At 72.4% G+C, this 229,056-nt stretch carries 201 protein-coding genes, 8 tRNA genes, 2 pseudogenes and 1 riboswitch (2 of these 212 running past the window's edge); of the genes and pseudogenes, 144 read left to right on the plus strand and 67 right to left on the minus strand.

Annotated features, from left to right (window positions below):
- The 3 genes in view from BOQ63_RS33630 to BOQ63_RS33640 are tightly spaced (at most 1 nt apart) and all read left to right on the plus strand, a layout consistent with a single transcriptional unit that may run on beyond the window.
- A protein-coding gene (locus BOQ63_RS33630) for an ABC transporter permease (RefSeq protein WP_030286191.1) crosses the window boundary here: on the plus strand, positions 1-654 show its 3' portion. Its footprint begins 333 nt before the window's first position; the window shows 654 of its 987 coding nt (coding positions 334-987); its start codon lies beyond the left edge, outside the window; the stop codon is at positions 652-654.
- Between the two features lies 1 nt (position 655).
- The gene (locus tag BOQ63_RS33635; RefSeq protein ID WP_030286192.1) at positions 656-1,663 is read left to right on the plus strand and encodes an ABC transporter ATP-binding protein; all 1,008 of its coding nucleotides are present in this window, start codon (positions 656-658) and stop codon (positions 1,661-1,663) included.
- Positions 1,663-2,652 carry an ABC transporter ATP-binding protein gene (locus BOQ63_RS33640; protein WP_037830173.1) on the plus strand — a complete coding sequence of 330 codons (990 nt, stop codon included), beginning with the start codon at positions 1,663-1,665 and terminating at the stop codon, positions 2,650-2,652. Before BOQ63_RS33635 ends, BOQ63_RS33640 begins: the two co-directional genes overlap by 1 nt.
- A gap of 197 nt (positions 2,653-2,849) precedes the next feature.
- Here BOQ63_RS33640 and BOQ63_RS33645 read toward each other — a convergent pair whose 3' ends face one another.
- On the minus strand, positions 2,850-3,227 hold the full coding sequence (locus BOQ63_RS33645) for a YrdB family protein (RefSeq protein ID WP_072655491.1): 378 nt from the start codon (positions 3,225-3,227) through the stop codon (positions 2,850-2,852).
- 147 nt (positions 3,228-3,374) lie between these two features.
- On the opposite strand from BOQ63_RS33645, the gene BOQ63_RS33650 reads away from it, so the two are divergent.
- A complete protein-coding gene (locus BOQ63_RS33650; protein WP_223886113.1) occupies positions 3,375-4,547 on the plus strand; it encodes an aminotransferase class V-fold PLP-dependent enzyme in 1,173 nt (390 codons plus the stop codon).
- 30 nt (positions 4,548-4,577) lie between these two features.
- Here BOQ63_RS33650 and BOQ63_RS33655 read toward each other — a convergent pair whose 3' ends face one another.
- A complete protein-coding gene (locus BOQ63_RS33655) occupies positions 4,578-4,910 on the minus strand; it encodes an ArsR/SmtB family transcription factor (RefSeq protein WP_030286198.1) in 333 nt (110 codons plus the stop codon).
- 29 nt (positions 4,911-4,939) lie between these two features.
- Positions 4,940-5,314: a hypothetical protein gene (locus BOQ63_RS33660; RefSeq protein WP_030286200.1), complete on the minus strand. Its 375-nt coding sequence runs from the start codon at positions 5,312-5,314 to the stop codon at positions 4,940-4,942.
- A gap of 261 nt (positions 5,315-5,575) precedes the next feature.
- Here BOQ63_RS33660 and BOQ63_RS33665 point away from each other — a divergent pair, with 261 nt between their 5' ends.
- On the plus strand, positions 5,576-8,431 hold the full coding sequence (locus BOQ63_RS33665) for a DEAD/DEAH box helicase (RefSeq protein WP_072655492.1): 2,856 nt from the start codon (positions 5,576-5,578) through the stop codon (positions 8,429-8,431).
- 64 nt (positions 8,432-8,495) lie between these two features.
- Here the strand turns inward: BOQ63_RS33665 and BOQ63_RS33670 are convergent, their stop codons facing one another.
- From BOQ63_RS33670 to BOQ63_RS33680, 3 genes are all read right to left on the minus strand, one after another.
- Complete coding sequence (locus BOQ63_RS33670; protein ID WP_072656412.1) at positions 8,496-9,401, minus strand: 5'-3' exonuclease; 906 nt, start codon at positions 9,399-9,401, stop codon at positions 8,496-8,498.
- A gap of 59 nt (positions 9,402-9,460) precedes the next feature.
- Entirely contained in the window at positions 9,461-10,540 is a 1,080-nt protein-coding gene (locus BOQ63_RS33675) for a cation diffusion facilitator family transporter (protein WP_072655493.1), read from the minus strand.
- A gap of 197 nt (positions 10,541-10,737) precedes the next feature.
- Positions 10,738-11,466, minus strand: a complete 729-nt coding sequence (locus tag BOQ63_RS33680; RefSeq protein WP_030553606.1) for a gamma-glutamyl-gamma-aminobutyrate hydrolase family protein — start codon at positions 11,464-11,466, stop codon at positions 10,738-10,740.
- A gap of 155 nt (positions 11,467-11,621) precedes the next feature.
- Here BOQ63_RS33680 and BOQ63_RS33685 point away from each other — a divergent pair, with 155 nt between their 5' ends.
- The 3 genes from BOQ63_RS33685 (at position 11,622) to BOQ63_RS33695 (ending at position 15,301) form a co-directional block, all read left to right on the plus strand.
- Positions 11,622-13,007 (plus strand): glutamine synthetase family protein, encoded by a 1,386-nt coding sequence (locus BOQ63_RS33685; RefSeq protein WP_046386081.1) that lies wholly within the window; start codon positions 11,622-11,624, stop codon positions 13,005-13,007.
- A gap of 239 nt (positions 13,008-13,246) precedes the next feature.
- Positions 13,247-14,047 (plus strand): 3-oxoacyl-ACP reductase, encoded by an 801-nt coding sequence (locus tag BOQ63_RS33690; protein WP_072655495.1) that lies wholly within the window; start codon positions 13,247-13,249, stop codon positions 14,045-14,047.
- Between the two features lie 123 nt (positions 14,048-14,170).
- Positions 14,171-15,301: a DUF2510 domain-containing protein gene (locus BOQ63_RS33695; RefSeq protein ID WP_150476214.1), complete on the plus strand. Its 1,131-nt coding sequence runs from the start codon at positions 14,171-14,173 to the stop codon at positions 15,299-15,301.
- A gap of 147 nt (positions 15,302-15,448) precedes the next feature.
- Here BOQ63_RS33695 and BOQ63_RS33700 read toward each other — a convergent pair whose 3' ends face one another.
- Positions 15,449-16,369 carry a lytic polysaccharide monooxygenase auxiliary activity family 9 protein gene (locus tag BOQ63_RS33700; RefSeq protein ID WP_030286218.1) on the minus strand — a complete coding sequence of 307 codons (921 nt, stop codon included), beginning with the start codon at positions 16,367-16,369 and terminating at the stop codon, positions 15,449-15,451.
- 384 nt (positions 16,370-16,753) lie between these two features.
- Positions 16,754-17,965, minus strand: coding sequence for an amino acid deaminase/aldolase (locus tag BOQ63_RS33705; RefSeq protein ID WP_072655500.1), 1,212 nt, complete (start codon positions 17,963-17,965; stop codon positions 16,754-16,756).
- Positions 17,966-18,054: 89 nt separating this feature from the next.
- Between BOQ63_RS33705 and BOQ63_RS33710 the strand changes: the two genes are divergently transcribed.
- On the plus strand, positions 18,055-18,828 hold the full coding sequence (locus tag BOQ63_RS33710) for an SseB family protein (protein ID WP_150476215.1): 774 nt from the start codon (positions 18,055-18,057) through the stop codon (positions 18,826-18,828).
- Positions 18,829-18,878: 50 nt separating this feature from the next.
- On the opposite strand, the gene BOQ63_RS33715 is transcribed toward BOQ63_RS33710, so the two are convergent.
- The gene (locus tag BOQ63_RS33715) at positions 18,879-19,256 is read right to left on the minus strand and encodes a DUF1844 domain-containing protein (protein ID WP_046386572.1); all 378 of its coding nucleotides are present in this window, start codon (positions 19,254-19,256) and stop codon (positions 18,879-18,881) included.
- A 499-nt stretch (positions 19,257-19,755) separates the two neighbouring features.
- On the opposite strand from BOQ63_RS33715, the gene infC reads away from it, so the two are divergent.
- From infC to BOQ63_RS33775, 12 genes are all read left to right on the plus strand, one after another.
- Entirely contained in the window at positions 19,756-20,481 is a 726-nt protein-coding gene (gene infC, locus BOQ63_RS33720) for a translation initiation factor IF-3 (RefSeq protein ID WP_072655502.1), read from the plus strand.
- Between the two features lie 139 nt (positions 20,482-20,620).
- Positions 20,621-20,815 carry a 50S ribosomal protein L35 gene (rpmI, locus tag BOQ63_RS33725; RefSeq protein ID WP_030286227.1) on the plus strand — a complete coding sequence of 65 codons (195 nt, stop codon included), beginning with the start codon at positions 20,621-20,623 and terminating at the stop codon, positions 20,813-20,815.
- 109 nt (positions 20,816-20,924) lie between these two features.
- Complete coding sequence (gene rplT / locus BOQ63_RS33730; RefSeq protein WP_030055649.1) at positions 20,925-21,320, plus strand: 50S ribosomal protein L20; 396 nt, start codon at positions 20,925-20,927, stop codon at positions 21,318-21,320.
- A 122-nt stretch (positions 21,321-21,442) separates the two neighbouring features.
- Positions 21,443-22,309 carry a TrmH family RNA methyltransferase gene (locus BOQ63_RS33735; RefSeq protein ID WP_030286229.1) on the plus strand — a complete coding sequence of 289 codons (867 nt, stop codon included), beginning with the start codon at positions 21,443-21,445 and terminating at the stop codon, positions 22,307-22,309.
- 187 nt (positions 22,310-22,496) lie between these two features.
- A complete protein-coding gene (locus tag BOQ63_RS33740) occupies positions 22,497-23,600 on the plus strand; it encodes a sensor histidine kinase (protein ID WP_030286231.1) in 1,104 nt (367 codons plus the stop codon).
- Between the two features lie 246 nt (positions 23,601-23,846).
- On the plus strand, positions 23,847-24,968 hold the full coding sequence (gene pheS / locus BOQ63_RS33745; RefSeq protein ID WP_030286234.1) for a phenylalanine--tRNA ligase subunit alpha: 1,122 nt from the start codon (positions 23,847-23,849) through the stop codon (positions 24,966-24,968).
- On the plus strand, positions 24,968-27,469 hold the full coding sequence (gene pheT, locus BOQ63_RS33750) for a phenylalanine--tRNA ligase subunit beta (protein WP_030286236.1): 2,502 nt from the start codon (positions 24,968-24,970) through the stop codon (positions 27,467-27,469). Before pheS ends, pheT begins: the two co-directional genes overlap by 1 nt.
- A 115-nt stretch (positions 27,470-27,584) precedes the next feature.
- Complete coding sequence (locus BOQ63_RS33755) at positions 27,585-28,022, plus strand: GntR family transcriptional regulator (RefSeq protein WP_046386571.1); 438 nt, start codon at positions 27,585-27,587, stop codon at positions 28,020-28,022.
- The gene (locus BOQ63_RS33760; protein ID WP_046386570.1) at positions 28,022-28,945 is read left to right on the plus strand and encodes an ATP-binding cassette domain-containing protein; all 924 of its coding nucleotides are present in this window, start codon (positions 28,022-28,024) and stop codon (positions 28,943-28,945) included. Before BOQ63_RS33755 ends, BOQ63_RS33760 begins: the two co-directional genes overlap by 1 nt.
- The gene (locus BOQ63_RS33765) at positions 28,942-29,907 is read left to right on the plus strand and encodes an ABC-2 membrane transporter-related protein (protein ID WP_030553614.1); all 966 of its coding nucleotides are present in this window, start codon (positions 28,942-28,944) and stop codon (positions 29,905-29,907) included. The genes BOQ63_RS33760 and BOQ63_RS33765 overlap by 4 nt, the downstream gene beginning before the upstream one ends.
- Before the next feature lie 119 nt (positions 29,908-30,026).
- Positions 30,027-30,869, plus strand: a complete 843-nt coding sequence (locus BOQ63_RS33770) for a chitosanase (protein WP_030286246.1) — start codon at positions 30,027-30,029, stop codon at positions 30,867-30,869.
- Positions 30,870-31,112: 243 nt separating this feature from the next.
- Positions 31,113-32,204 (plus strand): sugar ABC transporter substrate-binding protein, encoded by a 1,092-nt coding sequence (locus BOQ63_RS33775; RefSeq protein WP_030286248.1) that lies wholly within the window; start codon positions 31,113-31,115, stop codon positions 32,202-32,204.
- Positions 32,205-32,276: 72 nt separating this feature from the next.
- On the opposite strand, the gene BOQ63_RS33780 is transcribed toward BOQ63_RS33775, so the two are convergent.
- Complete coding sequence (locus BOQ63_RS33780) at positions 32,277-33,146, minus strand: 3-hydroxybutyryl-CoA dehydrogenase (protein ID WP_046386569.1); 870 nt, start codon at positions 33,144-33,146, stop codon at positions 32,277-32,279.
- 312 nt (positions 33,147-33,458) lie between these two features.
- Here BOQ63_RS33780 and BOQ63_RS33785 point away from each other — a divergent pair, with 312 nt between their 5' ends.
- A complete protein-coding gene (locus tag BOQ63_RS33785) occupies positions 33,459-34,271 on the plus strand; it encodes an SDR family NAD(P)-dependent oxidoreductase (RefSeq protein ID WP_030286252.1) in 813 nt (270 codons plus the stop codon).
- A gap of 82 nt (positions 34,272-34,353) precedes the next feature.
- Here BOQ63_RS33785 and BOQ63_RS33790 read toward each other — a convergent pair whose 3' ends face one another.
- Positions 34,354-35,256, minus strand: coding sequence for a polysaccharide deacetylase family protein (locus BOQ63_RS33790; protein ID WP_030286254.1), 903 nt, complete (start codon positions 35,254-35,256; stop codon positions 34,354-34,356).
- Positions 35,257-35,464: 208 nt separating this feature from the next.
- Between BOQ63_RS33790 and BOQ63_RS33795 the strand changes: the two genes are divergently transcribed.
- The 3 genes from BOQ63_RS33795 (at position 35,465) to BOQ63_RS33805 (ending at position 37,646) form a co-directional block, all read left to right on the plus strand.
- Positions 35,465-36,358: an SAM-dependent methyltransferase gene (locus tag BOQ63_RS33795; RefSeq protein ID WP_078656723.1), complete on the plus strand. Its 894-nt coding sequence runs from the start codon at positions 35,465-35,467 to the stop codon at positions 36,356-36,358.
- A 173-nt stretch (positions 36,359-36,531) separates the two neighbouring features.
- The gene (locus tag BOQ63_RS33800; RefSeq protein WP_072655504.1) at positions 36,532-37,098 is read left to right on the plus strand and encodes an HD domain-containing protein; all 567 of its coding nucleotides are present in this window, start codon (positions 36,532-36,534) and stop codon (positions 37,096-37,098) included.
- Positions 37,099-37,136: 38 nt separating this feature from the next.
- The gene (locus BOQ63_RS33805; RefSeq protein ID WP_030286260.1) at positions 37,137-37,646 is read left to right on the plus strand and encodes an FBP domain-containing protein; all 510 of its coding nucleotides are present in this window, start codon (positions 37,137-37,139) and stop codon (positions 37,644-37,646) included.
- 12 nt (positions 37,647-37,658) lie between these two features.
- Here BOQ63_RS33805 and BOQ63_RS33810 read toward each other — a convergent pair whose 3' ends face one another.
- On the minus strand, positions 37,659-38,033 hold the full coding sequence (locus BOQ63_RS33810) for an RNA-binding S4 domain-containing protein (RefSeq protein ID WP_030286262.1): 375 nt from the start codon (positions 38,031-38,033) through the stop codon (positions 37,659-37,661).
- 97 nt (positions 38,034-38,130) lie between these two features.
- On the minus strand, positions 38,131-38,535 hold the full coding sequence (locus BOQ63_RS33815) for a VOC family protein (RefSeq protein WP_030553625.1): 405 nt from the start codon (positions 38,533-38,535) through the stop codon (positions 38,131-38,133).
- An 81-nt stretch (positions 38,536-38,616) separates the two neighbouring features.
- On the opposite strand from BOQ63_RS33815, the gene BOQ63_RS33820 reads away from it, so the two are divergent.
- The 16 genes from BOQ63_RS33820 (at position 38,617) to cobA (ending at position 58,974) form a co-directional block, all read left to right on the plus strand.
- Positions 38,617-39,828: a methyltransferase gene (locus BOQ63_RS33820; protein WP_051747005.1), complete on the plus strand. Its 1,212-nt coding sequence runs from the start codon at positions 38,617-38,619 to the stop codon at positions 39,826-39,828.
- Positions 39,829-39,974: 146 nt separating this feature from the next.
- Positions 39,975-41,003, plus strand: a complete 1,029-nt coding sequence (argC, locus tag BOQ63_RS33825; RefSeq protein WP_030286268.1) for an N-acetyl-gamma-glutamyl-phosphate reductase — start codon at positions 39,975-39,977, stop codon at positions 41,001-41,003.
- Positions 41,000-42,169 carry a bifunctional glutamate N-acetyltransferase/amino-acid acetyltransferase ArgJ gene (argJ, locus tag BOQ63_RS33830; RefSeq protein WP_167395813.1) on the plus strand — a complete coding sequence of 390 codons (1,170 nt, stop codon included), beginning with the start codon at positions 41,000-41,002 and terminating at the stop codon, positions 42,167-42,169. Before argC ends, argJ begins: the two co-directional genes overlap by 4 nt.
- A gap of 170 nt (positions 42,170-42,339) precedes the next feature.
- The gene (argB, locus tag BOQ63_RS33835; protein ID WP_046386506.1) at positions 42,340-43,215 is read left to right on the plus strand and encodes an acetylglutamate kinase; all 876 of its coding nucleotides are present in this window, start codon (positions 42,340-42,342) and stop codon (positions 43,213-43,215) included.
- A complete protein-coding gene (locus BOQ63_RS33840; protein ID WP_030286272.1) occupies positions 43,212-44,417 on the plus strand; it encodes an acetylornithine transaminase in 1,206 nt (401 codons plus the stop codon). Before argB ends, BOQ63_RS33840 begins: the two co-directional genes overlap by 4 nt.
- Positions 44,418-44,440: 23 nt before the next feature.
- Positions 44,441-44,989, plus strand: a complete 549-nt coding sequence (locus tag BOQ63_RS33845) for an arginine repressor (RefSeq protein WP_030286274.1) — start codon at positions 44,441-44,443, stop codon at positions 44,987-44,989.
- A 113-nt stretch (positions 44,990-45,102) separates the two neighbouring features.
- Positions 45,103-46,530: an argininosuccinate lyase gene (gene argH, locus BOQ63_RS33850; protein WP_030286277.1), complete on the plus strand. Its 1,428-nt coding sequence runs from the start codon at positions 45,103-45,105 to the stop codon at positions 46,528-46,530.
- 108 nt (positions 46,531-46,638) lie between these two features.
- Positions 46,639-46,896 (plus strand): sigma-70 RNA polymerase sigma factor region 4 domain-containing protein, encoded by a 258-nt coding sequence (locus tag BOQ63_RS33855; RefSeq protein ID WP_050366885.1) that lies wholly within the window; start codon positions 46,639-46,641, stop codon positions 46,894-46,896.
- A gap of 259 nt (positions 46,897-47,155) precedes the next feature.
- Entirely contained in the window at positions 47,156-47,659 is a 504-nt protein-coding gene (locus BOQ63_RS33860) for a GNAT family N-acetyltransferase (RefSeq protein WP_030286281.1), read from the plus strand.
- Between the two features lie 597 nt (positions 47,660-48,256).
- Positions 48,257-49,282, plus strand: a complete 1,026-nt coding sequence (locus BOQ63_RS33865; protein ID WP_030286283.1) for a methionine ABC transporter ATP-binding protein — start codon at positions 48,257-48,259, stop codon at positions 49,280-49,282.
- A gap of 5 nt (positions 49,283-49,287) precedes the next feature.
- On the plus strand, positions 49,288-50,022 hold the full coding sequence (locus BOQ63_RS33870) for a methionine ABC transporter permease (RefSeq protein WP_030286285.1): 735 nt from the start codon (positions 49,288-49,290) through the stop codon (positions 50,020-50,022).
- Positions 50,023-50,080: 58 nt separating this feature from the next.
- A complete protein-coding gene (locus BOQ63_RS33875) occupies positions 50,081-50,905 on the plus strand; it encodes a MetQ/NlpA family ABC transporter substrate-binding protein (RefSeq protein ID WP_030286287.1) in 825 nt (274 codons plus the stop codon).
- Positions 50,906-51,103: 198 nt separating this feature from the next.
- A complete protein-coding gene (locus BOQ63_RS33880) occupies positions 51,104-51,739 on the plus strand; it encodes a GNAT family N-acetyltransferase (protein ID WP_030286289.1) in 636 nt (211 codons plus the stop codon).
- Between the two features lie 131 nt (positions 51,740-51,870).
- Positions 51,871-53,127, plus strand: a complete 1,257-nt coding sequence (gene cbiE, locus BOQ63_RS33885) for a precorrin-6y C5,15-methyltransferase (decarboxylating) subunit CbiE (RefSeq protein WP_051747006.1) — start codon at positions 51,871-51,873, stop codon at positions 53,125-53,127.
- A gap of 481 nt (positions 53,128-53,608) precedes the next feature.
- Complete coding sequence (gene cobT, locus BOQ63_RS33890; protein ID WP_150476216.1) at positions 53,609-57,598, plus strand: nicotinate-nucleotide--dimethylbenzimidazole phosphoribosyltransferase; 3,990 nt, start codon at positions 53,609-53,611, stop codon at positions 57,596-57,598.
- A 128-nt stretch (positions 57,599-57,726) separates the two neighbouring features.
- A complete protein-coding gene (gene cobA, locus BOQ63_RS33895) occupies positions 57,727-58,974 on the plus strand; it encodes a uroporphyrinogen-III C-methyltransferase (protein ID WP_030553640.1) in 1,248 nt (415 codons plus the stop codon).
- A 42-nt stretch (positions 58,975-59,016) separates the two neighbouring features.
- Here the strand turns inward: cobA and BOQ63_RS33900 are convergent, their stop codons facing one another.
- Positions 59,017-61,758 (minus strand): SpoIIE family protein phosphatase, encoded by a 2,742-nt coding sequence (locus BOQ63_RS33900; RefSeq protein WP_078938553.1) that lies wholly within the window; start codon positions 61,756-61,758, stop codon positions 59,017-59,019.
- A gap of 89 nt (positions 61,759-61,847) precedes the next feature.
- Between BOQ63_RS33900 and BOQ63_RS33905 the strand changes: the two genes are divergently transcribed.
- Positions 61,848-62,654, plus strand: coding sequence for a TrmH family RNA methyltransferase (locus tag BOQ63_RS33905; protein WP_030286304.1), 807 nt, complete (start codon positions 61,848-61,850; stop codon positions 62,652-62,654).
- Positions 62,655-64,638: 1,984 nt separating this feature from the next.
- Here BOQ63_RS33905 and BOQ63_RS33910 read toward each other — a convergent pair.
- Positions 64,639-65,889, minus strand: a pseudogene (locus tag BOQ63_RS33910) (serine/threonine-protein kinase); the annotation flags it as partial.
- Positions 65,890-66,294: 405 nt separating this feature from the next.
- Between BOQ63_RS33910 and BOQ63_RS33915 the strand changes: the two are divergent.
- Positions 66,295-66,495 carry a hypothetical protein gene (locus BOQ63_RS33915; protein WP_030286307.1) on the plus strand — a complete coding sequence of 67 codons (201 nt, stop codon included), beginning with the start codon at positions 66,295-66,297 and terminating at the stop codon, positions 66,493-66,495.
- A gap of 301 nt (positions 66,496-66,796) precedes the next feature.
- On the opposite strand, the gene BOQ63_RS33920 is transcribed toward BOQ63_RS33915, so the two are convergent.
- The 6 genes from BOQ63_RS33920 to BOQ63_RS33945 form a co-directional block, all read right to left on the minus strand.
- Positions 66,797-66,868 (minus strand) — tRNA-Val (locus BOQ63_RS33920).
- Positions 66,869-66,912: 44 nt separating this feature from the next.
- Positions 66,913-66,984 (minus strand) — tRNA-Val (locus tag BOQ63_RS33925).
- Between the two features lie 44 nt (positions 66,985-67,028).
- Positions 67,029-67,100, minus strand: a tRNA-Val gene (locus tag BOQ63_RS33930).
- 41 nt (positions 67,101-67,141) lie between these two features.
- Positions 67,142-67,213: transfer RNA gene (locus BOQ63_RS33935), tRNA-Val, on the minus strand.
- Positions 67,214-67,247: 34 nt separating this feature from the next.
- Positions 67,248-67,321 (minus strand) — tRNA-Cys (locus BOQ63_RS33940).
- Between the two features lie 40 nt (positions 67,322-67,361).
- Positions 67,362-67,434 (minus strand) — tRNA-Gly (locus BOQ63_RS33945).
- 330 nt (positions 67,435-67,764) lie between these two features.
- On the opposite strand from BOQ63_RS33945, the gene BOQ63_RS33950 reads away from it, so the two are divergent.
- The 3 genes from BOQ63_RS33950 (at position 67,765) to BOQ63_RS33960 (ending at position 70,709) form a co-directional block, all read left to right on the plus strand.
- Positions 67,765-68,928: a chorismate-binding protein gene (locus tag BOQ63_RS33950; protein ID WP_078938943.1), complete on the plus strand. Its 1,164-nt coding sequence runs from the start codon at positions 67,765-67,767 to the stop codon at positions 68,926-68,928.
- A gap of 12 nt (positions 68,929-68,940) precedes the next feature.
- Entirely contained in the window at positions 68,941-69,771 is an 831-nt protein-coding gene (locus BOQ63_RS33955; RefSeq protein WP_072655506.1) for an aminotransferase class IV, read from the plus strand.
- Positions 69,772-69,851: 80 nt separating this feature from the next.
- Positions 69,852-70,709, plus strand: coding sequence for a GNAT family N-acetyltransferase (locus BOQ63_RS33960; protein WP_030286313.1), 858 nt, complete (start codon positions 69,852-69,854; stop codon positions 70,707-70,709).
- Positions 70,710-70,737: 28 nt separating this feature from the next.
- On the opposite strand, the gene BOQ63_RS33965 is transcribed toward BOQ63_RS33960, so the two are convergent.
- On the minus strand, positions 70,738-71,238 hold the full coding sequence (locus BOQ63_RS33965) for a DsbA family protein (protein ID WP_030286315.1): 501 nt from the start codon (positions 71,236-71,238) through the stop codon (positions 70,738-70,740).
- A gap of 110 nt (positions 71,239-71,348) precedes the next feature.
- Here BOQ63_RS33965 and BOQ63_RS33970 point away from each other — a divergent pair, with 110 nt between their 5' ends.
- Positions 71,349-71,810 carry a hypothetical protein gene (locus BOQ63_RS33970; protein ID WP_030286317.1) on the plus strand — a complete coding sequence of 154 codons (462 nt, stop codon included), beginning with the start codon at positions 71,349-71,351 and terminating at the stop codon, positions 71,808-71,810.
- Between the two features lie 58 nt (positions 71,811-71,868).
- Here the strand turns inward: BOQ63_RS33970 and BOQ63_RS33975 are convergent, their stop codons facing one another.
- Positions 71,869-72,438 carry a CGNR zinc finger domain-containing protein gene (locus BOQ63_RS33975; RefSeq protein WP_072655508.1) on the minus strand — a complete coding sequence of 190 codons (570 nt, stop codon included), beginning with the start codon at positions 72,436-72,438 and terminating at the stop codon, positions 71,869-71,871.
- A 405-nt stretch (positions 72,439-72,843) separates the two neighbouring features.
- The gene (locus tag BOQ63_RS33980; RefSeq protein ID WP_030056266.1) at positions 72,844-73,257 is read right to left on the minus strand and encodes an SsgA family sporulation/cell division regulator; all 414 of its coding nucleotides are present in this window, start codon (positions 73,255-73,257) and stop codon (positions 72,844-72,846) included.
- Positions 73,258-73,704: 447 nt separating this feature from the next.
- Here BOQ63_RS33980 and BOQ63_RS33985 point away from each other — a divergent pair.
- Both BOQ63_RS33985 and BOQ63_RS33990 read left to right on the plus strand, forming a co-directional pair.
- Positions 73,705-73,776: transfer RNA gene (locus BOQ63_RS33985), tRNA-Val, on the plus strand.
- A 212-nt stretch (positions 73,777-73,988) separates the two neighbouring features.
- A tRNA-Val gene (locus BOQ63_RS33990) sits at positions 73,989-74,060 on the plus strand.
- A 59-nt stretch (positions 74,061-74,119) separates the two neighbouring features.
- Here the strand turns inward: BOQ63_RS33990 and BOQ63_RS33995 are convergent.
- Entirely contained in the window at positions 74,120-74,887 is a 768-nt protein-coding gene (locus BOQ63_RS33995) for a 3'-5' exonuclease (protein WP_072655509.1), read from the minus strand.
- Between the two features lie 150 nt (positions 74,888-75,037).
- Here BOQ63_RS33995 and BOQ63_RS34000 point away from each other — a divergent pair, with 150 nt between their 5' ends.
- The 4 genes from BOQ63_RS34000 (at position 75,038) to BOQ63_RS34015 (ending at position 79,501) form a co-directional block, all read left to right on the plus strand.
- Entirely contained in the window at positions 75,038-75,592 is a 555-nt protein-coding gene (locus BOQ63_RS34000) for a DUF4365 domain-containing protein (RefSeq protein WP_030286323.1), read from the plus strand.
- A gap of 32 nt (positions 75,593-75,624) precedes the next feature.
- Positions 75,625-76,791, plus strand: a complete 1,167-nt coding sequence (locus BOQ63_RS34005; protein ID WP_050366887.1) for a hypothetical protein — start codon at positions 75,625-75,627, stop codon at positions 76,789-76,791.
- Positions 76,792-76,879: 88 nt separating this feature from the next.
- A complete protein-coding gene (thrS, locus tag BOQ63_RS34010) occupies positions 76,880-78,859 on the plus strand; it encodes a threonine--tRNA ligase (protein WP_030286328.1) in 1,980 nt (659 codons plus the stop codon).
- Between the two features lie 81 nt (positions 78,860-78,940).
- Entirely contained in the window at positions 78,941-79,501 is a 561-nt protein-coding gene (locus BOQ63_RS34015; RefSeq protein ID WP_030286330.1) for an HIT family protein, read from the plus strand.
- A gap of 76 nt (positions 79,502-79,577) precedes the next feature.
- Here BOQ63_RS34015 and BOQ63_RS34020 read toward each other — a convergent pair whose 3' ends face one another.
- The gene (locus BOQ63_RS34020) at positions 79,578-81,224 is read right to left on the minus strand and encodes an AbeC-like domain-containing protein (protein ID WP_079183868.1); all 1,647 of its coding nucleotides are present in this window, start codon (positions 81,222-81,224) and stop codon (positions 79,578-79,580) included.
- Positions 81,225-81,423: 199 nt separating this feature from the next.
- On the opposite strand from BOQ63_RS34020, the gene BOQ63_RS34025 reads away from it, so the two are divergent.
- Entirely contained in the window at positions 81,424-81,867 is a 444-nt protein-coding gene (locus BOQ63_RS34025) for a thiol-disulfide oxidoreductase DCC family protein (RefSeq protein ID WP_030286334.1), read from the plus strand.
- Here BOQ63_RS34025 and BOQ63_RS34030 read toward each other — a convergent pair.
- Complete coding sequence (locus tag BOQ63_RS34030; RefSeq protein ID WP_030286336.1) at positions 81,855-83,903, minus strand: elongation factor G-like protein EF-G2; 2,049 nt, start codon at positions 83,901-83,903, stop codon at positions 81,855-81,857. The two genes, BOQ63_RS34025 and BOQ63_RS34030, sit on opposite strands and share 13 nt — an antisense overlap.
- A gap of 230 nt (positions 83,904-84,133) precedes the next feature.
- On the opposite strand from BOQ63_RS34030, the gene pgsA reads away from it, so the two are divergent.
- The 16 genes from pgsA to BOQ63_RS34110 all read left to right on the plus strand — a co-directional run bounded on the left by pgsA (position 84,134) and on the right by BOQ63_RS34110 (position 100,144).
- Positions 84,134-84,781 (plus strand): phosphatidylinositol phosphate synthase, encoded by a 648-nt coding sequence (gene pgsA / locus BOQ63_RS34035; protein WP_030286338.1) that lies wholly within the window; start codon positions 84,134-84,136, stop codon positions 84,779-84,781.
- Positions 84,782-84,797: 16 nt separating this feature from the next.
- Positions 84,798-85,766, plus strand: coding sequence for a phosphatidylinositol mannoside acyltransferase (locus tag BOQ63_RS34040; protein ID WP_318299387.1), 969 nt, complete (start codon positions 84,798-84,800; stop codon positions 85,764-85,766).
- A gap of 52 nt (positions 85,767-85,818) precedes the next feature.
- Positions 85,819-87,003 carry a glycosyltransferase family 4 protein gene (locus tag BOQ63_RS34045; protein WP_030553660.1) on the plus strand — a complete coding sequence of 395 codons (1,185 nt, stop codon included), beginning with the start codon at positions 85,819-85,821 and terminating at the stop codon, positions 87,001-87,003.
- 107 nt (positions 87,004-87,110) lie between these two features.
- Positions 87,111-87,473 (plus strand): 5-carboxymethyl-2-hydroxymuconate Delta-isomerase, encoded by a 363-nt coding sequence (locus BOQ63_RS34050; RefSeq protein ID WP_030286344.1) that lies wholly within the window; start codon positions 87,111-87,113, stop codon positions 87,471-87,473.
- 61 nt (positions 87,474-87,534) lie between these two features.
- Positions 87,535-88,080 carry a hypothetical protein gene (locus tag BOQ63_RS34055; protein WP_030286346.1) on the plus strand — a complete coding sequence of 182 codons (546 nt, stop codon included), beginning with the start codon at positions 87,535-87,537 and terminating at the stop codon, positions 88,078-88,080.
- Positions 88,081-88,210: 130 nt separating this feature from the next.
- Positions 88,211-89,122, plus strand: a complete 912-nt coding sequence (pdxS, locus tag BOQ63_RS34060; RefSeq protein ID WP_030286348.1) for a pyridoxal 5'-phosphate synthase lyase subunit PdxS — start codon at positions 88,211-88,213, stop codon at positions 89,120-89,122.
- Between the two features lie 96 nt (positions 89,123-89,218).
- Positions 89,219-89,836 carry a pyridoxal 5'-phosphate synthase glutaminase subunit PdxT gene (pdxT, locus tag BOQ63_RS34065; RefSeq protein ID WP_030286350.1) on the plus strand — a complete coding sequence of 206 codons (618 nt, stop codon included), beginning with the start codon at positions 89,219-89,221 and terminating at the stop codon, positions 89,834-89,836.
- Between the two features lie 88 nt (positions 89,837-89,924).
- Entirely contained in the window at positions 89,925-90,683 is a 759-nt protein-coding gene (locus BOQ63_RS34070; RefSeq protein WP_030286352.1) for a YebC/PmpR family DNA-binding transcriptional regulator, read from the plus strand.
- Positions 90,684-90,852: 169 nt separating this feature from the next.
- The gene (ruvC, locus tag BOQ63_RS34075; protein WP_030286354.1) at positions 90,853-91,425 is read left to right on the plus strand and encodes a crossover junction endodeoxyribonuclease RuvC; all 573 of its coding nucleotides are present in this window, start codon (positions 90,853-90,855) and stop codon (positions 91,423-91,425) included.
- Complete coding sequence (ruvA, locus tag BOQ63_RS34080; RefSeq protein ID WP_030286355.1) at positions 91,422-92,033, plus strand: Holliday junction branch migration protein RuvA; 612 nt, start codon at positions 91,422-91,424, stop codon at positions 92,031-92,033. The genes ruvC and ruvA overlap by 4 nt, the downstream gene beginning before the upstream one ends.
- A gap of 86 nt (positions 92,034-92,119) precedes the next feature.
- Complete coding sequence (gene ruvB / locus BOQ63_RS34085) at positions 92,120-93,187, plus strand: Holliday junction branch migration DNA helicase RuvB (RefSeq protein ID WP_030286356.1); 1,068 nt, start codon at positions 92,120-92,122, stop codon at positions 93,185-93,187.
- Positions 93,188-93,447: 260 nt separating this feature from the next.
- The gene (gene yajC / locus BOQ63_RS34090) at positions 93,448-93,858 is read left to right on the plus strand and encodes a preprotein translocase subunit YajC (protein ID WP_046386817.1); all 411 of its coding nucleotides are present in this window, start codon (positions 93,448-93,450) and stop codon (positions 93,856-93,858) included.
- A gap of 147 nt (positions 93,859-94,005) precedes the next feature.
- Complete coding sequence (gene secD, locus BOQ63_RS34095) at positions 94,006-95,853, plus strand: protein translocase subunit SecD (RefSeq protein WP_030553663.1); 1,848 nt, start codon at positions 94,006-94,008, stop codon at positions 95,851-95,853.
- Positions 95,854-95,857: 4 nt separating this feature from the next.
- Positions 95,858-96,955 carry a protein translocase subunit SecF gene (gene secF / locus BOQ63_RS34100; protein ID WP_030286359.1) on the plus strand — a complete coding sequence of 366 codons (1,098 nt, stop codon included), beginning with the start codon at positions 95,858-95,860 and terminating at the stop codon, positions 96,953-96,955.
- A 28-nt stretch (positions 96,956-96,983) separates the two neighbouring features.
- Positions 96,984-97,532: an adenine phosphoribosyltransferase gene (locus BOQ63_RS34105; RefSeq protein WP_030286360.1), complete on the plus strand. Its 549-nt coding sequence runs from the start codon at positions 96,984-96,986 to the stop codon at positions 97,530-97,532.
- A 170-nt stretch (positions 97,533-97,702) separates the two neighbouring features.
- Positions 97,703-100,144 (plus strand): RelA/SpoT family protein, encoded by a 2,442-nt coding sequence (locus BOQ63_RS34110; RefSeq protein ID WP_370863223.1) that lies wholly within the window; start codon positions 97,703-97,705, stop codon positions 100,142-100,144.
- 69 nt (positions 100,145-100,213) lie between these two features.
- Here the strand turns inward: BOQ63_RS34110 and BOQ63_RS34115 are convergent, their stop codons facing one another.
- Both BOQ63_RS34115 and BOQ63_RS34120 read right to left on the minus strand, forming a co-directional pair.
- Entirely contained in the window at positions 100,214-101,443 is a 1,230-nt protein-coding gene (locus BOQ63_RS34115; protein WP_030286365.1) for a DUF349 domain-containing protein, read from the minus strand.
- A gap of 264 nt (positions 101,444-101,707) precedes the next feature.
- Positions 101,708-102,553 (minus strand): peptidylprolyl isomerase, encoded by an 846-nt coding sequence (locus BOQ63_RS34120; RefSeq protein WP_030286367.1) that lies wholly within the window; start codon positions 102,551-102,553, stop codon positions 101,708-101,710.
- Positions 102,554-102,790: 237 nt separating this feature from the next.
- Between BOQ63_RS34120 and BOQ63_RS34125 the strand changes: the two genes are divergently transcribed.
- The 7 genes from BOQ63_RS34125 (at position 102,791) to rpsD (ending at position 110,770) form a co-directional block, all read left to right on the plus strand.
- Complete coding sequence (locus BOQ63_RS34125) at positions 102,791-103,498, plus strand: MBL fold metallo-hydrolase (RefSeq protein ID WP_030286369.1); 708 nt, start codon at positions 102,791-102,793, stop codon at positions 103,496-103,498.
- A gap of 11 nt (positions 103,499-103,509) precedes the next feature.
- Complete coding sequence (hisS, locus tag BOQ63_RS34130; RefSeq protein WP_030286371.1) at positions 103,510-104,772, plus strand: histidine--tRNA ligase; 1,263 nt, start codon at positions 103,510-103,512, stop codon at positions 104,770-104,772.
- Entirely contained in the window at positions 104,769-106,559 is a 1,791-nt protein-coding gene (gene aspS, locus BOQ63_RS34135; RefSeq protein WP_030286373.1) for an aspartate--tRNA ligase, read from the plus strand. The genes hisS and aspS overlap by 4 nt, the downstream gene beginning before the upstream one ends.
- Positions 106,560-106,652: 93 nt before the next feature.
- Positions 106,653-107,171 (plus strand): GNAT family N-acetyltransferase, encoded by a 519-nt coding sequence (locus BOQ63_RS34140; RefSeq protein WP_030286376.1) that lies wholly within the window; start codon positions 106,653-106,655, stop codon positions 107,169-107,171.
- 100 nt (positions 107,172-107,271) lie between these two features.
- Positions 107,272-108,090, plus strand: a complete 819-nt coding sequence (ppk2, locus tag BOQ63_RS34145; RefSeq protein WP_030286378.1) for a polyphosphate kinase 2 — start codon at positions 107,272-107,274, stop codon at positions 108,088-108,090.
- Between the two features lie 336 nt (positions 108,091-108,426).
- Entirely contained in the window at positions 108,427-109,845 is a 1,419-nt protein-coding gene (locus BOQ63_RS34150) for a replication-associated recombination protein A (RefSeq protein ID WP_223886115.1), read from the plus strand.
- A gap of 310 nt (positions 109,846-110,155) precedes the next feature.
- Positions 110,156-110,770, plus strand: a complete 615-nt coding sequence (rpsD, locus tag BOQ63_RS34155) for a 30S ribosomal protein S4 (protein WP_030056230.1) — start codon at positions 110,156-110,158, stop codon at positions 110,768-110,770.
- Positions 110,771-110,861: 91 nt separating this feature from the next.
- Here rpsD and BOQ63_RS34160 read toward each other — a convergent pair whose 3' ends face one another.
- Together BOQ63_RS34160 and BOQ63_RS34165 are read right to left on the minus strand one after the other, a co-directional pair.
- Positions 110,862-111,179: a tetratricopeptide repeat protein gene (locus BOQ63_RS34160; protein WP_033349864.1), complete on the minus strand. Its 318-nt coding sequence runs from the start codon at positions 111,177-111,179 to the stop codon at positions 110,862-110,864.
- A gap of 48 nt (positions 111,180-111,227) precedes the next feature.
- The gene (locus BOQ63_RS34165; protein WP_150476217.1) at positions 111,228-113,462 is read right to left on the minus strand and encodes an ATP-binding protein; all 2,235 of its coding nucleotides are present in this window, start codon (positions 113,460-113,462) and stop codon (positions 111,228-111,230) included.
- Between the two features lie 218 nt (positions 113,463-113,680).
- Between BOQ63_RS34165 and BOQ63_RS34170 the strand changes: the two genes are divergently transcribed.
- The 5 genes from BOQ63_RS34170 to mltG (BOQ63_RS34190) all read left to right on the plus strand — a co-directional run bounded on the left by BOQ63_RS34170 (position 113,681) and on the right by mltG (BOQ63_RS34190) (position 119,181).
- Complete coding sequence (locus BOQ63_RS34170) at positions 113,681-114,160, plus strand: DUF948 domain-containing protein (RefSeq protein ID WP_033349866.1); 480 nt, start codon at positions 113,681-113,683, stop codon at positions 114,158-114,160.
- Between the two features lie 4 nt (positions 114,161-114,164).
- Positions 114,165-114,644, plus strand: a complete 480-nt coding sequence (locus BOQ63_RS34175) for a DUF6167 family protein (protein ID WP_141763668.1) — start codon at positions 114,165-114,167, stop codon at positions 114,642-114,644.
- Positions 114,644-117,313, plus strand: coding sequence for an alanine--tRNA ligase (gene alaS, locus BOQ63_RS34180; protein WP_030286388.1), 2,670 nt, complete (start codon positions 114,644-114,646; stop codon positions 117,311-117,313). Before BOQ63_RS34175 ends, alaS begins: the two co-directional genes overlap by 1 nt.
- Positions 117,313-117,792: a Holliday junction resolvase RuvX gene (gene ruvX / locus BOQ63_RS34185; protein WP_030286390.1), complete on the plus strand. Its 480-nt coding sequence runs from the start codon at positions 117,313-117,315 to the stop codon at positions 117,790-117,792. Before alaS ends, ruvX begins: the two co-directional genes overlap by 1 nt.
- A 159-nt stretch (positions 117,793-117,951) precedes the next feature.
- Positions 117,952-119,181 (plus strand): endolytic transglycosylase MltG, encoded by a 1,230-nt coding sequence (gene mltG / locus BOQ63_RS34190; RefSeq protein ID WP_079183869.1) that lies wholly within the window; start codon positions 117,952-117,954, stop codon positions 119,179-119,181.
- Between the two features lie 185 nt (positions 119,182-119,366).
- Here the strand turns inward: mltG (BOQ63_RS34190) and BOQ63_RS34195 are convergent, their stop codons facing one another.
- Positions 119,367-119,591: a hypothetical protein gene (locus tag BOQ63_RS34195; protein ID WP_141763669.1), complete on the minus strand. Its 225-nt coding sequence runs from the start codon at positions 119,589-119,591 to the stop codon at positions 119,367-119,369.
- Here BOQ63_RS34195 and mltG (BOQ63_RS34200) point away from each other — a divergent pair.
- The 8 genes from mltG (BOQ63_RS34200) (at position 119,577) to BOQ63_RS34235 (ending at position 127,345) form a co-directional block, all read left to right on the plus strand.
- Positions 119,577-121,142, plus strand: a complete 1,566-nt coding sequence (gene mltG, locus BOQ63_RS34200; protein WP_167395814.1) for an endolytic transglycosylase MltG — start codon at positions 119,577-119,579, stop codon at positions 121,140-121,142. The genes BOQ63_RS34195 and mltG (BOQ63_RS34200) overlap by 15 nt on opposite strands.
- 34 nt (positions 121,143-121,176) lie before the next feature.
- Positions 121,177-122,037, plus strand: coding sequence for a shikimate dehydrogenase (locus BOQ63_RS34205; protein WP_030286396.1), 861 nt, complete (start codon positions 121,177-121,179; stop codon positions 122,035-122,037).
- 144 nt (positions 122,038-122,181) lie between these two features.
- Complete coding sequence (gene aroC / locus BOQ63_RS34210; protein ID WP_094742959.1) at positions 122,182-123,366, plus strand: chorismate synthase; 1,185 nt, start codon at positions 122,182-122,184, stop codon at positions 123,364-123,366.
- Positions 123,363-123,884: a shikimate kinase gene (locus BOQ63_RS34215; RefSeq protein ID WP_033349872.1), complete on the plus strand. Its 522-nt coding sequence runs from the start codon at positions 123,363-123,365 to the stop codon at positions 123,882-123,884. The genes aroC and BOQ63_RS34215 overlap by 4 nt, the downstream gene beginning before the upstream one ends.
- A complete protein-coding gene (gene aroB / locus BOQ63_RS34220) occupies positions 123,877-124,968 on the plus strand; it encodes a 3-dehydroquinate synthase (protein WP_030291270.1) in 1,092 nt (363 codons plus the stop codon). Before BOQ63_RS34215 ends, aroB begins: the two co-directional genes overlap by 8 nt.
- Positions 124,969-124,976: 8 nt before the next feature.
- Positions 124,977-125,405: a type II 3-dehydroquinate dehydratase gene (gene aroQ, locus BOQ63_RS34225; protein WP_030553681.1), complete on the plus strand. Its 429-nt coding sequence runs from the start codon at positions 124,977-124,979 to the stop codon at positions 125,403-125,405.
- 140 nt (positions 125,406-125,545) lie between these two features.
- Positions 125,546-126,457 carry an AAA family ATPase gene (locus tag BOQ63_RS34230; protein WP_078867704.1) on the plus strand — a complete coding sequence of 304 codons (912 nt, stop codon included), beginning with the start codon at positions 125,546-125,548 and terminating at the stop codon, positions 126,455-126,457.
- Positions 126,458-126,535: 78 nt separating this feature from the next.
- Positions 126,536-127,345, plus strand: coding sequence for an Fpg/Nei family DNA glycosylase (locus tag BOQ63_RS34235; RefSeq protein WP_072655517.1), 810 nt, complete (start codon positions 126,536-126,538; stop codon positions 127,343-127,345).
- A 424-nt stretch (positions 127,346-127,769) separates the two neighbouring features.
- On the opposite strand, the gene BOQ63_RS34240 is transcribed toward BOQ63_RS34235, so the two are convergent.
- A complete protein-coding gene (locus BOQ63_RS34240) occupies positions 127,770-128,153 on the minus strand; it encodes an ArsR/SmtB family transcription factor (protein ID WP_046386961.1) in 384 nt (127 codons plus the stop codon).
- An 81-nt stretch (positions 128,154-128,234) separates the two neighbouring features.
- Positions 128,235-128,428: riboswitch (cobalamin riboswitch) on the plus strand.
- A gap of 32 nt (positions 128,429-128,460) precedes the next feature.
- Between BOQ63_RS34240 and nicT the strand changes: the two genes are divergently transcribed.
- Positions 128,461-129,576, plus strand: a complete 1,116-nt coding sequence (nicT, locus tag BOQ63_RS34245) for a Nickel transporter NicT (RefSeq protein WP_030290252.1) — start codon at positions 128,461-128,463, stop codon at positions 129,574-129,576.
- A 10-nt stretch (positions 129,577-129,586) separates the two neighbouring features.
- Here nicT and BOQ63_RS34250 read toward each other — a convergent pair whose 3' ends face one another.
- Positions 129,587-130,438 carry an EamA family transporter gene (locus BOQ63_RS34250; protein ID WP_072655518.1) on the minus strand — a complete coding sequence of 284 codons (852 nt, stop codon included), beginning with the start codon at positions 130,436-130,438 and terminating at the stop codon, positions 129,587-129,589.
- A 178-nt stretch (positions 130,439-130,616) separates the two neighbouring features.
- Between BOQ63_RS34250 and BOQ63_RS34255 the strand changes: the two genes are divergently transcribed.
- From BOQ63_RS34255 to BOQ63_RS34280, 6 genes are all read left to right on the plus strand, one after another.
- Positions 130,617-131,189 carry a helix-turn-helix domain-containing protein gene (locus BOQ63_RS34255; RefSeq protein WP_030290253.1) on the plus strand — a complete coding sequence of 191 codons (573 nt, stop codon included), beginning with the start codon at positions 130,617-130,619 and terminating at the stop codon, positions 131,187-131,189.
- A 248-nt stretch (positions 131,190-131,437) separates the two neighbouring features.
- Complete coding sequence (locus BOQ63_RS34260) at positions 131,438-132,544, plus strand: M24 family metallopeptidase (RefSeq protein ID WP_030290254.1); 1,107 nt, start codon at positions 131,438-131,440, stop codon at positions 132,542-132,544.
- 79 nt (positions 132,545-132,623) lie between these two features.
- Positions 132,624-133,187, plus strand: a complete 564-nt coding sequence (gene efp, locus BOQ63_RS34265; protein WP_030290256.1) for an elongation factor P — start codon at positions 132,624-132,626, stop codon at positions 133,185-133,187.
- A gap of 4 nt (positions 133,188-133,191) precedes the next feature.
- Positions 133,192-133,629 (plus strand): transcription antitermination factor NusB, encoded by a 438-nt coding sequence (gene nusB, locus BOQ63_RS34270; RefSeq protein ID WP_030290257.1) that lies wholly within the window; start codon positions 133,192-133,194, stop codon positions 133,627-133,629.
- A 123-nt stretch (positions 133,630-133,752) separates the two neighbouring features.
- On the plus strand, positions 133,753-134,580 hold the full coding sequence (locus BOQ63_RS34275; RefSeq protein ID WP_030553689.1) for a thioesterase family protein: 828 nt from the start codon (positions 133,753-133,755) through the stop codon (positions 134,578-134,580).
- 179 nt (positions 134,581-134,759) lie between these two features.
- Entirely contained in the window at positions 134,760-135,686 is a 927-nt protein-coding gene (locus tag BOQ63_RS34280; protein WP_030290259.1) for a DUF8829 domain-containing protein, read from the plus strand.
- A 92-nt stretch (positions 135,687-135,778) separates the two neighbouring features.
- Here the strand turns inward: BOQ63_RS34280 and bldD are convergent, their stop codons facing one another.
- The gene (bldD, locus tag BOQ63_RS34285; protein ID WP_030056198.1) at positions 135,779-136,282 is read right to left on the minus strand and encodes a transcriptional regulator BldD; all 504 of its coding nucleotides are present in this window, start codon (positions 136,280-136,282) and stop codon (positions 135,779-135,781) included.
- A gap of 334 nt (positions 136,283-136,616) precedes the next feature.
- Between bldD and pyrR the strand changes: the two genes are divergently transcribed.
- The 14 genes from pyrR (at position 136,617) to BOQ63_RS34355 (ending at position 153,315) form a co-directional block, all read left to right on the plus strand.
- Positions 136,617-137,240, plus strand: a complete 624-nt coding sequence (gene pyrR / locus BOQ63_RS34290) for a bifunctional pyr operon transcriptional regulator/uracil phosphoribosyltransferase PyrR (protein ID WP_030290260.1) — start codon at positions 136,617-136,619, stop codon at positions 137,238-137,240.
- 5 nt (positions 137,241-137,245) lie between these two features.
- Entirely contained in the window at positions 137,246-138,238 is a 993-nt protein-coding gene (locus BOQ63_RS34295; RefSeq protein WP_030290261.1) for an aspartate carbamoyltransferase catalytic subunit, read from the plus strand.
- Complete coding sequence (locus BOQ63_RS34300; RefSeq protein ID WP_223886116.1) at positions 138,235-139,569, plus strand: dihydroorotase; 1,335 nt, start codon at positions 138,235-138,237, stop codon at positions 139,567-139,569. Before BOQ63_RS34295 ends, BOQ63_RS34300 begins: the two co-directional genes overlap by 4 nt.
- Positions 139,569-140,135, plus strand: a complete 567-nt coding sequence (locus BOQ63_RS34305) for a PH-like domain-containing protein (RefSeq protein WP_030290263.1) — start codon at positions 139,569-139,571, stop codon at positions 140,133-140,135. The genes BOQ63_RS34300 and BOQ63_RS34305 overlap by 1 nt, the downstream gene beginning before the upstream one ends.
- The gene (carA, locus tag BOQ63_RS34310) at positions 140,132-141,289 is read left to right on the plus strand and encodes a glutamine-hydrolyzing carbamoyl-phosphate synthase small subunit (RefSeq protein WP_072655520.1); all 1,158 of its coding nucleotides are present in this window, start codon (positions 140,132-140,134) and stop codon (positions 141,287-141,289) included. The genes BOQ63_RS34305 and carA overlap by 4 nt, the downstream gene beginning before the upstream one ends.
- The gene (carB, locus tag BOQ63_RS34315; protein ID WP_030553692.1) at positions 141,282-144,590 is read left to right on the plus strand and encodes a carbamoyl-phosphate synthase large subunit; all 3,309 of its coding nucleotides are present in this window, start codon (positions 141,282-141,284) and stop codon (positions 144,588-144,590) included. Before carA ends, carB begins: the two co-directional genes overlap by 8 nt.
- A gap of 140 nt (positions 144,591-144,730) precedes the next feature.
- Positions 144,731-145,834 carry a quinone-dependent dihydroorotate dehydrogenase gene (locus BOQ63_RS34320; RefSeq protein WP_033349888.1) on the plus strand — a complete coding sequence of 368 codons (1,104 nt, stop codon included), beginning with the start codon at positions 144,731-144,733 and terminating at the stop codon, positions 145,832-145,834.
- Between the two features lie 65 nt (positions 145,835-145,899).
- Positions 145,900-146,733: an orotidine-5'-phosphate decarboxylase gene (gene pyrF, locus BOQ63_RS34325; RefSeq protein ID WP_030553695.1), complete on the plus strand. Its 834-nt coding sequence runs from the start codon at positions 145,900-145,902 to the stop codon at positions 146,731-146,733.
- Between the two features lie 361 nt (positions 146,734-147,094).
- Positions 147,095-147,421 (plus strand): integration host factor, actinobacterial type, encoded by a 327-nt coding sequence (mihF, locus tag BOQ63_RS34330; protein ID WP_030290269.1) that lies wholly within the window; start codon positions 147,095-147,097, stop codon positions 147,419-147,421.
- A 49-nt stretch (positions 147,422-147,470) separates the two neighbouring features.
- A complete protein-coding gene (gene gmk / locus BOQ63_RS34335) occupies positions 147,471-148,028 on the plus strand; it encodes a guanylate kinase (RefSeq protein ID WP_030290272.1) in 558 nt (185 codons plus the stop codon).
- A 37-nt stretch (positions 148,029-148,065) separates the two neighbouring features.
- A complete protein-coding gene (rpoZ, locus tag BOQ63_RS34340; protein WP_030240625.1) occupies positions 148,066-148,332 on the plus strand; it encodes a DNA-directed RNA polymerase subunit omega in 267 nt (88 codons plus the stop codon).
- Between the two features lie 200 nt (positions 148,333-148,532).
- A complete protein-coding gene (gene coaBC, locus BOQ63_RS34345) occupies positions 148,533-149,762 on the plus strand; it encodes a bifunctional phosphopantothenoylcysteine decarboxylase/phosphopantothenate--cysteine ligase CoaBC (protein WP_030290274.1) in 1,230 nt (409 codons plus the stop codon).
- Between the two features lie 150 nt (positions 149,763-149,912).
- Positions 149,913-151,121 (plus strand): methionine adenosyltransferase, encoded by a 1,209-nt coding sequence (gene metK, locus BOQ63_RS34350; RefSeq protein WP_030290280.1) that lies wholly within the window; start codon positions 149,913-149,915, stop codon positions 151,119-151,121.
- A gap of 109 nt (positions 151,122-151,230) precedes the next feature.
- On the plus strand, positions 151,231-153,315 hold the full coding sequence (locus BOQ63_RS34355) for a primosomal protein N' (RefSeq protein WP_150476218.1): 2,085 nt from the start codon (positions 151,231-151,233) through the stop codon (positions 153,313-153,315).
- Positions 153,316-153,381: 66 nt separating this feature from the next.
- On the opposite strand, the gene BOQ63_RS34360 is transcribed toward BOQ63_RS34355, so the two are convergent.
- Positions 153,382-153,999 carry a hypothetical protein gene (locus BOQ63_RS34360; RefSeq protein ID WP_223886117.1) on the minus strand — a complete coding sequence of 206 codons (618 nt, stop codon included), beginning with the start codon at positions 153,997-153,999 and terminating at the stop codon, positions 153,382-153,384.
- 301 nt (positions 154,000-154,300) lie between these two features.
- Between BOQ63_RS34360 and def the strand changes: the two genes are divergently transcribed.
- The 4 genes from def to BOQ63_RS34380 all read left to right on the plus strand — a co-directional run bounded on the left by def (position 154,301) and on the right by BOQ63_RS34380 (position 158,466).
- Positions 154,301-154,846 carry a peptide deformylase gene (gene def, locus BOQ63_RS34365; protein WP_030553699.1) on the plus strand — a complete coding sequence of 182 codons (546 nt, stop codon included), beginning with the start codon at positions 154,301-154,303 and terminating at the stop codon, positions 154,844-154,846.
- A gap of 37 nt (positions 154,847-154,883) precedes the next feature.
- A complete protein-coding gene (gene fmt, locus BOQ63_RS34370) occupies positions 154,884-155,822 on the plus strand; it encodes a methionyl-tRNA formyltransferase (RefSeq protein WP_030290285.1) in 939 nt (312 codons plus the stop codon).
- A gap of 105 nt (positions 155,823-155,927) precedes the next feature.
- Complete coding sequence (locus BOQ63_RS34375; RefSeq protein WP_046386157.1) at positions 155,928-157,415, plus strand: RsmB/NOP family class I SAM-dependent RNA methyltransferase; 1,488 nt, start codon at positions 155,928-155,930, stop codon at positions 157,413-157,415.
- A 46-nt stretch (positions 157,416-157,461) separates the two neighbouring features.
- Entirely contained in the window at positions 157,462-158,466 is a 1,005-nt protein-coding gene (locus BOQ63_RS34380) for a MerR family transcriptional regulator (RefSeq protein ID WP_079183871.1), read from the plus strand.
- 33 nt (positions 158,467-158,499) lie between these two features.
- Here the strand turns inward: BOQ63_RS34380 and BOQ63_RS34385 are convergent, their stop codons facing one another.
- From BOQ63_RS34385 to BOQ63_RS34430, 10 genes are all read right to left on the minus strand, one after another.
- Entirely contained in the window at positions 158,500-158,961 is a 462-nt protein-coding gene (locus BOQ63_RS34385; RefSeq protein ID WP_084768256.1) for a hypothetical protein, read from the minus strand.
- 34 nt (positions 158,962-158,995) lie between these two features.
- A complete protein-coding gene (locus BOQ63_RS34390) occupies positions 158,996-159,937 on the minus strand; it encodes a polysaccharide deacetylase family protein (RefSeq protein ID WP_072655522.1) in 942 nt (313 codons plus the stop codon).
- 57 nt (positions 159,938-159,994) lie between these two features.
- Positions 159,995-160,360 carry a sulfurtransferase TusA family protein gene (locus tag BOQ63_RS34395; RefSeq protein WP_150476401.1) on the minus strand — a complete coding sequence of 122 codons (366 nt, stop codon included), beginning with the start codon at positions 160,358-160,360 and terminating at the stop codon, positions 159,995-159,997.
- A complete protein-coding gene (locus tag BOQ63_RS34400) occupies positions 160,357-160,710 on the minus strand; it encodes a hypothetical protein (protein WP_030287349.1) in 354 nt (117 codons plus the stop codon). Before BOQ63_RS34400 ends, BOQ63_RS34395 begins: the two co-directional genes overlap by 4 nt.
- Before the next feature lie 111 nt (positions 160,711-160,821).
- On the minus strand, positions 160,822-161,382 hold the full coding sequence (locus BOQ63_RS34405; RefSeq protein WP_223886118.1) for a MarR family winged helix-turn-helix transcriptional regulator: 561 nt from the start codon (positions 161,380-161,382) through the stop codon (positions 160,822-160,824).
- A gap of 69 nt (positions 161,383-161,451) precedes the next feature.
- Positions 161,452-161,808 (minus strand): DUF6204 family protein, encoded by a 357-nt coding sequence (locus BOQ63_RS34410; protein ID WP_030287345.1) that lies wholly within the window; start codon positions 161,806-161,808, stop codon positions 161,452-161,454.
- Between the two features lie 333 nt (positions 161,809-162,141).
- Positions 162,142-162,786: a hypothetical protein gene (locus BOQ63_RS34415; RefSeq protein WP_072655524.1), complete on the minus strand. Its 645-nt coding sequence runs from the start codon at positions 162,784-162,786 to the stop codon at positions 162,142-162,144.
- A gap of 192 nt (positions 162,787-162,978) precedes the next feature.
- Complete coding sequence (locus BOQ63_RS34420; RefSeq protein WP_072655525.1) at positions 162,979-163,668, minus strand: alpha/beta hydrolase; 690 nt, start codon at positions 163,666-163,668, stop codon at positions 162,979-162,981.
- A 49-nt stretch (positions 163,669-163,717) separates the two neighbouring features.
- Positions 163,718-164,047: an SH3 domain-containing protein gene (locus BOQ63_RS34425; RefSeq protein WP_030287339.1), complete on the minus strand. Its 330-nt coding sequence runs from the start codon at positions 164,045-164,047 to the stop codon at positions 163,718-163,720.
- Positions 164,048-164,321: 274 nt separating this feature from the next.
- Entirely contained in the window at positions 164,322-164,639 is a 318-nt protein-coding gene (locus BOQ63_RS34430; protein WP_030287337.1) for an ArsR/SmtB family transcription factor, read from the minus strand.
- A gap of 168 nt (positions 164,640-164,807) precedes the next feature.
- Here BOQ63_RS34430 and BOQ63_RS34435 point away from each other — a divergent pair, with 168 nt between their 5' ends.
- The 6 genes from BOQ63_RS34435 to BOQ63_RS34460 all read left to right on the plus strand — a co-directional run bounded on the left by BOQ63_RS34435 (position 164,808) and on the right by BOQ63_RS34460 (position 171,045).
- Positions 164,808-165,179, plus strand: coding sequence for a VOC family protein (locus tag BOQ63_RS34435; protein WP_072655526.1), 372 nt, complete (start codon positions 164,808-164,810; stop codon positions 165,177-165,179).
- A 94-nt stretch (positions 165,180-165,273) separates the two neighbouring features.
- Positions 165,274-166,125, plus strand: a complete 852-nt coding sequence (locus BOQ63_RS34440) for a DUF6215 domain-containing protein (protein ID WP_143174821.1) — start codon at positions 165,274-165,276, stop codon at positions 166,123-166,125.
- Between the two features lie 22 nt (positions 166,126-166,147).
- Positions 166,148-166,717 (plus strand): uridine kinase family protein, encoded by a 570-nt coding sequence (locus tag BOQ63_RS34445; RefSeq protein ID WP_030287331.1) that lies wholly within the window; start codon positions 166,148-166,150, stop codon positions 166,715-166,717.
- Positions 166,718-166,859: 142 nt separating this feature from the next.
- A complete protein-coding gene (locus BOQ63_RS34450) occupies positions 166,860-168,359 on the plus strand; it encodes an outer membrane protein assembly factor BamB family protein (RefSeq protein ID WP_030557891.1) in 1,500 nt (499 codons plus the stop codon).
- A 96-nt stretch (positions 168,360-168,455) separates the two neighbouring features.
- Positions 168,456-169,265 carry an alpha/beta fold hydrolase gene (locus BOQ63_RS34455; protein WP_030287327.1) on the plus strand — a complete coding sequence of 270 codons (810 nt, stop codon included), beginning with the start codon at positions 168,456-168,458 and terminating at the stop codon, positions 169,263-169,265.
- A 382-nt stretch (positions 169,266-169,647) separates the two neighbouring features.
- Positions 169,648-171,045 (plus strand): alpha/beta fold hydrolase, encoded by a 1,398-nt coding sequence (locus BOQ63_RS34460; protein WP_107488579.1) that lies wholly within the window; start codon positions 169,648-169,650, stop codon positions 171,043-171,045.
- A gap of 92 nt (positions 171,046-171,137) precedes the next feature.
- Here BOQ63_RS34460 and BOQ63_RS34465 read toward each other — a convergent pair whose 3' ends face one another.
- From BOQ63_RS34465 to BOQ63_RS34480, 4 genes are all read right to left on the minus strand, one after another.
- Positions 171,138-171,728, minus strand: coding sequence for a hypothetical protein (locus tag BOQ63_RS34465; RefSeq protein WP_150476219.1), 591 nt, complete (start codon positions 171,726-171,728; stop codon positions 171,138-171,140).
- The gene (locus tag BOQ63_RS34470; protein ID WP_072655528.1) at positions 171,716-172,858 is read right to left on the minus strand and encodes a serine hydrolase domain-containing protein; all 1,143 of its coding nucleotides are present in this window, start codon (positions 172,856-172,858) and stop codon (positions 171,716-171,718) included. Before BOQ63_RS34470 ends, BOQ63_RS34465 begins: the two co-directional genes overlap by 13 nt.
- A 229-nt stretch (positions 172,859-173,087) precedes the next feature.
- On the minus strand, positions 173,088-173,558 hold the full coding sequence (locus BOQ63_RS34475) for a hypothetical protein (protein WP_072655529.1): 471 nt from the start codon (positions 173,556-173,558) through the stop codon (positions 173,088-173,090).
- Positions 173,559-173,779: 221 nt separating this feature from the next.
- Entirely contained in the window at positions 173,780-173,926 is a 147-nt protein-coding gene (locus BOQ63_RS34480; RefSeq protein ID WP_167395815.1) for a hypothetical protein, read from the minus strand.
- 85 nt (positions 173,927-174,011) lie between these two features.
- Between BOQ63_RS34480 and BOQ63_RS34485 the strand changes: the two genes are divergently transcribed.
- Positions 174,012-175,397: a pyridoxal-phosphate dependent enzyme gene (locus tag BOQ63_RS34485; protein ID WP_030557897.1), complete on the plus strand. Its 1,386-nt coding sequence runs from the start codon at positions 174,012-174,014 to the stop codon at positions 175,395-175,397.
- 38 nt (positions 175,398-175,435) lie between these two features.
- On the opposite strand, the gene BOQ63_RS34490 is transcribed toward BOQ63_RS34485, so the two are convergent.
- The gene (locus BOQ63_RS34490; RefSeq protein ID WP_030557898.1) at positions 175,436-176,128 is read right to left on the minus strand and encodes a TetR/AcrR family transcriptional regulator; all 693 of its coding nucleotides are present in this window, start codon (positions 176,126-176,128) and stop codon (positions 175,436-175,438) included.
- Between the two features lie 179 nt (positions 176,129-176,307).
- Between BOQ63_RS34490 and BOQ63_RS34495 the strand changes: the two genes are divergently transcribed.
- From BOQ63_RS34495 to BOQ63_RS34520, 6 genes and pseudogenes are all read left to right on the plus strand, one after another.
- On the plus strand, positions 176,308-177,279 hold the full coding sequence (locus tag BOQ63_RS34495; protein WP_030287307.1) for a daunorubicin resistance protein DrrA family ABC transporter ATP-binding protein: 972 nt from the start codon (positions 176,308-176,310) through the stop codon (positions 177,277-177,279).
- Positions 177,279-178,100, plus strand: a complete 822-nt coding sequence (locus tag BOQ63_RS34500) for an ABC transporter permease (protein ID WP_030557901.1) — start codon at positions 177,279-177,281, stop codon at positions 178,098-178,100. Before BOQ63_RS34495 ends, BOQ63_RS34500 begins: the two co-directional genes overlap by 1 nt.
- 60 nt (positions 178,101-178,160) lie before the next feature.
- A complete protein-coding gene (locus BOQ63_RS34505; protein ID WP_030287303.1) occupies positions 178,161-179,147 on the plus strand; it encodes an aldo/keto reductase in 987 nt (328 codons plus the stop codon).
- Between the two features lie 89 nt (positions 179,148-179,236).
- Entirely contained in the window at positions 179,237-179,863 is a 627-nt protein-coding gene (locus BOQ63_RS34510) for a TetR/AcrR family transcriptional regulator (RefSeq protein WP_037830482.1), read from the plus strand.
- A gap of 128 nt (positions 179,864-179,991) precedes the next feature.
- Positions 179,992-180,486, plus strand: a pseudogene (locus BOQ63_RS34515) (DUF4188 domain-containing protein); the annotation flags it as partial.
- Between the two features lie 152 nt (positions 180,487-180,638).
- Positions 180,639-181,334, plus strand: coding sequence for a C39 family peptidase (locus BOQ63_RS34520; protein ID WP_305953098.1), 696 nt, complete (start codon positions 180,639-180,641; stop codon positions 181,332-181,334).
- 120 nt (positions 181,335-181,454) lie between these two features.
- Here BOQ63_RS34520 and BOQ63_RS34525 read toward each other — a convergent pair whose 3' ends face one another.
- Positions 181,455-182,306, minus strand: a complete 852-nt coding sequence (locus BOQ63_RS34525) for an SCO6745 family protein (protein ID WP_030287295.1) — start codon at positions 182,304-182,306, stop codon at positions 181,455-181,457.
- A gap of 579 nt (positions 182,307-182,885) precedes the next feature.
- Between BOQ63_RS34525 and rpe the strand changes: the two genes are divergently transcribed.
- Complete coding sequence (rpe, locus tag BOQ63_RS34530; protein WP_030287294.1) at positions 182,886-183,569, plus strand: ribulose-phosphate 3-epimerase; 684 nt, start codon at positions 182,886-182,888, stop codon at positions 183,567-183,569.
- Positions 183,570-183,665: 96 nt separating this feature from the next.
- Complete coding sequence (locus BOQ63_RS34535) at positions 183,666-183,977, plus strand: hypothetical protein (protein ID WP_072655530.1); 312 nt, start codon at positions 183,666-183,668, stop codon at positions 183,975-183,977.
- 31 nt (positions 183,978-184,008) lie between these two features.
- Here BOQ63_RS34535 and BOQ63_RS34540 read toward each other — a convergent pair whose 3' ends face one another.
- From BOQ63_RS34540 to BOQ63_RS34565, 6 genes are all read right to left on the minus strand, one after another.
- Positions 184,009-186,255 carry a UvrD-helicase domain-containing protein gene (locus tag BOQ63_RS34540; protein ID WP_072655531.1) on the minus strand — a complete coding sequence of 749 codons (2,247 nt, stop codon included), beginning with the start codon at positions 186,253-186,255 and terminating at the stop codon, positions 184,009-184,011.
- On the minus strand, positions 186,252-193,133 hold the full coding sequence (locus BOQ63_RS34545) for a DEAD/DEAH box helicase (protein ID WP_072655532.1): 6,882 nt from the start codon (positions 193,131-193,133) through the stop codon (positions 186,252-186,254). The genes BOQ63_RS34540 and BOQ63_RS34545 overlap by 4 nt, the downstream gene beginning before the upstream one ends.
- A 71-nt stretch (positions 193,134-193,204) precedes the next feature.
- Positions 193,205-193,678: a hypothetical protein gene (locus tag BOQ63_RS34550; protein ID WP_072655533.1), complete on the minus strand. Its 474-nt coding sequence runs from the start codon at positions 193,676-193,678 to the stop codon at positions 193,205-193,207.
- Between the two features lie 4 nt (positions 193,679-193,682).
- Positions 193,683-194,945, minus strand: coding sequence for an amidase domain-containing protein (locus BOQ63_RS34555; RefSeq protein ID WP_072655534.1), 1,263 nt, complete (start codon positions 194,943-194,945; stop codon positions 193,683-193,685).
- A 2-nt stretch (positions 194,946-194,947) separates the two neighbouring features.
- Positions 194,948-195,268 carry a type VII secretion target gene (locus BOQ63_RS34560; protein WP_072655535.1) on the minus strand — a complete coding sequence of 107 codons (321 nt, stop codon included), beginning with the start codon at positions 195,266-195,268 and terminating at the stop codon, positions 194,948-194,950.
- A 160-nt stretch (positions 195,269-195,428) separates the two neighbouring features.
- The gene (locus tag BOQ63_RS34565) at positions 195,429-195,878 is read right to left on the minus strand and encodes an ATP-binding protein (protein WP_072655536.1); all 450 of its coding nucleotides are present in this window, start codon (positions 195,876-195,878) and stop codon (positions 195,429-195,431) included.
- 127 nt (positions 195,879-196,005) lie between these two features.
- On the opposite strand from BOQ63_RS34565, the gene BOQ63_RS34570 reads away from it, so the two are divergent.
- The 4 genes from BOQ63_RS34570 to BOQ63_RS34585 all read left to right on the plus strand — a co-directional run bounded on the left by BOQ63_RS34570 (position 196,006) and on the right by BOQ63_RS34585 (position 199,651).
- Positions 196,006-197,538 carry a hypothetical protein gene (locus BOQ63_RS34570; protein ID WP_072655537.1) on the plus strand — a complete coding sequence of 511 codons (1,533 nt, stop codon included), beginning with the start codon at positions 196,006-196,008 and terminating at the stop codon, positions 197,536-197,538.
- 133 nt (positions 197,539-197,671) lie between these two features.
- Positions 197,672-198,529, plus strand: coding sequence for a helix-turn-helix domain-containing protein (locus tag BOQ63_RS34575; protein ID WP_454131828.1), 858 nt, complete (start codon positions 197,672-197,674; stop codon positions 198,527-198,529).
- A gap of 115 nt (positions 198,530-198,644) precedes the next feature.
- Positions 198,645-199,457 carry a helix-turn-helix domain-containing protein gene (locus BOQ63_RS34580; protein WP_223886119.1) on the plus strand — a complete coding sequence of 271 codons (813 nt, stop codon included), beginning with the start codon at positions 198,645-198,647 and terminating at the stop codon, positions 199,455-199,457.
- Positions 199,454-199,651, plus strand: a complete 198-nt coding sequence (locus BOQ63_RS34585) for a DUF397 domain-containing protein (RefSeq protein ID WP_072655540.1) — start codon at positions 199,454-199,456, stop codon at positions 199,649-199,651. The genes BOQ63_RS34580 and BOQ63_RS34585 overlap by 4 nt, the downstream gene beginning before the upstream one ends.
- A gap of 15 nt (positions 199,652-199,666) precedes the next feature.
- Here the strand turns inward: BOQ63_RS34585 and BOQ63_RS34590 are convergent, their stop codons facing one another.
- The 6 genes from BOQ63_RS34590 to BOQ63_RS34615 form a co-directional block, all read right to left on the minus strand.
- Entirely contained in the window at positions 199,667-200,590 is a 924-nt protein-coding gene (locus tag BOQ63_RS34590; protein WP_072655541.1) for a hypothetical protein, read from the minus strand.
- A gap of 58 nt (positions 200,591-200,648) precedes the next feature.
- A complete protein-coding gene (locus BOQ63_RS34595) occupies positions 200,649-201,791 on the minus strand; it encodes a DUF3696 domain-containing protein (protein WP_072655542.1) in 1,143 nt (380 codons plus the stop codon).
- Entirely contained in the window at positions 201,784-203,004 is a 1,221-nt protein-coding gene (locus BOQ63_RS34600; protein ID WP_223886120.1) for a DUF262 domain-containing protein, read from the minus strand. The genes BOQ63_RS34595 and BOQ63_RS34600 overlap by 8 nt, the downstream gene beginning before the upstream one ends.
- Positions 203,001-208,091, minus strand: a complete 5,091-nt coding sequence (locus tag BOQ63_RS34605; protein ID WP_072655543.1) for a restriction endonuclease — start codon at positions 208,089-208,091, stop codon at positions 203,001-203,003. The genes BOQ63_RS34600 and BOQ63_RS34605 overlap by 4 nt, the downstream gene beginning before the upstream one ends.
- Before the next feature lie 18 nt (positions 208,092-208,109).
- Positions 208,110-210,959: a DEAD/DEAH box helicase gene (locus BOQ63_RS34610; protein ID WP_072655544.1), complete on the minus strand. Its 2,850-nt coding sequence runs from the start codon at positions 210,957-210,959 to the stop codon at positions 208,110-208,112.
- A 109-nt stretch (positions 210,960-211,068) separates the two neighbouring features.
- Positions 211,069-212,259 carry a serine/threonine-protein kinase gene (locus tag BOQ63_RS34615; RefSeq protein ID WP_046385410.1) on the minus strand — a complete coding sequence of 397 codons (1,191 nt, stop codon included), beginning with the start codon at positions 212,257-212,259 and terminating at the stop codon, positions 211,069-211,071.
- 225 nt (positions 212,260-212,484) lie between these two features.
- Here BOQ63_RS34615 and BOQ63_RS34620 point away from each other — a divergent pair, with 225 nt between their 5' ends.
- From BOQ63_RS34620 to BOQ63_RS34665, 10 genes are all read left to right on the plus strand, one after another.
- Complete coding sequence (locus tag BOQ63_RS34620) at positions 212,485-215,568, plus strand: AAA domain-containing protein (RefSeq protein WP_072655545.1); 3,084 nt, start codon at positions 212,485-212,487, stop codon at positions 215,566-215,568.
- A gap of 138 nt (positions 215,569-215,706) precedes the next feature.
- Positions 215,707-218,343 carry a tetratricopeptide repeat protein gene (locus BOQ63_RS34625; RefSeq protein WP_072655546.1) on the plus strand — a complete coding sequence of 879 codons (2,637 nt, stop codon included), beginning with the start codon at positions 215,707-215,709 and terminating at the stop codon, positions 218,341-218,343.
- 46 nt (positions 218,344-218,389) lie between these two features.
- Positions 218,390-219,355: a Gfo/Idh/MocA family protein gene (locus BOQ63_RS34630; RefSeq protein WP_072655547.1), complete on the plus strand. Its 966-nt coding sequence runs from the start codon at positions 218,390-218,392 to the stop codon at positions 219,353-219,355.
- Positions 219,356-219,556: 201 nt separating this feature from the next.
- Complete coding sequence (locus BOQ63_RS34635) at positions 219,557-221,155, plus strand: serine hydrolase domain-containing protein (RefSeq protein ID WP_079183875.1); 1,599 nt, start codon at positions 219,557-219,559, stop codon at positions 221,153-221,155.
- A gap of 58 nt (positions 221,156-221,213) precedes the next feature.
- Positions 221,214-222,812: a PucR family transcriptional regulator gene (locus BOQ63_RS34640; RefSeq protein WP_030287262.1), complete on the plus strand. Its 1,599-nt coding sequence runs from the start codon at positions 221,214-221,216 to the stop codon at positions 222,810-222,812.
- Positions 222,809-223,681, plus strand: coding sequence for a GNAT family N-acetyltransferase (locus BOQ63_RS34645; RefSeq protein WP_197698007.1), 873 nt, complete (start codon positions 222,809-222,811; stop codon positions 223,679-223,681). The genes BOQ63_RS34640 and BOQ63_RS34645 overlap by 4 nt, the downstream gene beginning before the upstream one ends.
- Entirely contained in the window at positions 223,678-224,787 is a 1,110-nt protein-coding gene (gene menC / locus BOQ63_RS34650) for an o-succinylbenzoate synthase (RefSeq protein ID WP_072655549.1), read from the plus strand. The genes BOQ63_RS34645 and menC overlap by 4 nt, the downstream gene beginning before the upstream one ends.
- A 235-nt stretch (positions 224,788-225,022) precedes the next feature.
- Positions 225,023-225,445 carry a MarR family winged helix-turn-helix transcriptional regulator gene (locus tag BOQ63_RS34655; protein ID WP_223886121.1) on the plus strand — a complete coding sequence of 141 codons (423 nt, stop codon included), beginning with the start codon at positions 225,023-225,025 and terminating at the stop codon, positions 225,443-225,445.
- On the plus strand, positions 225,442-226,347 hold the full coding sequence (locus BOQ63_RS34660) for a DNA-3-methyladenine glycosylase family protein (RefSeq protein ID WP_030555425.1): 906 nt from the start codon (positions 225,442-225,444) through the stop codon (positions 226,345-226,347). Before BOQ63_RS34655 ends, BOQ63_RS34660 begins: the two co-directional genes overlap by 4 nt.
- A gap of 112 nt (positions 226,348-226,459) precedes the next feature.
- Complete coding sequence (locus BOQ63_RS34665) at positions 226,460-226,786, plus strand: hypothetical protein (RefSeq protein WP_030287252.1); 327 nt, start codon at positions 226,460-226,462, stop codon at positions 226,784-226,786.
- 38 nt (positions 226,787-226,824) lie between these two features.
- Here BOQ63_RS34665 and BOQ63_RS34670 read toward each other — a convergent pair whose 3' ends face one another.
- The 3 genes from BOQ63_RS34670 to BOQ63_RS34680 all read right to left on the minus strand — a co-directional run.
- The gene (locus BOQ63_RS34670) at positions 226,825-228,186 is read right to left on the minus strand and encodes an MFS transporter (protein ID WP_150476220.1); all 1,362 of its coding nucleotides are present in this window, start codon (positions 228,184-228,186) and stop codon (positions 226,825-226,827) included.
- Between the two features lie 112 nt (positions 228,187-228,298).
- Positions 228,299-228,688 carry an ArsR/SmtB family transcription factor gene (locus BOQ63_RS34675; protein WP_033349928.1) on the minus strand — a complete coding sequence of 130 codons (390 nt, stop codon included), beginning with the start codon at positions 228,686-228,688 and terminating at the stop codon, positions 228,299-228,301.
- A 26-nt stretch (positions 228,689-228,714) separates the two neighbouring features.
- On the minus strand, positions 228,715-229,056 hold the end of the coding sequence (locus tag BOQ63_RS34680; RefSeq protein WP_141763674.1) for an MFS transporter. The gene runs 927 nt beyond the window's last position; 342 of the gene's 1,269 nt are visible here — the last part of the coding sequence; its start codon lies beyond the right edge, outside the window; it ends in the stop codon at positions 228,715-228,717.

Below are 229,056 nucleotides of genomic sequence, written 5' to 3' on the forward strand. Positions count from 1 at the left end.
GTCTCCGTCTCGCTGGCCGTCGGCGCGTCCGTGCTCTGGCTGGTCCTCGGCCTGGGCGCGGGCGTCACCTCGGCGCTGCGCAAGGGCGGGGCCGTCGACCGGACGCTGATGGTGTTCTCGGTCGGGGCGGCCTCGCTGCCGGTCTACTTCACCTCGATCATGCTGATCTGGGGCGTGGTCAGGACGGCCGGGCTGCTGCCGTACCCGTCGTACCACGCGTTCACGGACGGCCCGGTCGCCTGGGCCTCCAACCTGCTGCTGCCCTGGATCGCCCTCGCCCTGCTCTACGCGGCCATGTACGCCCGGCAGAGCCGCAACTCGATGATCGAGGCGATGGCCGAGCCGTACATCCGCACCGCCCGGGCGAAGGGGCTGCCGCCGCGCACCGTGACGGTCAAGCACGGGCTGCGCTCCGGGATGACGCCGATCCTGACCATCTTCGGGATGGACCTCGGCGGGCTGCTGGCCGGCGCCGTCATCACCGAGTCGATATTCGGACTGCCCGGCGTCGGGCGGCTCTTCTACGACGCGCTGGTGCGCTCCGACCAGCCGGTGATCCTCGGCGTCACCCTGCTCGCGGCCACCTTCATCGTCGCCGCGAACCTGCTGGTCGACGTGCTGTACGCGTACGTCGACCCGAGAGTGAGGTACTGAGATGGCTCTCCTGTTGGAGGTCGAGGACCTCAAGGTCGCCTTCGACACCCCGCGTGGCACCGTCCGGGCCGTGGACGGCATCTCCTTCGCCGTCGAGGCCGGGCGCACCCTCGGACTGGTCGGCGAGTCCGGCAGCGGGAAGTCGGTCACCTCGCTGGCCGTGATGGGCCTGCACCACGGGGCCACCGTCACCGGCTCGATCCGGCTGCACGGACAGGAGTTGACCGGGCTGGGGGAGCGGGAGTTGGGCGCCGTCCGGGGCCGGCGGATCGCGATGATCTTCCAGGACCCGCTGTCCAGCCTGCACCCCTTCTACACCGTCGGCGAACAGATCGCCGAGCACTACCGGGTGCACTTCCGCGCGGGCCGCAAGGCCGGGCGGGCCAAGGCGATCGAGATGCTCGCCGAGGTCGGCATCCCGGAACCGGCCCGCCGGGTCGACGAGTACCCGCACCAGTTCTCCGGCGGCATGCGCCAGCGCGTCATGATCGCCATGGCGCTCGCCTGCGAACCCGACCTGCTGATCGCCGACGAGCCCACCACCGCCCTGGACGTCACCGTCCAGGCGCAGATCCTCGACCTGATCGCCCGGATCCAGCAGGACCGCGGCCTCGGCGTCGTCATGATCACCCACGACCTGGGCGTGGTCGCCCGGGTCGCCCACGAGGTGCTGGTCATGTACGGCGGACGGGCGGCCGAACAGGCCCCGGCGGAGCGGCTGTTCGCCGCGCCGGCACACCCGTACACCCGGGGCCTGCTGGACTCGCTGCCGCGCCTGGACGACGGCGACGACGCCCCGCTGCGGGCCATTCCCGGCAGCCCGCCGTCACTGCTCGCCCCCGCCCCCGGCTGCTCCTTCGCCCCGCGCTGCGCCCGCACCACCGCCGCGTCCGCCGAGGAGCACGCCCGCTGCCTGGCCGAGCGCCCGCCGCTCGACCGCCTCGGCCCGCCCACCGCCGGCCACCTGGCCGCGTGCCATCTGCCCCTGGTGCCGGAAGGGATCGTCTGATGGCCGAACCACTGCTCTCCGTACGGGACTTGGTGAAGACCTTCGCCGGGCGGCGCGGGCGCACCGGGCGGCCCGGTGCGCCGGTGCGGGCCGTGGACGGGGTGAGCTTCGACCTCGGCGCGGGCGAGACGCTGGGCCTGGTCGGCGAGTCCGGCTGCGGCAAGTCCACCACCGGGCGGATGATCGTCCGGCTGCTCGACCCGACCTCGGGCACCGTCACCTTCGACGGCACCGAGATCGGCGGGCTGTCCCAGGCCCGGCTACGGCCGCACCGGCGGCATCTGCAGATGGTCTTCCAGGACCCGTACTCCTCGCTCAACCCCCGGCAGACGGTGGCCCGGATCATCTCCGAGCCGCTGCTCGTCCAGGGCGCGGGCGCCGAGGAGGCGCGCCAACGGGCCGGAGAACTGATGGAGTTGGTCGGGCTCATCCCCGAGCACCTCGACCGCTACCCGCACGAGTTCTCCGGCGGCCAGGCGCAGCGGATCGGCATCGCCCGCTCGCTGGCCACCTCGCCGAAGCTGGTGATCGCGGACGAGCCGGTCTCCGCCCTGGACGTCTCCGTCCAGGCCCAAGTGGTCAACCTGATGGAGCAGTTGCAGCGGGAACTGGGACTGGCGTACGTGTTCATCGCGCACGACCTCTCGGTGGTCAAGCGGGTCTGCGACCGGGTCGCGGTGATGTACCTGGGCCGCATCGTGGAGATCGGCGACAAGGCCCAGGTGTACGGAAACCCGGCGCACCCGTACACCCGGGCGCTGCTGTCCGCCGTCCCGCTGCCGGACCCGGCGGCCGAACGGGCCCGGGAGCGGATCGTGCTGCTCGGCGACCCGCCCAGCCCGGCCGACCCGCCCGCCGGGTGCGGCTTCCACCCGCGCTGCCCGAAGGCGCAGCAGCGCTGCCGGACGGAACGGCCGCTGCTGGAGGTCGTCGGTACGGGCGGCCGCCAGGCCGCCTGCCACTTCCCGGAGGTGCAGGGCGTGTCCTAGGCCCGGCCCGCGGGCCGCCACAGGCCCCGGTCGGACGCGGTGGGGAACCTCACGAGGGCCGCGTCCGACCGGGTTCCACCCCTACTGCGCTGTTCGGCGGCGGGATCGAGTCGGCGCGAGGCCGGGCCCGGGCGCTCCGTGCCGCCCCGCTGATCCTGGTCGGCGGCCTGGTGGTCCGTCCGTACGTCTTCGGCGCGTCAGTTCGCCGTGTACTCCACGGCCACGCTGACCACCGCCAGCACCGCGAAGACCACCGCCAGGGTGCTCCGCCCCGAGGCGTGCAGCGCGAGCGCCGCCGTCTCCAGGACGAGCACCTTGAGCGCGATCTCCACCCCCAGCGGCTGGCGGAACTTCGGCCCGCCCGCGGCCAGGAACAGGCCCCAGGCGGTGGCCGCCAGAGCCGGTGCGCCGATCCCCAGCAGCAGCCGGACGACCGGCGTGGAGCCGGTCCTGAATCCCCAGTAGCAGAGTGCCGCGAGCATCGCGAGCTCCAGGCCGAAGGCGAGGCCCGCGTTGGTCGCCGTCAGCGGGGTCCACTGCCGCTGCCCGACCGGGCCCGGTCTTGCGATCTTCATCCCCGTGCTCCCCCGTCCCGCCTGGCCGCCCGGCCCGGGCGGCGGTTGTGCGGAGTCTCCCAGCTCGGCCTCGCGGACTCAATGGATCGTCCCCAGGCGGCCGCTAGAGTGTTATGAAATGTCACACATCACCAAGGGGAGGCTGTAGTGACCGAGGACCTGAGCAGCGCCGAACCACCCGTCCCGCTGCCCGCCGCCGAGGGCCTGTTCAGCGTCTCGCCGCAGGCCGCGCACCTGAACCACGGCTCCTTCGGCGCCGTGCCGCTCCCGGTCCAGCGCGCACAGCACGCACTGCGCACCGAACACGAGCTGGACCCGGACCTCTTCTTCGCCGACCTGCCGGACCGGATCGCCGCGGCCCGGGTGCGGATCGCCGCCGAGTTGGCCACCGACCCGGACCGGCTGGCGATGGTCGCCAACGTCACCGAGGCGGCCGCGATCGCCCTGGACAGCATCCCCTTCGCCCCCGGCGACCGGATCCTGGTCACCGACCACGGCTACGGCGCCGTCACCCGTGCCGCGGCCCGCAGGGCCGCCGAGACCGGCGCCGAACTGGTGGTGGCCGAGCTGCCGGTGGACGCCCCGGACGAGCGGGCCGTGCGGGAGGCGGTGCTCGCCGCCGTGGACGGGCGCACCACCGTCGCGATCCTGGACCGGATCACCTCGCCCACCGCCCGTACGGTCGCCTCCCCGGCCCTGGTCGCCGAGCTGCGCGAGCGCGGGGTGACGACCCTGGTGGACGGCGCCCACGCGCCCGGCATGCTGCCCGACCCGGTCGACCCCAACGCCGACTTCTGGTTCGGCAACCTGCACAAGTGGGCCTTCGCCCCGCGCGCCACCGGCGTCCTGTCCGTCCGCCCCGAGTGGACGGCCCGGGTGCGCCCGCTCGCGCTGTCCTGGGAGCACCACCGGGGCTTCCCGTACAACGTCGAGTGGCGCGGCACCTGCGACTACACCCCCTGGCTCGCCGCCCCGGCCGGCTTCGAGCTGCTCCGCGAGCTGGGCACGGAGGCGGTCGCCGCGCACAACACCGGGCTCGCCGCGTACGGCCAGCGGGTGCTGGTCGAACGGGCGGGGCTGCGGGCGCTGCCCGCGGCGCCCGGGGTGTGGATGCGTGCCGTACGGCTGCCGGAGGGCCGGTTCGACACCGAGGAGTCCGCCCGGGCGCTGGTGACCGGGGTGTGGCAGCGGCTCGGCGTCCGGGTGGCGGTCAAGCCGTGGCCCGGCGGCGGCGTGCTGCGGGTCAGCGCCCAGCTGTACAACCGGGCGGCGGAGTACGAGCGGCTCGCGGACGGGCTCCTGGAGGTGCTCAAGGACTAGGCGCGCCCGGCGGGAATCGTCGGACGGGCCTCAGTCGCCGGCCGCCCGCAGCTCCGCGAGCAGGACGTCCCGGTCGGCGAGCAGCCCGGTGAGGATCCGCCGGGCTGCCCGCAGCAGGTCCGTGACGTCGCCGCCGGCCAGCGCGTAGACCACCGTGCTGCCCTCCCGGGTGGCGGTGACGATGCCGGACCGGCGCAGCACCGCGAGCTGCTGGGACAGGCTGGAGGGCTCGACCCCCAGCTCGGCGAGCAGGCAGCGGACGGGCGTCGGTCCGGCCTGGAGCAGCTCCAGCACCCGGATCCGGACGGGATGGCCGAGCATCCGGAAGAACTCGGCCTTGGCCTGGTAGAGCGCCACCGTCACGAGGCCCCCCTTCCCTGGTGTCGGCCGGCTCAGATCTCCAGCGAGAGTTCGATCCGCTTCAGCTGGTGGCGGGCCATCGCGAGGTTGGATCGGCTGCGGTTGAGGGCGAGGAACAGGAACAGGCCCCGCCCGCTGGGCGTCGTGATCGGCCGGACCAGGTGGTACTGGTTGGTCAGGCTGATCAGGATGTCCTCGATCTCGTTGTCGTGCAGGTTGAGCATCTCCATCGCCCGCATCTTGGCGCGGACCACGTCGGTGTTGCCGGCCGCGGCGACGTTGAGGTCCATCTCGCCGCCGTCGCCGAGGCTGCCGAGGGCCATTCCGCTGCCGTAGTCGACCAGGGCGACGCCGATCGCGCCGTCGATCGCCATGGCTTCCTTGAGGGACATCTCCAGGTTCGCCATCGTGGCTGTCCTCCCGTGAGTCGGTGACTTCGGCACGCGTGGGTGCCGTGGCACTCGAAGGTAGGGAGCAATCCCCGCACTCCACCGCGAATGACCGGAGACGTTCGGATCTGGCTCATCCCTGATCGATTGAAGACATTTGCAACTATGGATCTGGGAGAGGAGTGATCTCCTCGCGCGGAAAACGGTGCTATCGATGTCACTCCACCCGGGTAACCTCTCGCTGAGATGCGAGATCACACCAACCACACCCGGACGGCGATGAACACCCCCGATCCAGAGCCCCAGGAAGACCGGGAGCTCAGCCCCGCCGAGGCGTACGCGGCCAGCCGTCGCCGGGCCAAGGAGCAGGCCTCCGCCCTGTACGGCTTCCAGCAGCTGTACGACTTCCCGCTGGACGACTTCCAGCTGGAGGCCTGCGAGACGCTGGAGGCCGGATCGGGCGTGCTGGTCGCCGCCCCCACCGGCTCCGGGAAGACCATCGTCGGCGAGTTCGCCGTGCACCTGGCCCTCGCCGCGGGCCGCAAGTGCTTCTACACCACGCCGATCAAGGCGCTGTCCAACCAGAAGTACGGCGACCTGGTCAAGCGCTACGGCGCCGCCAAGGTCGGCCTGCTCACCGGCGACAACACCGTCAACGGCGACGCCCCCGTGGTGGTCATGACCACCGAGGTGCTGCGCAACATGCTCTACGCGGGCTCCAGCACCCTCGACGGCCTCGGCTACGTCGTCATGGACGAGGTGCACTACCTCGCCGACCGCTTCCGCGGCGCCGTCTGGGAGGAGGTCATCATCCACCTTCCCGAGTCGGTCACCCTCGTCTCGCTCTCCGCGACCGTCTCGAACGCCGAGGAGTTCGGCGACTGGCTGGACACCGTCCGCGGCGGCACCAAGGTGATCGTCTCCGAGACCCGCCCGGTCCCGCTGTGGCAGCACGTGATGGCCGGCAACCGGATGTACGACCTGTTCGCCAACCCCGACCGGGACGGCCGCCCCAGGAACAGCCTCAAGAACCCCGGCAAGGCCGTCAACCCCGAGCTGGTCCGGCTCGCCCGCTCCGAACTCGACCGCAACCCGCGCGACCGCTTCGGCCGCGGCCGGGGCCGCTCCATGCCCAACGGCCGCCCGGGCCGGGTCTGGACACCGGGCCGGGTCGACGTCATCGACCGGCTGGACGCCGAGGGCCTGCTGCCCGCGATCACCTTCATCTTCAGCCGGGCCGGCTGCGAGGCCGCCGTCCAGCAGTGCCTCAGCTCCGGGCTGCGGCTCAACAAGGACGCCGACCGCGCCCTGGTCCGCGCCATCGTCGAGGAGCGCTGCGCCGACATCCCCGACGAGGACCTGCACGTCCTCGGCTACTTCGAGTGGCTGGACGGGCTGGAGCGCGGCATCGCCGCCCACCACGCCGGGATGCTGCCCCGGTTCAAGGAGGTCGTCGAAGAGCTCTTCGTGAAGGGCCTGGTCAAGGCCGTCTTCGCGACCGAGACCCTGGCCCTCGGCATCAACATGCCCGCCCGCTCGGTGGTCATGGAGAAGCTGGTCAAGTGGAACGGCGAGACCCACGCCGACATCACCCCCGGCGAGTACACCCAGCTCACCGGCCGGGCCGGGCGGCGCGGCATCGACATCGAGGGCCACGCGGTGGTGCTCTGGCAGCGCGGCCTCGACCCGGAGGCCCTGGCCGGACTGGCGGGCACCCGCACCTACCCGCTCAAGTCCTCGTTCCGGCCGTCGTACAACATGGCCGTCAACCTGGTCTCCCAGTTCGGCCGGCACCGCTCGCGCGAGCTGCTGGAAACCTCCTTCGCCCAGTTCCAGGCGGACCGCTCGGTGGTCGGCATCGCCCGCCAGGTGCAGCGCAACGAGGAGGGGCTGGAGGGCTACCGCGAGTCGATGACCTGCCACCTCGGCGACTTCGACGAGTACATGGAGCTGCGCCGCCGGCTCAAGGACCGCGAGAACGAACTGGCCCGCGAGGGCACCACCCAGCGCCGCGCCGCCGCCATCGAGTCGATCGAGCAGCTCAAGCCGGGCGACGTCATCCACGTCCCCACCGGCAAGTTCGCCGGCCTCGCCCTGGTCCTCGACCCGGGCCTGCCGCCGGTCAGCCGCTCCGGCCGGAGCGGCCCGCGCCACCCCGACTTCCAGGACGGCCCGCGCCCGGTGGTGCTGACCGCCGAGCGGCAGGTCAAGCGGCTCGCGATGGTCGACTTCCCGCACCCGGTCGCCGCGATCGAGCGCGTGCGCATCCCCAAGTCCTTCAACCCGCGCAGCCCCCAGTCCCGGCGCGACCTCGCCTCCGCGCTGCGCACCAAGGCCGGCCACCTCGAACCCGAGCGGTTCCGGCGCGGCCGCGCGGCCGCCGCCGACGACCCGGAGATCACCCGGCTGCGCACCGAACTGCGCCAGCACCCGTGCCACGGCTGCACCGACCGCGAGGACCACGCCCGCTGGGCCGAGCGCTACCACCGGCTGCACCGCGACACCGAACTGCTGGAACGCCGGATGCGCTCCCGCACCCACACCATCGCCCGCACCTTCGACCGGGTCTGCGCACTGCTCACCGACCTCGGCTACCTCCAGGGCGACACCGTCACCGACGACGGCAAGCGCCTCGGCCGGCTCTACGGCGAACTCGACCTGCTCGCCTCCGAGTGCATCCGCGAGGGCGTCTGGAGCGGCCTGGCCGCGGCCGAACTCGCCTCCTGCGCCTCGGCGTTGGTCTACGAGTCGCGCCAGTCCGACGACGCCGGCGCCCCCCGGGTGCCGGAGGGCGCGGCCAAGGAGGCGCTCGGCCAGATGGTCCGCATCTGGGGCCACCTCGACGCCCTCGAGGAACAGCACCGGATCAACACCGCGGAGGGCGTCGGCCAGCGCGAACCGGACCTCGGCTTCGCCTGGGTCGCCTACCGCTGGGCCCTCGGCCACAACCTCGACCAGGTCCTGCGCGACGCCGACATGCCGGCCGGCGACTTCGTCCGCTGGACCAAGCAACTCATCGACGTCCTCGGCCAGATCCAGGACGCCGCCGCCCAGGACCCCGAACTCCGCAAGACCGCACGCAAGGCCGTCGACGGCCTCCGCCGCGGCATCATCGCCTACTCCTCGGTGGGCTGAGCCCCGACAGAAGGGGCCCGCACGTTCGTCCCGAACGTGCGGGCCCCTTCGGCGCCCGGGGGGTTCAGCGGGTGGCTGCGAGGGACTCCAGGAGGCGCTCCAGGGAGGTGCCGAGGCCCCAGCGGGTGGCGAGGTGTTCGAGGGTCATGGGGTCGAGGGGTTCGCGGGGGAGGGTGGGGTCGAAGTCGGGGAGGGGGGCGTCGGTGGCGACGCGGACGACGGTGGGGGCGACGTCGAGGTAGGCGGCGCCCTCGACGATGTTGCGGCGGCGGGCCGGGGTGAGCCTGGAGCCGATGTCGAGGGCGGCGGCGCGGATCGCGGCGAGGTCGCCGTACTCGTTGATCAGCTGGGCGGCGGTCTTCTCGCCGATGCCCTTGACGCCGGGCAGGCCGTCGGACGGGTCGCCGCGCAGGGCGGCCATGTCGGCGTACTGGGCGCCGCGCACGCCGTACTTCTCCAGCAGCAGGGCGTCGTCGGTGGTCTGCAGGTTGCCCATGCCCTTGACCGGGTAGAGCACGGTGATCCGCCGTGCGTCGTCGACCAGTTGGAAGAGGTCGCGGTCGCCGGTGACGATCTGCACCGGGCCCTTGGCGCGGGCGGTGAGGGTGCCGATGACGTCGTCCGCCTCGTAGCCGGGGGAACCGACCCGGGCGATGCCGAGGGCGTCGAGCACCTGCTCGATCACCGGGACCTGCGGGGCGAGGGTGTCCGGCACCTCCTCCTCGCCGTCGACGGCCGCCTCGGCGACCCGGTGGGTCTTGTAGGAGGGGACGAGGTCCACCCGCCACTGGGGGCGCCAGTCGGCGTCTATGCAGGCGACGAGTTCGTCGGGCCGGTGGTCGTGGACCAGCCGGGCGATGAAGTCCAGCAGGCCGCGGACGGCGTTGACCGGCTCACCCTGCGGCGAGCGCAGGGTGTCCGGTACGCCGAAGTAGGCCCGGAAGTACAGGCTGGCGGAGTCGAGCAGCATCAGTCGCGGTGCGGTCACGCCTCAGATCATGCCGCACCGCGCTGACGATGACCCGGTTCTCAGTGCTCGTGCGGTCCGGCGCGGTGCACCGGTCCGTGGGCGTCGGCGCAGTGTTCGGCCGGGGTGTCGTCGGGGCCGGCGATCTGCAGCAGCGCGCCCGCCTCGTCCTCGCCGACGTGGTCGACCTGGAGGGTGCTGTGGGTGATGCCGTACTCCTCCGCCAGCCGGCGCTGCAGTGCGCGCCGCACGGCGTGGCAGTCGCCGCCGGGGGTGACCAGGATGTGCGCGGACAGGGCGGGCTGGTTGGAGGTGATCTCCCAGATGTGCAGGTCGTGGATCTCCTCGACCAGCGGCTGGGTGACCAGCCGGTCGGCCACCGCGTCCGGGTCGATCCCGGCGGGTGCGGCCTCCAGGAAGATCCGCCCGGAGTCCCGGACCAGGCCGATGCCCGCCTTGAGCATCAGCGCGACCACGATCAGCGAGGCGATGGCGTCCGCCCGGACGAAGCCGGTGGTCAGCATGACCGCACCGGCCACGGCGGTGGCGATGAAGGCGTACAGGTCGGTGAGCACGTGCTGGAAGGCGCCCTCGACGTTCAGCGAGCTGCGGTTGGCCTTGGACATGCACCAGGCGGCGGCGAGGTTGACCACGATCCCGACCAGCGCGGTGACCAGCACCAGTGAGCCGGTGACCTCGGGCGGTTCGATCAGCCGGGTGATCGCCTCGTAGCCCAGCCAGGCCGACAGCACCAGCAGTGTCACACCGTTGGCCTGCGCGGAGAGGATCTCGGCCCGCTTGAGCCCGTACGTGTAGCCGCCGCGGGCCGGGCGGGCGGCGAGCCGCATGGCGACCAGGGCGAGCACGATCGAGGCGGCGTCGGTGAGCATGTGCGCCGCGTCGGAGATCAGGGCCAGCGACCGGGCGGCGAAGCCGACCACGACCTCGCCGGCCATGAAGACGACGATCAGGGCGAGGGCGCTGACCAGCCAGCGGCGGTCGGCATCCGCGGCGACGCCGTGCGAGTGCCCGCCGTGGCCCCCGTGCCCATGACCCCCGTGCCCGTGGCTGTGGTTGTGGCTCCGGCCGGGCGGGCTCTGGTGGTCATGCGCATGATCATCGTGGTGCTCGTGCCCGGCCATCGAAATCCTCTCTGGGCGCACGGGTGGGAGGTGGCGGGCGTGATCGCCCCGCACCCGAAGTGAACCGCAGAATCGACAAAGATCCAAAGGCTGTACTGGTGACCGTTGTCGTTGCCGCTCAGCCGAGCGCCGCGCTGCCACTCAGCCGAGCGTCGCGGTGCCGCTCAACCGGGCACCACCGCGTCCAGCGCCGCCGCTCAACCGAGCACCACCGCGTCCAGCGCCGCCGCGGTGGCGGCCTGGACGAGGGCCCGCATGACCCGCAGGTCGTCGCCCTGTTCCGGGTGCCACTGCACGCCCACCGTGAACCCGGGCCCCTCGACGGCCTCCACCGTCCCGTCCGGGGCGAGGGCGCTCACCCGCAGGCCCGCGCCGAGCCGGCCGACCGCCTGGTGGTGGAACGTCGGCACCTCCAGCTCGCTCTCCGGCAGCAGCCCGCCCACCAGCGTCCCGGGCACCGGCCGCACCACGTGGGCGCCGTAGCAACCCGGCGAACCGCCGTGGACGTCGACGTCCACGACGTCCGGCAGGTGCTGCACCAGCGTCCCGCCGCACACCACGTTCAGCACCTGCATGCCCCGGCAGATGCCCAGGACCGGCATGCCCGCCGCCAGGGCGCCGCGCAGCAGCGCGACCTCCCAGAGGTCGCGCTCCGGCGAGGCCACGTCGGTCAACGGATGGGCCGACTCCCCGTAGTAGGCCGGGTCGATGTCCGGCCCGCCGGCGATGACGAGGGCGTCGAGCCGTGCGAGCACCTCGGGCGCGCGCTCGGGCGAGTCCGGCGGCAGCAGGACGGCGATGCCGCCGGAGCGCTGCACGTACGCGGTGTACCGCTCCGGCAGCAGGGCGACGCGACGGCCCCGCCAGTCGCTCCAACTCGCGTCCACCAGGTAGGTGCTGACACCGATGAAAGGCCTGCGATCCATGGCGGGCATTCTCCTCCCGCACCGTCTGATACCCCGTCAATCACGCGCGTCGGCGCGCCACACCCGCTCGCCCTCTTCCGCCCCGCAAGCCGCAGGCCGTACGGTTCGCTGTGACCGCATGATCTCGAAGAGTGATCGAGGAGGAGGGTTCCGGCATGCCCGAGAACGCCGCCGCGGGATCGCGGCCCCGGCCGCCACTGACCCTGGCCGAGCTGCGCACCCTGGTGGACGCAGGCGAGGTGCACACCGTCGCGCTCGCCTTCACCGACATGCAGGGCCGCCTTCAGGGCAAACGTTTCGCCGCCCGGTTCTTCCTCGACGAGGTGGCGCAGAACGGCGCCGAGGCCTGCGACTACCTGCTGGCCGTGGACGTGGACCTCAACACCGTCGACGGCTACGCCTTCTCCTCCTGGGCCACCGGCTACGGCGACTTCGCGATGCGCCCCGACCTCGGCACCCTGCGGCTCACCCCCTGGCAGCCCGGCACCGCCCAGGTCACCGCCGACCTGGCCCGGCACGGCGGCCACCCGGTGGACGCCGCCCCGCGCCAGCTGCTGCGCCGCCAGATCGCCCGGCTCGCCGAGTACGGACTGGCCGCGGACATCGGCACCGAACTGGAGTTCCTGGTCTTCCGCGACACCTACGAGCAGGCCTGGCTGGGCGGTTACCGCGGGCTGACCCCGGCCAACCTCTACAACGTCGACTACTCGATGCTCGGCACCGCCCGGGTCGAGCCGCTGCTGTCCCGGATCCGCAACGAGATGGCCGGCGCCGGGCTGACCGTCGAGTCCGCCAAGGGCGAGTGCAACCTCGGCCAGCACGAGATCGCCTTCCGGTACGCCGACGCCCTCACCACCTGCGACCAGCACAGCGTCTACAAGACCGGGGCCAAGGAGATCGCCGCCCAGCAGGGCTGCGCACTCACCTTCATGGCCAAGTACGACGAGCGCGAGGGCAACAGCTGCCACATCCACCTGTCGCTGCGCGACGCCGTCGGCGCCCCCGCCTTCGCCGACCGGGACGGCCGGATGACCGACACCATGCGCCACTTCCTGGCCGGGCAGCTCGTCGCACTGCGCGAGTTCAGCCTGCTGTACGCGCCGAACATCAACTCCTACAAGCGCTACCGCCCCGGCTCCTTCGCCCCGACGGCCGTCGCCTGGGGCCGGGACAACCGCACCTGCGCCTACCGGGTGGTCGGCCACGGCCCGGGCCTGCGGATGGAGAATCGGGTGCCCGGCGGCGACGTCAACCCGTACCTCGCGGTGGCCGGGATGATCGCGGCCGGCCTGCACGGCCTGCAGCGCAAGCTCGACCTGCCCACGCCCTGCCTGGGCAACGCCTACGCGGTGGAGGAGTACGCCCGGGTGCCCGGATCGCTGCGCGAGGCCGCCGAGTTGTGGGCGGGCAGCGAGCTGGCCCGGACGGCCTTCGGGGACGACGTGGTCGAGCACTACCTGAACATGGCCCGGGTCGAGCAGGCCGCCTACGACGGGGCCGTCACCGACTGGGAGCGCTACCGGTCCTTCGAACGGATGTGAGGCATGACGGACTCGCCGGGCAGCGCCGTCCGCAACCCCGCCACCGGGGACCTGGTGGAGCACGCGGCGGGCGGGGTCGAGCGCCTGACCGGACGCCGGATGCCGGTGGCCGGCGGCCTGGACGTGACCTTCCACGAAGCGGTCGGCGTTGGGGGCGGGCCGGGAGCCGGGGCCGGACGCGCTGCGCCACTTCACCGAGACCGAGAACGTCTTCATCCACAGCGAGGAGTGACAGTCCGATGAGCGCCAGTCCGAGGAGCGACAACGACGTCGTCTGCCGCCGTCTGGTCGGCCGCACCGCCGTGGTCACCGGCGCGGGCAGCGGGATCGGCCTGGCGGCCGCCCGCCGACTGGCCTCCGAGGGCGCCAAGGTGGTCTGCGCGGACCTGGACGAGCAGACCGGGCGGGCGGCCGCCAAGGAGGTCGGCGGGCTGTTCGTGCACACCGACGTCACCGACCCGTACATGGTCGAGGCGCTGTTCGACGAGGCGTACGAGACCTACGGCAGCGTGGACGTCGCCTTCAACAATGCGGGCATCTCACCGCCGGAGGACGACTCGATCCTGACCACCGGCCTGGACGCCTGGCGCAAGGTCCAGAACGTCAACCTGACCTCGGTCTACCTGTGCTGCAAGGCCGCGCTGCCGTACATGCGCCGGCACGGACGCGGCTCGATCATCAACACCGCCAGCTTCGTGGCCCGGATGGGCGCGGCGACCTCGCAGATCTCGTACACCGCCTCCAAGGGCGGGGTGCTGGCGATGTCCCGCGAGCTGGGCGTGCAGTTCGCCCGGGAGGGGATCCGGGTGAACGCGCTGTCGCCCGGCCCGGTGGACACCCCGCTGCTGCGGGAGCTGTTCGCCGAGGACCCGGAGCGGGCGGCCCGCCGGCTGGTGCACATCCCGCTCGGCCGGTTCGCCAGGGCCGAGGAGATCGCCGCCGCGGTGGCCTTCCTGGCGAGCGACGACTCCTCGTTCATCACCGCGAGCGAGTTCCTGGTGGACGGCGGCATCTCCGGGGCGTACGTCACCCCGCTGTAGGTGGTCGGCACCGGTGGCCGCACTGGGCCGCCGGTGGCTTCTCACCGTAATCTCATCGAAAACCCGCGGAATACCCGGCTGCGCTGATTTCGCGTTTATCCGGCTACCTTTACATTCTTTGCTGTGAGTGAGCAGATCCCCGCCGGGTGGTACCCGGACCCGAAGGACACCACCAGCGACCCGAGACCGCAGCGCTGGTGGGACGGCAAGGGCTGGACGGCCGACACCCGGCCCGCACCCTCGGACGCCCCGCAGCCGGAGTCCTCGGCCGCCGCGGCACCGGGGCCGGAGACGTCGGAGCAGCCCAGGGTGCTGGAGGGCGAGGTCCTGGACAGCGGGCCGACGGTCCGCTACCCGGAGCCGCCGCCCTTCGGCGCGGCGTACGGAGCACCCGCCCAGCCGCCGCGCAAGGCCTGGCGCAAGCCCTCCCGGCTGGTGGTGGCCACCGCCGTGGCCGCCGTGCTGGGCCTGGGCGCCGGCTCGGGAATCACCTACCTGGTGATGGACGGCAAGCACGACGGCGGCTCGCAGCGCAGCGCCGCCCGGGCCCAGCCGGCGCCGAACGACGGCGGCGGCGGGCTGTTCGGCTTCCCGGGCCTCGGCGGCGGCAACGGCAAGGGCGGCGGGAACGGCGGCGGTGGCGGGAACGGCGGCGGGAAGGCCAGGCCGGGCGCCAACAAGGCGATCGACATGGTGAACGGCCTCACCCTGCCCGTCCCCTCCGGCTGGCAGGGCGGGACCACCGACAACGGCTACGCCGGTCTCACCATCGGCGACTACAAGTGCCCGGACGGCTCCGACAAGTGCACCCTCGGCGGGGTGAACACCGGCCGGATCGACGACGGCGGCACGGACGCCCAGGCAGCGGCCAAGGCGGACATCGACAAGGCCGCCAAGGACGCCTACGGCGACATCACCGGGCACCAGGAGCTCAAGTCCGAGGCCGTGAAGGTCAACGGCAAGGACGGCTACCTGGTGCGCTGGAAGGTCGATGCGGCCAAGGGCAACAACGGCTACGTGGAGACCGTGGTCTTCCCGTCCAGCGACGGCAAGAACCTGGTCTCGGTGCACTTCGGCTTCGACATCGCCGACAAGGCGCCGGACGTCGGGGTGATGGACACCATCGTCAAGGGCATCGCCGACTTCAAGGGCAAGATCCCGGGCCTCCCGGGCATGCCGGGCTCCGGCTCCGGCGGCTCCGGTTCCGGGGCAGGCGGCAGCAGCCCCGACGGCTCCGGCACCGAGAGCACCTGAGCCCCCCGCTCCTCACACCGCGACGGCCCACCGGGAGGAACTCCTCCGGGTGGGCCGTCGCCGTTCGTCGGGGCGTGTCCTGGGGTGCGAGGGCCACGGAACCGGACCGGACGGGGGTGGGCCGGCCCGGCTCCGCGTCGTCCGGCGTCAGGAGTCGCGTCGAACAGCCTCGATGCGACGGCGCCGGAGCACCATGCCGGCCCAGCCGACGCCGAGCGCGGCGGCACCGGCGAGCAGCAGCGGACCGGTGGCGGAGGTGCCGGCCACGGCCGCGGAGCTGGTCGGGAGCGGCTGGCCGGCCGGGGCGTTCGCGTCCCCGCCGTGGCCGTGGTGGGCGACCGTGGACTTGGCGGCGTCGGCGGCGATCTGGGCGTCGCCGGGCCCGGCCGGGGCGGCGAGCGAGGAGACGGCCGGGGCACCGGCGGCGCCGGCCGCGCCGAAGTCCACGTCGGAGCAGCTGTAGAACGCCTCCGGGCTGTCGCTGCGCTGCCAGACCGTGTAGAGCAGCTGGCGGCCGGTGCGCTGCGGCAGGGTGCCCGAGTAGGTGTAGTACCCGTTGACGGCGGTGCGGTCGACCTGCGCCTGGGCCACCGGGGTCGGGTCGAGGTCGGACCACTTCAGCGGCTTGGTGGGGTCGTAGCTCGGCTTGGTGATGTAGACGGTCTGGGTGCCCACGTGCGGCGCGGTGGTGCGGAACTGGAAGGTGAACTTGCCCGCGCTGACCGGGGTGGCCGGCCAGTCGGTGCGCGGCCAGTCCAGGGCCGCGTACTTGTCGCGGTTGGCCGAGCAGAGCCTGCCGTCCGGGATCAGCGCCTGGTGGTTGCCGTTGGCGTTGGCGATGTTGACCTCGTTCCAGTCGTACAGCGGCTGGGTGCCGCCGGCGGCGACGAGGTCCTTGCAGACCTGGGACACCGGGTGCTCGGGGCCCTCGGCGTAGCAGGCGGCGATCCGGCTGACCGGGCCGGTCATGGTGCCGTGGGCGGCGGCGGTGCCGGCGGTGGCCGCGGCCACCGCGAGGACGGCGGCGCCGACGGCGCCGACGGACAGGGCGCTTCGCTTGATGGACATGGGGTGGGGACTCCTCGGCCGTCGTTCCGGGCGGGTGTGGGGGAGCGGACACGCCTGCCCGTTCGGGGGCCGCCGGCCCGGATCGCGGACCCCCGGCCAGAGCGTAGGATTGGTCTGGACCATAAGGCAATAGCCGTGCACCGGGCGGTTGTTGACGGCACGTCTGCTCGGAACAGCGCAAAGGCCCGATGGAACACCCGGGTCAGGTGTTCCATCGGGCCCGCTTAAGGCTGTCGAAAGGTCGGCCAGAAGTTCGGGTTGCCGTTGATCGTCCCCGCCTGGACGATCTCGCCGCCCTGGATGAGTTGCCGTGGACCGTCATGTCCCTGAGTTCGTTGTGGACCACGGCGGCTGCCCGGGGGTAGGGCACGGTCCGACGGCCGGTCAGAGGAACGTCCTTCCCTCACCCCGGTAGGTGGGGACGCTCCGGACGACCCGGTCCCCCTCGATCAGGTGCAGTTCGGCGAAGCGCTCGCACAGCTCGCCCGCCTTGGCGTGCCGGAACCAGACCCGGTCGCCGATCAGCAGGTCGTCGGCGGCCGGGCCGATCAGCGGGGTCTGCACCTCGCCCGCGCCCTCCATCGGGTCGTAGTGCAGCCCCGCCGGAAGGTAGGGCACCGGTGAGCGGTCCGGTCCGGCGGCGCCGGAGGCCGGGTAGCCGCCGCCGAGCACCGTCACCACCCCGACCCCGGGGCGGCGCACCACCGGCTGGCCGAACAGCGCGGCCGGCCGGCCCCGGAAGGAGCGGTAGTTGTCGAAGAGCTGCGGCGCGTAGAGCCCGGAGCCGGCGGCGACCTCGGTGACGGCGCGCTCGGCCACGGTGGACTCCACGCTGCCGGTGCCGCCGCCGTTGACGAACTCCAGCTCGACCACCTGCCGCAGCCGCCGGACCACCGCCGCGCGCCGCTCGGCCAGCTCGGTCCGGGACCGGGCCTGCATCAGCCGGATCAGCTGCGAGCGCACCGGCCGCCCCGGCACCCGGTCGCCCACCCCGGCGACGTGCCCCTCGTACGCCATCAGGCCGACCACCCGGAAACCCCGGCGCCGCTGGACGAGTTCGGCGAAGGCGCCCAGCTCCTCGGGAGTGCGCAGCGGCGAGCGCCGGGCGCCCACCCGGACCCGCCCGCCGAGCAGGTGCAGCGCGGTGTCCAGCTCCAGGCAGACCCGCACCTCGGCGTCGCCGGAGCGGGCCTTGTCGATCAGGTCCAGCTGGGCCGGGTCGTCCAGCACGACGGTGACCCGGCGGGCCAGCTCCGGGTCGGCCGTCAGCTCGGCGTAGCCGGCCCGGTCGGTGGAGGGATAGGCGAGCAGCACGTCGCGCACGCCGGTACGGGCCAGCCAGAGCGACTCGTCGAGGGTGAAGCTCATCACCCCGGCGAAGCCGTCCACGGCCAGTACCCGTTCCAGCAGCGCCCGGCAGCGCAGCGACTTGCTGGCCACCCGGATCGGCTTGCCGCCCGCCCGGCGCACCAGGTCGGCGGCGTTGGCGTCGAAGGCGGCGAGGTCCACCACGGCCACCGGGCCGTCCAGGTGGGCGGTGGCCCGGTCGTACCGGTGCCGGTCGGATACCGGAGTGCGGGTGACGAGGATGACCATGCGCGCAGGGTGCCACAGGGGGCTACCGGTGGGTAGAGGGTGTGCGGGGAAATGGGAGCGGCGGTTCGAGGTGGCATAGGGTCGGCCGGGTGGACCGCAAAGACTTCTCCAACCCGGCGTTCGTCGGCAAGAGCATCCCGAATCCCGGCTTCTCCGACGACGACGGAACGGCGGACCCGGCGCTGACCACGGCCCTCGCCCGCTGGTCGCAGGACCGTACGGCCGAGCCGGAGGTGCTGGCGGCGCTGACCCCGACCCGGTTGATGGTCCCGATCGTCGCCATCCTCGGCGAGGTCGAGGTGGACGACCACGGGCACAGGCACGACAAGAGCAGCGACATGGCCGTCCCGGTGCTGGAGGCGCCGGACGGGCGCCGTGCGCTGCCGGCCTTCACCTCGCTGGAGTCGCTGACCCGCTGGCGGGCCGACGCCCGTCCGGCGCCGACCGCGGCCCCGCAGGCCGCGATGGTGGCCTTCTCCGAGCGCGCCGACACGCTGCTGGTCGACCCGGCCGGGCCGGTGCCCTTCCTGCTGAGCGGCGCCCGGCTGCGGGCGCTGGCGGAGAACCGCCCCTACCTGCCGCCGGCGCGGGACCCGGAGGTGCGGGAGGCGGTCCGGGCGCTGCTGGCGGCCGAGCCGCAGGTGCTCAGCGGGCTGCTGGCGCCGTCCGAGGACTCGGACGGGGTGCTCGCGGTGGTGTTCGACCCGGCGCTGGACCAGCCGGGGCTGCAGGCGGCCGCGCAGCGGGTCGGCGAGGCGGTGGCCGGGGACCCGCTGCTGCGGGTGCGGCTGGACCGGGGGCTGGACCTCGCGGTGCTGCCGGCGAGCGCGCAGCTGCCGGGGGAGCCGCTGTACCGGCGGTAGAAGCGAACGGGGCACCCACCGACGTCGGTAGGTGCCCCGGAAGACCGGTCTCAGCGGTAGACCGGCCCGGTGAACTTCTCGCCCGGCCCCGCGCCCGGAGCGTCCGGGACGAGCGAGGCCTCGCGGAAGGCCAGCTGCAGCGAGCGCAGCCCGTCCCGCAGCGGAGCGGCGTGGAAGTTGCTGATCTCCGGCGCGCCGGCGGTGACCAGTCCGGCCAGCGCGGTGATCAGCTTGCGGGCCTCGTCGAGGTCCTTGTCCTTCTCGCCGCCCTCGGCCAGGCCGCACTTGACCGCGGCAGCGCTCATCAGGTGCACCGCGACGGTGGTGATCACCTCGACGGCCGGGACCTCGGCGATGTCGCGGGTGAGGTCGTCGAAGCCGATCGCGTCGTCGTCCGCGCCGGGGTTCTGGGTGGGCTCGCTGCTCAAGGGTGGCTCGTTCCGTCGTGCGGTGTGGGTACACGTGGAGCGTACAAGGGGGCCCCGGACTCGCCGGGAGGGCAGTGCGCCGCGAAGACGGTGCGCCGGGGCGGAATAGCGTTCGACCCCGCGACGCTGTAAGCTTCGAGACTGACCGGCCGGGATCCCGCATGGGCACCCTGGCCAGCAAGTGGAGGCTCCACCACAGGAGGCCCGAGAGGGCAACCGCGAAAGTCTCCCACCTGATCGGCCTCGCGGTCGACGGGTCCGGTCCGCGACGGGCGCCACGGCGCCGAGTCGCCCGCAGCGTCCTTCACCGGACGCCGCCCCCGGTTGTGTGGAGCCCCGCTTGTACCGAGCGGGGCTTTTTTCGTGTCGCGGTGCACATGGTGTCGGAAACCAGCACCGGGCAGCGCAGCACGAATGAAGCCCCGCCCAGTGGTCGAGTCCACTACGTGCGACCGCCGTCCGACGGCCGCATCGCAGAAGGTGCAACCGAGGAGGCCCCATCAGCACCGAGCCCCGCATCAACGACCGGATTCGCGTCCCGGAGGTGCGACTCGTCGGTCCCAGCGGCGAGCAGGTCGGCATCGTGCCGCTTGCCAAGGCGCTGGAGCTCGCGCAGGAGTACGACCTCGACCTGGTCGAGGTCGCGGCGACCGCCCGGCCGCCGGTGTGCAAGCTCATGGACTACGGCAAGTTCAAGTACGAGTCGGCCATGAAGGCCCGTGAGGCGCGCAAGAACCAGGCGCACACGGTCATCAAGGAGATGAAGCTCCGGCCGAAGATCGACCCGCACGACTACGACACCAAGAAGGGTCACGTCGTCCGGTTCCTCAAGCAGGGTGACAAGGTCAAGATCACGATCATGTTCCGTGGTCGTGAGCAGTCCCGCCCCGAGCTGGGCTTCCGTCTGCTGCAGCGGCTCGCCGACGACGTCCAGGACCTGGGCTTCGTCGAGTCCTCGCCGAAGCAGGACGGCCGGAACATGATCATGGTTCTTGGCCCGCACAAGAAGAAGACCGAGGCGATGGCCGAGGCCCGCGCCCTCGCGGACGCCCGCAAGGCCGAGCGGCAGGGTCGGACCACCGGTTCCGACGCCGACGCCGCCGCCGCGGACGAGGACGTCGTGACCGAGGACGCCGTGGCCGAGGCGCAGGACGCTCCGGCCGAGGCCGAGGCCCCCGAGGCCGAGGCTCCGGTCGAGCAGCCGGCCGCTCCCCAGGGCGCCTGAGCCGCAAGGCTCACGGCAGCCCGGGGTCGGCCCCCACGGTGACGGGGCACCCGCCCGGTCACCGCAGATCCATCCAGTTCACGCCCGCGTGGCGCAGGCCGCGCGGGCGTGAACGGGACCGACGAGGAGATACGGCGAAATGCCGAAGCAGAAGACGCACAGTGGCGCCAGCAAGCGCTTCAAGATCAGTGGCTCTGGCAAGGTGCTGCGCGAGCGCGCCGGCCGCCGCCACCTCCTGGAGCACAAGCCCTCGACGCTGACCCGCAAGCTGGCCGGGACCGTCGAGATGGCCCCCGCTGACGCCAAGAAGATCAAGAAGCTTCTCGGCAAGTGATCGCCCTCCCGCCCGGCGCGAGCCGCGTGCGGGGCAGCTGATCCTTCCCGACCCATTCGAATGACGGACCGCGTGAAGTAGTCCGTGGTCCAACCCAAGGAGTAATCAAGTGGCACGCGTCAAGCGGGCAGTCAACGCCCACAAGAAGCGCCGGGTCATCCTGGAGCGCGCCAGCGGCTACCGTGGCCAGCGCTCGCGCCTGTACCGCAAGGCCAAGGAGCAGGTCACCCACTCGCTGGTCTACAACTTCAACGACCGCAAGAAGCGCAAGGGCGACTTCCGTCAGCTGTGGATCCAGCGCATCAACGCTGCGGCCCGTGCCAACGGCATCACCTACAACCGCTTCGTGCAGGGCCTGAAGGCCGCCAGCGTCGAGATCGACCGCAAGATGCTGGCCGACCTGGCCGTCAACGACCCGGGTGCGTTCGCCTCCCTGGTCGAGGTCGCCCAGAAGGCGCTGCCGGCCGACGTGAACGCCCCGAAGGCTGCCGCCGACGCCGCCTGATCTTCCGAGATCGGTTGAGCTCCGACCGGACCCGCAGGCTCTCCTGCGGGTCCGGTTCTGCGTTCCGCCCCCGTCAGCACCACCAGAGTCAGCCAGAGTCAGCGCCTCCAGAGAACGAGACCATGCCGAGCACCGAGACCCCCCTGCTCACCTCCCTGCGCTCGCCGCGCGTCGTCGCCGCCCGTCGGCTCGCCAAGCGGAACCAGCGCACCAAGGAGCGCCGCTTCCTGGCCGAGGGCCCGCAGGCCGTCCGGGAGGCCATCGCCTTCGGCAAGCTGCCGGGGACGGCCGAGCACGCCGTGGTCGAGGTGTACGTGGGCCTGGAGGCCGCCGAGCGGCACGCTGACATCGTCGAGGCCGCCCTGGCCGAGGGACTGCCGGTGCTGACCGCCACCGACGAGGTGATCGCCGATATCTGCGACACGGTGACCCCGCAGGGGATCGTGGCGCTCTGCCGCTTCATCGACACCCCGTTCGCCGAGGTGCTCGCCGCCCGGCCGAAGCTGGTGGCGATCCTCGCCCACGTGCGCGACCCCGGGAACGCGGGCACCGTGCTGCGCACCGCCGACGCGGCCGGTGCGGACGCCGTGGTGCTCACCGACGCCTCGGTGGACCTGTACAACCCCAAGGCCGTCCGGGCCTCCGTCGGCAGCCTGTTCCACCTGCCCGTGGCGGTCGGCGTGCCGGTCGAGGAGGCGGTCGGGCAGCTGCGCGCGGCCGGTGTCCGGGTGCTCGCCGCGGACGGCGCGGGGGAGCGCGACCTCGACCAGGAGCTGGACGAGGGCACCCTCGGCGCCCCCGGCGCGTGGGTGTTCGGCAACGAGGCGTGGGGGCTCCCGGAGGAGACCCGCGCGCTCACCGACGAGGTCGTGCGCGTGCCGATCCACGGGCACGCGGAGAGCCTCAACCTGGCCACCGCCGCGGCCGTCTGCCTGTACGCCTCGGCCCGGGCGCAGCGCTCGCCCGGCGGCTGCCGCTCGAACGGCTGACGCGACCCGTCCTGCGGCGACGGTCGGCATGCCCCGCCGGACCGCTGACACGCCGGCGCCCCACAGCTGACACGCCCCCGGACGCGCCGGGATCACCACGCTGCAAGCCCTACTGCCGGGGCCTGCGAGGCGCTAGGGTCTGCGTCGGTGGGGGGAACGGCACGGTGGGTAATCGGGGAGGCAACCCATGGTCGGCAGCGGACCCGAGCTCGACCCGGACGACCTTCCGGACGGCCTGGTGGTCGCCGACGCGAGGGGCCGGGTGGTCTGCTTCAACCGGGCCGCGGCCCGGCTCACCGGCGTGCTCCCGGAAGCCGCGCTCGGCAGCGCGCTGGAGGACGTCCTGCCGCTGGAGGACCTGGACGGCCGCCGCTGGTGGCAGCTGACCGATCCGTACGGCGGTCTGGCGATCCGCACCCGCCAGCCCGAGCGCAACCTGCTGCTGCCCGGCGGCCGGGAGGTGCTGGTCTCCGCCCGGTACGTCCGGGCGGAGCCGCTGGGGCCGGTGGACCGGCTGGTGATCGCCCTGCGCGGCACCGAGGCCCGGCGCCGGACCGAGCGCAGCCACGCCGAGCTGATCGCCACCGTCGCGCACGAGCTGCGCTCCCCGCTGACCAGTGTGAAGGGCTTCACGGCGACGCTGCTGGCGAAGTGGGAGCGGTTCACCGACGGGCAGAAGCGGCTGATGCTGGAGACGGTGGACGCCGACGCGGACCGGGTCACCCGGCTGATCGCCGAGCTGCTGGACATCTCCCGGATCGACGCCGGGCGGCTGGAGCTGCGCAAGCAGGTCGTCGACCTGGCGGCCGCGGTGCGCCGGCACGTCGAGCGCAAGGTGGCCACCGGCATCGCCGAGGAGCGCTTCGACATCCGGGTCACCGAGCCGCTGACCGTGCTGTGGGCGGACCCGGACAAGGTCGACCAGGTGCTGGCCAACCTGCTGGAAAACGCGGTGCGGCACGGCGAGGGAACTGTCACCATCGAGGTGGCACCGGCCAAGGAGGTCGTCGAGGCGCCCGTCTGGGAGCGCTCCGGCACCCCGCCCCGCATCGTGGAAGGAACGGCGGTCACCGTGAGCGACGAAGGCAGCGGCATCCCCGAGGAGTCGATGCCGCGTGTCTTCACCCGCTTCTGGCGGGGATCCAAGCGCGGTGGCACCGGCCTGGGGCTCTACATCGTCAAGGGCATCGTGGAGGCCCACGGTGGCTCGATCAGGGTCGACCGCGCGCCCGGCGGCGGGGCCCGGTTCCGATTCGTCCTGCCCGCCGGGGTGCCCGACTTCATGCTCTGAAAGGGCATGAACGACCGATACAGCATGCTGTGGGTCGGGGTCCGGACGGGCTTGACGGCAGCCGCGCTACGCGCTGCGACTACACTCGACCTTTGGCGTTGCGCAACGCCCTGCGCGGCTGAGCCGCGGACACCCCTCCCCGTCAGTACGGAGACGGGCTGCCCGTGCCCCGGCCCCGCCGGGCGGGACGCGAAGGCGAGCCCACACACCTGAGCACGGACGAGCAGGAGCACGGGAAAGATAGAGATGTCGGCACCCAACAAGTCGTACGACCCGGTCGAGGTCGAGGCCCTCAAGCCCGAGGTGGTGGAGCAGGCGCGGGACGAGGCCGTCGCCGCCTTCGCCGCCGCCACCACGCTCGACGAGCTGAAGCAGGCCAAGGTCGCCCACACCGGCGACCGCTCCGCGCTCTCGCTCGCCAACCGCGAGATCGGCGCCCTCCCGCCGCACGCCAAGGCCGCCGCGGGCAAGCTGATCGGCCAGGCCCGCGGAGCCGTCAACCAGGCCCTGGCCAAGCGCCAGGGTGAGCTGGAGGCGGAGCGGGACGCCCGCGTGCTGGTCGAGGAGGCGGTGGACGTCACCCTGCCCTACGACCGCACCCCGCGCGGCGCCCGGCACCCGCTGACCACGCTGGCCGAGCGCATCGAGGACACCTTCGTCGCGATGGGCTACCAGGTCGCCGAGGGCCCCGAGGTCGAGGCCGAGTGGCTGAACTTCGACGCCCTCAACCTGGGCCCGGACCACCCGGCCCGCTCGATGCAGGACACCTTCTTCGTCCAGGCCCCGGACGGCTCCGCCGACTCCGGCGTGGTGCTGCGCACCCAGACCTCCCCGGTCCAGGCCCGCACCCTGCTCGACCGCGAGCCGCCCGTCTACGTGGTCTGCCCGGGCCGGGTCTACCGGACCGACGAGCTGGACGCCACCCACACCCCGGTGTTCCGCCAGGTCGAGGGCCTCGCCGTCGACGAGGGCATCACCTTCGCCGACCTCAAGGGCACCATCGAGGTGCTGGTCGAGAAGCTGATCGGCGGCGGCCTGGAGCTGCGCTGGCGTCCGTCGTACTTCCCGTTCACCGAGCCGAGCGCCGAGATCGACCTGCAGTGCTTCGTGTGCCGCGGCGAGAGCGTCGGCAACCCGGACCGCCCGTGCCGCACCTGCTCCTCCGAGGGCTGGATCGAGCTCGGCGGCTGCGGCGTGGTCAACCCGCGGGTGCTGGTCGCCTGCGGCGTGGACCCGAACCGCTACAGCGGCTTCGCCTTCGGTCTCGGCCTGGAGCGGATCCTGATGAATCGTCACAACGTCGCCGACATGCGCGACATGGTCGAGGGTGACGTGCGTTTCACCCTCCCGTTCGGGATGGAGATCTGATGCGCGTCCCGCTTTCCTGGCTGCGCGAGTACGTCGATCTGCCCGCGGGCGAGACCGGCCGTGACGTGGCCGAGCGGCTGGTCCGGGCCGGCCTGGAGGTCGAGACCGTCGAGCAGCTCGGCGCCGACCTCAAGGGCCCGCTGGTGGTCGGCGAGGTGCTCTCCATCGAGGAGCTGTCCGGCTTCAAGAAGCCGATCCGGCACTGCTTCGTCAACGTGGGCGGCGCCAACGGCACCGGCGAGCCGCAGGAGATCGTCTGCGGCGCGACCAACTTCGCCGTCGGCGACAAGGTCGTGGTCGTGCTCCCGGGCGCCGTCCTGCCCGGCCCGTTCCCGATCTCGGCACGCAAGACCTACGGCCACACCTCGGCCGGCATGATCTGCTCCGCCCGCGAGCTGGGCATGGGCGACGACCACAACGGCATCATCGTGCTCCCGCCGGAGTACGAGCCCGGCACGGACGCCATCGAGCTGCTCCAGCTGGTCGACGAGGTGCTCGACATCGCCGTCACCCCGGACCGCGGCTACTGCCTGTCCATGCGCGGCGTGGCCCGTGAGGCCGCCACCGCGTACGGGCTGCCGCTGGCCGACCCGGCGCTGCTGGACGTGCCGCCGGCCAACTCCTTCGGCTACCTGGTCAAGGTCGACGACCCGGCCGGATGCGACCGCTTCGTGGCCCGCACGGTCGTCGGCGTCGACCCGAACGCCAAGTCCCCGATCTGGCTGCAGCGCCGCCTGCAGAAGGCGGGCATCCGCCCGATCTCGCTGGCCGTCGACATCACCAACTACGTGATGCTGGAGGTCGGCCAGCCGCTGCACGCGTACGACAAGCAGCGGGTGGACGGCCCGATCACGGTCCGCCGGGCGGCCGAGGGCGAGACCCTCACCACCCTGGACGGCGTCGAGCGCAAGCTGGCCGCCGAGGACCTGCTGATCTGCGACAACAGCGGCCCGATCGGCCTGGCCGGCGTGATGGGCGGCGCCTCCACCGAGATCCTCGACCCGGCCGCCGGTCCGGGCACCACCGAGGTGATCATCGAGGCCGCGCACTTCGACCCGGTCTCCGTCGCCCGCACCGCGAAGCGGCACAAGCTGCCCTCCGAGGCGTCCAAGCGCTTCGAGCGCGGCGTCGACCCGGAGGCCGCCCGCGCCGCCGCACAGCGCGCCGTCGACCTGCTGGTGCTGATCGCCGGCGGCACCGCCGAGGCCGGGGTCACCGACATCGCGGCCCCGCACCCGGTGCGCACCATCACCATCGCCGCCGACCTGCCCGACCGTGTCGCCGGCACCGCCTACGGCCGCGAGACCGTCACCCGGCGCCTGCAGGAGATCGGCTGCTCGGTCGCGGGCGCCGACGTCCTGGAGGTCACCCCGCCGACCTGGCGGCCCGACCTCACCGACCCGTACGACCTCGCCGAGGAGGTCATCCGGCTGGAGGGCTACGACAACGTCCCCGCCCGGATGCCCAACGTGCCGCCGGGCAAGGGCCTGACCGAGGCCCAGCGGATCCACCGCCGGATCGGCGTCGCGCTGGCCGGGGCGGGCTACGTCGAGGTCAACAACTACCCGTTCCTCGGCGAGGCCGCCTTCGAGGCGCTCGGCCTGGAGCCGGACGACCGCCGCCGCCGTACGGTCAAGCTGGTCAACCCGCTCAACGACGAGGAACCGTCGCTGCGCACCACGCTGCTGCCGGGCCTGCTCGGCGCGCTGCGCCGCAACATCGGCCGGGGCAACACCGACCTGGCGATCTACGAGACCGGCACCGTGTTCCTGCCGAAGGACGAGCTGTCCGTGGCGCCGCGCCCGGCCGTCGACCACCGGCCGAGCGACGAGGAGCTGGCCGCGCTGGACGCCGCGCTGCCGGACCAGCCGCGCCGGGTCGCCGTCGCCCTCGCGGGCGAGCGGCTGCCCTCCGGCTGGTGGGGCAAGGGCGACCAGGCCTCCTGGGCGGACGCCGTCGAGGCGGCCCGCACGGTGGCCCGCGCGGCCGGTGTCGAGCTGACCGTCCGCCAGGGCCAGCGGGCGCCCTGGCACCCGGGCCGCTGCGCCGAGCTGGTCGTGGCCGGCACCGACCGGGTGGTCGGCCACGCCGGTGAGCTGCACCCGAGGGTCGTCAAGGCGCTCGGACTGCCGGCCCGCACGGCGGCGATGGAGGTCGACATCGACCTGTTGACGGCGGACGGCCCGCAGAAGGTCAACGGCCCGGCGGTCTCCGGCTTCCCGGTCGCCACCCAGGACGTCGCGCTGATCGTCGACGCCGCCGTCCCGGCCGCCGAGGTCGAGGCGGCGCTGCGCTCGGGCGCGGGCGAACTGCTGGAGGCCATCCGGCTGTTCGACGTGTTCACCGGTGAGCAGGTCGGCGAGGGCAAGAAGTCGCTGGCCTACGCGCTGCGCTTCCGCGCTGCCGACCGCACGCTGACGGCCGACGAGGCCACCGCCGCCCGCGAGGCGGCCGTCGCCGAGGCCGTCAGCCGTACCGGCGCGGTGCTGCGCGGAGCCTGACGCCCCTCAGTACGGCCTGTGAAGGGCCCCGCCCGGACCAACCTCGGTCCGGGCGGGGCCCTTCGCGTTGTCCGGGATTGACAACCCGTCACCACCTCCACTTAACTCATTAACTATGGAACTAGATAAAAGCGCCGACCGGCCCTCCCCGATCGAGTTCCGCCTGGACCCGGCCTCCGGTGTTCCGACCTACCTGCAACTCGTGCAGCAGGTCGAACAGGCGCTGCGGATGGGCTGGTTGGCGGAGGGGGACCGGCTGCCCCGGGTGCGCGAGGTGGTCGCCGGGCTGGCGATCAACCCCAACACCGTGCTCAAGGCCTACCGGGAACTGGAGCACCGCGGCCTGGCGGCCGGCCGGCGCGGCCAGGGCACCTTCGTGCGCGGGATGCCCGCCGGAGTGGTGCCGCTGCGCGAACGGGCGGCGCTGCGGCGGGGCTTGCTGGACTGGATGCGCTCGGCGCGGGCCGCCGGGCTGGACGAGGGGGGGATGGTCGCGGTGTTCGAGGACGCGCTGCGCGACCTGCGTGAGGGCCGCGACGGGGTGGTGGCGTGATGGCGACGGACACGGTGATCGACTGCGGGGGGATCGGCAAGCGCTACCGCCGCTCCTGGGCGCTGCGGGACTGCCACCTCGCCGTCCCGGCCGGGCACGTGGTGGCCCTGGTCGGCCCGAACGGCGCCGGCAAGACCACCCTGCTCAGCCTGGCCGCCGGCCTCACCCTGCCCAGCGAGGGCGCGATGACCGTCCTCGGCGACCAACTCCCCGGCTCGCCACGGGCCCTGGACCGGATCGGCTTCGTCGCCCAGAACGCCGCCCTCTACCCCGGACTGCCCGTCCGCGACCTGCTCGCGATCGGCCGCCACCTCAACCGGCGCTGGGACGACGCCCGGGCGCGCGACCATCTGGACGGCCTCGGCATCCCGCTGGAGCGCAAGTACGGCCGGCTCTCCGGCGGCCAGCAGGCCCAGGTCTCGCTCGCCCTGGCCCTCGCCAAGCGGCCGGAACTCCTGCTCCTGGACGAGCCGTTGGCCGCGCTCGACCCGCTCGCCCGGCACGACTTCATGTCGGCGCTGCTCACCGCGGTGGCCGAGGACGGCCTGTCGGTGGTGTTCTCCTCGCACGCCGTCAACGAGCTGGAACAGAGCTGCGACTACCTGGTGGTGCTGGCCGGCGGCCGGGTCCAGGTGTCGGGGGAGGTGGACGACCTGCTGGCCGACCACCGGATGCTCACCGGCCCGACCGCCGAGGCCGACGCGGTCGCCGAGCGCCTGCCGGTGGTCCGCGACCGCCGGGCCGGTGCCCAGTCCCACCTGCTGGTCCGCACCGGCGGCGTGGACGCGCCGGTCTCCGGAGGCTGGCGTCAACAGCGCATCGGCCTGGAGGAGTTGGTGCTCGCCTACCTTCGCGAGCCGGCCGCCTCCGCCCTGCCCGGCCCGCGCGGGGCCGTCCGTCCGAACCAGAAGGTACTGTCGTGAGTTCGACCACCCTCGCCCCGCCCCGCTCCGCCGTGCTGCGGGCCGCCGGGCTGCGCCACCGCCCCGCGCTGCTGACCCTGCTCGCCGTGATGGGCGTGGTCTCGCTCGCCCTGCTGCTCCACGGCTGGTACCTGCACGCCGGGCTGGACCGGACGGGCGCGGGATCCTGCGACCCGGCCACCGACGCCTGTCGGGTCAAGTTCAAGCAGTTCCTGCACCAGTACGCCGACAGCGTGCCGATGCTCACCTCCGTGTCCTACGTCCTCGGTGGAACCTTCGGCGCCTTCCTCGGCGGCCCCTTGCTGGCACGGGAGTTCGAGCACGGCACGGTCCGCTTCGCCTGGACCCAGGGTGCGGGGCGGAGCCGCTGGACGGCGGGCGGCCTGGTCGTGGGCGGCGCGGTGCTGGCCGGCGTGTCGGTGCCGTTCGGGTTGCTGCTGCGGTGGTGGAGCGTGCCGTCGGTGATGGCGAGCGGAAGCTTCAGCCCGGAGGCCTTCGTGCAGCTGCCGCCCGTCCTGGTCGGCCGGGTGCTGGTGGCCTTCGGGGTGGCGGCGCTGGCCGGCGCGGTGCTGCGCCGCACGGTGATCGCGGTGGGCCTCGGCCTGGCGGTCTCGGTCGCGCTGCCGTTCCTCGCGTACGCCGTGCGTTCGCACTACATGGCTCCGGTGGAGGAGCCGGTGCACACCCTGGCGCCGCTGGCGCTGGACGACCGCTGGGTGCTGAGCGTCTGGTTCTCCGACCCGGCCGGCAACCGGATCTCCGAGAGCGACTTCTACAACCTCGGACGTGACTACGCCAACCTCCAGTCCCTGGTGAGCGACGGCGGTTACACCATGCACCAGGTGTACCAACCGGCGGACCGGCTCTGGCCGTTCCAGTGGATCGAGTTCGGCTGGACGACCCTGCTCGCCGTGGCGCTGTGCGCCGCCGCGGTCTGGTGGGTGCGGCGTCGGGCTGCCTGACCTGGGCCGTTCACATCTGTGTTGAAGTGAATACGTCAAATCCCTTGCGGGGACGGCGCCCTGGGCGTTTGCTTCTCGTTAGGAAGGTTTCCTAACCTACGAGGAATCGGAGCATCCCCATGCGCCCTCAGCCCCGCCGTGCCCTCCGCATCGCCCTCGCCGCCGCTCTGGTGGCCGCGCCCCTCACCGTCGCGGCCACCTCGGCCGCCCAGGCCGCCCCCGAGGCCGCGGCCTCCGTCCGGCTCAAGGGGGCCGGCCTCGACGACCCGCACAAGAAGGACATCGCGATGCAGCTGGTGTCCAGTGCGGAGAACTCGTCGCTGGACTGGAAGGCCCAGTACAAGTACATCGAGGACATCGGTGACGGCCGCGGCTACACCGCCGGCATCATCGGCTTCTGCTCGGGCACGGGCGACATGCTGGAGCTGGTCCAGCACTACACCGACCTCAACCCCGGCAACGTCCTCGCCAAGTACCTGCCCGCGCTGAAGAAGGTCAACGGCAGCGACTCGCACGCCGGGCTCGGCACCGCCTTCACCAAGGACTGGGCCGCCGCCGCCAAGGACCCTGCCTTCCAGCAGGCCCAGAACGACGAGCGCGACCGGGTGTACTTCAACCCCGCCGTCAACCAGGCCAAGGCCGACGGCCTCCGCGCGCTCGGCCAGTTCGCCTACTACGACGCCATCGTGATGCACGGCCCGGGCGACAGCTCCGACAGCTTCGGCGGCATCCGCGCGGCCGCGATGAAGAAGGCGAGGACGCCCGCCCAGGGCGGCGACGAGGCCACCTACCTCAAGGCCTTCCTTGCCGCCCGCAAGGTGGCCATGAAGAAGGAGGCCGCGCACTCCGACACCAGTCGGGTCGACACCGAGCAGCTGGTGTTCCTCAACGCCGGGAACTTCGACCTCAACCCGCCGCTCAAGTGGAAGGTCTACGGCGACAGCTACAGCATCGACAGCTGACGCCCGGGTCGGAGCAGTGGCGGGAGGCCGTTCGCCCCGGTCGCCCGCCGCACCGGCATTCGCCCCCCCCGCGAACGGCCCCCCGCGAAATACCCAAGGGAGTGTGAAAGTCCTGTTCATCCCGTAACGAATCGAGCAACGGGATAACGAAGGATCCCTCCCGCATTGACGCATTCGCCCGGTGGCGTTTGACTCCCTCCCCTGCCGCAGTGTTGCGGCGCAGTACAGGAGGCACCACCGATCATGATCAGACCCATGCGCGTCGCGGCCACGGGCACGGCCGCCGTGTCGCTCGCACTCGCTCTCACGGCCTGCGGTCAGACCGTCGCGACCCAGACACCGGCGGCCGGCGGAGACGGCGGCGAGGGCATCGGTCTGCTGCTACCGGAGAGCACCTCCTCCACCCGGTACGACACGTTCGACAAGCCGCTGATCGAGAAGACGGTGGCGGGCCTCTGCTCGAAGTGCACGGTGAGCTACGCCAACGCGGGCGGCGACGCGAACGCCCAGAAGAAGCAGTTCGACGACCTGGTCGCCAAGGGCGTGAAGGTCATCCTGCTCGACCCGGTCGACGCCAAGCTCACCGCCCCGTGGGTGGACGCCGCCAACGCCAAGGGCGTGAAGGTCGTCGCCTACGACCGGCTGGCCCAGGGCAAGGTCGCGGCGTACGTCTCCTTCGACAACCAGCGGACCGGCCAACTCCAGGGCCAGTCCCTGCTCGACGCCCTCGGGCCGAAGGCCTCCTCGGCCAACGTCGTGATGATCGACGGCGCCGAGTCCGACCCCAACGCGGCGCAGTTCAAGACGGGCGCGCACCTGGCGCTGGACGGCAAGGTCAAGATCGCCTACGAGCAGTCCGGCGAGTGGAAGCCGGAGGTGGCCACGGCGAAGACGAACGAAGCCATCCAGAGCCTCGGGAAGAACGGCATCCAGGCCGTCTACGCCGCGAACGACGGGATGGCCGCCGCCGTCATCGACGCCCTGAAGGCCGCAGGCATCAAGAACGTGCCGGTGGGCGGCCAGGACGCCTCCATCGACGCGATCCGCCGGGTGCTCACGGGCGAGCAGGCGTACACCATCTACAAGCCGTACAAGCCCGAGACGGACGCGGCGGGCACCATCGCCGTCCAGCTGGCCGAGGGCATGGACATCAGCACCACCGCGACCTCGTCCACGGACAGCGGCGGGCTGCACATCCCCTCGCTGCTCCTCACCCCGATCGTGGTGACCAAGTCGAGGGTGGAGGCCACCGTCGTCGCCGGCGGGCTCTACAAGGCGTCGGACATCTGCACCCAGCAGTACGAGGAGGCCTGCGCGGAGGCCGGCGTCAAGTAGCCGGGACCGTCCGGAACCCGGCGGGGGCGCGGCCGCACCGACCCGGTGCGGCCGCGCCCCCGCCGTCGAGGATCAGGCGCTCGCGGTGTAGTCGTAGAAGCCGCGGCCGGACTTACGGCCCAGCAGGCCGGCGTCGACCATCCGGGACAGCAGCGGCGGAGCGGCGTACAGCGGCTCCTTGTACTCGTCGTACATCGACTCGGCGATCGACACGATGGTGTCCAGGCCGATCAGGTCGCACAGCCGCAGCGGGCCCATCGGGTGGGCGCAGCCGGCCTCCATGCCCTTGTCGATGTCGGAGGCGGTGGCCACGCCCGACTCGAACATCCGGACCGCGGAGAGCAGGTAGGGCACGAGCAGCGCGTTCACCACGAAGCCGGCCCGGTCGCGGGCGCGGATCGGCTCCTTGGCGAGCACCTGGGAGGCGAAGGCCTCGACCCGCTCGGTGGTGACGGCCGACGTGGTCAGGGTCGGGATGACCTCGACCAGCTTCTGCACCGGCGCCGGGTTGAAGAAGTGCAGGCCGATGACCTGCTCCGGGCGGGAGGTGGCGGCGGCCAGCTTCACGATCGGGATCGAGGAGGTGTTGGAGGCCAGGATCGCGTCGCGGCGCTCGATCACCCGGTCCAGGGTCTCGAAGATCTTGACCTTGACGTCCTCGCGCTCGGCGACCGCCTCGACCACCAGGTCGCGGTCGGCGAAGTCGGACAGCTCGACGGTGAAGGACAGCCGGGACAGCGCCTCGTCCCGCTGCTCCGGGGTCAGCTTGCCGCGCTTGACCGCCGTCTCCAGCGAGTTGGTCAGCCGGGTGCGCCCGAACTCCAGCGCCTCACCGCTGGCCTCCGACACCATGACGTCCAGCCCGGCCCGGGCGAAGACCTCGGCGATGCCCGACCCCATCAGTCCGCAGCCGACTACTCCGACGCGCGCGATGTCACTCACTCAGTTGCCCTTCGGTGGTGCTGGGGGTCGCCCAGCGAACTGGTGGCCCAGCGAGCTGCTGGTCAACGGGTCGGTGTACCGGAATGGGTGCACCGGTCACCGCCCCGACGACGTTACTACTCCGTACCGGCGAGTAGGTCACCCCCTCCCCGGCGCAGTGCCAGCGCGTTTCCCGGCGCGACGCCGGTCCGACGGGTCCTCCGAACGGGTGAGGCCGCGCCGCCCGCGCGTGTGCCCGGGGCCGCCGCCGCCCGGTGCCCGACAGAATGCCGCAGACGGGGGCAGGGGACGGGAAGGGAGAACACGGTACCGATGGGATCGCTCACGGGGCAGGTCGCCCTGGTCACCGGCGCCGGCCGGGGCATCGGCCGGGAGATCGCCATCGGGCTGGCCGCCGAGGGAATGGCCGTCGGCCTGGTCGGCCGCACCCACGACACGCTGACCGCGACCCTCAAGGAGTGCGTCAAGCACGGCTCCCGGGGCGTCGCCGTCACCGCCGACGTCTGCCGCCACGGCTCGGTGCGCGAGGCCGTCCGGCTGGTCGAGCGGGACCTCGGTCCGATCGACCTGCTGGTCAACAACGCCGGCCTGGTCGACCGGGAGGAGGTGCCGCTCTGGGAGACCGACCCCAACCAGTGGTGGCAGGTGGTCGAGACCAACCTGCGCGGCCCCTACAACCTGCTGCGCTGCGTCCTGCCCGGCATGGTCACCCGCCGCAGCGGCCGGGTGGTCAACCTCAGCTCCGGCTTCGCGCTGCGCCCGGACGGCAACTACACCGCGTACGCGACCTCCAAGGGCGCGCTGCTCCAGCTCTCCGACAACATGGCGGACTCGCTGGCCCGGCACCACGTCGTGGTCCTCGACATCAGCCCCGGCGCGGTGCCCACCGACATGACCGCCGGGATGCCGATGTTCCGGGACATGAAGGCCTGGGCCTCCATCCCGTACATGGTCGCGGTCACCGTGGACGCGGCCCGCGGCCGCTTCGACGCGCTGCACGGGCGGTTCATCCACGCCGGGCGCGACGACCTGGAGGAGCTGGTCCAGCGGGCCGAGGAGATCCGGACGGCGGACGCCCGGACCCTGCGGCTGCGCCCGTACAAGGGCGACGACCCGATGGCCTGAGTGGGCCGCCCGACCCGACCCGGCCCGGCCCGACCGCTCAGGCCATCGGGTACCAGGCCGTCGGGTCGGTCCGATCAGCCGCTCAGGCGCACAGCTGGCTGGCGGTGACCGCCTTGAGCCCCGCCTTGCCCAGCCCGTCCAGGATCGCCGGAAGCGCGTCGATGGTGCACTGGTGGCCCATGTGCAGGGCCACCACCGAGCCGCCGCGCACCGCGCTCAGCACCCGGCGCTGCAGCTCGGCGGCGGTCGGGTCGGTGTAGTCGCGCGGGTCGACGTCGAAGGACAGCACGTGCTCGTAGCCGACGGCCTTGGCCTGCTGGGCCACCATCGAGGTGGCGTACTGCGCGGCGGAGGGGCGGAACCAGCGGCCGATCGAGCCGGTCAGCGCCTTCAGCCGGTCGGCGCACTGGGCGATCTCGGCGCGGGCCTGATCCGGGCTCATCGAGGAGATGTCGAGGTGGTTCTGGGTGTGGTTGCCCAGCTCGTGGCCGGCGTCCAGGATCCGCCGGACCATCTGCGGCTGCTGGTCCAGCCAGCTGCCGACCACCATCACGGTCAGCCTGGCGCCGTGCTGCTCGGCCGTCTCCAGCAGGGCGGTGGCGAGCTTCGGGTCGCCGCTGCCGTGGCAGGTGAGGGCCACGTTCTTGGCGGTCCGCGGGCCGTGCACCACCTCGTACGGGGTGCCGGCCGCCAGCGGCGGCAGCACGGGCGGGGTCGGCGGGGCGGAGGTCTGGGGGGCCGCCGGGGTCCCCGTGGCGGTGGGCGCCGGGCCGGTCGGGGAGGGGGAGGCGGGCTCCTCCCCGCCCTTCCAGGCCGGGTCGGTGGTGTGCTGGGGATCGACACTGCCGGGGTGCGCGGCGAGCGCCGCCCCGGGCTCGGCGCGGCGGGGCGTGTCGCTGCCGCAGGACGTCAGGAGCCCGGCGGAGGCGGACAGGGCGGCCAGCTTGGCGGCGGTGCGCAGTACGGTGCGGCGGTCGGCAGTCATCGGCAGCCAGCATAGAGATGACAGCACCGCCCGGCGATCCGGTGCCGCCGTCCGAACCAGCTTTGACGTGCACACACTCTTTTCTCGGGTGTTGCGTAAACCTGAACTCCCGCTGTTTCCACGGGGTGTCCTTGGATACGATCACCGCGCACCACGTGTTACGGGGCAGTAGGCACATTCCGGCATTGCGCATTGGGGGCGGAACAGGATGCACGAGGACACCGCGGCCACCGCGGCCACCGACCGGGACAGCCGCACCGGCTGGGAGTGGGCCAGAGCTGACGACTGGCAGCCGCCGAGCGAACTCGACACCGGCGTCCCGCACACCGCCCGGATGTACGACTACTACCTGGGCGGCAAGGACAACTTCGAGGCGGACCGCAAGGCCGCCCAGGCCGCGATAGCCGCCTACCCGGCGCTGCCGCTGCTGGCCCGCACCAACCGGCAGTTCCTCGGCCGGGCCGTCGAGTTCGCGGCGGGCCGGGGGATCCGCCAGTTCATCGACATCGGCACCGGGATCCCCGCCGTGGGCTCCACCAGCGAGGTCGCCCAGCGGGTCGCCCCGGACGCCCGGGTCGTGTACGTGGACAACGACCCGATCGTCGCGACCCACGCCCGCGCCCTGCTGGCCGGCCACCCGGCCGGACACACCTCGGTCATCGAGGCCGACCTGCGCGACCCGGAGGCGATCCTCGGCCACCCCGCGCTGGCCGCCGCCGTCGACCTCTCCCGGCCCGTCGCGCTGATGCTCGTCGCCGTCCTGCACTTCATCCGCGACGAGGACGGCGCCGAGCGGATCGTCCGCACCCTGCGCGACGCGCTCGCTCCCGGCAGCGCCCTGATCCTCTCCCACGGCAGCCCCGACTTCGCCTCCCGCGAGAGTGCCGCCGAGGGCACCCGGATCTACCGGAGCGCCAGCGCCCCGCTGGTGCTGCGGCCCCGGGCGGGAGTCGAACCCTTCTTCGGCGACTTCGAGTTCGTCGGCCCCGGGCTCGTCCAGCTGCCGCTCTGGCGCCCGACCGCGGGGCACGTCCGCACCACCGAGCTGCCGGAGGGCTGGCAGGACGTCTCCGCGTACGCGGGCGTCGCGGTCAAGGCGTGACGGCGTGAAGGCGTGCGGCCGGGCAGGCGTGAAGCCCGTGACGGCGTGAGGCCGTGACGGCCTCGGAAGCGTGAGCACGGCCGGTCCCGGCGCCCCCTCCGGCGCCGGGACCGGCCGATCGCAGCCCGCGGCCGGGCGCTGACAACCCCTCACCCGAGCGGATACCGTGCGGCATGACCACCGCACTGCCGCCGCTCCCGCCCCTGCCGACCGGAGCCGCCGAACTGCTGCGGGCCGTCGACGCCCCGCCCCGGCTGGTCGCCCACCTCGCACTCGTGCACCAGGCCGCCGAGCAGATCGCCGGATTCTGCGCCGCGGAGGGCCTGGCCTTCGACCGCGAGGCCGTCCGCTTCGGCGCCGCCACCCACGACATCGGCAAAGTCATCCACCCCGAAGAGCTCTCCGGACCGGGCTCCGCGCACGAACCCGCGGGTCACGCCCTGCTGTTGGCGCACGGCGTCGCCGAGCCGCTGGCCCGCTTCGCCCGCAGTCACGCGAGTTGGGGCGAGCCCGGCACCACCACCGAGGAGCTGCTGGTCAGCCTGGCCGACAAGGCCTGGAAGAACAGGCGCGTCCGCGACCTGGAGGACCTGGTGGTCGACCGGCTCGCCGAGGCCACCGGCCGGGAACGCTGGGAGGCCTTCCTCGCCCTGGACGACCTGCTCACCACGATCGGCGAGGACGCCCCCCGGCGGCTCGCGCTGCAGGCCGCCCATCCGGTGCGTACCGGGCGAAATTGACGCGACAGCGCCCGGCGGACGGTGCTAGCTTCCGCGCCATGGAACCCCTCAGCGACCCAGAGATCCGCGCGTCCTTCGTCAACTGCTCCAAGGGCGAGGCCGGTCGGCTCAACCTGCCCCGGGGCCTGGCCGAACTGCCTTGGGAGAGCCTGGACTTCCTCGGCTGGCGGGACCAGGGCGCGCCCGACCGGGCATACCTGGTGGCGCCGTACGGGGGCGAGCTGGTCGGGGTGACGCTGCGCTCGCCGATGGTCCGGCGCAGCCTGACCAAGACCAACGTGTGCTCGCTGTGCATCACCGCGCACGCCGGGTCGGGCGTCGCGCTGCTGGCCGCCCGCCGGGCCGGGGCCGCCGGGCGCGAGGGCAACACCGTGGGCACGTACATCTGCGCCGACCTGGCCTGTTCGCTCTACGTCCGCGGGCTGAAGAAGTCCACCCTGGTCACCCGGCCCGACGAGTCGATGCCGCTGGAGGACCAGATCGCCCGTACGGTGCTCAACCTCGACGCCTTCCTGGCCCGGGTGCTCACCGACACGGTGGCGGCGTAGCGCGGCGGCCGGTCACCGCCGGCGCAGCTGGTCCAGGTCGCGGCGCTCCCGCTTGGTCGGGCGGCCCGCGCCGCGGTCCCGCTCGAAGACCGGTGCCGTGAGCTCGCGCGGCGGTCGCGGCGGGCTGTTGTCGATCAGGCACTCCGCCGCGACCGGCGCACCGACCCGCTTGCGGATCAGCTTCCGCACCTCGACGACCCGTTCGTAGCCCTCCTCGCGGACCCGGACCTCGTCCCCGGGCTTGAGCGTCTGGGCGGGCTTGGCCCGCTCGCCGTTCACCCGTACGTGGCCGGCCTTGCAGGCGGCCGCGGCCAGCGAGCGCGTCTTGGCCAGGCGGACGGACCAGATCCAGACGTCCACCCGCACGCTTCCCTCGTGTTCAGCCATCCCCGGAGCCTATCCAAGCCGCGTCCGGTGTCGCGGGCCCGGCCACCGCGGGCCCAGCCGCTGCCTGCCGAGCCACCGCGGGCCCGGCCCCCGCGGTCTAAGCCGCCGCGGGCGCCTCCTGGACGGCCCAGCCGTTGCCGTCCGGGTCGTTGAAGAACACGAAGTTGTTCCAGGTCTCGCCGTGTCCGTCCACCCGCGTCCCCGCCACGAAGTGCTGGACCGGGCTGACCTCGACGCCGCGCGCCGCCAGTTCCGCGTGCGCCTTCTCTATGTCGGCCACCACCAGCTGGAGCCCCTTCACCGAGCCGGGCGCCGCGTCGATCACCCCGGTGCCCACCACGATGGAGCAGTGCGAACCCGGGGGAGTCAGCTGGACCACCCGGATCCCGTCACGCAGCCGGGTGTCGTGGTCCACCGTGAAGCCGGCCTGCTCCTCGTAGAAGAGCTTGGCGCGGTCCACGTCCGCCACCGGGACCACCACGACTTCGAGTTTCCAGTCCATTGCCCTCACCCCTCTCGGTCGGGCACTTCCAGTATCTGCCCGAACCCTTCCCGGGTGGCCTTCGGATAGCCTGAGAACACGATGAATCCGCAGACCACGCCCGCCGAACCCGCGCCGGCCACCTCGTTCGCCACGCCCTGGGGCGCCCTCGACCTCACCCGCTTCCCGGCGGACCCGCGCGAGCGGTTGCGGGCCTGGGACGCCGCCGACGAGTACCTGCTGCGCCACCTCGCCGGCGAGGCCGACAGCGCCGACGGCGTGGCCACCGAGCTGGCCGGCCGTCGGATCGCCGTCCTCGGCGACCGCTGGGGCGCGCTCACCACCGCGCTGGCGCCGTACGGGCCGGTCCAGATCACCGACTCCCACCTCGGCCGGCAGGCCACCCGGGAGAACCTGGCCCGGGCCGGCGCCGCCGTCGACGAGGCCCGGCTGCTCACCACCCGGGACACCCCGCCGGAGCGGATCGACGTCCTGCTGGTGCGCGTCCCCAAGAGCCTGGCCCTGCTGGAGGACCAGTTGCACCGGCTCGCCCCGGCGATCCACCCCGGCACCGTCGTGGTCGGCACCGGCATGGTGACCGAGATCCACACCTCCACCCTGCAGCTGTTCGAGAAGGTCCTCGGCCCGACCCGCACCTCGCTGGCCGTTCGCAAGGCCCGGCTGATCTTCTGCACCCCCGACCCGGCGCTCGACCCCGGCCCCAGCCCGTGGCCGCACCGCTACGCGCTGCCGCCGGACATCGGGGCCGCCGCCGGCCGTACCGTGGTCAACCACGCCGGCACCTTCTGCGCCGAGCGGCTCGACATCGGCACCCGTTTCTTCCTGGCCCACCTGCCCACCCCCGCCGCCGGGGCCCGGGTGGTCGACCTCGGCTGCGGCAACGGCGTCGTCGGTACGGCCGCCGCGCTGGCCGGGCCGGGTGCCGAGCTGGTGTTCGTGGACGAGTCCCACCAGGCGGTGGCCTCCGCCGAGGCGACCTTCCGCGCCAACCTGGGCCCGGACGCCCCGGCCGAGTTCCGCACCGCCGACGCGCTCGACCCGGCGGTGTTCGCCGCCGGCTCGGTGGACCTGGTGCTCAACAACCCGCCGTTCCACTCCCACCAGGCCACCACCGACGCCACCGCCTGGCGGATGTTCAGCGGTGCCCGGCGGGCGCTGCGGCCCGGTGGCGAACTCTGGGTGGTCGGCAACCGGCACCTCGGGTACCACGTGAAGCTGCGCAAGCTGTTCGGCAACTGCCAACTCGTCGCCGGGAACCCCAAGTTCGTGGTGCTGCGCGCGGTCAAGCGGTAACCCGCAGCGGGGCGCCCCCGCCACTCGGGGCACGTCCGCGACCACCACTTCGATCCCGGCAACCGTCGCGCCTGTCCGAACTCCATCCAGTCTTGCATGGATTTTCCCTCCCGCGTATATTCATGCCACGACGAAGGAGGAACGCCATGGCATTGCAAGTCGCCGTCGCCGGCGCGAGCGGATACGCGGGCGGCGAGGTGCTGCGTCTGCTGCTCGGCCACCCCGAGGTGGAGATCGGGGCGCTGACCGGCGGCTCCAACGCGGGCAGCAGACTGGGCGCGCTGCAGCCGCACCTGGTCCCGCTGGCCGACCGCGTCCTCCAGCCCACCACCCCCGAGGTGCTCGCCGACCACGACGTGGTGTTCCTGGCACTGCCGCACGGCCAGTCCGCCGCCGTCGCCGAGGCCCTCGGCCAGAACGTCCTGGTGGTCGACTGCGGCGCCGACTTCCGGCTCAGGGCCGCCGCCGACTGGGAGCAGTTCTACGGCACCGCCCACGCCGGCACCTGGCCCTACGGCCTGCCCGAACTCCCGGGCCACCGCGCCGTGTTGAAGGGCACCAACCGGATCGCCGTGCCCGGCTGCTACCCGACGGCCGTCTCCCTGGCGCTCTTCCCGGCGTACGCGTCCCGGCTCGCCGAGCCGGAGGCCGTGGTGGTCGCCGCGTCCGGCACCTCCGGCGCCGGCAAGGCCGCCAAGCCGCACCTGCTCGGCAGCGAGGTCATGGGCAGCGTCAGCCCGTACGGCGTCGGCGGCGTGCACCGGCACACCCCGGAGATGGTGCAGAACCTCACCCCGGTCGCCGGGGAGCCGGTGACGGTCTCCTTCACACCCACCCTCGTCCCGATGCCGCGCGGCATCCTCGCCACCTGCTCCGCCAAGGCGAAGCCGGGCGTGAGCGCCGAGAGCCTGCGCGCCGCCTACGCCGAGGCGTACGAGGACGAGCCCTTCGTCCACCTGCTGCCCGAGGGGCAGTGGCCGCAGACCAGCAGCGTCTACGGCGCCAACACCGCCCTGGTCCAGGTCGCCCTGGACGCCGCCGCCGGGCGGATCATCGCGATCAGCGCGATCGACAACCTCGTCAAGGGCACCGCGGGCGGCGCGGTGCAGAGCATGAACATCGCCCTCGGCCTGCCCGAGGAGCTGGGCCTTCCGCTGAACGGAGTCGCACCGTGACCACCCAGAACACCGGCGTGACCGCCGCCAAGGGCTTCCGCGCCGCCGGCGTGACCGCGGGCATCAAGGCCTCCGGCACCCCGGACCTCGCCCTGGTGGTCAACGACGGCCCCTCGCTCGCCGCGGCCGGCGTCTTCACCGCCAACCGGGTCAAGGCCGCGCCCGTGCTCTGGTCCCAGCAGGTCCTGAAGGGCGGCCGGGTCTCCGCCGTCGTCCTCAACTCCGGTGGCGCCAACGCCTGCACCGGCCCGGCCGGCTTCCAGGACACCCACGCCACCGCGGAGCACGTCGCCGCGGAGCTGGAGCTCAACGCCGGCGAGGTCGCCGTCGCCTCCACCGGCCTGATCGGCGTCCGGCTGCCGATGGACGTCCTGCTGCCCGGCGTCACCCTGGCCGCCGGGCAGCTCAGCGAGACCGGCGGCGAGGCCGCCGCGATCGCCATCAAGACCACCGACACCGTGCACAAGACCGCCCAGTTCACCAGCCCGGCCGGCTGGACGGTCGGCGGCATGGCCAAGGGCGCGGGCATGCTCGCCCCGAGCCTGGCCACCATGCTGGTCGTGCTCACCACCGACGCCGACCTGGACGCCGCCGATCTGGACGCGGCGCTGCGCGGCGCCACCCGCACCACCTTCGACCGGATCGACTCCGACGGCTGCATGTCGACCAACGACACCGTGCTGCTGCTCGCCTCCGGTGCCAGCGGCATCACCCCGGACCGGGCCGAGTTCGCCGAGGCCGTCCGCACCGTCAGCGCCGACCTGGCCCGCCAGCTAATCGGCGACGCCGAGGGCGCCAGCAAGGACATCCGGATCGACGTCACCGGCGCCGCCACCGAGGACGAGGCCGTCGAGGTCGCCCGCACGATCAGCCGCAACAACCTGCTCAAGTGCGCCATCCACGGCGAGGACCCCAACTGGGGCCGGGTGCTGTCCGCGATCGGCACCACCAGCGCCGCCTTCGACCCCGACCGCCTCGACGTGGCCATCAACGGCGTCTGGGTCTGCAAGGACGGCGGCGTGGGCGAGGACCGCGAGCTGGTGGACATGAAGGCCCGCGACGTCGTCATCACCGCGAACCTCAACGCCGGTACGGCCGGCGCCTCGCTGTGGACCAACGACCTCACGGCCGACTACGTCCACGAGAACAGCGCCTACTCCAGCTGATCCGCCGAGCGTCGATCCGCCGCGACCCGATCCGCCGGGCCGATCCACCGCGAGCTGATCCGCCGAGCCACCCACCCGCTGATCCGCGACATCCGTTCCGACGAGGGAATCCCGTGCAGATCGCACCCAAGGGCGAACAGGCCCGCAACAACACCGCGTTGCCCAAGGCCATGACGCTGATCGAGGCGCTGCCCTGGCTGGAGCGCTTCCACGGCAAGACCATCGTGATCAAGTTCGGCGGCAACGCCATGGTCGACGAGAGCCTCAAGGCGGCCTTCGCCCAGGACGTCGTCTTCCTCCGCTACGCCGGGCTGCACCCCGTCGTGGTGCACGGCGGCGGCCCGCAGATCAGCGCCCAGCTGGACAGGCTCGGCCTGGAGTCCAACTTCACCAACGGCCTGCGCGTCACCACCCCCGAGACCATGGACGTTGTCCGGATGGTGCTGGCCGGTCAGGTCCAGCGCGAGCTGGTCGGCCTGCTCAACGAGCACGGCCCGTTCGCCGTCGGCATGACCGGCGAGGACGCCCACACCATGACGGCCGTCAAGCGCTACGCGGTGGTCGACGGCGAACAGGTCGACATCGGCCTGGTCGGCGACATCGTCAACATCGAGGCCGGCGCCGTGAAGGCGCTGATCGCCGACGGCCGGATCCCGGTCATCTCCTCGATCGCCCGCGGCGCCGACGGCCACGTGTACAACATCAACGCCGACACCGCGGCCGCCGCCCTGGCGGTCGCCCTCGGCGCCGAGATGCTGGTGGTGCTGACCGACGTCGAGGGCCTGTACAAGGACTGGCCGAACTCCGACGACGTGATCAGCCAGCTCAACGCCACTGAGCTGGAGACGCTGCTGCCCGGTCTGGCCAGCGGCATGCTCCCCAAGATGGAGGGCTGCCTGCGCGCCGTCCGCTCCGGCGTGGGCACCGCCCGCGTGCTGGACGGCCGGGTGCAGCACAGCCTGCTGCTGGAGATCTTTACCGACGAGGGCATCGGCACGATGGTCGTGCCGGACGACGAACCGACCGTGACCGGGGGACTGGCATGACGCACAACGAGCAGCTCACCGACCGGTGGCAGCACAGCTTCACCGACAACTACGGCACCCCCCGGATCCCGCTGGTGCGCGGCGAGGGCGCCAAGCTCTGGGACGCGGACGGCAAGGAGTACACCGACCTGCTCGGCGGCATCGCCGTCAACGCCCTTGGCACCGCCCACCCGGCGGTCGTCGAGGCCGTCAGCAAGCAGATCGCCACCCTCGGCCACGTCTCCAACCTCTTCATGGCCGAGCCGACCATCGCCCTCGCCGAGCGGCTGCTGAAGCTGGACGGACGCGAGGGCGGCCGGGTGTTCTTCTGCAACTCCGGCGCCGAGGCCAACGAGGCCGCCTTCAAGATCAGCCGGCGCACCGGCCGCACCCACCTGGTCGCCCTCCAGGGCGGCTTCCACGGCCGGACGATGGGCGCCCTCGCGCTCACCGGCCAGCCCGCCAAGCAGGACCCGTTCCGCCCGCTGCCCGGCGACGTCACCCACGTCCCGTTCGGCGACGTCGAGGCGCTGCGCGCCGCCGTCACCACGGAGACCGCCGCCGTCTTCCTGGAGCCGGTCCAGGGCGAGAACGGCGCGATCCCGCTGCCCGAGGGCTACCTCGAGGCAGCCCGCGCGATCACCCGGGCCACCGGCACCCTGCTGGTCCTGGACGAGATCCAGACCGGCATCGGCCGTACCGGCTACTGGTTCGCCCACCAGGCCTTCGAGGGCGTCGAGCCCGACGTCGTCACCCTGGCCAAGGCGCTCGGCGGCGGACTGCCGATGGGCGCGGTGCTGGCCTTCGGTGAGGCCGCCGAGCTGCTCACGCCGGGCCAGCACGGCACCACCTTCGGCGGCAACCCGGTGGCCGCCGCGGCCGGACTCGCGGTGCTGGACACCATCGAGTCCGAGGGCCTGCTGGAGCACGTCCGCAAGATCGGCGACCGGCTGCGGCACGGCGTCGAGGCGATCGGCGACCCGCTGGTCTCGCACGTGCGCGGGGCCGGACTGCTGCTCGGCATCGTGCTCACGCGGCCGGTCTCCGCCCTGATCCAGGCCGCCGCCCAGCAGGCGGGCTTCCTGGTCAACGCCGCCGTCCCGGACGCCGTACGGCTGGCTCCGCCGCTGGTGCTCACCGAGCAGGAGGCGGACGCCTTCCTCGCCGCGCTGCCGGGCATCCTCCGGACGGTGCGCGAGAGCGCCCCGGCCGATGCGAGTTGACCGTCGTCCGGGAGAATAATCACATGACCGATTCCCGCTCCGGCCCGTCCGCCGCCGGCCCGACGCCGCAGGTCCCGCAGACCCGCACCGCGCGCCACCGGCGGATCGTGGACCTGCTCACCCGCCAGCCCGTGCGTTCGCAGAGTCAGCTCGCGAAGCTGCTCGCCGACGACGGACTCGTGGTCACCCAGGCCACCCTCTCCCGGGACCTGGACGAGCTGGGCGCGGTCAAGATCCGCAACCGGGACGGCGCGCTGATCTACGCCGTCCCGGCCGAGGGCGGCGACCGCACGCCGCGCGCGCCGATGGGGGAGTCGGCCAGCGAGGGCCGGATGGCCCGGCTGGCCGGCGAGCTCATGGTCTCCGCCACCGCCTCCGGCAACCTGGTCGTGCTGCGCACCCCGCCGGGGGCCGCGCAGTTCCTCGCCTCGGCCATCGACCAGGCCGAGGTGTTCGAGATCATCGGCACCATCGCGGGCGACGACACCGTGCTGCTGATCAGCCGCGACGCCGCCGGCGGCCAGGCGCTGGCCGACCACCTCATGCAACTCGCCCAGGCCAAGGCGCAGTAGCACCTGCCCGACCCCGAACCCCTGCCGCGGAGCCCCGCGGCAGGGGTTTTGTGTTTCATACGGCGTGATGCATACTTATGCCACCCACTGCACAAGTGTAAGGAGCCACCGCGATGACCGCCCAGCAGTCCTCCGACGTCCGCCTCTGGGGCGCGCGCTTCGCCGACGGCCCGTCCGAGGCGCTGGCCAGGCTCTCGGCCTCCGTCCACTTCGACTGGCGCCTCGCCCCGTACGACATCGCCGGCTCCAGGGCCCACGCCCGGGTGCTCCACCGGGCCGGCCTGCTCTCCGACGAGGAGCTGTCCGGCATGCTGGCCGGACTCGACCAGCTGCTCACCGACGTCCGGTCGGGGGCCTTCGTCGGCACCGTCGCCGACGAGGACGTCCACACCGCCCTGGAGCGCGGCCTGCTGGAGCGCCTCGGCGCCGACCTCGGCGGCAAGCTGCGGGCCGGGCGCTCGCGCAACGACCAGATCGCCACCCTGTTCCGGATGTACCTGCGGGACCACGCCAGGACCATCGGCGGCCTGCTGCTCGACCTCCAGCACGCCCTGGTCGGCCTCGCCGAGGCGCACCCGGACACCGCCATGCCGGGCCGCACCCACCTCCAGCACGCCCAGCCGGTGCTCTTCGCCCACCACGTCCTCGCGCACGTGCAGGCCCTCGGCCGGGACGCCGAGCGGCTGCGCCAGTGGGACGCCCGCACCGCCGTCTCCCCGTACGGCTCCGGCGCGCTGGCCGGTTCCTCGCTCGGTCTCGACCCGGAGGCCGTCGCCGCCGACCTCGGCTTCGAGGGCGGCTCGGTCGGCAACTCCATCGACGGCACCGCCTCGCGCGACTTCGTCGCCGAATTCGCCTTCGTCACCGCGATGATCGGCGTCAACCTCTCCCGGATCGCGGAGGAGGTGATCATCTGGAACACCAAGGAGTTCGGCTTCATCACCCTGCACGACGCCTTCTCCACCGGCTCCTCGATCATGCCGCAGAAGAAGAACCCGGACATCGCCGAGCTCGCCCGCGGCAAGTCCGGTCGGCTGATCGGCAACCTGACCGGCCTGCTGGCCACCCTCAAGGCGCTGCCGCTCGCCTACAACCGGGACCTCCAGGAGGACAAGGAGCCGGTCTTCGACTCCTGCGACACGCTGGAGGTGCTGCTGCCCGCCTTCACCGGGATGATGGCCACCCTCACCGTGCACCGGGAGCGGCTGGAGGAGCTGGCCCCGGCCGGCTTCTCGCTCGCCACCGACATCGCCGAGTGGCTGGTCAAGCAGGGCGTGCCGTTCCGGGTCGCGCACGAGGTCGCCGGGGCCTGCGTCAAGGTCTGCGAGGCCGAGGGCATCGAGCTGGGGGACCTGACGGACGAGCAGTTCGCCTCGATCTCCGAGCACCTGACCCCCGAGGTCCGCTCGGTGCTCAGCGTGCACGGCGCCATCGCCGCCCGCAACGGGCGCGGCGGCACCGCCCCCTCGGCCGTCGCGGTCCAGCTCGCCGAGGTGAAGGCGGACCTGGCGCGGCAGCAGGAGTGGGTCGCCCAGGGCTGACCCCTGGGGCGGCGGGGGAGGGGCGCGGCGGGCCGACCGGCGCGCCCCTCCCGCGTGCGCGCCCCGGCCCGGGCGTAACCGGCCCCGCCCGGGCCCGTCATCCACGGTGTGTGCACCCCCCTTCCGTCCGTCCCCTCCGCCGAGGACGTCTACCTCGCCGAACACCGCCGCCGCGTGGTCCGCGAGACCGTCGCCGCCCTGCCCGGCCGCTGCCCCCAGCTGATCGCCGCCCTCGCCGAGGACCCGCCACCGACGTACCGCGAACTCTCCGAGCGCCTCGGCATGCCGCGCGGCTCCATCGGTCCCACCCGCTCCCGCTGCCTGGCCTGCCTGCGCCTCCTCCTCCACGCCGAGCGCTACCCGTGACCGCGCCCGGCCCGACTCGCGCTGCGTGACCACCTGACCCGGGTGCCCCCACCTCCCGCACCCCCTCGGGCCCGCCGCGTCCCGCCCCCACTGCGGCGTGACCCTTGCCACGTCTGCCCCTCCGAAGGTTGAGGGAACCTGACACCCGGGTAGCACGCTGGCGAACGTCACTCTTGACGGTGGCGCACACGCTCGGATACTGAGCGTGGGCGCGCCACCCTCTGCGCGCCGGGCACGATGACTGGGGAGGCCCCTCCACATGGGCATGAGCGTGATCATCTCGGCCGCTGCGGCCGAGGACGCGGAGCAGATCCTCAAGCTCCAGTACCTGGGCTACCAGCCCGAGGCGGAGCTGTACGGCGACTGGGCGATCGAGCCCCTGACCCAGAGCCTGGAGAGCCTCCGCACCGAACTGACCGAGCAGCACGTCCTGGTCGCCCGCCTGGGCGACGAGGTGGTGGGCGTCGTCCGCGGCCATGTCGACGCCGAGGGCATCGGCCGGATAGGGCGTCTGGTGGTCCACCCCCGGATGCAGCGGCACGGCCTGGGCGGCAGGCTCCTGGAGGCGTTGGAGCGCAGGATGGCCGAGGACAGTCGCCCGGTGACGGCCTACCGGCTGTTCACCGGCCACCGCAGCCTCGGCAACCTGCGGCTGTACGCCCGCCAGGGCTACCGGCAGACCTCGGTCGAGCAGGTCAGCAGCCGGCTGAGCTTCGTGCACCTGGAGAAGCCGGTCGCGAGCGAGCTGGCCGCGACGGCCTGAGCCCCACCCGCCCGGGCCCCACCCGCCCGGCCTCACCCGCCTGAGCCCCGCCCGTCCCCGGGCATCCCTCGACGCCGCCACCATCCGGACGCCCCGGTGGCGGCGTCGAGGCACATCTCCGCAGGTCGGAACGGCCGGTGTCCGCAATGCGGACATTAGCCGTCACACAGTTGGGCGCAATTCGGGTCATCTGTTTTACTGGCTCACATGACTGCGACGACGAACTGGACCCCCACCGGCACGCTGCCGGCAGGTGAGCGTGCCATGTGCCGTCGAATGTGTCACTGCTGAGGGCCACCGCCCCCGGGCACCCCGTCGAGGGTGCCTCCCCCTCGCGCCCCGAAGCGAGAATCCGGCGCCGCTCCCGCCCGTGCGAGCGCGCCGTCCTCCCGGAAAGCCTCCCCTCCGGCGTGCCCGCCCAGCGGCGGCCGTCGATGACTCGTCAGGGCCGCGCCGTCGTGCGGCCCGGCCGGCCTGCGGCCACGATCAAGGGGTGGCAGCTCCGGATCCCCTTGGTGAGGCGTCGTAGGACACCGCCGATCGAACGCAGGTCGGCCGGTGGACTCCGCCGCCCGCCCCCGACCCACGGAAGCAGCTGTGATCACCACCACGGACCTGACCAAGGTCTACCGTTCCCGAGGCCGCGAGGTGACCGCCCTCGCCGGTGTCGACCTGCACGTCCGCCCGGGCGAGGTCTACGGAGTCGTCGGCACCAGCGGCGCCGGCAAGTCCACCCTCATCCGCTGCGTGAACATGCTGGAGCGCCCGACCTCCGGCACGGTCACCGTGGACGGGGTCGAGCTCACCGCCCTGTCCGGCGGCGAGAACCGGGCCGGCAAGGACCTGCGCGAGGCGCGCCGCCGGATCGGCATGGTCTTCCAGCACTTCAACCTGCTCTCCTCCCGCACGGTGCAGCAGAACGTCGAGCTGCCGCTGGAGATCATCGGCCTGGACCGCACCCAGCGCCGCCGCAAGGCCGCCGAACTATTGGACCTGGTCGGCCTCGGCGACAAGGCCCGCAGTTACCCCAACCAGCTCTCCGGCGGCCAGAAGCAGCGGGTGGGCATCGCCCGCGCCCTGGCCGGCGACCCCAAGGTGCTGCTCTCCGACGAGGCCACCTCGGCGCTCGACCCGGAGACCACCCGCTCGATCCTCAAGCTGCTGCGCGACCTCAACCAGCAGCTGGGCCTGACGGTCCTGCTGATCACCCACGAGATGGACGTCATCAAGTCCGTCTGCGACTCCGCCGCCCTGATGCGCGGCGGCCGGGTGGTGGAGTCCGGCGAGCTGACCGACCTGCTGGCCGAGCCCGGCTCGGAGCTGGCCCGGGAGCTGTTCCCGCTCAGCGAGTTCGGCACCGGCCATCCCGGCACCACCGTCCTGGAGATCACCTTCCAGGGCGACACCCCGGCGCAGCCCTTCGTCTCCCAGCTGGCCCGGACCTACCAGATCGACATCAACATCCTGGGTGCCGCGGTGGAGACCATCGCGGGCCGGATGGTCGGCCGGATGCGGGTGGAGCTGCCCGGCGGCCACCAGGACAACGTGGTGCCGATCGGCTACCTGCGCGAGCAGGGCCTGCAGGTGGACGTGATCGGCACGGCGAACGGAGCGGCGGCATGAGTGGCCTGAGCTGGGACCAGATGCAGGAGCTGATGTGGCCCGCCACCCAGGAGACCTTCCAGATGGTCGGGGTCGCGACGGTCTGCACCGTCCTGGTCGGACTCCCCATCGGCGTGCTGCTGGTGCTCACCTCCAAGGGCGGGGCGCTGCAGAACCAGCCGGTGAACAAGGTGCTGGGCGCGGTCGTGAACCTCGCCCGCTCGCTGCCGTTCATCATCCTGATGATCGCGCTGATCTCCTTCACCCGGTGGCTGACCGGCAACTCCCTCGGCTGGCAGGCCGCGACCGTGCCGCTGACCGTCGGTGCGATCCCCTTCTTCGCCCGGCTGGTCGAGACCTCCGTGCGTGAGGTCGACCGCGGTCTGATCGAGGCGGTCCAGGCGATGGGCGGCAGCACCTGGACGCTGGTGCGCAAGACGCTCGTCCCCGAGGCGCTGCCCGGCATCGTGGCCTCCGTCACCACCACGGTCATCGCGCTGATCGGCTACTCCGCGATGGCCGGCACGGTCGGCGGCGGCGGCCTGGGCGACCTCGCCTACCGGTACGGCTACCTGCGCTTCGAGACCGCCTTCATGTGGATCATCGTGGCCGAGATCGCGATCATCGTCACCGTGATCCAGCTGGCCGGCGACCTCGCCGTGCGCCGGCTGGCCAACCGGGGACGCGGCGGCGGACGCACCCGCCTGCTCCGCCCGCGCGCCTCCGCCCCGGCCCCCGACGAGGACCTCGTCGCCTCCTAGACCTCCCTCGTCCGACCTCCGGACGCGGCTCCCCGTATCACGCAGAAAGGCACTTTTCGTGCGCAACGTTCTGAAGTTCACCAGTGTCCTCGCCACCGCCGGCCTCGCCCTGTCGCTGGCCGCCTGCGGCAGCTCGGGCTCGTCCTCCTCGGACCCGAACGCGCCGCTGAAGGTCGTCGCCAGCCCGACCCCGCACGGGCAGGTCCTGAAGTTCGTCAACGACAACCTCGCGGCCAAGGCGGGCCTCAAGCTCGACATCAAGGAGGTCACCGACTACGTGACCCCCAACACGGCGGTGCAGGACGGTTCGGCCGACGCCAACTACTTCCAGCACGTCCCGTACCTGGATGACTTCAACAAGAAGAACGGCACGGACATCGTCTCGGTCGAGACCGTCCACCTGGAGCCGCTGGGCGTCTACTCCAAGAAGGTCAAGTCGATCAACGACCTGCCGTCCGGCGCCACCGTCGGCCTGCCGAACGACGCCACCAACGAGGGCCGCGCGCTCAAGCTGCTCGCCGACAACAAGCTCATCACCCTCAAGGAGGGCGCCGGCACCGCCGCCACCCCGGCGGACGTGACGGGCAACCCGAAGAACTTCAAGTGGAAGGAGCTGGAGGCCGCCCAGCTGCCCCGCTCCATCGCCGACCTCGACGCCGCCGTGATCAACGGCAACTACGCGCTCGACTCCGGCCTGAAGCCCGCCACCGACGCCCTGGTGCTGGAGAAGGCCGAGGGCAACCCGTACGCCAACATCCTCGCCGTCAAGAAGGGCAAGGAGAACGACCCGCGGGTGAAGAAGCTGGCCGAGCTGCTGCACTCCGACGAGGTCAAGAAGTACATCGACGACACGTTCCAGGGTTCGGTCATCCCTGCGTTCTGATCGTCGTACGTCATATCGCGTGGCGTCCGACCGGGCCCCCGCCGCACCTCGGCGGGGGCCCGGTCGGGCAGTATGCACCAGGGACACCACGGCGGACCGGGTTCTGACGTACCGTCGTGCGACCGGCGCACCGCGTGATACCCGGGGTGCGCCGGAGGCGTACGGTGTTGTGTTCACGACCCGGCGAGGAGAGACGGCATGGCAGCGAGCTTCCCCGAGACCGCCATCAGCACCGAACGGCTGCTGCTGCGTCCCCTTGTGGAGGACGACGCCCCGGGCCTGGCCACCATGATGGCCGACGACCTCGTCCTGGCCTGGACGGACCTGCCCCACCCCTTCACCGAGGGCTACGCGGCGGAGCTCGCCCGCACCCTCGCCCCCGCCCACCGCGCCGCCGGGCGCGGCATCGTCCTCGCCGTCACCGAGCACCTCACCCAGCGCCTGGTCGGCCTGGTCGAACTGCGCAACACCGACTGGCGGCTGCGCAGCACCGAGATCTCCTACGTCACCGCCACCTGGGCGCGCGGCGAGGGCTACGCCCCCGAGGCCGTCCTCGGCGTCGCCCAGTGGCTGTTCGAGGACCGCGGCTTCCTGCGCCTGGAGATGCGCACCGCCGCCGGGAACACCGCCGCCCAGCAGGTCGCCCAGAAGATCGGCGGCATCAGCGAGGGCGTGCTGCGCAGCGCCTGGATAGTGCGCGGCGAGTCCGGCGAGGTCGTCGAGGAGAGCCGGAGCGACCTGATCCTGTGGAGCCTGCTCCCGGAGGACCTGGAGTCGCCCGAACTGCACCGCGACGGCTGGCACGGCGACCACCGCTACGTGCTGCGGGACTGAGCCGCCGTCCGGCCACCCGCCCGGCGCGGACATCTGTGCGAGATGTCGGCCTCCGGGCGGTCGTACCCGGTAGCCTCTCCACCGGTGTCGCACAGTGGGCGCCGCATCGAGTCGAGGGAGAACGGCCGCAGATGGCTGACCGGATCACGGTCATCGGGTGGGACGGTACGCCGCTGACCGAGGCGGCCGGTGCGGCCCTCGCCGCAGCGACCCTGGTGGCCGGAGCGCCCTACCAACTGGACGCCCTTCCAGTACCGGAGGACGCCGAGCGGATCACCCTCGGCAACATCAGCCAGGCCGCCCGTACGATCGCCGAGCACCGCGGCGCCGCCGTCGTGGTCGCCGAGGGAGACCCGGGCTTCTTCGGCGTGGTGCGCACCCTGCGCCGCCCCGAGTACGGCCTCGAACTCGAAGTACTCCCCGCCGTCTCCTCCGTCGCCACCGCCTTCGCCCGGGCCGGGATGCCCTGGGAGGACGCCCAGGTGGTCAGCGCCCACGGCGGCCGGCTGCGCCGCGCGGCCAACATCTGCCGGGCCCACCCCAAGGTCGCGGTGCTCACCGCCCCGGGCGCCGGCCCGAGCGAACTCGCCCTGCTGCTGCGCGGGGTGCACCGGACCTTCGTGGTCTGCGAGGCCCTCGGCACCCCGGAGGAGGACGTCACCGTCCTGACCTCCGACCGGATCGCCGACCACGTCTGGCGCGACCCCAACGTGGTGCTGGTGATCGGCGGCGGAGCCCAGGTGGGGGCGGTCGGCGAGGCGGCCGGATGGCTGGCCGGGCGCCCGGTGGGCTACCCCGGCGCGGAACGCGGCTGGGCACTCCCCGGTGACGCCTACGCGGGCGCCGGGCGCACGGAGGGCGAGCCGGGCGCATCGGAGGCGCTGCCCGCGCACGTGCGCGCCCTGGTGCTGGCCCGTCTGGGTGCACGTCCGGGGGACCTGGTCTGGTCGGTCGGCGCGGGCAGCGGCGCCCTCGCGGTGGAGGCGGCCCGGTTCGGCGCCGCGGTGGTCGCGGTCGAGGCCTCCCGCTCGGCCTGCGCCCGGATCACCGTCAACGCCCGCCGGTACGGGGTCGAGGTGGAGACCGTGTACGGGCAGGGCCCCGAAGTGCTGGGCGGACTGCCCGAGCCGGACACGGCGGTCGTGGAGGCCGGCGGTCTCGAGGTGGTGCGGGCCGTGCTGGCCCGCAGGCCGGAGCGCTTCGTCGCGCTGGCCCGCACCTTCGCCGAGGCGGAGGAGATCCACCGGGCCATCGTCGGGGCGGGCTACCGGGCGGAGGGCGCGCTGCTGCAGTCCACCCCGCTGCGGGCGGCCGAGGAGGGCGGCGCACTGGCGCTCGGGGCGGGCGCGGGCGGTGCCCTGCTGCTCTGGGGTGAGCAGATCGTGTGAAGGCCTCGGGTGCGCCGGGGCCGGTGGGCGGCCCCGGCGGTGATCCAGGTCGCATCCGGACACCGATTCGAGAGGTCACCGCGCCGGGCCGGTAGTGTGGCGTCCCAGGCGGCTGCAGCCGTCGGCAACCTGCCCGATTCGGTCGGTTTGTCACCTTTTTGACGTGGTGCAACCCGGTTCCGCTCGGAGTGTGGGCAATTCGACGGGCCGCGTGCCGGACCTGGAGAATGTCGTAGGGTCCGGTGCGGTCGTGCCGGTTGCTCCGGGTTGTCGTTGTTTCAGATGGTGCACCGTCCTCGCGGGCGGTGCCCGGGCCGGGGTGCCGCAGCGCGCCGGAAGGACTTGGGCCGCAGCGCCACGGCGCGGCGGCCGCGTGTGGTTGAGGGGCGGGTCGGTGCAGGTCCGGCCCGTGCGGATGGGCGCTGCGGTCGGTGATCGCGTCGCCAAGGGGCGCGGCAGCGGCCTGGAAGGAGCTTTGACAATGACCGATGGCGGCCACGTCCCGGGCGAGGGACTGCCGGAGCACCTGCACGCCGGGCCCGACCCGCTCGGCGGACCGGAGGGCGTCGCGGGCGTTGCACCCCTGCAGGGCGTCGCGACCGACGGCGGCGTGATCCCCAACCCGGCGGCGCCGACCGGCGCGATGCCCGGTGCGGTGCCCGGTGCGATGCCCCCCGGCGCGGGCGTGATCCCGCCGCAGGGCCAGTCGAACTTCACCGTCCCCGGAGTGCCGCCCCAGGCCGTCCCGGGCCAGGGCTGGGCCGTCGATCAGGGCGCGGCGCGCCCCGCCTTCCACTTCGTCGACCAGCCGGACGGGCTCGACGACGAGGACGACGTCCTGCTGATGCCCGGTCCGCAGGGCTCCTGGGGCGCCGAGCAGGCGCCGTTCGCGCCGCAGGAGGGCACCCCGGTCGAGCCGTCCTGGCCGCCGGTGGACCCGCCGGTGCTCGGCGGCGAGCACCTGACGCAGCAGCACGTCCAGGCGCAGCCGCACGTCCAGCAGCCGATGACGCAGGCTCAGCCGCCCCGCCGGCCGCTGCACGCCGGCCCGCCGATTCCGGACCCCTCGCTGATGACCGGCCAGGTGCCGGTCCGTTCGCTGGCCGACCGCGGCCCGTCGCAGGGCGGCACGCCGGCGCACGGCATCCCGGTCGTCGGCCGCCCGCCGATGGGCGAGGCCGCCGGGCCGGTCCCGGGCACCGTGCCGCAGGGCGTGCCGCAGGCCGCCCCGACGGCGCCCGTCGCGCAGGTGGCCCCGGTGGCCGCCACGGTCGAGGGCGGGCCGGAGGCGCACCAGGTGCCGCAGGGTCAGGGCTACCAGCAGGTGCCGCTGGCCGGGCAGCCGGTCGAGGGCCTGATGGGCGTCGAGACGGTCGGGGCGATCGAGGTGGTCGAGGTCGTCGAGCTGCCGGAGGCCGTCCAGGCCGTGCCGGTCGCCGAGGCCGCGCCGGCGCCCGAGGCCGTGCCAGCTCCCGAGGCCACCCAGGTCACCCAGGCCGTCGTGGTCGAGCCGGTCCCGGCGGAGGCCGCCGCCCAGCCGGTCGCCGAGCAGGGCGCCGGGGCGGTCGCGGTGGAGAGTGCCGCGGTCGAGACCGTGGTCGTCGACGCCGCCGCCGTGGAGACGGCCGTGGCCGAGGGCGTCGCCGTCGAGGGCGCTGCCGAGGCCCTCGCCGCGGAGGGCGTCGCGGATGTCGTCGCAGAAGGTGTCGCGCCCGCCGAGCAGCCCGAGGGCGCCGCTCCGGCCGGTCAGCCGCGCCGGATCTCCGCCTTCCTCGCCGCGCCGACCCCGCACGGCCTGCCCAAGGTCGAGGCCGCCCAGCAGGCCCCGGCGGCCGGGGAGACGGCGCAGGAGCAGCAGCCCGCCCCCATAGCGCCCGCCGACGCGCCGCAGGCCGCCGAGCAGGCCCCGGAGGCCGAGGCGGTCCAGGCGGCGGAGCTGACCGGGTCGGCCGAGCAGGTCGTCGAGGCCGTGGAGGCCGTCGAAGCGGCCCAGGCTGTCGTGGTCGAGGCGGTGGCCGAAACCGCCGCCGGTACCGGTGAGATGCCCTCCGGGCAGGCCGTCGCCGAGACCGCCGGTCAGGAGACGGTCGCCACTGAGCCGATCATTGCCGAGCCGATCGTCGCCGAGCAGGCCGTCGTCGCCGAGCCGGTCGCCGTCGAGGGTGAGCAGGTGCAGCCGGAGGCCGTAGCGGCCGAGCAGCCCGCCGAGGCCCCGGCCGGGCCGGTCGCGGAGCAGGCCGTCGAAGCCGTTGTGGACCAGCCCGTCGAGCAGCCCGTGGAGGCCGGTGCCGACGCCGGTGCCGAGGCCGCGCAGCCCGTCGAGGCCGCCGCCCCGGAGGCCGAGCCGCAGCCGACGGCCGAGGCCCTCGCACAGCCCGCCGAGACCGCGGAGACCGCGGAGACGTCGGAGACCGCCGAGCAGTCTTCCGGGGCCGCGGCCGCCGGGGCGCCCGCCGTCGAGGAGCCGCAGGCCGAGCCCGTCGCCGCCGGGCCGGAGGCCGTCCAGGAGGAGCCCGCCGCCCAGCCGGTCGCGGAGCAGGCCGCCGAGCAGCCCGAGGCCCCCGCCGCCGAGGAGCCGCAGCCAGAGGCCCGGGCCGAGCAGCCCGCCGACCAGCAGCCCGCCGACGAGCAGCCCGGGCAGCCCGCGGAGTCCGTCGAGCCGTCCGAGGCGCCCGCCGCCGAGGACGAGCAGCCCGCCGAGCCCGCCGAGCCCCGCGGCCCGGCCGCCCCCGGCTACGACGAGGCCGGCCGCGACGCCGTCCACCAGGTGATCCGCGAGCGCCGCGACATCCGCAACGGCTTCCGCCCGGACCCGATCCCGCACGAGGTGCTGATCCGCGTCCTGGAGGCCGCCCACACCGCGCCCAGCGTCGGCTACTCGCAGCCCTGGGACTTCGTGGTGATCCGCTCGGCGAAGACCCGCAAGCGGATGCACGCCCTGGCCGAGCGCCAGCGCGAGGCGTACGCGGACTCGCTGCCGAAGGGCCGGGCCAAGCAGTTCCGGGAGATCAAGATCGAGGCCATCCTCGAGACCCCGGTGAACATCGTGGTCACCGCCGACCGCACCCGCGGCGGCCGCCACACCCTGGGCCGGCACACCCAGCCGCAGATGGCCCCGTACTCGGCCGCCCTGGCCGTCGAGAACCTCTGGCTGGCCGCCCGCGCCGAGGGCCTGGGCGTCGGCTGGGTGAGCTTCTTCGACGACGAGCAGCTGGTCCGCGAGCTCGGTCTGCCCGAGCACCTGGAGGTCGTCGCCTACCTGTGCGTCGGCTTCGTCGACTCCTTCCCGGACGAGCCGGAGCTGGAGCAGCAGGGCTGGGCCAAGAAGCGCCCGCTCGCCTGGGTCGTCCACGAGGAGCAGTACGGCAACCGCGCCCTGCCCGGCGAGGAGCCGCAGAGCCTGCTGGCGGAGACCCTGCGCGGCATCCGTCCGCTGGACGCCAAGGCGCTCGGCGAGGCCTGGGACCGCCAGAAGCGGATGACCAAGCCGGCCGGTTCGCTCGGCATGCTGGAGATCATCTCCGCCCAGCTGTGCGGTCTCTCCCGCAAGTGCCCGCCGCCGCTCCCGGAGCCCGCCTGCGTGGCGATCTTCGCGGCCGACCACGGCGTGCACGCCCAGGGCGTCAGCCCGTGGCCGCAGGAGGTGACCGCCCAGATGGTCGGCAACTTCCTGGCCGGGGGAGCGGTGATCAACTCCTTCGCCAAGCAGATCGGCACCGAGGTCTGCGTGGTGGACGTCGGCGTCGCCGCCGAGCTGCCGCAGGCCGTACAGCAGGGTCGCGCCACCGGTCTGCTGCCGCGCAAGGTCAAGCCCGGCACCGCCGACATGACCCAGGGCCCGGCGATGACCCGCGAGGAGGCCCTCCAGGCCGTCGAGGTCGGCATCGAGACCGCCCGCGACCTGGTCGCGGCGGGCAACAAGGCACTGGTCACCGGCGACATGGGCATCGCCAACACCACCGCCTCGGCCGCCCTGATCTCGGTGTTCACCGGCCTCGACCCGGCCGAGGTCACGGGCCGCGGCACCGGCATCGACGACGAGACCCACGCCCGCAAGATCGAGGTCATCCGCGCCGCGCTGGCCCTGCACCAGCCCGACCCGAACGACCCGATCGGCGTCCTCGCCGCCGTCGGCGGCCTGGAGCACGCGGCCATCGCCGGCTTCCTGCTGGGCGCAGCCTCGCTGCGCACCCCGGTGGTGCTGGACGGCGTGATCGCCGGTTCGGCCGCGCTGGTCGCCAAGGCGATCGCCCCCGAGGTGCTCGCGGCCTGCATCGCCGGCCACCGTTCCGCCGAGCCCGGCCACCAGGCCGCGCTGGCGAAGCTGGGCCTGCGTCCGCTGATCGACCTCGACCTGCGGCTCGGCGAGGGCACCGGTGCCCTGCTGGCGCTGCCGCTGGTGCAGAGTGCGGCCCGCGCGATGCACGATGTAGCCACCTTCGACTCCGCCGGGGTCACCGAGAAGGCCTGACCGCCCGCTCCCCGCTCCGCGGACCGGCCCGAGGGCGCGCCGGTCCGCGCAGCGGCGTACCGCCGACCGGCATTGCCGGGCGGCGTGCCACCGCACTGCCCCAGATCCCACTCCCAGGAGCACCGCCGATGACCGCGCCCACCCCGCACCCCAGCACCGAGGGCCGCACCCCCTACCCGGTCGGTCTGCTGCTGGCCGGCCGCCGTGTCGTGGTGGTCGGCGGCGGCCAGGTCGCGCAGCGGCGGCTGCCGGCCCTGATCGCCTCCGGTGCGGAGCTGCACCTGATATCCCCGGCCACCACCCCGGCCGTCCAGGCCATGGCCGACGCGGGCGAGCTGACCTGGCACGCCCGCCCGTACGCCGACGGCGACCTGGCCGGCGCCTGGTACGTGCTGGTCGCCACCGACGACCCGGCGGTCAACACGGCCGTCAGCGCCGAGGCCGAGCGCGAGCGGGTGTTCTGCTCCCGCAGCGACGACGCCTCCGCCGCCACCGCCTGGACCCCGGCCAGCGGCCGCGACGCCGGTGCCACCGTCGCCGTCCTCACCGGCGACCCCCGGCACTCCGCCGCCCTGCGCGACGCCATCGTCGGCGGCCTGCGGGACGGCTCGCTGGCCGCCCGCTCGTACCGCTCGCGCGGCGCAGGCGTCGCCCTGGTCGGCGGCGGCCCCGGCGACCCGGACTTGATCACCGTGCGCGGCCGCCGACTGCTCGCCGACGCCGACGTGGTGGTCGCCGACCGCCTCGCCCCGCGCGAGCTGCTCGCCGAACTGCCCGAGGACGTCGAGGTGATCGACGCCTCGAAGATCCCGTACGGCCGCCAGATGGCCCAGGAGGCGATCAACCGGGCGCTGATCGAGCACGCCGAGGCCGGGAAGTTCGTGGTCCGGCTCAAGGGCGGCGATCCGTACGTCTTCGGCCGCGGCGGCGAGGAGCTGCTGGCCTGCGCCGAGGCAGGCGTCCCGGTCACCGTGGTGCCCGGCATCTCCAGCTCCATCAGCGTCCCGGAGACGGCCGGCATCCCGGTCACCCACCGCGGGCTGACCCAGGAGTTCACCGTCGTCTCCGGCCACGTCGGTCCGGACGACCCGCGCTCGGTCACCAACTGGCAGGCCGTCGCCGGGATGAGCGGCACCCTGGTGCTGCTGATGGCCGTGGACAAGATCGGCGCGATCGCCGCCAAGCTGGTCGAGCACGGTCGCCCGGCCGACACCCCGGTCGCCGTCGTCCAGGAGGGCACCACCGCCGCCCAGCGCCGGGTGGACGCCACCCTGGGCACCGTCGCCGCCGTGGTCGAGGCCGAGGGCGTCAAGCCCCCCGCGGTGATCGTGGTCGGCGACGTGGTGAACGTCCTGGCCGCCGCCTTCCAGCGCTGAGCCCTCGCACGCCCGGAGTGGGAAGTCGGCCGGTCCGACTTCTCACTCCAACGGCTGCTCCGTCCAGATGACCTTCCCGGTCGCCGTGTAGCGCGTCCCCCAGCGGTTCGCGAACTGCGCGACCAGGAACAGCCCGCGCCCGCCCTCGTCCTCCGTCGCCGCGTACCGCAGGTGCGGCGAGGTGCTGCTGCCGTCCGACACCTCGCAGATCAGCGAGCGGTCGCGCAGCAGCCGCACCCGGATCGGCCCGGAGCCGTAACGGATCGCGTTGGTCACCAGCTCGCTCAGGATCAGCTCGGTGACGAACGCCGCCTCGTCCAGCCCCCAGTCCGCCAGCCGCTGCGCCACCTGCGCCCGGACCGCCCCCACCGCCGCCGGATCGGAGGGCACGTCCCACTGCGCGACCTGGTTCGGCGCCAGCACCCTGGTCTCCGCGACCAGCAGCGCGATGTCGTCCTGCGGATGAGCGGGCAGCATCGCCCCGAGCACGTCCGCACAGGTCTGCTCCGGCGTGCGCGGCGGCCCGCAGAGGGCCTCCCGCAGCAGCGCCAGCCCCTCGTCGATGTCCCGCTCGCGGTCCTCCACCAGCCCGTCCGTGTACAGCACCAGCCGGCTGCCCTCGGCCAGCTCCACCTCGGCGGTCTCGAACGGCAGCACCGCCAGCCCCAGCGGCGGCCCGGTCGGCAGCTCCGGGAACGACACCCGGCCCTGCGGGTCCACCACCGCCGGGGGCGGGTGCCCGGCGGTGGCCAGCGTGCAGCGCCGCGACACCGGGTCGTAGATCGCGTACAGGCAGGTCGCCCCGGTCAGCCCGCCGCTCTCGCCGCCGCCCGCCTCCTCCTGGTCGATCCGGTTCACCAGTTCGTCCAGGTGGCCCAGCAGCTCGTCCGGCGGCAGGTCGAGCGTCGAGAAGTTGTGGATCGCCGTCCGCAGCCGTCCCATCGTCGCCGCCGCGTGCAGCCCGTGCCCGACCACGTCACCGACCACCAGCGCCACCCGCGCACCCGGCAGCGGGATCACGTCGAACCAGTCCCCGCCCACCCCGGCCTGGGCCGGCAGGTAGCGGTGCGCCACCTCCAGCGCGTTCTGCTCCGGCAGGCTGCGCGGCAGCAGGCTGTGCTGCAGGGTCACCGCCATCGCGTGCTCGCGGGTGTACCGGCGCGCGTTGTCGATGCACACCGCCGCGTGCGCCACCAGCTCCTCGGCCAGCGTCAGGTCCTCCACCTCGAACGGCTCCGGCCGCTCCGCACGCCAGAACCGGACCACTCCCAGGAGCACCCCGCGCGCCCGCAGCGGCACCCGTACCAGCGAGTGCACCCCGTACGCCAGCGCCTGCTCCGCCCCTTCGGGATCCTGCTCCCGCCAGGCCCGCGCCTCGGCCAGCCGCGGCTCCAGCCGGGGCTGGCCGCTCTGCAGTGCGCTGGCCAGCGGCGTGGCCGGCACCACGTCCAGGGCGGTCCCCGCCGGGTAGAACGGGCCGTTCTCCCCGGTCCCGACGACGGCCGCCCGCCGCATCCGGTTCAGCGAGGTGCCCCGCGGCAGCTCGTCGCCCGAGAGCACCTGCTCCGCGAGGTCGACCGTGGCGAAGTCCGCGAACCGCGGCACCGCGACCTGCGCCAGCTCTTTCGCGGTCCGGGTGACGTCCAGCGTGCTGCCCACCGTCATGCCGGCGTCGTACAACAGCCGCAGCCGGCGCTGCGCGCCCTCGGCCCGTCCGGTCAGCGCCATCAGCTCGGTGGAGTCGCGCAGCGTGGCGACGCAGCCGGGTGGACCGCCGTCCTGGTCGGTCAGCCGGACGTTCACCGCCAGCAGCCGCTCCCCGGCCAGCACCACCTCGTCGGTCACCGGGTGATCGGCGGTCAGCAGTTCCAGTGCGGCCGGATCCAGGCCCAGCTCGGTCACCGGACGGCCCTCGGCGTCCGGCGGCAGGCCCAGCAGCCGGCGCGCCTCGTCGTTGCAGAGCAGCAGCCGCCCGTCCCCGGCGACGATCATCACGCCCTCGCGCACCGCGTGCAGCACCGCCGCGTGGTGCTCGTACATCCTGGTCATCTCGACCGGGCCCAGCCCGTGCGTCTGCCGCCGCAGCCGCCGGCTGATCAGGGCCGTGCCCAGCGTCGCCAGGCCCATCGCGCCCGCCGCCGCGCCCAGGACCACCGGCAACTGGCGCTCGCTCGCGGTGGAGACGTTGCTCAGGGTGACCCCGGCCGAGACCAGCCCGACCACCGAGCCGTCCGGCGCGTACACCGGGACCACCGCCTGGACCAGCGGGCCCAGCGTGCCGGTGACGTGCTGGGTCACCACCTGGCCGTGCAGCGCGGGCTCGTACGTGCCGACGAACTTCTGCCCGATCCGCGCCGGGTTGGGGTGGGTGTAGCGGATGCCCTGGTTGTTCAGCACCACGATGAAGTCCACGCCGGAGGCGATCCGAGCGGACTGCGCCTTCGGCTGCAGGATCGCGGTCGGATCGGGGGAGCGCAGCGCGTCCACCATGCCCGGCGAGTTGGCGAAGGACTGCGCCACCGCCACCGACCGGTTGCGCGCCTCGCGGTCGGCGTCGGTGCGCGACTGCACGACCAGCGCCACCGCGGCCCCCGCCGCCAGCAGCAGCACGACCAGGATCTGGAGCGCGAACACCTGCCCGGCCACCGACCGGTGCCGTGCCGGCCGCGGACGCTTCGCGCGTGGCAGTTGTTGCCGACCGTGTGGGCGCCCACCGAAGGAGCCGGCGTCGCCGGTGGCACCAGAGGCCGACGGAGCCCAGGATCGGCCCGGATTTCGGGCCATACGGTCATGTTTGCACTCCGGCCAGTCCGCGACCACCCCGTCCCCTGGACCGTTTGGCCTTCCCAGCCCCGGCTTGGCAAGATCGCAGGGTGTCCGAACCCAGCACCATCACCGACCCTGCCGATCCCCGCCTCGCCGACTACACCGGCCTCACCGACGTCGAACTGCGCCGCCGCCGCGAACCCGCCGAGGGCCTGTTCATCGCCGAGGGGGAGAAGGTCATCCGCCGCGCCCTCTCCGCCGGCTACCGGATGCGGTCGATGCTGCTGACCGCCAAGTGGCTCGACGTGATGGCCGACGTCATCGCCGACGCCGACGCCCCCGTCCACGTGGTCGAACCCGCACTCGCCGAAGCCGTCACCGGCTACCACGTCCACCGCGGCGCCCTCGCCTCGATGGAACGCAAGCCCCTCCCTGACGCCGCCTCCCTGCTCACCGGCGCCCGCCGCGTCGCCGTCCTGGAAGGCCTGGTCGACCACACCAACCTCGGAGCCATCTTCCGCAGCGCCGCCGCCCTCGGCATGGACGCCGTCCTGCTCTCCCCCGACTGCGCCGACCCGCTCTACCGCCGCGCCGTCAAGGTCTCCATGGGCGCTGTCTTCGCGGTCCCCTACGCCCGCCTCGACCCCTGGCCCGCCGCCCTCGACACCGTCCGCGACGCCGGCTTCACCCTCCTCGCCCTCACCCCCGCCGAAACCGCCGTCGACCTCGCCACCCTCACCCCCCACACCCTCCCCAGGACCGCCCTCCTCCTCGGCGCCGAAGGTGACGGCCTCACCCCGCGTGCCATCGCCGCCGCCCACCACCCCGTCCGCATCCCCATGGCCCACGGCATCGACTCCCTCAACGTGGGCGCCGCCGCCGCCGTAGCCTTCTACGCCGTCACCACCCCCTGACCCCCCGCCCGCCAGCTCTCCTCCCGCACCCGAACTCGCCCCAACCGCCATCCCAACCGTCCCTCGCAGCATCAGCTCGCACGCCACGAACCGGCCCGCCCAGCCCGATACGTCCACCCCCCAAACGCACCCCCCTCCCGCACACCGGCCGACCCCTGCACATGAAACCGGCCCATCCGACATCGCGCCTCTGCCGCACACCCCCGCGTGCCCCAACCCGGCGATCCGCCGCCCGACTACCCCCTGGTCCTTACGGCGCCGGCTAGCCCCCCGCAGGCCCCCGCCCGGGGAATTCGCCCCATCGGACCTCCCACCCCGGCCGCACAGCCTCCCGCGTCCCGGCTCGGTGGTCCACCCACCCCAACACCCCTCCCCAGCCCTGCGGCGGCAGCCCTCCTCCCGCACACGAATCCGCCCCGCACGAGAAGTCAACCCGTCTGATTTCCAGCCCCGCACCGGCCCGCGCGCCTCGGTCCGGCGGCCCACCCCGCCCGAGCACCCCTTCGGCCCTTGCGGCGTGAGCTCTCCGGCCACGAACCGGCCCGCCCCTGCGCCGATGTCGACTCGACCCTTCGCGGGATTCGCATCCTGGTCCCGGCCCTGCGGCGTCGGCCCTCCTCCCGCAACCAATCCACCTGCACAGGAGGTCGTCGGACTTCTCGCCCCGGCCACAGAGCCTCGCGCGCCCGGAGCCCGCCCAGTCGCCCCACCCCCATCCGTTTCCCGGATCTTGCGGCGCCAGCTCTCCTTGCGCATGTCAATCGGTGGGACGTCCCGGCCTCGCCGCACAGCCGTGCGCACCTCGGTCCGGTGGCCCATCGCCCGGGCACCGCTCCGGTCCTGCGCGAGCTCTCCGGTCACGCACTGACCGGTCCCTGTGCCGGATGCCGGCTCCACTCGTTTGCGGAGTCCGCACCCTGATCTCGGCTTTGCGGTGTCAGCTCGCGTCCCCCCTGCATAGGAAGTCGGCCCATCCGACTTCTGGTGCGGAGGCCCCAGCCACTTCTCTCACATGCCCGTTCTGTCGGCGTCCGGTGTAGGTGTGCCGCCCGGGCAGCTCTGGCTCGGCGTTGCGTTGGTTGCCGACGCCTGCCTACCTCCCGCGGCGCGGGCCGGGTATCTCATCGGCGTCGGCTCGCCGCGCGGCCGGTTTGCCGCGTGCGCTCCCGGGCCCACTGCGCGCAGGAAATCCAGCCGACTTCCTGTGCGTTCCTCGCGTCATTGCGCGCCGCAGTCGCTCTGCCGCGCGGCCCGCCGCCGTCCTGCGCCCGGTGCCCGCGCGCCGGAAGTCGGCCGGGCCGACTTCCGGTGTGCGGCTTCAGCCCGTCGCGGCGGCGGTGGGTGGGGCCGGGGCGGCGGCCGGGGGAGGGCTGGTGGGGGAGGCGCCGCCGGAGGCGCCGGCGCCGGGCCAGGACTCGTCGAGGGTGCCGTCGGCGCGCACGGTGTAGCGGGTGGAGATGACCGCGCCGGTGGCGGCCACGCGTTCCTCGCGGACGACCGCGCTGCCGTCCAGGCGCCACGTGGTGGTGGCCTGCGGGTCGGCGGTGGAGGTGCGGGAGGCGCTGGCGACCGGGGTGTCCCCGGTGAAGGTGTAGAGCTGGACGAGGTCGACCGGTGCCGACCCCTCCGCCCGCCGCAGGACGACGACCGCGGCCGGCTGGCCCTTGTACCGAGCCGGCAGCACCGCACTCAGCGCGAGCTGCGGTCCGGCCCCGGCCGAGCGCCCGTCCTTCAGCGGGACGGCGGGCCCGCCCGGCCCGTCGGAGTAGGTGCGGTTGGGCCAGTCGACCACGGGTCCGGGCCCCTGCGCGGGCGCCAAGGCACCGTCCGCCGTGCCGCGCGCGGCCGCCGGGAGCGGGGTCGTGGTGGCCCGCGGCGCGACGTCCACGGAGGTCCCGGGCACGGCCTGCTCGCCCCCGCGGTGCCCGGTGTTCGCCGCCACGGTCTGTCCGACCAGCGGCCGCGCCCCCTGGTTGCTGCGGTTCTCGCAGCCCTGCGCCGCCGCGATGGCCAGCGCCACCCCGATCGTCACGGTGACGAAGACCACCAGCCGTTGCCGGAGCAGCCGCTGCCGCGCCGTGCCGGGCCGCCCGCCGGGGGCGGGGGTGTGCTGGCGCTCCCGGGGCCGCTGGCGGGGCGGCGGGGGCGTGTGCGGGCGCTCCCGCAGCGGACGGGTGACCGGCGTGGCCTCGGGCCGGGGGAGCGGGCCGCCCTGCGGGCGCCGTGCGGCAGCCCGGGCCCGCAGTGCCGACGCGGCCGGTTCGGGCGAACGCCCGGGGGCCGGAACGCCCTGCCGTCCGCCGTCCTGCTGCGGCGCCCGCGGCGGACCGGCGGGCGTCGCGGGCTGCCCGGCGGCCGGGGCGGCCGGGGCCGCGCCTCGCCGCGTCGCCCGCCCGTTGCCACCGGTGGCCGCCGCCCCGCGGGCCGCGAGCTCGCTGAGCCGCTCGTGCAGTGCGGCCGCGCCGGGCCGCTCGGCGGGCTCCTTGGCGAGGCAGGCACGGATCAGCGGGGCGAGCTGCGGCGGTACGGCCGACAGGTCGGGTTCCTCGTGGACGACCCGGTACAGCATCACTTCGGAGGACGCCCCGGAGCCGAACGGGGTGTCCCCCGTGAGCGCGTACGCGAGGGTGGCCCCGAAGGCGAAGACGTCGGTGGCCGGGGTGACGGCGGCGCCGCGCACCTGCTCGGGTGCGAGGAAGCCGGGGGAGCCGACCGCCGTGCCGACGTGGGTGAGGGTGCTGGCGCCGCGCGACCACGCGATGCCGAAGTCGATGATCCGCGGGCCGCGGGGCGAGAGCAGGATGTTGGAGGGCTTGAGGTCGCGGTGGACGACCCCGGCCTCGTGCACCTTGACCAGCCCGTCGGCCAGCGCGGCCCCGATCCGGGCGGCGTCCGGCCAGCTGAGCGGCCCCTCGTCGCCGACCTGCTTGTAGAGGGACGGCCCGGGGACGTACGCGGTGGCGAGCCAGGGGCGGTCGGCTTCGATGTCGGAGCCGACGACCCGTGCGGTGCAGCCGCCGCGGATCCGGGAGGCGGCGGCGATCTCGCGGGCGAAGCGGGTGCGGAACTCCTGGTCCTCGGCGAGTTCGGCGCGGATCAGTTTGAGGGCGACGCGCTGTCCGCGGCGGTCGGAGCCGAGGTAGACCACGCCCATGCCGCCGGCTCCGAGTCGCCGGTGGAGGCGGTAGGGCCCGACGATGCGGGGGTCCTCACGCCTCAGCCGCATCATCGCCATGTCTCGTTCCCCGTCAGCCTGTGGGTGAGGCCCCGTCGGTTGGGGCATCGTCAGTTCCTGTCTGGCACAGCTTACGGACTGCCTGCTGCGGTGTGCTGATACGCAACACCTCAAGCCACCGTGCGATTGTCGGATCGTGCTCTGAGCTGCAGGTCACAGGGACGCCGAATCGTTTCTCGGGGTTGCCCCTCAGGGTTCCCTCGGGGGCGGGGGGAGTCGGCCCTCCCCCTCCGGTAGTACGCCTTGAGTTGGAGCGTCATCCTCCGGGATGCCCGAGGAACAGTACGACGGCATGACGTCCGAACGGCCCCCTGACCAATAGCGTTGTGCTCAGCGGTGGACGGGGAGCTCGTCCCCCGAGGTAAGCCGTCCACCGCCCCACTCGACCGGATCAGGAGCAAGGCCATGGCAACGCAGCAGACGGGCACCACCCGCCGCCGTCGGCCGGCCTTCACCCAGCCCCAGTCCGCCGAGCAGCGCACCCGGCACCCCGCCGTGGCGCTGGCCATGGCCCTGCCGTGCGCCGTGCTCCTGGTACTGCTGTTCGGCGGGTGGGAGCAGATGGCGAAGCAGGCCGAAGCCCTGGCCGAGCTGATCGGCCGCTGAGGCAACCCAGGCCGCCCAGGCCGCCGAGGCCGAGGAAGCCACTGAAAGAGGAACACCAGAACGGGCACTGTTCCCCTGGGGACGGGGAGCAGTGCCGCCGGGGAGGCCGCGGCCGCGATGACACGCGGACGGGCGAGAGCGGTGCGCAGAGCGCCCCGGCAGGCGGAGACGCCGCGTACGGACGTCGGTGAGGGCGACCGTACGCGGCTCTTCTCTTTCCGTCCCCCGGGAGCATCCACCGCCGGAACGACGAAAGGGCCGAGGCCGCGACCCTGACGGATCGCGGCCTCGGCCGTTACTGTGCGCGATACTGGGATTGAACCAGTGACCCCTACCGTGTCAAGGTAGTGCTCTCCCGCTGAGCTAATCGCGCCTGGTGTGGCGGTTGTGCAGCAGGCCCCGAGGGGCCCGTTACTGTGCGCGATACTGGGATTGAACCAGTGACCCCTACCGTGTCAAGGTAGTGCTCTCCCGCTGAGCTAATCGCGCCTGGTGTGGCGGTTGTGCAGCAGGCCTCGAAGGGCCCGTTACTGTGCGCGATACTGGGATTGAACCAGTGACCCCTACCGTGTCAAGGTAGTGCTCTCCCGCTGAGCTAATCGCGCCTGGTGAGGCGTTCCTGCAGCAGGCCCTGTAGGGCCCGACGTGCGCGATACTGGGATTGAACCAGTGACCCCTACCGTGTCAAGGTAGTGCTCTCCCGCTGAGCTAATCGCGCGGGGAGGTCTCCCGGAAGAACCGGGAGAGCCTCTTGGAGGTGGAGACGGGATTTGAACCCGTGTACACGGCTTTGCAGGCCGTTGCCTCGCCTCTCGGCCACTCCACCAGGCAACACACGAAGAACGATCTTACACTGTTCTCCATCGAGCGGACGACGAGATTCGAACTCGCGACCCTCACCTTGGCAAGGTGATGCTCTACCAACTGAGCCACGTCCGCCTGTCTCCCGGGATCTTCACCGCTTTTCTTCGGCTGCGCTCCCCGGCGACGTGTTGAACTCTAGCGGATTCCCGGGCCAGCTAAAAATCCGTTCCCGCAGCGTGCCGAGGGGATGCCCCGCCGAGTGCCGTCCCGTCAGCCCTTCCGACCGGTCACCGGCCACCACCTGCGGCGCTCCCGGACGATCATCCGCAGGTCACCGGGCGCACACCCGCCCGACGCACTCAGCTGCTCGTACGCGGGGCGCGGGGAGTTCCGCGGCCGACCGGGGCCGCGCCCCCGGACCTACACTTCAGGCACCGCTGCCCAGTACCACCGAGCAGGAGAACCGTGTCCGGCCACCCCGACCCCCGCACCCCGCTCGCCCGCTTCGGAGGCCGCGTGGCCACCGGACTGCGCGACGTCACCTCGGACCCGGCCGCGCTCGAATCCTCCGGCTACTGGGCCGTCGCCCACGACTTCGAGGGCCGGCTGATCTGCGCCCGCTTCGACGACGTCCGCCCGGCCTCCGCCCCGCCCTCGGGCGCCGGCTGGCACGGCCCGGACGCCGGCAGCTGGCACAGCTCCCTGGACCGCGCCGCCTACACGGCGGGCGTGCGCCGCATCCGCGAGCACATAGCCGCCGGCGAGGTCTACCAGGCCAACCTCTGCCGAGTGCTGTCCGCACCGCTCCCCGACCCCGACCGCAGCGACATCGACGCCCTCACCGGCCTCCTCGCCCACGGCAACCCCGCCCCCTACGCGGGCACCATCCGGCTGCCCGAGCACGGTGTCGAGATCGCCACCGCCTCCCCCGAGCTCTACCTGCACCGCAGCGGACGCACCGTCTCCTCCGGCCCGATCAAGGGCACCGGCCGCACCGAGGACGACCTCCTCGAGAAGGACCACGCCGAGAACGTGATGATCGTCGACCTGGTCCGCAACGACCTCGGCCGGGTCTGCGAGACCGGCAGCGTCACCGTCCCTGACCTGTGCGTCGTCGAGAAGCATCCCGGCCTGGTCCACCTGGTCTCCACCGTCGAGGGCACCCTGCGCGACGGCGCCGGCTGGCCCGAGCTGCTCACCGCCACCTTCCCGCCCGGCTCGGTCACCGGCGCCCCCAAGTCCAGTGCCCTCCGGATCATCGACGCCCTGGAGACCGCCCCTCGCGGCCCCTACTGCGGCGCCGTCGGCTGGGTCGACGCCGACCGCGGCGTGGGCGAACTCGCCGTCGGCATCCGCACCTTCTGGCTCGACCGGCAGGACCCGGAGGCACCCGTCCTGCGCTTCGGCACCGGCGCCGGCATCACCTGGGGCTCCGACCCGGACCGGGAGTGGGCGGAGACCGAACTGAAGGCCGCCCGACTGGTCGCGATAGCGTCGGGCAGCGACACCGGCAGAGGCAGCGAAACCGGCGAAGGCACCAACACCGGCAGAGGCACTTACACCGGTAGTGACACCGACACCGGCAGCGCCGCCGAAACCGCCACCGACCACGAGCCGCACCGCGCCTAGGAGCAGCCCCCGATGCACAACCGCACCACGAGCTGGGTCAACGGCTCCCTCGTCGACTCCGCCGACGCCGCCGTTTCGGTCCTCGACCACGGCCTCACCACCGGCGACGGCGTCTTCGAGACCATGAAGGCCGTCGACGGCCGGGCCTTCGCGGTCACCCGCCACCTCGACCGGCTCACGCGCTCCGCCCGCGGCCTCGGCCTGCCCGACCCTGACCACGACCTGGTCCGCGAGGCCTGCGACCAGGTCCTCGCCGCCAATCCGGCCCCGCTCGGCCGCCTGCGCGTCACCTACACCGGCGGCAACGCCCCGCTCGGCTCCGAGCGCGGCACCACCGGCCCCACCCTGGTCGTCGCACTCGGCGCCATCAACCGCCGCCCCGACGAGACCGCCGTCGCCGTCGTCCCCTGGCGCCGCAACGAGCACAGCGCCGTCGCCGGCCTCAAGACCACCTCCTACGCCGAGAACGTCGTCGCCCTCGCCGCCGCCCACCGCGTCGGCGCCTCCGAAGCACTGTTCGCCAACACCGCCGGCCGGCTCTGCGAGGGCACCGGCTCCAACGTCTTCGTGGTCATCGGCGGCCGCCTGCTCACCCCCACCCTCGCCTCCGGCTGCCTGGCCGGCATCACCCGGCGGCTGGTCATCGACTGGTGCGGCGCCGAGGAGACCGACCTGCCGCTCAGCGCCCTCCAGGACGCCGAGGAGATCTTCCTGACCTCCACCACCCGTGACGTCCAGGCCGTCACCCGCGTCGACGACCGCGAACTGCCCGGCACCGGCCCGGTCACCGCCAAGGCCATGACCGTCTTCGCCGAGCGCAGCGGCGACGACCTCGACCCCTGATCCCACCCCCGGGGCGGCGCCCCGGCCAGACGGTGCGGGCGGCGCGGATAACCTTCCCGGCGAGGGGAAGGGACCACCACATGACCACCACGCTGCGCCCCGAGGGCCCGGAGACACCCACCACGGCCGGCGGCCGCACCAGACGCTGGCGGATCCTGAGCAACGGTCACCAGGTCGGCGCCCTGCGCACCACCTCCGCCCGCCATGGGACTCAACTCTGGGGCGAGATATCTGAGTTGGAGATCACCGAGGCCCGCGGCCGGGGGCGCGGCACCTTCGGCGCGCTGGCCGCGGAGGAGGTGCTGCGCAACTGGGGCTGCGCCCGGGTGGACGTGGTCGTCCCCGAGTCCGCCCAGGCCGCCCGCGGACTCGCCGCCACCCTCGGCTACGCCGAGCGGATGCGGAACCTGGGCAAGAGCCTGACCGCCGCCCCGCCGCTGCCCGGCGGCGTCACCGCCCGCCCGATCGGCGCCGCGGAGTTCCCGGCCTGGCTCGACCGGGCGGCCCGGGCGTACGTCCGCTCCCTGATGGACTCCGGCCTCACCGAGGAGCAGGCCCGGGCCAAATCGCGCCTGGACCACCACAACGTCCTCCAGCAGGGTGCCGACACCCCCGGCGTCGTCCTGCGCCGCCTCTACCGGGCGGGCGGCGACGACCGGGCGGCCGCCGAGCCGCTCGGCTCGCTCTGGGTGGACCTCCACCTGCGCGACCTGCCGGACGGCACCCCGCTCGCCTGGGTCATGGTGGTCGAGGTGTCCCCGGCCCACCGGGGCCGGGGACACGGCCGCACCCTGATGCTGCTCGCCGAACGGGAGTGCCTGGCCGCCGGAGTGCGCGAACTCGGCCTGAACGTCTTCTCCGGCAACGAGGTCGCCCTGCGGCTCTACGCCTCGCTCGGCTACCGGGTGGTCAACCGCTGCTACGGCAAGCAGCTCTGAGGATTTGACGGAACGCCAGCGGACGGCGTCAGGAAGCCCGCGCCGCCTCGATGACGGCCACGATCCGCTCGCGCAGCCCCTCCTGGTTCTTCCCGCCGTCCAGCAGCTGCCCGCCGATCACGTACGTCGGAGTGCCGGTGACCCCGATCGCCTTGCCCTCGGCCTGGTCGGCGTCCACGGTCAGCATGTGCCGGCCGTCGATCAGCGCGGTGTCGACCTCCTCGACGTCCGCCCCGACCTCCCGGGCCACCTCCAGCAGCACCTGCTGCCCCCGCGCGTCCAAGTCCTCGACCCGGGCCAGCAGCGCCTCCACGAACGGCCACCCCAGTCCCTGGTCGAACGCCTCCTCCGCCGCCTCCGCCGCGGCGTAGGCGTGCTTGTGCTTCTCCAGCGGGAAGTGCCGCAGCTCCACGGGGAGCGCGTCGCCGTACTGCGCGCGCAGCGCCCGTACGTCGTCCAGCGCGGTGCGGCAGTCCGGGCACTGGAGGTCGCACCAGAACTCGAGGCGGGGGAGGGAACCATCGATCATCCCCCCAGTGTTCCACTAGTGGGTGCCCGCTCCCGCCCGGCGGTGCGCCCGAGGGCGGACCGACAGGGGGCACCGATGACCAGGACGATCGGAAGCGAAGGGGCCCACTCGTGCTGACCGCCGCGATCACTTTCCTCCTCACGGCCGGTGGAGTGGCCGTCGCGGGCCTGCGGGCCCGGCGGCGTCGGTTCCTCTCGGCCACCCGCTGGTTCGCGGTGGCGCTGCTGCCCGCCGGCCTCTACCTGACCGGGCTGTTCCCGCTGGCGAGCACCATCGGCAGGGAGTTCGCCGACTGGGCGGCCAAGCTGGTCTTCGACCCCCGGGTGTGGGCCGGCATCGTGCTGCTCGGCGTCTCGGCCGTGCTGCTGGTCACCACCCGCTGGGTGGGCCGCCGGGGCGCCGTGGAGACCCCGGCGGAGCGTCCGGCCGCCGGAGCGGCTCCCGAGCGCCCGGCGGTGGCCCGGGCCGCCAAGGCACCGAAAGCACCCGAGAAGCAGCAGCCGGGCAAGCGGGACGACGGCCTCGGCGACTTCGCAGACATCGAGGAGATCCTCCGCAAGCGCGGTATCTGAGCCGAGGGCGCGCGGGCGGACGGGCGCACCCGCCCGCACGGGGACCGGCCGCAGGGCGTCAGGCGGAGGCGACGGCCTCCGCCGACCGCTGCCGTGCCCGGTAGGCGGCCACGTGCAGCCGGTTGCCGCAGGTGCGGCTGTCGCAGTAGCGCCGCGAACGGTTCCGGGAGAGGTCCACGAAGACCCGCGCGCAGTCCGGCGCCCCGCACCGGCGCAGCCGCTCCCGCTCGCCCGCCATCAGGATGAAGGTGAGCGCCATGCCCAGTTCGGCCGCGAGGTGCGGACCGAGCGCGGCGTGCGGCGCGAAGTAGTGGATGTGCCAGTCGTGGTGGTCGTGGTTGACCAGGCGGGGCGTCGTCCCGGCGGCCGCGACGATCGCGTTGACCAGATCGGCGGCCTCGTCGGTGGACTCCGTCCCGAACACGTCGCGCAGCCGGGTGCGCAGCTCCTGCACCTGGCGCAGGTCGTCTTCGGTGAGCGAGTCGATCTCGCTGATCTCCTGGCGGCGCACGAAGGCGTCCAGCGCGGCGATGTCCGGCAACCGCTCGTCGCCGCACACCTCGGGCGCGGTGTTGAGCAGATCGACGAGGATGCTCAGCGCGCACTCGGTGTCATGGGTGATCAGCACGTTGGGACTCCTCGCGCAGGGGGACTCCGGTACCCCGCGTCCACGGTTACCCCAGACCATACCGGCCCTTGGGGCGTAAGGGCGGCGCGTTTGTTCGAAGCCGTGTGCGGATCCCGGCAGAGTGTCCCAAAGCGGTCGCAGGATCCCACGCCGAGCCCCGCCGTACGGCCCCGCGGGGGGACGCAGGCGCCCGGCAGCGAGGCCGGCCACCCGTACGGATGGCCGGCCTGGTTGCCGGGCGCCTGCGTGGTGTGGGCCCGCTCCGGCGGGAGCGGGCCGTTCACCGGCCCCGAGACCGCGTCGTGCGCGGCTGAGTCCGCTGCCGTGCCCCCGAGTAGGACGGCCGCGATGACAGCAGGAAGCACGGCCCCGCCGACAGCGGGGCTGGACCGCCTACGGTCGGAGTCAGCTTTCGGCGAGGATGTGGGACAGCTCCCGGTCGAGGTCGAAGTGACGGTGTTCGGTGCCGGGGGGCACCGCGGCGTCCGTCCGCTTGAGGAAAGACTCAAGCGCCCGGGCCGGGGCCTCCAGCAGGGCTTCTCCTTCCGGAGAGCTCAGGGCGATGCAGACCACCCCTTGCCCGTGGCTGCGCGACGGCCACACCCGGACGTCGCCGGTACCGGTGGGTCGGTGCAGCCCCTCCGCGAGGAGATCTCGGGCGAACACCCACTCCACGGTCTCGTCGGCGCCCGTGTGGAACGTGGCGTGCACGGCATAGGGGTCGGCGGTGTCGTAGCGAAGGCCCGCGGGGACGGGCAGTGAGGACTCGCTGGACACGATGAGGCGCAGGTGCAGCTCGCAGCTGACCGTGGTGTTCATAAGCGCCATGGCCTTTCGCTCAGTGTGCGCTCGGGGAATCGCACGTCGGCGAACGGACCATCCCACCCCCAAGACCGATGTAAACCCCTCTGTCCCGATTCGGGCGCGAGTCGTACCCCTTACGGCGCATTGCGGAATCATCACGGAGTACCCGCCCGGGGCATTACCGGCGGTTCTTCTCGGCCGGGATTCCGGGCCGGTCCGTACCCGGCCCGTACGAAGCACCGGGGAGGCCGGGAACAGGGGAGCGGATGGTGCGGCCGGACCCGACGAGTCGTGCGCGCGGGCGGGAGGCGTGGGCGGGGGAGGCGGGCCGAGGACGGGCCGGGGCCCCTGGGTGCGGGGGCGGAGCCGGGCGGGTGCCGCCCTGGGGCCCCGGGCGGGGGCTGCGGGTGGGCGGGGTGTTCGGAGCACCCTCCGGGATGCGGTAATGTTTTCCCTGCACCCGGGCGATTAGCTCAGCGGGAGAGCACTTCGTTCACACCGAAGGGGTCACTGGTTCGATCCCAGTATCGCCCACCGGAATGCATTGTGATATGTGAGGCCCAGTCGATTATTGGCTGGGCCTCACATGCATTTCCGGAATCCCGCCCGAAGTACCGGCCGCTAATCCGACTGAGGCTTAGTCACCTTCCGTGCGGAGCGCGAGTTCTGCGGGTCCGTCGGCCGTCCCCCGGAAGAGCGAGTTGTACGACCGCCCCCGAATGGTGCTACAGTTCTTCTCGTTGCCCGGGCGATTAGCTCAGCGGGAGAGCACTTCGTTCACACCGAAGGGGTCACTGGTTCGATCCCAGTATCGCCCACCGGACAGCACGCAGGCCCTGACCAGGAAACCGGTCAGGGCCTGCGGCGTTGCCGGGGCCTACGCCGCCGCCTCGCAGCCGTGTTCGGGGTCCAGCCGGCGGCCGCACACGCACCGGGCCGGCCGCAGCGGCCAGGACACGTCCACCCGCTCCGGCGTCCCCGACCGGTCGAACCAGGCCTGCAGCCCGCGCGCCTGCGCCGCGTGCCAGACCGCCTGCCGCAGGTGCAGCTCCGCAGCCGACAGCCCGCCCAGCGCCGCCGGATAGCGGGCGCCTATTCGCCGGACCAGCGACATGGCCGCCGTCGCGTCCGCCGCCGCGTCGTGCGCCCCGGTGAGGTCCACCCCGTAGTGGGCGCACAGGTCGGTCAGCGTCCGGCGGCCCTTGCGGTAGCGGTCCACGTGCTTGTCCAGCACCCGCGGATCCAGCACCACCAGCCCTGCTCCCCCCAGCCCGGCGTTCAGCGTCAGCCCGTGGTGGCGGCGCAACTCCCGGTCCAGCAGCGTCAGGTCGTAGGGCGCGTTCATCACCACCACCGGGCGGCCGGCCCGGGCCTGGCCCGCCAGCGCGCGGGTGACCTCCGCCACCACCACCCGGGCCGGCCGGCCGTACGCCCGGACCTGCTCGTCGGTGATGCCGTGCACCGCCCGGGCGCCGTCCGGGATCGGCACACCGGGATCGGCGAGCCAGGTGGTGGTCTGCGCCGGGGCGCCCGGGGCGAGTTGGACGACCAGGGCGGCCGAGACGATCCGATCGGTCTCCACGTCCACGCCGGTCGTCTCGGTGTCGAAGGAAGCGAGTGGGCCGGTGTACCAGTGCTGCTGCATGACTGCCCCTCAGGCGTGCGTTCTGCGCCCGGGTGATACCCGTTTCTGACGCCTGCTCAACCCGTTTGGCCCAGCCCCGACCGGGGATCCTGCCCACGACAGTCCCGTCCGAATCCGGACGGGCCCGGAGCCGGGGGAGGCCACGGGGCGATGGCACTGACCCAGCCGCAGCCCGACGAGGCGGCGGCCGCACTCAGGGGGAACCTCGCGGTCACCGCGTGCATGGAGACGCTGCAGGTCGGCTACCTGCACGCGGTCGCCGCCGCGGCCGGCTGCTCGCTCTCCCAGCCGTTCCCGGACAACGGCATCGACTGGCAGGTCAGCCACGGCTCCCGGGAGCACGAGGTGGACGACGAGGTCACCATCAAGATCCAGCTCAAGGCGACCCAGCAGATCGCGCCCGACCCCGCCGGACCGTTCTTCAGCTTCACCCTGGACAACGACCACCTGCGCAAGCTCGCCCGCGCCCGGGTCGCCGTCCCGCGCATCCTGGTCGTGATGCTGCTGCCCCGCCGGGTCGACCACTGGCTCCGGGCCCGCCCGGACGCCCTCGAACTGCGGCACTGCTGCTACTGGGTGAACCTGGCCGGCCACCCCGTCACCGGACAGCGGCGCACCAACGTCCGGGTGCCCACCGACAAGGTCTTCGACGACCGCGCCCTCTGCGACATCATGGCCCGGGTCGGCGCGGGCGACAGCCCGTGACCACCCGGCCCCGGCAGCGAGGAACCACGCCCATGACACTGCCGCACGGACCGGACGGCCACGCCCCGGCCCTGCCCGACCCGGCCACCGTCGACCCCGCGGTGCTCGCCACCCTGCTCGCCCGGCACGGCTGGACCCGCCGCGGCGGTCCCGCCGCCCGGTACGGCCGCTGGACCCCACCCGACGGCGAACCCGGCACCAGCCTCCTCGTCCCCACCGCGGACGGCTTCGACGACGCCGTCGAACTCCTCACCGACGCCGTCACCGCCCTCTCCCGCTCCCGCACCCCCTCCGCCCGCTCGATCCTGCGCGCCCTCGCCGTCCCCGGCGACGAACTCAGCTGGCGCCGCGAACTGCCCGGCCCCGCCGACGCCACCCCCTGGGACGACGCCGAACGGCTCCAGCGGGCGGCCCGCGCGATGCTCGCCGCCGGAGCCAAGGCCGGCCGCGCCACCGCCGCCTACTACGGCGCCCGGCTGGACGGCCTCGCCGGGGACTTCCTCGACAGGGTCCTGCTCGTCGAACAGGGCGCAGTCGACCAGGGTGCGGCCCTCACCGCCTACACTCCCGCCCCCGAGGGCCGCACCGCCGTCACCACCCTCGTCCGCGCCCTTGAGGCACTGCGCGACGCCGTCGACTACCGCCGGGTCAGCAGCGGGCCCGAGGCCTTCGAGAACGCCGTCGGCTCCGGAGTCAGCCGGGAACTCGTCCAGTCCGTCGAGGACCTGGTGCGCGGCGCCACCGCCGCCCGGCTCACCGTCGCCTGGTCGCCCGCTGCCGGAACCCCGGGCGGCTTCGGCGACCGCCGGATCGACCTCGACTTCTCACCCGGCGACCTCCCCGCTCTCACCGAGGCCGCCGAACTGCTGGAACGGCTCGAACCCGCCGTCGACGTCACCGTCCTCGCCGTGGTGGTCCGGCTCAAGCGCGCCGACCCGTCCGGACCGGGCTCGGTACGACTGCGGGTGCTCGACGGCGCCGACGTCCGCGAACTCAAGCTGCGCCTGCCCGACCCCGACTACCGGCTCGCCGCCGAGGCCCACCTCTCCGGCGTCCCGGTCCGGGTCTCCGGACGCCTGGAGCGGCGCGACGGATTCCGTCGGCTGACCCGGCCCCGCGGCCTGGAGCTGTGCGGATGGGGGGAGGACGAGCGCGAGCGGCTGCTCAAGGGCCTCCAGCAAAGGGGAGAGAGGTCCTGAGTGCGCGGCGCGGGTGGCGCTCTCGGTACCATCGTCACGCGCAGCGCAGTGTTGCGTCCTCTGAAATCCAGCACGTCAGGAGAGACCGGTGACGGACGTCCGGGTAATCATCAGCCGCGAACCCGATCGGGAAGAGCGCGTGGTGACCACGGGCACTACGGCCGCCGAGCTCTTCGCCGACGACCGCTCGATCATCGCCGCCCGCGTCGGCGGCCAGCTCAAGGACCTCGCGCACGTCCTCCAGGACGGCGAGGAGGTCGAGCCGGTCGCGATCGACAGCAAGGACGGCCTCGACATCCTGCGCCACTCCACCGCGCACGTCATGGCCCAGGCCGTGCAGCAGCTCTACCCCGAGGCCAAGCTCGGCATCGGCCCGCCGGTCAAGGACGGCTTCTACTACGACTTCGACGTCGAGAAGCCCTTCCACCCCGATGACCTCAAGGCCATCGAGAAGAAGATGCAGGAGATCATCAAGCGCGGGCAGAAGTTCTCCCGCCGCGTGGTCACCGACGAGGCCGCCCGCGAGGAACTGGCCGCCGAGCCGTACAAGCTGGAACTGATCGGCCTCAAGGGCTCCGCCGCCACCGCCGGCGAGGGCGCCGACGTCGAGGTCGGCGCCGGCGAACTCACCATCTACGACAACCTGGACGCCAAGAGCGGCGAGCAGTGCTGGGGCGACCTCTGCCGCGGCCCGCACCTGCCCAGCACCCGCCACATCCCGGCGTTCAAGCTGATGCGCAACGCGGCCGCCTACTGGCGCGGCAGCGAGAAGAACCCGATGCTGCAGCGCATCTACGGGACCGCCTGGCCGACCAAGGACGAGCTCAAGGCCCACCTCGACTTCCTGGTCGAGGCCGAGAAGCGCGACCACCGCAAGCTCGGCAACGAGCTCGACCTCTTCTCCATCCCCGAGGAGATCGGCTCCGGCCTCGCCGTCTTCCACCCCAAGGGCGGCATCATCCGCCGCGCCATGGAGGACTACTCGCGCAAGCGGCACGAGGAAGAGGGCTACGAGTTCGTCTACACCCCGCACGCCACCAAGGGGAAGCTCTTCGAGAAGAGCGGCCACCTCGACTGGTACGCGGACGGTATGTACCCGCCCATGCAGCTCGACGAGGGCGTGGACTACTACCTCAAGCCGATGAACTGCCCGATGCACAACCTGATCTTCGACGCGCGCGGTCGCTCGTACCGTGAACTGCCGCTGCGCCTCTTCGAGTTCGGGACGGTGTACCGCTACGAGAAGTCGGGCGTCGTGCACGGCCTGACCCGTGCCCGCGGCTTCACGCAGGACGACGCCCACATCTACTGCACCCGCGAGCAGATGGCGCAGGAGCTCGACTCCACGCTGACCTTCGTGCTCAACCTGCTCCGTGACTACGGTCTGACCGACTTCTACCTGGAGCTGTCGACCAAGGACCCGGAGAAGTTCGTCGGGACGGACGAGGCCTGGGAGGAGGCCACCCGCGTTCTCGCCTCGGTCGCCGAGAAGCAGGGGCTCCCGCTGGTGCCGGACCCGGGCGGCGCGGCCTTCTACGGCCCGAAGATCTCGGTGCAGGCCAAGGACGCCATCGGCCGCACCTGGCAGATGTCGACCATCCAGCTGGACTTCAACCTGCCCGAGCGTTTCGACCTGGAGTACACCGCGGCGGACGGCTCGCGTCAGCGGCCGGTCATGATCCACCGTGCGCTCTTCGGCTCGATCGAGCGCTTCTTCGCGGTGCTGCTGGAGCACTACGCCGGTGCCATGCCGCCGTGGCTGGCCCCGGTCACCGTGACCGGCATCCCGATCACCGACGAGCACGTGCCGTACCTGCTGGAGGTCGCGGCCGAGCTCAAGAAGCACGGGATCCGGGTCGAGGTGGACACCTCGGACGACCGCATGCAGAAGAAGATCCGCAACGCTCAGAAGTCCAAGGTTCCGTACATGCTCATCGCGGGCAACGACGACGTCGAGGCGGGCGCCGTGTCGTTCCGCTACCGCAACGGCGAGCAGAAGAACGGCGTTGCGGTGGCCGAGGCCGTCGCCGAGATCGTGGACGCGGTGAAGAACCGCGTTCAGGTGTGACGCCGTAGTCGGACGACCACGCGCGGGGCAGGCTCTTCAAGAGTCTGCCCCGCGCGGCTTTGCAAGCACGGCTGGGCGAATATGCTGATCAGCATGACGACTGAGCCGGAACTGCAGCGGGGTGTCGGTGAGCCGGACGGCTTCCGCCGCCTGTGGACCCCCCATCGGATGGCGTACATCCAGGGTGAGAACAAGCCCACCGGCCCGGCTCCGGACGACGGTTGTCCGTTCTGCTCGATCCCGTCGCTGAGCGACGAGGACGGGCTGGTCATCGCCCGGGGCAGCTCCGTTTTCGCGGTGCTGAACCTGTACCCCTACAACGGCGGGCACCTGATGGTGGTCCCGTACCGGCACGTGGCCGACTACACCGACCTCGACGAGGCGGAGACGGTCGAGCTGGCGGACTTCACCAAGCGGGCGATGACCGCGCTGCGCGCGGCCTCGGGGGCGCACGGGTTCAACATCGGGATGAACCAGGGCGCTGCGGCCGGGGCCGGGATCGCGGCGCACCTGCACCAGCACGTGGTGCCGCGCTGGGGCGGCGACACCAACTTCATGCCGGTGGTCGGCCACACCAAGGTGCTGCCGCAGCTGCTGGCGGACACCCGCAAGATGCTGGCCGAGGTCTGGCCGCAGGGCTGAGCCCGCGGAGTACGAGGAGGGGCCCGCCACCGAATTCCCCGGTGGCGGGCCCCTCCTCGTGCGTCCGGCGCCGGAGTCAGCCGGCGTCGAACTGGTCGACCTTGTACGGGCGGCTGCCCTGCGCCTCGGACTTGATGATCGAGGTGCGGTTCTTGAAGAAGCGGTCGGCGTCCAGGTCGTGCTCCTGGAGGAACTCCAGGGTGGCGGTGTGCACCGCGTTGAGCACCGGGACGGAGGCGTTGAGCGCGTTGTCGACCATGGAGCGGTTGTTCCAGGCGGTGGCGACCCAGGAGTGCCGCAGTCCGAAGGGTTCGGGCAGGCCGAGGCCACCGCCGAGCCAGCCGAGCAGGCCGGGCATCTTGTGGAAGGGGGCGCGGACGGCCTGGCGGACCACCTCGTCGTTGTCGATCAACGGGAGTTTGACGGTGCGCTCCTCCCAGAACTTCACCGTCTTGGCGATCGTCTTCTCCTTGTCCTTCGGCTTGTCGAAGAAGAAGCCCTTGACCGGGCCGAGCGCGTAGCCGGCCACCGAGATGCTCAGTACGTTGGCGAGCAGGGTCACCGTGACGGTGAAGGTGATGACCAGCTTGCCGTCGTGGGTGATGAACTGGGTGGCCAGGTAGTGCCGGGGGCCTCCGGGGAAGGTCTGCTTGTCGGCGATGCTCTGCACGGCGAAGTCGCGCATCCGCTCGCCGTCCATGTCGGCGCCGCCGGGGCGGCTGATCTCGTCGGCGCCCTCGCTGACGTCGAAGACCACCCACTGTTTGATGGCGACGTTGGGGATGCCGCTGTTGGCGACGTGGCTGACACCGAGGCCCTTGAGGTGGGCGGAGATCCGGCGGACCAGGTCCCAGGGGTGGAAGGCGCGGAAGTCGACGTGGCCCTCGGCGGGGTGGAGGGTGTCGGCGAGGCGCCACTCGCCCCAGCGGCGGCCGGCGCCGAGGATGCCCTTCGGGCCGGCGTAGTGCTGGACGTTGGTCTCCTGCTCGGCGTCCAGGCGGCCGAGCTTGTCGCGCAGTTCGTTGGCCTTCTTGTCCAGGTCGTCGCGGGGGACGGCCTTGGCGACGGTGGCGGCGACGACGCTGCCCTCGACCAGGTCCTGCCAGCGGCCGCGGAGGTCCTTGGCGGAGCGCTCGACGATGCGGCGGGCGAGGTACCAGCCGAGCACCGGGGCGAGCATGGTGATCCGCAGGTAGATGCCGAGGACGCCGGCCGCCGGAGGGAGGAGCACCAGGTATCCGGCGAGGACGGCGGCGGCGATGAGGGCGAAGGCGCCGTAGGTGTCGGCGCCGCGGGCGTTGTCCCGCTTGAGCCAGGCGCGCAGTTGGAAGGCGCCGAGCCAGACCAGGGTGCCGGGGAGGAACAGCACGCCGGTGATGACGGAGACGGTGCTGAGCTGCCGGTCGCGGGCGTGGCGCAGTTCCTCGGCGGCCAGGCAGTGTTCGACGACCTGGCGGGTGTCGACGCCGAAGGACGGGACGAGGGGTTTGCGGTCGCCGCCGAGGGTGCGGGAGATCAGAGCCTTGCTGAAGGCCTCGCCGAGGTTGGGACGGAAGAGGGCGAAGCGGCCCTTCTTCTCTGTGGCGTCGGTGACCTCGGCGACGAACTTGCCGATCTCGCCGTCGCGGTAGGCGGCCGAGGAGAGCGCCTGGGTGACGGCGGTCTGCGGGCCGGCGTCGGTCCGGGGTATCTGCGCACCCGGGGTCATGTCGAGTGTGGTCACGGTGGCGTCCCCTCCTCCCCTTGTCAGCGGCAGGTTACCGTGCCGTGGCACCCCCGCGCGGATGATCGTCCGAAGTACCGTGACGAGCCGTCACGTTCCGGCCCCACCCGGCCTGAGGGGCATGATGCCCGCTTTCGGGCCGGTCGATACCCGCCCGAGCCCGTCGGGTGGGGGTGGAGGAGGATGGGCGGTGAAGCCGATGAAGGGGGTTGCCGTGAAGGATCCGGTGCTGGTTTTCGACGGGGACTGCGCGTTCTGCTCGTCCTGTGTGCGCTGGGGGGAGAAGTACCTGCGGCAGACGCTGGCCTCGGGGGGCTGGGAGGCGGTGCCGTTCCAGTTCGCGGAGCTGGCGGAGTTGGACGCGCTGGCGGGTGGCCGGGCTGAGGTGTCGCCCGAGCGGGCCGAGCGCGAGGTGCTGTGGGTGACGCCGGCGGGCCGGGTGTACGGGGGCGCGCAGGCGGTGGCGCGGCTGCTGATGCGCTCCGGGGGCGCGTGGGCGTACCTGGGGGCGCTGATGGCGCTGGGGCCGGTGCGTCCGGTGGCGGGCGTGGTGTACCGCTGGGTGTCGCGCAACCGGCACCGGATGCCGGGGGGTACGGCGGCGTGCGCGCTGCCGAGGCGGGGGCCCGTTCAGTCGGTGTAGCGGTCGGCCAGGGCGGCGGGCATGGGTTCGTGGCGCAGGTAGGCGCGGGAGAACTCGGCGGTGCCGTGGGTGAGCGAGCGCAGGTCGACCGGGTAGCGGACGAGTTCGAGTTCCGGGACTTCGGCGCGCAGCAGGGTGAGTCCCTGCCCGCCGGTCTCGGTGCCGAGGACTCGGCCGCGGCGGGCGGAGAGGTCCCCGAGGACGGCGCCGAGGTACTCGTCGGGCAGCAGGATGCTGACGGCGGCGACGGGTTCGAGCAGGCGGATGACGGCGTGCTCGGCGGCGTCGCGCAGGGCGAGGGCGGCGGCGTTCTGGAAGGAGGCGTCGGAGGAGTCGACGGAGTGGGCCTTGCCGTCGGTGAGGGTGACCCGGACATCGACGAGCGGGTGCCCGGTGGCGACGCCCTTGGGGAGCTGGGCGCGTACCCCCTTCTCGACGGAGGGGATGAAGTGCTTGGGGACGGCTCCGCCGACGACGTGCTCCTGGAACTCGAAGCCGGAGCCGGCCGGGAGGGGTTCGACTTCGAGGTCGCAGATGGCGTACTGGCCGTGGCCGCCGGACTGTTTGACGAGTCGACCGTGGCCGGCGGCGGCGGTGCCGAAGGTCTCGCGCAGGGCGACCTTGGGTTCGACGGTGTCGACGTGGACGCCGTGGCGGGTGCGCAGCCGGTCGAGGACGGCCTCGGCGTGGGCCTCCCCGGTGCACCAGAGGACGAGCTGGTGGGTGTCGGGGTTCTGTTCGAGGCGAAGCGCCGGGTCTTCGGCGCCGAGCCGGGTGAGGGCTTGGGAGAGTTTGTCGTCGTCGGCCTTGCTGTGGGCTTCGACGGCGATCGGCAGGAGGGGTTCGGGGAGGGTCCAGCTGTCGAGTTCGACGGGGTGGCCGGGCTCGTGGACGGTGTCGCCGGCGCGGGCGGTGGTGAGTTTGGCGGCGCAGACGAGGTCGCCGGCGACGGCGTGCGGGACGGGGCGCTGGAGTTTGCCGAAGGGGCTGGTGAGCCCGGTGACGCGTTCGTCGCCGTTCTGGTCGGCGGTGTGGGCGGGGCCGACGAGATGGATCTTGGTGTCGGGGCGCAAGGTGCCGGCGTAGATGCGCAGCAGGCTGATCCGGCCGACGTAGGCGTCGCCGGTGACGCGGACGACCTGGGCGGCGAGCGGGGCGTCGGGGTCGCAGTCGGGGGCGGGGCGGGTGCGTTCGGTGGGGTTGGGGAAGGTGTGGGCGATCAGGTCGAGGAGTTCGGCGGCGCCGAGGCCGTTCTCGCTGGTGGGGACGGCGGGGTGGAGGGCGCAGGAGAGGACTTCGCGGCGCATTCCGGCTTCGAGGGCGTCGGTGTCGAGGGGGTCGCCGGAGAGGTAGCGCTCCATGAGGGTGTCGTCCTGGCCGGAGATGGCTTCGACGAGGCTGTCGTGGGCGGGGCCGGTGTCGGGCAGCGGGGTGGCGTCGCCGTAGGTGTCGCCGGTGAGGAGGTCGACGCTGCCGTCGGGGTGTCCGTCGTGGAGAACGGGCAGGAAGAGCGGGCGCAGGGTGTCGGGGCCCAGTTCGAAGGCGTCGTGGCAGGTGGTGAGGATGTCGTCGAAGCCGGTGCGGGCGAGGTCGAGTTTGGCGACGGCGATGGCGCGGGGGATGCCTTCGGCGGCGCACTCGCGCCAGAGGGCGCGGGTGGGGGCGGTGACCGGGTCGGTGGCGGAGACGACGAAGACGGCGGCGTCGGCGGCGTGCAGGGCGGCGCGCAGGTCGGCGGCGAAGTCGGGGTGGCCGGGCGGATCGATCAGGTTGATCTTGACGCCCTTCCATTCGAGCGGGAGCAGCGAGAGCTGGACGGAGCGCTGCTGCTGGTGCTCGATGTCCTCGTGGTCGGAGACCGTGGTGCCCTCGGTGACGCGTCCGGCGCGGCCGATGGCGCCGGCGGCGAGGGCGAGGGATTCGGCGAGGGTGGTCTTGCCCACACCGCTGGAGCCGATGAGGACGACGTTGCGCAGGTCCTGCGGGCTGGTCACGGCGGGCGCCTGGCCGGCTCGTGCGGTGCTGCGGTCGGGCATCGGGGTCTCCTCCCGTGGCGCCGAGGCTGTCTTTGGCAGTCTAGGGTCGGGTCCGGCGAGGCGCGTGTCGTGCGACCGTCCGGGTGCGGGCGGTGGCCGGGGTGCCGTGCGACGGAGGGTGTCCCGGGCGTGGCTACGATGGGTGCGCCGGGCGGGCTCATTCGTCCGGCCGTCTGCCGCGTCCGCTGCGCCAGGCGGGTACCTGGGAGATCGGAGCGGCTGGGAAGGCCATGCTCAACAAATACGCGCGTGCCTTCTTCACACGTGTTCTGACCCCGTTCGCCGCGTTCCTGATCCGGTTGGGCGTGAGCCCGGACGCCGTGACGCTGATCGGTACCGCCGGTTCGGTGGCCGGTGCGCTGGTGTTCTTCCCGCGCGGGGAGTTCTTCTGGGGCACCATCACGATCACGCTGTTCATCTTCTCGGACCTGGTGGACGGGAACATGGCCCGTCAGCTGGGTCGGAGCAGCAAGTGGGGGGCGTTCCTGGACTCCACGCTGGACCGGGTCGCGGATGCGGCGATCTTCGGTGGTCTGGCGATGTGGTACGCGGGCAAGGGTGACAACAACCTGCTGTGCGCGGTGGCGATCTTCTGTCTGGCCAGTGGGCTGGTGGTGTCGTACACCAAGGCGCGGGCGGAGAGCCAGGGCCTGCCGTGCGACGTGTCGGGGCTGGTTGAGCGGGCCGAGCGGCTGGTGATCAGCCTGGTGGCGGCCGGGGTCGCGGGTCTGCACGAGTTCGGGGTGCCGTACGTGGAGTGGCTGCTGCCGGTGGCGCTGTGGCTGGTGGCGGCGGGCAGCCTGGTGACGGTGTTCCAGCGGATGCTGACCGTGCGCCGGGAGGCGTTCGAGGCCGACCGAGCGGCGGCCGGGAGTTGACGGGGGGCGTCCTGCGGTGACGGACCGACTGGTGTACTGGGCGTACGCGCTGGGGTGGGCGGTGCTGAAGCACCTGCCGGAGCCGGTGGCGCGGTGGCTGTTCGACCGGCTGGCGGACTATGCGTGGCGCCGCCGGGGACCGCGGGTGCTCCAGCTGGAGGCGAACCTTCGGCGGGTGCGTCCGGGGCTGCACGAGGCGGCGCTGCGGCGGTTGTCGCGGGCCGGGATGCGGTCGTACCTGCGGTACTGGATGGAGTCCTTCCGGCTGCCGGTGTGGAGCCGGGAGCGGGTCCTGCGGGACGTCCAGGTGGACGGCCTGGAGCGCCTGCGGGAGGCGCTGGAGTCCGGGCGGGGCGCGGTGGTGGCGCTGCCGCACATGGGCAACTGGGACCTGGCAGGCACCTGGATAGCGCAGCTGGGCCACCCGTTCACCACGGTCGCCGAGCGGCTGAAGCCGGAGCGGCTGTTCGACCGGTTCGTCGCGTTCCGGGAGGGCCAGGGCATGGAGGTCCTGGCGTTGACCGGTGGCGGGGTGAACGTGATCGGCACGCTGGCGCGGCGGCTGCGCGAGGGGAAGCTGGTCTGCCTGGTGGGGGACCGGGACCTCTCGGAGGCGGGCATCGAGGTGTTGTTCTTCGGTGAGCCGACCCGGATGCCGGCCGGGCCGGCGGCGCTGTGCCAGCGCACGGGGGCGGCGCTGCTGCCGGCGACGCTGTGGTACGACGGCCCGGTGCTGCGCGGGACCATCCACCCCGAGGTGCCGGTGCCCGAGGAGGGCGACCGCAAGGCGCGGACGCTGGCGATGACCCAGGCGATGGCCGACGTGTGGCAGCGCGGGATCGGCGAGCACCCGCAGGACTGGCACATGCTGCAGAAGTTCTGGCTGGCCGACCTGCCGGCCCGTGAGCCGGCGGCGGGGGGCGGGTCCGCCGGTGCGCGTCCCGAGTCCGCCGCGGAGCCCGCCGCCGGGGCCTCCGGGGCCTAGGGAGCGCCCTGGCCCGGCCCGTACGACCTGCCCGAAGGAGCTTGAGGAACCCGTGAAGATCGGCATCGTCTGCCCGTACGACTGGGACGTCCCCGGCGGGGTGCAGTTCCACATCCGGGACCTCGCCGAGCACCTGATCGGCCTGGGGCACGAGGTGTCGGTGCTGGCGCCGGCCGAGGACGAGGAGGCGCTGCCGCCGTACGTGGTCTCGGCGGGGCGGGCGGTGGCCGTGCCGTACAACGGGTCGGTGGCACGGCTGAGCTTCGGCATCCTGTCGGCGGCGCGGGTGCGGAGGTGGCTGCGCGAGGGGCACTTCGACATCCTGCACGTGCACGAGCCGGCCTCGCCGAGCCTGTCGATGCTGGCGGCCTGGTCGGCCACCGGGCCGATGGTGGGCACCTTCCACACCTCGAACCCGCGGTCGCGGGCGATGATCGCGGCCTCGCCGATACTCCAGCCCGGGCTGGAGAAGATGCGGGCCCGGATCGCGGTGTCGGAGTACGCCCGGCGAACCCTGGTGGAGCACCTGGGCGGGGACGCGGTGGTGATCCCGAACGGGGTGGACGTCGGGTTCTTCGCGGGGGCCGAGCCGGACGAGCGGTGGACCGGCCGCGCGGCGGCGGGGGAGCCGGGCACGATCGGCTTCATCGGCCGGATCAACGAGCCGCGCAAGGGCCTGCCGACGCTGCTGGCGGCGCTGCCCAGGATCCTGGCCGAGCGGCCGGGGGTGCGGCTGCTGGTGGCGGGCAAGGGCGACGAGGAGGAGGCCGTGGCCGGCCTGCCGCCCGAGGTCCGCGGGCAGGTGGAGTTCCTGGGCATGGTCTCGGACCGGGAGAAGGCGCGGCTGCTGCGCAGCGTGGACCTGTACGTGGCGCCGAACACCGGGGGCGAGAGCTTCGGGATCATCCTGGTGGAGGCGATGTCGGCGGGTGCCCCGGTACTGGCGAGCGACCTCGACGCGTTCAAGCAGGTGCTGGACGGCGGCGACGCCGGGGAGCTGTTCCCGGTGGAGGACGCGGACGCGCTGGCCCGTACGGCGCTGCGGCTGCTGGGGGATCCGGCGCGGCTGGAGGAGCTGAGCAAGGCGGCCTCGCGGCACGTGCGGCGGTTCGACTGGTCGACGGTCGGCGCGGACATCCTGGCGGTGTACGAGACCGTGACGGCGGGGGCCGCGGCGGTGGTCGAGGAGGACGTCCGCAGCGGGCGGCGGGGGCGGTTCGGGCTGGCGAGGGACTGAGCGCCGGGACCGGGTGCCGGGACCGAGCGCCCGGGGCTTCCGAGGGCCCGGATGTCAGCGGCGTTAGGGTCGGGCCGAACGCACCACTGTGACCCATGGGGGAAACGATGCCGCAGATCTCCGTCGACTACTCGTCCGGCCTGGCCGGGACCTTCGACCGCCGGGCGCTGGGCCTGGCCATCAACCGGCTGGCCGAGGAGACCATCGACGCCAAGCCGGAGTCCTGCAAGACGCTGTTCCGGCAGAGCGAGGAACTGGTGGTCGGCAGCACCGGGCTGGGGGGCGACGCCCAGGTGTACGTCGAGTTCCAGATCTTCCCGGGCCGTACGCCGGAGGCGAAGGCGGCGCTGAGCGAGGGCGTCATGGCCCTGCTGGCCGAGCACGTCGCCCCGCTGCCGGGAGGCCGGCTGTTCACGGCGGTGAGCATCGAGGACATCGACCGGGAGAGCTACCGCAACGCGACCGCCTGAGTGCGCCGCCGTGGCTGACGCCGGGCGGGGCGGCCGGTGACACCCGGTAACGTAGCGGTCCGTGACTACCTGGATCTGGGCCGGCGTGGCCGTGGTGCTGTTCGGCATGTACCTGAGTTGGACGGCCGGGCGCCTGGACCGGCTGCACGCCCGGATCGACGCGGCGCGCGCGGCGCTGGACGCGCAGTTGGTCCGCCGGGCCTCGGTGGCGATGGAGCTGGCGACGTCCTCGCTGCTGGATCCGGCGGCCTCGCTGCTGCTGCTGGACGCGGCGCACGCGGCCCGGCAGGCCGAGGACGAGCAGCGCGAGGTGGCGGAGAGCCAGCTGAGCCTGGCACTGCGGGCGGTGCTGGACGAGCCGGAGCAGGTGGCGGCGCTGGTGGCCGAGCCGGGTGGCGAGGAGGCGGTTCGGGACCTGACGGCCGCGGTGCGCCGGGTCCCGATGGCCCGCCGGTTCCACAACGACGCGGTGCGGGCGGCGCGGGCGGTGCGGGAGCACCGGCTGGTGCGGTACTTCCGGCTGGCGGGCAAGGCGCCGTTCCCGATGGCCTTCGAGATGGACGACGCCGCACCGCCCGCCCTCACGCCGGAAGGGGCGCCCGCGTAGGGTCTGTCCCCGGATACGGCCCGTTTGTCGCATCCCGTCGCCCGGGCTGGACTTGGTGGCACATCGTTGGGCCACCCGTTCCGCCTACCATAGGGCGATAGCACTGGTTCATCTTCGAGTGAGGTCTCACGTGTCCACCACCCCCACCACCGCAGACCAGCCGCAGATCGGTACCGCCCGGGTCAAGCGCGGCATGGCCGAGCAGCTCAAGGGCGGTGTGATCATGGACGTGGTCAACGCCGAGCAGGCGAAGATCGCCGAGGACGCCGGCGCGGTGGCCGTCATGGCGCTGGAGCGGGTTCCGGCCGACATCCGCAAGGACGGCGGCGTGGCCCGCATGTCCGACCCGAACATGATCGAGGAGATCATCGAGGCGGTCTCCATCCCGGTGATGGCCAAGTCCCGCATCGGTCACTTCGTCGAGGCCCAGGTCCTGCAGTCCCTCGGGGTCGACTACATCGACGAGTCCGAGGTGCTGACCCCGGCCGACGAGGTCAACCACTCCGACAAGTGGGCCTTCACCACCCCCTTCGTCTGCGGTGCCACCAACCTGGGCGAGGCCCTGCGCCGTATCGCCGAGGGCGCGGCCATGATCCGCTCGAAGGGCGAGGCCGGCACCGGCAACGTCGTCGAGGCCGTCCGCCACCTGCGCCAGATCAAGAACGAGATCGGCCACCTGCGCGCGCTGGACCACAACGAGCTGTACGCCGCCGCCAAGGAGCTGCGCGCCCCGTACGAGCTGGTCAAGGAGGTCGCCGAGCTCGGCAAGCTGCCGGTCGTGCTGTTCTCCGCCGGTGGCGTGGCCACCCCGGCCGACGCCGCGCTGATGCGCCAGCTGGGCGCCGAGGGCGTCTTCGTCGGCTCCGGCATCTTCAAGTCGGGCGACCCGGCCAAGCGTGCCGCCGCCATCGTGAAGGCCACCACCTTCTTCGACGACCCGAAGATCATCGCCGATGCCTCCCGCAACCTGGGCGAGGCCATGGTCGGCATCAACTGCGACACCCTGCCGGAGACCGAGCGCTACGCCAACCGCGGCTGGTAATCGCTTCCTCCCCTTCGCCGGCCCGCCGCAGCGCCTCGGTGTGCGGCGGGCCGCGCCGCGTACGCCCGTAGTAACGATCGATTGAGGTTGAAGACCGTGAGCACTCCCGTCATCGGCGTCCTCGCCCTGCAGGGCGACGTCCGCGAGCACCTGGTGGCGCTGGCCGAGGCCGACGCGCTCGCCCGTCCGGTGCGCCGCGCCGAGGAGCTGGCCGAGGTCGACGCGCTGGTGATCCCCGGTGGGGAGTCCACCACCATGTCCAAGCTGGCACTGCTGTTCGGCGTGATGGACCCGCTGCGCGAGCGGGTCGCCGCCGGCATGCCGGTGTACGGCACCTGCGCGGGCATGATCATGCTGGCCGACAAGATCCTCGACGGCCGGGAGGACCAGGAGAGCGTCGGCGGCATCGACATGACGGTGCGCCGCAACGCCTTCGGCCGCCAGAACGAGTCCTTCGAGTCGGGGATCGCCTTCAAGGGCCTGGACGACGCGCCGGTGCACGGCGTCTTCATCCGCGCCCCCTGGGTCGAGGCGGTCGGCGCGGGCGTCGAGGTGCTGGCCGAGCTGCCCGGCGCGGACGGGCCGGAGAGCCGGATCGTGGCCGTGCGCCAGGGGAACCTGCTGGCCACCTCGTTCCACCCGGAGCTCACCGGCGACCACCGGGTGCACGCCTACTTCGTGAAGATGGTCGAGGAGCACCTCGCCGCCGAGTAGGGCCCGGTGGCCGTGTGTGCCTCACCGGTGACGACACCGGTAAGATCTCATCTGTTCATTTCCCTTTGGCGACGTAAAGGAGCTGGCGATGTCCGGCCACTCTAAGTGGGCTACCACCAAGCACAAGAAGGCCGTGATCGACGCCAAGCGCGGCAAGCTCTTCGCCAAGATGATCAAGAACATCGAGGTGGCGGCGCGCACCGGCGGTCCCGACCCGGCGGGCAACCCCACCCTCTACGACGCCATCCAGAAGGCGAAGAAGAGCTCGGTCCCGATCGACAACATCAACCGCGCCGTCAAGCGCGGTGGCGGTCTGGAGGCCGGCGGCGCCGACTACCAGACCATCATGTACGAGGGCTACGGCCCGAACGGCGTCGCCGTCCTGATCGAGTGCCTCACCGACAACCGCAACCGCGCGGCCTCCGACGTGCGCGTCGCGATGACCCGCAACGGCGGCTCGATGGCCGACCCGGGCTCGGTGTCCTACCTGTTCACCCGCAAGGGCGTCGTGATCGTCCCCAAGGCGGACGGTGTCGACGAGGACAAGCTGTTCGAGATCGTCCTCGACCAGGACCCCGAGGAGATCAACGACCTCGGCGACTCCTTCGAGATCGTCTCCGAGGCCTCCAAGATGGTCGACGTGCGCACCGCGCTGGTCGACGCCGGCGTCGACTACGACTCGGCCGAGGCCAACTTCCTCCCGAGCATGCAGGTCGAGCTGGACGTCGACGGCGCCCGCAAGATCCTCAAGCTGATCGACGCCCTGGAGGACAGCGACGACGTGCAGAACGTCTTCGCCAACTTCGACATCCCCGACGAGGTCGGCGCGCAGCTCGACGCCGAGTAGGCGCGGCATCGGTCGATCGACGGCGAGTGACCGTTCTCACTGCCCGGCCCGGTGGTCCCAGGACCGCCGGGCCGGTGTCGTCCGCGGGGTTGTCGTACCCGGGCGGTAGCCTTCGCAGGTCGTTCGCCTCGGGGCGAGGGGCGGGTCACAGAGAGAGGCGGGGCGCGACGTGCGGGTGCTGGGTGTGGACCCGGGGCTGACCAGGTGCGGGGTCGGCGTGGTCGAGGGCGCGCCCGGCAGGCCGCTGCGGATGGCCGGGGTGGGCGTGGTGCGCACGCCGGCCGAGGCGGACGTCGGACAGCGGCTGCTGCTGGTCGAGCAGGGCCTGGAGAGCTGGCTGGACGAGCACCGGCCGGACCTGGTCGCGGTCGAGCGGGTCTTCGCGCAGCACAACGTGCGGACGGTGATGGGGACGGCCCAGGCGAGCGCGGTCGCGATGCTCTGCGCCACCCGGCGCGGCATCCCCGTCACCCTGCACACCCCCAGTGAGGTCAAGGCCGCCGTCACCGGCTCCGGTCGGGCGGACAAGGCCCAGGTCACGGCCATGGTGCAGCGCCTGCTGCGGCTGGACGCCCCGCCCAAGCCCGCCGACGCCGCCGACGCGCTGGCGCTGGCGATCTGCCACATCTGGCGCGGCGGGGCGACCAACCGGCTGCAGGCCGCCGTCCAGGCGGCCCGCACCTCCCCCCTGAAAGCCGATTCGCTGAAAGGCACCGCTCCCGTGAAAGGCACTGTCCGGTGATCGCCTTCGTGCAAGGACCTGTGGCGGCCATCGCCGCCGGAGTCGCGGTGGTCGAGGTGGGCGGGGTCGGCATGGCCGTCCAGTGCACCCCGACCACCCTGGCCGGCCTGCGGCTGGGCGAGCCCGCCCGGCTGGCGACCTCGCTGGTGGTCCGGGAGGACTCGCTGACCCTGTTCGGCTTCTCCGACGACGACGAGCGCGCCGTGTTCGAGATCCTCCAGGCCGCGCCGGGCGTCGGCCCCAAGCTCGCCCAGGCGATCCTCGGCGTGCACAGCCCCGACGCGCTGCGCTCCGCGGTGGCGAACGGGGACGAGAAGGCGCTGGTCGCGGTGCCGGGCATCGGTAAGGCGAAGGCGGCCAAGCTGCTGCTGGAGTACAAGGACAAGCTGGGCGCCCCGCACGGCGCGGTGCCCGCGCAGAAGCCGGTCGCCAGCGGCCCGGCGCCGTGGAGCGAGCAGCTGCACTCCGCGCTGACCGGCCTCGGCTACGCCCCGCGCGAGGCGGACGAGGCGGTCGCGGCTCTCACCCCGGAGGCGGAGGCCCAGCAGACGCCGGACGTCGGCGCGCTGCTCAGGCTCGCCCTGCGCGGCCTGAACCGCGCCCGCTGAACCCACCTGACGATCTGTCCGTTTGTCGACACCGTCTGTACGGTCGAGACCGTCGACACCGCTGACACCACCTGGAGCCCGCGAGGATGTACGAGGAACCCGCTGACCGGCTGGTCACGGCCGCCGCCGACGGCGAGGACCAGGCGGTGGAGGCCGCGCTGCGCCCCAAGCTGCTGGACGAGTTCATCGGCCAGGAGCGGGTGCGCGAGCAGCTGTCCCTGGTCCTCCAGGCGGCGCGCAAGCGCGGCAGTGCGCCCGACCACGTGCTGCTGAGCGGCCCGCCCGGGCTGGGCAAGACCACCCTGTCGATGATCATCGCCGCCGAGCTGGGCGCCCCGATCCGGATCACCTCCGGCCCGGCCATCCAGCACGCCGGGGACCTCGCGGCGATCCTCTCCTCGCTCACCGAGGGCGAGGTGCTCTTCCTCGACGAGATCCACCGGATGTCCCGGCCCGCCGAGGAGATGCTCTACATGGCGATGGAGGACTTCCGGGTCGACGTGATCGTCGGCAAGGGCCCGGGCGCCACCGCCATCCCGCTGGAGCTGCCGCCCTTCACCCTGGTCGGCGCCACCACCCGGGCCGGCCTGCTGCCGCCGCCGCTGCGCGACCGCTTCGGCTTCACCGGGCACATGGAGTTCTACGCCCCGACCGAGTTGCAGCGGGTGGTGCACCGCTCGGCCACGCTGCTGGACGTGGAGATAGACCCGGCGGGCGCGGCCGAGATCGCCGGGCGCTCGCGCGGCACCCCGCGCATCGCCAACCGGCTGCTGCGCCGGGTTCGCGACTACGCGCAGGTCCGGCACGACGGTGTGGTCACCGCCGAGATCGCCGGCCAGGCGCTGGACGTCTACGAGGTGGACGCCCGCGGCCTGGACCGGCTGGACCGCGCGGTGCTGGACGCCCTGCTTCGGCTGTTCGGCGGCGGACCGGTCGGTTTGTCGACACTCGCGGTCGCCGTGGGGGAGGAGGCCGAGACGGTCGAGGAGGTGGCCGAGCCCTTCCTGGTCCGCGAGGGCCTGCTCGCCCGCACTCCGCGCGGGCGGATCGCCACCGCCGCCGCCTGGCAGCACCTCGGGATGACTCCGCCGGTCCAGACCACGCGCGGCAGCGTGCCGCCCCAGCCGGAGCTGTTCCCGGCGGACGGAAGTTGACGGGCCTGGGCTGAACGGGTGAGAGGTGGCGTCCGGTTCCCGGCCCGGCCCGGTGCCGCGCCCCTTGGAGGTCCCGGGGCGGAAGTCCGGGGAAACCGTGCAGGCGGAGGGTCGCCACTTTCGGCGGCAGGATGCGATGCTTGGCGTTGTCCGATCAGTTCGGGGTCGCCTAGACTCCGCCGGACCGCCCCTCTCACCTGACGGGCCGACCCATACCACACAGGCCGCCGGCCGGCGGCCCGTAAAGGACCCTGGCTGCAGTGAACCTCATCATCCTTCTCCTCCCGATCATCGCGATCGTGCTCATGTTCCGGTCGCAGAAGAAGCGCCAGTCGCAGATGCAGCAGATGCAGACGGCGCTGGAGCCCGGGGCGGGAGTGCGCACCATCGGCGGCCTGTACGCCCAGGTAAAGGCGGTCAACGACGAGACCGTCGAGCTGGAGATCGCTCCCGGCGTGATCACCCACTTCACGAAGAGCGCCGTCGCGGCCGTCCTGGACCCCCAGGAGTACGACGCGATCATCAACGGTCGCCCCGAGGAGGACGAGCTGTCCGAGTCGGAGGCCGAGGACGTCACCGACGCCGCGCCGGCCGAGGACAAGCCGCTGTCGCTGACCAAGGACAGCGCCGAGAAGGGCGACGCCGAGGGCGGGGCTCCCGCGAGCAAGTAGTACGGACGGGCAACCCGCCCGTCCGCGCGGCGCAGTGCCGCGAGCCCACAGGACCTCAGGGCCGCAGAACCGTCATGCCCCCGTCCCGCCACGAGCCGGACGGGGGTCCGGTCGGGGAGGTGGCATGGACAGGGAGAAACGAGCAAGGTGGCAACACCCAAGTCGCGCCCGCGCGACGGCTACCCAGGGCGGGCGCTGGCCCTCATCCTGGTCGTCACCGTCGGACTGGTCGCCCTCATGTTCGGGACGGGCAACACCAAGCCCCGGCTCGGTATCGACCTCGCCGGCGGCACCAGCATCACGCTGACCGCGAAGTCGACCGATCCCAAGGCGGTCAACAAGTCCAACATGGACATCGCCACCGGGATCATCGAGCGCCGGGTCAACGGAATGGGTGTCTCCGAGGCGGAGGTCCAGACCCAGGGCTCGGACACGATCATCGTGAACATCCCCAAGGGCGGCGACCGGCAGAACGCGGCGGACCAGGTCGGTACCACCGCGAAGCTGTTCTTCCGTCCGGTCCTGGCCGTGGCGCCCAGCGGCATCACCGCGCCGGCGCCCACCGGCACCCCGTCCGCCGGCGCCTCCGGCAGCCCGAGCGCCGCCCCCTCGGGCAGCGCCACCCCGTCGGCCTCCGCCAGCGCGGGTTCCTCCGCGAGCCACGCGCCGACCGCCTCCGCGAGCGCCACCAAGCAGGGCCGCTCCGTCGGTGAGGCGCTGGCCGCCGAGGCCGCCAGCCCGTCGGCCGCCGCCACGGGCGCGAGCACCGCTCCGTCCGCCGCCGCCTCCGGCTCGGCCGCCCCGTCCGCCTCCGGCGCCCCGAGCGCCCAGGCCACCCAGCCGAGCGCCGCCGACCTGAGCGCCGCGATGACCCAGGGCACCGTCCCGCCGGAGCTGCAGGCCGCCTTCGCGAACCTCGACTGCTCCAAGCCCGAGGTCCGCGCGGCGCAGACCGGCGCCGACGACAAGGCCATGGTCGCCTGCTCGCAGAAGCCCGAGAACGGCTACTACGAGAAGCTGGCGCTCGGCCCCGCGGCCGTGAAGGGCTCGGACGTCTCGAAGGCCCAGCCGAGCCTGGACACCCAGACCGGTGCCGGCTGGCAGGTGCAGCTGCAGTTCAACGGCACCGGCACCGACGCCTTCGCCAAGGTCACCGGCCAGCTGGCCACCCAGACCCCGCCGACCAACCAGTTCGCCATCGTGCTGGACAACCAGGTCGTCTCGCACCCGCAGGTCAACGGTCCGATCCCGGGCGGCAGCGCGGTCATCACCGGTCGCTTCAGCCAGGCGGAGGCGCAGGACCTGTCCAACGTGCTGAGCTACGGCGCCCTGCCGCTGGAGTTCGCCAAGAGCGACATCACCACCGTCTCCCCGGCGCTGGGCAGTGACCAGCTCAAGGCCGGTCTGGTGGCGGGCGCGATCGGCATGCTGCTGGTCGTCGCCTACTCGCTGGTCTACTACCGCGGCCTCGGCCTGGTCTCGATCGCCGGTCTGGTCGTCTCGGCGGCCCTGACCTACTCGATCATGAGCCTGCTCGGCGGCGGGATCGGCTTCGCGCTGAACCTGCCGGCGGTCTGCGGCGCGATCGTCGCGATCGGTATCACCGCCGACTCCTTCATCGTGTACTTCGAGCGCATCCGCGACGAGGTCCGCGAGGGCGCCCCGCTGCGCCCGGCGGTCCAGCGGGCCTGGCCGCGCGCCCGGCGCACCATCCTGGTCTCGGACTTCGTGTCCTTCCTCTGTGCCGCCGTGCTCTACGTGGTGTCGGTCGGCAAGGTCCAGGGCTTCGCGTTCACCCTGGGTCTGACCACCGCGCTCGACGTCGTGGTGATCTTCCTCTTCACCAAGCCGCTGATCACGCTGCTGGCCCGGCGCAAGTTCTTCTCCGACGGCCACCCGTGGTCCGGCCTGGACCCCAAGCGGCTGGGCGCCCGCCCGCCGCTGCGCAGCAGCCGTCGTCGTAGCCCCTCCTCTGCCGCCGTGAAGGAGGCCTGACACCGTGTCGCGCTTCTCCAATCTGGGCCACCGGCTCTACCAGGGCGAGGTCAGCTTCGACTTCGTCGGGCGCCGCAAGCTCTGGTACTCCATCTCCGGCGTGATCGTGCTGGTCGCGGCGATCGGCCTGGCCATGGGCCTGCACCTGGGCATCGAGTTCAAGGGCGGCTCGGTCTACACCGTGACCAAGCCGGGCCTGACGGTCTCGCAGGCGCAGGAGAAGGCCGACCAGGTCACCTCCTCGCACCCGCTGGTGCAGTCGACCGACAACAACAAGATCCGCATCCAGGTCAGCACCGACGAGCCGAAGAGCTCCGACGAGGTCCGCTCCCAGCTCGCCGAGAAGATCGGCGTGCCGCTGGACACCGTCGAGGCCCAGGTCATCGGCCCCAGCTGGGGCAAGCAGATCTCCAACAAGGCGATCACCGGCCTGATCATCTTCATGGTCCTGGTGACGGTCTACCTGGCGATCGCCTTCGAGTGGCGGATGGCGGTGGCCGCCCTGGTCGCCCTGATCCACGACCTCCTGATCACCATCGGCGTCTACGCCCTGGTGGGCTTCGAGGTCACCCCCGGTACGGTGATCGGCTTCCTGACCATCCTCGGGTACTCGCTCTACGACACGGTCGTCGTCTTCGACACCGTGAAGGAGAACACCAAGGGCCTCACCAAGCAGAACAAGCTCACCTACAGCGAGGCGGCCAACGCCGGCCTCAACCAGACCCTGGTGCGCTCGCTCAACACCACCGTGGTGGCGCTGCTGCCGGTCGCGGCGCTGCTGTTCATCGGCGGCGGCTTCCTGGGCGCCGGCACCCTGAACGACATCTCGCTCGCGCTGTTCATCGGCCTCGCGGCCGGTGCCTACTCCTCGATCTGCGTCGCCACCCCGCTGCTGGCGCAGCTCAAGGAGGAGCAGCCGGAGATGAAGGCGCTGCGCAAGCGCGTCCTGCAGCACCGGGCCGCGGCCGCCAGGGCGGAGGTCACGGACGCGGTGGCGACGGACGGGGGCGCGGACGAGGACCAGCCTGCGGGTATGGTCGGTCAGCGCGGCCGGTCGGCCGGCACCACGCGTGCCAAGGGCCGTCCGTCCACCAAGCGCTGAACCCGAACCGAAGGAACCCACCACCGTGATCACCGCCGACACCGCACTGGCCGAGTTGCTGAACAGCCGGATCCGGGACGTCCCGGACTACCCGAAGCCGGGTGTGCTGTTCAAGGACATCGCGCCGCTGCTCGCCGACGCCGAGGCCTTCGGCGCCCTCACCCGGGCGCTCGCGGACCGGGCGAAGGAGCTCGGGGCGACCAAGGTGGTGGGCCTGGAGGCGCGCGGCTTCGTGCTGGCGGCCCCGGCCGCGGTCGCGGCCGGGCTCGGCTTCGTGCCGATCCGCAAGCAGGGCAAGCTGCCCGGCGAGGTGTTCCGGCGCTCGTACGAGCTGGAGTACGGCTCGGCGACGCTGGAGGTGCAGCGCGACGCCTTCGCGCCCGGCGAGCGGGTGCTGGTGGTGGACGACGTGCTGGCCACCGGCGGCACCATAGGTGCCTCGCTGGACCTGGTGAAGGAGGCCGGCGCCGAGCTGGTGGGCGTCGTGGTGCTGATGGAGCTGGGCTTCCTGGACGGCCGCGAGCGGCTGGCCGGGCACCTGGACGGCGCCCCGCTGGAGACGCTGGTCACGGTCTGAGGATCATGACGGAGGGACGGCGGTCGGATCATCCGACCGCCGTCCCTCCGTTTCCGGGCCCGGCCGGATGAACACCGGGCCGCCCGGCTCGGTACCATGAAGATTCATCCCCTCCCGGTTGTGCCCGGACGTCACGGGCCCGGCAGGGATCGGCCACGGTGCCCCGAGGAGTGTCCTTGCCCGACGAGGTTGTGCCCACGGCCGCAGCGGCCGCCGCCGAGAACCGCCCCACGCCCTCGGAGGCCACCCCGGCACGCCCCACACCGACCTCCTCGCGCCCCTCCGCCCCGCTCGGCCGCGGTTCCGGCAGCGGCGGCGGCATGCGCGCCCGGCTGGCCCGCCTGGGCGGCCAGCGTTCCAGCGTCCTGAACCCCGTCCTGGAGCCGCTGTTCCGCTCGATCCGGGCGAACGACCCCAAGGCCGACCCGGCGCTGCTGCGCGACATCGAGCGCGCCTACGCCGTCGCCGAGAAGTGGCACCGCGGACAGAAGCGCAAGAGCGGCGACCCGTACATCACCCACCCGCTGGCCGTCGCCACCATCCTCGCCGAACTCGGCATGGACGCGCCGACGCTGATGGCCGGGCTGCTGCACGACACCGTCGAGGACACCGACTACGGCCTGGAGACCCTGCGCAAGGACTTCGGCGACTCGGTGGCCCTGCTGGTCGACGGCGTCACCAAGCTGGACCGGGTCAAGTTCGGCGAGGCCGCGCAGGCCGAGACCGTCCGCAAGATGGTCGTGGCGATGGCCAAGGACCCGCGGGTCCTGGTGATCAAGCTGGCCGACCGCCTGCACAACATGCGCACCATGCGCTACCTCAAGCGGGAGAAGCAGGAGAAGAAGGCCCGCGAGACGCTGGAGATCTACGCCCCGCTGGCGCACCGGCTGGGCATGAACACCATCAAGTGGGAGCTGGAGGACCTCGCCTTCGCGATCCTCTACCCCAAGATGTACGACGAGATCGTCCGGCTGGTCGCCGAGCGCGCCCCCAAGCGGGACGAGTACCTGGCGACCGTCATCGACCAGGTCCAGGTGGACCTGCGCGGCGCCCGGATCACCGCCTCCGTCACCGGCCGGCCGAAGCACTACTACTCGGTCTACCAGAAGATGATCGTCCGGGGCCGGGACTTCGCCGAGATCTACGACCTGGTGGGCATCCGGGTCCTGGTCGACACCGTCCGCGACTGCTACGCGGCGCTGGGCACCATCCACGCGCGGTGGAACCCGGTGCCGGGGCGGTTCAAGGACTACATCGCGATGCCAAAGTTCAACATGTACCAGTCGCTGCACACCACGGTGATCGGCCCCGGCGGCAAGCCCGTCGAACTCCAGATCCGCACCTTCGACATGCACCGGCGGGCCGAGTACGGCATCGCCGCGCACTGGAAGTACAAGCAGCGCGCGGTCGCCGGGGCCTCCAAGGTCCGCACCGACACCCCGACCCAGGTCCGCAAGGACGACAAGGCCGGCGCCGTCAACGAGATGGCCTGGCTGCGGCAGCTGCTGGACTGGCAGAAGGAGACCGCCGACCCGGGTGAGTTCCTGGAGTCGCTGCGCTTCGACCTGGCCAGCAACGAGGTCTTCGTCTTCACCCCCAAGGGCGACGTGATAGCGCTGCCGGCCGGTGCCACCCCGGTCGACTTCGCCTTCGCGGTGCACACCGAGGTCGGCTACCGGACCATAGGGGCCCGGGTCAACGGGCGGCTGGTGCCGCTGGAGTCGACCCTGGAGAACGGCGACACCGTCGAGGTGTTCACCTCCAAGGCGGAGAACGCCGGCCCCTCCCGGGACTGGCTGGGCTTCGTCAAGTCCCCGCGCGCCCGCAACAAGATCCGCGCCTGGTTCTCCAAGGAGCGCCGCGAGGAGGCGATCGAGCACGGCAAGGAGGCGATCGTCCGGGCGATGCGCAAGCAGGGCCTGCCGATCCAGCGGATCCTGACCGGCGACTCGCTGGTCACCCTGGCCCACGAGATGCGCTACCCGGACATCTCCTCGCTCTACGCCGCCATCGGCGAGGGCCATGTCGCCGCGCAGAACATCGTCCAGAAGCTGGTCCAGGCGCTCGGCGGCGAGGAGGGTGCCACCGAGGACCTCGCCGAGACGGCCACCCCGACCCACGACAACCGCCGGGCGGTGCGCCGCCGGGCCAAGGGCGACCCGGGCGTGATCGTCAAGGGCGTCGAGGACGTCTGGGTCAAGCTGTCCCGCTGCTGCACCCCGGTGCCGGGCGACCCGATCGTCGGCTTCGTCACCCGCGGCAACGGCGTCTCGGTGCACCGCGCCGACTGCGTCAACGTCGAGTCGCTGAGCCAGCAGCCCGAGCGCATGATCGACGTCGAGTGGGCGGCCACCCAGTCCTCGGTGTTCCTGGTGGCGATCCAGGTCGAGGCGCTGGACCGCTCCCGGCTGCTCTCGGACGTCACCCGGGTGCTCTCCGACCAGCACGTCAACATCCTGTCGGCGGCGGTCCAGACCTCCCGGGACCGGGTGGCGATGAGCCGCTTCACCTTCGAGATGGGCGACCCCAAGCACCTGGGCCACGTGCTCAAGGCGGTGCGTGGCGTCGAGGGCGTCTACGACGTCTACCGGGTCACCTCGGCCCGCAAGTGACGGCATGAGGAAGGCCCCCGGGGGAGCGCCCCGGGGGCCTTCGGCGTTTCTACGGCCAAGCGGCCAAGATCAGCCGCTGAACTCCTCCTGGCTCCTGTGCGCCTGCTCCAGCAGGGTCTGCACGCCCGCCAGCTCGGACTCCAGCTTGGCCGCCTTGCCGGCGTTGCCCGCCGCGCGGGCCTTGTCCAGGTCGGCCCGCAGCTTGTCGGCCTTCGCCTCGAACAGGCCCACCATGCCGGCCGCGCGGGCCTTGGCCTCCGGGTTGGAGCGCTTCCACTCGGCGTCCTCGGCCTCGCGGATGGCCCGCTCGACCGCGTTCAGCCGGCCGTCCAGCTTCGGGCGGACGTCGCGCGGCACGTGGCCGATGGCCTCCCAGCGCTCGTTGACCTCGCGCAGCGCGGCCTTGGCGGCCTTCAGGTCGGTGATCGGCAGGATCGCCTCGGCCTCGGCGGCCAGCGCCTCCTTGAGCTTCTGGTTCTCCACCTGCTCGGCGTCCCGCTCGCTGAACACAGCGGAACGGGCCTGGAAGAAGACGTCCTGCGCGCCGCGGAACCGTGCCCACAGCTCGTCCTCGACGTCCCGCTGCGCCCGGCCGGCGGCCTTCCAGCGCGCCATCAGGTCGCGGTAGGCGGCCGCGGTGGCGCCCCAGTCGGTGGACGAGGAGAGCGCCTCGGCCTCGGCGACCAGCGCCTCCTTGGTCTGCCGGGCCTGCTCGCGTTCGGCGTCCAGCGTCGCGAAGTGCGCCTTGCGGTGCTTGGAGAAGACCGAGCGGGCGTGCGAGAAGCGGTGCCACAGCTCGTCGTCGCTCTTGCGGTCCAGCCGCGGCAGGCCCTTCCAGGTGTCCACCAGGGCGCGCAGCCGGTCCCCGGCCTCCCGCCACTGGGTGGACCCGGCGAGCTGCTCGGCCTCGGAGACCAGGGCCTCCTTGGCGGCGCGGGTCTCGTCCTGGGCCTTGGCGCGGGCGGCCTTGCGCTCCTCCCGCCGGCTCTCGATCTCACCGGCGAGCGTGTCCAGCCGCTTGGCCAGCGCGTCCAGGTCGCCCACCGCGTGCCCCTCGGTCACCTGCGCGCGGAGGTGCTCCAGCGCGGTCTGGGCGTCCTTGGCGGCCAGGTCGGTGGTGCGCACCCGCTTCTCCAGCAGGCCGATCTCCACCTCGATGCCCTGGTACTTGCGCTCGAAGTAGGCGAGGGCCTCCTCGGGCGAGCCGGCCTGCCAGGAACCGACCACGCGTTCGCCGTCGGCCGTCCTGACGTACACCGTGCCCTGCTCGTCCACACGGCCCCACGGGTCGCTGCTCATAGCGCGTCCTCCACATGACGTCGCGCCCGCGCCGGGGCGGCGCGCGACCGTCGTCCACAGTTGATGTGCGGCGGACCGATGAGCCCGCCGTCCCCGTCCGCCGCGTCCTGCTGCCGAGGGTGACGGCCAGGCGGGTGCGGGCACCCTATACAACGCCAACATAGGCGACCAGGCCCGGTGCTGTCCGCATCCGGGCCGGGCGATTTCGGTCCGGGGCCCGGCGGGAGCGCTTCACGCGCCCGCCGCCGACGGCCCCGGGATCGGTCAACCCTTGGACACCGTAACCGAGTTGAAGGTGACGTCGGCCATCGGGTGGCCGTCCGAGCCGCCCTCGAGGGTGCCCGCGGCGGCGATCTTCTGGACCACGTCCAGGCCGCCGGTGATCTTGCCGAAGGGGGTGTAGTTCGGCGGCAGCTGGGTGTCCTTGTAGACCAGGAAGAACTGGCTGCCGTTGGTGCCCGGGCCGGAGTTGGCCATCGCCACGGTGCCCGCCGGGTAGGTCGCGCCGGTCAGGTTCTCGTCCGCGAACTTGTAGCCGGGGTTGCCCGTGCCGCCCGGCACGGTCGCGCTGGCGGTCGGGTCGCCGCACTGGAGCACGAAGATGCCGTCGGTGGTCAGGCGGTGGCACTTGGTGTGGTCGAAGTACTGCTCACCGGCCAGGAAGTTGAACGAGTTCACGGTGTGCGGGGCCTTGGCCGCGTCCAGCGCGACGGTGACCTTGCCGCAGTTGGTGTCCAGCGCCATGGTGTACGAGGCGTTCTGGTCGATCGACATGGCCGGCTCGGCCTTGAACTGCTTGCCGTTGGGCGAGCCCGGCGCGGGGGCGGCGCAGCCCTCGACCGGCTTGCGGGTCGGCGCGGCGGTCGGGTCGGCCCGGGTCGGCGCGGCCTGAGGGGAGGCGGCGGCCGAGGCGCTCTTGTCCTTGTCGTCCGAACTGAACGCGCCGGTGGCGAACAGGGTGCCGCCGCCGGCCAGCACCACGACCGCGAGCGAGGCGCCCAGGATCGTGTTGCGGCGCCTGCGGGCGGCCGCCGCCTCGGCGCGGCGCTGCATCTGGCGCTCGTACTTCTCGCGGGCGAGCTGCCGCCGCCGCTGTTCGCTGCTGACCACCGGCCGTGTCTCCTGAGCATGTGCGGGAAAAGTGGATGGTTCCGGAGCGGATCATCGCATCCATCGGCGGCCAAGTGTAGGGACCGGGCCCTAAGAACACCGTGAACGCCTCCGGCGGCCGGACCGGTCACCGCGTATCTGGTTCGCAACCGGACCCGTACCGCCGGTAGGCTTCCCTTACGTCATCACTACTGGTAGCCACCGCAGCCCCCCGCCGCACAGACCCGAAGGACGCGCGTGTTCATCGCCGGATTCCCCGCTGGAGCCTGGGGCACCAACTGCTACCTGGTCGCGCCGGCGGCGGGCGAGGAGTGCGTCATCGTCGATCCCGGTCACCAGGCCGCCCGCGGCGTCGAGGAGCTCGTCCGTGAGCACCGGCTCAAGCCCGTCGCCGTGCTGCTCACCCACGGCCACATCGACCATGTCGCCTCGGTCGTCCCGGTCTGCGGAGCCCGCGGTGTCCCGGCCTGGATCCACCCCGAGGACCGGTACATGATGTCCGACCCGGAGAGGTCGCTCGGCCGCTCCCTGGGCACCCAGCTGATGGGCGAGATCACCGTCGGCGAGCCCGACGACGTGCGCGAGCTCACCGACGGCAGCGTGCTGGAGCTGGCTGGCCTGCAGCTCACCGTGGACCACGCCCCGGGCCATACCGGGGGGTCGGTGACCTTCCGGACGCCCGGTGCCGAGGACCTCCCCCCGGTGCTGTTCTCGGGCGACCTGCTGTTCGCCGGCTCCATCGGGCGTACCGACCTCCCGGGCGGGGACGGCGAAGCGATCATGCGCTCGCTGGCCCGGGTGTGCCTGCCCCTCGACGACTCCACCGTGGTCCTCTCCGGCCACGGCGGTCAGACCACCATCGGCCGCGAGCGCGCCACCAACCCCTACCTCCGACAGGCAGCGGGGGCGGCCGGCGCCCCGGCTTTCCCGCGACGAGGAATGTGACGGAAGAGAAGTTGAGCACCTTCACCGCCCCCAAGGGCACCTACGACCTGCTGCCCCCCAGCTCCGCGACCTTCCTGGCGATCCGCGAGCGCATCGCCGCGCCCGCCCGCCGGGCCGGTTACGGCTACGTCGAGACCCCGGTCTTCGAGGACGTGAAGCTGTTCTCGCGCGGCGTCGGCGAGTCCACCGACATCGTCTCCAAGGAGATGTACACCCTCACCACCAAGGGCGGCGACGAGCTCGCGCTGCGCCCGGAGGGCACCGCCTCGGTGCTGCGCGCCGCGCTCCAGGCCAACCTGCACAAGCAGGGCAACCTGCCGGTCAAGCTCTGGTACTCGGGCTCGTACTACCGCTACGAGCGCGCCCAGAAGGGCCGCTACCGCCAGTTCTCCCAGGTCGGTGCCGAGGCGATCGGCGCCGAGGACCCGGCGCTGGACGCCGAGCTGATCATCCTGGCCGACGACGCCTTCCGCTCGCTGGGCCTGAGCAACTACTCGCTGCTGCTCAACAGCCTCGGCGACAAGCAGTGCCGCCCGGTCTACCGCGCCGCCCTGATCGAGTTCCTCGCCGGTCTGGACCTGGACGAGGACACCCGCCGCCGCGCCGAGATCAACCCGCTGCGCGTGCTGGACGACAAGCGCGAGTCGGTGCAGGAGCAGCTGGTCGGCGCCCCGATGCTGCGCGACTTCCTGTGCGAGGAGTGCAAGGCGTACGACGAGAAGGTGCGCGAGCTGCTCACCGCCAACGGCGTGGCCTTCGTCGACGACCCGAAGCTGGTCCGCGGCCTGGACTACTACACCCGCACCACCTTCGAGTTCGTCCACAACGGCCTCGGCGCCCAGTCCGCGATCGGCGGCGGCGGCCGCTACGACGGCCTGTCCGAGATGATCGGCGGCCCGGCGCTGCCGTCCGTCGGCTGGGCGCTCGGCGTGGACCGCACGTACCTGGCGCTGGAGGCCGAGGGCGTCGACCTCGACCTGCCGGCCGCCACCGCCGTCTACGCCGTCGCGCTCGGCGAGGAGGCCAAGAACGTCCTGTTCGCCAAGGTGGTCGAGCTGCGCCGGGCCGGCGTGGCCACCGACCTCGCCTTCGGCGTCAAGAGCATCAAGAACGCCATGAAGTCCGCCGACCGGTCCGGCGCCCGCTTCGCCCTGATCGCCGGTGACCGGGACCTCGCCGAGGGCGTCGTCCAGCTCAAGGACATGAGCACCGGCGAGCAGACCCCCGTCGCCCTCGACGCACTCGTCACCACCCTGAAGGAGAAGCAGCTGTGATCCGCACGCACGACGCGGGCACGCTCCGCCCGGAGCACGCAGGCACCACCGTCACCCTGGCCGGCTGGGTCGCCCGCCGCCGCGACCACGGCGGCGTCGCCTTCATCGACCTGCGCGACGCCTCCGGCACCGTGCAGATCGTGGTCCGCGACCTCGACTCGGTGCACGGCCTGCGCGCCGAGTACTGCGTCAAGGTCGTCGGTGACGTCCGGGTGCGCCCCGAGGGCAACGAGAACCCGGACATCCCGACCGGCGCCGTCGAGGTCGTCGTCAGCGACATCGAGGTGCTCTCCGAGGCCGCCCCGCTGCCGTTCCCGGTCGCCGAGTACGAGCCCGGCACGGTCAACGAGGAGGTCCGGCTGCGCTACCGCTACCTGGACCTGCGCCGCGAGGGCCCGGCCAAGGGTCTGCGGCTGCGCTCGAAGGTCAACAACATCATCCGCCGGGTGATGGAGGAGAACGACTTCCTCGACATCGAGACGCCGTACCTCACCCGCTCCACCCCCGAGGGCGCCCGCGACTTCCTCGTCCCGGTCCGCCTGCAGCCCGGCCACTGGTACGCGCTGCCGCAGTCGCCCCAGCTGTTCAAGCAGCTGCTGATGGTGGCCGGCATGGAGCGCTACTACCAGATCGCCCGCTGCTTCCGCGACGAGGACTTCCGCGCCGACCGGCAGCCGGAGTTCACCCAGCTGGACATCGAGGCCTCCTTCGTCGACCAGGAGGACATCCTGGCCCTCGGCGAGAAGATCGTCGGCGCCATCTGGCGCGAGGTCCACGGCTACGAGATCCCCAACCCGCTGCCGCGGATGACCTACGCGGACGCCATGGGCCGCTACGGCTCCGACAAGCCGGACGTCCGCTTCGGCCAGGAACTCACCGACCTCACCGAGTACTTCAAGGGCACCGAGTTCCGGGTCTTCCAGGCCCCGTACGTCGGCGCCGTGGTCATGCCGGGCGGCGCCTCGCAGCCGCGCAAGCAGCTGGACGCCTGGCAGGACTGGGCCAAGGCGCGCGGCGCCAAGGGCCTGGCCTACGTGCTGATCGACGCCGAGACCGGCGAGCTGCGCGGCCCGGTCGCCAAGAACCTCTCCGAGGAGCACCTGGCCGGCCTCGCCGCCGCGGCCGGCGCCAAGAACGGCGACGCGGTCTTCTTCGCGGCCGGCAAGGAGCGCGCCTCGCAGGAGCTGCTGGGCGCCGCGCGTCTGGAGATCGGCCGCCGCTGCGGGCTGATCGACGAGTCCAAGTGGGCCTTCCTCTGGGTCGTCGACTTCCCGATGTTCGAGCCGATCGAGGACGACAAGGGCCAGTTCCAGGGCTGGCACGCGGTGCACCACCCGTTCACCGCCCCGACCGCGGAGTCGCTGGACAGCTTCGACACCGACCCGGGCTCGGCCCTGTCCAACGCCTACGACCTGGTCCTCAACGGCTCGGAGCTGGGCGGCGGTTCGATCCGTATCCACCAGCGGGACGTGCAGAAGCGGGCGTTCGACGCGATCGGCCTCTCCGAGGAGGAGGCGGCCTCCCAGTTCGGCTTCCTGCTGGACGCCTTCAACTACGGCCCGCCGCCGCACGGCGGGGTCGCCTTCGGCCTCGACCGGATCGTCACGCTGCTCGGCGGGTACGACACCATCCGCGACGTCATCGCCTTCCCGAAGACGTCCACCGGTGGCGACCCGCTGACCGGCGCCCCGACCCCGATCACTCCGGCGCAGCGCCGCGAGGCCGGCGTGGACGCCCAGCCGAAGGTCCGTGAGGACGCCAAGTCCGAGGCGCAGCCCAAGAGCTGATGACGCGTCATCCGCGCTAACCTGCAACGGCCCCGGACGGTCCACCGTCCGGGGCCGGTCCACAACGTCGTGTGACACAGGGAGGGTTGACTCATGCAGATCACCACGAGAGTCGAGTGTCCGGAGGACGCCCCGGCGACCAGACGCGTCCACATGGCCGCGTTCCCCGGGCCGGACGAGGCGGACCTGGTGGACGCGCTGCGGCGCGACCCCTCCTGGCTGCCCGGACTGTCGCTGGTCGCCGTGGACGACGCGGGGCTGGTGGTGGGGCACGCCCTGCTGACCCGGCTGCAGGTCGGCGACGGCGGCGGGACCGGTGACGCGCTGGCGCTCGCGCCGGTCGCGGTCGCGCCCGAGTGGCAGCGCCAGGGCGTCGGCGAACTCGTCGTCCGGGCCGCGCTGTCGGCCGCCGAGGAGGCGGGGGAGAAGCTGGTCGTGGTGCTCGGCGACCCGGGGTACTACGGGCGGTTCGGCTTCATCCCGGCCGGGCGGCACGAGGTCACCGGCCCCTTCGAGGTGCCGGACGCGTACTTCCAGGTGCTGCCGTTGGCGGCCTACGACGGCGGCCCGCGCGGGCTGTGCCGTTACCCGGAGCCCTTCGTCGCCGTGTAGCCCGTCCGTTCGCTCCGCGCCCTCCGTACGGACCTGCGGGGTCACCGTCCTGCGCCTACGGTGAAGGGTCATCGGCAGGAGTCGAACGGAGGACCCGAGGGTGGCCAAGGAGCGGCGGACCGAGCAGCCGGCACGACTGGCGAGCAAGCCCTACGAGCGGGAGCTGCTGCGGCTGCAGCAGGAGCTGGTGAAGCTTCAGGAGTGGGTGCGGGTCGAGGGTGCCCGTCTGGTGGTGGTCTTCGAGGGGCGGGACGCGGCCGGCAAGGGCGGAGCGATCAAGCGGGTGACGGAGTACCTGAACCCGCGCATCGCCCGGGTCGCGGCGCTTCCCACCCCGACCGAGCGGCAGAAGACCCAGTGGTACTTCCAGCGGTACGTCGAACACCTGCCGGCGGCCGGGGAGATCGTGCTGTTCGACCGCAGCTGGTACAACCGGGCCGGGGTCGAGCGGGTGATGGGCTTCTGCACCGACGACGAGTACTGGCAGTTCCTGCACCAGTGCCCGACCTTCGAGCAGATGCTGATCGAGGCGGGCATCCTGCTGCGCAAGTACTGGTTCTCGGTGAGCGACACCGAGCAGGAGCGGCGGTTCCGGGACCGGCTGGAGGACCCGATGAAGCGCTGGAAGCTCTCCCCGATGGACGTGGAGTCGATCACCCACTGGGAGGACTACTCACGGGCCAAGGACGAGATGTTCGTCCACACCGACGTCCCGCAGTCGCCCTGGCACGTGGTGGAGAGCGACGACAAGCGGCGGGCCCGGATCAACATGATCGCCCACCTGCTCTCCTCCGTGCCGTACCGCGAGGTCGCCCCGCCCCGGATCGAACTGCCGCCCCGGCCCTCCTCGCGCGGCTACCAGCGGCCCCCGCGCGATCTGCAGAAGTACGTTCCGGACCACGCTGCCGGACTGGAGTAGACGGGCCCCGCCGGGCGCTGCTCCTGACCCGGCCAGGACGGGCGAGGCCACCGAGGTCTTCCGGGACCGGGTGCTTCCGGTGCTGGAGAAGAGCTCGGGGTTCGTGACGGCCGCGATGCCGGCCGACCGCACGACCGGCCGGCCGCGGGCGCGATCTTCGCCGGCCAGGAGGGCCTCGAGGCCTCGCGGGGCCCGACGGCCGACTCCCGGGCGCAGGCGCCGGCCGCGCTTGGTGGCACCCCGCGGTCGCCGGAGGGGTTCGAGGTGGTGCTGCTGGACCGGCCCCGCACCATCGGACCAGGCCGACGTGTCAGTCGCCTCAACTAGGCTTCCGGTGTGGACGAACCGGACCTCTTCACCGCCGCTGCCGAGGAACGCCAGACCAGGGAGCCCGGCCGGGCGCCGCTGGCCGTACGGATGCGCCCGCGCACCCTGGACGAGGTGGCCGGGCAGCGGCAGCTGCTGAAGCCCGGCTCGCCGCTGCGGCGCCTGGTGGCGAACTCGCGCGGCCCGGCGGCCACCAGCTCGGTGATCCTCTGGGGGCCGCCCGGCACCGGCAAGACCACCCTCGCGCACGTGATCAGCCAGGCCGTGGAGGGCCGCTTCGTCGAGCTGTCCGCGATCACCGCCGGGGTCAAGGAGGTCCGGGCGGTGATCGACGGCGCCCGGCGGGCGGTTGGCATGTCCGGCCGGGAGACGGTGCTCTTCCTGGACGAGATCCACCGCTTCTCCAAGGCCCAGCAGGACTCGCTGCTGCCGGCCGTGGAGAACCGCTGGGTCACCCTGATCGCGGCGACCACCGAGAACCCGTACTTCTCGGTGATCTCCCCGCTGCTGTCCCGCTCGCTGCTGCTCACCCTGGAGTCGCTGACCGACGACGACATCCGGGCGCTGCTGCGCCGCGCGGTGGCCGACGAGCGCGGTCTGGAGGGCGCGCTGGAGCTGACCGCGGAGGCCGAGGACCACCTGGTGCGCCTCGCCGGCGGGGACGCCCGGCGCGCGCTCACCACACTGGAGGCGGCGGCCGGGGCGGCGCTGGAGAAGGGCGAGGCGAGCATCACGCTGGCCACCACCGAGACGGCCGTCAACCAGGCGGCGGTGCGCTACGACAAGGACGGCGACCAGCACTACGACGTGGCCAGCGCGCTGATCAAGTCGATCCGCGGCAGCGACGTGGACGCCACCCTGCACTACCTGGCCCGGATGATCGAGGCGGGGGAGGACCCGCGGTTCATCGCCCGGCGGCTGATGATCTCGGCCAGCGAGGACGTCGGCCTGGCCGACCCGACGGCGCTGCAGACGGCGGTGGCGGCGGCCCAGGCGGTGGCGCTGATCGGCTTCCCGGAGGCCCGGATCATCCTCTCCCAGGCCGCGATCGCGCTGGCCCTGGCACCCAAGTCCAACTCGGCCTACCTGGCGATCGACGCGGCGCTGGCGGACGTCCGGCAGGGGTTGGCCGGTGCCGTCCCGCCGCACCTGCGGGACGCCCACTACGGCGGGGCGGGCAAGCTCGGCCACGGCAAGGGCTACCAGTACCCGCACGACCTGCCGGAGGGCATCGCGGCCCAGCAGTACGCGCCGGACTCGGTGCACGGGCGGGAGTACTACCGGCCGAACCGGCGCGGCGGCGAGGTCCGGTACGCGGACACCGTGGAGTGGACGCGTGGGCGGCTGCGGGGGGAGCGCAGGGTGGACAAGAAGACCGAGAAGCCCGCCGAGAAGGCCGAGCAGCAGCCGGGGGAGAACGGCGAGTAGCAGCGGGTATACTCGGTCGGAGTGCCATGTCCCGGGACGGCGGCGGGGGAGACCCCACCGACCGGCCGCACCAGCGGGACACCGGCCGTAGGCCTCCCCAGGGAGGCCCGCACCAGGAGCGTCGCGCACCGTTTCGGTGTCGCGGACGGCCCGGCTTCCGGGTCCTTCGTGTGACCAGCACTTCTCGTGCCCGGCTCCGGAGAGCGGCTGATCCCTTCGCGCAGGCGGCGGGGTTTTCTCCGGGCCGCGACATGCGACCTCCGTCAACACCTGGTGAAAGCCGTATTCGTAAGCAAGGAAGGTTTGGTTCATGGCGAACCAGAAGCGTCCCAAGGTCAAGATCGCGCGTGCGCTCGGCGTGCCGCTGACCCCGAAGTCCGTCAAGTACTTCGAGGCCCGCCCGTACCCGCCCGGCCAGCACGGCCGTGGCCGCAAGCAGAACTCGGACTACAAGGTCCGTCTGCTCGAGAAGCAGCGTCTGCGCGCCCAGTACGACCTGAGCGAGAAGCAGATGGCGCGCGCGTTCGACCGCGCGAAGAAGGCCGAGGGCAAGACCGGTGAGGCGCTCGTCGCCGACCTGGAGACCCGTCTGGACTCCCTGGTCCTGCGTTCGGGCATCGCCCGCACCATCTACCAGGCCCGCCAGATGGTCGTCCACGGCCACATCGAGGTCAACGGTGGCAAGGTCAACAAGCCGTCGTTCCAGATGAAGCCGGGCTACGTGGTCACCGTCCGCGAGCGCTCCAAGGAGAAGGTCCCCTTCCAGGTCGCCCGTGAGGGTGGCTACGCGGGTGAGGGCCAGACCCCGAAGTACCTCGAGGTCAACCTGAAGGCCCTGGCCTTCCGCCTGGACCGTGCGCCGCAGCGCAAGGAGGTCCCGGTGATCTGTGACGAGCAGCTGGTCGTCGAGTACTACTCGCGCTGACCCGCGCTCGGTTCCGCCGACCGCGAAACCGCAGCGAACCCCCGTCGCCCTTCGAGGCGGCGGGGGTTCGCTGCTTCTGCCGTGCCGGCGGTCAGACGGTCTCGCCGGTCATCGCGGCGGCCAGCCGCAGGTGCGGGCGGGCCTCCGCGGCGCGGCCCTGGCGCTCCAGGGTGCGGCCGAGCATCAGCCGGGCGTAGTCCTCGGCCGGGTCGAGGTCGAGGATCCGGCGCAGCTCCGCCTCGGCGCGCCCGAGCTGGGCGGAGTGGAAGTAGCTGCGGGCCAGCAGCAGCCGGACCGAGAGGTTGGCCGGCTCCTCGGCCAGCACGCCTTCCAGCATGCGGGCGGCGTCGGTGTACGCCTTGGACTCGAAGTAGAAGTTCGCGAGGCGGTACTCGTCGTGGACGGCCATGGTGCTCCTTCCGGGCAGATCCTTGCCTCCTCAAGCAATCCGCAAGCTTCAGCTATTCCGCGCCGGGGCCGGCGCCGGTGCGGGCGGTGCCGAGCACGGGCCGGGGCCGGCCTCCGGGCCGTCCCACGGGCCCCCGCCGCCGAGCGCCCGGCAGACGGCGGCGTCCAGGTCCAGCCGCCCGCCCGCCCGGTAGCACTCCTCGTACTCCTGCTCGCTGAGCCCGGCCCGGGCCCGCTCGGCGCACTCCTCGTGGGTGCCGAAGAAGGAGCGCGAGCCCAGGAAGGGGTTGCCGACCGCGCGCCAGATCCGGTGCGCCGCGCCCTGGAGCACCCGGGCCTCGCACAGGTCGGCCGGCTCGCCCGGGCCGGCCGGTTCGGTCTCCAGCAGCGCCAGCAGGTCGATCCCCAGCACGATGCCGAGCAGGTCGTGGAAGTGGTGGTTCAGCCGGACGCACTCGCGGGCCAGGGCGCGGGCCGGCCGGACCGCCCCGTTCAGGTAGCGCGAGTACGCCGTCGCGTACAGCACGTAGGCGTACGCCCACTGCTCGCCGTGCTCCTCGCAGACCTCGCGGGCCTGCCCGAACCAGAGCTCGCCGCTGTCCGGTTCGCCCTGGAACAGGTAGGCGAGGCCCAGCTCGATCATGGCCATCACCACGTTGCTGTTGAGCTCGCCGATGGTCCGGTAGTGCCAGAGCGCCTCCTCGAACAGCTCGGCGGCGCGCTGCGGGTCGTCGCCGATCAGCGCGGCGCAGCCCTGGCGGTGCACGGCGTAGGCGAGGGCCCGGTCGTCGCCGGTGTCCAGGGCCTGGCGGCGGCACTCCTCCAGGGCGGGCCGGGCGGTGCCGAGGTCGCCCTGGAGGGTGGCCATGTAGCCGGTCACCCACAGGGCCTTGGCCCGGGCCTCGGTGGGTTCGCGGTCCAGGGCGAGCGCGCGGTCCAGCCAGTGCCGGCCCTCGCCGAGGTGGCCGCAGCCGACCCAGTAGAACCAGAGGGTGCCGGCCAGCAGCAGGGCGATCTGCTCCTCGCCGGGCTCGGCGAGGCAGAACTCCAGCGCGGCGCGGAGGTTGGTGTGGGCGAGCCGGGTGCGCCGGGCGGTCTCGGGCTGCCGGGGGCCGAACCACTCGACCTCGCCCCAGGTGGCGACGCCCAGGTACCAGTCGCGGTGGCGGCGCAGCAGCCGCTGCTCCTCGCCGGTGGCGCGCAGCCAGTGGGCGCCGTACTCGCGGAGGGTGTCCAGCAGCCGGAAGCCGATGCCGACGTCGCTCTCCTCGCGCAGCACCACGGACTTGGCGACGAGTTCGTCGAGCAGGTCGAGGACTTCCTCGGCCTCGATGCCCTCGCCGGCGCAGACGTACTCGGCGGCCTCCAGGTCGAAACCGCCGGCGAAGACCGACAGGCGAGCCCAGAGTAAACGTTCCTGCACTGTGCACAGCTCGTGGCTCCAGCCGATCGTGGTGCGTAGCGTCTGGTGCCTCGGCAGGGCCGTCCGGGAGCCGCCGGTGAGCAGCCGGAAGCGGTCGTCCAGCCGGGCCGTGATCTGCTCCACCGACAGCGCCCGCAGCCGTCCGGCGGCCAGCTCGACGGCCAGCGGGATGCCGTCCAGCCGGCGGCAGAGCAGGCCGACCGCCTCCGCGTTCGCCTCGGTCACCTCGAAGGACGGCACCACCGCCCTGGCCCGGTCGGCGAACAGCCGCACCGCGTCCGGCAGTGGGCCCGGGCCCACCCGCTGGGCCGGCAGCGGGCCGACCGGCAGCGGACCGACCGGCAGCGGGGCGAGCGTCAGCAGGTGCTCGCCCGAGGCCCGCAGGGCGGCGCGGCTGGTGGCCAGCACCCGCAGGCCGGGCAGCGCGCGCAGCAGCGCGTCGGACAGCTCGGCGCAGGCCTCCACCAGGTGCTCGCAGCCGTCCAGCACCAGCAGCAGGCGGCGCCCCGCCAGGTGCTCGCCCAGCACGTCCAGCGGCGGGCGGGCGGTGCCGTCGGTCAGCCGCAGCGCCTCCAGGACGGCATGGCCGAGCAGCAGCGGGTCCTGCACCGGGGCCACGTCCACCAGCCAGGTGCCGTCCGGGAAGGCCCCGGCCGCCCGGGCCGCCGCCCGCAGCGCGAGCCGGCTCTTGCCGACCCCACCGGGCCCGGTCACCGTCACCAGCCGGGCGCGGGCGAGCAGGCCCGCCAGCTCGGCCAGTTCCCGCTGCCGCCCGACGAAGCCGGTCACCTCGGCCGGCAGCCGGCCGGGCTCCGGCTCGCGCGGCCACGCCGCGGGCTGTGCTGTCCAGTCGCCGCCCAAGCCCTGCTCCCCGTTGTTCCGTGCCCGGACCGCGGCGGGCCCGGACGTGCGTCGGGCCGTACGGCCGACGGCCCGCCTGGCAGAACGAGGTGACCGGCCGGTAGGTTACGCGCGCGGTTCGCACACCCGGACGAGGCCACGGCCGTGACCCGGTCCGGAATGCGGGTGTCGGCGCGATAGGGTTCCCCTGAAGAGCAACAAGGCGAGGAGCGCGCAGAGTGACCGTGGGAGAGCTGGCCGGCTTGCTCGTCGCCGTGTTCTGGGCGGTCCTGGTCACCCTGCTCGCGGTGGTGCTGGTCCGGCTCTCCCGGGTGCTGAAGGAGGCCACCGTCCTGGTCTCCGCCGTCACCGAACAGGCCGTGCCCCTGCTGACCGAGGCGGGCGCCGCCGTGCGCAGCGCCAACGAGCAGCTGGACCGGGTGGACGAGATCACCGCCAACGTGCAGGACGCCGCCGCCAACGCCAAGGCGCTGTCCTCCACCGCCGCCGCCACGCTGGGCGGACCGCTGATGAAGGTCGCCGCCTTCAGCTACGGCGTCCGCAAGGCCGTCGCCAAGCAGCAGGGCGCCCTGCCGAACGTGCCGCTCCAGGCCGGGGAGCGCGACGAGCTGGCGCGGCTGATCCGGGCCGAGGTGCGCGCCGCGACCGCGCCCAGGGGCGGGCTGCTCTCCCGGGTCCGGCGCGCGGTGAGGGGCTGACGGCATGGCAAGGATCTTCTGGATGGCCGTCGGCGCCGGCGCCGCCGTGTGGGCCATGAACAAGGCCAACGACGCGGTCCAGCGGCTCACCCCGGACAGCCTCTCCGGCACCGCCGCCCGCGGCGCGCTGCACCTGGGCGACCTCGCCAAGCAGTTCGCCCAGGACGTGCGTTCCGGCATGGCCGAACGCGAGGAGCAGCTGAAGGAAGACCTCGGACTGCACGGCACCGCCGTGGTCGAGCCCCGGAGCACCCGCCGGCCCCGCCCGTCGCCCGCCACCACCCTTCCTGGGAAACGCTCCGCGTTGCCCCTCTCACGCGAGCCGCAGTACCGAGCTATCTCGGCGGCGCCCGGTCACCCGGCCGCCGCCCTGCCCCCCGCCCGCGCCCTGCCCGACGGCGGGCGCCGCACCACCCCACAGACCATGGAAGAAACGCCCCGCCGAGCCCTGCCGCGGGGCGGAACGAACCGGAAGGACCACTAATGGAGTCGGCTGAGATCCGCCGCCGCTGGCTGCGCTTCTTCGAGGAGCGCGGCCACACCGTCGTTCCGTCGGCGTCCCTGGTCGCCGACGACCCCACCCTGCTGCTCGTCAACGCCGGCATGGTGCCGTTCAAGCCCTACTTCCTGGGCGAGGTCAAGCCGCAGTTCTCGCGCGCCACCAGCGTCCAGAAGTGCGTGCGCACCCTGGACATCGAGGAGGTCGGGAAGACCACCCGGCACGGCTCCTTCTTCCAGATGTGCGGCAACTTCTCCTTCGGTGACTACTTCAAGGAAGGAGCCATCAAGTTCGCCTGGGAGCTGCTCACCACTCCCGTCGCGGAGGGTGGCTACGGCCTGGAGAAGGAGAAGCTCTGGATCACCGTCTACAAGGACGACGACGAGGCCGAGCAGATCTGGCGCGACGTCATCGGCGTGCCCTCCGAGCGCATCCAGCGCCTGGGCATGAAGGACAACTTCTGGTCGATGGGCGTGCCCGGCCCGTGCGGCCCGTGCTCGGAGATCAACTACGACCGCGGCCCCGCGTACGGCGAGGAGGGCGGCCCGGCGGTCAACGGCGAGCGCTACCTGGAGATCTGGAACCTGGTCTTCATGCAGTACGAGCGCGGCCACGGCGACGGCAAGGACGGCTTCGAGATCCTCGGCGACCTGCCGAGCAAGAACATCGACACCGGCCTCGGCCTGGAGCGCCTCGCCGCCATCCTCCAGGGCGTCGACAACCTCTTCGAGATCGACACCAGCCGGATGATCCTCGACCGCGCCGCCGAGCTCACCGGCCACACCTACGGCGCCGACCACAAGTCGGACGTCTCGCTGCGCGTGGTCACCGACCACATCCGCACCGCGCTGATGCTGGTCGGCGACGGCGTCACCCCCGGCAACGAGGGCCGCGGCTACGTGCTGCGCCGCATCCTGCGCCGCGCCATCCGCAACATGCGGCTGCTGGGCGCCACCGAGCCGGTGGCCAAGGAGCTCATCGACGTCGCCGTCAAGGCGATGGCCCCGCAGTACCCCGAGCTGGAGATCGACCGCAAGCGCATCGAGACGGTCGTCATCGGCGAGGAGGCGGCCTTCCTGCAGACCCTGAAGGCCGGCACCAACCTGCTGGACGTCGCGGTCACCGAGACCAAGCAGGCCGGCGGCGCGGTGCTCTCCGGCGAGCAGGCGTTCAAGCTGCACGACACCTACGGCTTCCCGATCGACCTCACCCTGGAGATGGCCGAGGAGCAGGGCCTCCAGGTGGACGAGGCCGGCTTCCGCCGCCTGATGCAGGAGCAGCGGGACCGCGCCAAGGCGGACGCCAAGGCGAAGAAGATGGGCCACGCCGACGTCGCCGCGTACCGCGAGGTCGCCGACAAGTCCGGCGCCAGCGTCTTCACCGGCTACTCCCTCACCGAGGGCGAGGCGACCGTGGTCGGCCTGCTGGTGGACGGCGTTCCGTCGCCGGCCGCCTCCGAGGGCGACGAGGTCGAGCTCATCCTCGACCGCACCCCGTTCTACGCCGAGGGCGGCGGCCAGCTCGCCGACCACGGCCGGATCCGGCTGGAGTCCGGCGCGGTGGTGGAGATCCGCGACGTGCAGCAGCCCGTCCCGGGCGTCATCGTGCACTCCGGCGGCGTGCTGTTCGGCGAGGTCGTGCTCGGCGCCTCGGCGTACGCCACGATCGACACCGAGCGCCGCCGGGCGATCGCCCGCGCCCACTCGGCGACCCACCTGACCCACCAGGCGCTGCGCGACGCGCTCGGCCCGACGGCCGCCCAGGCCGGCTCCGAGAACGCCCCGGGCCGCTTCCGCTTCGACTTCGGCTCGCCCGCCGCCGTTCCGGGCAGCGTGCTGGTGGACGTCGAGCAGAAGATCAACGACGTGCTGGGCCGCGAACTCGACGTCACCGCCGAGGTCATGACGATGGACCAGGCCCGCAAGGCCGGCGCCATCGCGATGTTCGGCGAGAAGTACGGCGACGAGGTGCGGGTCGTCACCATCGGCGACTTCTCCAAGGAGCTGTGCGGCGGCACCCACGTCGGCAACACCGCTCAGCTGGGCCTGGTGAAGCTGCTCGGGGAGTCCTCGATCGGCTCCGGCGTGCGCCGGGTGGAGGCGCTGGTCGGCGTCGACGCGTACAGGTTCCTGGCCCGTGAGCACACCGTGGTCTCCCAGCTCACCGAGCTGGTCAAGGGCCGCCCGGAGGAGCTGCCGGAGAAGATCTCGGGCATGCTCACCAAGCTCAAGGACGCCGAGAAGGAGATCGAGCGCTTCCGCGCCGAGAAGGTGCTGGCCGCCGCGGCGGGCCTGGCCGACTCGGCCGAGGACGTGCACGGCATCGCCGTGGTCGCCGCGCAGGTCGCCGACGGCGTGGGCGCGGACGAGCTGCGCAAGCTGGTCCTGGACGTGCGCGGCCGCCTGGGCTCGCGCCCGGCCGTGGTCGCCGCGTTCACCGTCGCGAACGACCGCCCGCTGACCGTGATCGCCACCAACGAGGACGCCCGCGGCCGCGGCATCAAGGCCGGCGAGCTGGTCCGCACCGCGGCCAAGACCCTCGGCGGCGGCGGTGGCGGCAAGGATGACGTCGCCCAGGGCGGTGGCTCCAACCCGGCCGCGGTCGGCGAGGCCATCGCCGCGGTGCGCGGCCTGGTCGCGGAGCGCGCCAGCTGATGGAGTTCGAGGAGAGGCCCTTCAGACGTGGACGGCGGATCGCCGTCGACGTCGGGGACGCCCGGATCGGGGTCGCGTCCTGCGACCCCGACGGGGTGCTCGCCACGCCGGTGGAGACCGTCCCGGCCGGGGTGAAGTCGCAGGCCAGGATCGCCGCGATCGTCGAGGAGTACGACGCGATCGAGGTGATCGTCGGGCTGCCGCGCTCGCTCAGCGGCAAGGAGGGCCCGGCGGCGGAGAAGGTCCGGGCGTACGCGGCACGGCTGGCCAACCGGCTCTACCCGGTGCCGGTGCGGCTGGTGGACGAGCGGATGTCGACCGTCACCGCGACCCACGGGCTGCGCGCCTCGGGGGTCAAGGCGAAGAAGGGCCGCTCGGTGGTCGACCAGGCCGCCGCGGTGGTGATCCTGCAGACCGCCCTTGAGTCCGAACGGGTGAGCGGACGCCCGCCCGGTGAGAGCGTCGAGGCGGTCGGCTGACCGGCCTGCTCTAACGTCCCGAAGAGGGGTCCGTGCGGACGCGTCCGCACGGACCCCTTTTTCGTTCGGTTCCGTGTCCGTTTCGTATCGATCTGGATCGGTACGGGGCGGTTCGGAGTGATTGGCAGCCATTCGGGACCGCCGAGGGGGCCGAGAGCCATGATCGATCAGGACTTCCACCCGGGGCTCACACCGGGCCACCTCGGTGCGCCGGTGCTGGAACCGGAGGGCCGTCCGCCGGGTGCGCCCCGGCCGCGCCCCGATGCGCCCGATCCGCACCGACGGCGTAGCGGACTGGCCTGCCTGCTCACCGCCCTCGCGCTGGTCGCGGTCTTCGGCGGGATCGGTCTCACCGGCTACACCTGGGTCCAGCAGCAGCGCAAACCCCCCGCGGCCGCCGACTACGCGGGGCAGGGCACCGGCAGCGTCCAGGTCTCGGTGCCCGAGGGCGCGGGCCTGTCCCAGATCGCCTCCGCGCTGGTCCGCAACGGGGTGGTGGCCAGCTCGCTCGCCTTCACCCGGGCAGCGAAGGGGAGCGCGGCGGCAGCCGGGCGGATCCAGCCCGGGACGTACACCCTCAAGCTGAAGATGTCGGCCGCCGCCGCGCTGTCCATCCTGATCGACCCGGCCAACGCCAACGGCCTCACCATCCCCGAGGGTTGGCGTGGAGAGCAGATCTACGCGGCGATCGACAGGAAGCTGAACCTCCCCGAGGGCACCACCCAGAAGGCCGCCAAGGAGCAGGGCGCCGAGCTCGGCCTGCCGGACTTCGCCCACGGCAGCCCGGAGGGTTACCTGTTCCCCGCCACCTACGCCGTCACCGACGGGACCACCCCGCTGGACCTGCTGAAGCAGATGGTCGACCGGGCCGGAAAGGAGTTCAGCCGGGACGACGCCAACGTCGTCGCGCAGAACCTCGGACAGAGCCTGTACGGACTGGTCACCGTCGCCAGCATGGTCCAGGGCGAGGCCGACAACACCGAGGACATGGGCAAGGTGGCCCGGGTCATCTACAACCGGCTGGCCAAGGGGATGCCGCTGCAGCTGGACTCGACCATCAACTACGCGCTCGGCCGTTCGACCCTGAACACCACCGTCACCGACACCAAGCTGGACTCTCCGTACAACACCTACCTGCACCCGGGGCTGCCGCCGTCGCCGATCTCCAACCCGGGGCGCCAGGCGATCACGGCGGCGCTGGACCCGACGCCCGGTGACTGGCTGTACTTCGTGACCGTGAAGCCGGGCGACACGCGCTTCACCGACAGCTTCGAGGTGCACCAGCGCAACGTGGCGGAGTTCAACGCGGCGCGGGCTGCGAAACCGAGCTCTCCGGGCTCCGGCGCGGCCGCCGCGACGCCCTCGACGCCGGGCGCGGGCAAGCCGTGACGGCCCCGTGCGCCGAGGGTGAGGTCGCTCACTGACCGTGCGTCCGCCCGGGCGGGGGTACGGCTGCGGTACGGTAACGTCTCCTCCCAGGCGCTGCGCTAGCACGCCGGTTCGAGAATCAGCCGGGACGGCGTCGTCCCGGACGGCCGGTCCGATCCTCCGGTCGTCACCGTCGGTTAAGGGGATCAATGACCGATCTGGGTCGGGGCTACGGCCCCCAGGGCGAGCAGCCGTGGCACCCCGGAGATCCCGGGTACGGCGGCCAGCAGCCGGTCCCCGGCCAGCAGGACGGCCAGTGGCAGCAGTACGCGCAGCAGGGCCAGCACGGTCAGCAGATCCAGCAGGGTCAGCAGCCGTACGGGGACGTGCAGCAGGGGTACGGGCAGCAGCAGCCGGTGCAGACGCAGCACGGCATGCCGCAGGAGGGGTACCAGCAGGGGTACCAGCAACAGGGGATGCCGCAGCAGGGGTATCCGCAGCAGGGCTTCGACCAGGGCTATCAGCAGCAGGGCATGCCGCAGCACGGCTACCCCCAGCAGCAGGTGCCGATGCAGCAACAGGGGATGCCGCAGCAGGTCCAGCCCCAGCCGGTTCCGCAGCAGGCCCGGCCGCAGGCCCCGGCGCCCGAGCCCGCCTCCGGTCCGGGACCGGACGGGATCGACTGGGAGGCCGAGGCCGCCGCGCTGGAGTCCGGCGCCGACCCGGTCGGCGGGGCGGCCGAGCCCGAGGCCGAGGCGTGGGACGGTCACCACGAGGACGAGCACCACGGCGACGAGGGGTACGTCGAGGAGCACGCCGAAGCCGAGCAGACCGGCTTCCTCGGCGAGCAGGACGAGTCCCGCGAGGCGCAGAAGAAGCGCAAGGAGAAGGGCAAGAAGGCGGGCCGCCGCAACGGCGGCGCCTGCCTGGTGGTGGCGCTGGTGCTGGTCGGCCTGCTCGGCGGCGCCGGCTGGTGGGGCTACGGCTTCTACCAGAGCCACTTCGGCCCGCCGCCGGACTTCACCGGTGACGGCACCGGCTCCGTCCAGGTCGAGGTCAAGCCGGGCGCGGTCGGCGGCCAGATCGGCCTCGCGCTGAAGAACGCCGGCGTGGTCAAGAGCGTCGACGCGTTCGCCAAGGCCTGTGACGCCGAGCCCAAGTGCGGCACCATCCAGCCGGGCTTCTACGGGATGAAGAAGGAGATGCCGGCCGCGGCCGCGCTCAAGGAGCTGCTGGACCAGGCGGGCGGCGCGGCGATCGTGTTCCCGGAGGGCATGAACTCCTCCGAGATCTACGCCAAGATCGACGACAAGCTGAAGCTCCAGAAGGGCACCACGGCGGGCGTGGCCAAGGCTCAGGTCAACCAGCTCGGCCTGCCGGCGTATGCGAACGGCAACATCGAGGGCTTCCTCTGGCCGACCCGCTACAACATCGCCGACGGCATGAAGCCCGAGGACCTGCTCAAGCAGATGGTGAAGAACGCCACCGACAAGTACGCGGCCGCCAACCTGGACGGCCAGGCCTCCAAGGCGGGCCTCAAGAGCGCCTACGAGGTGGTCATCGAGGCGAGCATCCTGCAGCGCGAGGGCAACAACCCGGGCGACTTCGCCAAGATGGCCAGGACCATCCAGAACCGTCTGGCGAGCGACACCGTGCACCACACCCTCGGCATGGACACCACGCTGCAGTACTCGCTGGGCCGTAAGGAACTCACGTCGAAGGACATCAACGACGGGTCCAACAAGTTCAACACCTACATCAACCCGGGCCTGCCGCCGACGCCGATCTCCAACCCCGGCGACGAGGCGCTCAACGCGGTGCTCAACCCGGCGGACGGCAAGTGGCTGTACTTCATCGCGATGTCCCCGACCAACACCCTCTTCGCCGAGACCGACAAGGAGCACGCGGCCAACGTCGAGGCGTACTGCAAGGCGGCGGGTCAGGGCTTCGACAAGGTCGGTCTGCACTGCACCACCAAGTAGCCGTTACCGCACCGTCGTTCACGGAGAGGCAACGTTGACCAGCAAGCACCGGGCGGCCGTCCTCGGCTCGCCGATCGCCCACTCGCTCTCGCCGGACCTGCACCGGGCCGCCTTCGCGGCGCTCGGTCTGGACGGCTGGCGCTACGACCGCTTCGAGGTCGACGAGGCCGGCCTGCCCGGCTTCCTCGCCGGCCTGGACGGGGCCGAGTGGGCGGGGCTGTCGCTGACCATGCCGCTGAAGCGGGCGGTCATCCCGCTGCTGGACGAGGTCAGCGCGACGGCCCGCTCGGTGGACGCGGTGAACACCGTGGTGTTCACCGCCGACGGGCGGCGCACCGGGGACAACACCGACGTCCCCGGGCTGGTCAACGCGCTGCGCGAGCGCGGCATCACCGAGGTGTCCGCCGCCGCGGTGCTGGGCGCCGGGGCCACCGCCTCCTCGGCGCTGGCGGCGCTGGCCCAGGTCTGCACCGGCGAGGTGACGGTCTACGTGCGCAGCGCCGAGCGGGCGCGGGAGATGGCCGAGCTGGGCGAGCGGCTCGGCGTCGCGGTGCGCACCGCCGACTGGGAGCACGGCGCCGAGGCGCTGGAGCGTCCGCTGACCGTCTCCACCACGCCGGTCGGGGCGACCGACGCCTTCGCCGACTCGCTGCCGGCGGCCCCGGGCGCGCTGTTCGACGTGCTGTACCACCCGTGGCCGACGGCGCTGGCCGCCGCCTGTGCCGAGCGCGGGGCGACCGTCCTGGGGGGCCTGGACCTGCTGGTGCACCAGGCGGTGCTGCAGAGCGAGGCCTTCACCGGGTGCGTGCCCGGGCCGCTGGCAGCGATGCGCGAGGCGGGAGAGAAGGCGCTCGCCGACCGTTGGGGCCGGTCCGGCGGATCTCGCCGCGGCTAGATCGTTTCGTTGGGTGACCGGTTGCCGTCCGTCACGCGGACTGTGCCCCCGGGTGCCGCCGGGTCGTGAAAGGATTCGGACAGAAGGCACGCTCGGGCGGGCCGCGGCGGTGCCGTGGGCCGGTCCGCTGATGAAGGAGCTCCGTTGGGTACGTTGCGCTGGCTGACGGCGGGAGAGTCGCACGGCCCCGCACTCGTCGCGACGCTGGAAGGCCTGCCCGCCGGTGTACCGGTCACCACCGACGTGGTGGCCGACGCGCTGGCGCGCCGCCGGCTCGGTTACGGCCGCGGGGCGCGGATGAAGTTCGAACAGGACGAGGTGACCTTCCTCGGTGGCGTCCGGCACGGTCTGACGATGGGCAGCCCGGTCGCGGTCATGGTCGGCAACACCGAGTGGCCGAAGTGGGAGCAGGTCATGTCGGCCGACCCGGTCGACCCCGAGGTGCTGGCGGGCCTCGCCCGCAACGAGGCGCTGACCCGCCCCCGGCCCGGCCACGCCGACCTGGCCGGCATGCAGAAGTACTCGATCGACGAGGCCCGGCCGATCCTGGAGCGCGCCAGCGCCCGCGAGACGGCCGCCCGGGTCGCGCTGGGCGCCGTCGCCCGCGCGTACCTCCGTGAGGTGGCCGGGATCGAGATCGTCAGCCACGTGGTCGAGTTGGCCGCCGCCAAGGCGCCGGCAGGCGTCGTGCCGCTGCCCTCGGACGAGGCCCGGCTGGACGCCGACCCGGTGCGCTGCCTGGACGCGGACGCCTCGAAGGCGATGGTCGCCGAGATCGACCAGGCCCACAAGGACGGCGACACCCTCGGCGGCGTGGTCGAGGTGCTCGCGTACGGCGTGCCGGTGGGCCTCGGCTCGCACGTGCACTGGGACCGCCGGCTGGACGCCCGGCTGGCCGCGGCGCTGATGGGCATCCAGGCGATCAAGGGCGTCGAGGTCGGCGACGGCTTCGAGCTGGCCCGGGTGCCGGGGTCGAAGGCGCACGACGAGATCGTCCCGACCCCCGAGGGCGTCAAGCGCACCTCCGGCCGCTCCGGCGGCACCGAGGGCGGCCTGACCACCGGCGAGGTGCTGCGGGTGCGCGCCGCGATGAAGCCGATCGCCACCGTGCCGCGGGCGCTGCAGACCCTGGACGTGCGCACCGGCGAGCCGGCCAAGGCGCACCACCAGCGCTCGGACGTCTGCGCGGTGCCGGCCGCCGGCATCGTCGCCGAGGCGATGGTCGCGCTGGTGCTGGCCGACGCGGTGAGCGAGAAGTTCGGTGGCGACCACGTCTCCGAGACCCGGCGCAACGTGCAGGGCTACCTCGACAACCTGATCATCCGATGACATCGCCGATCGTGGTGCTGGTCGGCCCGCCCGGCAGTGGCAAGTCCACCGTCGGGCGGGCCCTGGCCGAGCGCCTGGGCGTCGGCTTCCGGGACACCGACGCCGACATCGAGGCGCTGGCCGGCAAGCCCATCCCGGAGATCTTCATCGACGAGGGCGAGCCGCACTTCCGCGAGCTGGAGGTCCGCGCCGTGCGCGCGGCCGCCGAGGGACACGGCGGAGTGCTGGCGCTCGGCGGCGGCGCGGTGATGGCCGAGGCCACCCGTGAGCTGCTGCGCGAGCTGCCGGTGGTCTTCCTGGAGGTCCCGCTCGGCGACGCGGTCAAGCGGGTCGGCCTGGACGCCCCGCGCCCGCTGCTGGCCGTCAACCCGCGGGCCCGCTGGCGCGAGCTGATGGAGGCCCGCCGCCCCCTCTACCTGGAGGTGGCCACCGCCGTCGTCGACACCGCCGACCGCACCCCCGAGCAGGTCGCGGACGCCGTACTGGAAGCACTGGAGCTGAAGACCCCCCATGACTGACACCACCGTCAGGATCCACGTCGGCGGCAGCGCCGGCCACGACCCGTACGACGTGCTGATCGGGCACCAGTTGCTCGGCGAGCTGGCGCCGCTGATCGGGACGCGGGCCAAGCGGGTCGCGATCATCCACCCGGAGGCGCTGGCCGCCACCGCCGACGCCATCCGCGAGGACCTGGCCGGCGAGGGGTACGAGGCGATCGCCCTCCAGGTGCCCAACGCCGAGGAGGCGAAGAGCGCCGAGGTCGCCGCGTACTGCTGGTCGGTGCTCGGGCAGACCGGGTTCACCCGCAGCGACGTCGTGGTCGGTCTCGGCGGCGGCGCCACCACCGACCTGGCGGGCTTCGTGGCGGCCACCTGGCTGCGCGGGGTGCGCTGGATCTCCATGCCCACCACGCTGCTCGGCATGGTCGACGCGGCCGTCGGCGGCAAGACCGGCATCAACATCGCCGAGGGCAAGAACATGGTCGGCGCCTTCCACCCGCCGGTGGGCGTGCTCGCCGACCTGGGCACCCTGGAGACCGTGCCCAGGCACGACTACGTCTCCGGCCTCGCCGAGGTCATCAAGTGCGGCTTCATCGCCGACCCGGCCATCCTCGACCTGATCGAGGCGGACCCGGAGGGCGCCAAGTCGCCGGCCGGCCCGCACACCGTCGAGCTGATCCGCCGGGCCATCCAGGTCAAGGCCGACGTCGTCTCCGGGGACCTCAAGGAGTCCGGCCGGCGCGAGATCCTCAACTACGGCCACACCTTGGGCCACGCCATCGAGCGCAACGAGCGCTACAAGTGGCGGCACGGCGCGGCGATCTCCATCGGCATGGTCTTCGCGGCCGAACTCGGCCGCCTGGCGGGGCGGTTGGACGACGAGACGGCCGACCGGCACCGCACCGTGCTGGCGTCGGTCGGCCTGCCGCTGAGCTACCGGGCGGACGCCTGGCCGAAGCTGCTGGACGCGATGAAGATCGACAAGAAGTCGCGCGGCGACCTGATCCGCTTCATCGTCCTGGACGGCCTCGGCAAGACCTCCGTGCTGGAGGGCCCGGACCCGTCCCTGCTGGTCGCCGCCTACGCGGAGGTCTCGGCGTGACCCGGGTGATGGTGCTCAACGGCCCCAACCTCGGCCGGCTGGGCAGCCGGGAGCCGGACGTCTACGGCGCCACCTCGTACACCGGACTGGTCGAGCGCTGCACCGCGCTGGGCAAGGAGTTCGGCTTCGAGGTCGAGGTGCACGAGACCAACTCCGAGCAGCAGATGGTGGAGTGGCTGCACGAGGCGGCCGACGGGAAGGTGCCCGTGGTGATCAACCCGGGCGCGTTCACCCACTACTCGTACGCGATGCGGGACGCCGCGGCCCAGCGCACGGCGCCGCTGATCGAGGTGCACATCTCCAACCCGTACGCACGGGAGACCTTCCGGCACACCTCGGTCATCGCCGCGGTGGCCTCCGGGACCATCGCGGGCTTCGGGATCGGGTCGTACGAGCTGGCGCTGCGGGCGCTGGCGGAGCAGCTCACCTCGCGCTGACTGCTGGTCAGCGGCCCGGCGGCGGACTGTGCCCGCTGCCGGGCCGCCGTGTAGTGTCCCCGGTGAGAGCGTGGTCGGGAGGTGCCGTGACGCAGTACGCCGCAGGTGGGCAGGTCCCGCCGCGTCCCGCCGCCCCGCCGGTGCCGCCGGGGGGCGGTACAGGGGTGGCCCCGTCGGGGGCGCCGGTTCCGCCGCCCTCGCCGCCGCCGCCGACGGTCCGGCCGGCGGGCACACCCGCCGTTGTGCCGCCCGCTCCGGCGTCCGTGCCGGCATCGGCACCCGCTGCTCCTCCGGCGCCCGCTCCGGCACCTGCACCTGCTGCGGCACCTGCACCCGCTTCGGCTCCGGCGCCCGTGCCCGCCCGTGCCGTCCCGCAGCCGCCCGCGCCCACCGCGCCCACCGCGCCCGTACCGGCCGGCGGCACCGGGCACTTCGTGCTGCCCGCCGGCACGCCCGTCCAGCTCCCCGCCCACCCGCCGCAGCGGCACGCGCCCGCCGGGCCGATCGCCGTCCTGCTGATCGGCCCGGCCGGGGCGGGCAAGACCACCGTCGCCCGGTACTGGGCCGAGCGGCGGGCCACCCCGACCGCCCACATCAGCCTGGACGACGTCCGGGAGTGGGTGCAGTCCGGCTTCGCCAACCCGCAGTCCGGCTGGAACAACGCCTCCGAGGCCCAGTACCGGCTGGCCCGCCGCACCTGCGGCTTCGCCTGCCGCAACTACCTGGCCAACGGCATCTCCTGCATCATCGACGACGCCGTCTTCCCGGACCGCCCGGCGATCGGCCTCGGCGGCTGGAAGCGGCACATCGGCCCGGGCATGATCCCGGTCGTGCTGCTGCCCAGCCTGGACTCGGTGCTGCGCCGCAACGCCCGCCGCAGCGGCACCCGGCGGCTCGGAGACGAGGAGGTGGCGCGCATCCACGGCCGGATGGCCGGCTGGTACAACTCCGGGCTGCCGATCATCGACAACTCGTACCTGGACGTCGCCGGTACGGCCGCCGAGCTGGACCGGGTCATCCTGGCCCGGCTGATGGGGATGCCGGTCCGCTGACCTGCGGCTCTTCGACCTGTCAGTGGCGGCTGCGATGATGGACCGGTCCCGCCAGAACCACTCGGGGAGCTGACGCCCGTGCCGGAAGGCCACATCATCCACCGCCTCGCCGGCCAGAACCGCGCGGCCTTCGGCGGCCGCCCGGTGCAGGTCTCCAGCCCGCAGGGCCGCTTCGCCGACGAGGCCAGGACGATCGACGGGCAGCTGCTCACGGGCGCGGAGGCCACCGGCAAGCACCTCTTCCTCGGCTTCGAGGAGGGCGCCTGGGTGCACGTCCACCTCGGCCTCTACGGCGGCTTCAGCTTCGGCACCGGCCCCGCGCCCGAGCCCGTCGGCCTGGTCCGGCTGCGGCTGGCCAACGACGACGGCTACGCCGACCTGCGCGGCCCCAACACCTGCGCCCTGGTCACCGACGCCGAGAAGGCCGCCGTCGCGGCCCGGCTCGGCCCCGACCCGCTGCGCACCGACGCCGACCCGGAGACCGCCTGGCGCCGGATATCCGGCAGCCGGACGACGGTCGCCGCGCTGCTGATGGACCAGAAGGTGCTGGCCGGGGTGGGCAACGTCTACCGCGCCGAGGTGCTGTTCCGCCACAATGTCAACCCGCACCGGGCCGGCCGCGACCTGACCCGCCGCGAGTGGGACGCGATCTGGGCCGATCTGGTCGCCCTGATGCACGAGGGCGTCGCCGCCGGCCGGATCGACACCGTCCGCCCCGAGCACACCCCCGAGGCGATGGGCCGCCCGCCCCGCGTCGACGACCACGGCGGCGAGGTGTACGTCTACCGCCGCGCCGCGATGCCCTGCCTGGTCTGCGGCACCGAGGTGCGGACGGAGGAGCACGCCGCGCGCAACCTGTTCTGGTGCCCGACCTGCCAGGCGGCCTGAGGCGGATTCGGCCCCGGCACCCGAGCCACGCCGTGGGCCGGGGCCCGGGCCGGTCGGGGGAAGCGGACGGGTGGACGGCGACGAGGTGTCCGACAGCGTGTCGGGCGCGGTGCACGGGCACGTGCTCCAGGGGCGGAACGTCACGGTCCATCTGCCGCCGAAGCACCGGAGCCCGCACCAGGTGCGTCCGCCCCGGGCGAGTTTCGTCAACCGGGAGCGCGAACTCGCCGCGCTCACGGCCGCGTTGGCCCGGTCCGGCGGCGGCGGCACGGCGATCGTGGTGTGCGTGGCGGGAGAGGCCGGCGGCGCTGACCGTGTCGCCGGTGGAGTCGGTGACCAGGCGGTTTTAGCCGGCGGCGTGCGGCAGGACGACCAGGCGGGCGTCCAGTCTGTGCAGGGAGGCGTGGAGGGCGCAGGCGACGGGTCAGCCCGCGGCCGCGGTGGGCTCCTCGTGGTCGGCGGCGGCGCACTCGTCGAGGAGGGGGCGCATGCCGTCGTCGACGAGCCGGTAGCGCACCACGCGTCCGTCCTTGTCGCCGGTGACCACGCCCGCGGTGCGGAGCAGGCGCAGGGCCTGGGAGACGGCGGGGTCGCGCATGCCGGTGGCCACTGCCAGGTCGCTGACGGCGAGCGGGCCGGCCCGGTGGAGGGCGAGCAGCAGGGCGAGCCGTCCGGGGTCGGCGAGCAGGGAGAACCGTTCGGCCCAGGAGCGGACGTGCTCGGTGTCACCGATGGCGGCGATGGCTTCGCAGACCCGGTGTCCGTCGATGGTGCGGTGGCCCGCGCGGTCGGCCGGTACGAGATGCATGCGGACATTCTGGCAGCTCACGACCTGTGATCCTGGACACCTGCACAGGTGCGCAACCTTGCGAGGGTGGTGTCCTGCCCCTACGGTGTTCCCCGCCGTGGTGTTCGGGAAGACCGGTGACGGACCATCAACAGGTCCCAGTCCGGAGCGGCCCTCGCCACTGTGATCGGGGGAGAGTTGTCCGGACCCACGTGCCACTGGGCGCCTAGTGCGCCTGGGAAGGCGGGTCCGGAAGCCCCGTAAGCCAGGAGACCGGCCACGGCATCTCACGAAGTCATTCCACGAGGTGCTGGAGCGTGATCCGCAGATGACCCTGCCCGAAACCGCCACTCCCGCCGAGGCGGCCCCCTCCGTCCTGCCCACCTTCCGGTGGAAGCGCCAGGACACCATCCGTACCGCCGGGCTGATGGGGGTGATCCTGGCCATGCACGTGGTGGCGTTCGGGACGCTCGTCTTCCTGGTCGCCCCGCACAACTACGCGGTCGGCACCCAGGTGTTCGGGGTCGGCCTCGGCATCACCGCGTACACCCTGGGCATGCGGCACGCCTTCGACGCCGACCACATCGCGGTGATCGACAACACCACCCGCAAGCTGATGGCGGACGGCAAGCGGCCGGTCTCGGTGGGCTTCTGGTTCGCGCTCGGCCACTCCTCGATGGTGGTCCTGATGGCCGCCCTGGTGGCGGGTGGCGCCCAGCTGGCGAACACGCTGATGGACGACGACTCGGCCACCCACAAGTGGCTCGGGCTGGTCGGCACCACGGCCTCCGGCGCCTTCCTCTACCTGATCGGCGCGCTCAACCTGGCGGCGCTGCTCGGCATCCTCAAGGTGTTCCGCTCGATGCGGGCCGGGGAGTTCGACGAGGCCGAGCTGGAGGAACACCTCGACTCGCGCGGCTTCATGGCCCGGATCCTGAACCGGGCGACCCGTTCGATCACCCGGCCCGGGCAGATGTTCCCGGTCGGCATGGTGCTGGGCCTGGGCTTCGACACCGCGACCGAGGTGACGCTCATGGTGATGGCCGGTTCGGGCGCGGCGGCCGGGCTGCCCTGGTACGCGATCGTCTGCCTGCCGCTGCTGTTCGCGGCGGGGATGAGCCTGTTCGACACCCTGGACGGGACGTTCATGAACTTCGCGTACCAGTGGGCCTTCTCCAACCCGGTGCGCAAGGTGTACTACAACCTGACCATCACCGGGCTGTCCATCGCAGTGGCCTTCATCATCGGCACCATCGAGCTGGTCGGCGTGCTGCACGAGAAGCTCGACCTGACCGACCCGGTGACCGGGTTCATCGCGGACATCTCGCTGGACAACGTCGGCTACGCGATCGCGGGGCTGTTCGTGGTGGTCTGGGCGATCGCCATCGCCTACTGGAAGCTGGCGGGCGTCGAGAAGCGCTGGACGCCGACGAAGCAGGGGTGACGGGCGGCGGTCACGCCGCGGCGAGCAGCAGCGTGCCCGCGACGGCGAGCCCGGCGCCGACCACCTGGACCGGGCGCAGCCGCTCCTTGAGCACCCCGCGCGCCAGCAGTGCGGTGACCACGGGGTAGAGCGAGGCGAGCACGGCGGCCACCGCCGCCGGGCCGCTGTGCGAGGCCAGGGCGTAGGTGGCGTTGCCGGCCACGTCGACCAGCCCGACGCCGGTGAGCAGGGGCAGCCGGGAGCGCAGCTCCGGCAGCAGTCCGCGGGTGTCGGTGCCGCGCGGGCCGGTCAGCAGCGCGGCACCGCCGACGAGGACGTTGACGAGCCGCTGGACGCACAGCACGAGCAGCAGCCCCCCGCCGGCTGAGGCCTGCGAGAGCAGGGACATGTTGGCGCCGAAGCCGAACGCGGCGGCCAGGGTGAGCAGCAGTGCCGTGCGGGCGGCGGACGGCCCGCCGCGTTCCGGGCCGCCGGCCAGCACCACGCCGGCGACCGCCACCGCGATCCCGGTTAGCTGACCGAAGCCCGGCCGCTCGCCGAGCGCGAGCCCGACGCCGACCGGCACCACGACGCCGACGGTGGCCAGCGGGGACACCACGCCCATCGGCCCGAGTGCGAGCGCCCGGTAGAAGGCGAGCATCGCGAACGGGCCGATCACCCCGGCGGCGACGGCGTACCAGAGCGCGGGGGAGGCGTCGGCCCAGCCGCCCGTGGCCAGTGCCGCGAGGAGGAGGACGACGGTGGCTGCGGCCTGGGAGACGACCACGACGGCGAGCGCGGGCAGTCGGCGGGCGAGGACGCCGCCGCCGAAGTCGCCCAGGCCGGTGAGCAGGCTGGCGGACAGGGCGAGCAGGACGGTCATGGGAGGAGCCCGAAGATCGGGGCCCCGGGGAGCGGGGACGGGGTGGAGGACAGCACAATGCACTCCGAAGTACAGTCGGATGGACTCGTTGCCGGAACCGCAGCGTAGTGCACTGAACTGAACTCGGCCGAACAATATTCTGTACGTCTCGTACGGTGGACACCGGAGGACTGCCCGCGTGCCGGACCCCGACCTCGTCTCCCGGGCACTCGCCCGGAACGTCAAGCGGCTGCGCACTGAGCGCGGCCACACCCTGGACGCCCTCGCCGCCCGTTCCGGGGTGAGCCGCGGCATGATCGTCCAGATCGAACAGGGCCGCACCAATCCGAGCGTGGCCACGGTGGTGCGGATCGGCGACGCTCTCGGCGTCTCGATCGCCACGCTGCTCGACTACGAGGAGGGCCCGGACGTCCGGGTCGTGCCCGGCGACCAGGCCGTCCCGCTCTGGACGGGGCCGAAGGGCGGCACCGGCACCCTGCTGCACGGAATCGAGGCGCCCGGTCCGCTGGAGCTGTGGGACTGGCGGATGGCGCCGGGGGAGGAGTACTCGGCCGAGCCGCACCCGGCCGGAACGGTGGAGATCCTGCGGGTCGTCGAGGGCGAACTGACCCTGGTGCACGGGGGGAGGGTGCACGCGGTGCCGGCCGGCAGCACGGTCTCCTTCGATGCCTCCCACGCGCACGTCTACCGCAACGCGGGGGAGCGGGAGCTGCGGCTGACCATGGTGGTGTCGGTCCCGCCGCCGCGCTGAACCCCCTTCTGACGACCGATACGGGATCCTTTCTGTGCGTGCGAAGCGAGTCGTCTCATCCCTCACGGTCCTCGGACTCACGACCATCGGGATGGCCGTAGCCGCTCCAGCCGCTCAGGCGGGCGGCTACGGCTGTGCGGGGAACTTCTCCTGGTCCGGCGGGGTTCGCCAGGCTCCGTGAGGACGCGGGGCATCGGGCGGGGGGCGCTCGGCGGGCGGTTCGGGCCGGGGGTTCGTAGGCTCGACGCATGGTGGATGCGTACGCGGGTCGGCGGGAGCGGGTGAGGGAGCACTGCAGCGCGGCCGGAGCCGATGCCGCGCTGGTCACCCGGGCGGCGAACGTGCGGTACCTGACGGGCTGCGCGCCGTGCGGGGCGGCTCTGCTGCTGACCCGGGAGCGGGCGCTGCTGTCGCTGCCGGACGATCTGCCGCCGGACGACTCCGGGGAGCACCTGATCGACGGGGAGGTCACCCAGGTGCCGGTGCCCGCCGGGGCGGACACCGCGCTGGCCGCGGCGGCCGCGGTCGGGCGGCTGGGGGTGCGGGACCTCGCGGTGGAGGAGCACGATCTGACCGTCACCCGGCACCGGGCGGTCGCGGACCTGGTGGAGGGGGCCCGGTTGGCGGACCTCGGCCAGGTGGTGGAGCGGCTGCGGGTGGTGAAGGACGAGCACGAGATCGCCGACCTGCGGATCGCCGCCGAGATCGCCGACCAGGCGCTCGGCGAGCTGCTGGAGTCGATCCTGGTCGGCCGCACCGAACGGCACCTGGCGATGGAGCTGGAGCGCCGGATGATCGACCACGGCGCCGACCGGGCGGCCTTCCCGGTCTCGGTCGGCACCGGCAGCCACTCCGGCCGGCCCGCCCACCAGCCGACCGACCGCCGGGTGGAGGAGGGCGACTTCCTCACCGTGGTGATGGGCGCCCAGTACCGCGGCTACCGGGTCTCGACCGCCCGGACCTTCGTGATCGGTGCCCCTCCCGCGCCCTGGCAGGTCGAGCTGCACCGGCTGGTCTTCCGCGCGCAGCGGGCCGGCCGGGAGGCGCTCGGTCCGGGCGTCGAGCAGTGCGTGCCCGACCGGGTGGCCCGGCAGGTCCTGGAGGCGGCCGGCCACACCGAGGCCTCGCCGCGCCCGGTGGGCCACGGCATCGGGCTGGAGATCCGGGAGGCGCCGCGCCTCGGTCCGTCGGACATGGGTAAACTGGACAGCCGCGTGCCGGTCACCGTCGGTCCTGGGGTCCACCTCCCGGGCAAGGGCGGGGTCCGGATCGAGGACACGCTCGTCGTGCGCCCCCTCGCAGAGGGCGGGCCCGAGCTGCTCACCATCACCACCAAGGAGCTCCTCGCCCTGTGACGGCGGCCCCGGAGGCCGACGGCGGCAGGACGCGAAAACCTTGGTTCCTTGACAGCTATATCCAGGAGTAAGTGCGCCCGTGGCTTCCACGAACGATCTCAAGAACGGCATGGTCCTCAAGCTGGAGGGCGGCAAGCTCTGGTCCGTCGTCGAGTTCCAGCACGTCAAGCCCGGCAAGGGCCCGGCCTTCGTGCGTACGAAGCTCAAGGAGGTCCTGACGGGCAAGGTCGTCGACAAGACGTTCAACGCCGGCACCAAGGTCGAGACCGCCAACGTCGACAAGCGCGGCATGCAGTTCTCGTACAAGGACGGCGAGAACTTCGTGTTCATGGACATGGACACCTACGACCAGATCACGATCGAGCCGGCCGTCGTCGGTGACGCCGCCAACTACCTGCTCGAGGGCTTCGAGGCCCTGGTCGCCACCAACGAGGGCGTGGTGCTCTACATCGAGCTCCCGACCTCCGTCGAGCTGCTGATCGCCGAGACCGAGCCGGGCGTGCAGGGCGACCGCTCCACCGGTGGCACCAAGCCGGCCACCCTGGAGACCGGCGCGGAGATCCAGGTGCCGCTCTTCATCACCACCGGTGAGAAGGTCAAGGTCGACACCCGCGACGGCAGCTACCTCGGCCGGGTGAAGTAAGTCCGTGTCGGCCGCACGTAGCAAGGCCCGTACCCGGGCCTTCCAGATCCTCTTCGAGGCCGACCACCGCGGGGTCGACCCGCAGCAGGTCCTCGCCGACTGGGTGGCCCGCGCCCGCGAGCCGAAGCCCGACGAGGGCACCCCGCAGGTCGGCGAGTACACGATGGAGCTGATCGAGGGGTACGTCCAGCACGCCCGTCGCATCGACGACCTCATCGAGCAGTACGCGGTGGGCTGGACCCTCGACCGGATGCCGATCGTGGACCGCAACGTCCTGCGGCTCGGCGCCTACGAGCTGATCTGGGAGGACGGCGTCCCGGACGCGGTCGTCCTGGACGAGGCCGTCGAGATCGCCAAGGAGTTCTCCACGGACGACTCCCCGGCCTTCGTCAACGGTATGCTCGCCCGTTTCCTGGAGCTGAAGCCGAGCATCCGCCGGTAGCGGCGACGCCCTGCGCAATGGCCGTCGGATCCGAGATCTCGGATCCGACGGCCATTCCGCGTTCCGTCGGGCAGGCGTAGTGTGGGGTCCTACTCGCCAGTAACTTGAAGGGCAGGCACCTCCATGACCACCGCGATCCGCAGCGAGTTCGACCTGGGCATCGCCCTGACCGGACATCCGGAGGAGGCCGGCCGCTACGAGGCCGAGCTCGGCGCCGGCTGGCAGATCGGCGGCGGGGTCAACGGCGGGCTGCTGCTCGCCGTCGCCGGACACGCGCTGTCGCTGGAGCACGGGCAGCACCCGGACCCGGTGTCGATCAGCGGTTACTACCTGTCCGCCTCCACCCCCGGTCCGGCCACCGTCCGCACCGAGGTGCTGCGCACCGGCCGCGGCCTCTCCACCGGCACCGCCTCGCTCAGCCAGGACGGCGTCGAACGCCTGCGGGTGGTGGCCAGCCACGGCGACCTCGGCACGGTCGACGGCGAGGTGCGCACCAGTGCCACCCCGCCGCAGCTGCCGCCGCCGGACCAGTGCATCGGCGTCGAGCACGCGCCGAAGGAGCTGATCGAGCAGGCCGCCCTGCTGGAGCGCTTCGACCTGCGGCTCGACCCGGCCACCGTCGGCTGGGCGCTCGGGCAGCCCTCCGGCCAGGGCCGGATCCAGGGCTGGTTCCGGCTCGCCGACGGCCGCGAGCCCGACCCGCTGCTGCTCCTGCTGGTCGCCGACGCGCTGCCGCCGGTCACCTTCGACCTCGGGCTGCCCGGCTGGGCCCCGACCGTCGAGCTGACCGTCCACCTGCGGGCCAAGCCGGCCCCCGGGTGGCTCCGGGTCGTCCACTCCACCCGCAACCTGGCCGGCGGCTACTTCGAGGAGGACGCCGAGGTCTGGGACTCGGCCGGCCGCCTGGTCGCCCAGTCCCGCCAGCTGGCCCGGGCGCCGCGCCCGGCCTGAGTTCGCTGCCGGGAGCGCCCCGAGGCGCGGTGGCGGCCGAGCCCTATTACCGGTGGTTACATTCCTGTGACACGCCGTACGTGTGTGGCGCGCGGAACTGGGGAGTAACACGGTCAGCGGCGAGCCCCGCCGCTGACCGTCACCGCCCGACGGCCGCCCGCCGACGCCAGGAGCCTCCGATGACCAGCCGCAAGGGCCGTTCCCGCCGCAACTCCGACTGCACCGCCGGTGGCCTGCGCCCCGCGCTGCGGGCACCGCACCGGTCGCGGCGGCACGAAGGGGTCGAGCAGGCGTTCGTCATCGGGGTGCTCACCAGCGCCGCGGACTTCGCGCGGGCCCGCGCCTGGGGGGTCAGCGATGCCCCCGACCACGAGCGCTACCTCGCCGACACCGCCGAGCTGCTGGCCGACGCGCTGGAGCGCTTCGAGACCGTCCGGGCTCGGATGTTCCACCCGCAGGACTTCGAGGAGTTCTGCGTGCTGCACGGCCTGGACCCGGCCGAGCCCGCCGCCCGGGACCGCTACCTGGTCAACCCGCCCCTGCGGACCCAGCTGCTGGTCTATCAGGGCGAGGAGCTGGCCGGGGACTTCGTGCCGCGGCTGGTCCGGGCCCGGGAGAACGGGCTGACGCTCCGCCACGCCGACCTGCTGCTGGACGGCGCGCTGCTCGGGAGCGCCGGCCCGGCGGAGGCGGACGAGGAGCACGCGTGCTGGGTGCGCGCCGCCCACCAGCGCGGGAGCGAGGTGTTCCGGCGGATGCTGGTCGGCGCGGGCGCCGGGGTGTACGAGCTGCGGCTGCGGGTGGACGCGCCGGGCGGGCGGCTGACCGCGGCGGCCCGGGTACTCCAGTGGGAGGACGGCGTGGTGCGGATCAACGACGAGGAGCTGGAACTGGTCTGCGCGGTGCTGTGCGCCGGGCTGGCGCTGGAGCTGCCGGCCGTCGCGGTGCTGCACGGCTCCCAGGGCTCGGCGGCTTCCTGCGGGGAGTACCTGCCGGCCGCCTGGGCCTGGTCGAGCGGCGGCCCGGACTGGGCGCCGGCCGCCCGGCCGGTGCGGCTGGACGGGGTGGCGGCGCAGCCGGGCTACAGCCTGGGCACGGTCTGCTGAACGTGCGCCCAGCTTCGGAAACGCCGCGGCGCGGCCCCGGAGGCCGGGACCGCGCCGTGACGTTTCTGCCTGCTGTCGCTGGTCGGCGAGCCTCAGCTCGCGTCCTCCTCGCGCACCGCACGGCGCGCGTCGGGGTTGAGCACGCCCCAGGAGATCAGCTGCTCGGTGAGGATCGACGGCGACTGGTCGTAGATCACGGCCAGAGTGCGAAGGTCGTCCTGGCGGATCGAGAGGACCTTGCCGTTGTAGTCACCGCGCTGGCTCTGGATGGTGGCCGCGTAGCGCTGCAGCGGGCCGGCCTTCTCGGAGGGGACCTGGGTCAGTCTCTCCAGGTCGAGGACCAGGCGCGGCGGCGGCTCGGCCGCGCCGCCCGGGGTGCCGCCGGGCAGGAGTTCCTGCACCGGAACGCCGTAGAACTCGGCGAGCTCGGCCAGCCGCTGCACGGTGACCGCACGGTCGCCGCGCTCGTACGAGCCGACGACGACTGCCTTCCAGCGCCCCTGGGACTTCTCCTCGACACCGTGCAGGGAGAGCCCCTGCTGAGTGCGGATCGCTCGGAGCTTGCCTCCGAGCTGCTTCGCGTAGTCGCTGGACATTGATCTCCCCGGACGAGATTGCTAACGCGTTCAGTGGTGGGTCACGGGCGATTGTCGACGTCGCTACCGGTGGGTTCGACACCCGTCTCGTAACTCACTGTGAGGTTACGTAGAGTAAGGTAGTTGCGTCAAGCCGAATGGGGCAGTCGTGCGAATGGCCCGCATCGTCGGCGCGTCCGGGGCGTTAACCCGGCGAAGCGGAATGATGGAGGCCCGTTTGCCACTCCGGGGCGCTGGTAGGATGACCCGAAGCCCACGCCCGGTCGGCGGGGGCAGATTCCCAGACATCCTTTAAGGCCCGTCCCGTGAGGCGGGGAAGGAGGTCCGCTTCGGCATGACCACACACCACGAAACGACGCCGCGGCCGCCGCACCAGGTGCTGGACGGCACGGACATCGCCCGGGTCGTCACCCGGATAGCGCACGAGATCGTCGAGCGCGCCAAGGGCGCGGAGGACGTCGTGCTGCTCGGCATCCACACCAGGGGCGTCCACCTCGCCCGCCGCCTGCACGGCCGGCTGGCCCAGATCACCGGGAGCGAGATCCCGCTGGGCACCCTGGACATCACCATGTACCGGGACGACCTGCGGCTGAAGCCCGCCCGGGCCCTGGAGCACACCGAGATCCCGCCCGGCGGCATCGACGGCAAGCTCGTCATCCTCGTCGACGACGTGCTCTTCTCCGGCCGCACCATCCGCGCCGCGCTCGACGCGCTGAACGACATCGGCCGGCCGCGCGCCGTGCAGCTCGCCGTCCTGGTCGACCGCGGCCACCGGGAGCTGCCGATCCGGGCCGACTACGTGGGCAAGAACCTCCCCACCTCGCTGCGCGAGGCCGTGCAGGTCCGCCTCTCCGACACCGACGGCGTTGACGCCGTCCTGGTCGGTGACCGCGACTACACCGCCCGCAGCTCGCAGGCCCTGGCCTCCCAGCCCACCGAACCGCACCTCCCGGAGTAACCCGCGTGAAGCGCCACCTCGTCTCCGCCGCCGATCTCAGCCGCGACGACGCGCTGCTGATCCTGGACACCGCCGAGGAGCTGGCCCAGCTCTCCGGGCGGGCCGTCAAGAAGCTGCCCACGCTGCGCGGCCGCACCGTCGTCAACCTGTTCTTCGAGGACTCCACCCGCACCAAGACCTCCTTCGAGGTCGCCGAGAAGCGGCTGTCCGCAGACGTCATCAACTTCTCCGCCAAGGGCTCGTCGGTCTCCAAGGGCGAGAGCCTCAAGGACACCGCGCTGACCCTGCAGGCGATGGGGGCCGACGCGGTCGTCATCCGCCACCACGCCTCGGGCGCGCCGGCCCGGCTGGCCCAGTCCGACTGGCTGCACGGCAGTGTGATCAACGCCGGTGACGGCACCCACGAGCACCCCACCCAGGCGCTGCTCGACGCCTTCACCATGCGCCGCCACCTCAACGCCGGGGCCGGCAACGACCTGGCCGGTCGCCGGGTGACGATCGTCGGTGACGTCCTGCACAGTCGGGTCGCCCGCTCCAACGTGCACCTGCTGACCACCCTCGGCGCCCAGGTGACCTTCGTCGCCCCGCCGACCCTGCTGCCCATCGGCATCGAGAACTGGCCCTGCGAGGTCAGCTACGACCTGGACAGCGTCCTGCCCAAGACCGACGCCCTGATGATGCTGCGGGTGCAGCGCGAGCGGATGAACGCCGCGTTCTTCCCGACCGAGCGCGAGTACAGCCGCCGCTACGGGATGAACGGCATCCGGATGGCCCAGCTGCCCGAGCACGCCATCGTGATGCACCCCGGCCCGATGGTCCGCGGCATGGAGATCACCGCCGAGGTCGCCGACTCGCCGCGCTGCACCGTGGTCGAGCAGGTCGCCAACGGCGTCTCCGTCCGGATGGCCGTCCTGTACCTGCTGCTCGGGGGAGCCGTGTTCGCCGACGGCCCCGCCGACACCGCCCCCCGCACCGACTCCGTGGAGAACGCCCAGTGAACGAGCGCAGTGAGCGAACCAGCGACACGGTCAGCTACCTGATCCGCAACGCCAAGATCCTGGGCGGCGCCCCGCAGGACCTCCACCTCGCCGACGGCGTCATCCGGGCGATCGGCACCGGCCTGGCGGTCGAGGCCGACATCGAGATCGACGCCACCGGCATGATCGTCCTGCCCGGCCTGGTCGACCTGCACACCCACCTGCGCGAACCCGGCCGCGAGGACGCCGAGACCGTGCTCACCGGCACCCAGGCCGCGGCGATGGGCGGCTTCACCGCCGTGCACGCGATGGCCAACACCACCCCGGTGGCCGACACCGCCGGCGTGGTCGAGCAGGTCTGGCGGCTCGGCCAGGAGGCCGGCTACTGCGACGTGCAGCCGGTCGGCGCCGTCACCGTCGGCCTGGAGGGCAAGAAGCTCGCCGAGCTCGGCGCGATGCACGAGTCCGCCGCGAACGTCCGGGTCTTCTCCGACGACGGCAAGTGCGTGGACGACGCGGTGCTGATGCGCCGCGCCCTGGAGTACGTGAAGGCCTTCGACGGCGTCGTCGCCCAGCACGCCCAGGAGCCGCGGCTGACCGAGGGCGCCCAGATGAACGAGGGCCAGGTCTCCGGCGAGCTCGGGCTCGGCGGTTGGCCGGCCGTCGCCGAGGAGTCGATCATCGCCCGCGACGTGCTGCTCGCCGCGCACGTCGGCTCGCGGCTGCACGTCTGCCACCTCTCCACGGCCGGCTCGGTCGAGATCGTCCGCTGGGCCAAGTCCAAGGGCTGGGACGTCACCGCCGAGGTCACCCCGCACCACCTGCTGCTCACCGACGAGATGGTCCGCTCCTACGACCCGGTGTACAAGGTGAACCCGCCGCTGCGCACCGCCGAGGACGTCCAGGCGCTGCGCAAGGCGCTGGCCGACGGCACCATCGACGCCGTCGCCACCGACCACGCGCCGCACCCGGCCGAGGACAAGGACTGTGAGTGGGCCGTGGCCGCGATGGGCATGGTCGGCCTGGAGACCGCGCTGTCGGTCGTGCAGCAGACCATGGTCGACACCGGCCTGCTGAACTGGGAGGGCGTCGCGGACCGGATGTCCCACCGCCCGGCCCGGATCGGCCGTCTCAGCGGCCACGGCCGGCCGGTCTCGGTGGGTGAGCCCGCCAACCTGGTGCTCTTCGATCCCGCGTACCGTGGTGCCGTGAACCCCGACAGCTTCGCCACCCGCAGCCGCAACACCCCCTACAAGGGCATGGACCTGCCCGGACGGGTGCACGCCACGTTCCTGCGCGGGCGCGCCACCGTGTTGGCCGGCGAGCTGGCCGAGCAGGGCGGCCCGGAGTGATGGACTACGCCACGCTCGCCAGGGAGCAGGCGAAGGTCACCGACTGGCCGGCCTACATCGGCTGGTCGATCGGGCTGCTGATCATCATCGGCCTGGTCTACTGGCTGATGCGCCAGGGCTGGAACTGGCGGCGCACCCTGCAGTCCGGGATCCCCCCGCTACCCGCCGTGCCGGCCCGCGCCGGCCGGACCATCCTGGAGACCAGCGGGCGTTACCACGGCACCACCACCGCCGGGAACTGGCTCGACCGGGTCGTCGCGCACGGCCTGGGGACCCGCAGCCGGGCCGACCTGACCCTGGGCGAGGACGGCCTGCTGGTGCAGCGCCCCGGCGACGTCGACCTCTGGATCCCGGCCGAGCACCTGACCGGTGCCCGCACGGACTCCGGGATCGCCGGCAAGGTCGTCCCCGCCGGTCTGCTCGTCGTCACCTGGACGCACGAGGGCACCGAACTGGACTCCGGCTTCCGCGCCGACCACCCCGACGAGCACACCGCCTGGGTCGAGGCGATCACCCAGCTCGCAACACGTACGAAGACGAAGAAGACGGAAGAGGCCGCGCAATGACCGCACCTGCCCCCACCACGCAGCGCCAACGGCGGGAGCGCATCCCGGCCGTGCTCGTCCTGGAGGACGGCCGGACCTTCGGCGGCCAGGCCTACGGCGCGACCGGCGAGACCTTCGGCGAGGCGGTCTTCAACACCGGCATGTCCGGCTACCAGGAGACCCTGACCGACCCGTCGTACCACCGCCAGGTGGTCGTGATGACCGCCCCGCAGATCGGCAACACCGGCTGGAACGACGAGGACGACGAGTCCAAGCAGATCTGGGTCGCCGGCTACGTCGTGCGCGACCCCGCCCGGGTGGCGTCCAACTGGCGCTCCTGCCGCTCGCTGGACGAGGAGCTCGCCCGCCAGGGCATCGTCGGCATCAGCGGCATCGACACCCGCGCGCTGACCCGCCACCTGCGCGAGCGCGGTGCGATGCGCTGCGGCATCTTCTCCGGCGAGGCGCTGGCCGACCCGGCCGCCCTGCTCGCCCGGGTGCAGCAGTCGCCCGAGATGAAGGGCGCCGACCTGTGCGCCGAGGTGGCCACCACCGAGCCTTACGTCGTCCCCGCCGTCGGTGAGAAGAAGTTCACCGTCGCCGCGCTGGACCTCGGCATCAAGGCGATGACCCCGCAGCGGATGGCCGAGCGCGGCATCGAGGTGCACGTGCTGCCGGCCAACTCCACCCTGGAGGACGTCTACGCGGTCAACCCCGACGGCGTGTTCTTCTCCAACGGGCCGGGCGACCCGGCCACCGCCGACCACCAGGTCGCCGTCGCGCAGGGCGTGCTGGAGCGCCGCACCCCGTTCTTCGGGATCTGCTTCGGCAACCAGATCCTCGGCCGGGCCCTGGGCTTCGGCACCTACAAGCTCAAGTACGGCCACCGCGGCATCAACCAGCCGGTGCAGGACCGCACCACCGGCAAGGTCGAGGTGACCGCCCACAACCACGGCTTCGCCGTGAACGCGCCGCTGGACCAGGTGAGCGACACCCCCTACGGGCGGGTCGAGGTCTCCCACGTCTGCCTCAACGACGACGTGGTCGAGGGCCTCCAGGCACTCGACGTGCCCGCCTTCAGCGTGCAGTACCACCCCGAAGCGGCCGCCGGCCCGCACGACGCCGCCTACCTGTTCGACCGCTTCGTGAAGCTCATGGAGGGCCAGCGTGCCTAAGCGCACTGACATCAAGTCCGTCCTGGTGATCGGGTCCGGCCCGATCGTCATCGGCCAGGCCGCCGAGTTCGACTACTCCGGCACCCAGGCCTGCCGCGTTCTCAAGGCCGAGGGCCTGCGGGTCGTGCTGGTCAACTCCAACCCGGCCACGATCATGACCGACCCGGAGATCGCCGACGCCACCTACGTCGAGCCGATCACCCCCGAGTTCGTCGAGAGGATCATCGCCAAGGAGCGCCCCGACGCGCTGCTGCCGACCCTGGGCGGCCAGACCGCGCTCAACACCGCGATCTCGCTGCACGAGGCGGGCACGCTGGAGAAGTACGGCGTCGAGCTGATCGGCGCCGACGTCGTGGCGATCAACAAGGGCGAGGACCGCGACCTGTTCAAGGGCGTCGTCGAGGCCGTCAAGGCGAAGATCGGGTACGGCGAGTCCGCCCGCTCGGTCATCTGCCACACCATGGACGACGTGCTGGCCGGCGTCGACGAGCTCGGCGGCTACCCGGTCGTGGTGCGCCCCTCCTTCACCATGGGCGGCGCCGGCTCCGGCTTCGCGCACAACGAGGAGGACCTGCGCCGCATCGCCGGTCAGGGCCTGGCCCTCTCGCCGACCACCGAGGTGCTCCTGGAGGAGTCCATCCTCGGCTGGAAGGAGTACGAGCTGGAGCTGATGCGCGACAAGAACGACAACGTCGTGGTCGTCTGCTCGATCGAGAACTTCGACCCGATGGGCGTGCACACCGGTGACTCGATCACCGTCGCCCCGGCGATGACGCTCACCGACCGCGAGTACCAGATCCTGCGCGACATCGGCATCGCCGTCATCCGCGAGGTCGGCGTCGACACCGGCGGCTGCAACATCCAGTTCGCCGTCAACCCCGACGACGGCCGGGTCATCGTCATCGAGATGAACCCGCGCGTCTCCCGCTCCTCGGCGCTCGCCTCCAAGGCCACCGGCTTCCCGATCGCCAAGATCGCCGCCAAGCTGGCCGTCGGCTACACCCTGGACGAGATCCCCAACGACATCACCGAGGAGACCCCGGCCTCCTTCGAGCCGACCCTCGACTACGTCGTGGTCAAGGTGCCGCGGTTCGCGTTCGAGAAGTTCCCGAGCGCCGACGCGACGCTGACCACCACCATGAAGTCCGTCGGTGAGGCCATGGCGCTCGGCCGCAACTTCCCCGAGGCGCTGCAGAAGGCGCTGCGCTCGCTGGAGAAGAAGGGCTCCCAGTTCAGCTGGACCGGCCCGCTCGGTGACAAGGCCGAGCTGCTGGCCAAGGCTGTCGTGCCGACCGACGGCCGGATCAACACCGTGATGGACGCCATCCGGGCCGGCGCCACCCCGGAGGAGGTGTTCGAGGCCACCAAGATCGACCCGTGGTTCGTCGACCAGCTCTTCCTGCTGGACGAGATCGCCGGCGAGCTGGCCGAGGCCGACGAGCTCACCCCCGAGCTGCTGCGCCACGCCAAGCGGCACGGCTTCTCCGACCAGCAGATCGGCGAGATCCGCGGCCTGAAGCCGGACGTCGTCCGCGAGGTGCGCCACGCGCTCGGCATCCGCCCGGTCTTCAAGACCGTCGACACCTGCGCCGCCGAGTTCGCCGCCAAGACCCCGTACTTCTACTCCTCGTACGACGAGGAGAGCGAGGTCGCCCCGCGCACCAAGCCGGCCGTGGTCATCCTCGGCTCGGGCCCGAACCGCATCGGCCAGGGCATCGAGTTCGACTACTCCTGCGTGCACGCCTCCTTCGCGCTGGCCGACGCCGGGTACGAGACCGTCATGGTCAACTGCAACCCGGAGACCGTCTCCACCGACTACGACACCTCCGACCGGCTCTACTTCGAGCCGCTCACCCTGGAGGACGTGCTGGAGATCGTCCACGCCGAGCAGCAGGCCGGTCCGCTGGCGGGCGTGATCGTCCAGCTCGGCGGCCAGACCCCGCTGGGCCTGGCCCAGGCGCTCAAGGACAACGGCGTGCCGATCGTCGGCACTCAGCCCGAGGCGATCGACCTCGCCGAGGAGCGCGGCGCCTTCGGCCGCGTGCTGCGCGACGCCGGCCTGCCCGCCCCCAAGCACGGCACCGCCTTCTCCTTCGAGGAGGCCAAGGCGATCGCCGACGAGATCGGCTACCCGGTGCTCGCCCGCCCGTCCTACGTGCTCGGCGGCCGCGGCATGGAGATCGTCTACGACGAGGTCTCGCTCGCCTCCTACCTGGAGCGGCACGCCGGTCTGATCTCCGAGCACCCGGTGCTGATCGACCGCTTCCTGGACGACGCGGTGGAGATCGACGTCGACGCGCTCTACGACGGCACCGAGCTCTACCTCGGCGGCGTCATGGAGCACATCGAGGAGGCCGGCATCCACTCCGGCGACTCCGCCTGCGCGCTGCCCCCGATCACCCTCGGCGGCTACGACATCAAGCGCCTGCGCACCTCCACCGAGGCCATCGCGCGCGGTGTCGGCGTCCGCGGTCTGATCAACATCCAGTTCGCGCTGGCCGGGGACATCCTCTACGTGCTGGAGGCCAACCCGCGCGCCTCCCGCACCGTCCCGTTCACCTCCAAGGCGACCGCGGTGCCGCTGGCCAAGGCCGCCGCCCGGATCTCGCTCGGCGCCACCATCGCCGAGCTGCGCGCCGAGGGCCTGCTCCCGGCCGAGGGCGACGGCGGCACGCTGCCGGCCGACGCCCCGATCGCGGTCAAGGAGGCCGTGATGCCGTGGAGCCGCTTCCGCGACATCCACGGCCGCGGCGTGGACACCGTGCTCGGCCCGGAGATGCGCTCGACCGGCGAGGTCATGGGCATCGACAAGGTCTTCGGCACGGCGTACGCCAAGGCGCAGGCCGGCGCGTACGGCGCGCTGCCGACCCGGGGCAAGGTCTTCGTCTCGGTCGCCAACCGGGACAAGCGCAACCTGGTCTTCCCGGCCCGGGCGCTGGTCGGCCTCGGCTTCGAGGTGCTCGCCACCGCCGGCACCGCCGAGGTGCTGCACCGCGGCGGCATCCCGTCCACGCTGGTGCGCAAGCACAGCGAGGGCGAGGGCCCGAACGGCGAGAAGACGATCGTCCAGCTGATCCACGACGGCGAGGTCGACCTGATCATCAACACGCCGTACGGCACCGGCGGTCGCCTCGACGGCTACGAGATCCGCACCGCCGCGGTCTCCCGCGGGGTGCCGTGCCTGACCACCGTCCAGGCGATGGGCGCGGCCGTCCAGGGTATGGACGCGCTGCTGCGCGACGAGGTCGGAGTGATGTCGCTCCAGGAGCACGCCGAGCTGATCAACGCCGGCCGCAAGTAGCACCACCGCAGTGGGGGGCACCGGAGTCGAATTTGGTGCCCCCCACTCGTATGCCCGCCCGTCGCCCACCACCACCCTTCTGTCGACGGGCTGCGCCCGGGCCCTTAATTACGGTTCTCGCTGCGGGAGTTGACCCCACTTTGTACAAGCTTCTGTTCGATCTCGTCTTCAAGAGGATGGACCCGGAGAAGGCCCACCACCTCGCCTTCTTCTGGATCCGGCTCGCCTCCTCCGTCCCCGGCCTGCGCACCCTGGTGCGGCTGGTCCTCGCCCCGCGCGACCGGGCGCTGCGGACCCGGGCCCTCGGCCTGGACCTGCCCGGCCCGTTCGGCCTCGCCGCCGGCTTCGACAAGAACGGCGTCGGCATCGACGGCCTGGCGATGCTCGGCTTCGACTACGTCGAGATCGGCACCGTCACCGGGGAGCCCCAGCCCGGCAACCCGGCGCCCCGGCTGTTCCGCCTGGTCGAGGACCGCGCGCTGATCAACCGGATGGGCTTCAACAACCAGGGCTCGGCCCGGGTCGCGGCCCGGCTGGCCGCCCGCCCGCACACCAGCTCCACCCCGGTGATCGGCGTCAACATCGGCAAGACCAAGGTGGTCGAGGAGGCCGACGCCGTCGCCGACTACGTCAAGTCGACCGAGCGGCTGGCCAAGTACGCCGACTACCTGGTGGTCAACGTCAGCTCGCCGAACACCCCCGGGCTGCGCAACCTCCAGGCCGTCGACCACCTGCGCCCGCTGCTCGCCGCCGTCCGCGAGGCCGCCGACCGCACCACCGCGCACCGCGTGCCGCTGCTGGTCAAGATCGCCCCCGACCTGGCCGACGAGGACGTCGACGCGGTCGCCGACCTCGCCCTGGAGCTGGGCCTGGACGGCATCATCGCCACCAACACCACGATCGGCCGCGAGGGCCTGCGGGCCGACGCGAAGCGGGTCGAGGAGATCGGCATGGGCGGCCTGTCCGGCGCCCCGCTCAAGGCCCGGGCCCTGGAGGTGCTGCAGCGGCTGCGCGCCCGCACCGGGGGCCGGCTGACGCTGGTCTCGGTCGGCGGCGTGGAGACCGCCGAGGACGCCTGGCAGCGGATCATCCACGGCGCCGACCTCGTGCAGGGCTACAGCGCCTTCATCTACGAGGGCCCGTTCTGGTGCCGCCGGATCCACCGGGGCCTGTCCGCCCGGGTCCGCGCCGGGGGCTTCCGCGACCTCGCGGCGGCCGTCGGCAGCGCCGTCCGCGGCTCCTAGCCCCTGAACCGCCCGCACCGCCCGCACGACCTGCGGCATGCCCGCACGACCCTCGGAAGGACGACATGACCCTCGCCCCGTTCGGCGCCCGGTTGCGCCAGGCCCTCGACACCCGCGGCCAGCTCTGCGTCGGCATCGACCCGCACGCCTCCCTGCTCTCCGCCTGGGGCCTCGGCGACGACCTCGCCGGGCTGGAGACCTTCAGCCGCACCGTGGTGGAGGCCCTGGCCGACCGGGTGGCCGTGCTCAAGCCGCAGGCCGCCTTCTTCGAGCGCTTCGGCAGCAAGGGCGTCGCGGTGCTGGAGAAGAGCGTCGAGGAGGCCCGGGCGGCCGGCGCGCTCGTCCTGATGGACGCCAAGCGCGGTGACATCGGCTCCACCATGGCCGCCTACGCGGAGGCCTTCCTGTCGCCCGCCGGTCCGCTGTTCTCGGACGCCGTCACGGTCAGCCCGTACCTGGGCTTCGGCTCGCTGCGCCCGGCGCTGGACCTGGCCCGCGAGCAGGGCTGCGGGGTGTTCGCCCTGGCGCTCACCTCCAACCCGGAGGGCGCCGAGGTGCAGCGCGCCGTCGGCGCGGACGGCGAGCCGGTCGCGGCCTCGGTGCTGCGGCAGTTGGCGGCCGAGAACGCGGGCGCGGCGCCGCTGGGCTCCTTCGGCGCGGTGGTCGGCGCGACGCTGGCCGACGCGGGCGTGGACCTGGCCATCAACGGCCCGCTGCTGGCCCCCGGGATCGGCGCCCAGGGTGCGACCATGGCGGACCTGCCGCGGGTGTTCGGCGCCTCGGTCATCAACGTGGTGCCGAGCGTCAGCCGGGACGTGCTCAGGCACGGTCCGTCCGTGCCGGCCCTGCGGGAGGCGGCGGAGCGCTTCGTCGGGGAGTTCGCGGAAGCCGTCAAGTAGCGGAAGGCATCCGGCCGGTAGCCGCCCGGTGACCGTGCGCAGTGTCCGCAGGACGGCGGCGCGGCACCGGAGTTGACGTGAGCGCCGTCACATCGACGCCGTCAAAGTTTCGCAATCGCGGTCATTTTGCCCCGGAAAGTCCTGGTCGGCCGTGGCTGACCAGGACTTTTCGTGTTCTTTTCCTGACGTGGCGCCGCAATGCGGGTAGTGTCCGGCGATAGGTCATCGGCGAGCCGCGAACCCGTAGCTCCCGCAGGTCAGGGCCCTGTGGTTCCCCATTGGGCTCCTCTTGCGGACGGTGTCCTAGGTACCGAACCAGTCATAGCTCAATCCCTTCCTTCCATACCCTGAGGTGAACGGCGTGGCTCTTCCGCCCCTTACCCCTGAACAGCGCACCGCCGCGCTCGCCAAGGCCGCCGAGGCTCGCCGGGAGCGCGCCGAGGTCAAGAACCGGCTCAAGCACTCCGGCGCCTCCCTGCACGAGGTGATCAAGGCCGGCAAGAACGACAACGACGTCATCGGCAAGATGAAGGTGTCGGCCCTGCTGGAGTCCCTTCCGGGCGTCGGCAAGGTCCGTGCCAAGCAGATCATGGAGCGCCTCGGCATCAGCGAGAGCCGCCGTGTCCGCGGTCTCGGCACGAACCAGATCGCCTCCCTGGAGCGGGAGTTCGGCGGTGGCGCCGCCTGACCGTGCCCCCGTGGTCCCGGGATCGTCCGCGATCCGGGATAATCGGTGCATGAGTGAGCGTCCGCGGCTGACCGTGCTCTCCGGCCCCTCGGGGGTCGGCAAGAGCACGGTCGTCGCTCATATGAGGAAGATGCATCCCGAGGTCTGGCTCTCGGTGTCGGCCACCACCCGGCACCCGAGGCCGGGCGAGAAGAACGGGGTCCAGTACCACTTCGTCGACAACGACGAGTTCGACAAGCTGGTCGCCAACGGCGAGCTGCTGGAGTGGGCCGAGTTCGCCGGGAACCGCTACGGCACCCCGCGCGCGGCCGTGCTGGAGAAGCTGGAGCGCGGCGAGCCCGTCCTGCTGGAGATCGACCTGCAGGGCGCCCGCCAGGTGCGCGAGTCGATGCCGGAGGCCCAGCTGGTCTTCCTGGCCCCGCCGAGCTGGGACGAGCTGGTCCGCCGGCTGACCGGCCGCGGCACCGAGCCGCAGGACGTGATCAAGCGGCGGCTGGAGGCGGCCAAGGTCGAGCTCGCGGCCGAGCGCGAGTTCGACACGACCCTTGTCAACACCTCCGTCGAGCAGGTAGCGGCCGAACTGCTAGCCTTGCTCGGTGTAGCCTGACCTGCCAGTCTTTTCCACCCTTTCGGAAGGTTTTCGCGTGTCCTCTTCCATGACCGCGCCCGAGGGCATCATCAACCCGCCGATCGACGAGCTGCTTGAGGCCACCGACTCGAAGTACAGCCTCGTGATCTACGCCGCCAAGCGCGCGCGCCAGATCAACGCGTACTACTCCCAGCTCGGCGAGGGCCTGCTGGAGTACGTCGGCCCGCTGGTCGACACCCACGTGCACGAGAAGCCGCTGTCGATCGCGCTGCGCGAGATCAACGCGGGCATGCTGACGGCCGAGGCGATCGAGGCTGCCTGAGGCAGACCCGTACCTTCACCGGAGGGCCCGGCGGAATCATTCCGCCGGGCCCTCCGGTGTTCTGTGTCCGAGCTGCCGGGCCTGCGGTGTTCCGGGCCGGGGTCGCCGGGCCCTCCGGTGGTGTGCTGTGGGGCACGGTGCGGGTGGCAGCTGAGGGGTCGTAGGGTGGGCGGGTTCGAGCTGCGGAGAAAGGTCGGTAGATGAGCGCGAGTGCGGACGCCCCCCGCGTGGTCCTCGGCGTCAGCGGCGGGATCGCCGCCTACAAGGCGTGCGAGCTGCTGCGCCGGTTCACCGAGTCCGGCCACGAGGTCACCGTGGTGCCCACCGCGGCCGCGCTGCACTTCGTCGGCGAGGCCACCTGGGCCGCGCTGTCCGGCCGCCCGGCCGCCACCGAGACCTGGGAGGACGTGCACGAGGTGCCGCACGTGCGGATCGGGCGGCAGGCCGACCTGGTGGTGGTCGCCCCCGCCACCGCCGACCTGATGGCCAAGGCCGCCCACGGGCTCGCCGACGACCTGCTGACCAACACCCTGCTCACCGCCGGCTGCCCGGTCGTCCTGGCGCCCGCGATGCACACCGAGATGTGGGAGCACCCGGCCACCCGGGAGAACGTCGCCACGCTGCGCCGCCGGGGCGTGATCGTGCTGGAGCCGGCCGTCGGGCGGCTCACCGGCAAGGACACCGGCAAGGGGCGGCTGCCCGAGCCCGCCGCGATCTTCGACGCCTGCCGGGCCGTGCTGCGCCGCGGCGGGCCGGTGCCCACCGACCTGGCCGGGCGGCACGTGGTGATCTCGGCCGGCGGCACCCGGGAGCCGCTGGACCCGGTCCGCTTCCTCGGCAACCGCTCCTCCGGCAAGCAGGGGTACGCGCTCGCCGTGACCGCCGCGGCGCGCGGGGCGCGGGTGACCCTGCTCTCGGCCAACGCGGAGCTGCCCGATCCGGCCGGGGTGGACGTGGTGCACGTCTCGACCGCGCTGGAGCTGCGCGAGGCGGCGCTGAAGGCGGCCGAGGACGCGGACGCCGTGGTGATGGCCGCGGCGGTGGCGGACTTCCGGCCCGCCGAGTACGCGACCGGCAAGATCAAGAAGGTCGAGGGGGTCGAGCCGGCGCCCGTCGCGCTGGTCCGCAATCCCGACGTGCTGGCCGAGCTGTCGGCGCACCGCCCCCGTTCGGGTCAACTCGTGGTGGGTTTCGCGGCGGAGACCGACGACGTGCTCGCCAACGGCCGCGCCAAGCTCGCGCGCAAGGGCTGCGACCTGCTGGTGGTCAACGAGGTCGGCAACGGCAAGGCCTTCGGTCAGGACGTCAACGAGGCCGTGGTGCTCGGCTCGGACGGCAGTGAGACCCCCGTACCGGTGGGGCCGAAGGAGGCGCTCGCGGACGTTGTCTGGGATCTGGTCGCAAAGCGGTGGGAACCGGGTCGGAACTGATCGAGTCCCGATCGAGAACGCTCTTGATTTCCGGAAGCAGGTGACGTTCGACGGAACCAGCCGGTTAGACTCCAGGAATCAAGTCTTTCCGGATGTCCCCGGTTCGCCGGGGGCCTTCAGTCAGCAGCCGCTGCAACCCCAGGGAGCGCTGTGTCTCGCCGCCTGTTCACCTCGGAGTCCGTGACCGAGGGACACCCCGACAAGATCGCTGACCAGATCAGCGACACCATCCTTGACGCTCTCCTGCGGGAGGACCCGACGTCCCGGGTCGCCGTGGAGACGCTCATCACGACCGGCCAGGTGCACGTGGCCGGCGAGGTGACCACCAAGGCGTACGCGCCGATCGCCCAGCTCGTCCGGGACAAGATCCTGGAGATCGGTTATGACAGCTCCAAGAAGGGCTTCGACGGCGCCTCCTGTGGTGTCTCGGTGTCCATCGGTGCCCAGTCGCCCGACATCGCGCAGGGTGTCGACACCGCGTACGAGGCCCGGGTCGAGGGTGACGAGGACGACCTGGACAAGCAGGGTGCCGGCGACCAGGGCCTGATGTTCGGCTACGCGTCCGACGAGACGCCCGAGCTGATGCCGCTGCCGATCACCCTGGCGCACCGCCTCTCCCGCCGCCTCACCGAGGTCCGCAAGAACGGGACCATCCCGTACCTGCGCCCCGACGGCAAGACCCAGGTCACCATCGAGTACGACGGCGACAAGGCCGTCCGCCTCGACACGGTGGTCGTCTCCACCCAGCACGCCAGTGACATCGACCTGGAGTCGCTGCTGACCCCGGACATCCGCGAGTTCGTCGTGGAGCCGGAGCTGAAGGCGCTGGCCGAGCAGGGCATCAAGCTGAACACCGACGGCTACCGCCTGCTGGTCAACCCGACCGGCCGCTTCGAGATCGGCGGCCCGATGGGCGACGCCGGCCTCACCGGCCGCAAGATCATCATCGACACCTACGGCGGTATGGCCCGCCACGGTGGCGGCGCCTTCTCGGGCAAGGACCCGTCCAAGGTGGACCGCTCGGCCGCGTACGCGATGCGCTGGGTGGCGAAGAACATCGTCGCCGCCGGCCTCGCCAGCCGCGCCGAGGTGCAGGTCGCGTACGCGATCGGCAAGGCCGAGCCGGTCGGCCTGTTCGTGGAGACCTTCGGCACCGAGACCGTGCCGGTCCTCACCATCCAGAAGGCCGTCTCCGAGGTCTTCGACCTGCGTCCGGCCGCGATCATCCGCGACCTGGACCTGCTGCGCCCCATCTACTCCCAGACCGCCGCCTACGGCCACTTCGGCCGTGAGCTGCCGGACTTCACCTGGGAGCGCACCGACCGGGTCGAGCAGCTGAAGGCTGCCGTCCGGGACTGACCTGGTGTGTGAGCGGCGCCCACCCTTTCGGGGGTGGGCGCCGCTCCGCTGTGTGCGCGGTGTCGGTTCTGTGCGCGGTGTCGGTGTGACCTGGTAGTACTTGGGAGCGATGAGCAGCACAGGGGAGAACGGGGCCGCCGAGCCGGAGCAGCTGGCGTTCATCCGGGAGACGGTCAAACGGGCCAAACCCCGGACGTGGAAGGGTGCAAAGCGGGCGGAGCACCTGCCGGTGGCCCGGGTCGTGGTGGACAAGGGCGTGCTCACCATCGACAAGTTCTTCGACTACGAGGTGCCCGCCGCCATGGCCGAGGAGGCCCGACCGGGCGCCCGGGTGCGGGTGCGCTTCGGGGCGCGGGTGGTGAAGGGCCAGCGCGAGGGCGGGGAACTGCACGACGGGTTCATCGTCGCCCGGCTGGAGAAGAGCGATTTCGCGGGCCCGCTCGCCCCGCTCGCCCAGGTGCTCTCGCCCGAGCCGGTGCTCTCCCCGGAGCTGCTGCGACTGTGCCGCACCGTCGCCGACCGGTACGCCGGGACCCTCGCCGACGTGCTGCAACTGGCCGTCCCGCCCCGGCACGCCAAGGCCGAGGCGGAGCCCTCGCCGCCACCGCTGCCTCGCCCCCAGCCCCCGGCAGCCGGCGGGTGGCAGCGCTACCCGGCGGGACCGGACTTCCTCGCCGCGCTGGCCGGCGGCGGCTCGCCGCGCGCGGTGTGGGCGGCACTGCCCGGGCCCGGCTGGCCGTACGAGATCGCCCGGGCCGTGGCGGCGACGCTCGCGGGCGGGCGCGGCGCGCTGGTCGTGCTGCCCGACCGGCGGTCGGTGGCCCGGGTCGACCAGGCGCTGACCGAACTGCTCGGACCGGGGCTGCACGTGGCGCTGGAGGCCGAACTCGGCCCGCGCGAGCGCTACCGGCGCTGGCTCGCGGTCAGCCGCGGCTCGGTGCACGCGGCGATCGGCACCAGGGCCACCATGTTCGCGCCGGTGCGCGACCTCGGTCTGGTCGTGGTCTGGTCCGACGGCGACGGCAGCCACAGCGACCCGCGCGCCCCGCACCCGCACGTGCGCGAGGTCGCGCTGCTGCGCGCCGCCGACGAGGGCGCGGCGGTGCTGCTCGGCGGGCACGCGGTGACCGTGGAGGGCGCGCAACTGGTCAGCACCGGCTGGGCGCGGCCGCTGGTCGCCGACCGGGAGACCGTCCGGCAGGTCGCCCCCAGGGTGCGCACCGTCACCGACCAGGACCAGCACCGGGACGCCGCCGCCCAGGCGGCCCGGCTGCCCTCGGTGGCCTGGGAGGCCGCCCGGGAATCGCTGGCGGCCGGGCACCCGGTGCTCATCCAGGTGCCCCGACGCGGCTACGTCCCCCGGCTGGCCTGCGGGCGCTGCCGCACCCCCGCCCGCTGCCGGCGCTGCGAGGGCCCGCTGGAGGCGCCCTCGGCGGATGCCCCGCTGCGGTGCGGCTGGTGCGGGGAGGCGGAGAACGACTGGCACTGCCCCGAGTGCGGCTCCTTCCGGCTGCGGGCGCAGGTGGTCGGCGCCCGCCGCACGGCGGAGGAACTCGGCAAGGCCTTTCCGCGGATCCCGGTGCGGACCTCGGGGCGCGACGCGGTGCTGGACACCGTGCCCGACGAGCCCTCGCTGGTGATCTCCACCCCGGGCGCCGAGCCGGTGGTCGAGGGCGGCGGCGGGTACGGAGCCGTACTGCTGCTGGACGGCTGGGCGCTGCTCAGCCGGCCCGACCTGCGGGCCGGGGAGGAGGCGCTGCGGCTCTGGCTGGCGGCGGCCGCGCTCGCTCGGCCGTCCGGGGAGGGCGGGACGGTGGTGGTGGTCGCCGAGCCGTCGGCCCGACCGGTGCAGGCGCTGGTGCGCTGGGACCCGCTCGGGCACGCCGGACTGGAACGGGACGAGCGGGCGCAGCTGCACTTCCCGCCGGTGTCGCGGATGGCCTCGGTGAGCGGCAGCCCGGCGGCCGTCGCCGACCTGCTGAACCTGATCCGGCTGCCGGAGGGCGCGGACGTGCTCGGGCCGGTGCCGGTGCCCGCGCTGCGCGGGGAGGAGCAGGAACGGGCGCTGCTGCGGGTGGCGCCCGGGCAGGGGGCCGCCCTGGCGGCGGCGCTCAAGGCGGCGCAGATCGCCCGGATCGCGCTGCGGACGGCGGAGGCGGTGCGGGTGCGGGTGGATCCGACGGACATCGGCTGAGGTCGCTGGGGGCGGGGTGAGTGGGCCACCCCGCCCCGGACGGCCCGGTTGTCGTGACGGCGTCGGTCAGCCGCGGAGGGGGATGTTGGTTCGGTCGGGCTGCGGGCGCTCGATGCCGGATCGGTCGATGGTGCTTCGGTCGATCGGGGCGCGGTCGATCGGGGTGCGGTCGAGGGCGTTGCGCTCCAGGGCGGTGCGGTCCAGACCGCCCTGGCGGGCGGCGGGGACCGTGGCGGCCAGGCCGCCGCGCTCGGTGGGTGCGGCGGGGAGTTCCTCGGAGCGGTCCGGGCGGCCGGGGCCCGGGACCGCGCCGCTGGCGGCGAGGAGTTCGCTGGTGGGGCGGCGCATACCGTAGCGGCGGTGCACGGCCTGCTTGGTGACCCCGAGGGCGGAGCCCACCGAGTCCCAGGAGAAGCCCAGCGCGCGGTCGAACTCGACCGCCGCCGCCACCAGGGTCTCCACGCTCTCCCGCAGCTCCTGCGCCAGGCGCACGGTCGGCGCGGGCGCCCGTCCGTACACCACGAAGCCGGCCGAGGTGCTCGGTCGGCGCGGTCGGTACACGTTGCCCAGCTGGGCGGTGAGCGTCCGCAGCGCGTCGACCTGGCGCCTCACCCGCTCGATGTCCCGCACCAGCAGGTGCAGGCTCGCCCGCGCCCGGGCGTCGTGGTTGATCTGCTCGGCCATGGCCTACGTGCCACCTTCCGTACGGTTCAGCTCGGCCGGGGCTCGGTGTCCCGTGCGCCCGGCCCCGGTCAATCTCTCTTGACCAACGCCGAAGCGGGGGCCGGGGTAACGCCGCTCGGCGACTCGGGATATGCCAGAAGCGGGTGCGGGCGTCGTGGGAAGGAGGGTGCGGGTGTTGTGGGCAGGAGGGTGCGGGCGTCCGAGGACGGCCCGTCGGAGCGGCCGGGGGAGTTGCATAGACTTGCGGTGAACCAGCCGTTGCCCGAAAGCCCGTGCCCTCGCGGACAGGAGCCCGTACCCCGTGGCGATCCAGCCGATCCGTCTCTTCGGAGACCCCGTCCTGCGGGCCACCGCCCAGCCGGTGACCACCTTCGACAAGGAACTGCGCAACCTGGTCAGCGACCTCACCGACACCATGCTCGACGCCCCCGGCGCAGGCCTCGCCGCGCCCCAACTCGGCGTCTCGCTGCGGGTGTTCACGTACCATGTGGACGGTGTCACCGGGCACCTGATCAACCCGGACCTGTCGCTCAGCGAGGAGGAGCAGGAGGGCCCGGAGGGCTGCCTCTCGCTGCCCGGACTGCGCTACGACACCAGGCGCGCCCACGGCGTGGTCGCCAGGGGCTTCAACATGTACGGCGACCCGGTCACGGTGGAGGGCACCCAGCTGCTCGCCCGGTGCATCCAGCACGAGACCGACCACCTGGACGGCATCATCTTCATCGACCGACTCGACCGGGAGCAGCGAAAGGCCGCGCTCAAGGCGATCCGGGAGAGCGACTGGGGCGCCGGTCCGGCGCCGGTCGTCAAGATATCGCCGCACAGCACCTTCGGCTCGGCGCGCTGAGTTCGTCCTCCAATCTCCTTTTCCAGAAAGGCACTTGATGCGTCTCGTCTTCGCCGGCACTCCCGAGGTCGCCGTTCCCGCCCTGGACGCGCTGCTCGCCTCCGACCGGCACGAGGTCGTCGCGGTGGTCACCCGCCCCGACGCCCCCGCCGGGCGCGGGCGCAAGCTGGTCGCCAGCCCCGTCGCCCAGCGCGCCGAGGAGGCCGGGATCGAGGTCCTCAAGCCGGCGAAGCCCAGCGACCCCGACTTCGTCGCCCGCCTCACCGAACTCGCCCCCGACTGCTGCCCGGTGGTCGCCTACGGCGCGCTGTTGCGCCCCGGCACCCTGGAGATCCCCGTCCACGGCTGGGTCAACCTGCACTTCTCGCTGCTGCCCGCCTGGCGCGGCGCGGCCCCGGTCCAGCACGCGGTGCTGGCCGGCGACGAGGTCACCGGTGCGTCCACCTTCCTGATCGAGCAGGGCCTGGACTCCGGCCCGGTCTACGGTGTGATCACCGAGGAGATCCGCCCGAGCGACACCAGCGGCGAACTGCTCACCCGGCTCTCGCACTCGGGCGCCCGGCTGCTGGCCGCCACCATGGACGGGATCGAGGACGGCTCGCTGTACGCCGTGCCGCAGCCGGCCGAAGGCGTCACCCTCGCGCCGAAGATCAGCGTCGAGGACGCGCGGATCGAGTGGAACCACCCGGCCCTGCGGATCGACCGGGTGGTGCGCGGCTGCGCGCCGGCGCCGGGCGCGTGGACGGAGTTCCGGGGCGAGCGGCTGAAGGTCACCGGGCCGGTCAAGCTGCTGCCGGACACCGCCGAGCTGGCGCCGGGCGAGGTCGCGATGGTCGGCAAGAACAGCGTGCGGGTCGGCACCGGGAGCCACGACATCGAGCTGGGGGAGGTGCGTCCGCAGGGGAAGAAGGAGATGCGGGCGGCCGACTGGGCGCGCGGGGCGCGGCTGGAGGCGGGGGAGCGCTTCGGGGCCTGAGCGCCGTCCGCGGGCCCCGGGGCGCCCCATGGGGCTGACCGCCGGGTTTGGCGTTACTGTTCGTTCGAGATCTTCTGATAACCATCGCAGCACTTTGAGGCACTTGTGAGCACCCCCAGTTCCCGTGGCAACTCCGGCACCCCCGGCAGCTCCGGTCGGCCCGGCAACTCCGGCGCCGGGCGCGCGCCCCGGCCGCACCGCCGGCCGAAGAAGGACCCGGCCCGGATCGTCGCGTTCCGCGCCCTTCGCGCCGTCGACGAGCGCGACGCGTACGCCAACCTGATCCTGCCGTCCCTGCTGCGCGAGGCCGAGCAGAAGGGCATGGACCGGCGCGACGCCGCCCTCGCCACCGAGCTCGTGTACGGCACCCTGCGCCTGCAGGGCACCTACGACGCGATCATCGCGGCCTGCATCGACCGGCCGCTGAGCAAGGTCGACCCGCCGGTGCTGGACGTCCTCTCGCTCGGCGCCCACCAGCTGCTCACCACCCGCATCCCCAGCCACGCGGCCGTCTCGGCGACCGTCGAGCTGGCCCGGGTGGTGCTCGGCGACGGCAAGGCCAAGTTCGTCAACGCCGTGCTGCGCCGGATCAGTGCCCACGACCTGGACGGCTGGATCGAGCAGGTCGCCCCGCCGTACGACAAGGACGCCGAGGACCACCTCGCAGTCGTGCACTCCCACCCGCGCTGGGTGGTCTCCGCGCTCTGGGACTCGCTCGGCCGCTGGCAGCCGGACGCCTCCGGGCGCACCGCGGTGGAGGAACTGCTGCGGGCCGACAACGAGCGGCCCGAGGTCACCCTGGTCGCCCGGCCCGGCCGGGCCACCGTCGGCGAGCTGGCCGACGCCCTGCCGGAGGCCACGCCGGGGCGCTGGTCCCCGTTCGCGCTGCGGCTCGCCGAGGGCGGCGACCCGGGCACGCTGACCGCCGTGCGGGAGAACCGGGCGGGCGTGCAGGACGAGGGCAGCCAGCTGGTCGCGCTGGCGCTGGCCGCGGCGCCGCTGGAGGGACCGGACCGGCTCTGGCTGGACGGCTGCGCCGGACCGGGCGGCAAGGCCGCGCTGCTCGGCGCGCTGGCCGCCGAGCGGGGCGCGGCGCTGGTCGCGAGCGAGAAGCAGCCGCACCGGGCCCGGCTGGTGGCGCGGGCACTGGAGGGCAACCCCGGCCCGTACACGGTGATCGCCGCCGACGGGACGCGCCCGGCCTGGCGCTCCGGCGGCTTCGACCGGGTGCTGGTCGACGTGCCGTGCTCCGGCCTGGGCGCGCTGCGGCGTCGTCCGGAGGCGCGCTGGCGGCGTCGGCCGGCCGATGTGGCGGCCTTCGGACCGCTCCAGCGGGACCTGCTGCGTTCGGCGATCGAGGCCACCCGGGTCGGCGGCGTGGTCGGCTACGCGACCTGTTCGCCGCACCTCGCGGAGACCCGGGCGGTCGTCGACGACGTGCTGCGAGGGGAGGGCGGCCGGGTCGAGTGGGTCGACGCGCGGCCGCTGCTGCCCGGCGTGCCGGCGCTCGGGGACGGGCCGGACGTGCAGCTGTGGCCGCACCTGCACGGGACGGACGCGATGTACCTGGCGCTGCTGCGGCGTACTTCCTGAGGGCGGGCTTGCGGCTCCTGTAGGGGGAGGCGGCAGGGTGGTGGGCATGAACGGCGATGCGCTCCTCACCACTGGCCCGCTTCCGACCACTGGCCCGCTTCCCACGACCGGCCCGCTCCTCACCATTGGCGAGCTGGCCCGGCGGACCGGGCTGACGGTGAAGACCGTCCGGTTCTACTCGGACCAGGGAATCGTGTCGCCGGCCGACCGCAACCCGGCCGGCCACCGGCGGTACGGCGCGGACGCCGTCGCGCGCCTGGATCTGGTGCGCACCCTGCGCGAACTCGGGCTCGGACTGCCCGAGGTCCGGCAGGTACTGGAGCGCGAGCACGGGCTGCCCGAGGTCGCGGCGGCGCACGCGGCGGCGCTCGACGTCCGGATCCGGGTGCTGCGGCTGCGGCAGGCGGTGTTGCGGACGGTGGCCGCGCGCGGGGCCACCGCAGAGGAGTTGACGCTCGTGCACCGCTTGGCCCGGTTGACGCAGGACGAACGGGGGCGCCTGGTCGGGGAGTTCCTGGCCGAGGTGTTCGGCGCAGGTGCTTCCCGGGACGGTCGTTTCGAAGGGGCCGCGCGGTCGTTGACTCCGGAGCTGCCGGAGGAGGCGTCGGCCGAACAGGTCGAGGCCTGGGTGGAGCTGGCGCTGCTGGCCGAGGACGCCGGATTCCGTGAGCTGCTGCGCGGATTGGCGGCGGAGGAGGCCGCGGAAGCGGCGGCGGCGGTCGGTGCGGGAGCCGTTCCTCGGCCTGGACTGGCGGTGCTGGTGAGGGAGTTGGCCGGTCCGGCGGTTGCGGGCGGGGTGGCGCCCGATGCGGCGGAGGCGGCGCGGGTGGGCGACCTGCTGCTGGAGCGGTACGCCCGGCTGGTGGGTGCGGACGGGCTGGACGGGCCGGTGCTGCGGGCCCGGTTGAGGGAGCGGTTGGTGGAGCGGTTGAGGGCCATGGCGGACCCGCGACGGGAGCGCTACCTCGAGCTGCTGGCGGTGGTCAACGGATGGGCGGCGCCGGAGAGTTCGGCCGAGGTGATGGACTGGGCCGTGCGGGCCCTCGGCTGAGGGCGTCCGGTGGTCCGGCCCGCTGCCGGGGGTTCACTGCCGGAGGGGCGGCGGGCCGGGGCAGTTGGTGAGGAAGGCGTGGGCCTGGGCGCGGAGGTGGTCGACCGGAGGGTCCTCGCAGATCACCTCCAGACCGAGCCCGGTGGCCTGCCCCAGCTGGTGGTACGACTGGTAGGCGAGGTACGGACGGTGGTCGTCGGTCGGATCCAGCCCGACGGCGAAGGTCGCGAAGTGGGTGCGCTCCTTCTCGGTGCGCGCGAACTCCGTCCGGGAGAGCTCCCATTCGAACTCGTACGGCTCCGGATCGGCGGGCAGGTCGAGCAGTGCCTGAGCCAGTCGGCGGACCTCGTCCGGCCCGGCGAAGGGGAGCGACTCCGACCAGAGCGGTGCGGCGGCGAACAACTCCCAGTCGGAACCGTTGTGGCGGACGGACAGTTCCCACTCGCCGTCCTGATCGCGCCAGCGGCAACTGAGCATCGGATCCATGGTGGTCAACCTCCCTGCGTAGTCCGGCCGTTACGCTTTCTCCTCATCGTGGCACAACCGGCGGGTGCGGGGAGCCCGGCGTGACCCGGCCTCGGGCGGCTCGCCAGGCTTCCTGCAGCGGACGGTAGCCGAGCACGGTGACGCCGTGTTCGGCGAGCAGGCGGCGGGCCTCGGGGGAGACGAGGAACTCGTAGTCGGTGCGGCGGACGCGCCAGCCGTCGTCGGTCGGGCTGCTCCTCGGGATGCGAGGGTGCGGGCCGGTGGCCAGGCCGGGGTGGACGGCCCACTCGGTCAGGCCCGGCGGGAGGGCGGCGAGCAGGCGGGCGTAGTGGGCCGGCTTGTCCTCCAGCGGGACGGCGAAGCTGTCGAGGAAGCCGTGGTCGACGACGGGCAGTCCGCGCTCGCGCAGCCGGGCCAGGGCGGGCGGCAGCCAGACCCGGACGGCGAGGCCGTACTCGGCACCGAGGGCGAGGGCGAGGTCGAGGATGTCCTCGCGGCCGCCGTCGGCGAGGCAGTGGAAGTCGAGGTGGGTCGGGCTGAGGCCGCTCGCCGTGACCGCTTCGATCTGGGCGCGGAACTCGCGCTCCACGTGGTCGAGTCGGGCGCGGGCGGCCAGCGCGGCGCGGCCGGCGGGGGTGGGGGCGTAGAGCTCGCCGGTGGGGTCGAGGAGGGAGGCCACCCGGTCGAGCGCGGTGAGCGGGCCCCAGCGCAGGTGCGGCGTCTCACAGACCAGGGTGAGGTGGATGCCGAAGGGGATCTCCGGGTGGCGGCGCAGGAGCCGGAGCGCGTGCGGGGCGGCGTGGCAGGGGGTCATCAGACTGCAGGAGGCGGCGATGCCCTGCTGGACCGACTCGATGACGGCCAGGTTGACGGACTCGTCCAGGCCGAGGTCGTCGCAGTTGAGGAGCAGGAGGCGGGCGTCGGGCGGGTGGCCGAGGAGGTGGTTGGCGCGGGGGCCTTCCGGGGCGGGGCCTGCGGTGGGCATGGGGGCAGTCTTCACCGGGGAGGCGGCGGGCGCGCGGGGATTTCCCGGTGGGCGGGCTCAGTTGGCGTCTTCGGTGGGCGTGGGGGTGGGCGGCGTCGTGGTGGGCGCGGGCGCGGGGGTGGGGGTGGGGTCCGGGTGCCAGGGGCGGCCGGGGCGGGTCCGGACGGGGGCGGAGGTGAGGCGGAGGGCGTACACCTCGCGGTCCGGCGCCGGGGAAGGGACCGGGCCGAGGTACTCGTGGCCGGTCAGGTGGCACCAGGCGGGCAGGTCGAGCGGGGCGGCGGGGTCGGTGGTGTGGATGTGGACCACCGCGCCGGCCGGGAGGTCGGCGATCTGTGCGCGCAGGCGGAGCAGGAGCTGGACGCAGAGCAGACCGGTGCCGTCGACGGTGAGGTCGGGGGTGACGCTGTTGGGGGCGGTCATCGGGGGGTCTCCTGGGGTGGTGCGCCGGAGGCGGCGAGGCGGTTCGCTCTCCTCGAACGGGCGGACGTCGGCGAGGTGCCAGCCCTCGGCCAGCCGGTCCACCAGCTCGTGGGGAAGAAGCGGACGGCGAAGCCGCCGTGTTCCCAGCGGTCGTCCCCGTGGCCGGTGTCGGTGCCGGTGTCGGTGCCAGTGCCGGCGGCGGCGAAGGCACGGGCGGCGTACGGTGCGGGGTCGGACGGCTGCGCGCCGTACCTGCCGGGGCCGGCCCGGTGGGTCTGCCGCCGGTGCCTGTGTCGGGCGTCCGCGAGGGTGGGCTCCCGGCGGAGCGACGTGCCGGGGGTGCGGGTCATGGTGCTGCCTTCGCGGGATGTGCCGTGGTGCGGGTGGTGCGGGTGGTAGTGCTGGTACCGGTTCAGCCTAGGGCGGGGGCAGGACGGGGGGTCGGGTGGGGTGGGGCCCGGTCACGGCCTCGGGATGTGGCGGTGTTCGGGGGCGGTGCCGCCGAGTCGGGTGAGCAGGGCGGACAGCTGGGTGAGGCCCTCGGCGCTCCACTGCTCGGGGGCGAAGTGCTCGGCGGCGACCTGTCGGGCGGTGTGCAGCATCTCGGCCAGCCGTTCGCGACCGGTCGGGGTGAGAGCGGCGTAGGCGACCCGGGCGTCACGGGCAGCCGCCTCGCGGGTCACCAGGCCGATCCGCTCCAGCGGGGCGAGACCTCGGGTGACGCCGGAGGCGGTGAGGCCGAGGGCCTCCGCGAGGTCGACCCGGCGCATCCGGCCGCCGGGGGCCTGGGCGAGGTGCAGCAGCAGGGTGAAGTCGGACAGGCTCACGCCGTGCAGGCCGCTGAGGCTCGAGTCGAAGCGCTTGACCACGGCCGTCTGGGCCCGGACGAGGCGCAGGGCGGTGTCGAGTGGGTCGGGGCGGGAGTCGGTCATGGGATTGGGGCCGGTTGCGGGGCCGGGGCCGGGGCCGGTCATCGGGCTCGTGGGGGCCGTCGGGTCCGCTGCGTCTGCTGGGCTTGTCATTGCCACCTCCTTGACTGCTCAAGTATATGCACGTGCGGAGCCGTCAAGGAGGTGGCGGAGGGGGGTCGGTCAGCGGGTGCCGTTGGCGGCGCGGCGCTGCCGCTTGCCGAGGGGGGCCTGGGAGAGGTCCTCGGTTTGGGAGCGGAGGTTCTTGTAGCCGTAGCCGCGGTCGGTCAGCCAGGACTGCGCCGCCTGTTCGGCCCGCTCGGCGGCCTCCAGGATGTCCTCCTCCGCCTCGCCTTCGTCGAGGAAGCGGAAGGTGAAGGCCGCGCGGGCGTTGAGGTCGTAGCTGAGGTGGCCCTCGCGGGTGAAGGTGGCGTGCAGTACGTCGTGTTCGGGCGCGGCCGCGAGGAGCTCGGCGCGCTGCTCGTCGGTGAGGCCGTCGAAGACGCCGCGCACCATGATGCGGAAGGTTCGGGTGGTCATGCCCAGACGATAGGCAGGAGGAGCGGCGGACCGCCAATGCGATTTCGTGGGCGGGGCGCGCCCAAGGTCGAGGGCGGCGGTCTTGGTGATGGGCGTGTGGTCTCCGAGGGCGGAGGCTCGGACGCGTGCGGAAGGGGCCTCGTGGGAGAACACCGGTGTGACGTCGAATCAGTTCCGCGACTCCGTGGGGAGAGCCGGTTCCAGCAGGTGTCGACGGTGGAGGAGCCGACCTCGGGGGTGAGGGCCTGATGAGTGCTGGGCCGATGTGTGGGGGTCATGGTTCGCCTCGTGGTCCTTGGCTGGTTGCTGTGCTCGGGCCCCGGTCGGGGGACTTCAGCTAGGGGCGTCGGTCAGCTCGACGGAGTGGACGGTGAAGGTGCCGCGGGTGACCGGGGCGAAGGGGGCCGGCGCCATGCAGGTGCCGACGACGGGCTGGTAGGGGTTGCCGTCCTTGTCCAGGTCCATGTTCGCCACGCCCCAGGAGAAGCCCAGGCGGTCCCTGCCGTGGCCGTGGGCGTCGTAGATGCTCAGGCCTATGCGCTCGCCGACCGGTATGCCGTTCGACTTGGTGATCACGGCGGACAGGGTGGCTACGGGCCCGCCGGTGGCGAGGCAGTCGACCGTCGCGTCGGCCTCGCGGAAGTCCCCGGAAGCCGTGCGGTGGGAGAAGTGGACGGTGCCCCGGGCATCGGTGGGGAGGCCCGTGGGCAAGCCGGGGACGGGGTGGGTGTAGGGCACGCCCTCGGCGTCGATGGTGAACCGGATGTCGTCGTTGGGGCTGGGCGCGTAGTGGATCCGGGCGGATCCGTTGACCCGGGCGGCCGCGGTGGTCTCGGTGGTCTCGGTGGAGGGGGTCGCGCCGGCTGGGGCAGCGGCGGTGAGTGCCGTGAGGGCGAGGGCCCCGAGGGCGGCGGCCACGGCGGTGCGGGTGCTACGGGCGGTGCGGGTGGTGCGGGTGGTGCGGGTGGTGCGGAACATGGTGGAGACTCCCTTCTCCGGCGGCCCCGGTGGCCGCCGTCTCGGTGACTCCAAGGCTGGTCGCTGACACCCCCTCCGCACATGTGCCGATCGGCATAAAGCGATCACGGGGTTCGCTGGGTGGCCCTGCCGATCGGCAGGGTCGGTTCCCGGAAGCGAGTGGGTGAGGCGCGTCCCCGCCGCACCGGGGCGCTACGCCCGCGCCGGGAGCCGGGTGCAGACCGCACCCGTCGCCGTCGGCGCCGTGCCGGCACCCAGCGCGGCGAGCGTGAAGTCCGTGGTCAGCGCGTTGACGGCGGCGCTCTGCCGGACCAGGTAGTGGCTGCCGCCGGGCACCTCGTAGCGCGCGAGCTCCGGTGTGACCTGCCGGGCGCGCAGTGCGTACTCCAGGGACTGGGTGGCGCTCGCCGCGCTGCGGTCGGCCGTGCCGTGCACGATCAGCACCCGACGGCCGGCGAGGTGTTCGACCTTGTCGCCGCTGGGCAGCCAGGGGGCGATTCCGGCGACCGCGGCGACGTTCGGGTGCCCCGCGCACCAGAACGCGGCCCGCCCGCCGAGCGAGTTGCCGATGAGCACCACCGGTGTGCCGGGGTAGTGGCGTTCGAGTTCGTCGAGCGCCCACCGGGTGTCGACGGCGGTGTCGGCGTCGGCGCCGTTCCAGCCGCTGTAGCGGTAGCGCAGCAGGTGCACCGCGAGGCCGTGCGGGCGGCCGCGGCCGGTGAGTTCGGCGGCGAGCCCCCGCAGGCCGAGTTCGGCGATCCGCAACGGTCCGCGCCGGCTGCGGATGAATCCGCCGGGCAGCAGCAGGGCGACGCCGGAGACCGGGCCGTCGCCCTCCCACGGGGTGAGTTGTGCGGTGCGCGGAGGCTGCGCTCGGAACACGCCGGTCCTTCCGGGGGGACGGTGGTGCCTGGGGGTGGACAGGCGGATTCTACGGTTCCGGCGGCGGGTCACTGTGTGTCAGGAGCACCCACAGGACCCAGCCGGTGACCCCGGTGCGGCTGACCAGGACCTTCGCCCAGCGGGTGCCGAGCGGCGAGGTCCAGGTGTCCACGACCTCGACCCGGTCTCCGGACTGGGCCTGCCCGATCACGGTGCCGTCGCCGAAGTGGTCTACCCGGACGTTGGCGGCGCTCGCGGAGACCTCCCACCGCCCGGTCCCGACCGGGGGAGCCTGCTGGTCACCGGCGGTGACGGCCACCGGTGCCAGCAGGATGGCGAGGGAGACCACCCCCGCCGCCGCCCGGCCGATCACCGCCACGGTGCCCGGAGCCGGGCCCTCGGGCCGGCGCTGCGCCCGGGGCGTGCGGGAGCTGTGGACAGCGGGAGCGCGGGGGTCATGTACAGCAGAACGAGCCTCCCGTCGTGCACGTACCGTCGCGCGCCGATGCTCACCCGTTCGGCTGAGCGCGCGGCGGGTGGTACAGCGACGGTCCAAGGTTGCTACGTCGCCAACTGACGGGCGGGCGAGCCGAGTTCCGGTCGCAGGGAGTGGCTTCGAGTATCCGGCCCGGGCCGCGTCCGCCGCCCCTCGGTCACCCGTCGAGGCCGCCGGTCAGCTCTTCCAGGACGGCGGCGAGCAGGCCGGGGAGGCGGGTGTCGAGGTCGTTCCGGCGCAGGGTGACCAGGCGGGTCTTGCCGCTGGTGCGGACGGCGACGACACCGGCCTCGCGGAGGATCCGCCAGTGGTTGGAGAGGGTCGAGCGCGGAACGGTGAGGCCCTCGGGGCTGCAGGTGGTCTCACCCTCCTCGGCGAGGCGGCGGACGAGTTCGAGGCGGACCGGGTCGCCGAGGGCGTGCAGGACGGCGGCGAGGTCGAAGTCCTCGGGGTGGGGCTGGGGCAGGGTCCGCATCGGGTTCCTCGGCTGGGCGGTGGCGGGCTCTGGTGGCGGGCCTGGCAGCAGTCTAGTATCTCATTTCGATAGTTCGGGAAAGTCGAAATGATCTGGAGTGGCTGCGCGACCGCAGGTGCGCCGGGCCGTTCCGGGAGCGCGGACCGTGCGATGGAGGCGAGGGGAACGATGAAGGTGCTGACGGCGCTGGCCCGGGTGTACGTGGACGATCTGGACGCCGCCCTGCCCACGCTGCGCGAACTCACCGGTGAGGAGCCGGGGTTGCGCTTCCCGTACGCCGGAGTGGAGGTCGCGCGGATCGGCGGCCTGCTGGTCGTCGCGGGTACGGAGAAGGCGGTGGCGCCCTTCCGCAGGGTGCAGGCCACCCTGCTGGTCGACGACCTGGACGGCCTCGGGGAGCTGTTGCGGGCTCAGGGTGGGGAGCTGCTGGACGGCCCCAACCAGGTGCCGACCGGGCGCAATGCCACCGCCCGCCATCTGGGCGGGGCGGTGTTCGAGTACGTCGAGTTCGCGAAGGACCGTCCTGCGTTCGCGAAGTGACGGTTAGCCATGTCCGGAGGAGGCTCGGGAGCCGGCCTCGGGCGCCCGGGGAATTGGGACGCGGGTGGGGCGTGAGCCGGGATAGGGTCCGCCGGTGACTGATGATCGTGGGGGAACGGTGGAGACCGGCGCCGAGGGGGCCGGAACCGCCGCGGGCACGGAGACGGCCGCCGAGCCCGACGGTGGCGGGGCCACACCGCGGGTGGGGCTCCAGGTGGGCGCGGCGGTCGTACTGGTGGGGGTGCTGTTCGCGGGGCTCTGGGTCCTGGCCGGGAGGGAGCGCGACGGCGTCGCACCGGCGAAGTGCACTGCGGCGACGGAGAAGGACTCGCCGAAGTACCCGGCGCTGTGCGCCGCGCTCAACCGGCCCGACCAGCCGGTGCTCGTGGGGGTGCCGGAGGAGCGGGTGCTGGTGGCCCAGCCCGGGCTGTCGGCGGCCCTCGGTCCGGGTCTGACCAAGGAGGACTACGGCTCGGCGGAGGTGCAGTTCAGGGAGCTGTACGTCGAGCTCGCCGACCACGGGGACGTCGACGTGGCGGACTTCCCTTCACCCGGCGACCCGACGATCGCGCGCACGCCGGTGCTCGGGCACCAGGCGCTGGTCTACCGCTCGCCCACGATCTCGTTCTCGATCCCGCTCGGCGGCGGGAAGTCCACCACCGGCACCGGCTCCGCGGCCCACTCCCTGGCCGTGGCGAAGAACCAGGACGGGACCGGCGGTACCTTCGAGGTCAGCATCTGGCGCAAGGACTCCGGGCCGATCGACGACGCGACCCTCTACCGGGTGGCCGAGGCGGTGCTGCCGGGTCTGCAGGGCTGGGCGGGCGAAACGGTGGGCGGAACTCCGACGGGCGGAACTCCGACGGGCGGAAGTCCGACGGCCGGAAGTCCGACGGCCGGAAGCCCGGCGGCCGGAAGCCCGACGGGCCGCCCGACGACGGGCTGACCGACAGGGCGAGGGGGCGCACGTGCTGGTGACGCTGACCGGTGGCGCCGGCGCGGGCAAGACGACACTGGCCGCCGCCCTGGCGGCAGCCGCCGGGCCGGGCGGCCGGGTGCGGGTGCTGCACGGCGACGACTACTACTACGCCGAGCCCGGGCGTGGCGGCGTCTGGGCGCCGGACGAGGCCGGGGTGCCGCGGCTTGACGTGGGGGATCCGCGCTCGGTGGACGCCGGGCGGCTCGCGGACGACATCGACGCCGCGCTCGGGGAGGCCCGGGTGGTGGTCGTGGACGGACTGTTCGCCCGTACCGTCGCCCCGCGCCGCCCCTGCGCCCGTCTCGACGTCTTCGTCGACCTGCCGGCCGACCTTCGGCTGGCGCGCAAGATCGAGCGCAAGTGCGTCGCCGGCGGCTTCCCGCTGGCGGTGCTGCTGCGGAACTACGTCGGCCACCGGCGGGCCGCTCACGAGCGCCATGTCGAGCCGCTGCGGGCGCGGTGCGATCTGGTGGTCGACGGCGCGCTGGCTCCGGAGGCGCTGGCCGGGCAGGTGTGGGCGGCGGCTGCCGCCAGGGACGGGCAGGGCCGCGTTTCCTAACGTTCCGGCCGGTCAGGGCCTCCTATGTCCAGGGTAGGACGGGGTTTTCCCTGCTCTTTGTTTAGGATCTTGCCCTGCTCTGCGACGATCCGATGATCGTCGCCCTACTGCGGGGGCGGCGCTTCGCAGGGGAGAGACCGGCATGGCCGAGTGGCCCGAGGACAGTGTCGTCCGGGCACGGATGGAGTGGCGCGCCAGGTTCGTCATGCACCGGGAGGCCTGGATGGTCGTCTCAGGCGGCGTCCTGGGGGCCGTGTTCGCGAGCATGGGGCTGGCGGTGCTCCTCGGCCCCGCGAACGGTTTCGGCGGCGACAGCCTCGGCTACATGGGCGCCATCAGCATCCTCGGGCTGCTGCCCTGCGGCGCGGGCTTCGTCTGGGCGCTGATCCACCCCCGGCGCGGGCTCCCCGCGGCGGCCGTCGGCACCGTGCTGGGGCTGGCGATCTTCCTCTGCTTCGCGGGCGACGGTCTCAACGACTCCTGGAAGGCCCCGCCGGACCACCCGGCGACCGTCCGCGCGGTCGGCAGCTGGACCAGCGGAGACCTGGTGGTGCGGGTCCGCCCCGACCAGGTGGTGGCCTACCGCAGCGGCGGCGGGTCGGTGGCCTGGCGGTGGACGCCGCCCGGCGAGGACTCCGTGTGCACGATGAGCCGGGGGATCGGAGCGGGCGGCGTCGGCCTGGTCGGCCACTCGCCGCACGGCAAGCCCTGTTCCGCCGTGACGGCGCTCAACCTCGCGGACGGCAAGGAGAGTTGGACCGACACCGTGGAGGCGCCGGCCCGGGACGGGGACAGCGCGGACTCGGACCTCGTCGCGGTGGTGGGCACCCGGGCCGTGCTGCAGGGCACCGACGGCTGGCGGGCGGTACGGCTGGCGGACGGCCGGGAGCTGTGGCGCAGCGCACCCGACGCCGGGTGCACGCCGCTGGAGGTCGCGGGCGGGGAGCAGGACGTGGTGACGGCCGCACAGTGCGGCGACGGCGCGGCGGTCCTCCGCTCGCTGGCACCCGGGGACGGAACGGGGCGGACGCGGGTGGACCTGCCGGTGGACGGCGGGGTCAAGAACCTCATGGTGGTGTCGGTCGAGCCGCTCGCGGTCTGGGTCGACGCCCAGGCCGACCGCGGCACCCACGCGGTGCTCAGCTACGACCGGTCCGGGAAGCAGCGCGCCTCGATACCGGTCTCCGGCGACGAGTACGACCTGGACGTGATGCTCGGCGGGGTGCACGCCTTCGACGAGTTCACCGCCCGGCCGCTGTTCGGCGGTGTGGTCGTCGGCGACCTGTTCATCGTCCCGGGTGAGAAGCCCGGCGACGTCGGCATCAGCGGTGGCACCCACCCGGGCCGCACGGCCACCGGACGGCTGGTCGCGTACTCGCTGGCGGACGGCGGCAAGCGGTGGACGGCCGGGCTGGACGACCAGGTGACGGGCGTGCTGGTGGACGGCGGCTCGGTCTGGGCGATGACCCGCGACAAGCTGACCCGGGTCGACGCGGCGACCGGCCGCCGCAGCCGCGAGCTGGACGTCAACGACACCGCCTCGCTGTACCCGGTGGACCTGACGATGGCGGGCCGGGAGCGGTTCACGGTCGTCGCGGAGGACGGGACCGGGGACGAGCCGCCGGTCCGGGGGATGAGCTGAGCGGGTCTTCGGGGGCGGCGCACGGCGCGGGCTGAGCGTTCCAGGTGGGTGTGTCAGGCTGGTGGGGGAGCACCGCCGAGCGTCGGGAGGCTCGTAATGGCCGAAATCAGGGTGAACGGGATCTCACTGCACTACGAGGCCCGTGGCGAGGGGCCCGGCGTCGTCCTGGTGCACGGTTCGTGGAGCGACGCGGACACCTGGGAGCGGGTGCTGCCGGGACTGGCCGAGTCCACCACCGCCGTCGCGTACGACCGCCGGGGCCACAGCCGCAGTGAGGACCTGCTCACCCAGGGTTCGGTGCACGAGGACGCGGCCGACCTCGCCGGGCTGGTCCAGGGGCTCGGCCTGGCGCCCGCCTTCGTCTATGGGGACTCGTACGGCGCCCTGATCACCCTGCGGCTCGCCGCCGCCCGCCCCGACCTGTTGCGCGGCATCGCGGTGCACGAGCCGCCCGGCAGCGGCATCCTGCTCACCGATCCGGACCTGCGACCGATCGGCACCGCCTTCGCGGACCGGATCGCCGCCGTCCGGGAGCTGCTGAGCCAGGCCGAGTCCGCCGCGGCCGCCGAGCTGTACGTGGACAGCCTGGCCTTCGGGCCGGGCGCCTGGGAGCAGCTGCCGGCGCCGGTCCGGCACACCTACATCCGCAATGCGCCGACCTACCTGGACGAGCTGCGCGACCCGGACGCGCTGGACCTCGACCTCGCCGGGCTGGCCCGGTTCACCGAGCCCGCGCTGCTCACCCAGAGCGACGACAGCGCGCCGATGTTCGGCGAGGTGCTGGACCTGATCGACCTCGCCCTGCCGAAGGCGGAGCGGCACCTGTACGCCGGTGCCGGTCACGCTCCGCACCTGTCGCAGCCGGAGGAGTGGGTGCGGGTGGTGCTCCCGCGCGCATTGGCGTGAGACGGACCCGAGGGGCGTGAAAGCCGCGGGGTCGATCTCGGCGTCCAGCACCGCCCGGGCGTCCGGCCAGTACGGCGCGAGGGCCAGCTCCCAGTAGTGTCCCAGCTTGTTGACCGCCTCGTGCAGCGGTGAGACCACGAAACGGGTGCGGGCGAGCCCGGCCGAGTCGATGGTGAGCCGGATCATGCCGTCCTCCCCCTGTCGGACTGTTCGAAAGCTGCAGATCCAGGTGCCGGAACAGGCGGATTCGTCACCCTTTCGGACCGCGACTCTTCGACCCTGGTCGAATCCTGGCACGAATGCTCGCGTTCGAAGTCGCACCGGGCACAAGCTACTTCCGTGACCGCGTCAGTTCGGACGCGGCGCGAGCGGAAGGACGAACATGACGAGCACGCGCGGCCGCATCGCCGCCCTGCTGGGCGCCGTGGCGGTGGTCGCCGGCACCACGCTGGCCACCCCCGCCGCCGCGGCGCCGGACCGGTCGGTCGACGCGCACCGGCAGGGCGGCGGGATCACCGGCCAGGCCCCCTGCCAGGGAGCGCCCGAATTCACCTGCGGGACCGTCACCGTGCCGCTGGACCACAGCGGACGGACCCCGGGAAACCTCCAGCTCGACGTGGCGGTGACCGGCAACGCCGACGCCCCCAAGGGCGACCTGCTGTTCCTCACCGGCGGCCCCGGCCAGCCCGGCGTGCCGCTGATGCGCCGGATCGCGAGCAAGATCGCGCCGGTGCTGAAGGACTACCGACTGGTGATGTACGACCAGCGCGGCACCGGCCGGGGCGCACTCCGGTGCCCCGGCCTCCAGGAGGACATGGGCTCCTCCGACCTCGCCGTGCCGCGCAAGCAGTCCATCGCCGACTGCGCCACCGCCCTCGGCCCGAACGCCCGCTTCTACAGCACCGCGGACACCGTCGGCGACATCGATCTGCTGCGCCAGGCCCTCGGCGATCACCGGCTGACCCTCGACGGCGTCTCGTACGGCACCTTCGTCGCCGAGCGCTACGCCCTCGCCCACCCCGCGCACGTGGCCCGGCTGGTGCTCGACTCCGTGGTGCCGCAGGGCGGTTACGACCCGATGGACCTGGTCGCGCTGCCCGCCACCGCCCGGGTGCTGCGCACCGCCTGCCGGGCCACCGGCTGCACCACCGACCCGGCCGAGGATCTGGCCGCCACCGTCCGCACGTACGGCAACGGGGCGCAGATCCTGGACGCGCTCACCAGCTACGAGTTCGCCGACCCCAACTACGGCGGGGTGCCGGAAGCCCTGCACGAAGCCGCCGGCGGGCACCCGGAGAAGCTCCAGGCCTTCATCGACCAGGTGCACAAGGGCGATGCCGCGCCGGCCGAGGCGCTCAGCCAGGGCCTGCACGCCGCCACCCTGTGCGCCGACGGGCGCTACCCGTGGGGCTCCTCGGACACCCCGGTCGACGGCCGGGCGGACGCACTGGCGCGGACCCGGCAGGACCTGACCGCCGAGCAGACCTGGCCGTACGACGCGGCGACCGCGACCGGGCTGGGCAGCCTGCTGGTCTGCCAGGACTGGCCGCGCGAGCAGGTGCCGCCGCTGCCGCCTGCGCACCGCAAGCTGCCCAACGTGCCGGTGCTGCTGCTCGGCGGGGACCGGGACCTCTCCACGCCGTACGAGTGGCTGTACCAGCAGGCGGCGCTGACCCACGACCCCCAGATCGTGATCGTCCCGGGGGCGGCGCACTCGGTGCAGACCCGGGCCGCCGATCCGGCCGGGCGGCAGGCGGTCTACGACTTCCTGCTCAAGTAGCCGGTCTGCGGATCCGACCAGCCCGTTGCCGCGCAGGCGGCCGTTCGGCGGTGGTCCGTTCCGTACAGGGGTCGGAACGGGCCGCCGCCGGATCACAGTTCGGCCGCGCCCCAGCCGTCGTCGGGCAGGGTGCGGTCCGGCTCGGGGCAGTCGGGGTGGTCGTAGCCCCAGAGGCTCACCTTGTGCAGCAGCCAGTCCGCCAAGGGCGGTTGGTCCTGGTCGAGCCGGTCGACCAGGACGAAGCCGACCCGGACCTCCTCGGCCGGTGCGACCTCCAGGGTCCGCTGGTCGGGGATGTTCTGGTAGGTCACGGACTCCCAGGAGCACCCGGCGGCGGCCAGCGCGGCGGTCAGCGCGGACTCGGTGACGCGGGTGCCGTACGTCCGCAACCCGCCGCCGTCCACCGGGAGTTCCAGCTCGCCGTGCCAGGTCGGCAGGGAGAAGGAGCGCAACCGCCGGCAGCGGCAGAAGACCGTCCAGGCGTCGCCCCAGCCGAAGGCGTGCGGCCAGCGGGTCTGCCTGTGGACGCGGCCGGAGTCGTACGGGTCGCCGAAGCGGGTGGCGAGCAGCGGAAGCGACGCGTCGTACCGCAGGCCGCCGAGGTCGGCGGTGGCGGCGAGTCCGGTCAGCAGGGCCAGGAAGTCGGCCGCGTCGGAGGGCGCCTGCGAGGTCACCCCAGGCACGAGCGCACCGCCTCGATCAGCCGGTTGGCGCGGGCGTCGCCGTGGCCGATCATCCGGTTCGCCACGTACCCGAAGCCGACGCCGAACTCGTCGTCGCCGAAGGCGAACTGGCCGCCCGCGCCGTCGTTGCCGAAGCTGCGCGCGCCGAGCAGCGGACGGAACGCGGGGGAGTCCAGCAGCAGGCCGGAGCCCCAGCGGGCGCCCATGTCGAAGCCCAGGAAGCCCTGGCCGGAGGAGAGTTCGCGGACCGCGTCGGTCACGGTGTCGTGCGAGAGCAGCCGGGGGGCGCCGTCCAGGCCGGTGGCCGCGGCCGCGTAGAGGCCGGCCAGTCCGGTGGCGGAGGCGACGGCGCCCGCGCCGGGCAGCTCGATCGCGTGCAGGGCCGGGTCGTTCCAGCCGTGCGGCACGTCCAGGCCGGGGAAGACCAGGGCGCCGTTCATGGTGACGATCCGGGTGAGCAGGTGCTCCGGGCCGGGCATCGGGCGACGGCCCTCGGCCTCCACCAGCCGGGCCAGGTGCGGGAGTTCGCTCTCCGGCAGGCCGATCCACAGCGGCAGGCCGAGCGGCTCGGCGATCTCCTTGCGCAGGAAGGCACCCGGGGTCAGGCCGGTGATCCGGCGGATCACCTCGCCGACCGCGAAGCCGAGCACATGGCCGTGGTACTCGTAGGTCGTTCCGGGCTCCCAGAGCGGCTGCTGCTCCTCGATCGCGCGGACCACCGGCTGCCAGGCGGCGATCTGCTCGAAGGAGAGCGCCGCGTCCAGGGCCGGGATGCCGGCCCGGTGGCCGAGGATCATCCGGGTGGTGACGGACTGCTTGCCGTGGCGGGCGAACCCGGGCCAGTAGCGGGCGATCGGGGCGTCCAGGTCGAGCAGGCCGCGCTGGGCGAGCAGCAGGGCGCTGATGCCGACCGCGCCCTTGGCGCAGGAGAACACCGGGACCAGGGTGTCCTCGGTCCAGGCCCGGCCGGTGTTCTGGTCGGCGGTGCCGCCCCAGAGCTCGACCACCTTGCGGCCGTCGACGAACACGGTAACGGCGGCGCCGAGTTCGGGGAAGTCGGCGAAGTTGGCGGCGAAGGCGTCCGCGACGGCGTTGTAGTGTTCGTCGGCCCAGCCCTGGTACTGCTGCATGCGTGGTGCCCCGTTCTGTTCGCGCGGCGTCCGCGCACGGCGTCCGCCAAGATCGTCGACCGGACCACGGTACGGGGCCCGGGAGTCCGTGACGAGCGGTTTTGGCCGGCCCGCGACGGGTGGGACGGATGTGACGGAGCCGGCCCCGGGTTCAGCCGGCCCCCGGGTCGCACACGAGGTCGGACCCGGGGGCCGGGCGGCGGCTCGTACGGCGGCGTCCCGCTGCACCTCACCCGCCGTGCCGACGCCGGTGCGGCCAGGCGCTGAGACCGAGCGCGGTGCCGATGCCGACGAAGGCCGCCGCGCCGGCCGGGCTCACCCAGCCGGTCAGCGGAGCGTCGGCGGCGCCGCTTCCGAGCGCCCCGACCAGGCCGGTGAGCAGGCCGTACGGGATCAGCAGGGTGCCCGCCCAGGCGGGGGCGAGCAGCAGGCGGCGGGCCGGCGGGCGGGTCGGCGGGCGGTGGGTGAGCACCAGGGCGAGGGCCACGCCCGTCAGTGCCAGCACGGAGGTGAAGTCGATGCCGTGCCGTTCCAGCCAGACCAGGGCGGCGGGGGCGCCGTTGCGCCGGAACTCGTCCGCCATGTCGAAGCCGTCGGCCATCCCGGCCCGGCCGCCCGCCGCCCAGTAGGCCTTCAGCGCGATGTAGGGCAGGGCGAGGCCGGAGGCCAGGGCGACCAGGTGTCGGTGGCGGCGGGTCATGGTGCGCACTCCTCTTCGTCGGTGGTCCCAGACTCGGGGAGCGGGCCTCGGCGGGCGTCCTGCGCGGGGAGGGGTGGGCTCCCCCGGGCGGGGGATCGGGAGGAGGAGGAGGCGGGGTGGGGTGGGGGCTGCGGGGCGCACGCAGATGGCTGCGCGCCCCTGCCGGCCCGGTAGCGCTGAAGCGGGTGCGGACCCGTCGGCCCGCGCCCGCCGCCGTCATGTCACGGACGGAGGAGCGCGATGGGGTTGACCGGCGTCAGGTTGGCGTACACGCCGTTCCGGGCCGGCATGTGGTCGTGGCAGTTGCCGGTGCCGTTGCAGCCGTCGCACGGCTCGGCCCCGGCGCCGCCGCTCCGGTTGTCGAGCACCCGGTGGCGAATGCCCGGGGTCTGACGGGCCGCCGGTCTGGGCAGGCTCGGTCGGACACGCAACGCAGGCAGTGAGGAGCTGTTGATGACCGCGGTGCACGAATCCGTCCTCGACGCGATCGGCGGGACGCCGCTGTTCCGCCTGGCCAGGCTGGGCGCCGGGATCGCCGCGCCGATCTACGCCAAGGCCGAGTTCCTCAACATCGGCGGCAGCGTCAAGGACCGCGCCGCGCTGTCCATGGTGCTGGCCGCCGAGCGGGAGGGCCTGCTGGCGCCGGGCGGGACGATCATCGAGGCGACCTCGGGCAACACGGGGATCGGGCTGGCCATCGTCGGGCGGCAGCGTGGGTACCGGGTGATCGCCGGGGTGTCGGACAAGGCCTCGGCCGAGAAGGCGGACATCCTGCGGGCGTACGGCGCCGAGGTGGTGCTCGCGACGACCTCGGTCCCGCAGGAGGACCCGCGGCACCTGTTCAACGTGGTCCGGCGGCTGACGGAGGAGATCCCCGGGGCCTGGCTCGCCAACCAGTACGACAACCTGGCCAATCCCGACGCCCATGTCCGGACCACCGGCCCGGAGGTCTGGGAGCAGACCGGCGGCAGGGTGACCCACTTCGTCGCGGGCGTCGGCACCGGAGGCACCGTCACCGGCACCGGCGGATACCTGAAGCAGGTGTCCGGCGGGGCGGTGACCGTGGTCGGCGCGGACCCGGAGTCCTCCTCCTACGGCGGCGGGGACGGCAGCCCGTGGTTCGTCGAGAGCATCGGGCACTTCCTCCACCCGGAGACCGTCGAGGACCGGTGGCCCCAGGCCTACCGCTCGGAGGTGATCGACTCCTTCGAACGCATCCCGGACCGCGAGTCACTGCTGACGGCCCGCCGGCTCGCCCGCGAGGAGGGCATCCTGGCCGGCCCGTCCTCCGGCACGGCGGTGGCGGCGGCGCTGCGGGTGGCGCGCCGGCTGGGGCCGGGCGACCTGGTCGTGGTGCTGCTGCCGGACTCCGGCCGCTCGTACCTGTCCAAAGTGCACAGCGACGTGTGGATGCGGGAGTGGGGCTTCCTGGAGGAGCCGGGGGAGACGGAACTGCGCGCCGCACTGGCGACAGCCGGCCCGCTGGTGACGGTCGACGCGGACGCGACCGTCGGCGAGGCACTGGAGGCGCTGCGGGGCGCGCCCGGCGCGGTCGCTCCGGTCGTACTGCCGCGGGCGGCGCGGCCGTACGGGGTGGCCGCCGCGGAGGTGCTCGGCTCGGTGTCCCGGAAGGTCCTGCAGGTGGCGATCGCGAACGGCGACGTCAAGCGCGACGATCCGGTGCGCCCGCTGCTCGGGCCGGCCCTGCCGACGTTCGGGGTCGGGCAGCCGGCCGCCGAGGCGCGGGCGGCGCTGATGGCGGGCGGGCAGGCGGGGGTGGTGGTGCTGGTGGACGGGAGGGCGGCCGGGGTGCTGACCCGGGCCGCGCTCCTCCGGTAGCCGATGGGGCCTGCCGGCAGAGATCCGCCGGACGAGCCCTATCCCGCCACGGACGCCAGGACGGCGAGGATGACCCGGTCCAGGGCGCGGTCGAAGGCCTGGTCCGGGTCGGCCGGGGGCCCCGAGGTGGCGAAGGCCTGGGCCAGGTGGGGATAGTCGCCGCTCATCGCCGCCTGGGTGAGGTAACCGACCATCTCCGCCTGCCACTTGGCGCCTGCGGCCGCCGTCTGCTCGTACTGGGCGAACTGGCAGATGAAGCCGTTGAACATCGCCATCGCCTCCATCCGCGCGCCGCCCGGCAGGCCGGTGGGGGCGGTGACGGCGAGGAAGTGGTCGGTGTAGCGCAGCGCGTTCGGGCCGATGCCCGGGCGGGCGACGACCAGGGCGGGCAGCCAGGGGTGGCGGCGGAAGATGGTGAGCTGCTCGTGCCCGAGCCGGGTCAGGTCGGCCCGGACGTCGCCGCTCGGCCCGGGCGCCAGCCGGTACTCGGCGCAGGCCGCGTCGAGCATCAGGTCGAGCAGGTGCTCCTTCTTCGGCACGTAGTTGTAGAGCGACATGGTGCCCGCGCCGAGCGCGGCCGCGACCCGCCGCATCGAGACGGCTTCCAGGCCCTCGGCGTCGGCGATGACGATGGCGGCCGCAGCGATCGAGTCGCGGCTGTGGGCCGGCCGGGGGCCGCGCCCGGTGCGTTCGGGTCGCAGCCAGATCAGTTCGGGGGCCTCGGGGGGCATCGGCCTGCCGGGCTGCTCCGTGCTCCGGGGGCCGGTGGGGCCCGCTGGACTGCTGGGGGTGTTGCTGGACGGCACTGGAAGATCACCTCGCTCACCCATCTTAGATACGTACGGCGTACGTAGTACGATTGCGGCCGCGCGCACTTCTACGTACGCTGTACCTAGAGAAAGGCAGAGCCATGTCCGACGCCACCCGGCCCGCCATCGAGATGGCGGGCGTGGAGAAACGATTCGGGGCCACCGAGGCCCTGCGCGGCCTCGACCTGACCGTCCCGGTCGGCACCGTCTGCGGCCTCCTCGGCCCCAACGGCGCCGGCAAGACCACCGCCGTACGTGTTCTCGCCACCCTGGTCGCCCCCGACCGGGGCACCGTCCGGGTCGCCGGGCACGACGCCGTCCGCAACGCCGAGGAGGTCCGGCGGGCGATCGGACTCGCCGGACAGCACGCCGCGCTGGACGAGGGCATCACCGGCCGCGACAACCTCCACCTGTTCGGCCGGCTGCACCGCCTCGGTGCCCGCCGGGCCCGGGCGCGCGCCGACGAACTGCTGACCCGCTTCGACCTCGCCGAGGCCGGCGACCGGCTGGTCCGCACCTACTCCGGCGGCATGCGCCGGCGTCTCGACCTGATCGCCAGCCTGGTCACCAGCCCACCGGTGCTCTTCCTGGACGAGCCCACCACCGGGCTCGACCCGCGCAGCCGCCAGGAGATCTGGGCCACCGTCAAGGAGCTGGCCGACGGCGGTACCACCGTGCTGCTCACCACCCAGTACCTGGAGGAGGCCGACCGCCTCGCCGACGACATCGTGGTGGTCGACCACGGCGCCGCGATCGCCACCGGACCGCCCTCCCGGCTCAAGGCCGCGATCGGCAGCCAGGTCTCCGTCACCCTGGCCGACCCGGGGCAACTCGGCTCCGCGGCAGTGGTGTTGTCGAGCCTGTCCGGGGGCGACGCCCAGGTGGACGTGGCCGAGCGGGTGGTCACGGTGCTGACCCGGCCCGGACGCGACGTCCTGTTGCCCTCGCTGCTAAGGGAGTTGGACGCGGTCGGCGTCGTCGCCGAGGACGTCGCGGTCCGCACGCCCTCGCTCGACGACGTGTTCCTCACGCTCACCGGCGAGGCCGCCGCCACCCTGGGGAGGGCCGCCTGATGTCCGCCGTCGCCCACACCGCTCCGCGTCCGTCCGCCGGGGCCCGGCTGGTCTCCGACACCGGGACCTCGATGCTCCGCATCCTGCTCAACTACCGTCACTCACCGGGGCTGTTGGCCGCCTCGCTGGGCGTGCCGGTGGTCATGGTGGTGGTCTTCGGGTACGTCTTCGGCAGCGCCATCCAGGTGCCCGGCGGCGGGGACTACCGGGAGTTCCTGATGCCGGGGCTGTTCGCCATGGTCGCCACCAACGGCATCATGCCCACCATGGTCGGCGCCGCCCGCGACATCGGCCGCGGTGTCACCGACCGGCTGCGCTCGATGCCCGTCTCCCGCACCGGACTGCTGCTCGGACAGACCCTCGCCGACCTGCTGGTCAGCCTCGTCGTGCTGGCGCTGCTGGCACTGGTCGGGCTGGCCGCCGGCTGGCGCGCCCGGCACGGCGCGGCCGGCGCGCTGGAGGCGTTCGCGCTGCTGCTGCTCTTCCGGTTCGTGATGACCTGGGTCGGCACCCTGCTCGGCCTGCTCGTCGGCAAGGAGGAGGCCGCCGGCCAACTCTCCGTCGTGGTCTTCCCGTTGGCGATGGTGACCAACGCGTACGTGCCCACCGGCGGGATGCCCGGCTGGCTGCGGGTGGTCGCCGACTGGAACCCGATCAGCTCCGTGGTCGAGGCCGCCCGTGAGCTCTTCGGCAACCCGGCGGCGCCCGGCACCGCCTGGCCGATGCAGCACGCCGTCACGGCCACGCTGCTCTGGAGCGCCGTACTGCTCCTGTTCTGCGGGCCGCTGGCCGTGCGGAAGTTCGCCACCCACGGGCGGTGAACCGCCTGGTCCGGTGAATGTGCTGGACACCGTGGCCGGTGTGGCTTTAGGTGGGGCGCCATGGAGTACACCCACCTCGGCCGCACCGGCCTGACCGTCTCCCGACTCTGCCTCGGCACCATGAACTTCGGCCCCCACACCGAGGAGGCCGAGGCCCACCGCCTCATGGACACCGCCCACGAGCGCGGCATCAACTTCTTCGACACCGCCAACTCCTACGGCCGCGACCCGGAGGGCAACCTCAAGGGCCGCACCGAGGAGATCATCGGCCGCTGGTTCGCCCGGGGCGGCGGCCGCCGCGAGCGCACCGTGCTCGCCACCAAGGCCTACGCCCCCATGGGCGACTGGCCCAACGAGGGCCGGCTGTCCGCGCTGGCCATCCGCAAGGCCGTCGAGGCCAGCCTGCGGCGGCTGCAGACCGACCACATCGACCTCTACCAGATGCACCACATCGACCGGGACACGCCCTGGGAGGAGATCTGGCAGGCGATGGAGGTCCTGGTCGCCCAGGGCAAGATCATCTACGTCGGCTCCAGCAACTTCGCGGGGTGGCACATCGCCCAGGCCCAGGAGTCCGCCCGCTCCCGGCACTTCCTCGGCCTGGTCAGCGAGCAGTCGCTCTACAACCTGCTCGACCGCACCGTCGAACTGGAGGTCGTTCCCGCCCTCCAGCACTACGGCCTCGGCCTGCTGCCGTGGTCCCCGCTGCGCAGCGGCCTGCTCGGCGGCGTCCTGCGCAAGGAGCGGGAGGGCACCCGGGTGCGCGGCGCCCTGGGCTACGCGGACGCGGTGCTGGAGAAGCACCGCGAGCGACTCCAGGCCTACGAGGACTTCGCCGCCGAACTCGGCACCGACCCGGCCGACCTTGCCCTCGCCTGGCTGCTCTCCCGCCCGGCCGTCACCGCCCCGATCATCGGCCCCCGCACCCCCGCCCACCTCGACGGCGCCCTCGCGGCGCTCGACGTCACGCTCGACCAGAAGGCGCTGGACCGCCTCGACGAGCTCTTCCCCGGCCACCGGCCCGCCCCGGAGGACTACGCCTGGTAGGACCGGCCCGCCCACTCCTCGCCCCGGCCACCCGGCCGAGGCGAGGAGCCTTCCCCGGCGGCCCGGGCCGCTGTGGTAGCAAGGCAGGCATGACGGAGCGGATCGGAGAGCGCGGGGCCTACCACCACGGGGCGCTGCCGGAGGCGCTGGTGGCGGCGGCGTTCGAGGTGCTGGACGAGCAGGGCCAGGAGAAGGTGAGCGTGCGGGAGGTGGCGCGCCGGGCGGGGGTGTCGGCGGGGGCGCCGTTCCGCCACTTCGCCGACCGGCGGGCGCTGTTGACGGCGGTGGCGGACCGGGTGCTGACGGACTTCTACCACTGGCAGGAGGCGGAGGTGGCTGCCGCCGAGGCGGTCGGCGGGTCGGCGATGCGGGCGCTGGGGCTGGGGTTCGTCCGGTACGCGCTGCGCCATCCGCGGCGGTTCGAGCTGGTGCGCTCGCGGGTGTTCACGGCCGCCCGGGATCCGGAGCTGCGGGAGCAACTGGACCACATCGACCGGGCGTTCACCGAACTGATCCTGGCGGACCAGCGGGCCGGGCGCCTGGGACCCGGCGATCCGGGGCAGGTGCTGCTGGCCGGGCAGGCGCTGGTCTACGGGCTGGCGCAGATGATCGTGGACGGCTTCCTGCCCGAGGACCGGGCGGAGGAGCTGGCCGTCCAGGTACTGGACACCTTCCGCCGCGGGATAGCCAACCTGCCCGAGCGGCAGGCGAATTGAGTGCCCGAATTGTGGTTGCCGGGAGCCTTGACCGCCCTGCCGGGCCTTGATGTAATCACCGATTACATGGGGTGCGGGTCGGTTTCGGGAGGCCGGGAATGTCCAACGGGAACACGTTCATCCGCTCGATGTTCGCCAAGCCGAGGCCCGGCTACACCACCGCCGCCGCCACCGGCGACACCGTGGTGCTGCTGATCGGCATGCGGGTGAACCGCTTCTGGGCCGTCCACCACTGGGGCCCGGTGATGTACGCGATGTTCCGGATGCTGTACGAGCTGCGCCGCGGCCCCGAACGCGGCCTGCGCGGGCGCATCCTGCTCACCGCCTCGCCGCGCACCTACTACGTCGTCCAGTACTGGGAGTCGAAGGAGGCGCTGTACCGCTACTCCACCGCACCGGACGGCTTCCACCACACCGTGTGGGGCATCGCCAACCGGATGGTGCGGGCGGGCCGGACCCGGGGGCACGTCGGACTCTGGCACGAGACGTACGTCGTCCCCGAGGGCGGCTACGAGTCGATCTACTTCGACATGCCGGCCTTCGGCCTGGCCGGCGCCACCGGTCAGGTGCCGGTGGAGGAGCGCGGCCGGCACGCCGCCCAGCGGCTGGCCTTCCGCTCGGGGGCGGGGTCGGGGGAGAGCGCGAGGGAGAGCGTGGGGGAATCCGTGGGGGCGAGCACGGGGGAGAGCGCGGGGGAGAGCGCGGGGGAGAGCGCGGGCACGACGGAGGGCACGGCGGACGGCGTCGACGCCCGGGCGGACACTCCAGGAGTGTCGTGAGTCGTCGGACCGCCCGGGTGTGGGAGCGTCGGGGGATGGTCGATCAGGGCGGCGCCGCGCGGCCGGCGCGGGTGGTGCACGAGGTGCCGTACCGGGCGCAGTGGGAGTCCCCGGAGCTGGTGCGGGACATCGTGGACGGGCGACTGGACGCGGCGCGGGACCCGCGCTGGGGCCAGTCCGGGGCGGCCACCCCGGAGGAGTACTCCTGGTGGTCCTGGCGGCTGTGCGGGGTGGCCTGCCTGCGGATGGCGCTGGAGCACTGGTGGGGCGTGACCCCGACGGCGATGGCGCTGGCGGGCGAGTGCGTGGCGGCCGGCGCGTACGTCCGGGACGGCGAGAGCCTGCGCGGGCTGGTCCACACGCCGTTCGCGGAGTACGTCCGGCGGCGCTGGGGACTGACCGCCCGCGCCGCGGAGCTGACGCCCGCAGAGGTGGCGGCCGAGGTGGCGGACGGGCGGCTGGTGATGGTGTCGGTGCACCCGTCGATCCGGGAGCCGAACGGGCCGGAGCCGGTCCGGCGCGGGGGGCACCTGGTGCTGGCGGTGGGCGCCACGGAGACGGCGCTGCTGATCCACAACCCCTCCGGCTTCCCGGGGGAGTCACAGGCCTTCGCGCGCGTCCCGCGGCGTTCGTTCGGGCCGTTCTACGCCGGGCGGGGGATCGTACTCGGCCCGCCCGGCGGCGAGCAGTAGCGGGGCCGGCCCGCCTGGCCGCCCGCCCGCCTGGCCGCCCGCCCGCCTGGAACGGCCCCGAACGGTGGCCCGGCTGCCCGGCCGGACCGGCCCGCACGGCTGCCCCGCCCGGAACGACACTCAGGAGTTGTCCGGCAGCCCCACCGGGTAGAACGGCAGACTGCTGCGGCAGAGCGCCGAGATCGGCTTCAACGCTGCGGCCAGCCGGTCGAGTTCGGCCCGCGGGTAGTCCTCCCAGACCCGGGCGGCCGCCAGGTCGGTGGCCGCCTCCAGGCCCTGGTGGCGGATCCGGCCGAGTTCGGTCACCGTGCCGGCCGCGGTCAGCCAGCCGCGCTCGACCAGCCGCTCCGCGGCCGCGTCCCACTGCTCGTCCGTCCAGCCGCGCACCGGCTGGAGCTGCTCGCGCCGCATGTCCATCGCGCAGCGGATCACCAGGGCCTCGCAGCCGTCCAGCCCGGAGGCCACCAGCGCGGCCACATGCCCGTCCCCGCGGTGCTCGCGCATCACGGTGGCGGCCCGCCAGAGCCGCTCGTACAGTCCGGTCGGCGTCGGGAGCGCGGCGTTGGCGGCGGCCAGCACCCGGCCGGCGCAGTCCAGCCGGGCGGCGGCCTGCTCCAGCGTCTCGACGGCCTGCTCGACCTGCTCCCGGTCCACGTGCTCCAGCAGCCGGGCCAGCGCCGCGCCCGCCCCCTTGCCGCGGGCGGCCAGTGCCTCCTCCGGACTGGCCAGCGACCACAGTGCGGGCAGGGCTCGTTCGACCATCGCCGGGGCGAAGTTGAAGAACGCGGCGATCACCGGCGGGGCGTCCACCGCGCCCAGCGGGGCGGAGCGGCCACCGAAGTAACCGCGCCAGAAACCGCGCAGCCCGGCCTCCTCGAAGGCGTCGCGACACTCGGGCTGGAAGTAGGTGACCGCGTGCACGGGCTCGAAGAGCCACCAGAGCGCGCGGGCGGGATGGACGAGATCGGCCATCGGGAGACCTTCCTCGGACGGGGCTCCGGGCGGGCGCGGGGAGCTCGACTGGTCGGCACGGCTCACGACGGTCGCGGGGGCGGCGGGGTACCGGGGCCGCCCGGGCGGGCGCGCGGGCCGTTCAAGTGCTGATGACCACGGGGGCGGCTCCGGTAATCCCCGCCGGCCTGTGACAGAGGTCACATCGTGTGAGTTTCAGTGGCCCACCGGGGGCCTCCCGAGCGGCCCGCCAGAGCCGCGGGGGTGGCTCGAAGAGCCGCCACAGCGCCCGGGCGGGGTGAGCGGGACCGGGGCCGGGGTCGGGAACGGACTGGGGACCAGGATCGGCATCGGCAGGGGACACGGGGAGACCTCCTCGGAGCAGCCGCCCGGCTGGACGGGGGCGGCCCGACGGGCAGTGCGGGCCGCTCACCACCTGATGGTCACGGCGGCGGCCCCGCCAGCCCCGGCCGAGGTGTGATCACGGTCACGAGGGGCATACGCGGTGCGACCGGCAGTCGTCCGGCGCGAGATGATGGGACGAGGTGCCCGCCCCTGGGTGCCCAGCCCTCGCAAGCCCTCGTACGAAGGTAGTCGGTCATGGCCCAGATCAACCCCAGCATCCTGTCCGCGGACTTCGCCCGGCTCGCCGACGAGGCCGAGGCCGTCCGGGGTTCCGACTGGCTGCACGTGGACGTCATGGACAACCACTTCGTGCCGAACCTGACCCTGGGCATCCCGGTGGTCGAGTCGCTCGCCCGCGCCACCGACATCCCGCTCGACTGCCACTTGATGATCGAGGACCCGGACCGCTGGGCCCCGCAGTACGTCGAGGCCGGGGCCGGCTCGATCACCTTCCACGTCGAGGCCGCCGCCGCGCCCGTCCGACTGGCCCGCGAGATCCGCGCCAAGGGCGCCCGCGCCTCGATGGCGCTCAAGCCGGGCACCCCGATCGAGCCGTACGAGGACCTGCTGCCCGAGCTCGACATGCTGCTGATCATGACGGTCGAGCCCGGCTTCGGCGGCCAGGCCTTCCTGGACATCATGCTGCCGAAGATCCGCCGCACCCGGGAGCTGATCGCCAAGCACGACCTGGAGCTCTGGCTGCAGGTCGACGGCGGCGTCTCCGCGGCCACCATCGAGCGCTGCGCCGAGGCCGGCGCGGACGTGTTCGTGGCCGGTTCGGCCGTGTACGGCGCCGAGGACCCGGCCCAGGCCGTCCGCAACCTGCGCGAGCTCGCCGACAAGGCGTCGGCGGAAGCCTGGTGGACCTGCGAGCACTGAGGCGCCCGCTCCCGCGGTCCGTTCGGGTGGCCGGGTACGGGTGGAGGAACGCCGCACCGTGGCGGATGATCGGTGCCGACGTCCTCCGGTCCCGCGATGAGCAACCTCGACCCCGAGTTCGAGTACGCCGCCCCTGACCCTGAAGGACGGCAAGGATGCGGCCGGGGCCCGGGCGGGCCCGGTGTCGCCAGCGGAACGCTCATCGTCCCCTGCCAGGGCAAGGACATCTTCTTCACTCCCAGCGGCGGCTACGAACGTCCCGCCCTGTTCCCCGATAAGGCGATCGGCTGCGAGCCGAGCCTCTGGTCACCTGACCGCCTCCTCCGGCTGCCGGTTACCGACCGGCAGCCGGAGGAGCGTGTGAACCTCCCAGGGCACGTTTCTTCCTGCTGGCTGTTCAGTCGGTAGAAGCCGAGGACGCCCGGCGTCGTGAGGTGGCTCAGGACGCGAGAACGGGCTTCAGGAAGGGACTCGGCTCGCCGTGCCAGAAGATGTCGACGCTGTCCCTGGCACGGGTCACCGCGACGAAGAGCAGCGAGCGGGCACGCTGCATCTCCCGACGGTACCTGGCGAGGTCCGCCCCCTTGAGGCGGTTCACGTTGTCGCGCGGCACCAACCCGTCGCGGACGCCAGCGATGATCATCCGCTGGTACTCCAGGCCCTTGAACCTGAACATCGTGCCGATGTGGACACCGCTGCCGTTCCTGGGGCCGTCGGGGCCGATCTCCACAGCGGCAATTCCGTGTTGCGCCAGGGTGTAGGCGACCTCTCCCGCCATTTGGTTGGTGGGGACGCAGACGGCGATCTGTTCGAGGGGGATCCGTTCGTCAGGGCGGGCGCTCCAGGCCGCGATGTGCTCGGCGATGCCCACCCGCTCCGCATTCCAGTCGGCGTAGGGGTGCAGCCGCGGAGCGGCACCGTTGAGGACGGACCGGAAACCGGCCAGGGTCTCCTCACCACCGTTGAGATCGTCGAAGGACTCCCCGGTGAGGACGTCCAGTGCCGAGCGCAGGATCTGGCGAGTGGTGCGGTAGCTGAGAGTGAGCTTCGACGAGCGCCCTCGGATGTGGATTCCCAGACTTCCGAGGGTCACCTGGTTCCGGTAGATGCGCTGGTGGGTGTCACCGACCAGGAAGATGTCGTCCTGGCCGCTCGGGACCATCGCCCGGAGCATCTTCCAGTGAGCCGGTCGCAGGTCCTGTGCCTCGTCGACCACGATGTGCTGGTATCGGTGCCGCAACCAGCCGGCGGAGCCGTCCTGGAGATGGATGTTGTCCAGACCGCCGACCTCGGTGCGATGAGCCTCGATCGCGGCGATCCGCTGTTCGCGCTCCACCTCCAGGCGCGCCGCCCGCTCGGTCACCTGGTCCCACGTCTGTCGTCGGGAGCGGTCCAAACGCTGGGTGAACCGCTCGGCGAGCTGCCAGATTTCGGCGCGCTCGACACGGCCGATGTTGCCCCGACCGGCCCGGCGGGCCCTGAAGTAGTCCGCGCGCGATCCGATCACCTGCCCGAGGATCACCTGCGTCCACTCGTCGTGGAGGAACTCGGCGTCCCACGCGGTCTCTCCGAGTTCGTCCAGCAGCGCCTGCCACTCCCGCACGGCCTGGTTGTCGTCGATCGTCTGCTTGGAGTTGCCGGGCTCGGCCTCCCGGACGATCCGGAGGGCGAGCTGGTCGACGTGGCTGATGTCCACCCTGGCCAGCAGCTCCTCTCCACCGAGTTCGAGCAGTCGCGAACGCAGGTCCGCGGCGAGGTTCTTGTTGTAGGTGGTGAGGAGGACGGGCTTGGTGTGGCCCGGAGGAAGCCGGTCGACCAGGTGCTTGACGCGGTGGAGGGCGACGATCGTCTTTCCCGTTCCAGGGCCGCCGCTCACCCGGGCGGGCCCGGAGTAGGTGCGTTCCACCAGCTTGGACTGGGTCGGGTGGAGGAACACCTTCCACCGCCCGAAGTCGCCGCCCCTGAGGACCTCCTCCAGGGCCGCGTCGGAGGTGGTGACCATGGTTGCCGGCCGTTCGGCGGCGGCCTGGAAGTCCTCCGGGTCGACCGGTTCGGGAGCCGCGACCGGCGTCGTGACCTGGTCGAGGATGCTGTCGAAGTCCTTGCCGTCGATGATGGCCAGCAGCACTTCACCAGTGAGCTGCGGGGCGTATTCGACGAGACCGAGGAGCTGGTCCTCGGTCGTGAGCGTCCGGATGACGGGGAGGAGCGGCGCGGCGACCCCGAGGTCGCTCAGCTGTTCATCGGACCACTCCGCGAAGAGTCCCCGGGGCGCGGTCGGTTCGCCCGTGTGCGGAACCGCCGGGGGCCGGGCCGGAGCCAAGCCGCGAAGGATGCTCTCCTCCACTACCTGGAGGTCGACGTACTCGATGCCACCGGTGATGTGGTTGATCCCGTAGGCGAGCCGGTCGAGGTTCTCGTAGACGTCCTTGCGGTGCTTGACAGCGACGATCAGCCAGTCGTCGTCGGCCAGGCGTAGCAGCAGGGCACGGTGATCGTCGTTGACCCGGGCGGACCAGAGCCTGCTGTCGCCCTTGAGCTGCTGGAGTTTGAGGCCGGTGGCGTGTGGGTTCGCCTTGAACTTGTGCTGGAAGTCGTAGAGGGCGCCCTTGACCGAGCGGGGGAGTTTGAGGATCTCCTTGTCCGCCTTGTCCAGCAGGCGAAGGGTGATTCCCGGCGTCTTCATCGTTCTGACTCTCCGTCGTTGGTCGTTCCGTCTCGTCGGTGTTGTGGCTCGGTGAGGGTGCCGCCCTGCGGGCCGAGCCGCTCGACGAGATCCCGGGAATCCCAGCTCACGGCGGGGCGGACGTCCCATCCTGCGGCGCGGAAGGCCTTGTCGCGGTCCTGGGCTTCGTAGTCCGGCTCTCCGCCAGCCGAGCGCGGGGCGAGGACGACGCCGATCCGCTGTTCGGGCCAAGCGAGTTCGGCCTGCCAGCCGTTGCTGTCGAGCTCGTAGCCGTCCTTCGGGGCAGGGGCGCCGGCCTCGGCGAGGAGGTGTGCGAGCTCGGCGATTCCGGCCTCGTCCGGGTCGAGGAACTCGATCACCCGGGTCCATGCCGCATCGGGCTCGGCAGCCGGGACGGGAGCTGGAGGCGCAGAAATCGGACCCTCAGGGACGACCTCCGTACCCGGTGCCTGTTTTGTGGCTGCCTGTCGGGTGGCCGCCAGCCATCCCTGGCCGCCGCCCGGTGCGAGCACTTCGACGGAGAAACCGCCGAGGAGGCTCGTCGTGAGCTGGACGCTGTCGCCGCCGCCGTGCTCCAGGAACTGCAGCAGGTTGGTCCAGAACAGCCAGGAGCGCCAGCGTTGCTTGTGCGACACCTCGTCATCGTGCGCACGTGCGCCGTCGTCGAGGACGGCGAGGGCGCTCCAGACCGGTGGCTTGTGGCGTCCGTCGGCCACCAGGACCAGCCGGAGGCCCGAGCCGTCCGGAACGGTGATGACCTGCACCGGTCCCCGGGGACCGGCAGGTGCTCCGCCGTCGAGGGCCGCACGGACCTGCGGTCCGACCGCATCGGCCGCCAGAGCTGCGGCGCGGGCCCCCTTGACTCCGGTAAGCCCTGCTGCGGCGGCCTCCGCGCGCCACTGCCACCGGGTGGCATCCGGCGATCGCAGGTAGGCGAGCAGCAGGTTCGCCGGGTTGATCCACACGGTCTCGGAGAGTTCACCGGGGAGGCCGCCGCGAACGTTGGCGTAGTACTTCCGTGCCCTCTCCTCCCCGTCACCGCCCGACCCGTAGAGCCGCCGGACCGGAGCGGTCGGGCCGCCGCCGGCGTGGCCGTGGTCGGTGACGCGGCGACGCCAGTCCTTGACGTCGAAGTAGGTGAGCTGGAACACGCGCAGGCCGTCCGCCCGGAGCCGGGCGCGCTTCACGGCGTCGTCCGCCAGTCGGTTGTGCCGCGGGCCGGCGTGGTACTCGTAGCCGTCGAGGTAGACCGCGAGGCGTGGACCCGGGGCGTCGAGCCGTTCGAAGAGGACGTCCGGGCGGGTGCCGTCCAGAGCCCTTTGCTGGGAGACCCGCCAGCTCACGGTGGAGCCGTCGTCGCCGGTCAGGCGGAGTTCGAGGGAGTACGTCCCGGCAGAGGTCGTGTAGGCGTCCGCGCTCGCTCGTGACTCGGGCAACCGTGCCCAGTCCCTGAGGGTGTCGACGAACATGATCTCGAGATCGCTCTCGGCCTGCTGTTCCAGGGAGATGTGGCGCGTGGTCGCGACCGGCGACGTCTGCCAGCGTTCCCCGTCCGCACCGAGCAGGTCGTCGAGCATCTGTCGGACCTCGCTCCGGCTGACCTTGTCGTAGTCCGTGGCCGGCACGCGGCGCAGTAGGCAGCGGTGACAGCCGTCCTGGCCCTTCTCCCGGCAGGGGCAGCTTTCGATGACGTCGCGTGCCCTGAGCAGGACCTCCTTGAAGCCTTCCGCCGAGGCCAGCCGGTGCAGGTAGCCGGTACCGCCCGGAAGGCGGTCGTAGACGACCAGGAAGCGCTGGGGCCAGTCGGAGTCACTGCCGTCGGGCATCGAGGCGGGCGCGATGTCGATGTGGTCCGGATCGCCGCCGTAGCGTGCGGCTATGCCGACGAACAGCGCCGCGGTGAAGGACGCCAAGCGCTCCTTCGCACGCGCCACGGACGCGGGCAGCAGGATCCGCACGGCCTCGGTGGTCAACTCGTGGGCGAGCAGCAGGGGTACGTCCTGCGGCTCGGCCCGGCCGGATCCGGCGGGCTGCTGCGCCCTGCGGCGGGGGCACCAGAGCAGGTGATGGGCGCCGGCCCTGGAGGGAGCGCTCAGGGACTGGGTGAGGGCGTCGGCCGGGGCGTCGACGACGGGACGGCCGTCGGCCGTCGCACCTCCGCAACTCGTGCAGACGAAGAACGGGTTGAGACGGACGTCCTCACCGGCGACGGGTACGGTGCTGCTGCCGTCCTGGCGGTCGACGCCCAGGTTGAGCGTCCGCACGACGGCACGGCGGGCGAAGTCCACCCCGAAGGTCGCCTTGTCGTGGCGCCACGAACCGGGGGCGAGCTGGTCCGGGTCGATGTCGACGGCGGTGAGGACCGAGTAGCGTCGACGCTCCCGCTCGTCCCTGTCGTCGCGGACCCGGGCGTCGTCCCGCTTGTCGCGGGCCACCACCTGCCGCGGCTGCAGCACGTACTGCACGCACCCGGCGTCCGCGATCGCACGGCTGCCGCAGCGCGGGCACGGGTCGGTGTCGGTGAGCGCGTTCTCGGTGCGGACGAATCCGCAGGACGGGCAGAGCCGCCAGACGGACCAGGCCCGTCGCTCGGGGCTGCCGATGTCCAGGGCGCGCACCACGTGTCGGTAGCCGTTGACGTAGAAGCTGCTGCCGGGCGCGAGTTCGGTGAGGGCGAGCCGACGGGAGCGGTCGTAGCTGCGGACCTCGCTGCGGTAGACCCGGGGAGTCCCGTTCGCCGAGTCCCCCGGGGTCGCGGTGGACCCGTCCGGCTCGGACGGGTCCTCCCGCCAGTAGAGGGTGGCTTCGAGCTTGGTGGTCGTGTCGGCGAGGCTGTAGTTCGGCAGGAGTCCGAGCTCGACCAGCGTGCCGTGGGCGCTCGCCCGGTTCAGCGTGCCCAGGAGATCGGCGGTGCTGCGCAGTTCGGCGCGCAGTTCCCGCCGTTCGCGGTCCTGTTCCGGGTCGGTCGGTACCAGGGCGTCAACGGCCGTGTTGATGGCCGCGAGGCGTCGCTTCAGCTCCTCGCGGCGGAGAACCCAGGCTTCCTCGGCCTCCTGTAGGCAGCGGGCGATGCCACCGGTGGCGTAGGACCGCAACTCGTCGGCAGCATGGTCGGATACGCCGGCGTCGTCGTCCCGGCCGGTGCCGCGCGGGAAGAGTGCCAGGAACTCCTCCACCAGGGCCTTTCCGTGGGTGAGCGCCGCGTCGGCCAGGTCCTGGCACCAGCCGGTGGTGCCGAACAGTGCCGACACCAGCCTGGGCACGGGCGGCAGTTGCTCACCGTCGGCCGTGGTCAGCTTCCCGGCGGCGGCCAGGTCGAGCAGCCGTGCCGTGTACTGGCGGCGGAGGATTTCGACGGCCGACAGGTAGCAGCCCGGCGGCACGATGTCGCCGGCGATCATCTCGCGCGGATCGTCGAGGTAGTACAGGTCGCGGGCCCTGCGGCCGCCGAACGCGACGACGAGCGCGTTGCCGGTCTGCCTGCCCGCGCGGCCCGCCCGCTGGACGTAGTTCGCCGGCCCGGCGGGCAGGGAGCCGAGCAGGACGGCGGACAGGTCACCGATGTCGATGCCGAGTTCGAGTGTCGGCGTGCAGGACAGCACGTTGGGGTCGGTGTAGTGCGTGCCGGAGCGGAACGCCCGCTCGACCCGCTCCCGCTCGGGGCGGGTGAGCATGCCGGTGTGTTCGGCGGTGACCACGCGGAAGGTGCCGCCGGTCAGGTACAGACGCCGGTAGTAGTCGTCGGTGTAGTCGCGTTCCTGGACGCCGCCGAAGCCGGACGTGGTGCCACCGGTGCGGGAGGCGCCGTACCGGGGCGGGGTCAGGAATCCCTTGCAGCGGTAGCGCGGGCACGGGTGCCCGTACCAGCGGGTGCGCCGCTCGGGCGGCACGACCTGCTGCCAGCCGCAGTCATCGCAGCTGACGAAGGCCTTGTTGACGATCGAGTCGCTGAGCAGCCGGACTTCGATGTGTCCCGGCTGCAGTCCGTAGACACGCGTGCTGCGGTCCTGTGCCGTGCGGACGGCCAGGACCTGTTCGTCGGCGAGCACGGGAAGCAGGCGGTGCAGGTACTCGGTGGCACCGGCGGAGTCCAGCCCGAGGCACCGCCTGGTCCAGTCCTGGTACCAGCCTCCGCGGCCCGACACCGTGTCGAAGTGGGACTTGTCCTTCTGCCCGTCGAGCAGGAACCGGGGCGGTGCCATCCCGTCGGGGAAGGCCGGCATGCCGTCGGGACGGCCGCCCCAGATCTTGAACCGGGTGACGCCCGCGTCCTTCATCCACGGCTCCAGCCAGCGGTGCCGCACCCCGCCGCGCTGTCGCAGGCGTTCCAGCAGGCCGCGCACGTAGGCGACGTAGCGCTCCGAGGTCGGCATCGAGTCGGCGGCGATCAGCTGTCCGGGCAGGGCGAGGTGCAGGTCACGGGCGAGAGCGGCGACGCGTTCGGGGTCCTCAAGAACGACCTCGGCGGCGGCCGTGCGGGTGAGCTCCAGGGTGCGCCCCAGCCTGGAGCGGAGGCCGAACTCCATGACGGTGGCGAACGCCAGCCGCTCGCCGATCAGCTTCCAGGTGCGGGCGTCACCGGTGCCGCGTCCGGACAGCAGCCGGTCCACGCCGGCCTCGTCGTGCAGGTCGGGCGGGACGACGGCGACGAGCGTGCCGGGGTCGTCCACCGAGTCCAGGACGTTCCCGATCAGGTCGTTCAGCGGAAGCGGTGCACCGGAGTCCTCCAGGTTGTGCGCCAGCAGCGACCGGAGGGAGAACTTGTAGGAGGCGTTGGCGATGTACCCGGCCCGGTGGGCCGCGTCCTGGGTCGAGTCGTTGAAGACCAGGGTCTTGCGCTCTTCGGGGACGAGGGCGATGTCGCCACCGGTGAACAGCTGGGTGACGGTCGCCGAGGCGAGGGCTGCCAGAGCCGTGCCGAGGAAGCGGATGCCGTTGTCGGTGTTGCACGCAGGGCAACGGTCGTCCACGGCCGCCTTGTCAGCGGTCTTCTTGTCCAGGACGGCCAGGGCGAACCAGGCGTCCAGCAGGTCGCCGTCGTCGGCGGCGACCGGCATGCGGTAGGTGCCCTGCGCCCCGTCGAGCACGACGACGGAGAGCGGGTCGACCCCGCCGCTCGCAGGCCGGGAGCCGGTGAGCGCGGCGAGTGCTTCCTGCTTCTCCGCCCGGGTGGCGGAGATGAAGTAGCGGATGCGCCGCTTATCCCGCCCGAGGCCCGCCCGCCAGATCTTGTCGTGGGCCATCACCAACCGCTGCGGATCGGCTTCCGGGGAGAGCGCGGCCCACCCTGAACGCCCGCAGTTGCGGCAGTAGACGGCCGGAAGGTGCACCTGGGCCGGGCGGACGGCGGTGTCCGAGCCGGGCAGCGCTGCGGGCCGCTGCGATCCGCTCGACGGCCAGCCGCCGGACGGGGATTCGCCGTCCTCGCTGTCCACCGGCAGGGCCGCGGCCGCACTCCGGCGGGCGGCCGTCCGGTCGTCCTCGTACCAGCGGAACTCCGGTGCGCCGCCGAGGCCGCGCAGCACCCTGGTCACCGGCCGGACCCACAGGTGGGCCTCCACGTGGAGCAGGGGGCGTGGTCGTCGCTCGTCGGAGTCCGGGTCCCGTGCGGCGGACAGCAGGGCGACGAAGCGGGAGAGCGCCTGCAGCACGAGCCGCGGGTTCTCCCGCGCGGTACGGCCCCACGTGTAGCCGAAGCGCGCCAGGCGGTCACGGAGACCCCACTCGTCGAGCGGCTCGCCGTTGAGCAGGGTCAGGACCCCGTGGGTGAAGTCGTGGCGCCGGAGCATCCGGCCGATCTGGAAGGCGTCCAGCCCGGGGCGCCCCAGCATGCGGGTGGCGAGCCCGTTCAGGTCCAGCAACTTGGGGTTCGACTCCACGCCCGGGCCACCCGAGGCGGTGATGACCTCCTGCGGGGTCGGAGGTTCGGGAAGCTCGTAGTCCACCGCGCCGGTGAACTCCTCGGCGGTCATCCGTTCTTCGCCGACCAGGGTGTCCGGCGTGAAGGGCATCCCGAACACCTGGGCGGCGACGTCCAGGATCCCGCCGGCCTGCGCACCGGGGCGGCCTTCGCCGAGAGTCGCCGAGGTGGCCACCGGGCAGATCGACCCGAGCGGGCTGCCCGGGCGGGTGGCGCCGACGACCGCGGCCAGTCGGCGCAGCAGCATCGCGACATCGGTGCCCTGCGCTCCGTCGTAGGTGTGGAATTCGTCCAGGACCACGTGGGTGATCTCGGCACCCTCCCACAGGGCGTGGTCCTCGCCGCGCTGGAGGAGCAGGTCGAGCATCTTGTAGTTGGTGATCAGCACGTCCGGCGGCGAGACCCGCATCTCCTCACGACGCGTCATCACCCGCCGGAAGTCGGTGTCCGGACGGTCGCCGATGTAGAGCCCGGCCGTGACCTCCGCCAGCTCCGGCTGCGCCAGGTAGTCCCCGATGCGTCCGGCCTGGTCGGTCGCCAGGGCGTTCATCGGGTACAGCAGCACGGCCTTGACCCCGCGCCGACCGCGGGCCTTCTCCCGCCGGCAGTGGTCGAGCACGGGGACGAGGAACGACTCGGTCTTCCCCGAGCCGGTGCCCGTCGTCACCAGCGTCGGACGGGCCGGGCCGTGCAGGGTGCTCAGCCGCTCCCACGCCTTGGCCTGGTGCCGGTACGGCGGAAAGCCGGGCTGCCACTCGAGGTGCCGCTGCCAGCCCTCGTCCGCGAGGTGGAACGGCGTCCTGATGCGCAGGTAGGGCCCGCGGAAGATCCCGGTCTCGGGGTGGCCGAGGAAGCGCTCCAGCGCGCCGCGGGTGTCCTCGTCCGCCAGGGCGTACGTCGTCGTGAGGTACTGCGTCAGACTGCCGCGCAGCTGCGCGGCGGCCAGGGTTGGCCTCACGGCGGACTCCTTCGACGTGCGCTTTCACGGAGCGTGGATCACTTGATCACACCGTATAGTGCGGCACCGACCTATCGGAGCCCGTTCCCACCAGCCGGTTGCCCAAGCGTGACCACCGGCCGGAGCGGTTCGTCGGAGAGCGTGACGGTCAGTGGACCGCTCCCGAAGCAGCTGCTCCGTTGCGGGCCGGTGTCGTGGGCGGCGGTCTGCGCAAGGGCGTACTGGAACGGGAGGCCGATGGCCGCCGCCGGGAGGAGGACGCAGAGCAGGCCGTGCCCGAGGGTGAGCCGCAGTGCTTTCCGCCGCACGGCAGTGAAGACCTGCCAACCACCCCAGCAGAGCGCGCCGACTCCCAACGCCAGGCCGGCCCAGGCCAGCGGCAGGACGTAGGCCGGGGCACCGGGACTGTCGTGGCACCGGCTGACGAGCGCATGGACGTCGCCGTCCGCGATGACCGTGGGCACGGTGCACAGCCAGCTCACGCAGGCGAGAAGCAGTGGGCCGCGGGCCCGGAAACGGCGGGGGGAGCGCTGTTCGTCCGACATCGATCTAGTACCAGTCCGGGTTGACGCGGACGAAGTGCAGCTTCTGGTGGCCGCGCTGTTCCTGGAAGGCGTCGATCCGCCCGCCGACGCTGGCGTTCTTCTGGCCGCCGCTGTGCTGGGTGTACCTGATGTCCCCGTCCGGCGTCACGGCCGTGACGACCGCGGTGTGGTGCACGGCGCCCTTCTTGTCCTGGTCGTCCTGGTCGGAGTCCTCCTCGTAGTAGACGATGTCCCCGGGTTTGACCTGATCCGGCGGAACTTCCTCACTGCCGTGGCGCATCAGGAAGTCGTGCATGTTCTGCGCGCCGGCCCAGCTCTTCGAGTAGTCGACGCGCTGGGACAGCCAGTCACCGCCGGCGTCCTCGCTGCGCCCCCAGGTGTCGTCTCCCCGCCAGCCCCAGAGCCCGTCCCCCTTGGCACGGAGGCCACCTTGGCGCAGCGCCTCCGAGGCGAAGTTGGTGCAGTTGTCCCCGAAGACGTCGATGCTCGTGTCGTCCCAGTGGTCCAGTGCCCACTGCACCGTCTTGACGCGGTCGTACTTGGCGTTGGGGCCTCCGCGGAGGCCGACCTTCACGTCGTCGGGGATGCCGGGCAGGTTGGCCAAGGTGACCGGGTCGGAGAGCATCAGCTGCTTGCGCTGGTTGTCGGTCAGAGCCTTCCACCAGTCGGCGACCAGGCGCGGATCCTCACCGCTGGGGATGCCGCCGGTGTACATGGCCAGTTCGGTCTGGGAGGCCTCGCGCTGGAGGGCGTCGAGCGCCTTGCGCGGGTCGGTCTCGCAGGTGGCGGCAGCGAGCTTGCGGAGCTCCGCCGCTGCCAGCTTGTCCGCCTGGGCCGCTTCGCGCAGGGCTTCCTGGAGCATCGCGTTGATCTCCTGGACCGCGTTGTCCGTGGAGGCGTCCGCGCCACCGGAGGCGGAGCGGACCGTGCCGGTGGTCTCGTCGACGGTCAGGCCGTACTGCTTGGCCAGGTCGAGGGCCGAGTTCATGGTCAGCTTCGCCCGGGTGATCGTGGCGCTGAGGGCGTCGAGGACCATGACGACGCCGCGCATGATGTCCGCGCCGGCCTCCAGGATCCGGGCGTGCTCCTCGAGTTTGCGGCCGGCGGCCTCGCCGACGCGGTCCTTCCAGTTCTCCTTGAGCGGGTCGACTCCGTTCGCATGGATGTCGTTGACGGCCTGCCAGGCCTGCTTGGAGAGAACGAGCCAGGAGTTGGCGGCGGCGTCCACATCGATGCTGCGGGCGGCCCGCAGTGCCGCGATGTTCATGCTCACTGCCCGGTCCCCTGGAGATCGGTGACGGCAGCGGCGAGGCGACGGGCGGCCTCCTGTTCGGCCTTGTCGTACGAGTGCGCCGAGTTGCGTAGCTGTTCCGCATAGACGTGGAGCTGGTCGAGCGCCGACTTCATGTGGGTCTGCCACGCGGTCGCGCAGTCCTTGAGCGCCGGTCCGGACTCCCAGGCGGTCATGGTGGCCGCAGCGGTGAAGCTGGTGTCGAGCCAGTGCCCGGCGGGTCCGACGGCCGCGGCGGCCGCCTGGAGGCCGGCTGCGGACTGCCGTAGTACGTCCGTACGGATGTGGATGTCGTTCATGTGTCCCCCTACCCCCTGATACGCCCGTGACGACCGGCGTACGTACGGTCATCTTACTGGTTGGTTGGGTCGGGAGGGTGGAAGGACTCATCGACGGTGCCTTGGCCTTGCGGGAGCGTGCGGTCCGTCACGAGGCAATCCGACTGGTCCGCAGGAAGCGTCACCGAGGGCGGCACTCCGCCCAGACGGTCTTGCCCGGGGCCGCCGAGTGTGGGGAGGTGCCCCAGCCGTCGGCCAGGGCGGCGACCAGGAGCAGGCCGCGGCCGGACGCCGCATCGGCCGCAGGGCGGGGGAGGGCGGCCGGCGGCATCCGTTCGGTGCGGGTGTCGGACACCTCGATGCGCAGGGCGTCGGGGTACTCGGCGAGCCGGACGGCGAAGTCCCGGCCGGGGACGCGGCCGTGGCGGACGGCGTTGGAGGCGAGCTCGGCGGTGATCAGCGTCAGGGTCTCGTTGAGCGGGGAGTCGTAGCCGTACCCCCACTCGTCGAGGCGGTGGCAGACGAGCCGGCGCGCGAGCCGGGCGCCGCGCGGGGTGGAGCTGAACCGCATGGCGAACTCCCGGAGGGGAGCGATCGCTTCAGGAGTGTTCGGGTTGCGCAGGGATGTCATGGGCAGGAGCGTGCCGGGCCCGGAGAGGCCGTGACCAGCGGCGACGCGCGTACGGCCGAGCCGTGTACGGCGGTTGGGCGGCGGTGTACACGGGTGTCGAGAAGATCCTTGCGGGTAGGCCGCCGGCATGGGAACGAAGGTGTACGACCAGCGGGTTCTGACGCTGATCGAGGTGCGCGGTGGTGCGCGGGACTGGGCGGAGGCCGAGCAGGTCTTCGAAGGGCACGGCTGGCCGGTGATCGGCCATCATGTGTGCGGGGAAGGGCCATTGCAGGGGGTACTGGATCCAGATCCGTCCTCGCGCGTGTACGAGGTGGAGGTGCGGCTGCCGGGCGCTCTCCACAACTGCGAGCGGGGGGCGAGCCGGAGAGCGCAGAAGGCGCTGCGGAGGGCGCGCCTGGAAACCTATGTGCGCCGGGCCGAGCCGTTGGTACGGGACCGCGAGATGCTGACCGAATGGCAGGCGTACGACGCGTCCTCGCCGTCGATCACCCGATTCCCCCGACTGCGCCACGCTGTGCGGCGGTTCGCGTCCCGCCTGGGCCGTCATGACATCCGGGTGCGCGTCATCGGAACGCGGGGGGAGGCGCCGGGCCTCGCGCGCATGCCCTCGACCTCGGGAGGGGGCGTTGCATCCACCGCCGTTTCGGTTCGACCGCTCGACGGGCGGTGGCGCGGCACCGTGCGCTACTGGCCGGAGGAGGAGACGGAACGACGCAAGGACCGGGTGATCGGCTGGAGCATGGCAGTAGGTATGGCCGCGGTGTTCGCGGCCGGGGCCACCGGAGGCGTTCGGGGCTTCTGGGTCGTGCTCGCAGCGCTGGCCGGTGTCGCCGCGGTGCTCTCCGGGGCACGTCTGTTCCGGGAGGGCCGGGCGGCCGGGGCCGGCATGGCTGCGGCTGCGGCCGGGGCGATGCTGCTGCTGGGGCTCGGCCCCTTGCAGTCGGCGGACCAGAGCTGGAGCGGGCAGCCGGTGCTCGTGTCCACAGGCATCGTGGCGGTGGTCGCGGGGCTGTGGCTCCTGATGCGGCAGTGGAGCTGGGCGGAGTGGGCGGCATGGGTGGTACCGCTGGTCGCGTCGCTGGCCGGTGCCACGCTTCTGGCGTCGGGTTCGGTGCTGCACTCCTTGTACGCCGACAGGCTGTCGCTCAGCCCCGGGGACCTGGACGTGCCACCGATCTGGCAGGTCGTCTCGGCGGTCAAACTGCTGACCTTCCTGAGCTTGGCGCTGGTGCTCCCCGCCTGGTGGGGCTTCGCCAGGCACCGGCATCACAGCTATGCGGGCACGGGAGAGGGGTTCAACGTGGCGATCTATGCCCTGCTGCTGATCGCGATCCTGGCCGGTGTCGCAACCTTGGCGCTGCACTCGGCGGGGCGCGCGGCCGAGCGCACGATTGCCGCTGCGGCGCGTGGTGAGGAGGCTCCGTCCTACTTCGGTGTCGAGCCCAAGTGGGTCTGCGTCGAACCGGCTGAGCCGGTGGAGCGGCTCTCGGGAGAGGGCCCCCGGTTCGACCCCAAGCGGCCGTACCTCTCCTTCGGCGTCGCGCAGGGCATGGCCGTGCTCTGGGACCGGGCGGCGGGCGAGCCTCTCAAGCTGACGGCGCGCCAGGTGCGGCTGGTACCGGCGGAGTCCGGTGCCGTCTGTGGTGCAGGGGGCTGAGGCGGGCGCTTCGCGGATTCGGAGGCGGGGAGTGGTCACCGCGTGCTACCGTCCGGCTACAGATCAATAGTCGACCCCGGCGGTGCGCCAACACCCCGGGGTCAGGCACAAGGAGTAAGGCCTCCTCATGCACGTGCACTTTATCGCGCCCGCACGCTACGTACGGGCGTCACACGAGATCGTCCGCCACCCGCGTCTGCGGGCCACGGCGAAGACGCTGCTGTTGTGGGCGCTCTCGCTGCCGCCCGGCAGCCGGGACACCATCCTCACCATCGGCAAGCGGATGCCCGAAGGGCGCACGGCGGTCGCCCGTGCGCGGGCCCAGCTGATCGAGGAGGGCTACCTGCACGTCCGGCGATCCCAGCACCCGACGAAGGGGACGTGGACGACCCGCGTCCTCGTCAGCAGCGTGCCGCTGACGGAGCCGGACGAGATTGAGGCGGCCTGGCGCGGTTCGGTCCGAAACCCGGCACTCGGTGAGGGGGAGGGCCGGGAGGCCGGCACTTCCCCCAAGGGGGAGAAGAACGAGCGAAAGACCTCCTCCCGCGTGGAGACGGACAGGGAGGCGGCCGGATTGCTCGGGCGGTTGACGGCCCGGGACCGTCGCCTGCGGCTGGGGGCGGCCGAAGTCCTGGATCTCGCACCGCTGGTGGCGGACTGGCTTGCCCGGGATCCGGACGTGGGGCGGCTGCGCGAAGCACTGTTGGAAGGCCTGCCCTCGCATGTGCTGGCCCCGGCAGGCTTCCTACGGGCACGTCTGGAGCGGCGGATGCCGGAGGCCGTCGCCGGGCCTGGTGCAGCCGCCGGTCGCCTGCGGGAGTGCGCGAGTTGCGCGGATCCGGTGGCGGGGGGCGGCGTGGTCTGCCGACGCTGCACGGGAGTTGCATCTCTTGAGGGCGCGCCTGACACAGCCGCCGTCGAACGCAATCGTCGAGGCGTGGAACGCGCACGCAGCCTGTTGCGTGGCGCGATGGTTGCAGCGGCGGCGTAGCGCGGGTGAATTCGCTGGATTCCGGACACTCGGGATGGTTGCCTTCCGTATCGTTCCGCTAGCTGATCGTGTACGGGTGTCCCCGGGTGGGTGTGGCGGGCCGAAGGTGGTCGATGTGGCGGAACAGGACGACGGGGCAGGCCTCCTGCGTGCCTTCGGGCGGCAGTTGAAGCTCCTGCGGGAGCGGGCGGGGCTGTCCCGGGCCCAGTTGGGCGCACGACTGGGGTACGGAGAAGACCTGATCGCCTCGGTGGAGCTTGGGCGGCGAATTCCCCGGCCGGAGCTGATCGACAGAGCGGATCACGAACTGGACGCGGGCGGCGTGCTGATCGCGATGAAGGACGAGGTCGCGCGCGCCCGGTACCCCGCGTTCTTCCGGGACGCCGCCAAGCTGGAGGCGGAGGCGGTGGAGTTGCATGCCTACGACGCCTTGGTGGTCAACGGTCTGCTGCAGACCGACGAATATGCGCGTGCCGTCTTCTCGATGATGCGACCACCGTTGGATGATGACCTCATCGAACAGCGAGTGAGCGCCCGCCTGGCACGCCAGAGCCTCTTCGCCAAGCGGCCTGCTCCCACGATGAGCTTCGTCATCGATGAGTCGGTGCTCCGGAGACCCATCGGTGGCAGCGATGCACAGCGTGGCCAACTGGAGCAGATTCTGCTGATTGGCCAACAGCGGAACGTGGAGATTCAGGTCATGCCGCTGCACCGGCAGCAGAATGCCGGGCTCGCAGGGCCGTTCACCTTGATCGAGACGAAGGATGGGCGCAGGATCGCCTACGTCGAGGTGCAGAACGTGAGCCATGTACACACGGAGCGAGACAAGGTCCGTGGGTTGGAGGTCAAGTACGGAATCCTCCGCGCTCAGGCGCTCACGCCTCACGAGTCCCTGGAGTTCGTCGAGAGGTTGCTGGGAGAGCCATGAAGACTGATCAATCGCTTATGACGTGGGTCAAGAGCAGCTACAGCAGCGAGGAAGGCGGTCAGTGTGTGGAAGTGGCGCTGACAGAAGCTGTCGTTCACGTCCGTGACTCGAAGGACCCGGAGGGGCCGGTCCTGCGCATCGAGCCGGCTGATTGGGCGGCGTTCGTCCGGTTCGCCTCCGCGCGTCGGATCTGACCGGACGGCCTCCTTTCAGGACTCCGCGTCACTACCGAGCTTGTCGCCGACGTAGCCGAGACGGATCGCCCGCTCCTCGGGGACGAGACGGAAGTGCAGCCGTCCCTTCCCCGGGGTGAAGCGGCCGTGCCACGAGAAGCAGCGGTTCTCGCCGTCGAGGTCGGTGAAGGTGCACAGGTGCTGCCGGCTCTGGGACTCCGGGGTGATGTGCGGGTGCTGCCATTTCGGCTCGGGCGAGGTTGCCGGGTCCCAGCCGGCGGCCGTCGCCTCCAGGTCGATCAGCAGTTTGCGGACCGGCCGGTGCCACTTCATGTCGAGGCGGCGGAGGCAGCGCTCGAAACGGGGGATCTTCTGGAGGTGCGGGAAGAACTCGTCCCAGGCGTCGAGGATTTCGGCAGGGGTGGTGAGTGAGGCCGTACCGGCCTCGTGGGCCCAGGCCTTGTGCGCGTCGGCCTCGTCCGGGCTTGAGCAGTGCCGCGCACGGTCGCGGCTGCTTTCGATGCCGTCCTCGGTGAGGTGCTGGATGTCGACGTCCAGCCACGCGGTAGCCCACTTCGCCGATACCGGAAGACTGACGGCCAGGCCATCGGTGAGGTGCGCGAAGGCGACGCCTTCGACGGTGCGGCCGTCGTGCTGGTACTCCACCTCGTCCGGGTCGAGCGTCAACTGGACGGCGTCCCGGAAGGGCGAGCGGCTGCGCAGCGCGAGGAGGTAGCGGTGCCGGTCGCGGTTCTGCCCGCTCGCGTTCACCCACTGCTGGTAGAGGTACCCGCGAGCCAGCTCGGCGGCTGGCAGAGGGCTCTTGGTGACCAATGCGATGCTCTGCCAGCTCTTGAGGTGGCGGAGCGTGTCCACGAAGCCGGCCATCGCGGTGTCCACCTCCCGCGGACCGGACTCGGACTCGCAGGACAGCTCGTTGAGAAACAGTGTCAGTGACACTCCCACCCCTGGGTTTCTGTTGTGGATCGACTGTCAGGACGTGCGCGGGTGCCGGAGGTCAGTCGAGAAGCTTCTCCAGGGAGTTCTCCCACTCGTCGAAGAACCCGGTCGGCCACTCCGAAAGCATGCCGTCCTCGCCCATGACAGGACTGATCACCTCGGCGGTCTGCTCGTGGCGCCGGAAGAAGTGGACGGCCGTGGACGCTGCCGGGATGCGCCCGTCCTTCACGGCGATGCGCAGCCCGTTGAGGACGTGGTCGGAGTGGGTCTCCACGATCACCTGGGCTCCGGCTGCGACGGCGGCCACCGCGAGGTACGCCAGCCAGGTCTGCCCCTGCGGGTGGAGGTGCGCCTCCGGGTTCTCCAGGAGGATCAGGGCACCCGGCTGGGCCGACAGGCAGGCGACGACGATCGGCAGGGCGTAGGTCAGCCCGAAGCCGACGTTGGTCGGACGGTAGCGGTTGGAGGCGGAGATCCCGGAGCCGAAACCGTAGCTGAGGCGCACGCTGTCCGTGCCGTCGATGCCCACCGCTTGGAGGTTGACGCCCGGGCAGAGCCGCTGCATCCACGCGTCGGTCTGGGAGAGGAGAGAAGCGGAACGGGTGTCGTCCAGCCGGAGCGGGCCGGCCGCGACGAGGTCGTCCTGGTGGGCCCGAAGGAAGTTGACGGTGTGTTCGCCCCGTGAGCCGAGGAATCCACGGCCCACGGCGGCCTGGTGGGAACGCGGGTAACTGACGGCCGGGACGATCCGGTCGGCCTTGAGGTACTGGAAGCCGGGCTGGAAGAGCGAGCACTCGTCCGCGTCGTGGGCGTCCAGGCCCATCGGGCAGTCGGTCAACCTCAGCAGGTCGTCCTCACGGCCGTAGGCGGCGCTCCAGGTGTAACGGGTTCCGTCGAACGTCACGGCCAGTGAGATCGTCCGGTCATCCGCGACGGCCGTTGACTCGTGGCGCACGTAGGTGTCGTGGCGCACGTCCTGACCGGTTCCGAGCTCCACCAGTTCACCGTTGAGGAGGAACCCGCCGCCCTCCTCGTAGAGGTGAAGGAACCCGGCGTTGTAGGACTGACGGAGGAGTGCGAGGGACTGGAGGACGGTGCTCTTGCCGGAGGAGTTCAGCCCGGTGAGGAGCGTGAACGGGGCCAGGGCGATGTCCTGGCGGGCGAAGGCCTTGAAATTGGTGATGCCAAGGTGCTCAAGCATCCAGCGTCTCCTGGAAGATCCGGTCCATCTCGCGGAAGCGAAGCCTGACCTTACCGACATCACCGGTACCGGACGACACGGCGTTCACGAAGGCAGGGTCGTCCATGAGCTCCATGAACTTCTTCTCGACGACCGACTGCCGGGCGGCGAGCTCGTTGATTTCGGGGAACGTTCGGTTGGCCAGACAGACCGACTCGGTTTCGAACAGTGCCTTGTTGACCGGAGAACGGCGGTTGTAGCCGGGGAAGCGTTTCCGGAAGGCATGAGCGCCGAAGATGCGTTCGGCCGCGTCCATGGCGAGGAGGAAACGTCCCTCCAAGCCATAGAGCTCCTGCGTGGACAGCGTGTTGATGGTGTGCATGGCGGATCGGAGGAAGCCGTCGAAATCCTGCGAGGCATAGGAATCCGGCGAGTTGAGGCTGAACGCCAGGAAGCGGAGGCACATCTCGCGGTCCGACATCCGTTCCGGGGAGACACTGTTGGACGTCGCACGGAGGAACGGCCTGGAATTGGCGAGCTCGTAGAGGAAGTTCCGGGCCTGGCCGGGGATGAGCGCGTGGCGGAGTTCCTGACGGGTCAGGGGACGGCCGCCCGTGTTGATGCGGGCGAAGATGTTGAACTTCACCTCCTCCGGCGTGCCACGACGGATCAGGAGGACCACGAGCTCGGTCTCCTCGATCCGGGTCTGAAGGCGGCCCGGGAGGTCGCCGAAAGTGCAGCCGTTGAACTCGGTGAGGTACTCCAGGCCGGTGAGGACGAGGGGTTCAGCATCGATGGCATCAGGGTCGACGAAGCGCGCGATGGTCGTGAGGCGTTGAACGCCGTCCACGATCGCCCACGACTCCTCGTCCACCTCGGCGGCATAGAGCGTCGGAAGCGTGATCCGCAGAAGCAGCGACTCGATGAGCCGGCTCTGCGCCTGCGCCGTCCAGATGCCGGCACGACGCTGGAAGTCCGGGGCGAGGTCGATGGTTTCGCGCCGGATGCGGTTGAGGAGCAGAGAGACCGTGGGGGTCCGGGTCTGAACCTCGATCTTGCTGGGATCAAAGGGGCTGGCGATCCGCTCACCGATGTCCTCGGACTCGACGCCGGAGCTCTTTCCGCCGTCGTCGAACTCGACGGGGAGCTGCGTTCCCGGCTCGTCGAGCGCGAACAGGGCGTCCGGCGTGGGGTGCTTGGACTTGCCGCTCGGGAGGCTGTTGCTGTCGGTCACGATCCATCCTCGTCGGGCATCAGCGGGGAGGTCGGCGTCGGCGGGGTCCACCGGCCGGCGGCGATCTCCGCGTCAAGGCGGGCCTGGAAGTGCGCGTGGGCGGCGCGCATCTCGGTCTCGCGGTCGGCCTTGTAGAACGGCGCGGTGTAGCCCTGGGGCGGCGGAACGGTCGCCGGGCTGGCCAGGTGATCGAGGAGAGCCGCGTAGGTCTCCTTGATCTGGCCGTGCCCATATGCGTTGAAGCTGCGGGCGAGCTTGCGCCCGTTCGCATCGAAGTACATCTCTGCCTCGTAATCCGCCATGATCGGATAGCGAGTCCTGTAGATCGCGACTAGCTGATCAGCGGTGATGCCGAGCCAGACGGATACGAGTGCGTCCAGTTCGACGAGAGCTGCACGTCGCTCGTACTCGCTCCGAAGCGGACTATCGTATCGCCAAGCCGAACCAAGATGCGCCGCTAGGGAATTCACGTTTGGCCAATTACAGGCCCAGTTTTCAAGACTGACCCAAGAGGGATTGAATAGCTCTTCCCAGATTGGCGAATAGGCGCCAGACAGGCAGTTGAGGCGCATTGTGCGAAGAAGGAGAGCATGGGATAGCGGGTGCCCTGGCGACGGGGCTGGCATATATATAGCATCGGCCGCATGAAGATTTGCCTTGCCGGTGATGCGCAGAATGTAGTCCAGGGGGAGGGTGGACCAGAATCCCACAGTTAGCGCGGTGGAGAGATTGTCCGTGAGGGCCATGCTGTAAACGGCGTCGATATGTGCGGGGCCAGGGGGGATGAGTGTGGCAAATAGACTGCGCTCGGTATCGAATGGGATCATTTTTCGCCAAGCTAGGCGGAAATATTCCGTGTATGGGCGCCCCGTCCACCGGTCTTGTGCTTTGCTATACGTGGCTGCGTCGCATGCGCGAACGTAATTTGTTCGAGGGACTTCGCGCTTTGAGATTGTCGTGAGATCAAAAGGGGACCAGTCTCGATTGCTCCTGCAAGGGTTGTCGGGCTGCTTATTGAATGGTGTTGATCCAGCGAAGTGAGGCCCCTGGAGGATGAGCTCCTCAAGCTCGGATGGATGACTGGTGGACCAACGAATATAGCCGTCTCGCTTGGCACTGGCCTCGTGGTAACCACTGGAGATTTTTGGGCTGAGCATTTCGAGTCGGTCGGCAAAGGAAGCCAATGCATCGATGGCCCCTTGCTCGGTTTTCAGCACCGGATTGAGGAGGGGGGCTTGGTCTGTCGGGCCCGCGCCACCGGAAATTCGCCGCCAGCTAGTCAGTCGCTCGGTATTGACCAGAATGACGCGGTCACGGTGAGGGCGAGTGTCCCAGTGTCCTTGATGTTTCACGCCAGGAGTAGGACCATTCCCGTCGTGAGTGAGAGATTCAGTCAGGGTGTTGGCTCCGTAGAGCTGGCTGAGGTGAACGAAATTGACTGGGCCCGGCGGGCCGTAAATGTGAAGGCCGAAGTCCTGAGAGCGATTCAAGTCCTCGAATGCCCAGTTCGAAGCGTTGACGAAGCTGGCATGCGCTCTCAAGTGGTGATATGCGGCGGATCGGAGAATTCCTTCTCTGATTCCGCCAAAATGTGAATCTGGATGAATGAGGCCTGTTGTGGAGCTGCTTGACTGATTTTTCCAGGCCTGGATCATGAATGCTCGATACAGATCCGGCTGGGTACCCGCAAGTGTGGGATAGATTGACGATCCCCCAAGCGTTGAAACGATACCAATGTTTGTTGATAGCTCGTCAAGGAAGTATGCGCGATTTTCTTGCCGAGTGTCGGCCAGTGCGGCTGCCTTCCGCAGACGCCAATCCGCTCCGCTCGGTTTATCGGCAAGCATGAACCACGGCTCAAGCTCTGCCAGAACTACATCCTCCTGCCACCTGGGCCGAACCCAAGGCGGGTTTCCAACTTGGATGTCATAGCCACCCCGGCTGAACACCTGCGCGTACTCAAGCTCCCAGTGGAAGAACCCCTGGATATCCGCCGCATCCCGGGCGACCGATGCCCACGGGAAGCGGGACTCCAGCCAGTGGGCGCGGTCCATGCCCATGAGGTCGGGGAGGGCGTCCTCGTAGGGGGTCAGCTCCTCAAGAGTCTCGAAGGCCGACACCAGGGACTCGGCCGGCACCTCATGCGTGCCGAGCAGGGCCTCGGCGAAGTCGAGCCAATCGTCCAGCGATGCGAGGGCGATGACAGAACGCCGTACTTCGCGGATCGCCTCCTTGCGGCGGCCAGTGTTGCGGCGGCGCTCGACCGACTGCCTGGTCAGTTCGCCGGACTCACCGATGCCTCCGAAGAGGTCTTCCGCCTCCCAGGACAGGAGGACCTGCGGTGAGTCCTCCTCGGCAGGCACGGTGACAGGACTGTCTTGTACGCGCTTGTACCGGTCGGCGCTGCCGTCCAGCAGCGCAGCTTCCTGGACCGGCCAGAACCATAGCGCGCACCACGCGTCCATCAGCGTCTTGAGACGCCAATATGGGGTGTCGACTGCGACGAGATCCGCCAGAACGTCCTCCCGCTGGACAGCGATCTCCGGGCTGCGCAGCCACTCCTCCTCGGCGCCCCACACGTCAATGCTGCGGGAGATTTCGCGCTCGGAGATCTCCAGGCGCCGTACCACCAGGCTCCACAGGTACTCAGCTCGCCGCGCAAGGCCTTGCAGACGGGCGATCTGCTTGGCGTTGGGCGACTTGGTGATCGCCCGGCGCCACGCGCCCAGCGCCTTCGCCTCCTCAGGCGCCAGCGCCTTGGCCTCCTTCTCGGCGGCGACCGCTCCCCACTCCTTGGCCGGCAGCAGGAAGTGGTGGACCGCGCCCTCCGGCAGCGGAACCCCGTTCACCGCGTCCGCCAGCGGGAACCGCTCGGGCGTCGTCCCGAGCCAGGCGCCCTTCTTCAGCTTCTCGGCGGGGTACACCTCCCGCCGCCCGCCGATCAGCGAGTTGCCGCGCCGCAGGTGCAGGCCGAACCAGGGCGCTTCCATGCCCGGGTGCATGGTGTTGAGCCACAGTGAGACCTCGGCCAGCTCGACCGCAGTCTCGTTGAGGTCGACCCCGTACGAGTTGTGCAGGGCGATGTACGCCTTCACCTTCTGCAGCTCTACCGGGTACTTCTCCGTGTCGATGGCGACGCCCAGCTCGTCCTGGCGTCGCCGCAGGTACTCAGCCGCCACCTGGTTGATGGCCTCGTTGAGGAACGCGCCCGACCCAAGCGCCGGCTCGCAGATCTTCCAGTCCAGCAGCTCACGGGCCTCGGTGGTCGTCCCGTCCTGGTCGAGGCGGTGCTGGAGGGTGAGCTGCACGGTCACCTTGGTCAGTGACTCGGGCGTGTAGTACGACGCCGAAGTCTGCCGGTCCCGCCCCGACAGCCGGTAGACGAAGGAGCCCGGCTTGTGCCGGACCGGCACCTCCTCGCCGGTGTCCTCGTCCCGAGTCCGCACGAAAACGTTGTCCGGGTACTCGTCGACCTTTGACTTCGGAATGAGCCACGAGCCGTCCTTCGGGTCGCCGCCCTTGGCGACCTCCCACAGCTCCTTGTCCGACACGAAGCCGCTGTACGACATCAGCCCCTCGTACACCGCTCCGAGCTGGTTGATGCCCAGCTGCGCGTAGGAGATGAACCCGCCGCGCTCGCCCTTCCGTCCCTTGGTGAGCATCAGCAGGCGCAAGACCTTGTACAGCGTCGCGTTGCGCAAACGCGTGTCGAGGTAGCGCTCCTCGCCCGTCTCGTCCGCGTCGAAGCGCGGATCGGGTACCGAAGAGGCGCCGATCAGCTTGATGGACTCGGGCTCGAACAGCTTGGAGTGCAGCGGCTCGAACCGCAGCCCCACATCCTCGGAGGCCTTCTCCTCCACCACACCGTGCGTGCGCCGCGGCCGGTAGCCGTCCTGGACCTTGCCGAACAGCAGGTCCAGCGACTCGTACAGGTAGAACCCGCGCCGCGACTTCTCGTCCACCAGGTCCCGCTCGGCGACGAGTTCACCGAGCCGCCCGAGTCCGTACCCCTGTTGGTACTCAGGGTAGTCCGCCGGCAGGATGCCGAGCTCCGGCCGGGCCTCCGCGTACAGGAGGAACAGGATCCGGTACAGATACCGCAACGACTCCCGCGTCAGCTGCTTTCCCAGCTCGGGGAGTTCCATGACGTCCTCGGGCCGGACGCCCTCGTTCTCGCGGATGCGGTCCAGCACCTCGTTGGCGATCAGCTCGACGCTCAGCCGCAGCCCGTCGCGCAGGTCGCTCGACACACCGACCGCGTGCTTGGTGGACTTGTCGACGAGTTCCGCGAGCGGGTTCTCGCCGCCCGCCTCCGGCGTGCGCAGCGAGTCGGCGCCGAACAGGGCCGCCACCGTGTCGAGTTCGCCGCCGGCCTTGGTGTCGTTGCGCTCCAGCGCGCCGTCCAGCGACACCGCGAGGTAGCGGCCCTCGCCCCAGGTCATCCGGTCGGCGAGAACGACGACGCCACCCACCAGCAGCAGGACGTACCGGGGCGCGTCCTCGCACGCGAAGAGGAACGAGGCGAGCTTGGACCCGGTGAGGAGACTGTGCTGCCCGTCGAGCACGAGCGGTTCGAGCAGGCGCCCGGGGCCGTCCGGGTCCAGGGCGGCGTCCGGCTCGGCGGCCCAGCCGCAGTCCAGGGCGATGAGGCCCTTCTCGCTGTGCGCGACCCGCACCTGGTACGCCTGATCCGCCCGCTCGACCGTGATCGCGCCGGGCTTGGCGTCGTAGCCGAGGGCCAGCAGCACCCGGGCGTTGAGCGCCCGCACCCGCTCGCACCAGGCCGGGGAGCCGTAGGTGGCAGTGTCGTCATCCGCCGACGTCCGACCGTCCTCCGCCTCCGGCAGGGCGAAGCCGGCCCGCGAGCGGAAGTACGGCCGCCGCAGGGCGCGCAGGCCGGCCCGGGGGGTGACCGGCAGGGCATCCGGGTCCTGCTCCGCGTCGTCAGCGACAGTGGCAGCCTTCGCCGCCTCCTCGCGCTCCTTCCACACGGCCAGCAGCCCGGACTTGAGGTCCTTGGGCAGCACCTCGGCGAGGTAGTGGGCGGAGAAGTAGTCGCCGCGGTTCACCAGGGAGTCGTACGTCATAACTGCTTCTCTCAGGGATCAGACGGCCTGGGGCGGCGTGGGGGCGAGCACGGCGAGGACGCGGAGCAGCGGGCGGCCGGTGGTGAGCAGCGAGTCGGCGATGCCGGCTAGGCGCTCCTTGGTGCGTTCGCCCGCGAGGGTCGGCTGCTCCCAGGCGCCGAGGCGGAGCCGGTAGTTCTCGATCGGTTCGCGCAGCGGTTCGTCCCAGGCCTCCCGGTGGTGCTCCAGGAACGCCTCCGCCCGCTCCAGCGCGGCCGGGATGGCGTCCTGCAGCCGGTCGACGGGCCAGTGCTTCAGCGGGTTGGCCATGGTGGGCCCGACACCGGAGCGGCGGAGTATCGCCACCATGTCGTCGTCGACGGCACCGTCCCGGGTGACCGCCATCCACTTGACCACCGTGGGCCGGCCGAGGGCGTTGGAGTAGACGCCCTGGATCAGGTACGTCGGCTCGGCGACGTCCGCGGTGATGACCAGCGCCTCCTGGCGCCCGAGGCGCACCAGCACCTTGTCGGTGAGCCACTCCACCACCGGGTGGAGATCGGTGAGCAGCGAGATCTCCGGCCAGCTGGACGTGGAGGACTCGCGGGCGCGCTGCAGGGAGTGCTCGGCGAGGCGCCGGTTGAGGGTGACCAACAGCCTTTCCCGAAGCCGCTGTTCGCGCACGTAGTCGAGGGGCAGCGCCTTGAGCCGGTGGACGAGGTCGGCCGGCGGGCGGAAGGAGATCAGGCCGGAGGTCTCGTCGCGGTCCATCTCCAGGGTGCTCTGGGCATCCGGGAAGACCTCCCGCAGGGCCTCGTCGAGGAACTCCCGGGTGGAGGCGAACAGGCGGGGCACGTCGGCGCGCGGCACGGAGGTGTCCTCGCCAGTGGGCTCTTCACCGACCGAGCCGAAGAAGTCCGCGAGGAAGTCGTCCATGCCGTCGCCTCCGTCGGGCCCGTCGGCCTGCGGGCGGTGCGCCTCCAGGGACTCCTCCACCGTGCGGCCGCGCAGCAGGTCCTGGATGAGCGACTTCTCCTCGGCCTCCGCGCGGTAGAGACCGGTGACGGCCTCCGCCGTGCCGAGCTTCTGGTGGGCCTCGCGCTCGCGGTCGAGCAGGCGCTCGGCGACGAGGGTGTCGTCCTTGGCGCCCTCGACCTCGCTGGTGAGGATCAGCGCGCGGAACTCCGGGGAACGGGCCTGGCCGTAGCGGTCGATGCGGCCGTTGCGCTGCTCGATGCGGATCAGCGACCAGGGCACGTCGTAGTGCACCAGCTGGTTGCACTGGCGGTGGAGGTTGACGCCTTCGGATGCGACGTCTCCGGTGAGCAGCACACGCACCGGGGTGTCGGCGAGGCCGAAGTCCTCGACGCACTGCATCTGCTGTTCGTCACTGAGGCCGCCGTGCATGAGGCGGACGGCGCCCTGGGCTGCCCGGCCCTTGAAGCCGAGGGCGGCGGGAAGGACGGAGTGCAGCCATTCCAAGGTCTGCACGCGCTCGGAGAAGACGACCACGCGGGTGTCGGAGCCGGGCCCCACCCCCATCGCCCGCAGCTCGGAGACGAGCGCGTAGAACTTCGCCGAGTCCGTGTCGGACATGGCGCCCGCGAGGTCGCGCAGCCGGAGCAGGGCCTCCCGCTCCGCCGCCACGGCGGATTGGATTTCCTTCTTCTCCAGCGTCTTGATCCGCGTCTCGACGGTGGCCTTCAGCGCGGCCGGCGAGGACAGGAAGGACTTGAGCAGGGTGTAGGGGAAGAGCGGCACATCGCTGACCGACTTCCGGCCGTTGGACGGCAGCCAGACCTCGGCCAGCTCCTCGAAGACCTTCTCCTCGGCCGGAGTGGCCGCGCAGCGCACCGAGTGGGAGGGGCCGCGGTCCGCCCACTGCCCCTTCATCTGCTCGCGCACCTCTTGGCTGATCTTGGTGCGGCGGATGAAGAGGTGCTCGATGTCCTCGGCCCGGTAGTTCTCCGGGTCGCGGATGGCCGCCGGGTCGAGCAGGCCGATGAGTTCGGCGAAGGACTTCGCGTCGCCGTTGTGCGGGGTGGCGGAGGCTAGGATCAGGGCGTCCGTGCGCGGGGCCAGGATCTGGGCGAGCTGGTTGCGGAGCGAGCCGCGGTTGATCAGGTTGTGGGATTCGTCGATGACGACCGCGTCCCAGCTGATCCGTTCCAGGTGGTGCTTGTACTGGTCGGTGTTCTTCAGGGTGTCGATCGAGACGATCACGCGCTTGAAGTAGGTGAAGGGGTTGCGGCCCGCCGGGATCTCGCGCTGGATCCGCTCGATGCCGACCGAGTCCAGTCGGATCAGCGGGATCGCGAAGCGTGTCCACAGCTCGTGCTGGAACTGCTCCAGCACGTGCTGCGGGGTGACGACCAGGATGCGGTCCCCGCGTCCGCGCCGGATCAGCTCGGCGAGGGTGAGCCCGATCTCCAGGGTCTTGCCGAGGCCCACCACGTCGGCGATCAGCATCCGGGGCCGCAGGTTGCGGCCGGAGAGCGCGAGCTGGGCCGGACGCTGCTGGTAGGGGAGGGAATCCAGGAGGAAGGAGTCGGCCAGGGCGAGGCCGCGTTCCGACTGGGGCAGGGCGGTCCGTCGCAGCACGGCCTCCAGGAAGAGGCGGGAGCGGCGGAAGTTCGGCGAGTCGTCGGCGACGAGCTTCGTCTTCCGGGGGTCGACCAGCTCGATCCGGTCGAGGGCGGTGAAGAAGACCGCCTCCTGGTCACGGACGAAGTCCGAGACGCCGACCACTTCGACCCGGGCGCCGTCGTGTTCGGTGAGCGAGCTGTTCCGTACGAGCCACACTTCGTCCCGAACGAAGACCTGCGCGCCCGCCGGATACGGGTCCTCCACGGCCCCGGTCGGTTCGGCGCTGCTCAGCTCGGGGGTCACCCGCTGCCTCCTGTGTTCATCGTGCTGTGCGGTGGGGGCGGCCGTCCTCCAGGGACAGCGCACCAGGTGAAGAGCTTACGGCGAGTGCGAGGAGAGGACCGGGCCTCGGTCAGAACGGGGCCTTGGCGGCGTAGACCTCGCGCAGCTGTTGAGCTGTGCGACGGGCCTGCAGGGATCGTCGGGGCGTACGGGGCGCCGATGCCGAGGGCGGGGCAGGCGTCGGCCCGGGCGCGTCGGTGGGCGAGGTTGTCACCGCGGGGACGTCCCTGAGTGTCGGTGTGTAGCCGGGGTTTTCGTCCGGTGCGGGACCGGGCGGCGGGGCGACGGTCGGCGCTGGGGCAGGAACCGTGGTTGCGTCGGCCGGGGCAGGTTGGAGGAGTTGCACGGTTTGGGTGGTCGAGCCGGGCCCGGGAGCCGGACGCGCTGCGGTCAGAGCTGTCAGGCGCCGGCGGGCCTGGGCGACCTTGAGGCCCTGGGTCTCGATGACGGCGCGGAACTCCTGGACGACGGAGGGAAGGGACGGTCGGTCCCTGGCCTCGTGGGCCAGCATCGAGGCCAGAATCGGTGACAGCTCGGCCGGGACACCAGCCAGGTCCGGCGGCGTGTCCCGATCGGTGACCATGTGGAAGAGCACATTGATGTTGGCGGCCTGGTAGGGGTACCGGCCGGTCAGTGCGAAGAGGAGGACCGCTCCCAGTGCGTACGCGTCGACCGCCTCCGTGAGCGGCTTCACGCCGTTGGCCTGTTCCGGCGCCATGCACATGGGTGTGCCGACGACCGTGTTCGGGGCGGTGAGGGAGGAACCCGACTCGGCGAACACCGCGAGGCCGAAGTCGATGATCTTGGGACCGGTGGGTCCCAGCAGGACGTTCGCCGGCTTGAGGTCCCGGTGCAGCAGTCCTTGCTTGTGCACCAGGGCGAGGGCCTCGGCGAGGGTCGCGCCGAGCGAGGCCACCAGGACGGCCGGGAGCGGGCCGTACGCGTCCACATGCCTGCGGAGATCGGCACCCTCGACGTACTCCGTGGCCAGCCACGGTGGCTCCGCCTCGGGATCCGCGTCCAGGAAGGCCGCGACCCGGTTTCCCCAAACGGTCTTGAGGATTTCGATCTCCTGGGCGAAGCGCAGCCGGGTCTCCGAGTCGACCAGGGAGGGCTTGATCACCTTGACCGCGGCCTGTTCCCCGCCCGGGGATTCGCCGAGGTACACCTGACCCATGCCCCCCTGACCGATCCGGGCGAGGAGTTCGAAACCACCGATCTCGGGCGGGTCCTCGGGGCTCAGGGGAGTTGTCGTTTGCACGCCCGTCCTCGTCGTGGTGGTGATCGGAGTCCTGACTACGGCCACCGTAGTGGACCCTGCTCGATCGAGCGGGTGGATCGGGAGACGTGGCCACCCGGCCCGCGCGGGTCTGTTCTCGCGGTGAGTCCGCCGGGCTCGGCGGTTGACGGAATCCGCCCCTGGTGTCGGTCGCACTCCGTACAGTGGTCGGAACACTGTGCACGCGCAACGGGGGAACGCACACCTATGACACAGGCCGAGCAGCCCTACCCGGTCACCGAACTCCTGGCCGCCGTGCAGGCGGAGATCAGGGCGGAACGTCGCGACGAGGCCAAAGAAGCGGAGAAGGCGGCGCTGTCCGGTGGGCAGCAGGTCTCCGCGGCGGAGGGGCGGTACGAGTACCTCTTCGGCTGCCGCCGGTGGCCGGCGTCGTTCGACGGCAGTCCCGTCCTGGTGCGCCCCTCCCAGGCTCGCGGTGCCTGGATCCCCGGTGAGGCGTCCCCGATGCCGGACGGAAAGGTCAGGCTCGTGCTGGCCGAGAGGCTGCCGGCCGGTGTGCGCAACGTCCAGGTGCGGAAGGACGATTCGGCGGGCCTGGTGGTGCTCGCGGAACGCCTGGAGGCGGTGGGCTCGGACGACGGCGGCATCCGGGTCGAAAGCGCCGGGTGGATCGTCGGACAGGGGGCACCGGCGGTGGGCCGGGTGTCGGACCCCGGGCGGTGGGTGGCCGACTGGCACGGGCTGAAGCTCAACCCGCGTCAGCGGACCGCCGTCGCCCAGGCCCTGGCGAGTGAGGTGCTGTTCCTCTGGGGGCCACCGGGAACAGGGAAGACCGATGTCGTCGGCCACATCGTGGAGGGCAACGTCCGTCAGGGGCACAACGTCCTGTTCCTGGCACCGACCAAGGTCGCCGTCGACCAGGCCCTGGAGCGGATCTGTGACCTCTTGAAGGCCGAGCCGGGCTTCGCCGAGGGCCTCGTCCAGCGGGCCGGGGAGATCGAACTGCCGTCGTTGCGCGAGCGGTACGGAGACTTCGTCGATCCGGCCCGGATCGCGGGTCGGGTCTCGGCGCAGTTGGACGAGGTGGTACGGGCGGCGAGGGAGGCTCTGCAGAGGGCCCGGGTCGGGGTCGCCCTGTACGACGAAGTCCGGGAGCTGGAGCAGCGCCTCGCCGAGGACCGCAAGGCCCACCGGAGCGTACTCGAATCGGCTGGGGGCGCGGAACGGGACGCTCTGCGAGCAGAGGCCGAGGTGGCCCGGCTGCGGCTGGCCATCAATGAGGTGGGAGAACCGAAGGGCCTCTTCGGCGGGCGGAAGGAGAAGCAGCTCACGACGCTGCGGGAGGAACTCGCCCGGGCCACCGAGACCTCCTTCACTGCTCAGTACGTCGGAGCGGCCGCCCGGAAGCAGGCGGAGGAACTGACTGCCCGGATCAGTGCGACCAGCGGAAGCCTTGAGACCCTGCGGCCCCGGCTCGTCGGTCTTGCGGCGTACACGGCACTCGTCCACGAAGTCGGCGCCTTGCAGGAGCGCATCCAGGAGTTCGAGCGGCAGCTCGCCCGGATCCAGCAGACCGTACGGTCCCGGTGCCGCGTCATGGGGGCGACGGTGGCCAAGGCGGTCCAGTCGCGCAAGCTGCTCGACCGGGTGGACGTCGTGGTGGTGGACGAGGCGGGCATGGTGAACCTGCCCTCGGCATGGCTGGCGGCGGGCCTGGCAGGCAAGCGGATCGTCGTGGCAGGCGACTTCCGGCAGCTGCCCGCCGTTACCAAGGGGGACAGCGACCGGAAGGCCACGGAGGACGAGCGCGCGCATGCGCGGTACTGGGCTGCCCGCGACGCCTTCCATGCGGCCGGCCTGGTGAGCGAGCACGGCTCCGTTCGCCAGGACCCGCGCCTGGTGGCGCTGGACACCCAGTACCGGATGCGCGAGCCGATCTGTCGTCTCGTCAACGCGGTCGCCTACCCCGACGCGCCGCTCGCCACCGGTCGCGCCGACAGCAGCCGGATCCCGTCCAACCCGCTGGTCGATGTCCCCGTGATCCTCATCGACACCTCCAGGCAGCGCATCCCGGGGCCGGACCACCGGGCCAACACCGTGAACGAGGCCGTCGTCCACGAGCTGATCCGCGGCCTCCAATACGAAGGGGTGCTCCCCGGCCGGAAGTGGGGGAGCACCGAGGTCGGACCGGGGTCGCGGGCAACTGATCGGCTGGCCGTGATCGCACCGTACAAGGCGCAGGTCAAAGCACTGAAGGGAAGCCTGAAGTACCGCTTCGGCGAGGATTACGAGGGCCTGGTCGACACCATCCACCGGTTCCAGGGCAGCCAGCGCCCGATCGTCGTCTTCGACACCGCCGTGGGCGCCGGAAAGGACCCGGGCATCTTCTACGCCGGGACCGGCCTCTCCTCCCAGACCTGCCGCCTGCTGAACGTCGCGCTCAGCCGGGCCCAGGACCACCTCGTCGTCGTCGCTGACGTCGAGCATCTGCGGAAGCACCTCAGTGTCCACAGCGAAGCCCGGGTCATGCTCGATCACCTGGAGAGCCATGCCCAGGTGATCTCGGCCGACCAGCTGATCCCGACGCGTGACGCGGCGCAGCTCTCGGTCCTGTCCGAGGAGGAACTGGCACGGCCCGCCTTCTTCCCCGCAGACGAGGTGCAGAAGGCCGTGGAGTGGGACATCGCCCGGGCCCGGACCAGCATCGAGGTCTACTGCGCCTTCCTCGACCCGCAGCCGGTGCGCCGTTGGTCGGCTCTGCTCGGTGCCCGAGCGGCTGAGGGCGTGCGGGTCGTCGTCCACACTCGATCACCCGAGGAACAGCGGGAAGCGGCCGGAGCAGCCCGACATCAGAAGCAGATCGACGTCCTCGAGGAGGCCGGGTGTCAGGTGGACTTCCGTGAGCGGATGCACGAGAAGGTCCTCATTCTCGACAGCACCGTGCTCTGGCACGGCTCGCTCAACCTGCTCGCGGGCAGCGGGCCGACCGATCTGATGATGCGCTTCACCGACCCGGCGTCCTGCGAACGCGTCAGCCGGGTGATGGACCGGGCTCGCAAGGAGCGGGCTGCGTGGAACCCGAGGGCTGCCGGGGGAAGCACCAACAGCGCGGGACCGGCTTCGTCCGCGCCCACTCCGCCCGGCGCGACCGGTGCGGCGGGCATCAGGCCCGGTGACACCGTCAACGGACGGCTCTACCTCATGGTCCCTTTCGGGGAGAAGGACGAGGCCAAGTCGCTCCTCAAGGCCCAGTGGGACGGGCCGAACAAGCTCTGGCACGTCGACGCCGCGCGGGTCACCCGGGAGCAGGCAGCCCGCTGGCTGCCGTGAGGACAAGGCATGCGCAACTGGGCGTTCCTGTCCTGCCGGGGCGACTTGTGGCGCGATATTGAGAGCTGACACGATCTCAGATATGCATCCCCGCATCGCGGACAGGACGTCGTCGGGGAGGCGCGGAGAGGGGACGGGATGGCACGGGTGAACCTGCGGGCCGCGTTCATGAGCGGGCTGTCGTCCACTGTCACGGCACAACAGGTCTTCACCGACCGGGTCAACGAGGTGGCTGCCTTCAACCGGTCGGTCGAGGGGTTGAGCCGAACCCTGGACGGGGCCGATGTCTCGCCGGTCGTGGACCGGGCGCAGGGGCGCCGCAACGTCCTGACGCTCTACGGGGTCGGCGGCATAGGGAAGACGACGCTCTCGCACGAGCTGGAGCGCCAGCTGCTCGCCGGGGCTGCGGCCGAGGGGCGGGACGACGTCGTCACCGTCCGGGTGGACCTCTCCGAGGACGGCGCCCGGGACCTGGAGGGCTTGCTGCTGCGTCTGCGTTCCGGGTTGGGGCAGTTGGGCAGTCGCTGGCCAGCCTTCGACCTGGCGCTCGCCTCGTACTGGGCCCGTGCCCACCCCGGGGAGGCCCTCCAGGACTTCCTCGACGCCTCACCGGCCCTCCGTAGGGCCTCCCGCAGCATCGGTCTGGGCGAGCAGATCGCGGAGACCGTGCGGGAGGTCGACCCCGCGGGTCTCGGCGGGCTGACCGGACTGGCGCACCGTGCAGCCCTGGCCACCTATCGCGCCGTCCGGGACCGGGTGCGCGAAGGACGGCTGCTGGCGGACTGTGAGCTGTTCGCCGAACTGATCGAGGCCGACGCCGACTACGAGACGCTGTCGTACTTCCCGTACCTGCTGGCCTGGGACCTGGACCGTATTTCCCACCGGAGCCGGTCGGACCGGCGGCCCACGGTGTGCGTGTTCCTCGACACCTTCGAGGTGCTCAACGGGGGCGCCGACCGCACGGTGGAGCGACTGGTCCAGCGTTGCGTCTACCTGATGCCCAACGTGCTGTTCGTGATCACCGGCCGCAACCGGATCGACTGGGCCGACTCGGGCGCAGGCGGCGAACTGGACTTCACCGGCCCCGAGTGCTGGCCGAACCTGCACTTCAGCAACGACACGGTCGAACCCCGCCAGCACCTCGTCGGCTACCTCTCGGATTCCGACGCCGACAGCTACCTCAGCGAGGCACTCACCCGGGACGGTGAGCCCGTGATGCCTGTCGAAGTCCGCCGACGCATCATCGCGGGCGGCCAGGGCCTGCCGCTGTACCTGGACCTGTCGGTGTCCCACTTCGTGGCGCTGCTCGCCCGCGGAGGGCAGCCGTCGGCGGCCGACTTCGGTGGCACGTTCACGGCGGTGGCCACCCGGTCGATCCGGGACCTGCCCCGGGAGGAGCGCGACCTCGTCCGTACAGCGGCGCTCACCGACCGGGTCGGTGCTGATCTCCTGCGGGCCGGACAGCCCAACGTCTCCGACGGCAGCGTGGCCCGATTCCTTCGCCGGCCGTTCCTGACGCACGACGACGCCTATGCCCTGCCGTACGCGCTGCACGCGGCGCTGCGCCACGCCATCCGCGAGGCGGACCGCAGCCTGCCGGACGGCTGGTCCGACCGCGACCGCAGCGAGGTCGCGGTCCGGTTGCTCGCCTGGTTGGGCGATCGGCTCGGATCGTCTGCCGACCGGGTGACCACTGCCCAGGTCCTGGAGTCGGGCCTCAAACTCTCAGCCGAACACGGGGTCTTCGCGGACTGGATGGCCCGGGCCACGCAGCGCCTCGTCGAGGCCGGACAGTGGTCCGAGTTGGGTGCTGGACTTCCCGCCGAACGGGTGGGGACGCCGGAGTACCGGGCAGTCCTCGCCGCCGTACGAGGTGTCCGACTGCGTCGCACTGGACACGCCGCCGAGGCGGTCGGACTGCTCGACGGCGTGGGGCAGGGCCTGCCGCAGGGCAGCCCGACGGCGCAGCTGGTGCAGATCCACCTCGCCCACGCACTGCGCAACCACGGTGACTACACCAAGGCAGCGGAGATCTACCGGGCACTGGTGGGCGGTGAGTTCGACGCGGTGGCCAGGTACTGGCTCTGCGACTACGACTACCTCAACGGACGGTTCCGCACGGCGCTGGGTTCGCTCCGGGACCAGCGCAGCCGGGGGCCGGAGGACGAGGGCGAGCGGTTGAGGCTGATCGGGCACATCTGGCGGGTGAACGCCCGTTTCGACGAGGCGAGGGCCGCGTACGCGGAGGCGATCGACCTGGCCCGGCACGAGGGCCTCGCCGCCGCGGAGGCGAAGGCGCTGGCCAACCTGGCGCAGACCGCCTGTTGGTCCGGCGAAGTCGATGCGGTGGCGGATGCGGCGACCCGTGCGAGGGACCTGCTCGATCTGGTGCCCAACCCGGTGGAGCTGGTCAAGATCCGCTCCGCCGAGGCGGTCGCGTACACGGTGGCGGGCGACGCCGGGGCCGCCGTGGAGGCGGTCGGCGGAACCCGTCGGTTGGCGGACGGCATCGGCTACCGTGGCGGCCACAACCTGGCCGATGTGGCCCAGATTCTGATCGGTGTCCTCGGTGGCGACCACGACGGCGTCCGCAGCACGCGGGCCGAGCTCGACGCGCGAACCCGCAGGTCGGGCGGCAACACCTACTGGGTTCCGATCGTGACCAGCTGGATCGAGGGCGTTCCGCAGGCCACGGAGCACGATCCCCGGGTCGAATGGATCGACGGCGCGGCCGTGTCATTGGGCCGGTGGGCGGAGGTGGCCACGCGACGATGAGACGCGAAGGCTCTGGGCCCGAGGCCGGACAGGAGGAAGAGAGCTCATGACCGGTCCTGCACATGTCGATCCGGTACGTGTCGGCCTGGTCGGGGTCGGCATCATCGCCGAGACTCACCTTGCCGTCCTGGCCGAACGAGACGACGTCGTCATGGAGTTCACGGTCGACTCACGGCCGGTCGAACCGGTGGAGTTCCGGGGCGCCACACCGCCCCACTACAGCAGCCTCGCCCAGGCGCTCGAAGCGCACCAGCCGGACCTGGTGGTCCTCGCCACCCCGACGGAGACCCACGCCGAGCTGGCGGTCCTGGCCCTTCTGCGTTCCACGGCGCGCGTGCTCGTGGAGAAGCCGCTCGTACACGACCTCGCCTCCCTCATGGAACTGTGCGAGCTGGACGGCAAGGTCGATGTACGGGGCCGCGTGTTCACTGCCCATCACTTCGCCTTCTCCCCTGAGGTCGACTGGGCGTCGGAGCTGATCGGCGTGAACTCGGGCTGGGGGCCGATCACAGCCGTGACCTCGGCCTTTTACGACCCCTACGTCCTGCGGGGGCCTGAAGCCTTCGCTTCGTACGTCTCCAGTTGGACGGATTCAGGGGTGAACCAGCTCAGCATGCTCACCCGATTCGTCGACCTCACCGAAATCACGTCCGCCCGGCAGACGGACGGCGGTGCAAGTGCCTGGTGCACCGTGGACTTCCGTTCCCATGGCGAGGTGGGTACAGCCCGGCTGCGCAGTAGCTGGCTGACCGGTACCAGCAGCAAGGAGAGCAGCTTGGTGTTCGGCCGCTCCGGCGTGGAAGTCTGGATCGACCACACTGCCATGACCGGATTCGCGGCACGGCAGGGGGAGTTGCTGGGCTCGTTCGGCAACGACGGCCGGACCGCGCGGAAGATCGCCCATTATCGCCCGCTCTACGCCAGCCTGCTCTCCGGTCGACCGGACCCGGTGCTCGGCTTCGATGCTGCGGCGACGATCACCGCAATCCATCGCGCGGTGCCGGGAGTGTGATGGAGGTCGGCTGCAGTCGGTCTCCTCCGGAAGGGCGCTCAACGGCCGGTATGGCACAGGCCCGCGAGGATTGGATGGGTACTGACCGAACTCCTGACGTCAGGAGGCGTGAGGGCATGTCCTTCCGGCCAACGTTGGGCGAGCGGACTTTGCCGGTCAGGACAAACCTTCCGGGCAGTCGTGGCTGAGAGCCTGTGGCGCATGGGCATCTCAACAACACTGTCCGAGGTCGTGGGCTTGGCGGTACGCCCGGGGGACCCGGGACTGTCCGTCGGGATCTACACCGAGGGGAAGCTGATCCACCAGGCATCGGCGGGGCTGGCGTGCGTGGAGTTCGAGGCGCCGGTCGACACCCGGACCCGGTTCGACATCGCCTCCATGAGCAAGCAGTTCACCGCCGCGGCGGCGTTGCTGCTGTGCCGGGACGGGCTGCTGTCGCTGGACGACGACATCCGGACGCACCTGCCCGAGCTGAAGTTGGCGGTGCCGGTGACCGTCGGTCAATGTCTGCGGCACACGGGCGGTCTGCGGGACTGGCTGGCCCTGACGACGATCGCCGGCCGCCCGCTGGCGAGGATCACCCAGGATCAGACGCTGGCCTTCGTGGCAGCGCTGACCGAGGTCGACTTCGAACCGGGGACCGCGTTCTCCTACTCCAACACGGGGTACGTCCTGGTCGCCTCGCTGGTGCGGCGGCTCACCGGTCGCACCCTGGGGGAGTTCACCACGGAGCGCATGTTCACACCGTTGGGCATGAACGAGACCGTGTTCCGCGAGGACAGTCGGGAGCCGTTGCCGCGATTCGCCTACGGGTACGACGTCACCCGCGGTGCCGTCCGGCGCGCCGACACCGAGGAGTCCGCGGTCGGCGACGGCGGCCTGGCCACCAGCGTCGCCGACCTGGTGCCGTGGTTCGGGTTCCTGCAGGACGGCCGGGTCCTGGGCGCCGACATCCGCGACGGGCTGTTGCGGCGGGTCGACTCCGGGGACGGCGAGGAGCAGCCGTACGCGCTGGGTCTCTACCACACGACGATCGTGGGCCACCCGGCGTTCGGCCACGCCGGCGGTGTCCCCGGGTACCGGTCCCAACTGCTGTTCATGCCGGACGCCGGCCTCGGCGTGGCGCTGCTGAGCAACAACTCCTCGATCCACGCCGCGGAGCTGGCCACCCAGGTGCTGCGGCTGGCCGCCGGGCTGCCCGAGGACGATGCCGTCGAGCTGATGGCGGACCCGGTGGCCGCCGAGCCCGCTGCCCGGCTGACGGGGGACTGGCTGGATCCGCGATCCGGCCTCACCCTGCGGATCGACGCCGTGGGCAACGGTCGGATCCGCGTCCACGGCGCGCCGCCCGCCGGCGAGTTCGCACCGGCCGTCGACGGCAGCTGGCAGGGCCTGGAGGACAGCGCGGGCTCCTGGCTGCGGGTGTCGTCCGGCACGATCAGGATCGGATCGGTGTACCGCCCCGGCCGCGCCGCGGAGTACTGGCGCTGTCCCCCCACGGATGCCGGTGCCACGCTGCCACCGGCCGTCTACCGCAGTCCGGAGCTCGGCATCCTGGCGACGGTCACCCGGGACGGCACGCTCGAACTCGGCCTGGAGTTCGTCGGGACGATCGAACCGGCACCGGACGGCGCGTTCCGTGCGGGCGGCCTGATCAGCCTGCGCCCCAGCGGCGACGACCTCCTGATCAGCACGCACGGCGTCCACCGGATGCGCTTCGTCAGACAGCCCGACGACGCCGCCCCCCTGGGACTTCCCCCCGGCCTCAACCTCGCCACCACCTGGCCGGTGAACGAGTGATCGCCGACGGTGAGTTCACCGGCGAGCGCCGGGGCCGGATGCTGCGATCGGAGCGGCGGTGACAGCCCCCGCCGGGATCACCCTCGGGGTCGTGCTCGACAGCCTGGGAACCGATCTCCTACGGCCGCTCGCGCTGCCACGGGGCCGGGAGGTCGCCGTCGGGGCGCCCACGATCCATGACACCGAGGCCGCTGGGGCAGGGCTGACCGACGCGATCGTCCTGGTGCCCGGCCGGCTTACCGCCGACGTCCTGGAGTGGGCTGCCGAACACCACGCCAAGGCGGTGGTCATGCGAGCCGGAGCCACGGACACGGCAGCGCTGACACAGGCGGCCGAACGGACCGGCGTGGCGCTCCTGGAGCGCAGTGCCGAGATCTCCTGGGGGCAGCTCTACACCCTGATCGACGCGCTGCGTGCGATCACGAGCCCGGTGTTCGAGCCGAACAGGCACCGGTCCACCGACCTGTTCGCCCTGGCCAACGACATCGCCGTGCGCGCCGGCGGCGCGGTGGCGATCGAGGATCTGTCCATGCGCGTGCTGGCCTACTCCACGGTCCCGGGCCAGCTGGTCGACGACGCGCGTCGGGACGGGATCCTCGGCCGCCGGGTGCCGGACCACCCGACCCACGCCGAGGAGTACGCCGCTGTCCTGCGGTCCGACACCGCGGTGTGGAGCTACGAGCCGAAGGAGTACCGGCCGCGCCTCGCCATCGCCATCCGGGACGGTGGCGAGGCGCTGGGCACCATCTGGGTGCTCCAAGGCGACGAGTCCCTGGCGGAGGAGGCGGCAGACGTCCTCGCCGAGGGCGCGCGGCTGGCCGCGCCCCACCTGGCCCGGGTCAGCCTCGCGGCGGACGCCGAGCGCCGGCAACGGGCCGAGCGGCTGGGCTGGTTGTTCCGCGGTCTGGGAGTGACCCGGGAGCTCGCCGACTCGTTCGGGATACGCTTCGACGCCCCGGCGACCGTGCTGGTGATCGGCCGCTTCGGTGACCCGGCCGGTCACGCGCGAGGCGTGTCGCCGGATTCCGCCGCCGAGTACGTCGGCGACCTGCTGCGGATGGGGCTCTCCGCCTACCGGCTGGGAGCCGCCGCGGGAGCGCTGGACGGTCAGGCCGTGGCGGTGGTCGACACGGCGTCCGACGCGCCCGTGATCCAGCTGATCATCGCGACGGTGCTGGCTCGGGCGAGGGACACCCTGGGCGGCGGCTGGCGGGCGGGGATCAGTCGCACCGTTCCCGGCCTCGCCGACATCTCGACAGGGCTGAGCCAGGCCAGGCAGGCGCTCAAGGTGGTGTGCGGACCGTTCGGCAAGGCGGAGATCGGACGGCATGAAGAGCTGGCCGCCCCGATGTTCCTGCGGGACGTGTACGAGGCGCTCCGGTACCGTCCGGCCCTGGACGCGGAGCCGCTGTCGACGGTGCTCGACCATGACGCCCGGCACGGAACGGAGTACGAGAAGACGCTGCGCTGCTGGATCGCCGGGCACTACGACGTGCCACGGGCTGCGGAAGCCATGACGCTGCACCCCAACACGTTGCGGCACCGGTTGCGCCGGCTGGCCGAGCTGATCGACATCGATGATCCGGACCTGCGGTTGGCGCTGGCGCTGCAACTGCGGCTACGGCTGCCGGACATCGGCACAAAGGAGGCCAGGTGAACTCGGGCCTGGACGCCAACGGCCCGCGGCGGTCCGCCGAGCAGACTCGTCACATGGTCGAATTCCCTTCCGCTGTCGCGGAACGGGCGGACGTCCGAATTCAGTTGCTTCGGACCGTGCCCGAACTCCAGCAGGCCGAGGCGGTGTTGCGTACCGTGTGGAACACCCCGGACCTCGCCGAGCCACCCTTGGCCCTGGACGTCATGTGCGCGCTCGCGCACACCGGCGGCTACGTCGCGGCGGCGTATCTCGGGACGGCGATGGTCGGCGTGACCGCCGGGTTCCGGACCATCGGGGACAGTCTGCACTCGCACGTGGCCGGCGTGCTGCCGGGAATGCACGGGCGCGGGATCGGCGCGGCGATGAAGTCGCACCAGCGGGAGTGGGCCGCCGAGGTGGGCCTGTCGTCGATCTCGTGGACGTACGACCCGCTGATCCGCCGCAACGCCTACTTCAACCTGCACCGGCTCGGGGCGGTCGCTGAGGCGTACCTGCCCGACTTCTACGGGCCGTTGGACGACGGCATCAACGACGGCGACGACTCCGACCGGCTGTTCGTCAGGTGGCCGGTGCACGCGACGCCGCACGCACCGGCACCGCCACCGTTGCCGGACCCGGCCGCGGCGGAACCCGTGCTCGAGGAGGACGGCAACGGCGAGCCCCTACCGCGCGCCGCGACCGGCGGCGTACTGCGTTGTGCCACCCCGGTGGACGCGGAGTCCCTGCGGCGAAGGGATCCGGCCGCCGCCCGGCGCTGGCGGTCCGCGATGCGCGAGGCGCTCGGTGGCGCCCTGGAGAACGGTTACCGGATCGACGGGTTCGACCGGTCCGGCTGGTACGTCCTGCGACGGAAGGAAGCATCGGAATGAAGCTGCAGCAGGCGGAGTTGCGTGAGGTGGCCCTGCCCCTGGTCGCGCCGTTCCGGACCGCGCTGGGAACCCAGGAACACCGGAACTCGCTGCTGGTCAAGGTGACCACGGCCGACGGCGCCGTCGGCTGGGGCGAGTGCGTGGCCGACGACGATCCGACGTACAGCGCCGAGTACCTGGCCGGGGCCCGGGAAGTGGTACGTCAGTTCCTGCTGCCCCGGTTGTCCCGGGCTCCCGAGCTGACCGCGGCGCTGGTGCCCGAGCTGCTCCGGCCGGTCAGGGGGAATCCGATGGCCAAGACGGCCATCGAGATGGCGGTACTGGACGCCGAACTGCGCACCGCGGGCATCAGCCTCGCCCAGTACTTCGGGGCGACGCGGACCGAGCTCGCGGTCGGCGTGTCGGTCGGCATCACGGACACCGTCGATGAGCTGATCAGCGCCGTCGACGGCTATCTCCGCGCGGGCTACGCCCGGATCAAGCTGAAGATCGAACCGGGCTGGGACATCGAGCCGCTGCGAGCGATCCGGGAGACGTTCGGCCCGGACATCGCCCTGCAGGTGGACGCCAACACCGCCTACGGTCCGGCGGACCAGCCCCACCTGCGCCGGCTCGACGCCTACGGGCTGACGCTGATCGAGCAGCCTTTCGCCCCGGACGACCTGCTCTCTCACACCCGGCTGGCGGCTCGCATGGACACCCCGATCTGCCTGGACGAGTCGATCACCTCGGCCCGGGACGCGGCCACCGCCATCCGGCAGGAGGCGTGCTCGATCGTGAACATCAAGCCCGGCCGGGTCGGTGGGTATCTGGAAGCCCGCCGGATACACGACCTGTGCCTGGCGAACGGCGTACCGGTGTGGTGCGGCGGCATGCTGGAGACCGGGCTGGGACGGGCGGCCAACCTGGCGCTGGCCGCGCTCCCGGGCTTCACCCTGCCCGGCGACATCTCGGCCTCGGCCCGCTACTACACCCGCGACATCACCGCCCCCTTCGTCCTCCGCGACGGCCGACTGACCGTCCCCACCCGCCCGGGGATCGGCGTCCTCCCCGACCCCGATGCCCTGCAAGCCGCCACCACCTCCACGGAGCTCCTCACCCTCTGACCGGTCGTGGGGCCCGAGCCACGTCCGGTGTGTCGGACCGACCCCGTCGTGGATCACCGGGCGTGCCTTCACGCGGGGGCACATCTCACGGCCGGGGCAGCTCGTCGGCGAGGCGATATAGTAAATGCGCATAGTAAATCGGACGAGGGGGTGCCCCGTGGGGGAAGCGGTGCCGGAGGGCGGGTTCGAGCGGGCGGGGAGGCCGACGGAGAGTCCGGGGTTCCTGCTGTGGCGCGTGACCTTGGCGTGGCAGCGGGCGCTGGCGGCCGCGCTCAGGCCGTACGACCTGACGCACGTGCAGTTCGTGCTGTTGGCGGGAGCGTGGTGGCTCGGGATGGACGAGGGGGCGCCGACCCAGCGGCGGTTGGCGGAGCACTCCGGGACGGACCCGATGATGACCAGCCAGGTGCTGCGCACGCTGGAGGGCAAGGGGCTGGTGGAGCGGGTTCCGGATCCGGCCGACAGCCGGGCCAAGCGGGTGCGGGTGACGGAGGCCGGGGAGGCGCTGCGGGAGCGGGCGATGTACGCGGTGGAGGAGGCCGATGCCGGGTTCTTCGCGCCCGTGCCGCGCGGTGACGCGCTGGTCGTGCTGAACGCGCTCTCCGGGTCGCTCGCGCCCGTGGCCGCCAGGGCAACCCGAAGGGGGGCTGGGGCATGACGACGGACGCATCGCGCCTGTACCTGACCGACATCCGGCTGCCCGCCCGGGAGCCGTTCGACTTCCGGGCCTCACTCGGGTTCATCGGCTCCTTCCCGGCGATGGCCGGGCAGCAGGGCACCGGGCAGGCCGCGCTCACCCTGGCCGTCCGGGAGGCCGGGGCGACCGTGGGCGTGCGGCTCACCGCCGCGCCCGGGGCGCCCGGGCTGGTCGGGCGGCTCGCCGCGGAGCGGCCGGTCACCGAGGAGGTGCTGCGGGCCGTCACCGAGCGGCTCGACTGCTACCTGGGCCTGTCCGACGACCTGACCGAGTTCTACCGGCTGGCCCGGCAGGACGAGCCCTTCGCCCGGGTGGTGGAGCGGCTGCACGGCTACCACCAGGTCAAGTTCCCGTCGCCGTTCGAGCTGCTCTGCTGGGCGATCCTGTGCCAGCGCACGCCGATGCCGGTGGCCCGGGAGGCGAAGCGGGCGCTGGTCGAGGCGGTCGGCAACCGGATCGACGTGGGTGCCGAGCGGCTGTGGGCGTTCCCGGACGTCGAACAGCTCACCCGGTTCGACGAGGGCGAGCTGCTCGCCCTGATCGGCAATCCGCGCAAGGCGGGCTACCTGTACCGCTCGGTGCGGCTGTGGGCCGGACTGGACGAGCACTTCCTGCGCACCGGCCCGTACCAGGAGGTCCGCGAGCAGTTGCTGACGCTGCCCGGGATCGGCGACTGGTCGGCCTCCTTCCTGCTGATCCGCGGGCTCGGGCGGATGGAGCGGATCGAGCTGGACAAGGAGATGGGCCGGGCCCTCCAGCGGGTCTACCGGCGGCCGGTCGACGAGGCGGAGTTCCGCCGGCTCGCCGAGCACTACGGCCCCTGGCAGGGCTACTGGGGGCACTACCTGCGGGCCGGCGGCTGACCGGGGACGTGACGGGGGCGGGAGCGGTCCCGTTGCGGCGTACGGGCGGACCTGCCCGGACAGGCCTCCGATGGCCGGGCGCGGCGCAGGGCCCGCGGTTAGCCTGGCCCGCATGTACAACGACGGTCTGGTGACGTGCACCGCGCGCGAGCTCGTGATTCGCCGGTACTACTTCCCGCTGGCCTCCGCCAAGCGGATCCCGTACGAGCGGATCCGCGGCCTGCAGCAGGTGCCGCTGAGCCGGCTCGGTGGGCGGTGGCGGATCTGGGGTTCGGGGGACTTCGTCCACTACTTCAACCTCGACCCGGGGCGGGTGGACAAGAGCGTCGCCTTCGTCCTCGACCTCGGGGCGCGGGTGAAGCCGGTCATCACCCCTGACGAGCCGGACCGGCTGGTCGCGGCGCTGGCGGAGCACCGCATCGAGGTGACCCGGGGGTAGCCGCCCCTCCAGTCGTGCGCAGGGCGGCCGGGCGGGGCTCAGCCGAGGGCCGGGCGGTGGCGGGGCCAGCTGGGGTGGTGCTGGTCGATGACGTAGTGGTGGCCGTGCTGCCAGGCGCCGCCGCCGGCCGGGTGGGCGTCGGCGAGGTGGGGGTGGCCGACGGGCAGGTCGGTGTGGAGGTGGCTGAGGGTGTCCGGGTCCCGGGCGGGCCAGAGGGTGGTGGCGGTCACGGCGGCGACGAGGGCGAGCGCGCCCAGGACGACGGCGGTGGCCGGGAGGCCGGCGCCGGCGGCGAGCCAGCCGGCCAGCGGGTAGGTGAGCAGCCAGCAGCCGTGGGACAGCGAGAACTGGGCGGCGAAGGCGGCGGGCAGGTCGGGGTCGGCGGCGGAGCGGCGGATGACCCGGCCGCCGGGCGTGAGGACGGCGGAGCCGGCGGCGCCGACCAGCGCCCAGGAGGCGAGCAGGGCGAACCAGGTGCCGGTGCCGGCCGGGGCGGCGGTGATCGCGGCGGCGGCGGCGAGCACGCAGGGCAGGGCGAAGGCGGCGGGCAGCATCACGGACCGGTCGCTGACCCGGGCCAGCAGCCGGGGCAGCAGTACGGCGGCGAGCATCGAGCCGACGCCGTACGCGCCGAGGGCCAGGGAGACGGCTCCGGCCGGGCGGTGGAAGTGGTCACGGACCACGTTGACGGTGTCGACGAAGACGATCGCGCCCGCGGCCGCGACGGCGAGGTCCAGGGCGAGCAGGGCCCGCAGCCGCGGGGTGGCGCGGAACAGCCGGGTGCCGAAGGCGGCCTTGCGGTAGAGGCCGCCGCCGCGTTCGACCGGTTTCGGACCGGGGAGGACGGCGGAGACGACCAGGGTGGCGGAGGCGAGGAAGCCGGCCGTCGTCCCGGCGAACAGCCAGTTGTAGGAGACCACCGAGAGCAGCAGTGCGGCGAGCGCCGGGCTGAACAGCGACTCGAAGTCGTAGGCCATCCGGGACATCGACAGCGCCTGGGTGTAGTCGCGTTCGGCGGGCAGCACGTCCGGGATGGTGGCCTGGAAGGTCGGGGTGAAGGCGGCGGAGGCGGCCTGGAGCAGGAAGATCAGGACGTAGATCTGCCACACCTGGTCGACGAACGGCAGGGCGAGGGCGACGGCGGCCCGGGTGAGGTCCATGCCGACCATCAGGGTGCGCGGGGGGACCCGCCCGGCGAGGACTCCGGCGACGGGCGCGACGGTCACGTACGCGATCATCTTGATGGCCAGGGCGGTGCCGAGTACGGCCGAGGCGTTGTTCCCGGCGATCGAGTAGGCCAGCAGCGAGAGCGCCACGGTGGCCAGGCCGGTGCCGATGAGGGCCACGACCTGGGCGGTGAACAGGTGGCGGTAGGTCCGGTTGCGCAGCACGGTCAGCATGGGCCCGTCCCGGGGCGGCGTCGGAGGGGTACGGGCTCATCATAGTTAATGCGTGCGTACCTGTGCACCTGTCGGCCGGGTCGAACGACCCCCGTGGAAGGGGCACTCGGGCTCAGTCGTGCGGCGGCAGGTGGGCGATCTGGTGGTCGGCGACGTTCAGTGCCTCGTCGACGAGCCGGCGCAGGTGCCCGTGGCGCAGTGAGTAGACCACCCGTCGCCCGTCCTTGCGGGTGGTGACCAGCCCGGCGAGGCGCAGCTTGGCCAGGTGCTGGCTGACCGACGGCCGGGCGGCGCCGGTCGCCCCGGTCAGCGTGGTCACGTCCGCCTCGCCCCGGCCGAGCCGCTCCAGCAGTGCCAGGCGGGTGCGGTCGGCCAGCAGGGCGAGCACGGACGCGGCCACGTCGAGCCGCGCCTCGGCCCGCTGCTGCGAGCGGTGTGCATCTGCCGGATCTGTGCCGGAACTCATGGCGTCATCGTACGGCCCGTGCGCATGTGCGCTCATGCCGACGGACGGAACCGGCGCTGCGGTCAGCCCGCGGACGGCTCGACCGCCAGCTCCTCGGCGGCCGGCGCCGGGGCGGGTTCGAGGTCGCCCAGCCGCGGGATCACGATCAGGGCGGCGAGGATCAGGGCTCCGGCGATGACGATCGGGGTGCGGACGCTGACGGTGGCCCCGATCCAGCCGCTGAGGCCGGCGCCGATCAGCATCCCGATCCGGGTCAGCATCAGGTAGCAGCTGTTGACCCGGCCGAGCAGTTCCTTCGGCACGGTCTGCTGGCGCAGCGAGATCGCCTGGACGTTCCAGGTCACCACCCCGAAGTTGCCGAGGGCGAACAGCGGCGCCACCACGAACACCGAGGGGCTCAGGCC

The sequence above is a fragment of the Streptomyces viridifaciens genome (assembly GCF_001888885.2).
In the GTDB taxonomy this organism is placed as follows: domain Bacteria; phylum Actinomycetota; class Actinomycetes; order Streptomycetales; family Streptomycetaceae; genus Kitasatospora; species Kitasatospora aureofaciens.

Bases quoted from the DNA above. Each gene is read 5' to 3' on its own strand.
- BOQ63_RS34595 (WP_072655542.1), bottom strand. From the start codon at position 201,791: ATGCTTGAGCACCTTGGCATCACCAATTTCAAGGCCTTCGCCCGCCAG.
- BOQ63_RS34360 (WP_223886117.1), bottom strand. From the start codon at position 153,999: ATGGCCGAGCAGATCAACCACGACGCCCGGGCGCGGGCGAGCCTGCAC.
- BOQ63_RS33805 (WP_030286260.1), top strand. From the start codon at position 37,137: ATGGAACCCCTCAGCGACCCAGAGATCCGCGCGTCCTTCGTCAACTGC.
- aroQ (WP_030553681.1), top strand. From the start codon at position 124,977: ATGGTGCTCAACGGCCCCAACCTCGGCCGGCTGGGCAGCCGGGAGCCG.
- fmt (WP_030290285.1), top strand. From the start codon at position 154,884: ATGCGTCTCGTCTTCGCCGGCACTCCCGAGGTCGCCGTTCCCGCCCTG.
- BOQ63_RS34460 (WP_107488579.1), top strand. From the start codon at position 169,648: ATGACGAGCACGCGCGGCCGCATCGCCGCCCTGCTGGGCGCCGTGGCG.
- BOQ63_RS34355 (WP_150476218.1), top strand. From the start codon at position 151,231: ATGAGCAGCACAGGGGAGAACGGGGCCGCCGAGCCGGAGCAGCTGGCG.
- BOQ63_RS33785 (WP_030286252.1), top strand. From the start codon at position 33,459: ATGGGATCGCTCACGGGGCAGGTCGCCCTGGTCACCGGCGCCGGCCGG.
- rpsD (WP_030056230.1), top strand. From the start codon at position 110,156: ATGGCGAACCAGAAGCGTCCCAAGGTCAAGATCGCGCGTGCGCTCGGC.
- BOQ63_RS34620 (WP_072655545.1), top strand. From the start codon at position 212,485: ATGACACAGGCCGAGCAGCCCTACCCGGTCACCGAACTCCTGGCCGCC.
- BOQ63_RS34250 (WP_072655518.1), bottom strand. From the start codon at position 130,438: ATGACCGTCCTGCTCGCCCTGTCCGCCAGCCTGCTCACCGGCCTGGGC.
- rpe (WP_030287294.1), top strand. From the start codon at position 182,886: ATGGCCCAGATCAACCCCAGCATCCTGTCCGCGGACTTCGCCCGGCTC.
- BOQ63_RS34005 (WP_050366887.1), top strand. From the start codon at position 75,625: ATGACACTGCCGCACGGACCGGACGGCCACGCCCCGGCCCTGCCCGAC.
- aroB (WP_030291270.1), top strand. From the start codon at position 123,877: ATGACTGACACCACCGTCAGGATCCACGTCGGCGGCAGCGCCGGCCAC.
- BOQ63_RS34550 (WP_072655533.1), bottom strand. From the start codon at position 193,678: ATGTCGGACGAACAGCGCTCCCCCCGCCGTTTCCGGGCCCGCGGCCCA.
- BOQ63_RS34505 (WP_030287303.1), top strand. From the start codon at position 178,161: ATGGAGTACACCCACCTCGGCCGCACCGGCCTGACCGTCTCCCGACTC.
- BOQ63_RS33645 (WP_072655491.1), bottom strand. From the start codon at position 3,227: ATGAAGATCGCAAGACCGGGCCCGGTCGGGCAGCGGCAGTGGACCCCG.
- BOQ63_RS34030 (WP_030286336.1), bottom strand. From the start codon at position 83,903: ATGCCCGACCGCAGCACCGCACGAGCCGGCCAGGCGCCCGCCGTGACC.
- alaS (WP_030286388.1), top strand. From the start codon at position 114,644: ATGGAGTCGGCTGAGATCCGCCGCCGCTGGCTGCGCTTCTTCGAGGAG.
- BOQ63_RS34585 (WP_072655540.1), top strand. From the start codon at position 199,454: ATGAAGACTGATCAATCGCTTATGACGTGGGTCAAGAGCAGCTACAGC.
- BOQ63_RS34635 (WP_079183875.1), top strand. From the start codon at position 219,557: ATGGGCATCTCAACAACACTGTCCGAGGTCGTGGGCTTGGCGGTACGC.
- BOQ63_RS33760 (WP_046386570.1), top strand. From the start codon at position 28,022: ATGGCGACGGACACGGTGATCGACTGCGGGGGGATCGGCAAGCGCTAC.
- ruvX (WP_030286390.1), top strand. From the start codon at position 117,313: ATGGAGTTCGAGGAGAGGCCCTTCAGACGTGGACGGCGGATCGCCGTC.
- nicT (WP_030290252.1), top strand. From the start codon at position 128,461: ATGACCCTGCCCGAAACCGCCACTCCCGCCGAGGCGGCCCCCTCCGTC.
- BOQ63_RS34535 (WP_072655530.1), top strand. From the start codon at position 183,666: ATGAGCAACCTCGACCCCGAGTTCGAGTACGCCGCCCCTGACCCTGAA.
- BOQ63_RS33665 (WP_072655492.1), top strand. From the start codon at position 5,576: ATGAACACCCCCGATCCAGAGCCCCAGGAAGACCGGGAGCTCAGCCCC.
- BOQ63_RS34160 (WP_033349864.1), bottom strand. From the start codon at position 111,179: ATGGCCGTCCACGACGAGTACCGCCTCGCGAACTTCTACTTCGAGTCC.
- BOQ63_RS34260 (WP_030290254.1), top strand. From the start codon at position 131,438: ATGGTGGATGCGTACGCGGGTCGGCGGGAGCGGGTGAGGGAGCACTGC.
- BOQ63_RS33735 (WP_030286229.1), top strand. From the start codon at position 21,443: ATGCCGAGCACCGAGACCCCCCTGCTCACCTCCCTGCGCTCGCCGCGC.
- BOQ63_RS33635 (WP_030286192.1), top strand. From the start codon at position 656: ATGGCTCTCCTGTTGGAGGTCGAGGACCTCAAGGTCGCCTTCGACACC.
- argC (WP_030286268.1), top strand. From the start codon at position 39,975: ATGGCATTGCAAGTCGCCGTCGCCGGCGCGAGCGGATACGCGGGCGGC.
- BOQ63_RS34025 (WP_030286334.1), top strand. From the start codon at position 81,424: ATGAAGGGGGTTGCCGTGAAGGATCCGGTGCTGGTTTTCGACGGGGAC.
- BOQ63_RS34625 (WP_072655546.1), top strand. From the start codon at position 215,707: ATGGCACGGGTGAACCTGCGGGCCGCGTTCATGAGCGGGCTGTCGTCC.
- BOQ63_RS34015 (WP_030286330.1), top strand. From the start codon at position 78,941: ATGCTGATCAGCATGACGACTGAGCCGGAACTGCAGCGGGGTGTCGGT.
- pyrF (WP_030553695.1), top strand. From the start codon at position 145,900: ATGACCCTCGCCCCGTTCGGCGCCCGGTTGCGCCAGGCCCTCGACACC.
- BOQ63_RS34280 (WP_030290259.1), top strand. From the start codon at position 134,760: ATGACCAGCCGCAAGGGCCGTTCCCGCCGCAACTCCGACTGCACCGCC.
- cobA (WP_030553640.1), top strand. From the start codon at position 57,727: ATGACCGCGCCCACCCCGCACCCCAGCACCGAGGGCCGCACCCCCTAC.
- BOQ63_RS34630 (WP_072655547.1), top strand. From the start codon at position 218,390: ATGACCGGTCCTGCACATGTCGATCCGGTACGTGTCGGCCTGGTCGGG.
- BOQ63_RS33845 (WP_030286274.1), top strand. From the start codon at position 44,441: ATGACCGATTCCCGCTCCGGCCCGTCCGCCGCCGGCCCGACGCCGCAG.
- cobT (WP_150476216.1), top strand. From the start codon at position 53,609: ATGACCGATGGCGGCCACGTCCCGGGCGAGGGACTGCCGGAGCACCTG.
- menC (WP_072655549.1), top strand. From the start codon at position 223,678: ATGAAGCTGCAGCAGGCGGAGTTGCGTGAGGTGGCCCTGCCCCTGGTC.
- BOQ63_RS34470 (WP_072655528.1), bottom strand. From the start codon at position 172,858: ATGCAGCAGTACCAGGGCTGGGCCGACGAACACTACAACGCCGTCGCG.
- BOQ63_RS34400 (WP_030287349.1), bottom strand. From the start codon at position 160,710: ATGACCCGCACCCCCGGCACGTCGCTCCGCCGGGAGCCCACCCTCGCG.
- BOQ63_RS33740 (WP_030286231.1), top strand. From the start codon at position 22,497: ATGGTCGGCAGCGGACCCGAGCTCGACCCGGACGACCTTCCGGACGGC.
- BOQ63_RS33670 (WP_072656412.1), bottom strand. From the start codon at position 9,401: ATGCTGCTCGACTCCGCCAGCCTGTACTTCCGGGCCTACTTCGGCGTA.
- BOQ63_RS33880 (WP_030286289.1), top strand. From the start codon at position 51,104: ATGGCAGCGAGCTTCCCCGAGACCGCCATCAGCACCGAACGGCTGCTG.
- coaBC (WP_030290274.1), top strand. From the start codon at position 148,533: ATGAGCGCGAGTGCGGACGCCCCCCGCGTGGTCCTCGGCGTCAGCGGC.
- pheS (WP_030286234.1), top strand. From the start codon at position 23,847: ATGTCGGCACCCAACAAGTCGTACGACCCGGTCGAGGTCGAGGCCCTC.
- BOQ63_RS34510 (WP_037830482.1), top strand. From the start codon at position 179,237: ATGACGGAGCGGATCGGAGAGCGCGGGGCCTACCACCACGGGGCGCTG.
- BOQ63_RS33700 (WP_030286218.1), bottom strand. From the start codon at position 16,369: ATGTCCATCAAGCGAAGCGCCCTGTCCGTCGGCGCCGTCGGCGCCGCC.
- BOQ63_RS33860 (WP_030286281.1), top strand. From the start codon at position 47,156: ATGGGCATGAGCGTGATCATCTCGGCCGCTGCGGCCGAGGACGCGGAG.
- BOQ63_RS34430 (WP_030287337.1), bottom strand. From the start codon at position 164,639: ATGCGGACCCTGCCCCAGCCCCACCCCGAGGACTTCGACCTCGCCGCC.
- BOQ63_RS34380 (WP_079183871.1), top strand. From the start codon at position 157,462: ATGAACGGCGATGCGCTCCTCACCACTGGCCCGCTTCCGACCACTGGC.
- BOQ63_RS33795 (WP_078656723.1), top strand. From the start codon at position 35,465: ATGCACGAGGACACCGCGGCCACCGCGGCCACCGACCGGGACAGCCGC.
- BOQ63_RS34665 (WP_030287252.1), top strand. From the start codon at position 226,460: ATGTACAACGACGGTCTGGTGACGTGCACCGCGCGCGAGCTCGTGATT.
- cbiE (WP_051747006.1), top strand. From the start codon at position 51,871: ATGGCTGACCGGATCACGGTCATCGGGTGGGACGGTACGCCGCTGACC.
- argB (WP_046386506.1), top strand. From the start codon at position 42,340: ATGACGCTGATCGAGGCGCTGCCCTGGCTGGAGCGCTTCCACGGCAAG.
- BOQ63_RS33800 (WP_072655504.1), top strand. From the start codon at position 36,532: ATGACCACCGCACTGCCGCCGCTCCCGCCCCTGCCGACCGGAGCCGCC.
- BOQ63_RS34540 (WP_072655531.1), bottom strand. From the start codon at position 186,255: ATGAAGACGCCGGGAATCACCCTTCGCCTGCTGGACAAGGCGGACAAG.
- BOQ63_RS33915 (WP_030286307.1), top strand. From the start codon at position 66,295: ATGGCAACGCAGCAGACGGGCACCACCCGCCGCCGTCGGCCGGCCTTC.
- BOQ63_RS33690 (WP_072655495.1), top strand. From the start codon at position 13,247: ATGAGCGCCAGTCCGAGGAGCGACAACGACGTCGTCTGCCGCCGTCTG.
- BOQ63_RS34475 (WP_072655529.1), bottom strand. From the start codon at position 173,558: ATGACCCGCCGCCACCGACACCTGGTCGCCCTGGCCTCCGGCCTCGCC.
- BOQ63_RS34390 (WP_072655522.1), bottom strand. From the start codon at position 159,937: ATGCCCACCGCAGGCCCCGCCCCGGAAGGCCCCCGCGCCAACCACCTC.
- BOQ63_RS34555 (WP_072655534.1), bottom strand. From the start codon at position 194,945: ATGAACATCGCGGCACTGCGGGCCGCCCGCAGCATCGATGTGGACGCC.
- rpmI (WP_030286227.1), top strand. From the start codon at position 20,621: ATGCCGAAGCAGAAGACGCACAGTGGCGCCAGCAAGCGCTTCAAGATC.
- BOQ63_RS34455 (WP_030287327.1), top strand. From the start codon at position 168,456: ATGGCCGAAATCAGGGTGAACGGGATCTCACTGCACTACGAGGCCCGT.
- BOQ63_RS34605 (WP_072655543.1), bottom strand. From the start codon at position 208,091: ATGACGTACGACTCCCTGGTGAACCGCGGCGACTACTTCTCCGCCCAC.
- BOQ63_RS34140 (WP_030286376.1), top strand. From the start codon at position 106,653: ATGCAGATCACCACGAGAGTCGAGTGTCCGGAGGACGCCCCGGCGACC.
- BOQ63_RS34115 (WP_030286365.1), bottom strand. From the start codon at position 101,443: ATGAGCAGCGACCCGTGGGGCCGTGTGGACGAGCAGGGCACGGTGTAC.
- gmk (WP_030290272.1), top strand. From the start codon at position 147,471: ATGAGTGAGCGTCCGCGGCTGACCGTGCTCTCCGGCCCCTCGGGGGTC.
- pheT (WP_030286236.1), top strand. From the start codon at position 24,968: ATGCGCGTCCCGCTTTCCTGGCTGCGCGAGTACGTCGATCTGCCCGCG.
- argH (WP_030286277.1), top strand. From the start codon at position 45,103: ATGACCGCCCAGCAGTCCTCCGACGTCCGCCTCTGGGGCGCGCGCTTC.
- BOQ63_RS34410 (WP_030287345.1), bottom strand. From the start codon at position 161,808: ATGACCACCCGAACCTTCCGCATCATGGTGCGCGGCGTCTTCGACGGC.
- BOQ63_RS33965 (WP_030286315.1), bottom strand. From the start codon at position 71,238: ATGATCGATGGTTCCCTCCCCCGCCTCGAGTTCTGGTGCGACCTCCAG.
- BOQ63_RS34500 (WP_030557901.1), top strand. From the start codon at position 177,279: ATGTCCGCCGTCGCCCACACCGCTCCGCGTCCGTCCGCCGGGGCCCGG.
- BOQ63_RS33980 (WP_030056266.1), bottom strand. From the start codon at position 73,257: ATGAACACCACGGTCAGCTGCGAGCTGCACCTGCGCCTCATCGTGTCC.
- pgsA (WP_030286338.1), top strand. From the start codon at position 84,134: ATGCTCAACAAATACGCGCGTGCCTTCTTCACACGTGTTCTGACCCCG.
- ruvB (WP_030286356.1), top strand. From the start codon at position 92,120: ATGTACGAGGAACCCGCTGACCGGCTGGTCACGGCCGCCGCCGACGGC.
- carA (WP_072655520.1), top strand. From the start codon at position 140,132: ATGACCGCACCTGCCCCCACCACGCAGCGCCAACGGCGGGAGCGCATC.
- bldD (WP_030056198.1), bottom strand. From the start codon at position 136,282: ATGTCCAGCGACTACGCGAAGCAGCTCGGAGGCAAGCTCCGAGCGATC.
- BOQ63_RS33675 (WP_072655493.1), bottom strand. From the start codon at position 10,540: ATGGCCGGGCACGAGCACCACGATGATCATGCGCATGACCACCAGAGC.
- pyrR (WP_030290260.1), top strand. From the start codon at position 136,617: ATGACCACACACCACGAAACGACGCCGCGGCCGCCGCACCAGGTGCTG.
- BOQ63_RS33770 (WP_030286246.1), top strand. From the start codon at position 30,027: ATGCGCCCTCAGCCCCGCCGTGCCCTCCGCATCGCCCTCGCCGCCGCT.
- BOQ63_RS34275 (WP_030553689.1), top strand. From the start codon at position 133,753: ATGACCACCGCGATCCGCAGCGAGTTCGACCTGGGCATCGCCCTGACC.
- BOQ63_RS33660 (WP_030286200.1), bottom strand. From the start codon at position 5,314: ATGGCGAACCTGGAGATGTCCCTCAAGGAAGCCATGGCGATCGACGGC.
- BOQ63_RS33755 (WP_046386571.1), top strand. From the start codon at position 27,585: ATGGAACTAGATAAAAGCGCCGACCGGCCCTCCCCGATCGAGTTCCGC.
- BOQ63_RS34405 (WP_223886118.1), bottom strand. From the start codon at position 161,382: ATGACAAGCCCAGCAGACGCAGCGGACCCGACGGCCCCCACGAGCCCG.
- BOQ63_RS33705 (WP_072655500.1), bottom strand. From the start codon at position 17,965: ATGGTCATCCTCGTCACCCGCACTCCGGTATCCGACCGGCACCGGTAC.
- BOQ63_RS33685 (WP_046386081.1), top strand. From the start codon at position 11,622: ATGCCCGAGAACGCCGCCGCGGGATCGCGGCCCCGGCCGCCACTGACC.
- BOQ63_RS33790 (WP_030286254.1), bottom strand. From the start codon at position 35,256: ATGACTGCCGACCGCCGCACCGTACTGCGCACCGCCGCCAAGCTGGCC.
- BOQ63_RS33820 (WP_051747005.1), top strand. From the start codon at position 38,617: ATGAATCCGCAGACCACGCCCGCCGAACCCGCGCCGGCCACCTCGTTC.
- BOQ63_RS34490 (WP_030557898.1), bottom strand. From the start codon at position 176,128: ATGCCCCCCGAGGCCCCCGAACTGATCTGGCTGCGACCCGAACGCACC.
- BOQ63_RS34660 (WP_030555425.1), top strand. From the start codon at position 225,442: ATGACGACGGACGCATCGCGCCTGTACCTGACCGACATCCGGCTGCCC.
- BOQ63_RS34560 (WP_072655535.1), bottom strand. From the start codon at position 195,268: ATGAACGACATCCACATCCGTACGGACGTACTACGGCAGTCCGCAGCC.
- BOQ63_RS34565 (WP_072655536.1), bottom strand. From the start codon at position 195,878: ATGACATCCCTGCGCAACCCGAACACTCCTGAAGCGATCGCTCCCCTC.
- BOQ63_RS33960 (WP_030286313.1), top strand. From the start codon at position 69,852: ATGACCACCACGCTGCGCCCCGAGGGCCCGGAGACACCCACCACGGCC.
- mltG (WP_079183869.1), top strand. From the start codon at position 117,952: ATGATCGATCAGGACTTCCACCCGGGGCTCACACCGGGCCACCTCGGT.
- BOQ63_RS33640 (WP_037830173.1), top strand. From the start codon at position 1,663: ATGGCCGAACCACTGCTCTCCGTACGGGACTTGGTGAAGACCTTCGCC.
- BOQ63_RS33815 (WP_030553625.1), bottom strand. From the start codon at position 38,535: ATGGACTGGAAACTCGAAGTCGTGGTGGTCCCGGTGGCGGACGTGGAC.
- BOQ63_RS34415 (WP_072655524.1), bottom strand. From the start codon at position 162,786: ATGTTCCGCACCACCCGCACCACCCGCACCACCCGCACCGCCCGTAGC.
- BOQ63_RS34495 (WP_030287307.1), top strand. From the start codon at position 176,308: ATGTCCGACGCCACCCGGCCCGCCATCGAGATGGCGGGCGTGGAGAAA.
- BOQ63_RS34435 (WP_072655526.1), top strand. From the start codon at position 164,808: ATGAAGGTGCTGACGGCGCTGGCCCGGGTGTACGTGGACGATCTGGAC.
- BOQ63_RS34175 (WP_141763668.1), top strand. From the start codon at position 114,165: ATGGCAAGGATCTTCTGGATGGCCGTCGGCGCCGGCGCCGCCGTGTGG.
- BOQ63_RS33995 (WP_072655509.1), bottom strand. From the start codon at position 74,887: ATGCAGCAGCACTGGTACACCGGCCCACTCGCTTCCTTCGACACCGAG.
- BOQ63_RS33810 (WP_030286262.1), bottom strand. From the start codon at position 38,033: ATGGCTGAACACGAGGGAAGCGTGCGGGTGGACGTCTGGATCTGGTCC.
- BOQ63_RS33775 (WP_030286248.1), top strand. From the start codon at position 31,113: ATGATCAGACCCATGCGCGTCGCGGCCACGGGCACGGCCGCCGTGTCG.
- BOQ63_RS34395 (WP_150476401.1), bottom strand. From the start codon at position 160,360: ATGACCGCCCCCAACAGCGTCACCCCCGACCTCACCGTCGACGGCACC.
- BOQ63_RS34240 (WP_046386961.1), bottom strand. From the start codon at position 128,153: ATGCATCTCGTACCGGCCGACCGCGCGGGCCACCGCACCATCGACGGA.
- BOQ63_RS33680 (WP_030553606.1), bottom strand. From the start codon at position 11,466: ATGGATCGCAGGCCTTTCATCGGTGTCAGCACCTACCTGGTGGACGCG.
- BOQ63_RS34525 (WP_030287295.1), bottom strand. From the start codon at position 182,306: ATGGCCGATCTCGTCCATCCCGCCCGCGCGCTCTGGTGGCTCTTCGAG.
- BOQ63_RS34215 (WP_033349872.1), top strand. From the start codon at position 123,363: ATGACATCGCCGATCGTGGTGCTGGTCGGCCCGCCCGGCAGTGGCAAG.
- BOQ63_RS33900 (WP_078938553.1), bottom strand. From the start codon at position 61,758: ATGGCCCGAAATCCGGGCCGATCCTGGGCTCCGTCGGCCTCTGGTGCC.
- BOQ63_RS34000 (WP_030286323.1), top strand. From the start codon at position 75,038: ATGGCACTGACCCAGCCGCAGCCCGACGAGGCGGCGGCCGCACTCAGG.
- BOQ63_RS33840 (WP_030286272.1), top strand. From the start codon at position 43,212: ATGACGCACAACGAGCAGCTCACCGACCGGTGGCAGCACAGCTTCACC.
- BOQ63_RS34675 (WP_033349928.1), bottom strand. From the start codon at position 228,688: ATGAGCGCACATGCGCACGGGCCGTACGATGACGCCATGAGTTCCGGC.
- BOQ63_RS34305 (WP_030290263.1), top strand. From the start codon at position 139,569: ATGGACTACGCCACGCTCGCCAGGGAGCAGGCGAAGGTCACCGACTGG.
- BOQ63_RS33955 (WP_072655506.1), top strand. From the start codon at position 68,941: ATGCACAACCGCACCACGAGCTGGGTCAACGGCTCCCTCGTCGACTCC.
- BOQ63_RS34570 (WP_072655537.1), top strand. From the start codon at position 196,006: ATGGGAACGAAGGTGTACGACCAGCGGGTTCTGACGCTGATCGAGGTG.
- BOQ63_RS34450 (WP_030557891.1), top strand. From the start codon at position 166,860: ATGGCCGAGTGGCCCGAGGACAGTGTCGTCCGGGCACGGATGGAGTGG.
- BOQ63_RS34485 (WP_030557897.1), top strand. From the start codon at position 174,012: ATGACCGCGGTGCACGAATCCGTCCTCGACGCGATCGGCGGGACGCCG.
- BOQ63_RS34070 (WP_030286352.1), top strand. From the start codon at position 89,925: ATGTCCGGCCACTCTAAGTGGGCTACCACCAAGCACAAGAAGGCCGTG.
- BOQ63_RS34670 (WP_150476220.1), bottom strand. From the start codon at position 228,186: ATGCTGACCGTGCTGCGCAACCGGACCTACCGCCACCTGTTCACCGCC.
- BOQ63_RS34050 (WP_030286344.1), top strand. From the start codon at position 87,111: ATGCCGCAGATCTCCGTCGACTACTCGTCCGGCCTGGCCGGGACCTTC.